Source organism: Mesorhizobium sp. XAP4 (assembly GCF_029269325.1).
Classification (GTDB): domain Bacteria; phylum Pseudomonadota; class Alphaproteobacteria; order Rhizobiales; family Rhizobiaceae; genus Mesorhizobium; species Mesorhizobium ciceri.
Window position 1 is genome coordinate 224681 of the sequence record NZ_JARIXW010000007.1, and the last position, 221217, is coordinate 445897.

A 221217-nucleotide genomic window follows, 5' to 3' on the forward strand; every position below is an offset into this window, starting at 1 on the left:
TGACCATGGCCGACAAGATCGTTGTCATGCGCGACGGCCGCATCGAGCAGGTCGGCGCGCCGCTGGAACTGTTCGACCGCCCGGCCAACCTGTTTGTCGCCGGCTTCATCGGTTCGCCTTCGATGAACCTGCTCAAGGGCACCATGCGCAAGGGCGACAAGCCCGGTGTCGACATCGCAGGCACGCTGTTCCCGATCGGATCGGGCAATGCCGCGCAGGACAGTCAAGCGGTCGTCTATGGCGTGCGACCGGAGCACCTCGAGATCCATCCCGACGGCGTGCCGGCGAAGATTTCGGTGGTCGAGCCGACCGGCTCGGAAACGCTGGTGTTCCTGCGCTTCGGCGAAGGCGAGATGGTGGCGCTGTTTCGCGAGCGCCACGACTTCAAGCCGGGCGATACGCTGAAGCTGAAGCCAAGGCTCGACCAGATCCATCTTTTCGACGCAGAGACCGGCAAGCGTCTCTGATCTCAACTCACGAGGAATACCATGCTCAAAGGCATCAACCCGCTGCTCAATGCCGACGTGCTGCAGGCATTGCGGGCAATGGGGCATGGCGATGATCTGATCATCGCCGACACCAATTTTCCGTCCGATTCGGTGGCGCGCCAGACGGCGCTCGGCCGCGTGCTGCGCATCGATGCCTCGGCCGCGCAAGTGGTCAAGGCGGTGCTGTCGCTCTACCCGCTCGACACCTTCGTCGACGATTCGGCCGCGCGCATGGAAATCGTCGGCAAGCCGGACGAGATTCCTGCAGTGCAGAAGGAAGTGCAGAAGGAAGTCGATAAGGCCGAGGGCAAGTCGTGGCCGATGATCGCGGTCGAGCGCTACGCCTTCTACGAGCGCGCCAAACAAGCCTATTGTGTCATCCAGACCGGCGAACGCCGCTTCTATGGCTGCTTCGCCTTCCGCAAGGGCGTCGTGCCGCCGGATGCGGAGTAGCGGCATGGCTTCGGGCAAGCCGGTCGTCATATTGGGTGTGTTCGTCGCCGACACCGCCTACAGGGCGCAGCGGCAGCCGCGCATGGGCGAAACGATCCTCGGCACATCCTTCGCGCTGGGTCCCGGCGGCAAGGGCTCGAACCAGGCGGTGGCCGCCGGCAAGCTCGGCGCCGACGTCACCTTCCTCACCCGCCTCGGCGTCGATCCCTTCGCCGACATGGCCAGGCAGACCTGGGCGCAGGCGGGCGTCAAGGATGCCGTCATCGATACGCCGGAAAGCTACACCGGCGCGGCCTACATCTTCGTCGAGGAGACGACCGGCAACAACGCCATCATCGTCAGCCCCGGTGCTGCCATGCTGATCTCTCCAGCCGATATCGAAGCCAATGCCGCATTGATCAGCAATGCCGGTGTCTTTGTCACGCAGCTCGAACAGCCGATCGAAGCAGCCATGCGGGCGCTGGAGATCGCGCGTAGGGCAGGGGTGACGACGATCCTCAATCCGGCCCCTGCGGCAAAGCTTCCCGACCGCATCTACACGCTCTGCGACTACTTCACACCCAACGAGACCGAGACGGAGGAACTGACCGGGATGAAGGTGTCCTCGGTCGACGAGGCGCGAGCCGCCGCCGACAGTCTGCTCAAAAAGGGGGTCGGCACAGTCATCGTCACGCTCGGCGACAAGGGCGCGCTTTTGCACTCGAAAGATCGCTCCGACCACGTTCCAGCCGTCAGCGCCGGCCCGGTGGTCGAAACCGCGGGGGCAGGCGATGCCTTCAATGGCGGGCTTGCGGCAGCACTTTCGAGGGGCGTGGAACCGCTGCAGGCGGTGCGCTTCGCTTGCGCCGTCGCCGGAATCTCGGTGACCCGGCCAGGGACTGCGCCATCCATGCCGACGCTGCAGGAGGTCGAGGCGCTGCTGGCGAGAGGATGATCTTGCGGGGCCAGACCTAGGCGCGGGCCAAAAGAACCTGAGTTACCTCAGGTCTCTTGCAAGACAACATTTTTGACAATCAATGTCGACATTTCTCCAAAGCCAAGGGCTTGATACCCTTGAGAGAAATGGCGCGAGTGACGGGGCTCGAACCCGCGACCTCCGGCGTGACAGGCCGGCACTCTAACCAACTGAGCTACACCCGCGCATGGCGAACACGTGTCAGCCGCGTTCGTCGTTGGGGCGCTGGATAAGGGGTTCGCCACCGGGTGTCAAGCGCACCAAACCATCATAACAGCAAACAGGAGAAGGTTTTTTGACAGCCGGCGTTTTGTTGGCAAAACCGGCATCCAACCAGGGCGTCCTGCGCTCATTTGGCCTTGCGAAGCGGACCCTGACCGCTTAAAGGTCCGGCCCGGAGCGGGCGATTAGCTCAGTTGGTAGAGCGCTTCGTTTACACCGAAGATGTCGGCGGTTCGAGCCCGTCATCGCCCACCATTCACACGATCTCCGGTGCGCACGATCTCCGGTGCGGTTGTCAGCCGTTTGGCGACATAGATGCTGTGGTCCGGCAATCCCGGCTCCCGCAACACTGCGAATCCGATGGCCCTGTAGAAGCGCAGCGCGTTGTGATTGTCCGGCATCACTTCGAGGCAAAGCCCGCGTGATCCGAGCGCGGCGAGCCTTTGCTCGAGAAAAGCCATCGCCCGCCGGCCGATGCCTTTTCCACGCGCTTGCGGCAACAGGTCGATATGACCGTGCGAAGGGTAGGCAGCCAGGGCCGGCGGAATGGTGAAGTCGCGATGATGGATCTGGTGGCGAGCCCAGTCGCTGCCGCTCCAGCGCGTGCGGTCGGGTCCGGGATCGGTCACCTGCGCGCGAAGGCGCGGATACCACCTTGCTGCCAGGCCTGCATTGAAAGCCTTTGTGTCTTTTGCACCCAGCAGATAGCCCGCGGCGCCCGTTGGCCCATCGACGATGAAAGCGAGGTCGGGCTCCAGCACCTGGTAGGGGATGGTGTAGATTTGGCCCAACAGATCCGGAGCGTCTTCGCGACCGGTTGCATCCTGGCCGGCATCACCGGTCTTGAGGCAGATCATGGCAAGTGCTGGATGGTCGGCCTCGGTCGCCTGGCGCAGGAAGAAGCCATCGCCGAAATCGATGATCATGGCGGAACGAGCCGGAAATCGCTGCCTTCGGGCAGCAACTGCCCACCATCGACGACGATGGTCGTGCCGGTGATGTAACTGGCATCGTCCGAGGCGAGGAACAGGAAGGCATTGGCGACGTCGCGCGGGCTGCCGAGGCGGCCAAGCGGGATGGAATCCTCCATGTTCTTGATGAACGCCTCGCCGCGATGCAGCTCGATCGCTTCGGTCAGGATGTTGCCGGGCTCGACGCCGTTGACGGTGATGCCGTAGCCGGAGAATTCCAGTGCCGCGGCGCGGATGAAGCCGTTGATGCCGGCCTTGCTGGCCGAATAGTGGCCATGGCCCGGGCTGGTGACATGCGGACCGGTGATGGAGGAGGTGTAGAGCATGCGGCCGAAGCGTTGCGCCTTCATCGGCACCAGGGCCGCGCGGCTGGCATTGAAGGTGCCGCGCAGATTGACCGCCATGACTCGGTCCCAGTCGTCGGCGCTGGTGTTCTCGATCAGCTGCCAGGGATAGATGCCCGCATTCTGCACGATGATGTCGAGACGGCCATGCTGCTTCAGCGCCAGCGCCACGGCGGCCTTGGCGTCGCTCATTTGCGAGATGTCGGTGCGGATGAAGGGGACGCCCAACTCGCCAGCGGTCGCTTGCCCGGCTTCGACTTCGGTGTCGGCGAGCACCAGCTGCGCTCCCTCTTCGGCAAAGCGGAGCGCAATGCCCTTGCCGATGCCGCGGGCGGCGCCGACGATGAGCGCCACCTTGTCTTTTAGCCGTCCTGTCATGCGAGCCGTCCTGTCATGCGAGTCTTTGGCGAATGGTTTGCTTGAAGGCGTCGAGCAGCACCGCGGCCAGCACCAGCAGGCCATGAATCACCTGGGTGAAATTGGCCGGCAGGCCCATCAAATTGATCGCCGTGTTGATGGCCGAGAGCAAAAGCACGCCGGCATAGACGCCGGGGAGGGTGCCGACGCCGCCTTTGAGGCTGACGCCGCCGATGACGACCGCGGCGAAGGCGTTGAACAGCAAGCCGACGCCGAGATTGGCGGTGGCGCCCGACGTGCGGATCGCCAGCAGCCAGCCAGCGAGGCCGGCGATGGCGCCGGCGAGCACGAAGGCGATGATGAGATTGCGGTTCACCCGGATGCCGGCGCGGAAGGTCGCCGTCTCGTTGCCGCCGATCATCACCAGATGCCGGCCGAACGGCGTCTTGGCCATGATCAGCGAAAAGACCACGAAACAGCCAACCGCGATCCAGGCGGTGAGCGGCAGGCCGACAAGGCGCTGGATGCCGAACCAGCGGATGGCCGGCGCCAGGTCCTGCGCCGAGCGGCCGCCCGACACGACCAACACGAGGCCGCGCACCCAGATGTAGGACGCCAGCGTGATGATGAAGGCGCTCATCTTCACCTTGACCACCAGATAGCCGTTGAAGGCGCCGATGAGACCCCCGACTGCCAGCGCCAGCAGCAGCGAAACCGGAACCATCAGCCACTCGGGATGCAGCTGCACGCCCATGCCGATGCCCGACGAGCAAAACAGGATGCCGACCGCCATGGCGCTGAGCGCTGCGACGGATTCGACCGACAGATCCATGTGACCGGCGATGATCACCAGCGCCAGGCCGATCGACATGACGCCGAGCACGCTCGAAGCCTCGATGATGTTGGCGAAGATACCGAGCTGAAAGTAGTTCGGGACGAAGATGGAGAAGACCACCAGCACGAACAGCAGCATGAACCAGACGAGGTTGTCGAGTACGAACTCCAGGGCTTTGCGTGTGCGCGGGTTCATGGGCTGATCCGGTTGGCGCCCCCGCGAAATCAACTCGATTCCGTCGGGTTCAGGCGCGGATTCAAATTCGCCACGGCATCCTTTCGGACGCGGCGTTGTGAAAAGGCAGGCTCCGGGCCGCTACGGCCCGGAGCGCTTCAGATGACTATTCCACCGACTTGACGGTGTCCGTCGGCGGCTTCTGGTTGCCCCAGAAGGCCGGATTATCGACGTTTTCCTTGGTGATCGCGGCACCGGGGATCTTGATGTTCGGACCCCAGGATTCCTTGGTCACGGTCGATTTCAGGCCGAGCACGTCGTATTCGCCGGGCTTGATTTCCTGCTTCTTGACGATCTTGTCCATGAACATGGCGACAGCCGCGGCCTGCGCGTAAAGCGGCTGCTCGATTTCGGCGTTGAGCCAGCCCTTGCGGATCAGGTCGAGGCCGACCGGAGCGCCGTTCGAGCTCATCAGCATGACGTCGCCCGGCTTCTTGCCGGCCGCCTCGAGCGAGGCGACGGCGGCGACCGATAGGTGCGCGGCATGGCTGAAGATCAGGTCGATGTCGGGATTGGCCAGCATCTGGTCGGCAACGATTGTGCCGGCATTGCTGGCTTCCCATTGCATGGCCGGAAGCGAGATGATCTTGACGTCCGGAAAAGCCTTCATCTTCTCCTCAAAACCCTTCTGGATGTCGAGCGTGTAGGGATCGCCGGGGTCGCCGAGCACCTGCAGAACCTTGCCCTTCACCGAGCCGTTCTTGGCTTTCAGCAGCTTCTCGGCCTGATCCGCGGCGACGTAGCCGATCTCGACCGTTCCGGCGACAGAGGTGAAGTCGGACGGGGTCGAGGTGATCTGGCGGTCGAACTCGACCACCGGGATGCCGGCAGCGCGTGCGGCTTCGATGGACGGTTTCAGCGCATTGAAGTCGACTGCAGCCAGGATGATGGCCGCCGGCTTCAGCGCGATGACGTCGTTCATCTGCGATTGCTGGGCGTCGGTCTTGTTGTCGGCGTTCAGCGTCTTCATCTCGTAGCCGGTCTGCTTCAGGAACAGTTCCAGCGCGCTCACCGAGCCGGTCTGGAACTCGTCCAGCAGGGTCGGCACCATATAGTAGACGATACCCTTGGACTGGGCGAATGCCGGCGTGAGCGTGGCAAAGGCCAGTGCAAGGATACCGAAGACAGCAAGAAGTATTCGCTTCATGTCGTTCGCTCCTCTTAAGCCGGACCCCTCTTTTGTCCCTCAGCCTGTCGGTCCGGCACCGGCAAGCGTCTCACCGGTGATCATGTTGATCACCGCGTCGGGACTTGTTTTATTGCGTGCGACATCGCCGGCCACGACGCCCTGGCGGATCACCACGATCCGGTCGGCGACCTGAAAAGCCTGCTGCATGATATGGGTGATGATGACGACGCCGATGCCCTGGTTGGCCACCTGGCGGATCATGTCGAGACCGCGCCGCGTCTGTTCGACACCGAGGGCGGCGAATGGTTCGTCGAGCAGCACCAGCTTGCCGCCCCAGTGCACGAAGCGGTTGAGTTCGATGGCTTGCCGCTGGCCGCCCGAAAGGTGCTCGACATTGGCGCGCAGCGAGGGAATGCGGGTGCCGGCATTGGCCAGCGCCTTTCCGACGACGGCTTCCATGGCGCGCTCGTCAAGCACGGGAATGCCGAGAAACTTGCGGGTGATCTCGCGGCCCATGAAGAAATTGGCGACCACGTCGACATTGGTGCACAGCGAGAGATCCTGGTAGACGGTCTCGATGCCGGCCGCCTTGGCCTCGGCCGGTGATTTGGCGAGGAATTCCTTGCCCTCGAACAGCATGCGGCCCGATGTCGGCTCCAGTCCGCCTGATATGATCTTCACCAGTGTCGATTTGCCGGCGCCGTTGTCGCCCAGCAGCGCCACGACCTCGCCCTTGCCGATCGAGAAGCTGATCCCCTTGAGCGCTTCGATCGCGCCATAGTTCTTGGTGACGTTGTCGAGCACCAGCAGGGGTTCACTCATGCCGCAATCTCCCTGCCTTTGAGAAGGTCGCGCTCGCGTTCGCGTTCGGCCGCGAACATCTGCCCGAAGCGAGGTGACAGAACCCCGGAAACCGCCAGGGCGGCGGCGCCCCGCAGCACGGAATGCTGTCCGCCGCGCGCGACCACGACCCTGGGCGTCGTGCGGTCCTTGCGGGCCGAGACGGAGTTGTGCAGGCCTGCGGCCGAACCAGCCAGCATTTCGAGCAGGTCGGTGGATGCCAGCCCGCCGAGGATGACCGTCTCCGGGTCGAACAGGTTCTCGATGACGGCGACGGCGTTGTGAAAGATCGGTGCGACTTCGGCCACCCATTCGGCCTCGCTGCCGTTCCAGCGCCGGAGCGCCTCGAGCGACAAATATCTTTCGAGGCAGCCGCTGTTGCCGCAAGGGCAGGCTTCGCCGCCGGGAATGACGGGAATGTGTCCGATCTCGCCGGCATTTCCCCAGGCGCCGCGCAAGGCGCTGCCGTCATGAACCATGACGCCGCCAAGGCCGACGCCGAAATAGAGATAGTAGTATTCGGAAAACTGGGCGCCGAGGCCATAGAGGCGCTCGCCCATGGCGGCCGCGGCCATATCGGTTTCAAAGAAGGCCGGCAATCCGGTGGAGGCCGCCAGCCGTTCGCGCAGCGCCACATCCTTCCAGCCGGTCATGGTGGTCGGCCCCACGAAACTCATGGACTCCACGTCGAAGGGGCCGGGCAGGGCCATGCCGACGCCCAGCACCCGTCCGCCAGCCCGCAGTCTGGTCAATTCCACCACCATCGCCCCGATCAACTCGAAGGCGCGGTCCGGCGTCGCGTTCGGCGCTTCGCGGTAGATGCTCTCGATCACGTCGCCGCTCAGATTGATTAAGGCGGCGCTGATACCAAGCGGAGTGATGTGGATACCCACGGCATAGCCGCCCTCGGGGTTGATCCGGAGCGTCGCCGGCGGCAGGCCGCGCCCCCTCGGCTCTTCGCGCAGCGACAGGATGTAGTCCTGATCTTCCAGTTCGCGAACGATGGTCGATACCGTCTGGACGGTGAGGCCGACGCGCCGGGCGATCTCGCCGCGCGCGATCGGCCCGTGCAGGCGGATGGACTCAAGCACGATGCGCCGGTTGTATGGCCGCCCGAACTCCTGATTGGTCCCCCGCAGTGCCATGCCTTGCGCCCCTTAGGAGAGGATAGCTTGGCACCGCTTATTTATTCAGTCAAATGGAATTCAAAAATAAATGATAGTGAAACACAAATCTTGGGAAGGCCGGGTATGGACGTACCCGGTTCAGGACCTGCCCACACGCCGCCCTGGCCGATTGCCGCCATGGTGAAACCTCTTCAATGGTGAGCGAACCCCGCGACCGTTGATCTGACAAAGCATGGAGCAAAGATGATCGAATTGCCGTTTGCCCGCGACGAGTACCAACAACGGCTTCGCAAGATCCGCACCGAGATGGCCAAGCGCGGTCTCGAGCTCCTTGTCGTCAACGACGTTGCCAACCAGCATTACATCACCGGCTATGACGGCTGGTCGTTCTACACGCCGCAAATGGTGCTGGTTCCAATCGAGGAGGTCGAGCCGGTCTGGATCGGGCGCGCCATGGATGCGGCCGGCGGTCTTCTGACAGCCTGGATGAAACCGGAAAACGTGGTCGGCTTTCCGGAAGACCATGTCCAGCGAGGCGATCGCCATCCCATGGACTGGATTGCGAACTGGATTGTCGCCAAGAGCTGGGGGAGTCGCCGTATCGGCATCGAACTCGAAGCCTATTATTTCTCCCCCAAGGCGCACGCCCGGCTTGTCGCCGGACTTCCCAATGCAAAATGGCACGATGCCGACCTGCTGGTGAACTGGATCCGGGCGGTCAAATCGGCGCCGGAGATCGCCTATTTGCGCAAGGCATCGACGCTCGCCGAAGCTGCCGTCACGCGAGCCTTCGAGGTGATCGCGCCGGGCGTTCGCGAATGCGACGCCATCGCCGCCATCCAGGCGGCGCAGATCGCGGGCAGCCCGGACTTTGCCGGCGACATCACAGCACTTCCGCCGACAATCCTCGGTGGCGAGAATGCCTCGGCGCCGCACATCATGTGGAGCGACAGGCGGTTCGGAGAAAACGAGACGATTGCGCTGGAACTTGCCGGCGTTTGCCGCCGCTATGCCGCCGGCCTCGCCAGGACCATGCAGCTTGGCAAGACGCCGACAAATGTCTCGGATACCGCCAAAGCGGTGATCGAGGGCATGGACGCGGTGCTCAACGCGGTCAGGCCGGGAACGACTGCCGAAGCGGTCGAAGCTGCCTGGCGCAAGGTCATCCAGCGTTATGGACTGAAGAAGGAATCGCGCATCGGCTACTCCATCGGCGTCGCCTATCCGCCGGATTGGGGCGAACACACGATCAGCCTCAGGCCGGGCGACAAGACGGTGCTTGAACCGGGCAACGTCGTTCATTCCATCCTTGGCATGTGGATGGACGGCTGGGGCATCGAGGTCAGCGAGACCATCCTGGTCACCGAAACCGGCCACGAGACCCTGACGAAGTTCCCGCGAGAGATCCATGTCAAATCCTGAGGGTTCGGCCACGGCGGGTGGTGTTGTGAAAACCGTGACGACCGATATCGACGCCGGAATTCTCGACCGGATGATGGAGGTCCGTCGCCATCTGCACCGCAATCCCGAGCTTTCGAACCAGGAGGCCGGCACGCAGCGTTACCTCAGGCAGATGCTGGTGGATCAGGGAATCGTCGACATTCGCGACGTCGCCGGCTTTGGCCTTGCCGTCGATATTGTCGGCGCCGGCAGGCCGTCAAATCGAAAGATCGCCATTCGCGCCGACATCGATGCCTTGCCGATCGAGGAGGAGTCCGGTGTCGATTATGCATCGACGAATCCTGGTGTGATGCATGCCTGCGGTCACGACGCCCATGCATCGATGGCTTTCGCGGTGGCCGCGCATCTTCACCAGTCGCGGGACAGTTTTGGCGGTACCGTTCGCCTGATCTTCCAGCCGGCGGAGGAGGACGAACCGTCGGGCGGCAAGCGGGTGGTGGAAGAGGGGCTTCTCGACGACATCGACGCCGCCATCTGCGTCCACGTCGATCCGTACACACCGAGCGGCAAGATCGCCGTCGGCTCCGGTCCCTACACTCTGGCCTGTGACACGTTCGATGTGGTCGTCATCGGCTCGGCAGCGCACGCGGCAAAACCGCATGAAGGTGTCGATGCGTTGGCCGTGGCTTGCTCCCTGGTGAGCGAATTGCAGAAGATCGTTTCGCGCGAGACCGATCCGTACGATCCGCTGGTGATTTCCGTCACGGCCATCAATGGCGGCAACGCATATAATGTCACCGCCGGCAGGGTCACGTTGAAAGGCACCATCCGCAGCGGCAGCGATGCAACCCGCGAGCGGGCCTGGCACCGCGTTCGTACGATAGCCGAGGGTATGGCGACGAGCCACGGCGCGCGTGTCGAGGTCGACATCCACAAGGGCGAACCCGGCGTCGTCAACGATGTCGAGATGACAGAGCTGATTGCCGCCAGCGCCAAGGCCTGCATCGGTGCCGACAGCGTCCTCAACACGCCCGGATGGACGATCGCGGACGACTTTGGCTACTACAGCGAGAAACGTCCTTCGGTCTATTTTCGGCTGGGAATCCGGAACGAGGAGATCGGATCGGTCTTTCCGCTCCATCACGCCCGGTTTCGTGTCGACGAGGCCGCGTTGAAGGTCGGCGCGACCACCTTGGTTGCGGCAGCGACGGCGTTTCTGTCGACGGGAGCGCCTTAGTCAGCCATCATGATGGTCATCGGCGCATGGGGCAGGAGCCTGGGATCGCTTACAGATACTGGGCGACCTTCTTGCCGACCGTGAGGAAGCGCAAGGGATCGATCGCTTCGCCATTGTGGCGGACTTCGTAGTGCAGATGCGGGCCGGTCGAGCGGCCGCTGCTACCGGTCTTGCCGATGACGGCGCCGGCGTCCAGTTTCTCGCCGACGGTCACGTCGATCTCGCTGAGATGCCCGTAACGTGTCGCAAAACCATTGCCGTGGTCGACTTCAACCATGCGGCCATAGCCGCCGTTCCAGCCGGCCTTGGTGACGGTGCCAGGCGCCGTGACTTTTGCGGCCATGCCGATCGGCGCCCTGAAATCCATGCCGGAATGCAGGGCGGCGGTGCCAAGGAGAGGGTCGGTGCGCACGCCGAACGGGCTGGTGACGGAGTGGCCCGGCGCGGGGTTGGTCAGCGGCAGCTGGCGCGCTTCTTTCTTGAGATGGTCGAGCGCGTCCAGCGCTTCGTCCAATTCCTTGACCTTGCTGTCGAACATCATCGAACTGTCGAGCGGGATCAGCGGTCCGCCGACGTCGCTGTCGCCCTTGCCGAAGTCGCTGTCGACGGGCAGTCCGGCCGCCTCCAGCGCCTGGGTGATGGCATCGGCGCTCTTATAGGCATTGTCGGCAAGCGTGCTGATGCGGGTCAGTTGATCGCTCTCGATGGATTTCAACGACTGGTTGATGGAGACGAAGAGCTTGTCGGCGCGATCGGCGGCTGAATCATTGGGCAGCGGATCGGAGCGGGTTGACCACAGCGAGAACGGCCTTGTGTCGCCGGCGCCGAGATCGGCGCTCAGGCTGGCGACCGCATAATTCCGCGCGGGCTCCTTGATGCTGCCGGTCACTTCGGCGCGTTTGTCCGGCTTCGCAGCCGCTGCCGGATCTTCGGCCGGCGCTGCGCCGACTTCGCTCTCGGCGCGTTCGAGCAGCGGACCAAGGCGGCCATGACGCTGGCTCAGCTGGCTCTGGCGTTCAAGCAGTTCGCTGACCTTGGTTTCCATCAGCTGCTGGTCGAGCAACTGCCGGCTGGTGATGCGGTCGACCTGGGCGCGAAGCGCCGAAATGCGATCTTCATAGGCTTGCTGCATGCGCGCCTGACGCGCCGTTGTGGCGCCGATCAAATCGTCGCGCAGCACGAGATAGGAGGTGGCCATGAGGTAGCCGACGGCAATGGCGGCCAGCGCCGAGCCGATAAAGGCCGCCAGCCACGGTCGGATCGTAAAATGCCTGATCTCGTTGCCCCGGGCGATGATGACCGTATGGGGCTCCTTACGCTTGCCGAAGACTGCGGACTGACCGGTTGCGTTCACGGGACCAAGCTTTCGTTTACGACACCACGACAGCTTGATTACACATTATTAGGGTTAACAAAGGCTTGCAGCGATAGCTTGCTCACAGCGATTGCCCGCCAGGCGTGCGTAAGGTGGCAAGGGAACCTGGGCCAGCCTCGCCGGCAAACCTCAAAGCGCTCGAACGGCCTCGAGCACCTCTTCGGCATGACCCTTGACGCGGACCTTGCGCCAGATCCTGGCGATCCGCCGGTCGCGGCCGATCAGGAACGTCGCGCGCTCGACGCCCATATACTTGCGGCCATACATCGATTTCTCGACCCACAGATGGTAGGCCTCGATTACCTTGCGCTCCTCGTCGGCGGCGAGGTCGATGGTGAGATTGTATTTCGACTTGAACTTGTCGTGCTTCTTGACGGGGTCGGGCGACAGGCCGATCACCACGGCGCCGGCCTTCTCGAACTCCGGCTTCAACTGCGAGAAGCTGATCGCCTCCTGCGTGCAGCTTGTTGTGTCGTCCTGCGGATAGAAATAGAGCACGATGGGCTTGCCGGACGATGCGGCAAGGCTGACCGATCCGCCGCCGTCCCGCGGCAGGTCAAATTGCGGCGCGAGATCGCCTACGTCGAGGTCAGCCATACCGATGCCCTTGTTTGAGGTTACGCGCGAAGCCACACCGATATAGTGTCGGACGGGGATTCGTCCACGATCGAGTTCGTACAACGGAAAATTGCGTGGATCAGGAGCGACCGCAGCACGAGAAGATCCGGTTCAGGCGTGATGAGATCACCGACCTGGGGACCTTTCCGTCCGCCTGCCGTGTGCCGCCGCTTGGTCAAGCGTCGATCGGACGCGGTTTTCGCATCCTGTCGCGACTGTTCGCCGGTCTGGTCGCTTTCGTGCTGCTGGCCGCCGTGCTCGTTTATCTGGTTGGCGCCTCCGGCATCGGAGCCGACCGGCTTCGCGCCGAGGCGGAAACGGCGCTTGAGAAACTGGCGGGCGTCGATGTCAATGTCGCGGTCGGGCCTGCCCGCATCACGCTCGACGGTTCGAGTTTCATCGCGCTTCAGGTCAGCGACGTCAGCTTGAAGACATCAGACGGCAAGCCGATGGCCGATGCCGGCCGCGTGCGCTTCGGCGTGCGTCTGTTCCCGCTGCTGTGGGGAGATGTGCGGCTGACCAGCGCCAGGATCTCGGATGCCCGCATCGTCGTGGCGGCGATGCCGTCAGGCGGCGACTGGACCGCCGGCCTGCGCAATGCGGACGGCCTCATCGATCCGGAGAAGCTGTCCGCCGCGGTGTTCGGAAACATCAACCACGCACTCGATGCCGTGCGGGAGGATTCGCTGCGTCGCATCGATCTTCGCAATGTCGAATTCGTGCTGCCCGAAACCGGAGCGATCAAGCTCGTCAAGATCACCGACGCCACCGTCGTGCAGTCGGGACCGGGAGGCATGCAGTTTTCCTCGAAGGCAGACATCGACGGCAGGACGCTTACGGTTGCCGCTACCGCCACCCGTGATATCGCGGCGCACCGGGTCACGGCGCTGGATGCGAGCGTCGATCTGGCCGACACCGGCGCGGCCGCTGCCGGCAAGTTGGGACCCGTCGCGTTGAAGCTGACGGGATCGGAAGGATTCGGCGTGAACGCATCGCGGCTGACGGCCGCTTTGTCATCGACGGGCTCTGTCCTCGATCTCGGCACGCGAGGATTGCTGGCGGCGGACGTCGATATCAATGCGACGCTGGTTGCTGGCAGCAACAAGGTCCAGGTCGACAGATTGCTGCTGAAGACCGGCCGCTCGACATTCGATTTCGCCGGTTCGATCGGGCCGAAGCCGGCAAGCGGAGCGGTGGGTGAAGAGCCCTCCTATCGCTACGACCTGACCAGCGACGGGTCGTCGCTTGCGCCTTCGGAGTCGCCCGAGCCGGCGCTCACCTTCCTCGCCCGGATCGCCGGTGTCTACAACACGGTGAGCCACAAACTGGTGGCCGAGCAGATCGCGCTTCGGTCCGCCGGCTCCGGCGAGGTGCTTGGCACCGCCGCCGTGGCGTTCGTCGACGGCAAAGTGCCGGGGATCAATCTGGCGTTCAACATCCACGACATGCAGGTCTCTCACGTCAAGCAGCTATGGCCGTGGTTTTCGGCGCGCAATGCCCGGCTGTGGGTGCTGGCCAATCTGTTCGGCGGCCGTGTCGTCGACGCCAACCTTCAGTTCCAGGTGGTGCCGGGCCGGCTCGGCAACGGCGTGCCGCTTTCGGCCGATGAGGTGTTCGGCCGCTTCCAGATCGAGGGATCGCGCTTCGACACCGCCGGCCGCATCCCGCCGATACGCGACGCGGTCGGCGTCGTCGGTTTTCACGGCAACGATGTCGATATCTCGCTCTCCTCGGGCACCGTCTACATGCCCAGCGGCCGCACCGTGGCGGCCAGCAACGGCACGCTGACGGTCAAGGCGGCCAACCGCCCGCCGGTCGTCGGCGCGCTCGACATCGATGTCGACGGCGACGCATCCGCCGTTGCCGAACTCGCATCCTACGAGCCGATCAACGCCATGCGCCATGTCGGCATTCTGCCGGAGGACCTGTCGGGCAGCGTCACCGGTCACGTCAAGGCGGATATTCCGCTGCAGTCCGGCGTCGACTCCTCGAAGCTCGATTGGCTGGTGTCGCTCGACTACACCGGCATGTCGCTGGCCAAGCCCTTCGAAGGACAGGTCGTGACAGATGCCGACGGTTCGATCACGGTCGACCCCGAGAAGGCGGTGATCTCCGCCAAGGCGTTGCTGAACGGCATTCCGGCCGAACTCGATCTGATCGAGCCGCTCAGGGATGAGGGGCCGGCGCGCAGCCGCAAGGTGGCCCTGGTGCTCGACGACAAGATCCGCGCCGCCGCCATGCCCGGCCTGAAGCCGCTGCTTGCCGGAACTGTGAAGGTGGCGATCGACAAGAACGGCAGCGGCGACCAGAACGTCTCGGCCGATCTGACCAACGCCAGGCTGGACATTCCCTGGGCGGGCTGGAGCAAGGGGGCGGGGGTGCCCGCCAACGTCACCTTCGTCATGACCAAGTCCGGCGACACCACGACGCTGTCCGATTTCAATCTCAACGGAAAGACGTTCTCCGTCGACGGCAGCATCGTGCTGGTCAATGGCGCCTTGTCGTCGGCGCGGTTCAGCAAGGTCACCTTGAACAGAGGCGACGACGTTGCCGTGTCGGTGAAGCGGTCCGGCAAGGGCTATGCGGTCGACATATCGGGCAATGCGCTCGATGCCCGCTCGCTCATCAAGCAGTTCACCTCCGACGTCGACACGGCTACCAAGACCACCGGTTCCGACGCCATTTCCGTCAGCGCCGATGTCGACCGGCTGACCGGTTTCCACGACGAGCAATTGTCCAATCTGAAGCTCGACTACAGCGCGGCCGGCTCGCGGGTGAACGGGCTGAAGGTCAGCGCCACGGCCAGTTCAGGTGCGGCCATATCGATCAGCAACACGACCGGCGCCGGCCGGCGCACGCTCAACATGCAGTCCGCGGACGCCGGCGCCATCCTGAGGTTCCTCAACATCTACGAACATATGGAAGGCGGCGTGATCACGCTCGCACTGGCCGGGCCGAGCGACGGATCGCTCAAGGGCAAGGTCGACACCAGCAATTTTTTCGTCGTCAACGAACCGAAACTCGCCTCCATCGTCTCGACCACGCCAGCCGGCGACAACCGCAGCCTCAACCAGGCGGTCAAGGGCAAGCTGGATACGTCGCGGGTGAAGTTCGAACGCGGCTACGCCGAGATCGACAAGGGCAGCGGCTATCTGAAACTGGCCAATGGCGTGCTGCGCGGACCGCGCATCGGCACCACGTTCCAGGGGACGCTCTACGACCAGAACAACAACATGGACATGACCGGCACGTTCATGCCGGTCTATGGCCTCAATCGCATCTTCGGCGAATTGCCCATCGTTGGCGCGCTGCTCGGCAATGGCCGCGACCGTGGCCTGATCGGCGTCACCTACCGGCTCAAAGGCAACGCCAACAAGCCGTTGCTGGACATCAATCCGCTGTCGGTGATCGCGCCCGGAATATTCAGGTCGATTTTTGAGTATCGGTGACCAAGTTCAAATCGGCCGTATCAGAATGTGTTTTTTCTTTCCCAAGGAAAGCTTTACGACGTTTTCCGGACTCAAATCCTGAGGGGTCACCAGCCGGCGCTCGTCGCTCACCGGCTCGTCGTTCAGGCGCACGGCGCCGCCCTGCACATGCCGCCGCGCTTCGCCGTTCGACGCCGCCAGTCCGGCGGTAACCAGCAGCGACAGGATGCCGACGCCGGTTTCGAGCGCTGTCCTGTCGACCTCGACGGTCGGCAGCGACTCCGCGAGCGCGCCTTCCTCGAACGTCTTGCGCGCCGTATCGCTGGCTTGCTCGGCGGCCGCGCGGCCGTGCAGCAGGGCGGTGATCTCGGTGGCGAGGATCTTCTTGGCCTCATTGATCTCGGATCCGCCGAGCCGCTCGAGCCGCGCCACCTCGTCCAGCGGCAGCGTCGTGTAGAGCTTCAGGAAGCGGGCGACGTCGGCATCCTCGGTGTTGCGCCAGTACTGCCAGAATTCGTAGGGGCTCAGCATCTCCGCGTCGAGCCAGACCGCGCCCGACGCGGACTTGCCCATCTTGGCGCCCGACGAGGTGGTGAGCAGCGGCGTGGTCAGTGCATAGAGCTGCGCGTCCTCCATGCGGCGGCCGAGGTCGATGCCGTTGATGATGTTGCCCCACTGGTCGGAGCCGCCCATCTGCAGGCGGCAGCCGAGACGCTTGTAGAGCTCGACGAAATCATAGGCCTGCAGGATCATGTAGTTGAATTCGAGGAACGACAGCGACTGCTCGCGATCGAGCCGCAGCTTGACGGAATCGAACGCCAGCATGCGGTTGACGGAAAAGTGACGACCGACATCGCGCAGGAAATTGACGTAGTTGATCTCCATCAGCCAATCGGCGTTGTTGACCATGATGGCGTCGTTGGGACCGCTGCCGAATTTGAGGTAGGGCATGAAGTTGCGGCGGATACCTGCAAGATTGTCTTCGATGTCCTGCGGGGTCAAAAGCTTGCGCGCCTCGTCCTTGAACGACGGGTCGCCGATCATCGAGGTGCCGCCGCCCATCAGCGCGATCGGCCGATGACCGGTCTGCTGCAGCCAGTGCAGCATCATGATCTGGATCAGCGAGCCGGCGTGCAGGCTCTTGGCGGTCGCGTCGAAGCCGATATAGGCTGTCACCGTCTCCTTGGCGAAGATATTGTCGAGACCGGCATCATCCGAAGTCTGGTGGATGAAACCGCGCTCGCTCATCGTGCGCAGGAAATCCGATTTGAAGACAGGCATTTTTTCTATTCCCGAAAGCGTCCGGCCGCTGTGGCTCAGGCGTGCATGAACGCGGGCGTTTAGCATCCAAGCGCGATCAGCAAAAGTGGTTTCCGGTTTTGCGATGATCGCGCGCCAGACAAAGGTCCAGCGATCAGCAAAAGTGGTTTCCGGTTTTGCGACTGATCGCGCCAGACAAAGGTCTAGCGATCAGCAAAAGTGGTTTCCGGTTTGCAGCCCGCGCGGATGGCGTTGCGAATCCTTGCTTCGTCGTTTGGGCTGGCGTATTGAGGCGCCGCGCAGGGCAGGGCCTGAGGCGCCGCGACGGGGCCATCCCGCAGATCAGATCCGGAAAGCTCCGCGATGAACAGGAACTATCTTTTTCTCTTTCTGTTCAGCGTGCTGATGACGTTCAGCGGACTGGCGAGCCTTCCACCCATCGACCGCGACGAATCCCGTTTTGTCCAGGCTACCAAGCAGATGGTCGAAACCTCCGACTATGTCGACATCCGTTTTCAGGATGCCTCGCGCTACAAGAAGCCGATCGGCATCTACTGGCTGCAATCGGCGGCCGTGGCGCTGAGCGGCGAGGGGGCGGCGGCGCCGATCTGGGTCTACCGCCTCGTCTCCATGCTTGGCATTGCCTTGGCCGTCGTCGGCATCGCCTGGACGGGCACCAAGCTGTTCGGGGCCAATGCCGGTCTCGCCGCCGGCCTGATGATGGCGGCGATCTTCGCCACCGCCTTCGAGGGCCGTGACGCCAAGACCGACGCCATGCTGCTGGCCTGCTGCGTGGCGGCGCAAGGCGCGCTCGCCCAGATCTATCTGGCATCGCGCCGCAACAAACCGGTAGCCGCCCATCTTCCGTGGATATTCTGGGCCGCTCAAGGACTTGGAATCCTTATCAAGGGGCCGGTGGCTCCGCTCCTGTCGGTGCTCACGGTCGCCGCCCTGTTTGCCTTCGAGCGCGACTGGCGCTGGCTCCTGAAGCTGAAGCTGGTGCGCGGTGTCGCTCTGGTGGTGCTCATCGTGTTGCCCTGGGTCGCCCTCATCACCTGGAAGAGCGGCGGCGCCTTTCTCAACGATGCCGTCGGCAAGGACATGATGGCCAAGGTGGCCTCGGGCGAGGAATCGCACGGCCTGCCGCCCGGTTTCTACATGCTGACCTATTCCTTGTTCATGTGGCCGTTCGGCCTGATCGCGGTCGGCGCCGGGCTGCAGGCCCTCAACCGTCTGCGCGACGATCCCCGGCTGCGTTTCTGCCTCGCCTGGTACATTCCGTTCTGGCTGGTGTTCGAGCTGATCCCGACCAAGCTGCCGCACTATGTCCTGCCGGCCTATCCCGGCATGGCGCTGCTGATCGGCTGGCTGCTGACATTGTCGCCGCAGGAGGCCAATGCGCCGCTCAGGCGCTGGCAGGACTGGTTGTGGTGGTCGACCGCATTCGGTCTTGCCGTGGTCAGCCTTGGCCTGGCGGCGGTCTGCGTCGGAGCGCCGATCTATCTCACCGGCTCCTTTTCCTGGTGGAGCATCCCCGCCGCCGCGGCGGCGCTGGCGGCAGGGTATTTCGCTTTTTCGCGACAGCTGCAAGTGCCGCTCTCCCGCATCGGCGCCATCGCGGTCTGCGCCGGCATCACCTATGGGCTGTTGTTCGGCGTCATCGCGCCTTCGCTGAAGCCGATCTGGCTGAGCCCGGCGATCGAGGCGGCAGTCCAGGCCAACAGGCCTTGCGACACCACGGTGCTCGCCTCAGCGGAATATCACGAGCCGAGCCTGGTGTTCCTGGTCGGCACCAAGACGGTCCTGACCGATGTCGATGGCGTCGCCAAGCATCTGCTCGGCGATCCGGCCTGCGCGCTGGCGCTGGCACAAATCGGCGACGAGCAGAAGCTGAATGGCCTGTTGGAGGCGCAAGGCAAGTCGGCGAGCCGCGTTGCCGAGGTCGACGGCCTCAACTATTCGTCGGGAGACAAACTGTCGCTCGGCCTCTATCGTGTAACCCAGTGACGGCTCGCCGATGCCCATGACGGCAACAATGGGGTCGAATTTCCTATGCTGGTGAAATCACGCCCGCCCGTTTCGAGCCTGCTCCTTGGCATAGGGCGCCGGTCGCTCGACAACTTTCGCGATACGATGCAGATCGCCAAAAGCCGCCTTGCCACCCGGCCGGCCAGATACCCGAATATTTTGTGGTCGGTCTGGGTGCTGGTCTGGGTCTTGCTGACCGCGGCGGCATTTGTTCGTCTCGACACTCCGGCCGGAATGCTTCACGGCAAGTGGTCGGCGGGATTTGCCCGGACTGCCGACTTTTTCACCCAGTTCGGCCTGGGAGGCTGGTATATCATTCCCTCAGTGCTTCTGCTTGTCGCCGCGAACCTGACGGATTGGCGAAGCCTGTCGCGGCGCTCGCTGATGCTGCTCTACAACTGGACCTGCCTGGCTTTTCTGGTGCTGTGCGCCACCGGCCTGTCGGGGATCGCCGTCAATGTGCTGAAATATGCCATTGGCCGGGCTCGCCCGCTGTATTACGAGGACTTTGGCGTGCTGACCCTGCACCCCTTCGCTTTCGATGCGCGCTTCGCCGGCTTTCCGTCCGGCCATGGTACGACAATGGGCGCGGTTTTCGGGGTCGCTTTGCTGTTGTTTCCGCGGCGATGGTACATCGCCCTGGCGATCACCGCCTGCATCGCCTCGACCCGTATCTTCGTTGGCGCGCACTATCCCAGCGACACCGTCGCCGGCTTCGGCCTTGGCTGCGGTTTCGCGCTTGCCTGCGGGCTGGTCTTTGCCCGGCTCGGCTTCATCTTCCGGCCGACGCCGTCGGGACTGCCGGTCCGCAAGAGAACGTTTCGGCTGATCGGACCGACAAGGAAGGCTGCCTGAGCATTCGAAGTTCAGTTGCCGTCCAGTCCGCCATAGGATCTGACCAGGTCGGCCATGCCGGGCGATTGGTGGTCTTCGCTTTCGAGCCCCTGTGCAACGCCGACGCGATCGGCGACCGGCCGGTTCTGGCTGACCTTCCACTTGCCGTGGATTTCGCTGATCTCGATTTCCAGCCCGATAATGCCCTTGATCTGCGACTGGATGAAGGGCTCCGGCGCATCGGTCACCGCCCAGGGCGCGGCGCGGGCGCCTTCCTGGGAGACGGTCAGATCGGCGATCTGCTGCGCCAGCCAGTCCTGATCATCCATCACCTTGACGGTGCCGCGAACCTGCACGATGGCATAATTCCAGGTCGGCACCACCTTGCCGGTCTCGCGCTTGGTCTCGTACCAGGACGGCGTCACATAGGCATCGCTGCCCTGGAAGACGATCAGTACGGTTGACGCCGGATTGTCGGCCAACAGGCGCCATTGCGGGTTGGCCCGCGCCAGATGGGCGCGCAGCCTGCCGTTCGGCCCGATTTCCGCGTCGAGCAGGAACGGGATGGCGTTGGCGACCGGCCCATCGGGCCCGTTGGAAATCAACAGGCCCAGCGGATGCGTCCGGATCAGCCCGTGCAGGATTTCCGGCCGCGTTTCCCTGAAATGAGGAGGTTCGTACATCGCCGTCCCTGCTTTCTTTGCTTATCTCAGCCGCTTCGGCCGCGGATCCGACAATTCGCCGGCCAGCCGGCGGTCGAGATAGTCGGCGCATTCCTCGAGCAGCAGGTCGGCATCGTTGGAGAAGAAATGGTTGGCGCCGGGCAACGTCTTTTGGGTGATGGTGATGCCCTTCTGCGTGTGCAGCTTGTCGACCAGGCCCTGCACATCCTTCGGCGGCGCCACCTTGTCGGCATCGCCATGGATGATCAGGCCCGATGACGGGCAGGGCGCCAGGAACGAGAAATCATAGGTGTTGGGCTGCGGCGCGATCGAGATGAAGCCTTCGATCTCGGGCCGGCGCATCAGAAGCTGCATGCCGATCCAGGATCCGAACGAGTAGCCGGCGACCCAGCAGCTCTTGGAATCGGGATGCAGCGACTGCACCCAATCCAGCGCCGCAGCGGCATCCGACAACTCGCCGGTGCCGTGGTCGAATTCGCCCTGACTGCGGCCGATGCCGCGGAAATTGAAGCGAAGCGTGGTGAAATCCCGCTTCTGGAACATGTAGAAGAGGTCGTAGACGATCTTGTTGTTCATCGTGCCGCCGAATTGCGGGTGCGGGTGCAGGACGATGGCAATCGGCGCGCTCTTTTCCTTGGAAGGCTGGTAGCGACCTTCCAGGCGGCCGGCAGGACCGGTGAAAATGACCTCAGGCATAAAATACTCCACTAGGTAATACGAATGCGCGGTGCCTGGAACGTTTCCTCTGGCCTTGACGCAGGGCGAGCGTCTTCTTAGAAGCTAGTTTAGAATTGTTCAAAACTGAGTGGCAAGACATCGAGCCCGGCCACCCGCGCCGCAAGCCGCGTAAATAGGACGGCTCGCCTTGGAATTTCAAGGAAATAACGCCATACGACGGCGGAATGGCTTCTGACGGGACTTGACGGACGAAAATGGCCGCAAAACGCGCCTATCTCGACTACAATGCCAGTGCGCCGCTGCTTGCCGCGGCCCGCGAAGCTATGGTCGCGGCGCTCGATGTCGCCGCCAATCCGTCATCGGTTCACGCCGAGGGGCGGGCGGCCCGCCGTCTGATCGAGACCGCAAGGCGTGACGTGGCGGCGCTCGTCAACGCCAAGCCCGAGCACGTCGTGTTCACCTCCGGTGCCACGGAAGCAGCCTCGACGCTGCTGTCACCCGACTGGCAGATGGGGCGCGGCACGGTGCGCATGAGCCGGCTTTACGTGTCGGAGGCCGATCATCCCTGCCTGTTGAACGGCGGACATTTCCCGTCAGCGCAGGTAAACCGGATCGGCGTCGACGCCAACGGTATCGCCGATCTCGACGCTTTGGCGGCAGCGCTCAGTGGTCATGACAAGAGCGAAGGCCTGCCGCTGGTTGCCATCCACGCCGCCAACAACGAGACCGGCGTCATCCAGCCGATCGATCGCATCGCCCGGATCGTCAAGGCGGCGGGCGGCATCCTCATGGTCGACGCCGTGCAGGCCGCCGGGCGTGTTTCGATCGATATGTCAGCGGGTTACGCCGATTACCTGATTCTGTCCTCGCATAAGATCGGCGGCCCCAAGGGCGTTGGCGCCATCGTCGCCGCTTCCGACCTGATGATGCCGAAGCCTCTGATCAATGGCGGTGGCCAGGAAAAGGGCCATCGCGGCGGCACCGAAAACCTCGCGGCCATTGCCGGCTTTGGCGCCGCCGCACGCGAAGCCCTGGCCGGGTTGCCGGCCATAGATGCGGTGCGCCGGCGCCGCGACGAGATCGAGGCCATCGTGAAAACGCTGGTGCCGGACGCGGAAATCTTCGGAACCGGTGCGCCAAGGCTTGCCAATACGGCATTCTTCGCTATTGCGGGCGTCAAAGCCGAAACCGCGCAGATCGCCTTCGACCTGGCCGGTGTAGCGCTGTCGGCCGGCTCTGCCTGTTCGTCGGGCAAGGTCGGACCGAGCCATGTGCTGAAAGCCATGGGATACGGTGACAGCCTTGGCGCCTTGCGCGTGTCGATCGGTCCGGCGACGGGCGCGGAAGACATCGAGTTGTTTCGCGTTGCGCTGACGGGAATCGCCGCGCGTCGGGCGGATAGAGAAAAAGCCGCGTGAGCGGTTGGGGCATCGGACCGAAAAGCACGTAGCGATTTTCGGGAAAATCCGATGCTTGACGAAAATGATTTGGGCCATTCGGCCTGGTAGAGCCGTGCGTTTCATGCTGGCCGGGTGAATTTCCGGTCGAAGCGCACTATATGAAACTTACGCTGCCGCAAGCGCCTTTTTGGGGTTCGTTTTGGCGGTGCCATAGTTTGAAAACTGTCGGGCCTTGACCCCGGCGTGGATGGAGAACGCATATGCCTGCTGTGCAGGACACGATCGATCGGGTCCGAAAGATCGACGTCGACCAATACAAATATGGATTCCAGACCGAAATCGCGATGGATAAGGCCCCCAAAGGCCTCAGCGAAGACATTATCCGTTTCATTTCGGCCAAGAAGGACGAACCGTCCTGGATGCTGGAATGGCGTCTGGAAGCCTATCGCCGTTGGCTGACGCTTGACGAGCCGACCTGGGCGCGCGTCCACTATCCCAAGATCGATTTCCAGGACATCTACTTCTACGCGGCGCCCAAGAGCACGCCCGGCCCGACCTCGCTCAGCGATGTCGATCCCGAACTCTTGAAGGTCTACGAGAAGCTGGGTATTCCGCTGCGCGAGCAGGAAATCCTCGCCGGCGTGCAGAAGACCGACGCCTCGGAACTCGAGGAAGTCAGCGACAATGTCTACAAATCGGGCCGCGTCGCCGTCGACGCCGTGTTCGATTCCGTTTCCGTCGTCACCACCTTCAAGAAGGAGCTGGCGCAGGCCGGCGTCATCTTCTGCTCGATCTCGGAAGCCATCCGCGAGCATCCCGAACTGGTGAAGAAGTATCTCGGCTCGGTTGTGCCGACCTCCGATAATTATTACGCCACGCTGAATTCGGCCGTGTTCACCGACGGCTCGTTCGTCTTCGTGCCCAAGGGCGTGCGCTGCCCGATGGAGCTGTCGACCTATTTCCGCATGAACGAGAAGAACACCGGCCAGTTCGAGCGCACGCTGATCATCGCCGAGGAGGGGGCTTACGTCTCCTATCTCGAAGGCTGCACGGCGCCGCAGCGCGATGAGAACCAGCTGCATGCTGCCGTCGTCGAACTGGTGGCGCTCGACGATGCCGAGATCAAATATTCGACGGTGCAGAACTGGTATCCCGGCGACGCCGAGGGCAAGGGCGGTATCTACAATTTCGTCACCAAGCGCGGCGACTGCCGTGGCGATCGCTCGAAGATCTCGTGGACGCAGGTCGAGACCGGCTCGGCGATCACCTGGAAATATCCGAGCTGCATCCTGCGCGGCGACGATTCCTCGGGCGAGTTCTATTCGATCGCTGTCTCGAACGGTTATCAGCAGGTCGACAGCGGCACCAAGATGATCCACCTCGGCAAGAACACGTCGAGCCGCATCATCTCCAAGGGCATCGCCGCCGGCTTCTCGCAGAACACCTATCGCGGCCAGGTCTCGGCGCACCGCAAGGCGACCAACGCCCGCAACTTCACCAACTGCGATTCCCTGCTGATCGGCGACCAGTGCGGCGCGCACACCGTGCCCTACATGGAAGCCAAGAATTCGACGGCGCAGTTCGAGCACGAAGCGACCACGTCGAAGATTTCCGAGGACCAGAAGTTCTACGTCATGCAGCGCGGTATCCCTGAAGAGGAAGCGATCGCGCTGATCGTCAACGGCTTCGTCAAGGACGTCATCCAGCAACTGCCGATGGAATTCGCCGTCGAGGCGCAGAAGCTGATCGGTATCTCGCTTGAGGGCTCGGTCGGCTGACCGGACAGATATTCAGGAAACGAAAAAATGCTTGAAATCAGAAACCTGCACGCCCGCATCGTCGATGACGGCACCGAAATCATCCGCGGTCTGAACCTGACGGTGAAAGCCGGCGAGGTCGCCGCGATCATGGGGCCGAACGGCTCGGGCAAATCGACGCTGTCCTACATCCTCGCCGGCCGCGAGGACTATGAGGTGACCGAAGGCGACATCCTCTACAACGGCCAGTCGATCCTCGAAATGGATCCGGCCGAGCGCGCCACGTCAGGCATTTTCCTCGCCTTCCAGTATCCGATGGAGATACCGGGCGTCGCCACCATGGAATTCCTGAAGGTGGCGATGAACGAGCAACGCAAGGCGCGTGGCGAGGAGCCGCTGAAGATCCCGGAATTTTTGAAGCGCGTGAAGGAAGCCGCCGCCTCGCTCAGCATGGACATGGCGATGCTCAAGCGGCCGCTCAATGTCGGCTTCTCCGGTGGCGAGAAGAAGCGGGCAGAGATCCTGCAGATGAAGCTGCTGGAGCCGAAATTGTGCGTGCTCGACGAAACCGATTCCGGGCTCGACATCGATGCGCTGAAGATCGTTTCCGATGGCGTCAACGCGCTGCGCGCGCCGGACCGGGCGTTCCTGGTCATCACCCATTACCAGCGCCTGCTTGAGCACATCGTGCCCGACACCGTGCATGTGCTCTACAAGGGGCAGGTCATCAAGTCGGGCGACAAGTCGCTGGCGCTCGACCTGGAAGCCAACGGCTACGCCGGCGTGATCGGCGAAGCAGCGTGAGATGCCAGAGGGCAGTTTGATGAACATGCACGCACAACCGCAGCGGACACCGGCCGAGACAGCGTTGATCGACGCGTTCGGCGACCGGCTGTCGCTGCTGCCGGGTGACGGCGCGGTGATGCTGAAGCGCGACGACGCCATCGAGACGATCAAGCACGGCCTGCCGACGCGGCGCGTCGAATCCTGGCACTATACCGACCTGCGCCGGTTGCTGAATACCGTGCCGGACTTCGACCCGGCCGCCTTGGCCAAAGTCATTGCGCCGATCGTCGACGGTTCCACCGTGGTGTCGATCCTGAACGGCAAGTCCGACGCCAAAGCGCCGGTTCTTGAAGGCGTCTCTTTCCAGCGCCTGTCGGAAAAGCTGGTCGACGGCAGCGCAGCACCTGGGCTCGACCCCTATGGCAGCGACGACGCCATCGGCGCGCTGAACACGGCTTTCGTCGCCGACGGATATTTTGTCGACATCGCCGATGGCGTGGAACTCGAAAAGCCGGTCGAGCTGCAGAACCTGCAGGCCGGCGGCCAGACCCATGTGCGCCTGCCAGTGCGTGTCGGCGCCGGCGCCAAGGCCGTCATCGTCGAACGGCAGACGGGTGACGGCGCTGCCCTGGGCAGCTCGGTCAGCCAGCTCGTGCTCGGCGAAGGCGCCGAGGTGACGTGGCTGATCGTCCAGGAACAGCCGGAAACGGCGACGCATCTGGCGCAGTTCAAGGCCCATATCGGCAAAAATGCCAAGCTGACGCTGTTCGTCATGAACGCCGGCGGCAGACTGGTGCGCCAGGAGATCATGGTCAGGACGACTGGCGAAGGCGCCGATTTCAAGCTGCGCGGCATCAACCTCCTGGCCGGCGACACCCACACCGACGTGACCATGGTTCTCGACCACGCCGTGCCGCACACGACCTCGACGGAGATCATCCGCAACGTGGTGACGGGCAAGGCGCGCGGCGTCTTCCAGGGTCGCATCAACGTCCATCAATATGCGCAGAAGACCAACGCCAAGATGGCATGCAACACGCTGTTGCTGTCGGACGACGGCGAGTTCTCGATCAAGCCGGAGCTTGAAATCTTCGCCGACGACGTGATTTGCGGCCATGGCGCGACGGTCACCGAGATCGACCACGATCATCTGTTCTACCTGATGGCGCGCGGCGTCGACGAGAAAAGCGCGCGGGGGCTGCTCGTGAAGGCCTTCGTCGCCGAGGTGATCGAGGAACTGGACGACGAGGCGATCGTCGAAGCGCTGGAAGCGCGGCTCGACGGCTGGTTCGTGGCACACGGCTAATTGGATGGGGTCCGGCAAAGCCACCCCTCATCCGTCTTGGCGCTACGCGCCAATCCACCTTCTCCCACAAGGGGAGAAGGTAAAGCGCTAGACCTTCTCCCCTTGTGGGAGAAGGTGGCCGAGCGAAGCTCGGTCGGATGAGGGGTGTTGGAAGGATCTCGGCCTTGGCCGGCAAGGACTTTGAAATGGACCAGAAACTCGAAAACATTCCCTACGACGTCGAAGCGATCCGCCGCGATTTCCCGATCCTGTCGCGGGAAGTCTATGGCAAGAAGCTGGTCTATCTCGACAATGGCGCCTCGGCACAGAAGCCGCAGGTGGTGCTCGACGCCGTCCAGCACGCCTACAGCCAGGAATATGCCAACGTCCATCGTGGCCTGCATTTCCTGTCCAATGCCGCGACCGACGCCTACGAAAAGGCGCGCGAAACGGTACGCCGTTTCCTCAACGCGCCAAGCACCGACAACATCATCTTCACCTCGAACACGACCTCGGCCATCAACACCGTGGCCTATGGCTATGGCATGCCCAACATCGGCGAGGGCGACGAGATCGTGCTGTCGATCATGGAGCACCACTCCAACATCGTTCCTTGGCATTTTATCCGCGAGCGGCAGGGCGCCAAGCTGGTCTGGGTGCCGGTCGACGATCTCGGCGTCTTCCACATCGAGGAATTCGAAAAACGGCTGACCGACCGCACCAAACTGGTCGCCGTCACGCAGATGTCGAATGCGCTGGGCACGGTGACGCCGATCAAGGAAATCGTGCGCATCGCGCATGCGCGTGGAATTCCCGTCCTCGTCGACGGCAGCCAGAGCGCCGTGCATATGCCGATCGATGTGCAGGATCTCGACTGCGACTTCTTCGTCTTCACCGGGCACAAGGTTTATGGCCCTTCGGGCATCGGCGTGCTCTACGGCAAGAAGGACATTCTCCAGGGCATGCGCCCCTTCATGGGCGGTGGCGAGATGATCGAGGAGGTGACGGAAGACATCGTCACCTACAACGAGCCGCCGCATCGTTTCGAAGCCGGCACGCCGCCGATCGTGCAGGCGATCGGACTGGGTGCCGCGCTCGACTATATGGAAACGATCGGCCGCGAGCGCATCGCCGCGCATGAGGAAGACCTTAAGAACTATGCGCATGAGCGGCTGCGCGCCATCAATTCGCTGCGCATCTTCGGCGATGCGCCCGGCAAGGGAGCCATCATCTCGTTCGAACTGCAAGGCATTCATGCGCACGACGTGTCGATGGTGATAGACAGGCAGGGCGTTGCAGTCCGCGCGGGCACCCATTGCGCCCAGCCGCTGTTGAAACGTTTCGGCGTAACCTCCACATGCAGGGCATCGTTCGGCATGTATAATACCAGGGCCGAAGTCGACGCTTTGGCCGAGGCGCTTGAAAAAGCGCGCAAATTCTTCGGATGACGATTTTTTTGGGTGACGACCATGGATGATGCAAGCATCGCTGCCGAGACCACTCCGGAAACCGCGCCCAATGCGCTGGTTTCGGGATCGGCCATCCCAGCCGACGAACTGGCGCGGTTGACCGACGACATCGTATCGGCGCTGAAGACGGTCTACGATCCGGAAATCCCGGCCGATATCTACGAGCTCGGCCTCATCTACAAGATCGACATCGAGGACAATCGCTCGGTCAAGATCGACATGACGCTGACCGCTCCCGGCTGCCCTGTTGCCGGCGAAATGCCCGGCTGGGTCGAAAATGCCGTCGGCGCCGTCGAAGGCGTGTCCGGCGTCGAGGTCAACATGACCTTCGACCCGCCCTGGTCGGCCGACCGCATGTCGGAAGAGGCGCAGGTGGCGGTGGGTTGGTACTAGCCCGACAGAGGCTGGTGCACTTGCGCCATGGATAAAACTTCACCATTTTAGGTGAGGAATCATTCGGCAGGCCTTGAACCTGCATGGAATGGAAGGAAAAAGAATGGGACGCTTCGCCGTCATCACCATGACCGAAAAGGCCGCCGACCGGGTGCGCGAGATCGTCGCCACCCGCGACAACGCGCATGGCATCCGCCTCGGCATCAAGAAGGGCGGCTGCGCCGGCATGGAATATACGGTCGATCTGGTGACCGAGCCCAACACCAAGGACGACCATATCGAGCGCGACGGCGCGCATGTCTATGTCGCGCCCGAGGCTGCGCTATTCCTGTTCGGCACCGAGATGGATTTCGAGCAGACGACGCTGCGCACCGGCTTCACCTTCCACAACCCGAACCAGAGCTCGGCCTGCGGCTGCGGCGAATCCGTCGAACTGAAGCCGGCCGACCTGAAGGCACTGGCAGAGGCACGCGCTTCGGCCTGATTTTTTCCTTCGCCCCGTTTACGCGGAGAAAGTGTCACGAAGTGACGGATGAGGGGCAGCGCCAGCCTCTCCAGAGTTAGCTCCGCCCAGCCTGCCGGCGTACGTCGTTAGAAAATCCAAGCAATTGGCTTTTCGTTCGGTGCGCGGATCACTCCTCACCTCCCCGTAAACGGGGCGAAGAAACTCACTCCACCCACATGCCCGTCCGCTTGTGCCAATCGGCGATCGATTCCTCGGGATAGACGTCGAAGACCTTGTCGTGCTTGCCAACCACCGGTTCCACCCAGTTCGCTTTGTATTTCAGCATCAGGTGCACTCGGCTCGGCGGAATGGGTAAATCGCTGTCGATCGCTGAGGCGAAGGGGTGCACCAGTTCCGGCCATGTCGGATCGTAGAGCCAAAGGGCTGAGCCGCATTTCTTGCAGAAATTGCGCTCGCCGGTTGAGATTTCGCAATGCGGATGCTCGTCGTCCTCGATCTCCGCCCGAAAGACGCCGAGGCTGCGCTTGCCCCTGATGTTCAGTGTCTCGTTGTCGGCACCGAGATTGATGGCGAAGCCGCCGCCGCCTTGCTGCTTGCGGCAGATGGAGCAGTAGCACAGCATGAACGGCGCCGGCGTGTGGCTTTCCACCTCGAAACGCACGGCATTGCAGCGACAGGACCCTTTCAGCAGAAGCGGCATGGCGGGAAAACTCCGATACCTCTCTCAACCTGTCAGCATGATTTTGGTTGCGGCGATGACAAGGCCAGATGCCGGTGACATGATCGCGGCATGGACAATGAACGCATCGCCGAACTGTTCGAGGGTCTCGGCCCTGTCAGCATCCGCAAACTGTTCGGCGGCAAGGGCATCTATTTCGACGGCGTCATCGTCGCCATCGTGCTGCGTGGCGAATTGCTGTTGAAAGCCGACGAGCAAAGCGCGCCCGAGTTCGAGGCCGCCGGCTGCACGCAATGGACCTATACCGGCTCGCGCCACGGCAAGCTGGTCGCCATGCCCTACTGGAGCGTTCCCGACAGCGCTTTCGATGATCCCGACGAGATGACGGTCTGGGCACGGCGGGCCTATGAGGCGGGGCGGCGGGCGGGGAAGTGATGCCAGCCTTGGGGCGCTGGCGCGAGTTAACCCCCCATCTGTCCTGCCGGACATCTCCCCCTCAAGGGGGAGATCGGACGTCATCGCGACCTTCGCCAATCTTTCGATGGTGAAGGAATGAACGGAGCGCCGAAGCTTCCAATCTCCCCCAGATGTCCGGCAGGACAGAGGGGGGCGCGAGAAGGAACGCGGCGGTTGCGTTTAGCCGTGCATTGCCGAACGCCTATCCCACCCTACAGAGCCCTGGCTATCCTCGCCGCCAGCCGTGCATTGTTTTCCACCAGCGCGATGTTGGTCTTCAGGCTCCTGCCGCCGGTCAGTTCGAGGATCTTTCCCAGCAGGAATGGCGTCACCGCCTTGCCGGTGACATGTTGTGCCTCGGCGGCCTTCTGCGCGGCGTCGATATAGCCCGCCATCTCCGCAGCCGGGATTTCCTGGTTTTCCGGCACAGGATTGGCAATCAGCATGCCGCCGGCGAGTCCTAGTGCCGCCCTCGTCTGGTAGAAATGCGCGATCTCTTCCGGCTCGTGCAAGGTCAGTGGCGCGCGGAACGGCGATTGCCTGGACCAGAAGGCCGGCATCGTCTCGCAGCCATGGCCGATCACCGGCACGCCGCGCGTCTCCAGCACTTCCAGCGTCTTTTCGATGTCGAGGATGGCCTTGGCGCCGGCCGAGACGACAATCACCGGGGTGCGCGCCAGCTCGTCGAGATCGGCGGAAATGTCAAAGCTCTTTTCGGCGCCCTTGTGCACACCGCCGATACCGCCGGTGGCGAACACTTTTATGCCGACCATATGCGCCGCGATCATGGTGGCGGCGACCGTGGTGCCACCGGTGCGCCCTTGCGCCACGGCAAAACCGAGATCGGCGCGCGACAGCTTCATCGCGTCGCCCGTCATCGCCAGCGATTCGCGCTCGCCGTCCGAAAGCCCGATCTTGATGCGGCCGCCAACCACGGCGATCGTCGCCGGCACGGCGCCGCCATCGCTGATGATCTTTTCGACATCGGCCGCCATGGCGCCATTGTCGGGGTAGGGCATGCCATGGGTGATGATGGTGCTTTCCAGCGCCACCACCGGCCGGCCGTCGGCCAGGGCCTGCGCCACCGGCGCGTGGATGTCGATGAAGGGGCGGGCGGTCTCAGGGGTCATCAAGGTCTCCTATCCGGAATGCGGCGCGTCCGTCGGACGCTCGGCAACATCGCGGCACTATGAATTCGCCGGTCTCATGCCATTTCCCTGGCATCCGGCACAAGAGCCAACGCTTCCGCGAAGCTCGCCGCGGTGAACTCCGGAACGGCGGCGGCGCTTTCGATGGCAAGCGTCGCCCCGGCAATGCCTTCGCGCAGAGCTGCCCGCAACGGCAGTCCTCGCAGCAAGGCAGCGACCGTTGCGCCCGCCAGCGCATCGCCGGCGCCGGTGACGTCGGCGACTTTTCTTGGTGGCGGCGGCTGGATCGAGAAGGCGCCGGCTTCATCGAAGCCCAGCATGGGCCCGCCGCCTGCCGTCACCACGCCGCTGACGAGGCCGCTGCATCGCAACCCGTCGACGACCTCGCGCTCCGTGGCATTCGCGGCGACGCCGGCCAGCGCCATGGTCTCGCGCCGGTTCATGAAGACCAGCGAAAGCTCCTTCAGCACCGGTAGCAACCGCACCACCTTGGCCGGCGAAATGGCAATCGCGAAAACCGGCTTGCCCGCGGCGAGCGCGACCAGCCGTTCCAGCGCCGAAGAGGGCAGGTTGGCGTCGCACAGGATCGCGTCGGCGGCAGCGATCACCTCCCGCACCTTGGAGCGCCTAATCTGCTTGGGAAACGCCAAATCATAGAGCGCCATGTCGGCAAAGCCGACGATCAGTTCGCCCTCGCTGTCGATCAGCGCCGTGTAGCTCGGCGTCGTGCGGTCGAGGAAGACCGCCGACAGGTCGGCAATGCCTGCCCCGGCAATGGCCCGCGAAACCGTGTCGGCTGCGGCATCGCCGCCGCGCACCGACATCAGCGACGCGGAGACGCCGCGCCGTACGGCACTGCGCAAAGCGTTGAAGACGCCGCCGCCGACATCCTCGCGCATTGTGCCCGGATTGGAGGCGGCGGGCACGTAAGCGCCGGACACCTGGCCCCGCCGGTCGATATGGGCGCCGCCTACGGCCAGTATTTTCGCGGATTTCAGCATGCCGGCGATATGACCTTTGTTATTCCAGCCGCACAAGCGCTAGGCTGTGCGACGGAGCTTCGCATGCAAGGCGGCGATTCGGCAGATCGAAACAACCGGCCGTCTGGCCCAACGTGCGGTGCATCCCTGATCGAATCCTTGGACAAAAAAACAGATATTTGATCCCTCTTGCCAAATGAGAACAAAAAAGGTACAAATAGGCAGGGATTACGGATTGTCCGGCCTTCATTGACGACCAAGGGGTGATGTATCATGGCTCAGAATTCTTTGCGGCTGGTAGAGGACAAGGCAGTGGACAAATCAAAGGCTCTGGATGCGGCGCTGTCGCAGATCGAGCGGGCTTTCGGCAAGGGCTCGATCATGCGGCTCGGCGCCAACGAGCAGGTCGTCGAGATCGAAACGGTGCCGACCGGCTCGCTTGGCCTCGACATCGCGCTTGGCGTCGGTGGCCTGCCGCGCGGCCGCATCATCGAGATCTACGGGCCGGAAAGCTCGGGCAAGACGACGCTGGCCCTGCACACCGTGGCCGAAGCCCAGAAGAAGGGCGGCATCTGCGCTTTCGTCGATGCCGAGCACGCGCTTGATCCGGTCTATGCCCGCAAGCTTGGCGTCGATCTCGAAAACCTGCTGATTTCGCAGCCCGACACCGGTGAGCAGGCGCTGGAAATCTGCGACACGCTGGTGCGCTCCGGCGCCATCGACGTGCTGGTGGTCGATTCGGTCGCGGCGCTGACGCCACGTGCCGAAATCGAAGGCGAGATGGGTGATTCGCTGCCCGGCCTGCAGGCCCGCCTGATGAGCCAGGCGCTGCGCAAGCTGACCGCCTCGATCTCGCGCTCCAACACCATGGTCATCTTCATCAACCAGATCCGCATGAAGATCGGCGTCATGTTCGGTTCGCCCGAGACGACGACCGGCGGCAACGCGCTGAAATTCTACGCATCGGTGCGCCTCGACATCCGCCGCATCGGCTCGGTCAAGGACCGCGACGAAGTCGTCGGCAACCAGACCCGCGTCAAGGTGGTCAAGAACAAGCTGGCGCCGCCCTTCAAGGTGGTCGAGTTCGACATCATGTATGGTGAAGGCGTGTCCAAGACCGGCGAACTGGTCGATCTCGGCGTCAAGGCCGGCGTGGTCGAGAAGTCGGGCGCCTGGTTCTCCTACAATTCGCAGCGTCTCGGCCAAGGCCGCGAGAATGCCAAACTGTTCCTGCGCGACAATCCCGACACCGCACGCGAGATCGAGCTGGCGCTCCGACAGAATGCCGGGCTGATCGCCGAAAAGTTCCTTGAGAATGGCGGCTCCGAAGGTGGCGACGACGGGTTCGAGGAGGAATCCGGCGCGATGTGACAACTCGCGAGGTCGGCCGGAGTTCGGCCATAATCGCATTCTATTATCTCGGGCTTAAGTAATCGAGTTCCGCGTTAATGCGTTTTGAAACCGCCGGCCCAGTGCCGGCGGTTTTGCGTTTCGGCGGCGAAAACAGGCCGGTTCGAACGGCCGGCAAAGGCCGTGGATTGGACCAATTCCGTGTTTCTGGACAGGGTGAAGCGCGGCGGCTAAAAGGCCAAGTCCTAATCTTCTAAAACGCAGAGCCCATTTCCGCCGGTTTGCCGGCGGCCCTTCCGAAAAGGCAGCATTCATGAGTGGCGTGAACGAAATCCGGTCGACATTTCTCGACTACTTCCGCAAGGAGGGTCACGAGATCGTCGCGTCGAGTCCGCTGGTGCCGCGCAACGACCCGACGCTGATGTTCACCAACGCCGGCATGGTACAGTTCAAGAACGTCTTCACCGGCCTGGAGAAGCGGCCCTATTCGCGCGCCTCGACCGCCCAGAAGAGCGTTCGCGCCGGCGGCAAGCACAACGATCTCGACAATGTCGGCTACACCGCGCGTCATCTGACCTTCTTCGAGATGCTCGGCAACTTCTCCTTCGGCGACTATTTCAAGGAGCGCGCCATCGAGCTTGCCTGGAACCTGATCACCAGGGAATTCGGGCTGAGCAAGGACAAGCTGCTGGTCACCGTCTATCACACGGATGACGAGGCGGCCGGCTTCTGGAAGAAGATCGCCGGTTTTTCCGACGACCGCATCATTCGCATCGCGACCTCGGACAATTTCTGGGCGATGGGCGACACCGGACCCTGCGGGCCGTGCTCGGAGATCTTCATCGACCGCGGCGAGCACATCTGGGGCGGCCCTCCCGGCAGCCCGGAGGAGGATGGCGACCGTTTCCTGGAATTCTGGAACCTGGTGTTCATGCAGTATGAACAGGTGACGAAGGAGGAGCGCATCGACCTGCCGCGCCCCTCGATCGACACCGGCATGGGCCTGGAGCGCATGGCGTCCATCCTGCAAGGGGTGGAAAGCGTCTTCGAGACCGATCTGTTCCGTCACCTGATCGACGCGGCCTCGTCCGCGATCGGGCATGGTCCCGACAAGGAGACGGTCGCCTCCTACCGGGTCATTGCCGATCATCTGCGCTCGTCCTCCTTCCTGGTCGCCGATGGCGTGCTGCCCTCGAACGAAGGCAGGGGCTACGTCCTGCGCCGCATCATGCGCCGCGCCATGCGCCATGCACAGCTGCTCGGTGCCAACGAACCGCTGATGTGGAAGCTGGTGCCGGCGCTGGTGCGCGAAATGGGCCAGGCCTATCCGGAACTGCTGCGCGGCGAACAATTGATCACCGAGACGCTGAAGCTCGAGGAGACCAGGTTTCGCAAGACGCTGGTGCGCGGCCTCGGCCTGCTTTCCGAGGCGACCGAAACGCTGCATGCCGGCGACATGCTGGATGGCGAGACGGCCTTCAAGCTCTACGACACCTATGGCTTCCCGCTCGACCTGACGCAGGACGCACTGCGCCAGCGCAGCATCTCGGTCGATATTGCCGGCTTCACCAACGCGATGGAGCAGCAGAAGGCCGAGGCGCGCAAGCATTGGGCCGGGTCCGGCGACGCCGCCACCGAGACCATCTGGTTCTCGGTGCGCGAGAAGGCCGGCGCCACCGAGTTCCTCGGCTATGAGACTGAAGCTGCGGAAGGCATCATCCAGGCGCTTGTCCGGGACGGCAAGGCTGTCGACGGCGCCGGCAAGGGCGACGCGGTGGCGATCGTCGTCAACCAGACGCCGTTCTATGCCGAGTCCGGCGGCCAGATGGGCGACACCGGCGTCATCTCCGGCGAGGGGTTCTCGATCGAGGTTTCGGATACGCAGAAGAAGGCCGACGGGCTGTTCGTGCATATCGGCAAGGTGGCCAGCGGCACCGTCAAGACGGGCGCGGCTGTCGAGCTGAAGGTCGATCATGCAAGGCGCTCGAGGCTGCGCGCCAACCATTCCGCGACGCATCTGATCCATGAGGCGCTGCGCGAAGTGCTGGGCAGCCATGTCGCACAGAAGGGCTCGCTGGTCGCGCCCGAGCGCCTGCGCTTTGACATCTCGCACAACAAGCCGATTTCGGCCGAAGACCTCGAAGAGGTCGAGCGCATGGCCAACGAGATCGTCGTCCAGAACGGCCCGGTGACCACGCGCCTGATGTCGGTCGACGATGCCATCGCCGAGGGCGCCATGGCGCTGTTTGGCGAAAAGTACGGCGACGAAGTGCGCGTCGTGTCGATGGGCACCGGCCTGCACGGCGCCAAGGCGAACCGGCCCTATTCGGTCGAGCTCTGCGGTGGCACCCATGTCCGGGCGACCGGCGATATCGGCCTCGTGCGTGTCGTATCGGACAGCGCGGTCGCCGCCGGCGTGCGCCGCATCGAGGCATTGACGGGCGAAGCCGCGCGCAAACATCTCGACGAGCAGGACAGGCGTTTGAAGGCGACGGCAGCCGTGTTGAAGATTTCGCCGGCCGATGTACCGGCGCGCGTCGAGACGCTGCTCGAAGAGCGCAAGAAGCTCGAAAAGGAACTGACCGAAGCGCGCAAGAAGCTGGCATTGGGCGGCGGATCGTCTGCCGATGCTCCAGCCGCCAATGAGACGGTCGCCGGTGTCGGCTTCCTCGGCAAGACGGTCTCAGGTGTCTCACCGAAGGACCTGAAGCCGCTGGCCGATGCCGGCAAGACGTCGCTCGGCTCCGGCGTCGTCGTCTTCGTCGGCGCCGGCGAAGACAACAAGGCAAGCGTCGTGGTGGCCGTCACCGACGATCTCGTCGGCCGCTTCAGCGCCGTCGACCTTGTCCGAGTGGCCTCGGCGGCACTCGGCGGGCAGGGCGGCGGCGGACGGCCCGACATGGCCCAGGCCGGCGGCCCCGACGCTTCCAAGGCCGATGATGCGATTGCTGCGGTAAGGGCGGCACTCGAAGCGGCGTAGGCGAGTGGACTGAATTTAAAGCAACGGTTGGAGGGACAGCGGACGTCACTTATCAGCCGATTTTTTCAGTCCGCACGAAGCTAGGCCGAGCCGCAATGCGCGCATACCAGTCCCGGATATCAGGGAACTCGGCCAGCAGATTTCGCCCCTCGGCGACCTTGACGAAATAACCGATGATCGGTGCGGCATGCAGGTCGGCCAGCGTCAGCTGGCCGCCCAGCAGCCACGGTCCCGGCGCTTTCAGCGCGGACAGCGTCCGAAGCGCTTTGCTCGCCTGAGCAAGGCCGCCGGCGATCAACGCCTCATCCGGCTGAGCCTTCTCCAGCCGCTCGACGGCGACATCCCAGACCATCGACCTGTAGGCATAGGCATCGAGCAAGCCGATGATCAGGTTCATGGTTGCGCGGATGCGCGCATCGGCAGGCTGCAGCGCCGGCCCGTCGAAGGCTTCGTCGATATAGCGGGCGATCGCATTGGTCTCGAACAGCCGAAACCCGTCATGCGCGAAGGCCGGGATGCGGCCGAACGGATGATGCTCGAAATACCAGGCGGGAACGCCCTCGGCGGCAAAGACATCGACCGGCACAAGCTCGTAGTCGATGCCTTTTTCCTCAAGCACGAGGCGGACGATGCGCACATAGACGCTATAGTCCGCCCCGTAGACGATGGGCTTGCTCGACGATGTGGTGTTGACGCTATGATCGATGCGGGCGACGCTCTATTCTTTTATCTTCACAACGGGCTTGCCATCTTCGATGACGAGCGTGATCTTGCCTCCAAGCTCCGCCGGAGCGGGAGCGACATTGGCAGCTTGCACCTCAAACTTCGGCATGGAGTCCAAGAGCTCTTTGCCCTTGGTACTCTTTAGCCGTTCTTGCTGATCGAACCACATAGCCATTTACATCTACCTATTTTCGCAAATCCAGCTCATCCACGGAAGACAGATTTGCACTTCGACACGCCTCAAGTCTTTGTCGTTAACTTAGTGCTGTCGCGCACGAGATCAATATCGAGCGAAGCCTTTGGACGACATGCCTACGCCATCGCTTTCTGCAAATTCTCGTCGATCTTGTCGAGGAAACCGGTGGTCGACAGCCAGGGCTGGTCGGGGCCGATCAGCAGCGACAGGTCCTTGGTCATGAAGCCGGACTCGACCGTCTGGATGCAGACCTTTTCCAGCGTGTCGGCAAAGCGCTTCAGCTCGGCATTGTCGTCGAGCTTGGCGCGGTGGGCGAGCCCCCGCGTCCAGGCGAAGATCGAGGCGATCGAATTGGTCGAGGTTTCCTCGCCCTTCTGGTGCTGGCGATAGTGGCGGGTAACGGTGCCGTGCGCGGCTTCGGCTTCCACCGTCTTGCCGTCCGGCGTCATCAGCACCGAGGTCATCAGGCCGAGCGAGCCAAAACCCTGGGCCACCGTGTCGGACTGGACGTCGCCGTCATAGTTCTTGCAGGCCCAGACATAGCCGCCCGACCATTTCAGGGCGGAGGCAACCATGTCGTCGATCAGGCGGTGTTCGTACCACAGCTTCTTCGCCTTGAACTCGGCCTCGAATTCAGCCTCGTAGACTTCCTGGAAGATGTCCTTGAAGCGGCCGTCATAGGCCTTCAGGATGGTGTTCTTGGTCGACAGATAGACCGGATAATTGCGCAGCAGGCCATAGTTCAGCGAGGCGCGGGCAAACTCGCGGATGGACTCGTCCAGATTGTACATGGCCATGGCGACACCGGCGCCGGGCGCATCATACACGTCGTGCTCGATCACCTTGCCGTCCTCGCCGACGAACTTGATCGTCAGCTTGCCCTTGCCGGGAAAGCGGAAATCGGTGGCGCGGTACTGGTCACCGAAAGCGTGACGGCCGACGATGATCGGCTTGGTCCAGCCGGGCACCAGGCGCGGCACGTTCTTCATGATGATCGGCTCGCGGAAGATCGTGCCGCCAAGGATGTTGCGGATGGTGCCGTTCGGCGACTTCCACATCTTCTTCAGCTTGAACTCCTCGACGCGCTGCTCGTCAGGCGTGATCGTCGCGCATTTCACGCCGACTCCCCATTTCTTGATGGCGTTGGCCGAATCGATGGTCACCTGGTCGTTGGTGGCGTCGCGGTGTTCCACGCCGAGGTCGTAATATTCGAGTTTCAGGTCGAGATAAGGGTGGATCAGCTTGTCCTTGATGAACTGCCAGATGATGCGGGTCATCTCGTCGCCGTCGAGCTCGACGACCGGGTTCGCCACCTTGATCTTCGCCATGGAAAGAATGCCTCGTTGCTGGGATGTGGGACGGCCTTGCCCGCGTGGCGTTGGGCCGGGAGATGTCGCCCGTATATCAAAGCGCTTTTGGCCACGCAAACGGCGATCGGTCACGAATTGGAGGCCAGAGCCGTCGTCATTTGCGAATGCTTCATTTTCCCGGCCGAATATGGCAGGGGACGCTGAAATGCCGCAAACAGCAGTTCATTGACAATCATGCCCGTCACCAAAGATCCTGATAGCATTGCGACCGCCGGCCCGGCGATCATCCTCGTCGAGCCTCAGCTTGGCGAGAACATCGGCATGGTCGCGCGCGCCATGGCCAATTTCGGTCTGTCGGAGCTGCGCCTCGTCAATCCGCGTGACGGTTGGCCGAGCGAGAAGGCACGTGCGGCGGCGAGCCGCGCCGATCATGTCATCGACGCCGTCACCGTCTTTGACGATCTGGCCTCGGCGCTCGCCGACCTGAACTTCGTCTTCGCCACCACGGCCAGGCAGCGCGACGGCTTCAAATCCGTGCGCGGGCCGGTGGAGGCGGGCAGGATGCTTCGGACCCGTCACGCAATGGGCCAGCGCACCGGCATCCTGTTCGGCCGCGAGCGCTTCGGCCTCTACAATGACGAGGTCGGCCTTGCCGACGAGATCGTCACGTTCCCGGTCGATCCCGATTTCTCGTCGCTCAACATCGCCCAGGCCGCGCTTCTGATGTCCTACGAATGGATGAAGTCCGGCCTGGAAGACGAGACCAAGACCAATTTTTCCGGCCCGGACATGAAGCCGGCAAGCAAGGAGGAATTGCACGGCCTGTTCGCCTATCTCGAAGGCGCACTGGAAGCGCGCGGCTATTTCCGGCCGGCACCGAAGAAGCCGAAAATGATCGACAATCTGCGTGCGGTGCTGACGCGCGCCGGTTTTGCCGAACCGGAGCTGAAGGTGCTGCGCGGCATCATCTCGTCGCTCGACAGGTTTTCGCCGGCGATGCCGCGCGGCGACGGGTCCCCTGGCGATGATCCACGACGCTTGCCCGCGGCCGCCGCGCGGGCCCGCAAGGCGGAAGCGGCGCGCCTTGCCGGCGCCGGCAAGGACGATGACATACCGCCGCTTGGCGGAAAAGGAACCGACAATGACTGAGCGGCCGATCCTGATGTTCGATTCGGGCATCGGCGGGCTCACCGTACTGCGCGAGGCGCGCGTGCTGATGCCCGACCGCCGCTTCATCTATGTCGCCGACGACGCTGCGTTTCCCTATGGCGCCTGGGAAGAGCCGGCGCTGAGGGTGCATATCCTTGAATTGTTCGGCAAACTGCTTGAGCGGTTTGCGCCGGCCATTTCGGTCATCGCCTGTAACACCGCCTCGACGTTGGTGATCGACGCGCTGCGCGACAGATTTCCCGAGCATCCTTTTGTCGGCATGGTGCCTGCGATCAAGCCGGCGGCGGAACGCACGCGCTCAGGGCTGGTTTCGGTGCTGGCGACGCCTGGCACCGTCAAGCGCCAGTACACGCGCGACCTGATCAGCAAATGGGCGCAGAAATGCCATGTCCGCCTGGTCGGCAGCGACAGGCTGGCGGGACTGGCTGAGATCTACATGCGTGAGGGCTTCGTCGATGAGGAGGCCGTGCGCGCCGAGATCACGCCATGCTTCGTCGAACGTGATGCGCTGCGTACGGATATCGTCGTGCTCGCCTGCACACACTACCCCTTTCTGGCCAATCGTATGCGCAAGACGGCGCCTTGGCCGGTCGACTGGCTCGACCCCGCCGAAGCGATCGCGCGCCGGGCGCTGTCGCTTCTCGCCGACATCGATCCGAGCGGTCGTGGCGAGATGTTGCCTGAAGGGCCCGACCTTGCCGTCTTCACATCGAAAAGAGCCGATTTCCCCACCCGCCGCCTGATGCAGGGGTTCGGGTTGGCGATGTCGTGATTGCGAAGCGGAACATCACGGCAGTCGTTGCGTTTTTTTCCTGATGCCAACGGGAGAAAGAGCCATGCCAGCCACCTCGAAAGCCCAGCAGAAAGCCGCCGGCGCGGCTCTGTCGGCCAAGCGCGGCGAGACCAAGAAGAGCGAACTCCAGGGCGCTTCCAAGGGAATGTACGAATCGATGAGCGAAAAGCAGCTCGAGGAATTCGCCGAGACGAAGCGCAAGGGCCTGCCGGAGAAGAAGTCGAAAGACTAGAGTGCGGTCCGCCGTTCAAGGGAAACGCCGAAGAACACGAGCCGGAATCGAAAGCCCGCGGCCAAACCGCGGGCTTTGAAGTGATGTCGGCCGCCTGAGACCGGATTGCAGCCTACCAGCGCCCTCTGCACTGCTTGATCTTGTAGCGGATGACCTTCTTGTGGCCGTGCCGCCAGATAATTTTCTTCTTGATCACGATGCGGCAAGCCTGGTGATGCCGGTGCCCTTGCCAATGCCTGGCCTCAGCCGGCTCCGGTGTCATGACCGCCATGGATCCCGCCAACACAGCGGCTCCTGTCAGGGTAAGGAAGAATTTCTTCATGCGAATGTAGCTCCTCTGCTCCGGTCCCTTCCTGATGCCGCTGGCGCAACCTCCCGCCACATCCGGCACTGTACTCAACCCAGAGACGCTATATCGTCGCCATGGCCTACGCCAGCCACAAGCTTGACACCGGTTAAATCTCCGTTTAATCAGCGCGCCAACACCGGGCCGCAATGCCCGGTGGTTTTCTTTATGTGCGCAAGATGCGTGGAAATCCAATTCTACTATCTTGTTTGAACTGACGTGTCCCGTGGGTTTTCCGCCGCGTTGCGTGGGAAAACCCTGTCAGGTCTCGAAAACGGAGGCCAGAGGAGGGCGCGTTTCCTTCACCCGGACCATGAGGTTCCGGGTGTGTTGTTTTGAAAAGGGAATGCGATGAGCAAGCGCGAATCCGCGAAGTACAAGATCGACCGCCGTCTCGGCGAAAACATCTGGGGCCGCCCGAAGTCCCCGGTCAACAAGCGTGAATACGGCCCCGGCCAGCATGGCCAGCGCCGCAAGGGCAAGCTTTCCGATTTCGGCCTGCAGCTGCGCGCCAAGCAGAAGCTGAAGGGGCACTATGGCGACGTTTCGGAAAAGCAGTTCCGCAAGGTTTATGAAGAGGCTGACCGCCGCAAGGGCGACACCTCGGAGAACCTGATCGGCCTGCTCGAGTCGCGTCTCGACGCGGTCGTCTACCGCGCCAAGTTCGTGCCGACCATTTTCGCCGCCCGTCAGTTCGTCAACCACGGTCACGTCAACGTCAACGGCAAGCGCGTCAACATCGGCTCGTACCGCTGCAAGCCGGGCGATGTCGTCGAAATCCGCGAAAAGTCCAAGCAGCTGGTCATCGTTCTGGAAGCGGTCGGTCTCGCCGAGCGCGACGTGCCGGACTACATCGAAGCCGATCACAACAAGATGGTCGCGACCTTCTCGCGCATCCCCGGCCTGGCGGATGTTCCGTTCGCCGTGCAGATGGAACCGAACCTGGTCGTCGAATTCTATTCGCGCTAAACGAGCGCGTTCTGCGACATCCTGCGAAGGCCGCCCGTCGAGGCGGCCTTTTCTTTGTCGGTCATGTCCGCTAATCCGGCGCTCTGGGCCATTGAAAGCGACATGCCATGAACATGCTTCCAGACATTGAAACGCTCGAACCGGTCGCCGACAGCGAAGGCGGTTTCCATCCGCTGTTCGCCGACGTGCCGTCCTCGGTCGAGTTCAACAAACTGCGCAAGCGGCTGCTGCGGCTGACCCGGCAGGCGATCGAGGATTTCTCGATGGTCAAGCCCGGCCAGCGCTGGCTCGTAGCGCTATCGGGCGGCAAGGATTCCTACGGCCTGCTCGCGGTGCTGCTCGACCTAAAATGGCGCGGGCTCTTGCCGGTCGATCTTCTGGCCTGCAATCTCGACCAGGGCCAGCCGAATTTCCCCAAACATATCCTGCCGGACTATCTCGACAGCAACGGCATTGCGCACCGGATCGAATATCAGGACACCTATTCCGTCGTCACCGACAAGCTGCCGGCGGGCAGCACCTATTGCTCGCTCTGCTCGCGTCTCAGGCGCGGCCATCTCTACCGCATTGCACGCGAGGAGGGGTGCTCGGCGCTGGTGCTCGGCCACCATCGCGAGGACATTCTCGAAACCTTCTTCATGAACCTCTTCCATGGCGGGCGTCTCGCCGCCATGCCGCCAAAACTGCTCAATGACGAAGGCGACGTCATGGTGCTGCGGCCCTTGAGCTATTGCGCCGAGGTCGATCTGGAAAAATTCGCTGCCGCCATGCGATTCCCGATCATTCCCTGCGATCTCTGCGGCAGCCAGGAAGGTCTTCAGCGCAACGCCATGAAGGCGATGCTCGAGGACCTGGAAAAGCGCATGCCGGGCCGCAAGGATACGATGCTGCGCGCGCTGTCGAATAGCAGGCCATCGCATCTGCTCGACAGAAAGCTGTTCGATTTCGCTGCCCTCAACGAGACCCTCACCACAAGGCAAGCCGATGACATTTGACGACACCGCGATCGACTGGCTGGCCGGCATTCTGGCCGAGGCGGCACTGGCCGAGATCATGCCGCGCTTTCGCCGGTTGGGCGATGGCGATGTCAGGCAGAAGACGTCGGCCGCCGACCTGGTGACCGAAGCCGACGTCAATGCCGAGCGGCTGATCACCGCGCGGCTGCGCGAGCGGTATCCCTCAGCGATGGTCGTCGGCGAGGAGGCCTGTTCCGACAATCCAGCGCTTTTAAACGGGTTGGGCGATGCCGATCTGGCCTTCGTCATCGACCCGGTCGACGGTACTTTCAATTTCGCCTCCGGCGTGCCGCTGTTCGGCGTCATGCTGGCGGTCGTGGTCAAGGGCGAGACCGTCGCCGGCATCATCCACGATCCCGTCGGCAAGGACTGGCTGATTGGCGCCAGGGGTGCCGGCAGCCATATCCGGCATGCGCACGGCAGCATCGAGAAGGTGCATGTAGCGGTACCCGCGCCGATCTCGGAGATGACCGGCTCTGTCTCCTGGCAATATATGGCCGAGCCGGAACGGACACGGCTGGCGCGCAACCAGACCAAGATCCTGTCGCAGTTCGCCTATCGCTGCGCCGCGCACGAATACCGCCTGCTGGCGAGCGGCCATGCCCACTTCGTCGTCTACAACAAGCTGATGCCGTGGGACCACCTGGCCGGCGTGCTGATCCATGCCGAGGCCGGCGGCCATGCGGCGCGCTTCGACGGCAGCGCCTATCTGCCCTCGCATCTCGGCGGCGGCCTGGTTGTCGCGCCAGACAAGGAAAGCTGGCACGAATTGCGCCGCGAGCTCTGGGCGCAGTAGGATCGATTGCTGCGTTAGCCGAAAGCAGTACAATCTCGCGCAAATCCGGAGGCTCTCGAATGAAACCTCGGTTTGCATTTGTCGCGGTGGCTCTTGCCGCCGGTCTGTTCGCCAGTTCCCTGGAAGCAAGGTCGCAAGAGCGCAGCTGTCGCAGTACCGATCCCGTCGACACGATAAAGGAGATGTCGGACGCGATCTATGCCTGCTGGAAGCCGCCACCCGGAACCGCGGGCATGTCCCTCACGCTGCGGTTCTCGCTTCGCCGCAACGGCACGCTGATCGGCAAACCTCGCGCCACATATTCCGATCTGGGAACCGATGCCCAGCGCAGCCGGGCCTTCGTGGCATCCATCCTCAGGGCACTCGATGACGCTCTGCCATTGCACTTTTCGGACAGCATGGGCGAAGCAATTGCGGGGCGCATGCTTGCCCCTCGGTTCACGGCAGCCCTTGAAGGTGCGTCCTAATGCAAGTCGGTGATGTGCCCTGAAACGGGCGGGTTCTGTGGCTGGAACATCTTGCCGCGCTCGGCGATGAAGATCATCAGCAGCGCGGCGACCGAGACGCTGCAGAAGCCGGCGGCCAGCGGCGTCACCGTGCCGTTGAAGGCCTGGCCGATCAGCGTGCCGAGAATGCCGCCGAGAAACGTCTGCATGAAACCGAGGATCGACGAAGCCGTGCCGGCCAGTTGGCCGAGCGGCTCCATGGCCAGCGCGTTGAAGTTCGCGCCGAGCGCACCGAATGGAAGCATGGCGCAGGCAAAGAAGGTGATGAACAGCCAGAGCGGCATCTTCATCTCCAGCGAAATCACCAGCCAGGCAAGGCTGATGACCAGGAACAGCAGCAACGCACTCTGCGACAGGCGGCGCATGCCGATGCGGCCGACAAGGCGCGAGTTCAGAAAGTTGGAGAAGGCGAGCACGCCCGCAACCCCAGCAAAGATGACCGGGAACATCTCGCCGACTTTGAAAATGTCGACATAGATCTGCTGCGCCGAAGCGATGAAGCCAAACATGGCGCCGAAAATGAAGGTGCTGGCGAAGGCATAGCAGATCGCAATGCGGTTGGTGAGAACGATACGAAACCCGCCGACAATGGAGTTGAGCGTCAGCGGCCGGCGATGTTCGGGATGCAGCGTTTCAGGAAGGCGCAGCAGCGACCAGGCCGAGACGAGCAGCGCACCGACGGCCATGGTGACGAAGATCCAATGCCAGGTCGCAAACAGCATGATAAATTGGCCGATGCCGGGAGCAATGACCGGTATCGCCATGAACACCATGAAGATCAGCGACATCACCTCGGCCATGCGCCGGCCGTCGAACGTATCGCGCACGATCGAGACCGCGATGACACGAGTGGCGGCTGCACCGATGCCTTGCACGGCCCGGCACAGCAGAAGTGTTTCAAAGCTTGGTGCAACGGCGGCGGCCGCAGCCGCGGCGACATAAATCACCAGCCCTGCGACCAGTGGTGCGCGACGTCCGAAGCGATCCGAGATCGGCCCGAAGAACAGCTGCCCGCCACCGAAGCCCAGAATGTAGGCCGTTATGACGTACTGCCGGTGGTTTTCATTTTCGACGCCGAGCGAGGCGCCGATCTGCTGCAGAGCCGGCAGCATGATATCGATGGCCAGCGAGTTCAGCGCCATCAGTGCCGCGCACAGAGCGATGAACTCCCAGCGCGGAATGGGCAGTTTGCTTGCCGATTGCGGCGCTGGTCTTGGCTGGTCCACGGCAAGTCCGATCTTTCAAACGAAAATGCGCCGGCGGGCCGGCGCATTGGCTCGTCCTGGTCCTGGGGTCAGGACATGAAAATTGCCGAGGTGAGGTTGCCCCGGTGCCTGGTGCTCGATGCCCGAAAATCAACGTCGATTTCGGGCATGCACAAAACAGAAATCAGGCGGCGCCTTTGACGCTGACGCCCTTCTCGACGAGGAACGTCTGCAGCTCGCCCGCCTGGAACATCTCGCGCACGATGTCGCAACCGCCGACGAATTCTCCCTTGACGTAGAGCTGAGGGATCGTCGGCCAGTTGGAGTATTCCTTGATGCCCTGGCGCAGTTCAGCCGAGTCCAGGACGTTCACGCCTTTGTAGTCGGCGCCGATATAGTCGAGGATCTGGACGACCTGGCCGGAAAATCCGCATTGCGGGAAACCAGGTGTGCCCTTCATGAAAAGGACGACGTCGTTGCCCTTCACTTCATTGTCAATGTAGTCGTTGATGCCGCTCATGGAATATCCTTTCCCGCCTGTGGGAGTCAGGCTCGAAACATACCCTTCAAATAAACCCAACGATTGCTCGAAACAAGACGTTAGCCGCGCCGTGGCTGAAATGGCGCAAAGGATGAGCCGTGTTGGGCCAAGCGCTAAGGGTCAGTCGGGAACGCTGGTCTGCAGCGCCAATGCGTGCAACACGCCGCCCATATTGCCCTTCAGCGCGTCATAGACCATCTGGTGCTGCTGGACGCGGCTCTTGCCGCGAAAGCTCTCGGCCACCACCTCGGCCGCATAGTGGTCGCCGTCGCCGGCGAGATCGCGAATCGTCACCTTGGCGTCCGGAATGCCGTCCTTGATCAGTTTTTCGATGTCGTGGGCATCCATTGCCATGGCAAAATCCTGTTTCGAGCGGCCGGTAGCCGGCTATAAGATGAGAGTCGGGTGAGCCTAAAGCCTTTCCGGTCCGGATTGAAGCCGTTCTGTCCCGCCAACGGCCACACGGCTTCAGAGAAAGACTAGGCCGGTGGGCTTGCTTCATCCTCGGCAACATCCTCGCGTGTCGAGAAAGCGCGGCCAAGGCTGAAGGCAAGCACATAGAGCGGCGCGTTGAGCAGCAGGCTGACAATGGGGAGATAGCTCGTCATTTGCCAAGCCTGCGAGAAGAACCCCTGACCATAGCCGTCGCAGATGAGCGACGAGCCGTACTCCCAAAACGCGCCCACGACCACCGTGCCGGCGAAAAGCTTGACGCAGGTGACAATGTGCCTTGCCCGTGCCGGATCCGGGAAAAGGCGGCCCCAGAGCACCAGGCAGATGATCGGGACCGCGTAGAGGAGGTTCTGCAGCGCCAGCATCGGGATGGCGCCGTTCGCCGCGGCAAGGAACTCCGCACGTGTTTCCAGCCGCATACAAACCTCGCTCGAGGTCGTCGACAGCAGGAAAAAGACGAACGGTCCCAGGAACCAGAAGAAGAACAGCGACGGCCAGAAAACGACTGCAAGCAGCGCCCGGGCGGCCAGTGTGGTCAACTAGCCTGATCCATGAAGCGCGGGAACCAGCCTTCGTGAGCCGAGGAGAGTTCGCTGACCGGGATTGCCCTGGCGTCGCCAAGCTTCAGCGCGCTGCCGCCTGTGGAGCCGATCCACGGCGCGAAGATGCCAAGCTCGCCCTGCTGCTTGCGAATGGCGTCCCATTCGTCACCATGCGGATCGATCGACAGCGTCAGCAGATAACGGCCCTGATCCTCGCCGAACCAGACCGGGATCGGGTCGGTGCCGACAAGGCCGGGGACCGTAGCGCCGATGCCGGACGCCATCACCATTTCGGCTAAAGCCACCGCGATACCGCCATCGGAAACGTCATGCGCCGCCGTGACGATGCCGGAGGCGATGAGCGCGCGCACATGGTCGCCGACGCGTTTTTCGTGATCGAGGTCGACCGGCGGCGGCGGGCCATCCGTGCGGCCGTGTATGTCCCTGAAATAAACCGATTGCCCAAGATGCGTTCCCCAGGACGCCGGCGCGCCGACCAGCAGGATCATTTGGCCCTCGGCCGCAAAGCCGGCCCGCACCATCTTCGACCAATCGGCGATCAGGCCGACGCCGCCGATGGTCGGGGTTGGCAGGATGCCCTGGCCGTTGGTCTCATTGTAGAGCGAGACATTGCCGGAGACGATCGGGAATTCGAGCGCACGACAGGCGTCGCCTATGCCTTTCACAGCACCGACCAGCTGGCCCATGATCTCGGGCCGTTCCGGGTTGCCGAAATTGAGGTTGTCGGTTGCGGCCAGCGGCAGAGCGCCGGTGGCGGTCAAGTTGCGCCAGCATTCGGCCACCGCCTGCTTGCCGCCCTCGTAAGGGTCGGCCTCGCAATAGCGCGGCGTCACGTCGGACGAGAAGGCGAGCGCCTTGGTCGCATGGCCTTCGACCCGCACCACGCCGGCATCGCCGCCTGGAAGCTGCAGCGAATTGCCCTGGATCAGCGTGTCATACTGCTCCCAGACCCAGCGGCGCGAAGACAGGTCGGGACCGCCGAGCAGCTTCAGCAGCGCGTCTGCAACATCGGCTTGCGGAACATCATTGGCGGCCAGCGGCGCCGGCTTCTTCGGTTCGATCCACGGCCGGTCATATTCCGGAGCCTTGTCGCCAAGATCCTTGATCGGCAGGTTGGCAACCTCGTCGCCCTGGTGCAGCACGCGGAAGCGCAGATCGTCGGTGGTCTTGCCGACGATGGCGAAGTCGAGCCCCCATTTGTGGAAGATCGCCTCGGCTTCCTTTTCCTTTTCCGGACGCAGCACCATCAGCATGCGCTCCTGGCTTTCCGAAAGCATCATTTCGTAGGCGCTCATGCGCTCTTCGCGCACCGGCACCTTGTCGAGATCGAGCTCGATGCCGAGGTCGCCCTTGGCGCCCATTTCGACCGCCGAGCAGGTGAGGCCGGCCGCACCCATGTCCTGGATGGCGATGACGGCGCCCGAGGCCATCAGTTCGAGGCTGGCTTCCAGCAGGCACTTTTCGGTGAAGGGATCGCCGACCTGCACTGTCGGACGCTTCTCATCGATCTTATCGTCGAATTCGGCCGAAGCCATGGTGGCGCCGCCGACGCCGTCGCGGCCGGTCTTGGCGCCGAGATAGACGACCGGCAGGCCGACTCCCTTGGCTTCGGACAGGAAGATCGCATCGGTCTTGGCAAGGCCCGCTGCAAAGGCGTTGACCAGGATGTTGCCATTGTAGCGGGCATCGAAATTGACCTCGCCGCCGACCGTCGGCACGCCGAACGCGTTGCCATAGCCGCCGACGCCGGAAACCACGCCTGAAACGAGGTGCCTGGTCTTGGGATGGTCGGGCGCACCAAAACGCAGCGCATTCATCGCCGCGATCGGCCGCGCGCCCATGGTGAAGACGTCGCGCAATATGCCGCCGACGCCGGTCGCCGCACCCTGGTAGGGCTCGATGTAGGATGGGTGGTTGTGACTCTCCATCTTGAAGACGACGCAGTCGCCATCGCCGATGTCGACCACGCCAGCATTCTCGCCCGGCCCTTGGATGACCTGAGGTCCGGTGGTCGGCAGCGTGCGCAGCCATTTCTTCGAGGATTTGTAGGAGCAGTGCTCATTCCACATCGCCGAGAAGATGCCGAGTTCGGTGAAGCTCGGCTCGCGCCCGACGAGGTCGAGAATGCGCTGGTACTCGTCGGGCTTGAGCCCGTGTGAGGCAATGAGCTCGGGGGTGATCGGCACGGAATTGGAAATGGTCATGGGCGGCGATTTTTATCCGGGACGTTGGGATTTTGAGTCCCGTCTTATCGCAAGCCTTGCGGCCGATACACCCATGGATTGACGAAAAACGACGGAAAACCGGACAAAGCCACGCAGTGTCAGGAGAAGCTGTCGTAGCCGGCGCGGCCTTCATCGAGAAGTCGCCGGATCACCGCAACGCCTTCAGCGATATCCCCGCGCTGTCTCGGCTGCGAAACGCCGAAGCGGACGCCATGGAAAACCTGCTCGGAACGGCCGGCCTTGAATTCGTCCTCGTCGTCGATCAGCACGCCGTGCTCCAGGCAAGCGTTCTTGAAGGTGCCGGAAAGCCAGGGGTCGGGCAGGGTCAGCCAGACAAAGGGCACCCTGTCATGCGACTTGAAGGCGAAGCCGGCCAAAGTCTCGCGTACGATGGCGATGCGGGCGCTGATTTCGGCGATGCTGCGCTTTCGTATCTCATCCGCCTGACCGGACAGCACCAGCCTTGTATTCACCTCCGCCAGCAGGAAGGGCATGCCGCCGGTCATCATCTTGTGGGCGACGCGGATGCGGTGGCGGTAGGCGGGCGGGCAGGAAAGCCAGCCGCCGCGCACACCGGCTGCGACCGACTTCGACAGGCCGCCCGCGACAATGGTCCTCTCAGGAGCATATTCGGCCAGCAACGGCGTCGGATCATCGGTCAGATTGCCATAGAGGTCGTCCTCGATGAGGACGACATTGTATTCGCGTGCGACATGGGCGATCGCTTCGCGGCGCGCAGCCGACAAGGTGGCCAGCGTCGGATTCTGCGCCGTCGGCATCAGGAAGATCATTTTGGGATGCTTTTGCGCGCAGACGCGCTCGAAATCCTGCGGATCAATGCCTTCATCGTCCGATGCCACCAACGCGGTGCGCCTGCCGATCAAGCCGGCACTGCGGGAAACCTGCGAGTAGGTGAGGTGCTCGAAGGCAACATAGTCGCCAGGCATGGTGAGCGCCGCGATCGCCGCCATCACCGCCGCATGGGTGCCGAGCGTGGGAACGATGGTGTCGGCATCCGGGCGAAAGGAATTGCGCGCCAACCAGCGGGCGCCGGCTTCGTACCATCGTTCGGGGAAATCCCTGGTGTAGCTCGAAATCTCATGCGGATGGTCCTGCGCCGTGCGCGACAGGACACCGGCGACAATGTCGCCCTGGCCGATATCAGGTGCTGCGGTGCTGTCGAAACGCAGCTTGCCTTTAGGCGCATCGATATAGCGCGTGCCTTCGCCGCCGACGTCCGGAGCCGGAAAATCCGGCTTCGCGCGCTGGCCGAGCACATAGGTTCCACGCCCGACCTCGCCGCTCACCAGCCCACGCTCGCGCAGCAATTGATAGGCCCGGCCGACAGTGCCGACGGTGGTGCCGATGTCGTAGGCGAGGTCGCGCTGCGGCGGCAACTTTGCGCCGGCATCGATCACGCCCCGATCGATGTCCGTCTCGATGGAATCCGCCAGCCGCTGATACAGCGGGCCGGAGCCGGCAGTGAGATCTGGAAGCCAATTTGTCATGGTGACAATTTTCTATATTGCACCGATAGATGAGTCAATACATATCAATCGCGTGCCAAAAGGGTACAATTTAGGACTTTGGCAGAAAGAAAATGAATACAATCGCGACAATACGTCATTCGAGCGCTGCATTATCGGCCCAATCGACACGCCCGTCGGCTCAGCGCGGCTTTGTCAGCCGCCTTGTGCGCGTGCTGAGGTCGCTGGCAAGATGGATCGACAACCTGCTGGATCGCCGCCGCAGCCGGTTGGCTCTGCTGGAGATGACCGACGACCAGCTCAAGGATATCGGCGTCACGCGCTGCGACGCCCACCGCGAGGGCATCAGGCCGTTCTGGGACTGACCGTGATCCCAAAAGTGGGAACCGGTTTGGGAAAGATGATGGTCCCGGGAAATCCGGACAGAAGGTCCGCACAGTTCTAACGGACCCTCGACGCCCTTGTGCGTGCAACGGCATGGTCCGTAAGGACGGCGACCACGCACAGCACGAGGAAAAGTCCGGTGATGGCTGCAGTTGAGATGACGACGCTGGTCGCGCCGTTCTTGGCGATGTTCAGGAAAGGGTAGGGCACCTCGCCGGCAAGCGGCGCCCGCACCAGCGCATAGACCAGATAAGCGATGGGATAGATCACCCACCACGAAATGTCGCTCCAGCGTGTCCGGCCGTCGGCGCCCGATATCAGCCACCACAGCACGAACAGCACCGGCGTGACGTAGTGCAGGAGAACATCGCAGAGCAGGAACAGTCCCTGCGGCTGCCAGAGTCGTGCCAGAACCGTTGCGTAGATGATGAAGACCAGTGCGATCGAAACCGCAACGCCGGTGCGCATCCGCGCCCCTGCAAAGGCCGGCAGCCAGGCATAGAAGGTGGGTGACAGCAGCGACGTGTACACCAGCACCGCGCCGATGTTGGTCAGGATGGTGAAGAAGCTGAAGACGAAAATGACGGAGCCAAGCAGGCTGCGGCCTGCTTCCATCGATGCAGGAATGCTGATGCAGAACTGCAGGATGAGCCCGGCCAGACCGATGACCAGCCCCACAATCTGCAGGAACCGGCCCATGGGCTAGGCCGTCGCGGCGCAGGCCGGATTGCCGGCCTGCCAGCGCGCAATGTCGGAGCCGATGCGGGCGCCGAGCGGATCGTTCATCAGCGGTCCGAAGACGTCGACACGGCTAGAATTGCCTTGCGCCTGCACGACCAGCAAAGGTTTGCCGCCATAGTGCTTGGCCGGAACCAGCAGGAAACGCGGCGTGCCGCTGAACGAATTCAGCTCATTGGCCATCTGGTACGGTTTGAAGGCCGGGTCCTTGCTGGCGATCCAGCATTTGTGGGCGGCGATCGCCACTTGTTCCATGGCCAGCAGCGCAGCACTTTTGCCCGAGGGAACAGGCGTGCTCTTTGGCGTCGACTGGCAGGATGCCAGCACAAAGCCCGCCGCGGCGACCAGCGCGATCGTCCTCGACTTGATCAAGCGGCACCCATCTCAAGCTCGGACAGGAAGATTTTCAAGCCGTCGGTCATCTCGCCCCACACACGCGACAATGCCGGGTGTTGCGAGGCGATCTGCTGGTAGGCGTCGAATTTGGGATAGGCGTCGAGCAGGTCGTGGCGTCCTGTCATGGCGCGGAAATTGTTGAAGATGAACCGCGTCGGCGTCAGCCAGGCATCGGCGAAGCTGATGTCGTCGCCGAGTGCGAAGGGCCCTTGCGCCATACGGGCCTCGATTGCCGCCAGTCCATGATGCAGGCGGGCGAACTGAGCGTCGATCTCGGCATTGTTGCGCTTCGGCACGGAATGAAGCTCGAAAAGCTTCATCAACGGGGTCAGCACATCGAGATCGGTGATGCGGGCGAACATGCGCACCAGCGCACGGTCCTTGGAATCGGGCGGCAGCAGCGCCGGTTCCGGAAACCGTTCCTCGAGATATTCGGCGATGACCACCGATTCGACGATCGTCTCGCCCGAGCCGGTGATCAGCACCGGAATCCGGTTCATCGGCGAGATGGCGCGAAACTCTTCCGGGATGGGAAAACCGGGCGGCGGCGCGATGATCTTGAGTGGCACGTCCTTGATGTAGGCCAATGCCCGCACGATCGACGAGTAGGGCGACAACGGCCGCGAATAGAGTTTCATGACCGTCTCTCTCCCCAATGAACCAGACTTGCTCCAAAGAGACAGGAATGTCCGGCTGTTTTCAAGCTGTTCGCTTCGATATCGTCAGGCAGCGATGCCGAGGGCGCTCTCGAACAGTCCGCGGCCGTCGGTACCGCCATGAGCTGCTTCGATCAGGTTTTCCGGATGCGGCATCAGCCCGAGCACATTGCCTTGGCTGTTGACGATGCCGGCAATGTCGTTGATCGAGCCGTTGGGGTTGGTGCCCTCTGCATAGCGGAACACCACCTGGCCTTCGCCTTCGAGACGGGCAAGCGTGTCGGCGTCGGCGAAATAATTGCCGTCATGATGCGCGACCGGCGAGCGGATGATCTGGCCCGGCTGATAGCGGCGGGTGAACATGGTGTTGGCATTGGTGATCTCGAGCTTCACCTGCCGGCAGACGAATTTCAGCGAGGTGTTGCGCATCAAGGCACCCGGCAACAAGCCGGCCTCGACCAGGATCTGGAAACCGTTGCAGACGCCGATGACCGTCACGCCCGCGGCCGCTTTTTCGGCCACTGCCCGCATGACCGGCATGCGCGCGGCGATCGCGCCGCAGCGCAGATAGTCGCCGAAGGAAAAACCGCCCGGAATGGCGATCAGATCGACATCGGGGATTTCGGTGTCGGTTTGCCAGACGGTGACCGGCGGTGTTCCCGAAATCTTGGTCAGCGCCGCGATCATCTCGCGGTCGCGATTGAGGCCAGGCAGGAGGACGACGGCTGATTTCATTTCGTTCGTAAGGCCTTTGTGCTTCGGCGAGTTCGCGCAACTCGAAGCGCTGCTCAATCCGTTCAAGATGTTGATCGATACGGCCTGCTATCGCGTAGATATTGTTGACGTCCGTTTGCGTGCTCAACGCCTGCAAGCCTGATCGCTACAATCTCGTGCTTGACTTCGCCCAGGCCACTCTCAAGTCGATCCGTTCGTGAATGGATTTTCTTGAGAAGCTCGTACATCGGTTCATTCGTGACTTCAGGCATCCGTGCCTCCGGCACAGCCTTAGGTAAGCGTCACACTATAATTCTCGATCACCGTATTCGCCAGCAGCTTGTCGCACATGGCCTTGAGGTCGGCTTCGGCCTTGGCCTTGTCGCTTTCCGCCAGCTCGACGTCGAACACCTTGCCCTGCCGCACCGTGCCGACGCCGCCGAAGCCCAGGCCGGACAATGCGTGTTCGATCGCCTTGCCCTGCGGGTCGAGCACGCCGTTCTTGAGGGTGACGGTAATGCGGGCCTTGATCACGCTGGACATGCTCCTGTTCTGATTATCGGGTCGCAAACCGCGATCAGTGCGGCTTGCCTTTGAGGCCGTCGGTCGAGGCGACGAGCACCGGGCCGGTCGGGCGCGGCGGCTCGTTCTCGTTCATGATGCCGAGGCGGCGGGCAACTTCCTGGTAGGCCTCGACGAGGCCGCCCATGTCGCGGCGGAAACGGTCCTTGTCGAGCTTGTCCTGCGTCGCCACGTCCCACAGGCGGCAGGAGTCCGGCGAGATCTCGTCGGCGACGACGATGCGCATCATGTCGCCTTCGAACAGGCGGCCGCATTCGATCTTGAAGTCGACGAGCTGGATGCCGACGCCCATGAACAGGCCGGAGAGGAAGTCGTTGACGCGGATCGCCAGCGCCATGACGTCGTCGATCTCCTGCGGGCTCGCCCAGCCGAACGCGGTGATGTGCTCTTCCGACACCATCGGATCGTCGAGCGCGTCGGCCTTGTAATAGAATTCGATGATCGAGCGCGGCAGAACGGTGCCTTCCTCGATGCCGAGCCGCTTGGACAGCGAACCGGCGGCGACATTGCGCACCACCACTTCGAGCGGAATGATCTCGACCTCCTTGATCAGCTGCTCGCGCATGTTCAGACGGCGGATGAAATGGGTCGGAATGCCCATGCGGTTCAAATGGTTGAAAATATACTCGGAAATGCGGTTGTTGAGGACGCCCTTGCCGTCGATGACCTCGTGCTTCTTCTTGTTGAACGCGGTTGCATCATCCTTGAAGAACTGGATAAGCGTGCCCGGTTCGGGTCCCTCATAGAGTATCTTGGCCTTGCCTTCATAAATGCGGCGGCGATTTTTCATCTGATTTTTCTCTGGGGTTCCGGACAGGCGGTATCAGACCATTTCCTGTCCGTCTGCCTGAAATAGTGCGGCTACGGTAGGGTTCAATGCCGGGTCTATCCCAATCACATCGTTTGCTCAATCGGCAAATCCTTCCAATCAACCGCTTTCGGGACTGAAATGCCGCAGCGCAGCATGCGATGAAGCATATTGACCGGCCCGCGACCTTTTGGTTTGTGCTTTGACAACGCACATATTCACCGCCAACGAATCGAATTTGACCCGGAGGGACGCCATGAGCAGCATGAAAGACCGTGAAGAGGGCTTTGAGCGTAAATTCGCATTCGACGAGGAGCTTCGGTTCAAGGCCTCGGCGCGCCGCAACAAGGCGCTCGGCCTGTGGGCCGCCGAAAAGCTCGGAAAGTCCGGCGCCGATGCCGACGCCTATGCCAAGGAAGTGGTTATCTCCGACATCGAGGAGGCCGGCGACCACGACGTGTTCCGCAAGATCCGCGGGGATTTCGACGCGGCCGGCGTCGAGCAGTCGGACCACCAGATCCGCCGCACCATGGACGAACTGATGGCGCAGGCGATCGAGCAGATCAAGAACACCTGATCCGGGCCATGCGCTGATCCCGCGGCCATACGCTGGACCAATCGACCGCCCGGCCTATCCGGGCGGTTTTTCTTTGCCTTTGCCGCCGTTTCCGGCTGAAACTGCGGTCGCTAACAAGGAAAGAGTTCATGTCCCTGAAGTCCCGCCTCGCGGCCGATGAAACGTTGTTCACCGCATGGTCCGGTGTGCCGGATGCCTTGACGGTCGAGATCGTCGCCAAGCAGGGTTTCGATGCCGTCACGCTCGACATGCAGCATGGCGGCCATCACGAAGACAGCGTGCTGCGTGGCCTGGTGCCGGTGCTCGCTACCGGCAAGCCGGCGCTGGTGCGAATTCCCGTTGGCCGTTTCGACATGGCAAGCCGCGCGCTCGATTTCGGCGCCGAGGCGGTCATCGCGCCGATGGTGAACTCGGTTGCCGACGCAAAACTGTTCGCCGCCGCCATGAAATACCCCCCGGTCGGCGAGCGCTCCTGGGGCCCGACCTACGCTTTTCCCCGCCACGGCCAAGGCGACCAGGCCGACTGGCTGCGCGACACCAACCAGCGCACCATGGCCTTCGCCATGGTCGAGACGCGTGCAGCCCTCGATGCGCTCGATGGCATCCTCGATACGCCCGGCATCGACGGCATCTTCCTGGGCCCGTCGGATTTCTCGATCGCCTGGAGCAATGGCGCCACGGTCAATTCGACGCTGGAAAGCATGATGGAGACGGTGGCGTCGGTGGCCGAGCGCACCCGCAAGGCCGGCAAACATGCGGCGATCTACGTCGTCGAGCCGGCAATTGCCGGCCGGGTCGTGTCGATGGGCTATCGCCTGCTGGCCATGGGCTCGGAGCATGCGCTGATTTCACTGGGCGCAAAGACCCTGCTCAAGGGCATCAAGGATTCGATCGGATCCTGAACCCGAACCGGACGCACTGCCGTCACAGCGCCGGGCGGTTAGGCGCTCGACGCCGCAGGCGCCGCGGCGATAGGTCCGCCGCGCCTGAACCTGTTGAACAGGGCGCCGACCATCTGGACCCACCAGTTGTTGAAGGTCATGAGCGGCAACGCCGCGAGGATCGAACCCAGTATGGCGGCGGCGGCGCCGAGTGCGGTGGAACCGCTTGTCAACAAAACCCATGACCCCAATGAGCAGATAACGGGTACATGTACGAGGTAGAGTGGGAAGGACAGGTCGCCCAGAAAACGTGCCACCTTACCCGAGAGCCATGATAGAGGCTCATCCACACTCAGCACCGCGTAGACCAACATGACGCTTGCCGGGATGGCCACGCAGGCTTGCCGCAGGCCCACATCGGAAGCCACGTCAAGCACGGCTAACGGGCGATATATGCCCACGGCACTCCCCGCATAACCCAGCAGCGCCAGGGAAACCATCACCATGGCGCCTCTCACCCACCGATTCGGGCGAAAATCCATGGCGAGAAGCGGATAGAGCAAGAGGCTGGCCGGAAAGGCACAAAGAAAGTAACTGACTTGCAGCGCCAGGAACACGACTGCTGCTATGCAGACCCAGAAGGATAACGTCCAGCGGCCTTGAAGGAAAAAGACGATCGGGGCGAGGGCGAAGGTCAGCATGCTCCCCCAGAACTCGACCGTCATGGTCCACAGGCTGCTGTCATAATATTCGTCGCCGTAGATGAACGTCCGCCACGCCCCTTGCAGAAACGCGTCGGCGAAACTCGCAGTCTCCGACGATAGCACCTTTGAAGCATTGCCGAAACTTCTCAGCCAGTCGGATTGGGTGACGGCGGCCGCATCCTTGAAGAAATACAGGTCGAGCTTGAAGATGATGCAGGATGCCAGCGTCGTAACGAGTACCGGGCCGGCCAGTCGTGGCAGGCGCTTGATCGCACCCAACCGCAGATCTTGTGCCTTGCTGGTCTGAAAATAACGCTTCACGAGCACGTAGGAAGACAGGACGAAAAACAGGTAGACGGCGGAGCCGCCATTGAACGCGACGAAAGCCAGGCTTGTTTTGAGCGATTGCCCGGCCAAGTCTCCCTCGCCTTCCATCAATGGCGCAAAAGCACGCAAACAATGCCCATTCAGAACTACGAGCGCGGCGACACCTCTTAACAATTCGAGTGAAGCATCCTTGGCCAAGTAGGGGCTTTCTTTGAATAATTGCTATTTAGTACGCGCGAATATAATCGTTCGGCGAACAGAGTTCGCCGTTGCTGGAGAGATTATCGCGATCTGCATTAAATTATTGTTCACGCAAGCCGGATGGCCTGCCGAGCAGCTTCGTGTTCAGGCTTTGACCGTATATATTACAGGTCCGTCAGGAACTTGGCGAAGGTCATCGAGCCTTCGGGCCACGGTCCGAAGCCCGAATCCGCGTTGAGATGACCGGTTTCGCCGGCATCGATGAACAGCGAGCCCCAGGCACCGGCAATGTCTTCGGCGACATCGAAGGCGCAGAACGGATCGTTGCGGCTGGCAATCACGATCGAGGGAAAGGGCAGCGGCTCACGCGGGTAGGGGCCGAAGGTCATCAGGTGCCTGGGCCTGATCTCGGGGTTAGCGACATCGGGCGGCGCCACGAAGAAGGCCCCGGCGACCGGCTTGCGGAATTGCGGAATGGCTTGCACTGCCGCGGCGACGCCAAGTGAGTGCGCGACCAGGACGACCGGCCGCTCGGCCTCGTTGACCGCCTTGGCGACGCTCGCCGTCCAGTCCTCGCGCACCGGCTTCGACCACTCCGCCTGTTCGACGCGGCGCGCCGTCGACAGCTTCGACTGCCAGCGGCTCTGCCAATGGTCGGGGCCGGAATTGGTGTAGCCCGGCACGATGAGAATATCTGCGTCTCTGACCTTCATGGCGCTGAGATAGCGAGCGGCATCGCTTCGTGCAACCGGCAGAAACGCCACGTTTGATCACAATAGTGAACACCATGTTCGCTTCTTCGCGTCTTGTGTGAACGATGCGGATGGACAATCTGTGGTCAGGAAAAGAAACAGCCGTGCGCGGGAACCCTGACTTTGGAACTGACACGACGTACAATGATCGGCGGAGTGGGGTTTCTCGCTTTGGGAGCTTCATCGCAGGCCGGTCGAACGGAGCATTTGATGAGCGAGTTGCCTTTTGCCGCCACCACCCCGGTCAGCGTTGCCCGCGTCGGGCTGAAGGCGCGCGACGCGGAAAGCCTTGCCGCATATTATCGCAGCATCGTCGGTCTGCAGGAACTGAGCCGCGCCGATGGGGCGATCACGCTGGGCGCCGCCAACCGTCCGTTGCTGGTCATCGAGGCCGATCCTTCGGCCAAGCCGGATGATCCTCGCAGCGCAGGCCTGTTCCATACTGCCTTCCTGCTGCCCAGCCGTGCCGATCTCGGCCGCTGGATCAACCACGCCATATCAAACAAGATCGCCATCGAGGGCGCTTCCGACCATCTGGTCAGCGAAGCACTGTACCTGACCGATCCCGAAGGCAACGGCATCGAGATCTATGCCGACCGCCGTCCGCAGGACTGGAAGTGGAATGGCGACAAGGTGGCGATGGCGACCGAGCGGATGAACATTCCGTCCGTCGTTGCCGAAGTGCCTGCGGGTGACGCCGGCTGGCAGGGCGCGCCGGAAAACAGCGTCGTCGGCCATGTCCACCTGCGCGTCGGCAGGCCGGAAGACGCCGAAGCCTGGTGGAACCAGGAATTCGGCTTCGACACGGTGGCCAAATATGGCGGCCAGGCGGTGTTCCTGTCGTCAGGCGGCTATCACCACCACATCGGCGCCAACGCCTGGCAGAGTTCGGGCGCCGGCCGCCGCGATCCCAGCCGGTCGGGTCTGGCCTGGGTGGAGATGCGTTCGGACAATGTGACCAGCCCGGTGACCCGCGAAGATCCATGGGGCACGGTGATCAGGACTGTTCCCGGCAAGGCTTGATTTGAGGGCTGCGCCAAGCTGGAGCACCCCTCAACCGTCGCGGCGTTGCGCGCCGATCCACCTTCTCCCACAGGGGAGAAGGTGAAGCCTGCCGCTCGCGGCCAGCGACGGTATAGCGCTTTGCCTCAGGCTTTGCCAAACACCCGCTTGAAGATCGTGTCGACATGCTTGGTGTGATAGCCCAGGTCGAATTTCTCGCGGATTTCGGCCTCGGGCAGGGCAGCGGTCACGTCCTTGTCGGCCAGTAATTCTTCAAGAAAATCAGCGCCTTGCTCCCACACCCTCATGGCGTTGCGCTGGACCAGACGGTAGGAGTCTTCGCGAGACAACCCAGCCTGCGTCAGCGCCAGCATGACACGCTGCGAATGCACGAGGCCGCGGAACTTGTTCATGTTCTTCAGCATGTTGTCGGGATAGACGAGCAGCTTGTCGATGACGCCGGTCAGCCGTGACAGTGCGAAATCGAGCGTCACGGTGGCGTCAGGGCCGATCATGCGCTCGACCGAGGAGTGGGAAATGTCGCGCTCATGCCAGAGCGCCACATTCTCCATCGCCGGCATCGCCATGGAGCGAACCATGCGGGCAAGGCCGGTGAGGTTTTCGGTCAGCACCGGGTTGCGCTTGTGCGGCATGGCCGAGGAGCCCTTTTGGCCCGGCGAAAAATACTCTTCCGCTTCGAGCACTTCGGTGCGCTGCAAATGCCTTATCTCGATCGACAGCCGCTCGACCGACGAGGCGATGACGCCGAGCGTGGCAAAGAACATCGCGTGGCGGTCGCGCGGGATCACCTGCGTCGACACCGGCTCGGGCTTCAGGCCGAGCTTCGCCGCCACATGTTCCTCGACATAGGGGTCGATGTTGGCGAAGGTGCCGACCGCCCCGGAGATCGCACAGGTGGCGATATCCTCTCGCGCGTGCACCAACCGCTCGCGGCAGCGCGAGAACTCGGCATAGGCTTGCGCCAGCTTGACGCCGAAGGTCGTCGGCTCGGCATGGATGCCGTGGCTGCGGCCAATGGTGACGGTGTTCTTGTGCTCGAAGGCGCGGCGCTTGAGCGCTGCAAGCAGACCGTCGATGTCGGCGAGCAGGATGTCGCTGGCGCGGGTCAGCTGTACGGCGAAGCAGGTGTCGAGAACGTCGGACGAGGTCATGCCCTGGTGGATGAAGCGGGCGTCCGGTCCGACGAATTCGGCAAGATGGGTCAGGAAGGCGATGACGTCATGCTTGGTGACGCGTTCGATCTCGTCGATCGCCTCGACGTCGAATTTTGCGGCACTGCCCTTTTCCCAGACGGTTTTTGCCGCTTCCCTGGGGATGACGCCGAGTTCGGCCAGTGCGTCGCAGGCATAGGCTTCGATCTCGAACCAGATGCGGAACCGGGTTTCTGGCGACCAGATGGCTACCATTTCCGGCCGGGAATAGCGAGGGATCATCGGTCAGTCCTGACATATCGAGAAGTTTGCCCGCGTCCTAACAGAGGCGAGCAAAATGCTCAACGCCGCTGGCGCGCAAACCAGACGCCCGCGGTAAACAGAGCGATGAAACCAACTGGAAAATAGAGCCGGATGCCCAGCACCACGAATTGATAGAGCGCAATCAACGTCGTGAAGACGAACTGGAGGACCCAGGTGCGGGTGAAAGCAGGCGCATGCCACTCGGCGTAGTAGGAGCGGTACTGCAGGGCAAACAGCCCGCCGGTCAGGCCGATCGTCGCCGCTGCTAGGCACACGAAGGCCGCGGCGAAAGCGACTTCCCAGCGTCTTCCCTGCGAGACCAGCCGCGCCGCAAACAGGCCGATGGGGAAGGCCAGCGCAGCTCCCGCCGCAAACAGCATGGTGACAATGAGGATTTTCGCCGGCGTCTCCCAGTCGCCCAAAAACAAGGTGAGGAGCGCGCTGGCGCCCATTGTCACAGCCCACAACAAGGCGCCGACAAGTGCTGTGCGCGGCGTCGGTATCGCGCGGCGAAGGCGGTTCAGCGCACGATCGCGCGCGGCGGGTTGAGCAGGGGGTGTCACAGGCGGCCGGTCACCGCGATCCAGCGAAAGTCCGGGCCTTCAAAGCCGTATTGGCGCACCGCGATCAGCACGGCATAGGCGCTGAGGCTGTCCATGGAAAAGGTCTGCACGGCGCCGATGCGATAGCCGTTCGGGCAACCCCGGCTTTTCGGTATCGCCTTGTCCTCGTGCAGCAGCTTGGTCGTGCCGCCATCCTGCGCCTCGATGCGCAGCAGCCGGAAGCCGTTGATTTCGCCCTGGCTCTCGCAGCCATCGGCGTTGTTCATGCCGAACTCGTCGAGCCGGAACTCGAGCGGTGGGTCGACCAGAGTGAAGATCGGGCGCGGATTGACCGCCATCCGGTGCGGATCCGCCGAAAGCTCGGTCACCGGGTTGAAACCCGCGGTGATGCCGCGGTTGGCGTCCAACTCGGCCTGGCTGACAATGGATTCGCCTTTTTGCCGGGCCTGAAGGCGCACCGCATCCAGTTTGGCATTCTCGTCCTCAAGCCGGACCCGGATCGGCGTGCCCTTCAGAAAGCTGTCGGTGCTGGTGTCGATGTAGTAGCGGTTGGCATAGGGAAAGCCCGATCCATCCTGCACGCCATATTCCTCGAAAGCGAAGACGCTGCCGTCCTTGGTGAAGCCGAGGATCTCAAGTTCAGCGACATCGCCGGCATGAGCCGCGATCGAGGTCGCAAGCTGTGCAAGCAGGCCAACGGCAAACAGAAAGAGCATTCGCATCGGTCTTCACCCCCGTGATCGTTTCAATCCCCTAGCACGACGGAATCAAAACGTCGTGCGGTGCGAAAGCCGATGCATCCAATCGGCCCGTCATTTGTTATTGTCGGCAGTCCCAATGGAGAACCACCATGACCGACACCAGCAAAATTCGTGAGCATATGGAAGTCGTCGGCGCCGATGGCGTGCATGTCGGCACTGTCGACAAGGTCGATGGCCAGCGCATCAAGCTGACCAAGGCCGATAGCGGCGAGGGCGCCCACAAGGGCCATCACCACTACATTCCCCTGAGCCTGATTGCCGAAGTCGACGGCAAGAAGGTCTGGCTGTCGGCGAATTCTGATGTCGCGGTGACCTTCGAGGAAGAAAAGTCCGATCCGGTCTGATTGATCGCTTCACTTCACTTCATGCGTGACGACCAGACCGGAAACAGATCGTTTTCGGCAGGTGTCGCGGCATAGACGCCTCGGCTGATGGCGCGCGCCATGGTGGCGCCGGCGGCGGCGCAGAGATCGATTGCTGAATCGGCGGAGAGTTCGATACCGCTCGTGCCGGTCGCCAGCGCGAACACAAGGTCGCCATCGGCCGGCGTGTGCGTCGGCCAGATGGCGCGCACGAATCCATCATGCGCCGACATCGCCAGGCGCTTGGCGGCAGCCTTTGTGAGCACTGCATCGGTGGCAATGACGGCGATGGTGGTGTTGCCGCCGGTCTCCGTCTGCCGGCCAAAATGTTTGTCGCGGTACTTCAAAAGAATCCGTTTCGCCTCGTCAGGCATCGGCGAGGGATAGCCAAGCCCACCGAATTCGTCGCCGATTTCGAACGGTGCCGCCCAGAAATGGCGGGTTCGGCCTGTGGTCACCGAACCGGTCGGATTGACGGCGGCCAGCGCGCCGATGGTGACGCCATTGTCGAGCAGCGTCGAGGCGGAGCCGAGGCCGCCTTTCAGCCCCGAAGTGAGCGCGCCGGTGCCGGCGCCGATGCTGCCGAGTTGGAAATCGGCGGTGGCGGTTTGCGCGGCTTCATAGCCAAGCTCGCGGTAGGGCGGATAACGGCCCCAATCCTTGTCGCCGCCATTGCGCAGGTCGAACAGGATCGCCGACGGCACGATCGGAACGCGAAAACCGCCGACCTCGAGGCCGATGCCGCGTTCACGCAACGCCGCCTGCACGCCGGAAGCTGCGTCGAGGCCGAAAGCCGAGCCGCCCGAAAGCACCACGGCGTGCACCACATCGACGGAATTGTGCGGTTCGAGCAGGTCGGTCTCGCGGGTGCCCGGCGCGCCGCCCAGGATCTGAACGCCGGCCACTGTGGACGCATCGCAAAGCACGGTCGTTACCCCGGATTTCAGCCTGGCGTCGGACGCATTGCCGACGCGCAGGCCGGCAACGTCGGTGATCAGGTTGCGTGGGCCGGTGCGAAACATCAGTTGCTTTCCAAGGGCGCAAAGCGCATGCCATCGAAGCGGAAGAGGCGGTAGGGGCTCCGGCTGAGATCGCCTTTCGCATCAAACCGGATCGGCCCGATCGCCGTGGTGAAATCCTGTCCGGTCAGAGCTTCGGTCAGTGGTTTGCCCGAGCTTTCGGACAAGCCCGACGCTGCCTTGGCGATTTCGACCGCCGCAAAGGCCGGCAGCGTATAGCCGTCGGGCACGACTTTCTGCGCGGCAAAAGCCGCCAGCACTTTTGGATCGGCGACATCGGCCCATTCCGGCGGTGCGATCATCAGTGTGCCCAAGGAATAGGGCACGTCGCCGGGCGGCGTGCGCAGATTCTCGCCGCCGGCAAAGACGATGCCCGCCTGAAGCTGTGCGGCATCGCGGCCCATGATGGCGATGTCGTCGCCATCGCCGCCGGCAAAGACATGCGTCGCGCCGGCCTTCTTCAGCCGACCGATCATGCCGATCTGATTGTCGAGCTGGGGCCGGAACGTGTCGACGAACACAGGTTTCAGCGCTGCCTGTTCGGCCGCTGCCCGCAACGTCTCGGCGATTTCACGGCCGTAGATGGTGCCGTCGTCGATAATGGCGAACAATTCGTTTTGCCACAGGCGGGTGAGGGCTGACGCGACCGCATTGCGCTCATCGTCGCCGCGTGGTCCGAGGCGATAGACCGGCCAGCCGGTCTTGGCGCGGCGGTCGGTCAGGCTTTCGGTTCGCACGCCAATGGTGATGACCGGAATGTTGGCGTCCTTCAGGATCGGCATCGCCGCCTCGATCGCCTCGGTGCAGAGAAAGCCGACCACGATATTGACCTTGACGGCTGCGAATTCCCTGGCCGCGGCAGCGCCGCCATCGGCGGTGCAGGCGTCATCCACGGTCTTGAGTTCGATGCCGTTCGCTTCGGCGGCCATACCGGTACCGGCCTCGATCTGCTTGCCGAGAATGGCCGATGGTCCCGACAGGGGCGCCGAGACGCCGACCAGCAGCGTCCGGGCATCCGCACCACTGGCCAGGAACAGCCAGAACAGCGCCGCTATTGTTCTTGTCCTGGGTCGCATTCGAGCGATGGGATCCTCCGGGCCGGTCCTATGCTCCCGGCACTGTTGCCGCCAAGACCTAAAGGCTGCCCGGCCTTGGTGCAACACGCGAATTTCGGGATATGGCTCAGGCACTTCGCTTGTGGCGGGCTATGTCTGGCCATATATGTCGATAGGATCCTGACAATGGAAAAAATACGGTGCTGAAGAAGAACGACATTGGGCCGCAGGCCTATCGCGACGCGATGAGCCACTTTGCCGGCCACGTCCATGTGGTCACCACCGACGGGCCGGCCGGCAAGCGCGGCGCGACGGTGATCGCGGCCTGCTCGGTTTCGGACACCCCGCCGATCATTCTGGTCTGTCTCAATCGCGAAAATCCCAAGAACGAACCGTTCGTGAAAAACGGCAGGTTTGCCTTGAACACCCTGGCTTCCCACCAGGAGCCGCTGTCAGTCGGCTTTTCCGGAATCACCGGCTTGCCGGTCGAGGAGCGCTTCGCGCTCGGCGAATGGGACGTGATCTCCACCGGCGCGCCGACGCTGAAGGGTGCGCTCGCCGTGTTCGACTGCGAATTGATCGATACCAAGGACCTGGCCACCCATCGTGTGCTTTTTGGCAAGGTGACAGGCCTGCGGATGGGCGATAATTTGCGGCCGCTGATCTATCACGCCCGCGGCTACCACGTACTGGAAAGCGGAGCGGCGGCGTTCACGGAGAAAGAATGACCGAGCTGAAACCGCGCGCCGCGCCACGGACGATCGACGAGACGCTCGATCTCCTGACCGGTGCGGACTATGTGGCGGACCGGTCGCTGGCGACCGTACTGTTCCTGTCGTTGCGTATGAAGCGGCCGCTTTTCCTTGAGGGCGAGGCCGGCGTCGGCAAGACCGAGATCGCCAAGGTGTTGGCACAGGCGCTCGGCCGCCGGCTGATCCGCCTGCAATGCTATGAAGGCCTTGACGTCTCGTCCGCCGTCTACGAGTGGAACTACGCCGCGCAGATGATCGAGATCCGCATGGAGGAGGCGGCCGGCAAGGTCGAGCGCTCCGCCATGGAGCGCAACGTCTTCTCCGAAAAATACCTGATCCGCCGCCCGGTGCTCGATGCGCTGACCGGCAAGGCGGGGGCTGCCCCGGTTTTCCTGATCGATGAACTCGACCGCACCGACGAGGCGTTCGAGGCCTTCCTGCTCGAAATCCTGTCCGACTTCCAGGTGACGGTGCCCGAGCTCGGCACCATCAAGGCGGAAGAGCCGCCGATCGTCATCATCACCACCAACCGCACCCGTGAGATCCACGACGCGCTGAAGCGGCGCTGCCTCTATCACTGGGTCGACTATCCCAATGCCGAGCGCGAGTTGGAGATCGTGCGCCGCAAGGTGCCGCAGGCCAACCAGCGCCTTTCGGCCGAAGTGGTCTCCTTCATCCAGAAGCTGCGCCAGATCGAGCTGTTCAAGGTGCCGGGTGTCGCCGAAACCATCGACTGGGCCGGCGCGCTGACCGAGCTCGACAAGGTGGCGCTCGATCCGGAAACCGTCTCCGATACGATCGGCGTGCTGTTGAAATACCAGGACGACATTGCCCGCATCGAGCAGGGCGAAGGCCGGCGCATCCTCAACGAGGTGAAGGCCGAGCTTTCGGCGGCGGAGTAGGCGATGCCGCGCCCCGAGCCAAAAGAGGCCATGCCGCACGGGCGGATCGCCGACAACATCGTCTATTTTGCCCGCACCTTGCGCAAGGCGGGCATGCGGGTCGGGCCGGCCTCGGTCAAGGACGCCATCGAGGCGGTGCTCGCCGCGGGCATCGGTTCGCGCGACGATTTCTACTGGACGCTGCACGCCGTGCTGGTGTCGCGGCATGAGGATCACGCCATTTTCGACGAGGCCTTCCGGCTGTTCTGGAAGTCGCGCGAACTGATCGAAAAGATGCTGGCGATGTTTTCGCCGGTGGCGCCCGACACCAGGGAAAAGCAGAAGCCACGCGCCGCTGAAAACCGGGTCAGCCAGGCGATGTTCGAGGGACACCAGAAGAACCAGCCGCCACAGGAAATTCCCGAGATCGAGGTCGACGCCCGCTTCACCTTTTCCGGCAACGAGGTGCTGCGGGCCAAGGATTTTGCCCAGATGAACGCCGCCGAGATGGCCGACGCCAAGAAGGCGATCGCGCAGTTGCGGTTGCCTTTCGACATGGTGCGGACGCGGCGCTTCAAGGCCGATGCGCATGGCCGCCGCATCGATCCGCGCGCCATGATGCGTTCGGCCGCGCGCACCGGCGGCGAACTGATCCTGCCGAAATTCCGCTCAGCCCGCGAGGTTCATCCGCCGCTGGTGGTGTTGGCCGACATTTCCGGCTCGATGAGCCAGTACACGCGGATTTTCCTGCATTTCCTGCATGCGCTGACGGAAAAAAGGCGTCGCGTGCACACCTTCGTCTTCGGTACCCGGCTGACCAATCTGACGCGGCAGATGCGCCATCGCGACCCGGATGCAGCCCTTGCCGACTGTTCGGCGGCGGTCATGGACTGGTCGGGCGGCACGCGCATCGGCGACACGTTGGCCGAGTTCAACCTGATATGGTCGCGTCGCGTGCTGGGGCAGGGGGCGGTCGTGCTTCTGATCACAGATGGGCTGGAGCGCGACGATGTCGCCGGCCTGTCGGAGGAGATGGAGCGCCTGCACAAATCCTGCCGGCGGCTGATCTGGCTGAACCCGTTGCTGCGCTTCGACGGCTTCCAGGCGCGCGCCCGTGGCGTCAAGGCGATGCTGCCGCATGTCGACGAGTTCCGCTCGGTGCACAATCTCGATGCGCTCGCCGATCTCTGCGCGTCATTGGACAAGAAGTCGGCACAATCCGTCGATCCGCGCCGATGGCTGGAAGCTGGCGCGAGGCGCGCCGCATAACCATATCCTTCCCATCCGGAAAACAGATCCCGAGAAAAACAGACTTCTGGAGAAACGGTCATGGAAAACAGCATTTATCTGGATGAGGCCCGCGACCCGCTGATCATTGCGGAGGGCTGGATGAAGGACGGCAAGGACGTGGCCATCGCGACAGTGGTCGAGACCTGGGGTTCGGCGCCCCGACCTGTAGGCAGCCATCTGGTCATCGACGCAGACGGCAATTTCCACGGCTCCGTCTCGGGCGGCTGCGTCGAAGGCGCGGTGGTCAGCGAGGCCATCGACGTCATCGACAGCGGCGAGGCCAGGATGCTGGAGTTCGGTGTCGCCGACGAAACCGCCTGGCAGGTCGGCTTGTCCTGTGGCGGCCGCATCAAGGTGTACGTGGAAAGACTGGGCTAGAGCATGATCCCAAAAAGTGGGACCCGGTTTTTGCACAAGATCACGCTCGGACAAGAGATTTCCTGATGGATCCCTACGCCTTAAAAACCTTGAACGCCGAACGACGCGCTCGTCGTGCGGCGATTCTTGTCACCGATCTCGGTGACGGCCGTGACCGGATCGTGCGCGAGGGCGATCAGGTCGCCGGCGATCTTGGCGCCGCGATCGCCAGGGCGTTCCGCACCGGCAACTCCGGTTCGGTCGAAGCAGAGGGGCGGACTTTCTTTCTCAACGCGCATCTGCCGCAGCCGCGTCTGGTCGTGATTGGCGCCGTCCATATCAGCCAGGCGCTGGCGCCGATGGCGAAGATCGCCGGCTATCCCGTGGAGATCATCGACCCCCGCACCGCTTTCGCCACGCCGGACCGCTTTCCCGATGTGGCGCTTCATGCCGAATGGCCGGAGGATGTGCTGAAGCGTCAGCCGCTCGACAGCTACACCGCACTTGCCGCCGTCACCCACGATCCGAAGGTCGACGATTTCGCCCTGAAAGCCGCGCTCGACGCCAACTGCTTCTATGTCGGCGCGCTCGGCAGCAGGAAGACGCATGCCAAGCGTGTCGAACGTTTGCTGGCGCTGGGCGCGAGCGCCGACCAGATCGCCCGTATCCATGCGCCGATCGGGCTCGATATTGGTGCTGCCAGCCCGGGAGAGATTGCTGTTGCGGTGTTGGCCCAGGCGATCCATGCCTTCCGCTCGCGCGGGCTGGACGCAAAAGGTGCGGCGGCGTGAAATTCGGACCGATCCCGATCGAGACGGCGGAAGGCGCGGTGCTGGCACACTCCACCACCGCTGGTGAACGCCGCTTCCGCAAGGCGCATAGGCTGAGCGCCGAAGATGTGGCGCTGCTACGGACTGCCGGTGTTTCCGAGGTCGTTGCGGCTGTTCTGGCTGAGGACGACCTCGGCGAGGATGCGGCCGCGCAAACGATTGCCGGGAGCATGGCCTTTCGCGGCATCGAAGCCAAGCCTGCCGCGACCGGGCGGGTCAACCTCCACGCCAAGGCGCCGGGCATCTTCACGGTCGATGCCGCTGCCATCGACGCCATCAATGCCATCGATCCCGCCATCACCATCGCCACGCTGGCGCAGCATGCGCCGGTCGAGAAAGGCCAGATGGTCGCGACGGTGAAGATCATTCCCTTCGCGGTCGGTTCAGCGCTGGTCGACGCTGCGACAGAAATCTGCGCCGCAGGCGAGATCTTTGCCGTCAATGCCTACCGGCCCGTGCGTGTCGGCGTCATCCAGACGGTTCTGCCGGGCATCAAGCCTTCCGTGCTCGACAAGACGCTGCGGGTCACCGAAGCACGGCTGGCGCGCACCGGCGGCAGGCTGACGGCCGAGCGCCGCACGGCGCATGAGATCGCGCCGGTGGCGGAGGCCACGGCTTCCCTGGTGCGCGACAATGACATGGTGGTGATCTTCGGCGCCTCGGCGATGAGCGATTTCGCCGATGTCATTCCCGCGGCGATCGAGAAAGCGGGCGGTATCGTCGTCCGCGCGGGTATGCCGGTCGATCCCGGCAATCTGCTGGTGCTCGGTACGCTCGGCGGCAAGCACGTCATCGGCGCGCCCGGCTGCGCCCGCAGTCCCAAGGAGAACGGGTTCGATTGGGTGCTGGACCGATTGATCGCCGGTCTCGACGTGACCGCCAGGGATATTGCCGGCATGGGGGTCGGCGGGCTGTTGATGGAAATCCCCACACGGCCGCAGCCCCGCGAACCGCTGCCGGCCAAATCTCAACTGAAGGTCGGCATCGTGCTGCTGGCGGCCGGCCGGTCGAGCCGCATGGGTGGACCCAACAAGCTGTTGGCGCTGTTCGACGGCAAGCCGCTGGTGCGCCGCACCGCCGAGCGGGCGCTTGGCTCGAAGGCGTCCAGAACTATCGTCGTCACCGGCCACCAGCGCGAGCGGGTGCGCGCTGCGCTGGCGGGCCTCGACGTGACCTTCGCCGACAATCCTGATTTTACCGACGGCTTGTCCACGTCGCTGAAGGCCGGCATTGCCTATCTGCCGGAGGACTCCGCCGGTGTGATGATCGCGCTCGGCGACATGCCCGATATCACGTCCGACGATCTCGACAGCTTGATCGATGCGTTCCGCAAGGGCGGCGGCAATGCGGTGGTCCGCGCTTCGCATGACGGCAAGCGCGGCAATCCGGTGCTGTTGCCGCGTTCGCTGTTTCCGGCGATCGCCCATCTGGAGGGCGACACCGGTGCACGCTATCTGGTCGAGACCGAAGGGCTCGATGTCATCGATGTCGAGATCGGCGCGGCGGCGTCTGTCGATGTCGACACGCGCGAGGCGCTGGAAGGCGCCGGCGGCGTGCTGCAGGATTGACAAACCCAAGCCGAATTACGCATGCCTTGGGTATGTCTTTTCGCCGCCAAATTTTCTGTGCCTTTGCAGTCACGACCGCGTTGCTGTCGTCGGCCGCGCAAAGTCAGACGCTGTCCCTAAAACCCTTCAAGGACGATCTCTTCGCCTATCCGCCCACGCTGTCGTCCGACAGCAACGGCGCCTACACGGTCATCGACTACCGCGAGATGCGCGACATCAACCAGCGTGACCAGGTGCCCGAGCGGCGGGTGAACGCCCAATATACCGACGCCAGCGTGCGCAAGGTGCAGCAGGATCTGTTGCTGAAAACCGACGCCGGCGATATCAGGCATGTCGCCGTCGGCAAGACCGAGGGCGCCGGCATCATCGTGCTTTACCTGCACGGGCAGGGCGGCAGCCGCAAGCAAGGCGTCGACGACTTCACCTTCGGCGGCAATTTCAACCGGCTCAAGAACCTGATGGCCGGCAATGGCGGCCTCTACCTCAGCCCGGATTTCACCGATTTCGGCGACAAGGGAGCAGCGCAGGTGGCAGCGCTGATCGGTCACTATGCCGACCGGTCGCCAGGCGCGAAGATCTTCGTTGCCTGCGGCTCGATGGGCGGCGCGCTGTGCTGGAAGCTTGCCGCGCGCAAGGACATGGGCGGCCGCATCAACGGCCTGCTGCTGCTCGGCTCGCTATGGGATGAGAGCTTTTTCACCAGCCCAGCATTCAAGCGCCGTGTGCCGGTCTTTTTCGGCCAGGGCAGTCACGACGTGGTCTTCCCAGTGGCAAATCAGGAGGCATTCTTTCGCTCGATCCTGGCCAAATCGAAGACTTACCCGACCCGTTTCGTTCGTTTCGAGACCGGTACCCATGGCACCCCGATCCGCATGACCGACTGGCGCGGCACGCTCAACTGGATGCTGTCGAAGGCGCCCTGATCGACACAGCCTACAAGCTCGTGTGATGCTCAAGGCGCAGTGTTGTAGTCGACGACAGTCTCGGGATTTTGCTCGCCGTCATAGGATGCATCGACGTCGTACTGGACCAGCGAGAAATTGCCGTTGCGGAACAGATACGTGCCGGCGTCGGAAGCATCGCCGACCCCACGCCACTTGTTGAACGTGGTGATCGTCTGGGTGGCCTCGTCGTAGTCGGAATTGACCGCCCAGCCGGACGTCTGGAAACCGACGATGCTCATGCCCAGCAATTTGCCGTTGCTGTCATTGTTCTCGTAGCGGATGTCCATCTTGGGTTCGGCGAATTGCAATTGCTGCACGGCCGATATCTCGTCGGTCATATAATAGACCGAGCTTTCATTGTAGGCGGCGGCCGAGCAGGAAAAATGGAACAGCCGCGTCTCCTTGTCGGGGTCGCCGGGCTGCGCATCCTTGTCCTTGTATTTGATTGAAAAGACCTTCGGCTCGTCGGCCAGGAACTGTTTGTCGCACTGGCCGTCATAGGTTGCCAGAAACGCCTTCTTTGCCTGCTCCAGCGCAGTGTCCTTCTTCGGTGGCGGCGGCCCGTCGCCGCAGCTTGGCGGCAGCGCCTCCTCGAAATCGGCGGTGGAGGGTTTCAGTGCCCCCTTCTCGATGTGGATCGGATCGAAGGGTGGCTCCGCCTGGATCTGGGCATTCACCTGGCGCAGCGTGTAGCAGCCGGCAAAAACCTTTTCGCCGCCGCTCTTGTCGGTGGCGCGGATGGCGACGGGCACGTTGTAGAAAATGCTGCCGGCCGCACCTTCGTCGGAAACCGCCCCGGTCAAGACCTCGACCTTGTCGGTGCCGTCATAGCCCTTGACGAAACTGTCGAAATCCTTTGCCGGTTTTGTATCGCCGAAATACCCCCAGGCGCGAGCGAATTCGTGCCGGCTGATGGCGCTGTAGAGCGAACGCACAACAGCATCGGCGCTCGACCGGTCGTCGACATAGGGCGTTTCGCGGGCATCTTCGGCTGCCAAGGTCGTTTGACCGATCGGGGCAAGGGAGAGAAAGGCAGTCGCTGCGAAAAGGGCGCATCTCATCGGGAACCTCCGCTCGATAAGAGGATTCTACGACGGCGATTGCGGCAACGTGGTGACGCGGCGTCGGCGGCCTTGAAAAATCCTGCACGAAGGCGCTACGTCGCGTCCGCCGGCGCTGGGCCGGGCAGGAGATTTGACGTGACGATATCGATGTATGAGGCATCCGTGCCGGTGTTTTCGGCCAGGCTGAAAGCGCTTTCCAATGTGCTTGCGACCGCCGAACAGAATGCGCTGGACCGCAAGATAGACCCGCAGGTTTTTTTGACGGCGCGGCTGGCGCCGGACATGTTCGCCTTGACCAGGCAGGTGCAGATCGCCACCGATCATGCCAAGGGCGCGCCGTCACGGCTCGCCGGCCGCGAAGTGCCGAAATACGAGGACAATGAGGCGAGTTTTGCCGATGTCCAGGCTCGCATCACGAAGACGCTCGACCTTCTCGCGACATTTTCGGCTGCCGAATTCGACGGCTCCGATGACAAGATCATCGAGCTGAAGCTTGGTGGACGCGAAAGCTCGATGCCCGGCCTGCAGTATCTGCTGCATGTGGCCATGCCCAACTTCTATTTCCATCTCACCACGGCTTACGACATCCTTCGCCACAATGGCGTACCGTTGGGCAAGGCGACATTCCTGGGATCGCGCTAAGGAATTGAGTTTTTTGGAGGTGTCCCGGACCGATCCGGGACATCCTGAACACCGGATGCTGCTAGCGAACGGACATTTCGCGGGCGATGCGGGGGAAGTCGGCCGGCTTGATCCCGATGTCGGCGCGGTCGGCATTGCTCATCGAATGAAGCAGCGCGAGCGCCGAGCGGTATCTCAGATGTTCCTGCGGCCGAGGCCGGGCGAACATTTCAGTGAAGAAACCCATGATTCAAGCCCCAAATTGGTCCTCCACGGCTGCCAATATAGGTGAATCGTGACAATTGTGCAGTGCAGCATTTGCATACCTGCCATGTCTTGGCGAATTTTTTCGCCATTTTCCGCAACCGGGTGAAACTTTTGCTGACGCGCATCGTAGCCGAATGCTGGCTGCATGGCTGCCACGAGGCGACGGCTAAATTCATTGAGATCGGTGCCATGCATTTTTAACGAGCCGGTTCTATGCTTCGATACCCGAATGGTCGGGCGAGGGGGAGGCTGACATCGCTACTGGCGCCAAGCGGGATTTCGCTTCGTTGCTCGACGACCTCTTCATCGCCCCCGACAAGAATGGCGAGGGCGAAGCGGCCGGCGCTCGTCCATCGATCCCGTTCGACTATCTTTCGGTGGCCGATGAACTCCATTCCGGCCGCATCAAGGTTTCCGCTGCCGAATATCGCGAGGCGGGCGCGGATCTGGCGACCGAATTCGCCGCTTTGCTCGATCATGCCAAGCTCGTTCTCGCCGGCGAAGAGCCAAAGCCCGAGGAAAAACTGCCGCCGATCGATCCCGAAGCCATCGCCGTCGAACTCGGCCTCAATCAGCCCAAGCAGGTCGCCGATTTCGGCCGTATGCGCCGCAGCTTTGCCTTTGCCAACCATCCCGACCGCGTCGCCCCACATTTGCGCCAGCGCGCCATGATCCGCATGCAAGTGGCCAACATGCTGATCGACGAGGCCAAGCGTCGTGCACTGGCCGGTGCTCGCCGCTAACCCGGCTGGTTCACGCAAAAGTCGGCCTGGCGAGGCTTGGAGAGCGGCTCTGCTTTGCCTATAGATGCGGCTCCTCCGCGCAGTCGCGCCAGCCTTCCTCCGGAGCCGAATTCCATGCACAAACGCCGTCTCGGTCGGACCGATCTTCTTGTTACCCAGATCTGCCTGGGCTCCATGACCTGGGGCCAGCAGAACACCGAGGCCGAAGGCCACGCCCAGATGGACCTGGCTTTCTCGCGCGGCGTCAATTTCATCGACACCGCCGAGCTCTATCCGATCCCGCCCAAGGCGGAGACGCAGGGGCGGACCGAAAAGATCATCGGCAGCTGGATGAAGGCCAAGGGCAACCGCGACAAGGTGATCTTGGCCTCGAAGGTCGTCGGCCGCACGGCCAACAGCTGGTTTCGCGGCGACAGGCCGTCGCAACTGGTGCGCGCCGATATCTTTGACGCCATCGACAAGTCGCTGACCAAGCTCGGCACCGACTACATCGACCTCTATCAGATCCACTGGCCGGAGCGGGATATCCCCTGGGGCGCCAACCCGACGCGCGTCGGCGCCGTGTCGCCGCGCGCCGATTCCGTCGGCGCACCGGCCGGCGAAACGCCGATCGCCGAGACGCTTGCCGTGTTTGACGAATTGGTGAAGGCAGGAAAGATCCGGCATTTCGGCCTGTCGAACGAGAGTTCCTGGGGCGTGATGCGGTTCCTTGCCGAAGCCGACAAGGGTATCGGCCCGCGCGTCGCGTCGATCCAGAACGCCTACAATCTCGTCAACCGCACCTTCGAGGTGAATCTCGCCGAGGTCTGCGAGCGCGAGCAGGTGTCGCTGCTGCCCTATTCGCCGCTGGCGCAGGGCTATCTCACCGGCAAGTACGACCACGGCGCGCGGCCTCAGGGCTCGCGCACTCAGCTGTTCAATCGCGGCCAGCGCTACGAGACGCCAGGTGCCGCCGAGGCACAACTCGAATACAATGAGCTGGCGCGCTCCTTTGGCCTGGAGCCGGCACTGTTTGCCAACGCCTTTGTCTCGAGCCGGCCGTTCGTGACCTCGAACATCGTCGGCGCGACGACCGTTGCGCAGCTCGATATGGCGCTGTCTTCCGTCGACGTCGTCTGGACCGACGAAATGCAGAAGGCGGTGGATGCGATCCACCAGCGGGTCGGCAATCCCTGTCCTTGAACGGGGATTACTGGCCGAATATCCAATGATTACAATGGGAGAAGGGCGGCAATGAATTTTCCGATCGAGGCTATCCGGGGGAGATTTCCCGCTCTCTCTCTGACCGACAAGGGCCGCCGCCGCATCTATCTCGACAACCCTGCCGGCACGCAGGTGCCACAGGCAGTGGCGGATGCGGTATCGCGCTGTCTCTTGACCACCAATGCGAACCTTGGCGGCTACTTCGAAACGACGATTGCCGCGCAGGCCGTCGTCGATGAGGCACATGAGGCCATGGCCGATTTCCTCGGCGCCGCAAGCCCTGAGGAAATCGTCATCGGCGCCAACATGACGACGCTGACCTACCACATCTCGCGCACGCTCGGCCGCACGATGCAGCCCGGTGACGAGATCATCCTCACCCGCATGGACCATGAGGGCAACGTCTCGCCCTGGCTGCAACTGGCCGAGGATCACGGCCTCGTCGTGCGCTGGCTGCCGTTCGACGAAACCAGCTGGCAGGTCGAGGAGGCGACGCTGGCTGGCTTGCTTTCGGAGAAGACACGGCTGGTCGCGTTGAACTACGCCAGCAATTTGACCGGTTCGATCAACCGGGTGAAGGCGCTGACTGCGATAGCCAGGAATGCCGGTGCGCTGGTCTATGTCGATGCCGTCCAATTCGCGCCGCACGGCCTGATCGACGTGCAGGAGCTCGGCTGCGATTTTTTGATCTGCTCGGCCTACAAATTCTTCGGACCGCATATGGGCATATTGTGGGGCCGGCGTGATGTCATCGAGAGGCTGGAGCCCTACAAATGCCGCTGCTCTTCCAACGGTCTGCCGGAGCGGTTCGAACTCGGCACGCCGCAGATCGAGCTGATGGCCGGCCTCACCGCCGCGGTCGACTACTTTGCCGACCTTGCCGCGGCGGCGGGCGAGGGCGGTTCAAGAAGGCAGAAGATCGCCAAGGCGTTCGCGGCTTCGATCGCGTACGAAAACCCGTTGGCGCAACAACTGATCGACGGCCTGTCCGATATCGAGGGCTTGACCGTCCACGGCATCACTGACCCGAAGCGGCTCGGCGATCGCGTGCCGACGGTTTCCTTCACGGTCGAGCGCATCGTGCCGGAGACAATCGTGCGGCAGATGAACGCCGAAAATATCTTCCTGTGGTCCGGTCACAACTACGCCTGGGAGATCGTCCACCAGCTCGGCATTCCAGCCGAGCATGGCGTCGTGCGCATCGGCATTGCTCACTACAACACGGCAGCCGAAATCGACGAAACGCTGGAAAGTGTGCATCGGGTCATCGCCATGCTCAGGCAGCAGCGCTCCTGACGCTGGCTTGAGCACTCACCGCATCTTGCCGCCGAAGCCGGTGAGGAACGCGGTGAGATTGTCGCCGAGTTCGTCGCAGAGGTAGCCGCCCTCCTGGACGATGACCGTCGGCAGGTCGAGCTTTGCGATAGCCTCGCCGATGCGCGAGAAGCCAGGCGTCGTCACCGAAAGTCCGCCGAACGGATCGCCCTCGAACGCGTCGAGGCCGAGCGCCACGACCAGCGCGTCCGGCGAAAAGGCACGGATGCGCTGGAAGGCCGTCTCGAGCGCTTCGAGAAACGCCGCGTCCGCGGATTTGCGCGGCAGCGGCAGGTTGAAATTATAGCCGAGGCCGGGCCCTTCGCCGCGCTCGTCGGCATGACCCCAGAAGAACGGATAGAAGCGCACCGGATCGGCGTGCAGCGAGACGGTCAGCACATCCGGCCGTGCATAGAAGATGCCTTGCGTGCCGTTGCCGTGATGCAGGTCGACATCGAGGATCGCCACCCGTGCGGCTTGTTTGCGCAGAACCTGCGCCGCGACGGCCGAATTGTTGATGAAACAGAAGCCGCCGGCGACATCGGCAAAGGCATGGTGGCCGGGAGGGCGGCACAGCGCGTAGGCGGCCGGTGCGCCTGATATCACCGCCTCGGCGGCTTCGACCGCGCTCCAGGCGCTCCACAGCGCGCTCTGCCATGTTTCGCCCGAGATCGGGCAAGCCGTGTCGGCCATGTGATAGCCGGCCTGGCCGACCGCCGAGGCCGGATAGGAGCCATTGCGCGCGATCGGATGGATGTTCGGGATCACTTCGGCCGAAGCGCCCTCGATGCGCTGCCAGCGCGCGTAGATATGCTCGAGGAAATCCAGATATTCCGGCGTGTGCACCGCCGCGGCCGGGCCGAGCCCATGATCCCGAGGTCGCTCGATCGTGCAACCCGCAGATAGTGCGCCGACTAACAATCTCTCGATGCGCTCCGGCTTTTCCGGATTGGGCTGTGCCGCGCCGCTCGAAAGAAAGGCCCTGGGGTCGTGGCGCTTCTGTTCCTCGGCATAGAAGGCTTTCATTCCTGATCCCCGTTTTCCGGCGCGTCGGCGAAAGCAAAGAAGGCCTCGCCGATGATTTTTTGGGTCTGTTCGTAGCTCGACCAGGCGATGCCCAGCCTCTCGTAGAAGGCCTTGGCCCCTTCATTGTCGGTGTCGACGGACAGCCGGAGATAGACGCCGCCTTCCTTCCGGCACTGCGCCGCAACACGCCGCAGCAGCCGCTCGCCGATCTTGCGGCCGCGAAAACGATCCTCGACATAGAGGTCCTGCACATAGACGCCAGGCCGCCCCATCCATGTCGAAAAGATCGGGAAATGCAGGCAAAGGCCGGCAAACTCGCCGCCCACTTCGGCGATCAGGGTGGAGAAAGCGGGCTTTTCACCAAAGCCGTAGGTGCGCAAATCATCTGCTGTCGAAATGATCTCCTCCGGCGCACCGATATGCGTGCCGAGTTTCAGGATCGCGGCGTGGATGGTTTCGACGTCTTCCACTCGGCCGGGGCGGAGGCGGATTTTGGGCGAGGCAATCATTTCAGGTTCATCTCAGATCAGCATCTCAAAACGCCACCCGGTCGCCGCCCTTGAGCGCCAGCATGTCGCGCGCTTCGGTGGGCGTTGCAACCTCCAGCGACAGCCCGTCGAGAATGCCACGGATACGGCGCACCTGATCGGCATTGGATTTCGCCAGCTGGCGGCCGTCATAGAGACTGTCCTCCAGCCCGACACGGACATTGCCGCCCATGGCTGCTGCAATTGAGATCAGCGGCATCTGCTGGCGGCCGGCGGCGAGCACCGAGAACTGGTAGCTGTCGCCGAACAATTTGTCGGCGATCCGCTTCATGTGGACGAGATTGTCCGGGTCGGCGCCGATGCCGCCGAGAATGCCCAGCACGAACTGGATGAACAGCGGGCCAGACACCAGCCCGCGATCGCGGAAATGCGCCAGCGAATAGAGATGGCCGACATCATAGCATTCGAATTCGAAGCGCGTGCCGCAGCCCTTTCCCAGTCTTTCCAGCACCCCTTCCATATCGGCGAAGGTGTTCTTGAAGATCGTGTCCCGCGTCGCTTCCAGCAGCTTGGGTTCCCATTCGTGCTGCCATTCCCTCGGCTTGTCGAGCATCGGGAACAGCGCGAAATTCATCGAACCCATGTTGAGCGAGCACATTTCGGGTTCGGCCCGCAAAGGGGCTGCCAGCCGCTGGTCCAGCGTCATCAGCGACGAGCCGCCGGTGGTGATGTTGATCACTGCATCGGTCGCCTGCTTGATGCGCGGCAGGAACTGCATGTAGACGTCCGGATCGGCGGTCGGGCGGCCATCTCTGGGGTCGCGGGCGTGCAGATGCAGGATCGAGGCGCCGGCTTCCGCCGCCGCGATCGCGTCTGCGGCGATCTGGTCCGGCGTCACCGGCAGATAGGGCGACATGGACGGCGTGTGCACCGAGCCGGTGACGGCGCAGGTGATGATGACTTTTCGCGGTGCCATTTCTTACCCCTGGCCTCCGACCGGCAGGTCGAGCTCGGCGGCCAGAACCTCCAGCGAGTCACCGATGATGGAGATGATCTCGCCGACCTGCTCGGCCGTGACGATCATCGGTGGCGCGACCATGAAATTGTCGCCGTCGACGCCGCCCTTGACCCTGCGGCCATAGATGATCAGCCCGCGTTCATAGGCGAGGTCGAGCAGCCGCTGCGTGGCTTTCTTGTTCTGGTCGATCGGTTTTAGGGTCTCGGGATCGGCGACCATCTGGGCGCCGGTGAGCAGGCCCTTGCCACGCACGTCGGCAAGGAACGGAAACCGCTTCGCCAGGCCTTTAAGCCCGTCCATCAGCACGTCGCCCATGGCTGCCGCATTGGCGATCAGGTCGAGCCGGTCCATTTCGCCGAGCACAGCCAGGCCGGCGGCACAGGCCAGCGGATTGCCGGCATAGGTGTGGCCGTGCTGGAAGCCGCCGGAGGCGAGCAACGGCTGCACCAGCCGCATCGGTGCGGCGAGTGCGCCAAGCGGCGCATATCCGGAGCCCAGCCCCTTCGACAAGGCGACGATGTCTGGCTTGCAGTTCCAGTGATCGCCGCCGAGGAATTTGCCGGTGCGGCCGGCACCGCTCATGACTTCGTCATGGATGAGCAGGATGCCGTAGCGGTCGCAGATCTCGCGGATGCGCGGATAGTAGCTGTCGGGCGCAACCAGGGCTGAGGTCGCAGCGCCGCCGATCGGCTCCATGATGAAGGCAACCACGCTGTCCGGGCCTTCCGCAAGAATCTTCTCCTCCAGCATGTCGGCATAGCGGATGCCGCGCTGCTCAATCGAGAGATTGTCGCGGTCGCGCCAGGCATTCGGCGCCGGCACGGTTGGCATCACCCGCATCATCGGCTCGAACGTTTCGGCCAGCGCATCGTCGCCGGTGATCGAGAGCGAACCCAACGTGCCGCCATGATAGGAGGGGAAACGCGTGATCACCTTCCAGCGGCTGGCCTGGCCGGTGGCGACCGCCCATTGCCGCGCCAGCTTGATGCAGGATTCCGTCGCCTCCGAGCCACCGGAGACGAAGAAGATGCGGTCCATGCCCTCCGGCAGCTTGCCGGCCAACTCCCGCGCCAACTCCTCCGCCGGCTCGTTCTCGAAATGCAGCCGATAGGCGAAGGTGGCGCGGTCCATCTGCCGCTTCATGGCGTCGAGCACATTGCGATTGGAATGGCCGATATTGGCCACCATCGGGCCGCTCGAGCCATCGATGAAGCGGCGGCCGTCCTGCGTCCACATGTAGATGCCTTCGGCGCGGTCGATCAGCGGCCGGCGCAGGCTGGACAGATAGAACAGATGCGAGTCTCGCCGGGCTTCGGTTTCTTGAACGGCGGATTGGACTTTCGACATGTCAGGGCTTTCCGAGGTAACGATCGAGGACATTTTTCGTGACGCGTTCGACCATCGGGTCCTGTCTTAGCAGGCCGGCGACCCATTCGCAGCTTCCGGCATGGAATACCTCGCCCTTGCCGCGCGGGAAATTGACGATCATGCCGTTGCCGCGTTTGACCTTTTCCAGATTGGCGTCGCTCGCCTCGCCAAACAGCGTTTCGGCGGTGAAGCGGCCGTCTTCGTCGGTGAGGAACTGGTCCTCGATCGGGATATCGGCGCTTTCCTCGACCTGGGAGGCCATGCCGACGGCGAGAACCTGCAGGCCATCTGGCGCGCCGCTGGTCGCAGTCGGGTAGGGCAGGCCGCCGCGTATCTCGAAGTCGAGCCCGTCGACCTCATAGCCATAGACATGGCTGTCCGCGCCCAGCAGGTCGCCATAGTAGATGCCGGTGCCGGCGAAGGCCCAATGCTCGGGCCGGTAGACCGGGAAACCACGCACGCCGCGCGGTGCACAGCCGCCCCAGCCGGCATAGACACCGCGCGTCGCGTTGAGCCCGAAGGTCGCCGAACCCGGCCGGCCGATTTCCGGCGCCTCCCAGGAATTGGTGGCACGGGTGACGTCGCCGTCTGGGAGATAGGCCGGATCTTCGGCACGCGAGCGATATTTGTAGCAGACCTGCCGGCGGCCCTCGTCTTCGAACCGCGTCTGCCACATGAAATTGCCGGCAAAGCGCGCCGCATGGCCGCCGCGGGTCACATAGGCGTCGACGGCATCGCGCATTTCCCAGGTCCAGTATTCGTCATGGCCGACGAACACGGCGCAGTCATAGCCGTCGAGAATTTCCGGCGAAAAATGCAGATCATGCTGGCTGGCGAGATCGACTTGATAGCCGGCCCGCTCGGCGAAGCGGAAAAAATGGCTGTCGTAGCTGGCCCAGCCGGACGAAGCGTATTTCTTCGAATGGCCGGTGGCGAGCGCCCACTCCATGTGCGGATAGCGCGGCACGGTCTTCGGCGGCACAGCGACCTCCAGCGGCACACGCGGCGCATCCTTGGGCAGCACGACGAAGCCACGGCACCAGGGGCGCTGCGTCGAGACGATGGGCGAATACTGGTTGCGATCCGGCCCGGTGATGCCCTGATAGTGGTTGGAGCCGCCCCAGGTGTTGTAGGCCAGCCATGTGCCTGTCGCCGCCACCTGGAGCACGCGGCCAGGTTTGCGGCCCGGCTGCGGGCAGACGATGAAAATATGGTGGCATTGGATCGGCTTGCCGTCGAGCCCGTCGGCGGTCAGCGTGACCCGATAGGCGCCGGACGGCCAGCCCGCTCCGACGCGAAATTCGAAGGATGGGTCCCAACCGCAGCCTTCAGCCGAACACTGGTCGGGTGTGTCCTGCCAGCGTGCCGCGATGCCCGATTTCTCGAATACTTTGTTTTCGCTGCCGCCATCTCGGGTGATTGTGATGCCGAACGTCGCAGCTGTCGAACTGACATGCAAAGCCACCGTTTCGCCGGCGCGATAGGAAAACCGGTCGCTGTAGCACCAGATCTCGCCGCGCTCGCCATCCATGCCTGGCCACTCGTAATAGTGGCCGCGCACCGCGTGGCGGCGCTGCTCCGGCGTCAGTCCGAAATCGGGGAATTCCGTGTTTGGGCTGGTCATGGTCATCCTCAGGCGGAAAGATATTTCTTGAGGAAGCTGCGCGTGCGGTCCTTCTGCGGCGCGCGGAACATGTCGCCGGGCGGGCCTTCCTCGACGATCACGCCGCCATCCATGAACAGCACCCTGTCGGCCACTTCGCCGGCAAAGCGCATCTCATGCGTTACGATGAGCATGGTCATGTGTTCGGCGGCAAGCTGTTTCATCACCGCATTGACCTCGTCGACCAGTTCCGGATCGAGCGCCGAGGTGGCTTCGTCGAACAGCATCACCTTGGGCTGCATCGCCAGCGCACGGGCAATGGCCACACGCTGCTTCTGGCCGCCCGAAAGCCGCGAGGGGTAGGCGTCGATCTTGTCGGCGAGCCCGACCTTGGACAAAAGGCTATGCGCCAGCGCATGCGCGTCACTTTTGGTCATGCCTTTTAGGATGATCGGTCCCATGGAAATGTTCTCGATCACAGTCAGATGCGGGAACAGATTGAAGTGCTGAAACACCATGCCCATCTGCTGGCGCACCTTGTTGATGTGCCGCTCGAAGGCATGGCCGTGCAGCTTCTGGTTGACCTGCACGCCGTCGAGCCAGACTTCACCGGAGTCCAGGGATTCCAAATGGTTGATGGAGCGCAGCAGCGTGCTCTTGCCGGAGCCACTCGGGCCGATGATGGCGACGATCTGCCCGCGATCGACCGACAGGCCTATGCCTTTGAGAACCTCGACGGCGCCAAACGATTTGCGCGCGCCGCGAACCTCGACCATTGGCCGCTGCGTGCTCATCGGGAAACCTCCACATGTCTTTCAAACCGACGCAAAGCCGCCTCGAGCACAAGATTGAGAATGTAATAAAGCGCCGCTGCGGTGATGTAGAACTCGAACGGGCGGAACGTTTCGCTGATCGCCAGCTGGGCCGAATGGACCAACTCGGCGATGCCGATGACCGAGACGATCGAGGATTCCTTCAACAGCGCGATCAGATTGCCGCCGATCGGTGGTGCCGTGTTGCGGATGGCTTGCGGTATCACGACATGGCGCAGCGTCTGCCACTTGCCGAAGCCGATGCTGCGCGCACCCTCCGTCTGGCCAACATCGACGGCCACGATGCCGGCGCGGATGATGTCGGCATTGTAGACGGCAAAGTGCAGGCCGAGCCCAACAATGCCGGCGGCAAGGGCAGGAATGTCGATGCCGATCTGCACCAGGCCAAAATAGATCAGGAACAGTTGCAACAGCAGCGGCGTACCCATGAACACCCACATGAGGGCGCGCACGGGATAGGCGACGATCTTCGGAGCGTAGAGCACGATGACCGCGAACAGGATGCCGCCGACGAAGCTGAGTGCGCCCGCCGAGACCGTCAGCACCGCCGTCCACCAGGCACCAATCAACAGAAGGTCCCAGTAGGGCGCGACGACGGTGAAATCCAAACCTTGCATCGTGCTCTCCGGTCAGACGATGGCGAAGCGTTTGTCGAGCAGGTCGACGACCCGCGCAACCGCGTAGACCATGATCATGTAGAGCAGGGCTGCAACGCCGAATATCTCGAACGGCTTGTAGGTGGAGCCGATGAAGCGCTGGGCGGTGTAGGTCAGTTCGACGACTGAAATGGTCGACACAAGTGCTGATCCCTTCAACAAAGCAACCGTATTGACCCCGAGCGGCCGGATCATCAGCCGTGCGGCCTGCGGCAGCACGACCTTGCGCAAGGTCTGGAAACGGCTGAAGCCTATTGTGCGGGCGGCCTCCGTCTGGCCCCTGTCGACCGCGACCAGCGCACCACGGATCGATTCCGCCATATAGGCGCCGATGTTTAGACCGAGGCCGATAACGCCAGCGGCGAACGGCTCCAGATTGATGCCGATCTGCGGGCCGCCGAAGTAGAGCACGAAGAGCTGGATCAGGCACGGCGTGCCGCGAAACAGGCTGACATAGAGCGTGCCGATGGTCCGCAGGATTGCCGATTTCGACATCTTGGCGGCCGCGGCCAATGAAGCAGCCGCGAGGCCCAGGATCAGGGCCAACACCGTGATCTCGATCGTCACCAAGGCGGCCTCCACGAAGAACGGGAAGACGCGCTGCATCAAGGAGAAATCCATGAAAGGGTCCAGCAGGAGTAACGCTCGGCTTCAGGCGGCTTTGGTCGCCTGAAGCCAGGAGAGATCAGCGGATGTCGCTGCCGACCCACTTCATCGAGATCTTTTCGTAGCTGCCGTCCGCCAGCATGTCGTCCAGCGCCTTCTGCATCGCAGCCTTGAGCTCCGGATTGTCCTTGCGGATAGCGATGCCGATGGCAACAGCGCCGCCTTCGATATCGGGCGTGTTGAGCTTGCGAACCTTCTCGCCCGTCTCCTTGACGGCAACCATGACCGGAATGTTGTCGACGACTATCGCGTCGACGCGGCCGGCCCTCAGTTCCAGCAGCAGTTCCGGCAGGCCCTTGTAGGTACGGATATCCCAGCCGCCCTTTTCGCGCGCCCATTTCTCATGCGTCTCGCCCAGCGTCACGCCAATGGTCTTGCCCTTGAGGTCGTCGAGGCTCTGCACTTTCGACTGCTCGCTGACGAAAACGGCGCGGCCGGCGTGGTAGTAAGGCCCGACGAAATCGACCACCTTTTCACGCTCAGGCGTGATCGTCATCGAGCCAACGACGGTGTCGTATTTGTTGGCGAGCAGGCCGGCAATGATGCCGTCCCAGGCCGTGGTGATGATGGTGCCCTTGACACCGATGCGCTCGGCGATGGCCTTGCCGATATCGGCGTCGAAACCGACGACTTCATTCTGGTCGTTGACGAAGTTGAAGGGCGGATACTGACCGCTCATGGAAATCTTCAGCTCGCCCGCCGCCTTGATCTTTTCGAGGTCGTCGGCCCTGGCCGAAACGGCACTGAAGGTCGACGCAAGCAGCAGGGCCGCAACGGCGATGCCGGAAAATACTCTGTTCATCTGATTTCCTCTCCTCTGGATGGCGCGCAAGGTTTGTTCTTGGGAGGCGTGCAGACGCTTTCCTGTCATCAATGATTGCCTTTGCGGCATCATTGCGCAAATAGATAATGGGAATAGAGAGCATAGATATCAGGAATGGCACTTCCACGCCCCGAACGACTGGTCTGGGATCTCGACTGGAACCTTCTGCGGACATTCGTCGTCATCGCGGAGGTGAAGGGCATCACGCGAGCTGCGGAGCGACTGAACCTCAAGCAACCCAGCGTCAGCAATGCTCTGCGGCGGCTGGAGGACCGGGTGGGCCGGCGTCTGGTCGAGCGCGACGCGACGCGCTTCGAACTGACCGAGGTCGGGCGGCTTCTCTACGAGCAGAGCGTCGAGGTGTTCGGCACCATATCGCAGTTGCCGCTGCTGATGCGCGGCATCAGCGACGATGTTACCGGCCATGTGATGATCGCGACGGCAAGCCATGTCGTCTCGCCGCTCTTTGATCAGGCGCTGTCCGAGTTCCACAGCAACTACCCGCACGCCAGCATCACCATTTCAGTCGCAGCAAGCACCGAAGTCGCCAAGCAGGTGAGGGAGCGGCGTGCTTCCTTCGGCATCTGCCTGGTCAGCCAGCGCGATCCGGCGCTGGAATATGCGATGGTCTACCGCGAGTTCTTCGGCTTCTTCTGTGGGCCGCAGCACAGGCTTTACGGGCAAACCGGGCTGACGCTGACCGATCTCCGGGGCGAGCCCTCGGTATCGTTCCAGACCGACCATATCTCGGATGCGTTGCGGCCGGTCGCGCTGTTGCGCAGCGAGGCCCGGCTCAACGCCGATGTCGTCGGCGTGTCCTCGAGCCTGGAAGAGGTGCGGCGCATGATCGTCGCCGGGTTGGGCATTGGGCCGCTGCCGCTGCACGTCGCGCGGCGGGACGTGGCGGATGGAATGCTGTGGCGGCTGCCGCCCTATGACGCGCCGCCGGCCATCGACATCTTCCTGCTGGTCAATCCGGACAAGGTGATGAACCGCGCCGAGAAGGCGCTGCTGTCAGGGCTGCAGATGCTGATTGCCGACACGCCCCTCGAGGACCGCATCTACATAGGCTGACGGGCGGAGACAGGCTTATTCGATCAGGAAGGCCGAAGAGCGGTCGCGCATCGGCTCGTCCAGAGCGACCGAGGCGCGCGCGGCAAGGTCGAAGCGCACGCTTGTCGTCCGGCTCGATGCGCGGACAATGCCGTCGAGCGAGCCCAACATCACCTGTTCGAAGGTGATGGAGGTGCGGCCGATCTTCACGACATGCGAGTGGATGGTGATGAGCGCACCGGCTTTCGTTTCATGCCGATAGTCGATTTCGGTGCGCACGTCGGCCCATCCGATCTGCGACGCCTGGTTGTCGTCCTGTCCGGCGATATGGCCGAGAAGCTGGAAGCTGGCATCATCGAACATCGCCGCGTAGTGACGCACATTCACGTGCCCCATCACGTCGCACATCCAGGGATGAGCGACGCCGACAAAGGTGACGAGAGATTTGCTCATGGGGATTTGCTCCGTGGCCCTCGACGATCGCGCAGACGCAATATCGAAACGCGCGACGACAGGCAAACGATCTGCTGTCCCTGGCATCTTCGAACCGAGAATGGCCTTCGGACTTCGTATTCGTTAGCCGCACCCTTGGCCGCCTCCATCAACGGACTATCTCAGGGTTGGCGGCGTTTCCGCCACGGGGGTCGGCATGCTCAGAGTGCAAAAGGTCAAGGTCGACGAGATCTACGTGCCGACGGCGCGCAAGAAGACGCTGCATCCCGAGACCGTCCGCCATCTCGCCGAGGACATTCTGGAAAACGGCATGAAGACGCCGATCCAGGTCCGCCATGACGGCAAGCGCCACATCCTCGTCGAAGGCCTGCACCGGCTGGAAGCGGCAAAGTGGCTCGGCGAGACCGAGATCGAGGCCTATCTGGTGCAAGCCAAGCGCCACTGAGGCTTTGGCCCATCGATCAGTTTGTCATCCTCGGGTCTCCGCGACGGAGCTGCGTTCCTGCTCCGCCCGTGGATGACGAAGGTGAGTGACGCCTCGGGTCAATCGAAACGGTGTCGCAAAATTTTCGCTGGCCGATGTCGGCTTGCGGTTCATCGGCTCGTCCTTGGGACGGAAGCCAGATCAAACGCAGGACGCCATCATGACCACCAAGCTCGACATCGCCCCCACCAACGACCGCGAACTGGTTCTCGCCCGCATCATCGATGCGCCGCGCGAGAACGTCTATCGCTGCTGGACCGATCCGAAACTGATCACGCGCTGGTTCTCTCCAAAACCGTGGACGACGCCGCGCGCGGAGATGGATGTGCGCGCCGGTGGCTCGAGCCTTGTCGTCATGGCCAGCCCGGACGGCAACGAGTTCCCCAACCCAGGTGTCTTCCTCGAAGTCGTTGCCGGCAGGAAGATCGTCCTCACCGACGCCTACACTGAGGCTTGGCAGCCTTCGGAAAAGCCGTTCATGACCGTCGCGCTGACCTTCGAGGACGAGGGCAACGGCAAGACCCGCTACATCGCTCGGGTCAGGCACTGGAGCGTCGCCGACCGCGAACAGCATGAGAAGATGGGGTTCCACGAGGGCTGGGGACAGTGCGCCGACCAGCTCGAAGAACTCGCCAAAACGCTTTGATCCGCATAACGCCTTGATATCGACAGGAGAGGAGATCGATATGTTCAAAACCCTGTTTTTCGCCATTTTTGCTTCGGCCGCAGCACTGCTTGCCTGCCCGGGCATCACCAATGCAGAGGAGACAAAACCTGCCATGACGACTGAAACGAATGCACTGCCGAAGCCGGAAAAGTCCGGCCTTCTGACGATCAACGGCCTGAACTACTACTATGCGATCTATGGCAAGGGCGAGCCGCTGCTTCTGCTGCATGGTGGTCTTGGCACCACGGACATGTTCGCGCCGATCCTGCCGAAACTTGCCGAAAACCGCACCGTCATCGGCGTCGACCTGCAGGGTCACGGCCGCACCGCGCTGGGTGACCGACCATTCACCGTGGAGGCGATGGGCGACGACATGGCCGCCATCGTCAAGGCGCTCGGTTACAGCCAGGTCGATGTCATGGGCTATTCGCTGGGCGGCGGCGTCGCCTTCCGCATGGCCGTCCAGCATCCCGAAGCGGTGCGCCGCCTCGTCTTGGTATCGACCGGCTACGCCACGGACGGCTTCTATGACGAGATGCGTCCGCAGCAGGCACAGGTGAGCGCAGCCGCGGCTGAGTTCATGAAGGACACGCCGATGTACAAATCCTACGTCGCGGTGGCGCCGCATCCGGAGGAGTTCCCGAAGCTCCTCGATGCGCTGGGCGGCTTCATGCGTCAGCACCGCGATTACTCGGCCGATGTCGCCAAGCTGAAAATGCCGGTCATGCTGGCCTATGGCGACAGCGATATGTACAAGCCCGAGCACGAGATCAAGTTCTACCAGATGCTCGGCGGCGGTCTGAAAGATGCGGGCTGGATGCGCGAGAACCTGTCGCAGAACCGACTGGCGATCCTGCCCAACCGCACCCATTACGACGTCTTCTTCGCCCCGGAGCTGACGGCCGCCGCGCTGCCGTTCCTAAACGGCCAGACCAAGGTCAAGACCTGGGACGAGGTCGTCGGCGAAATGGAGTGAACGCCAAAACCGCCGGCTGTTGGCGGGCAGCCGGCATTCCGTGGCTCCATGACGGCTTTCGGCGTCATGGCTTCATCCCAACTCGCATCAGCACAAGCGATGACATTGCATCAAAGCTTTTCAATTGACCCAATCGGCCCCGCCGATACGTTGCGCGCCTATTCTCTCCCACCAGTGGATCCAGACAATGGCAAGATATGAGGGCGGATGCCTGTGCAAGGCGGTGCGCTACCGCGCGGACGCGGCTCCCATCAACGAACGCGTCTGCCACTGCCGGCTTTGCCAGAAGGCGATCGGCGCCGCCTTCAACGCACGCGTGCTGTTTCGCATCGAGGACGTGACGATCGATGGGCCGCTGGCGACTATAGGCTCTTCACCGGATCTCAAGCGCGGCTTTTGCCCGAGCTGCGGCACAACGCTGTTCTCCCGACGTGATTCCGCAGGCATTATCGGCATCACCACCGGTTCGCTCGACGATCCCACGGTTTTCAAGCCGCAAATGCATATTTTCACGGCCTCGAAGCAGCCTTGGCTGGTGCTTGATGACGGCCTGCCGAAATACGAAGGCGCCCCTCCGCCAGGCTAATTTTTCCCTTCTCCCCTTGTTGTGGAAGAAGGTGGATCGACGCGCAGCGCCAGGGGAAGGGAAGAGCGCAAGCATGGCCAAAATTTAATCCAAATCGACACGAGATAGCCGGCAAAGCGTCATTGGCGAGCCATCTTTGTCGTCCTATTTAAGGGTCGCGGGTACGGCATTCGAGGAGACGACGGATGAACGACAGCATCAGCACCCTGGACGAGCTTTTGAGCGATCCGATGGTCCTGCTTGTGATGGAGCGCGATCGTGTGCGTCCCGAACAGGTGCGCATGCTGCTCGAACGGGCTCGCCGGCCTTCGACCGATGAGCCCGAAGTGCCGCCGGCGCATGTGATCGCCAGGACATGCCAGAAACTCTGGCTCTGCCCGTAGTCGCTTTGCGATTTTCCCTGTGTACCTCAAGCCGGCCCCAAGGTGGGCCGGTTTCGAACGGCGTGCACCTCGGCGTGCCAGCTTACAAATCCGTAAATTGATTATCCGGCCCATGACGATAAGGCTTGCCCGGGATTGACCTTGGGTCGGTCCACCCAACTCCGATCTCTCATGCATGGAATTCGATTTTGGCCGATATCTGCACCCAAGGCCTCGACACGGGCTTCGTCGGCCTGGGGTTCGCCAAGGTGGCGTTCCTCGGCGTGGTGCAAGGCATCACGGAACTGCTGCCAATTTCCTCGACTGCCCATATGCGCATCGTGCCGGCCGTGCTCGGCTGGCAGGATCCTGGCTCCGCCTTCTCCGCCGCCATGCAGCTTGCGGCCCTTGCCGCGGTGGTCAGCTATTTCTGGAGCGACGTCAGGGATATCCTGTTTGGATCGCTCGACGCTCTGGCGCGACGCGATTTCGCCGACCGGCATTTCAAGCTGGCGCTCTGGATCGTGCTGGCGACGATCCCCATCGTCATCGCCGGCGTTGCGCTGTCGGGCCTGCTCAACGCCTGCAATTCGCCGCTGCGTAGCCTGACGGTGATCGGCTGGGCCTGCATCGCCATGGCGATCCTGCTGGCGCTGGCCGAGATCTTTGCCCGTCACCGGCGCAGCATGGGCGATGCGTCGCTGACCGATGCGCTGCTCGTCGGTATCGCCCAGATCGGCGCGCTTGTCCCCGGCGTCTCGCGCTCGGGCTCGACCCTGACAGCGGCACTGGGGCTCGGCTTCAAGCGGGCCGAAGCGGCGCGCTTCTCGTTCCTGCTCGGGCTGCCTGCCATCGCGCTCGCCGGCCTCAAGGAACTCTGGGAACTGCACAAGGTCCATCTCGACGCCCATGGCTGGTCGGTGCTTGCTGTCGGGCTGGTCGTCGCGTCGATCTCCGCCTTCTTCGCCATATGGGGGCTGATGCGCGTGCTGGAGCGTTTCTCGGCTTGGCCGTTCGTCATCTATCGCGGCCTGCTCGGCATCGTCTTGTTGTCGAGCGTCGCCATGGGATGGCTCGTCTGAGGCAGTTCCACAGTATCGCTTGAAACGGGCTATATCCGTACCGGACCTCGAACTTCGATTCCGGTACGCACATGGATTTTTTGACCCTCCTGCAATCGGTGCCACTGTTGCTGGCGATGGCCAAGGGGGCGCTGCCGTCGGTGGCGGCGCTTGGCGCGTCGTTCGGCCAGTGGGTTGTCTCGCTGCCGCCATGCCGGGACTTCACCTTCGAGGCGACCAGCTATCTCGTTTGCGAGGTCGATCCGAAACGATATCAGCTCGAGCTGTTCTGGAAGGATGCGGCGGGCAAGCCGTTTCAGTCGCTGCACAATCTGCATGCCGCGCAACAGGCGATCGGGCGCACGATGCTGTTCGGCATCAATGCCGGCATGTATCACCCGAACCTCGCGCCGGTCGGTCTCTATGTCGAGCGCGGCCAGGAGATGGCGTCGGTGAAAACGGGTTCGGGAAGCGGCAACTTTTCCCTGCAGCCAAACGGCATTTTCTACATACGCGACGGCAGGGCCGCGGTCCGCGCCACCAGGGACTTCGTGAAGAGGCGCCCGACCGTCGACTATGCGACGCAATCGGGGCCGATGCTGGTGATCGACGGCAAGCTGCATCCGAAATTCCAGGCCGACGGCACTTCGCGGAAAACCCGCGACGGTGTCGGGGTGCGAAAGGATGGCGTCGCGGTCTTTGCGATTTCGAATGGCACGGTGACCTTCCATGCCTTCGCCCGGCTTTTCCGCGACGCGCTCGGTTGCGATAACGCGCTGTTCCTCGACGGCACGATATCCAGCCTGTTTGCGCCTGCCATCGGCCGCAAAGACGACTACTGGAATCTCGGGCCGATGATCGGCGTCTTCAGGAAATCCTGAGCCAGTTTCCACCGCGCTTACCCGCATGCGGTATGGCGAAAAAAACTTGATTCAAACTTTATTGGTAATTTCTCATTCATAACTGATCCGGTTTGTCCGTCGGCTGTCGTTTCGCCCTCGGTCTGTTGTGTTTTGAGTACAGGTCCAGATGCGGATTCCGGGCGTCGTCAGTTTTTTGATCGTATCGCTATGCCTTGCCGGCTGCTCGTCAACGGCCGGCGTCGATGCGCTGGATTTGCAGAAACCCTCCAACGAGACCACCAGTTCCGTGATCCGGCCGCCGGCACCGATCGCCGCTGCTCCGGCGGCAAGGGGCAACAGGGCGGCAAGGGCCGGATTGGCTCCCATGTCTGACAACGGTCCGGGGGAAAAAACGCGCCCGTTCGGCTTGGCGGAGGAGGAAGAGACGGGGGTGTTTGCCGCACCTGATGCGCCTGATCCCCAAGTGCCTGATGTCGGCGGGCTGCCGGTCGAGCCGGCAGCCTTGGTGTCGCCGCCCAAGCTGTTGACGCGCGCGGCACCGGCCATGCTTGCCGGGCCGCTCACCCGTTACGGTTTTCGCGACGCCAAGCCGATCAATTTCGGCAAGGGTTCGCCTCGCCGCCTTGCAGTGCACGGCGTCGACGTCTCGCGTTGGCAAGGCAACGTCAACTGGGACAAGCTGCGGGCGCAGGGCGCCAACTTCGCCTACATCAAGGCGACCGACGGTGGCGACCACCTCGATCCGATGTTCATGAAAAACTGGCGCAACGCCGACGCCGCCGGCTTGAAGCGCGGCGCCTACCATTTCTTCTACTGGTGCCGCACTGCGGGCGAGCAGGCGGACTGGTTCATCCGCAACGTGCCCAGGGTCGAAGGCGCGCTGCCGCCGGTGATCGACGTCGAGTGGAACGGCGAGTCCAGCTGCAAGCGGCGGCCGTCGCGCGAAAAGGTGCTGGAAAAGATGCAGGTGTTCATGGACAAGCTGGAGCGCTATTACGGCCAGCGGCCCATCATCTACACCGCGCCCGATTTCTACCGCGACAATCTCAGGGGCGAATTCCTCGACTATCCGTTTTGGCTGCGTGCGGTCGCCCAGCATCCGTCAAAGGTCTATCCCGGCCGCAAATGGCTGTTCTGGCAGTATTCCGGCTCCGGCCTGTCGCACGGCGTCACTGGCCGTATAGACCTCAATGTCTTCCATGGCGACGAACGGCAATGGCGCGCCTGGGCCGGCGGCCGGCAGACGGTAGCCGACGCCAACTGAGACAAGCTATCAGGCTTGGCGTCGTTCGCTTTCTCGGGTGTCCGCCGATCCTCGACCTCTTCGCCGCTCCCTTCACGACCCGCTCACGCGGCCTGCTTGACCAGCGTGCGCTGTCGGACCATTTCAAGCGCGATATCGGACTGCTCGATGGACACGCTTCCGCCGGCAGCATTCGCTGAGGAAAGTGTCTGGCTCTTTGACCAACAAGGACGCATGGGAGGAAAAGATGGGTGTGTCATCGGAGGCTCTGGCACAGAGCCGTCAAACGATCAGCGCTTACGAGGATTATGCGGAACAATATGATGCCATCGTGCGCCATGTTCCCAACGAGAGGGAGCAGGCATCGCTCAAGCGCCTGGTGGCAATCGCCGGCACAGGCGGTCGGATTTTGGAAGTCGGGTCCGGAGCCGGATACGATGCGGATTTTCTGGAAAATTTGGGCGTCAAGGTTCGGCGCACCGACGCGACCAAGCGGTTTCTCGAGCTGCAGGCCGCGCGTGGTAAGCATGGCGAGTTGCTCGATCTCATCACCGATGATCTCGGCGGCCCCTACGACGCGGTCCTTGCCCTATGCGTCCTGATCCACGTGCCTCGCGACCAGACCGACCAGGTGCTTGCCAAGATAGCCGGGTCGCTGCGCCCGGGCGGCGCCTTCCTCGTCTCGATGCGCAATGGCGATGGCGAGACATCAGGCGAATATCACATGGTCTACTGGCGCAGGGACGACTTCGCCGCCCGTCTCGAAGGCGCCGGGCTGGTCCTCATCAGGGACGATTTCAACGTCGGCCGCAATAGCGAAGAATGGAACACGTTCCTGGCCGTGAAGCCTGCATAACGCGGCGTGGGCTGTTGCCGTTTGTGCTGCTCAGCCTTTTCAGATTTGCGAAAATACAAGACATTGCCGCCGCCATGCTGTCTATGTGCGGGTTCCTGCACTCCTGGGGGGAGACGAGTTGGAACTCAAGATCATGCTTGTCGGCTTTGCCTGCGTGGTCGCGGGCGCGCTGTCGTTCATCACCTTCATGAAATGGCGAGAGGTGAAGGCACTCAGCCGCTGGCTGCCGACGCCGGGAAAGATCATCTCGTCGCGCGTCGAGGCACGCGAGGTCAGAAGCTCGGGCGTTGGTTCGGACAGCACTGATACGACCGAAATGCGCAATTTTCCGGCGATCACCTTCGAATACAAGGTTGGCGGCAAGAAATTTCAAAGCTCGCGCTACAGCGTGAAGGAGAATTTGGGGAATTTCGAAGTCACCGAAACCCTTGCCCAGTTTCCCCGCGGCGCGGAGGTGACTGTCTTCTACAATCCGGCCGATCCGAGCAAAGCCGTGATCGAGCGCACCATGCCCGAAGGCGCCTTCAAGTTCATGATCCAGCTCTCGGCCGGGCTGGTGGTCGGCGCGCTGGTGCTGGTGTTTTCCGTCGGCGGCGTCCTGGAGGCGATCAGGCCGCATTTGCCCAAGCCGCAAAACCTCGGCGCGGCGGCGCTGCTGCTGTTCATGGGCCTGTTTGCCTTGCGCATGGGCTTCGTCCAGAAATCGATGGCCGAGCAGGCGGCAAAATGGCCGGTCACTGCCGGCCGCATCGATGCCTCGGGCCTGCAGGCGCTCCGAAACCATTCTGGCTATGGTCGCTGGCGCACCGTCTTCAAATCCCGCATCGTCTACTCCTATGACGTCGCCGGCCAGCGCTACAGCGCCGATCGTGTGACCTTCGGCGGAACCGTGACGGCTTCGTTGCCCGGCCTCGTCGGCGGCCAGGCACGGCAGTATGTCGAAGGCAGCAAGGTCGACGTCCACTATGACCCCCGCCAACCCCGGCTCGGCGGTGCTGGAATGCCGGGTACGGGGGCTCTGGCTGTTATGGATCTGCTCGGCAGGCTTTCTCGGTGGCGCCGCCTTTCTGGTCGGCCTGGTCTGAGGCGCCGGACGCCTTCAACAGCGGACGAGCGGTCCGCTGTTGAAGCCAGGCCAGGTGAACCGCAGCGTGGCCCCATGCCTGACGATATGGATGACACGCGCGAACGGCTCCTCGATCGACGGGTCGGAACCGTAGCATTGGCTGGCATGCACCACCCAGCCGGTCGAGCTTTTGCGAAATGTCGCCTGCTCGCAGCCGAGATCGGGGAACGACAGCGACGCCTGGTCCACTGTGAACACAGTCTCGCGTTGGATGTCGGGAGCCGCGTGGCAGTTCAGCCTGTCGGTAGACCATGTCCCAACATAAGGCGGCGCCGCCAGCGCGGAGCCACCGGCGAATGCGGATATTGCCGTCGTCATCACCAAACGCCGCATCACCACTCCTTCGATCAGTGCGCTCGACCATACAGGCTGGTGGGATTTTGCGTGGACAAGTTTTGTCCAGGAGCGGACAAACGCCGCCGTTCCGGATTTTGCTATGCTTTTGCGTGAATGATGCGACTGTGCGGGCCGACTCAACGCTTTCCCAGAGACATCGGATGATCACCCGCATACTGGCCTTTTTCCTCCTGGGCCTGCTCGGCCCGATGCAGGCGGCCTTGGCAAAAGAATGCCTCCTGAGTCACGCCACCTATCAGGAGCCGCGCTCGGGTGCCGTCGTGCAATTCCGGCCGCTCGCCAACGAGCCGGCGGCGCTGACGGCCGAAGTGTTTTCGCTGGCCGTGCCCAAAACCGGCACGAGCCTGCCCGCCGACATCACCTGGACCAACGGCAAGAATTCTTTCCCGCTCGGCACCATTCGCCACGCCTGCACCGACGACGACCGGGAAGGCGGCCTGCAGGACGGTAGCGGATTGTGCAGGCTATGGGAGGGCCAGGTCTATGCCTTGACCGGCGGCGGCGCCGAGCAGTTGAATTCGCGCGAAGCGACACCGGCGCCGAGAGGGCTGCTCTTGCCCGGTTTCGGCGTGGCTTTCACCGAAGGAGCCGATTTCGCCAATGCCAATCCAGGCGGTTCGGCCTGGGACGCCTTCATTTTAACAGGATGCAGCGATGAATAGCGTGCGATCGACCATCTGGGCCAGTGCCCTGCTTGCATCCGCGACGATACCAGCCATGGCGGACGAGCCGGCCCCGTCGCGCCCGCCCATCGACAAATGCGCCTGGGAAAAATTGTCTGACAAAACTGTCGGGCTGGCCGCCTGGACGCAGCGCTGCGATTTCGGCTTCCGCCAGATCCATTTCGAATTCGCCGGCAAAGCGCTCGCCATCAAATACAGCGACGGCGGCGCGGCTGACCCTCTTGTCGAGGTCTTTGACATCAAGCCTGGCGAAACCGCCGAGGCTGCGTTGCAGCGCCTGTTCCTGGAAAAGACCGACAAGGCCGTCAGCGCCCGCTGTGTGCTGGCGCCTTACACCGAGGGCACGGTACCCGCCGGCGTCAAACGCTACACATTCAGCCCCGACGCCGCCTATGCGAAAGAGCTGAAAGCACTTGCCAGCTCCGACGAGATTCCCGAACCGCCCTGCGGCGACTGGGGTGAAATGCCTGACGGCATGCAGTATTTCGAGGTGCCCGCGGGTGAGGGGCACAGCCTGCTTTTTGTGCGCATCGGCCAGGACGAGCCATTGTTTGACGAGCAGACGCTACGCATCTTGCCGAGGGGGTGAGAAGCGCTTTCTCGCCAGGTCAGGCGGATTCGGTCACCGCACCGATCCGCCGGTAGACGAATGCATCTTCTCTCGAAGGAACTGTGGCAATGCGCCTGGCTTCGTCGATCAGCATTGCCATGCGAGCATGGATCGGCGATTTCGCGCAAGCCGGGTCCGTTGCAGCGGCATCGCCGGCGATCGCCATCGCCTGGCAGCGGCAGCCGCCCCAGTCGATCTCGCGCCGCTCACAGCCGCGGCATGGCTCCTGCATCCAGTCCGTACCGCGAAAGGCATTGAACGCCGGCGAATCGGCCCAGATCGAGGACAGCCTGCGTGGTTCGAAACGCTCGAAGCTGAGCGACGGGATCGTCTGTGCGGCATGGCAGGGCAGTACGGTGCCGTCAGGCGTCACCATGAAGGCGTCCCGCGCCCAGCCGCCCATGCACGGCTTGGGATAGATCGCGAAATAGTCCGGCGTCACAAAATCGATGTTGATGATGCCGGCCAACCGCTCCTGTGCCTCCGCCACGATCTCCGCCTGCCTATCGACCGCTTCACGCTCCGGCATCAGTTGATCGCGATTGGTCAACGCCCAGCCGGCATATTGCACATTGGCGATCTCGAGCCTCTCCGCGCCCAACGAAAGGGCGAGATCGATGAATTCCGGCACCTCCTCGATGTTATGGCGATGGATCGGCGCGTTGATGGTAAGAGGCAGACCGGCCGCGCGCGCGCGGCGTGCCGTCTCCAGCTTCTTTTCGTGGGCACCCTTGTGGTTGCCGATACGATCCGTGGTCGCCGGCCGCGCGCCCTGAAAGCTCAGTTGCAGATGGTCTAGACCGGCTTCGGCAAATGCCTCGACACGGCCCTCGACGATGCCAACGCCCGCGGTAATCAGATTGGTGTAGACGCCGCGCCCCGCAAGCCCGGCGATCAATTGCTCGAGGTCGCGGCGCAGTGTCGGCTCGCCACCGGACAGATGCACCTGGAGCACTCCGAGATCGGCGGCCTCCGAGAACAGGGCGAGCCAGGTCTCTGTGTCGAGTTCGCGATTGGCCTTGAGCAGTTCGAGCGGATTGGAGCAATAAGGGCATTGCAGCGGGCAGCGATGCGTCAGTTCCGCCAGCATGCCGATTGGAGGGAGGAGGGGCGTGCTCATAGCCTCACCAGCAGCTTGTCCGACCATTCCTGCAGGAAGGCGATGACGTCGGTCGCCACGGCCTCCTGTTCGGCCTCATAATCGGCGGCAAGGCCGGCAATGATGTCGCCGACCGTGGACCGTCCATCGCAGCGTCGCAATATGTCGAGACTGACATCGTTCGGCCAGAATATCTTTTCCGGTGAAAGCACGGCGAATGCCTGCCGCAAGGGATCGTATTGTATGCGCACGTGCTTCGGCAGCGAAGGTACCGATCGCAACGACACCACAGCTCTTTCGCGCAGCGCCATCATAGGGCTGCCTCGGGCTGGAAGGCGCCGGGCGGTATGTTTCCCCGCTCGCCATAGGCGTGTTGAAGCGCGTCAAGCATGGCCCAGAGTATATCGCATTTGAACACCAGTGCATCGATTGCCTGCTGCTGGCGCTCCGCCGTATCGGCGTGGCTGAGCACGTAGGCAAGGGCGAAGTCGGCGTCACGCGAGGCCTGTTCGGGCCGTTGCTTGAAATAGGCCAGCGTATCCTCGGTGATGTAGTCGTATTTGGCCAGCATTGCCGGCACCCGCTCGCCGATGATGAGTGGCGAGAACATCTCGGTCAGCGAGGACGCGACCGCCTCGAACAGCGTCCGGTTTGTGCAAAAGGAAAGGTAAGCGCCCACCGCGAAGCGTGTCGCCGGCAGTGCCAGCCTTTCGCTCTTCACGGCCTCGGCGTCCAGGCCGAGCGAAGTTGCCAGATGCAGCCAGCGCGCGATGCCGCCGCTCCAGCCGTCCTCGCCGTCATGATCCTCGATCCGCTTGCGCCACGCGGCACGAAACGCTGGATCCTCGGCATGTACGAGTATCATGGCATCCTTGCGTGGGATGACCGCCTGATAGCAATAGCGGTTCAGCGCCCAGGCCTTCATCTCGGCCTTCGACAACGCGCCGCTGGTCATCCTGTGGTGAAAGGGATGGCGATTGTGATAACGTTCGGCGCCAACCTGCCTCAGCACGGCTTCGAGAGCGCTCTTGGAGAGTCCGCCTTTGGCTGCATCGCGGAAGTCGCTCAAAATTCCATCTCCATACCGTCGTTTGCGATTTCCCAGCCTGCCGCCTTGACCGCCGCGTGCTCGGCGGAACTCTTGTCAAGGATGGGGTTGGTGTTGTTGATGTGGACGAAGACGCGACGGCCGACCTTCACATCGGCCAAGCCCGCAATCGAACCCAATTCTCCCGAGATCGCCAGATGCCCCATGCGCGAGCCGGTTTTCTGACCGACGCCGGCGACGATCATCTCGTCGTCGGTGTAGACCGTGCCGTCGAACAAAAGACAGGCGGCATCGGTGAGACGCGCGCGTAGCCGCGCATCGATGCGCGCGCAGCCTGGGATATAGAAGACGGAGCCGCGGCTGCCGATGCCGGCAATTCGGACTCCGATCGTGTCACCTGCGTCGGAGCTGAAATTGGCATCCGGATGGTCTCTATCCTCCAGATAGAGTGCTATCTTCCCGGGCACGGCAAAGGGCTCGATCATTACGCCGGTATCGCGGCCTTCTGCGTCGCAGATGGCCAACTCTTTCGCCGGCGGCAGGATGCGCCGCGGCACAAGCGCTGGATCGAGAACGTTGAAAATCGAATTCGCCTCCAGCGTCGCCAGAACCTGCGCCGTTGCATAGATGGCGAAAGGCTGCCGCTCGCGCAGGCTGAGCAGTCCGGCGATATGATCGACGTCGGCATTGGTCAGCACCACAGCGCGAATAGGTGTCGAGCGCAGCGGCGCATCGCCCGCAGGCTGTAATTCACGTGTTGCAGCGATTTGCTGGCGAATGTCGGGCGAGGCATTGAAAAGAACCCAACCCAACCCGTCCGCCGAGGCGGCGACACTTGACTGGGTTCGTGGATGCACGCTTGCCATGCCGTTGCGAGCCGCACGACTGAGACGGTAGTTGCAGTTCCATTGCGGAAAGCCGCCGCCCGCCGCCGATCCGATTATCCTCAAATGCATGAAAATGCCCGCGCGCCGGCTTCTCTGACCTGCAGGCAATTTGTAGTCACAAACAACACTCCGCGCGCTTTGCGTGCGTCAAAATCTTTCACGAAAATCCCATGCGGGGAGGGGATGCGCGCCCCTGTCGCCAGGGACGCGCACCTCTGCGGCCTACTTCTTGGGAGTAATTTCAGCAGGCAGATACCGTGAAATTTCGAAGCCAGCGGCAACCTGACACATGGTCGGTTTTTTCCAGTTCTTCTTCATGACATTTCTCCTGTTATACCAGCCCGAAGGGACCGATCCTGTCGTTAGCCAACCATTGCAGGGCACCGACGCAATGGCTCGTCCATCAAGTTTCAAAATGGACAAATGAAACAATAGGTTTTGAAAAATTGAAAACAAACTATCGAGAATAATTGCAGTCCTTCCTTCAATTGTTCGTTGCGTAGGGTTTTTTCTCCTCCAGTGGAAGGTTTGCATCTTCCCATCCATCGGCGCCGAGCGGATACCAGATCACTGAACTGTAGCCCCACTGGACGGCCCGTTTCGCCGCATTCCACGACATCCAGCAATTCGTCATGCAGTAGAACAGAATCGCGCGCGACTTGTCCGTCCCGGCCTTGGCCGCGAGGCCTTGGCGAAAATAGCTGGCGGTCTCCTGCGAAATAGCGCCGTATCCCACATTGGCCAGCCATATGCTGCCTGGAATGTCCTTTCTGACCTTGTCTCTCCATATCGTCCCTGCCGGCAAATTGGCCGGTTTGGGCGTGTCCGGCATCACGTCGAAGAAGATCGCCTTTTTCGCTCGCCACAGCGCTTCCGCTTCCACCGTCGTCACCACCCTCGCGCCTTGCAGCGTCCGCGGCACCGGCGCCCGATAGTCGTCCATCCGGAAACCGCTGGGTTCGGCGATGTCGCCAGCCCATGTCGGCTCGGCCAGACCCAGAAGGCTCGCGGCGACCAGCACGAAAATAGTCTCCCTTCCATTCATTGGGTAATCAGGTTGTCGTGTTCGTCGATCAGCGGCACGTTGTAGCTCAGCAGGATCCTGGTGATCTCCGCCTGGTTTTCCCTGATCACCCGGTTGAGCGTCCGCTTCCATTCCTGGTCCGACGGACGTACGCCCATGGTGATGCGGTAAGACATGCGCGAGCCGGTTTTTTCCTTCACCAGTGGAACGATCGTCACATCAGCTCCGAGTTCCTTGGCGTAGTAACCTGCCATCGGTCCCCACAGCACCGCCGCATCGATCTTGTGTGCCAGCATGTCCTTGATCATGACCTCCCCCATTGATGGGGTGACGCGCGTATCCACCGCAAGCGGATAGATCTTGGCGGTCCGCAGAAGCTTGTTGGCGGCCATGTTGGCGGTTGGCGGCGTGCTTTCAACGACGCCGATCGTTTTGCCTGTGAGTCTGGGATCCTCGATCGTTTCCACGCCTTCCATATCGTGGCTTTTCGGATGCACCAGCACATAGGCGGAGCGATAGTAGGCGTTGGTGTTCTGCACCAGCTCATCGCCTTGGGCATAGCCCATGATGATGTCGCATCGGTTGGCCCCCAACGTATTGCGCACGAAGCCGGTGATCGTGGGAAACCAGGTGTAGGAGACGGACTTGCGCCCGGTTTTCGCGGCAACCAGTTCGGCCAGCTTGTTTTCGAAGCCTTCGCCGCTCTTGTCGGTGAAGGGCATATTCGAGGGATCGGCGCAGACGCGCAGAATGTCAGGGTCGACCAGTTCTCCCGCCGCGCCAAGGCCGGCGCTTTGCGCATGCGCGTTCGACGGCAGCAAGGCGAGTGTGCCGAGGATCGGCAGAACGACGCGCAGCTTCAATGCATCGCGGCCGATCATGTCATCCACCCATGCAGGATGCTTCGGCATCCTTCGCCGCCTGGGCCTTGTCTTCGTGCTTGGGCGGCCTTCCGCGGGGCGCCGCGCCATCCGCGCGCGCGCGCAGATAGACGTAGAGATCGTCCAGGTAGCAATAGACGTTCTTGTTGTCGCCAAAGGCAGGCATGACGTTTTCCTTGCCGCCGCCGACATTCTTGCGGCCTTCGGCGACGATCGAGAGGAATGTGGCGTAATCCATGGTTTTCAGGCTGTTGACCAAAGCCGGCGCATAGCTCGAACCTGTCGCGTCCTGTCCGTGGCAGACATGGCAATCGGAATGATACCGGCGGTAGCCGCTGAACGTGTACCAATCGACGGTTCCGTTTTCGATCTTGTAGGTCGGATTTCCATCCGCATCCAAATACTTGCCGCCTTCTTCCTTTACCGCCTTGGCTTTTTCCATGCTGTCGTCGGCCCGGGCGAGGCTCGAGCTTGCCAGAGGCAGCAGAGCCAGGACGAAAGCCGAAATTACAATGCGAACGGACATTCAAACGCTTCCTTCATTTGCCAATGGACACGGTTTTGCTGTCGCGACCGGCATTGATCGGTGTTTTTGGGTGCGTAACCGAATCGAGAGCCCGGCCATGGCTTCCGGATGTCCGGGCTCTCGTTCTTCAAGCCTTTGGTCTCACAAGACCTGAGGCATGCTCAAGGTTCCCAGCGCATCAATCCGGGAGACCGAAGACGGTGAGCTGACCGCCCAGCGTCGTGTAGTCGGCAAGTGCCGCGTAGCCGCCGACGGCACCCAGGCCAGCTGTACCAACGACAGCGGCTTGGTCGCCTTGCGCGCGGCCCTGATCGACGGCGCCATGCCAGGCAGCGGCGTTGTCAGGCGAAAGCAGGCCGCCTGCCAGGCCGATACCAGCCCATCCACCGACGCCCGACAGAACGGCGATATACTGCTTGCCGCCCTGCTCGTAGGTCGTGATGTTGCCGATGATGCCGGACGGGGTCTTGAACTTGTAGAGTTCCTTGCCGTCCTTATCGACCGCCTTGATGTAGCCTTCGAGTGTACCGTAGAAGACGACGTCGCCATCTGTCGCCAACGCGCCCGACCACACCGAGAACTGCTCGGGCTTCGACCAGACGATCTCGCCCTTGGCCGCATCCCAGGCAATGAAGTTGCCCATGTTGCCGTCGCCGCCAGGTGCGGGATACATCGACACGGTGGCGCCAACATAAGGCTGACCGGCGGTGTAGCTCACCTTGTAAGGCTCATAGTCCATGCAGACATGGTTGGTCGGGACATAGAACAGCCCGGTCTTCGGCGAATAGGCCGCCGGCTGCTGGTCCTTCGTTCCAAGCGCCGCCGGGCAGATGCCCGTCGAGTTGGTGTCTTCGCCGTTCTGCTGGGTCGAATATTTCGCCACGACCTGCGGGCGACCATACTGTTCGCTCTTGGGGTCCATGACGACTTCGGTCGCCCAGTTCACGGCCGGATCGTATTTCTTGGCGACGAGAAGGTCGCCGGTGGCGCGATCCATGGTGTAGGCAAAACCATTGCGATCGAAATGCACCAGCACGTCGTGCTTGGCGCCGTTGACCTCCATGCCATCGACGAGGATCATCTCGTTGATGCCGTCATAGTCCCATTCGTCATGCGGGGTCATCTGGTAGAGCCATTTGGCAACACCAGTATCCGCATCGCGGGCCATGATCGTCATCGACCAGCGATTGTCGCCGGGGCGTTGGACCGGGTTCCACGTCGAGGGATTGCCGGTGCCATAGTAGACCAGGTTCAGCTTGGGATCATAGGAATACCATCCCCATGTCGTGCCGCCGCCGGTCTTCCACTGCTCGCCTTCCCAGGTGTTCGTGCCGGAATCCTTGCCAACCGGCTTGCCGAGTTGCGTGGTCTTCTCGGGATCGATCAGGGTGTCTGCGTCCGGACCTTCCGAATAGGCTTTCCAGGCGAGTTTGCCATCTTTCAGATTGTAGGCGGCCAGCCAGCCGCGAACGCCGAATTCGGCGCCGGAGACGCCGATGAGCACCTTGTCCTTGACGACGACGGGGGCAGCCGTACCAGATTCGCCTTTGCCGCCATCGGTCTGGTCGCCGTTCTTGACCGACCAGACGACCTTGCCAGTCTTCGCGTCCAGGGCGACGACTGTGGTGTCGGCCTGATTGAGAATGATCTTGCCGTCACCATAGGCAACGCCACGGTTGACCGTATCGCAACACATGATCGGAATGACGTTGGGATCCTGCTTGGGTTCGTACTTCCAAAGAATCTTCCCGTCATTCTTGAGATCGAGCGCAAAGACATTGTTCGGGAAAGGCGTGTGGACATACATCACATCGCCGATGATAAGCGGTCCACCCTCGTGGCCTCGTAGCACGCCGGTGGAAAAGGTCCACTTGACCTGCAGGTTCTTCACATTGTCCGCAGTAATCTGGTTGAGTTTGGAATAGCGGGTGTTGGCGTAGTCACCCGTCTGCATTGCCCAGTTCTTCGAATCCGAAGCCAGCTTTGCAAGGTCCTCGTTAGCCGACGCCGTATAGGCCGCGCCGAGCGACAGAAACGCCGCAGTGGTTAGAATATAGGTAGCTTTCGTAAGTACACGCATCCGAATTCCTCCCGAGGTTCATAGTGATGAATCATTTGCTGAGCCCACAAGGGCTTGCCCAAGCGATTCACGGGGGGGAAATATTTCCGGCAGCGTGTCACGACCTAAGCCAGATGTGCAGAGGGCACCGTTACTGCCCACCTCACCTTGGCCTACGAAAGACTGTCGCCGCTCCCTAATGACGGTGACGCCCTTGAAGCCGGAAACAGGGTGAGGCTATGTCATCGTAAAAGGCTAGGCAAGCAAAAAAGCCTGCTGGTGTTTTTGCACCGCAATATCGTAAATGATGCGGTGCAATATAAGAAAATAAGCAGGACGGTATTTGTTAGATAAAGTATTTATGACCGCGAAATAACGATGGGGCACATAAAATTTAGTTATTTTTTGATTTTTACATTTCGCCTAAGCGTTGATTTTATTTGGAGGTATTCGCTTCGATGTCTCGGCATGGTCATGCGCGTGCTCCATTGGGAATCGATAGTGGGCCAAGCATGAGATGATCGTTGGAGTCGGGGCGTGGAGCAGGCCACGGAGCCGCCATGCGGAACCACGGTCGACAAGCCCCGCATTCCTCCTTTGGTCGCATACGGAAGCCATGGGCGCTTGACTGACTCTGCTGCACGTTGCCAACTGCCACGGTGATCCCGACTGGGCGCATCGCGCCTAGGCTAACCGGAGGTTTTCCCGTGATCAGATATGTTGGATTTTCGACTTTGCCGCTGCTCCTTGCCGCGCCGCTGGCCTTCGCAAACCCCGCGGGCGCCGCGGGTGATTACCCGACAGCAACGATCGCCGACTACGTGCTCGGCTGCATGCAGACGAACGGCCAGACACGTCAGGCGCTGGAAAGCTGTTCCTGCTCGATCGACGTCATCGCCTCGATCCTTCCCTACGACCACTATGAGAGAGCCGAGACTTTCAAGAGCATGTCTTTGACCACAGGCGAAAGCGCGGGGCTGTTTCGCGAAAGCGCACCGGCGAAGGCAGCCCGTACCGAATTGAAGCGCGCGCAGTCGGAAGCCGACGTGCGCTGCTTTTAGAGCCTGCTCCATCCGGAAGCCGGATGGAGCTCCGTCCTCTGCCTGGGCGTGATCTTCCCGAACGAGCTCCATTTTCGGGATCAAGTGGCAAGCACCCGGCAGTCCAGTGCAAGATATCGAGACTTCAGAGTCCCGCTGTCTCGAGCGGCCACTGATTGCGAAATGTTTTGCCGTCCGTATCGATCGCTTCAACCTGGATTTCGCCATTGCCGTGCACGGTGAAATCGAATCGGAAGTTGGGGTCTTCCGAAATCGATATTCCACCTTCCATGGAGAGGATCGGCCGGCCGGCTTGGGAGATCGACAGTTTCTGGACAAAATGCGCCGGTATGAAATATTGGGTCAGCGGATCCCGCTGCAGCCCCGAATTGTTAGGGTGCCGGATCATCAACTGCAGTTCCTCGGTCTTGGTCATCGTCTCTTTGGGCGGGAACTGGCGCAGCTTCATCTGACCCATTGTCGCGTTGGCCTCGTCCTGGTTCTTGACCGCAGGGGCGGAGCAGCCACCTGACGCCTTGACGAAGGTCTGTACCATATGGAGTTGATCACCCTGCGTCTCAGCGATGGCACGCAGATAGGAATAGTCGTTGACGCGCACGCGCGTCGACAGATGCGTCACGCCGGCATCCTTGCCGAGCTGGAACGTTGCCGCCACCGGTGCAGGGTTCGCGTCGATGATCAAGGTAACGGATTTGATGCCGTCTGGCGCCTTGGCTGGATCGAGATAGATGTCGACGGGCACGATGGCGGCATCCTGCGCCCGCTTTGGTGCTTCGATCCTGACGACGCCGGTATCGACCAGAATTGCCCGATCGCCGAACACGTCGCCCTTCAAGTCATGCCAGATTCTATCCGAGGACGCGGTTGTTTGCTGTGCGTTGGCGGCTCCCGAGGAGCCGAGCAACGTGCCGATGGTCAAGATGATCGCGGCGAAAACGGATGCGAGCGGCAAGGCGAGCTGCCGGCTCGAGTAAGCTTGATTTTGCATTTCGATGCCTCCACCAATGCAAGACAGGTGGTGCCCAGGCTGGCGTTGAGGATAAGCCTTTGGCGACGCCTTGGCAAATCGCCGTGCTTTACGGCCGCCTGGCGCATGTCGGCGTCGTCTATTCCCATTCGAGTTCGGCAAATGCGGCCGTTGCGTTGCGCTCGTTGTAATCGTCGAACAGGTGCCAATTATCCCGTTCGCTTCCGCCTGCGGTTTTGACTGCTTCGCGCAGCGGCGTTCCGTCGGCGATCGCCTTGCGGATATCGCGCGCCAGAACCTCGAAATAGCGTCGCTCCCCCGCCAGTGCCTGTGGCCAGTCGGCCGTTACAGGACCATGACCTGGAACGACGCGCGCGGCGTCGATCGCGGTGAGTGCATCCATCTGGCGGAGCCATCCAAGCAGTGATCCGTCGAGCGTCGGCAAGGAGCCCATGAACACGAGATCGCCGGCAAAGAGCGTTCTGGTCGCAGTATCGAATACGGTCAGGTCGTTGTCGGTGTGCGCCGCCTTCCATGCCCGCAGTTCGATCGTGCGCCCGCCGAGGTCGAGTTGCAGGTGATCGTCGACCAGCCTGGTCGGCGACACGATCTCGACCCCCTCCATCAGCGCCTCGCCAAGCTGTTCGCGATAGTTGTGCAGATAGAACACGCCACGCGCGTCGAGGGCGCGCGGCAGATTGCGGTGACCGACGATGGTCGCGCCGATCTCCCGGAATGCCGCATTGCCGAAGATGTGGTCGGGGTGCATGTGGGTGTTGACCAGGAAGCGAACCGGCTTTGCGGTTACCTTTCCGATCGCGGCGAGAAAGGCGTGCGCCTCGATCAGGCTGCCACCGCTGTCGATGACGGCAACCGCATCGGTACCGACGACGGCGCCCAGATTGCAGATCGCACCGTCGTTGGCGGCGGTCATTAATTCATCCGTGCCCTGGAAGGCGAAGACGCCGTCGGCGATCTGCCTGAGCGAGAATCCCAGGTTGCCAGCCACGGCTCGTCCGAGGCAGCACGGCAGCAAGGCGGCGCTGGCGGCAGTACAGGCGAAGCCACTCACAAGCCTGCGTCTTAGCCGATCGATCGACATGAAGGCCTCCGATATGCATTTCGCCTGCAGGCGATCAGGTGACGTCCGGAAATCTATGATGGAACGACCGCAGAAGGTCGCTCATCACCTGCGAATTGCGATGTTGCCGTGGCAACCGTACGTCGAACACGCCGAGCACATGGGTTGGCCGCGGCGCGAGCACGATGATGCGGTCCGAGAGCATCAGTGCCTCGCGTAGATTGTGCGTCACCATCAAGGCGGTCGTGGGCCGTTCCGACCACACGGTCAAAAGCAGATGCCGAAGCCGCTCGGCGGTCTGTTCGTCGAGCGAGACAAAGGGTTCGTCCAGGAAAAGCACCGCCGGCTCCGTGGCGAAAGCCCTGGCAAGTGCTGCCCTGCGCGCAAGGCCGAGCGACAGTTCGGCAGGATAGAGCGAGCGCATGGCCGCAAGGCCGAGCGTGTCGAACAGCCCGTCGAGATTTTTCGCCCTCAAGCTTTTTGGCAACGCCAGCCTGACATTCTGCTCCACCGTTCGCCACGGCAGCAGGGTCGGTTCCTGGAATACGGCGGCGATGCGGTTCGAACCTCCTTGCGGCAACTGGAAGGAGCCGGAAAAGTCTTTGTCCAAGCCAAGCAGGATACGCAGCGTCGTGGTCTTGCCGCAGCCCGACGGTCCAAGCAAGCAGGCGAATTCGCCTTGCCGGACCTCGAAGGAAAGGTCCTGAAGCGCCGTGATCGAGACGCCTCGCGCGGACCTGAAGGTCTTTTCGGCGATGTCGACCTTAAGCGGGACGACGGCGCCAACGGGTTGCATGTCGTTCAACGGGCTGCACCAGGAGAAGTTCAATGACAAGCATCACCGCCACGAAAGCCAGCGTGTAGGCAAGAATGGCGGCGACATCGAAAAGCTGGAAATAGAGATGGATCTGGAAGCCGACACCGTTCGAGCGGCCGAGCAGTTCGACGACCAGGACGATCTTCCAGATGAGGGCGATGCCGGATCGCGACGCAGCGGCAAGATAGGGCTGCAATTGCGGCAGCAGGATATGGCGGATGCGATCAAGGCGGCCGAAGCGATAGACGGTGGCCATCTCGGCATAACTTGGATCAAGTGTCCTGGCGCCTTCACGCATCGTCACCACGACATTCGGGATCTTGTTCACCGCCACCGCGCCGATCGCCGCCGCCTCGTTGAGGCCGAACCAGATGTAGCCGAGGACGATGACCACCAGCGCCGGGATGTTGAGGAACAGGATCACCCACGGGTTGAAAAGACGGTCGACGCGACGATAGCTGCCGAGCAAAACGCCGATGACGGATCCGATGATCATTGCGACGATATATGCTGCGGCGACCCGGCCGAGGGTCACGCCGAGATGGTAAAAGAGGTCGCCGCTCGCAGCCTCCCTGAGAAGCACCTGCCAGACCTGCCCAGGTCCTGGAAAGGCACGGCTTGGCCAGACGCCTGCCGCAAGGTTCCACAGCAGGCAAAGCCCGAGCAGGGAAACCGCTACCGTCAGCGCGGGCGCCAGTGCCGTCGCCAGGCTGCGTCGGCCGGACATGCTCGGCGGGGCATCACGCGTGCCGTCGGTTTCCGATGCGGTCATTTCCAGGGTTCCTGCCAGAATGTGCCGGGCGCCATCTCCGGCGCGCTGCCGACCAGCTTCGCGCCGCCGATCGCCGCCAGCACATGGTATAGCCTGCCGGCGTCAGCCGCTTCCTCGGCGACCGACCGTCTGGGAATGCCCTGACGATAGCGATCGCGCAGTTTTTCCAGTTCCTTGCCTTCCGCGCGAATGATCGGCGCCAGGCGCAGCCATTCGTCATCGGATCTGGCCAGCAAGTCCTTGGCTTGCGCGGACGCCCTCACGAACCCCCTGACGGCATCGGGGTTCTCGTTCGCCCATTGGTCATGGAAGACGTAACCGAGCGCCGACACGGGTCCCAGAGCCCCAAGCGTCTTTGCCGCGTCATTCACGCCGATCAATCGACGGAAGCCATTGGCCTCGAGACGGGCGCAAAAATGCCAGAAATTCAGCACTGCATCGAGTTCGCCCTGTATCGCCTTTTCCGAAATCAGCGGCGGCGCGCCAAAGACGATGTCGCTGGTTGCCGACAGGTCGACGCCGAGATCGCGTCTGGTCAGCGCTTGTATCAGCAGCCAACTCTTGTCGAGCGGGCCGCCGGCGACGCCGATCTTCTTGTCCTTGAGATCGGCGACCGTCCGGATCGGTGAACCCTCCTTCACCATGATCGCGCCCACGGCGGTGGAATAGGGGAACAATGTGAGGTCGCCGCCTTCGGAGCGCTGGCGCGAGACCCACAGCCAGTCGGAGACGATCATGTCGATCGCGCCAGCCTGCATCGCGACGTTGGTTGCATCCTCGCCGGCGAAGTCGATGATCTCCAGATCGATCCCGTTCGCGGCATCGAACTTGTGCTGCCGTAGCGTATCGAGTTCCCAACTCACGGTTCCAAACTTCAGCACACCGAGGCGAATCCTGGCTGCCGCAACGGCTGGCCTGGTAGCAAGAACAGCGGCTGTCCCGAGAACCGCCAGACGCAACGTCATGCGCCGTGAAACCATCATGACACCTCCTCCCCAGGGTTCCGCGCTGCCAAATCAGATGGCTCGTTCCTTGCTCGGAAATGCGCATTTCCAGCGCATGACCTTGAGGGTCGGGTGTTCTTGAGACCATTTCGCGATTTCGCTGGGGGCAAGGAACATGCATTGGAACAGGGTGCCGCGGCTCTCGAAATAGAGATGTTCGTCTCGGCAATTGCTCGGATTGGCGCTGAGGCAAACCGTCAATATGAGATCGACCATGTCCATTCAGCACCTCTTGCGCGTTCCCAAACGCCCATCTCGGCGAGTCCAGCCCAACCAGGAGCCAGGACAAAACCGCCACTTGCCGGATTTCTCAAGGTGCCAATGGAGAAACCGGAATGAGGTCAAGCTACGCGCTCGCCCAATAGCCGTCAACAAAGACGAATGGACAGGATCCTTGAGAACCCAGGCCTCTAAACCTTTGTACGATTGACTTTCACAACATGCCGATTAGCTTCCAGGTGACGCGGCGCGGCTCCACGGGAGAAGCGGAATTTCCACGCCACCGCGTAAGGCGCATGCCGACGGATCAAAGGATCGGCATGCGCAAATCGTCCAGGGCACCCAGACGATCAATGAGGAAATACCATGCGCGCAATCGCATTTTTCGCAGTCATGTCCGTTGTGCCCTTCATCGCGAGCCAATCCCAGGCACAGGACGCGGCGGCGGGTGAGAAGGTCTTCGCCAAATGCAAGGTCTGCCATGTCGCCGACCAGGACAAGAACAAGGTCGGTCCGTCGTTGAACGGCGTCATCGGCCGAACAGCCGGCACGCACCCGGGGTTCAGCTATTCTCAGGCGATGGTCGCGGCAGGCAAGTCCGGCGTCAAATGGGATGAACCCACTTTGAAGACTTACCTTCACGATCCCAAGGCCATGGTCAAAGGAACAAAGATGGCGTTTGTCGGCCTCAAACAGGACGAAGACATCGCCAATGTCATCGCCTATCTGAAGCAATTCTCGAAATAGCGCGCCGCCGGCCGTTCGAACTTGCGTTCGGCCGGCGTTCGCCTCGATCACGCATCGGCTTGCAGCCCCTGCATTGCCGAAGGCAGATCGAAAAGGCTGTCGCAAACAAGATCGGCGCCAAGCTCTTCCACCGGAATGTGGCTGTAGCCGCCACGCAGCAGAATGACAGGCATGCCGGCGGCGCGTGCGGCGCCCAGGTCAGCGCCACTGTCTCCGACCAGCAGCGCGTCACCCGGGTCGACGCCTAGCTGTGCCAACGCCAGCAGCAGGGCATCGGGCGCCGGTTTCAGGTATGTCACCGCGTCTCCGCCGACGATCGCACCGAAATATTCCGTCAATCCGAAATGAAGCAGGATTTCGCGGGTCGCCAACTGCGGTTTGTTGGTTGCCACCCCCATGCTTACTCCGCCCAAATGAAAGTGGGTGAGGGCCTCCCTGACGCCAGGCATCAGCCATGTAAGGCCGGTCAGATGCCGGCGGTAGATAGGCGCCATGACGCGGTTTGCCTCATCGAGAGCGTTGCCGAGCAGTGGCGCTCCCGATGCCGCGAAGGCTCGCTCGATCAGTTTCCTGACACCGCCGCCGATCATGGCCTTGACCCGGTCCAGGCGCAGCGGCGGCAGATCGCGGCTGGCCAGCAATTCGTTGACGGCGGCCGCTATGTCCGGTGCCGAGTCGACCAGCGTGCCGTCGAGGTCGAACAGGATCGCCTTCGGCGATCGAAGCGGCCTACCTGCGCCGACGTTCATGCGTCATCCTTCCACTTGATCGAGCAGCCGATCGAGGCGACCTGGTTCAGCGGCCCGTCGCCGGTTCGGGCAACCTGCTTCATCGCCTCGAACAGATCGCGTCTCAGCCCGGGCGCTCCGGCTTCTCGTCGCGAGGCGTCCAGCCGACCGCGATATTGCAATCCCAACTCGCTGTTGAACCCGAAGAAATCGGGAGTGCACACGGCCACGTAATCGCGCGCTACAGTTTGGCGCTGGTCGTGCAGGTAAGGGAAGCTGAAGCCGTTCGTCGTGGCGAAGAGCTTCATTTGGTCGAAGGAATCCTCGGGGTAGGTGTCGGCATCGTTCGAGTTGATCGCAACGAAGCCGATACCTTCGGCCTTGAGGTCGTTGGCATCGCGCACGATACGTGAAATCACCGCCTTCACATAAGGGCAGTGATTGCAGATGAAGGCCACGACCAGGCCGTTCGGGCCGGCCTGGCTGAGGATCGAATGCGACCTGCCGTCGACGTCGGGCAAAACGGCATCGATCGCGCGCCAGCCGAAATCGCAGACAGGGGGAACGGCCGCCATGCTTGCCTCCGATGAAATGGTTTACGCGGCTTTCCGGATCGCACCGTCGGCCGCCTGTCGGATGGTTCCAATGTTGGCGCGGTAGGCCGCCTCGGTGCCCCCCTTGAACACGGCCGACCCGGCGACCAGCACATTGGCGCCGGCCGCGGCGACCAGCGGGGCGGTTTCGGCCGTGACGCCGCCATCGATTTCGATGTCAATCGGGCGGTGGCCAACCAATGCCTTGATTCGCCGGATCTTCTCGATGACCGCGGAAATGAAGGCCTGGCCGCCGAAGCCTGGATTGACCGTCATCAGAAGCACCAGATCGAGCCTGTCGAGCACATATTCGATGACGCTCTCCGGCGTCGAAGGATTCAGCGATACGCCGGCCTTCTTGCCGAGATTTTTGATCGCCTGCAGGGAACGATCGAGATGCGGCCCGGCCTCTGCATGCACCGTGATGATGTCGCAACCGGCGTCGGCGAAGGCGGCCAGATAGGGGTCAGCCGGCGCGATCATCAGATGGCAGTCGAAGATTTTGTCCGTTCGGTCGCGGATCGCCTTGATCACCGGCGGACCGAAGGTGATGTTGGGCACGAAATGGCCGTCCATCACGTCGAGATGGATCCAGTCGGCACCCGCCCGCACGACAGCTTCGACCTCGTCGCCGAGCCGCGAGAAGTCCGCGGAAAGCACGGAGGGTGCGATGATTGTCCCGGTGACCATGGTCGTCGTCTCCAATTCTGTCTGCGGTGTTGGTCGCTGCGCCGGCCGCTTCGTCCTGTCAGCGCATCTTCGTCTCCGGTTCGCCTTCCAGTTTCCCTTCCGCGAACACGCGGCTGCCGCGAATGTCGGATTCCTCGATGGTGATAAGATCGGCCTTGGTCAACACCCGGCTGCGCGATGCGAAAAGCCGGTTGGCCTGCCGCAGCCGCGCCCGGTCGAGCCCATTGCGAACCGAACGCGCGTTGGAGAAATGCGGCAGCCTCATGCGGATCGGAAGATACTCTTCGAGCGCCTGGGACGCCGCCTCGCTGAGGCGATAATTCTGCTCCGCGAGCATAATCTCGGCGATCGATTTCAGTTCGCTGACGCCATAGTCGGGGAAGTCGAGGTGGTGGGCGATGCGCGAACGCATGCCGGGATTGCTGTCGAAGAAGCGGTCCATCTTGTTCTTGTAGCCGGCAAGGATCACAACCAGATCGTCACGGTTGTTCTCCATGCACTGCAGCAGGATTTCGATCGATTCCTGGCCGTAGTCGCGTTCGTTCTCTGGCTTGTAGAGATAGTAGGCCTCGTCGATGAAAAGCACGCCGCCCATGGCACGCTTGATCACCTCGCGGGTCTTGGGCGCGGTGTGGCCCACATACTGGCCGACGAGATCGTCGCGAGTCACGGCGACCATGTGGCCTTCGCGGACATAACCCAGACGATGCAGGATTTCGGCCATCCTCAGCGCCACCGTGGTCTTTCCGGTGCCAGGATTTCCCGTGAAATTCATGTGCAGCGTCGGCGCGCCCGATGTCAGTCCGAACCTGCGGCGAAGCCGGTCGACCAGGAGGAGGGCGGCGATCTCGCGGATGCGGGTCTTGACCGGCTTCAGGCCAACGAGTTCTCGGTCGAGCTTGTCCATCACCTCGTCGATGTTGGACGCCTCGAACTCGGCCTGCAGATCAACCGTCGCGTCCTGTGCGGCAGCGTCCTTTGTCATCGCGTTCAGCATGGTTCGGCTAGCTCCGCTCGCCCTCGGGCCTGTCGGTCGCATAAGGCACGATCGAATAACCCTGGCTGCGGCCGTCACGCTCCTGGCGCAGCAGCCGGAACCCGGGTTCGCTGGGCGGCCGGTTGACAATGAACGACATGCGCGGCGCTTCCCAGCCTTTGGTCGAATCGAAGGCGGTTACCCGCACATACATGTTCGGACAGGCTTTCCGGCAAGCATTGACCTCGAGCAGTATGCCCGCCGGATCTTTCAAGTCGAACATGGGGTTGCCGTACATTTCCCAATAGGTGTTTCGCGGATGCGGATCGTCCGTGTACTCGACGCTGACCGCCCAATGGTTCTTCAGCGCGTATTTGATCTGCGCCGAAATCTGCTCGTCGGTCAGGTCGGGCAGGAACGAGAACTGCCCCTGTGTGACCTTGTTTCCCGGATTGGTCATCATGACGACGGTTCCTTTCGTCTAGAAGCTGGGCGTTGCGGTTGGCACGAAGTCGGCCGTGTCGGTCGATTCGTAGTTGAAGGTGACGTCCTTCCAGGTCTCCAGGGCAGCCTTCAGCGGCGTGCACCATCTGGCCGCCTGTTCGAGGATCTTGGTCCCTTCGCGCAAATAATCGCGCCCCTCGTTGCGGGCCAGGATCATCGCTTCCAAGGCGACGCGATTGGCCGTCGCGCCTGCCTGGATACCGTCCGGATGGCCGATCGTGCCGCCGCCGAACTGCAGGATGACGTCCTCGCCGAGATAGTGGATCAACTGGTGCATCTGGCCGGCATGGATGCCGCCCGAGGCAACGGGCATCACCTTGTTGAGCGAGGCCCATTCCTGATCGAAGAACAGCCCGGTTTCGAGGTTCTGCGGCGTGCGCTCCTCGCGCAGCGTGTCATAAAATCCCTTGATCATGAGCGGGTCGCCTTCCAGCTTGCCGACCACCGTGCCGGCATGGATGTGGTCGACGCCGGCCATGCGCATCCATTTGCAGATGACGCGGAAATTCATGCCGTGGTTCTTCTGGCGCGAATAGGTCGAGTTGCCGGCACGGTGCAGGTGCAGGATCATGTCGTTGCGGCGTGCCCACTTGGCCATCGACTGGATCGCCGTGTAGCCGATGACCAGATCGATCATCACAATGCAGGAGCCAAGTTGCTTGGCGAATTCGGCGCGCTCGTACATCTCCTCCATCGTGCCGGCGGTGACGTTGAGATAATGGCCCTTGACCTCGCCGGTGGCGGCCGACGCCTTGTTCACGGCCTCCATGCAGTAGAGGAAGCGGTCGCGCCAATGCATGAAGGGCTGCGAGTTGATATTCTCGTCGTCCTTGACGAAGTCGAGGCCGCCCTTCAGCGCTTCATAAACGACGCGCCCGTAATTGCGTCCCGACAGGCCGAGCTTCGGCTTCGTCGTTGCGCCGAGCAGCGGCCGGCCGAACTTGTCGAGCCGCTCACGCTCCACCACGATGCCGGTCGCCGGCCCCTGGAAGGTTTTGAGATACGCCACCGGGATACGCATGTCTTCCAGCCGCAACGCCTTGACTGCCTTGAAGCCGAACACATTGCCGATGATCGATGCGGTCAGGTTGGCGATCGAGCCCGGCTCGAACAGGTCGAGGTCGTAGGCGATGTAGGCGAAGTACTGTTGCTCGGTCTTGGTTCCGGGACCGGTGTTCGGCACCGGCTCGGATCTGAACGCCTTGGCGCGATAGAGCTCGCAAGCTGTCAGCCGGTCGGTCCACACCACGGTCCACGTCGCGGTGGAGGATTCACCGGCGATGGCGGCTGCCGCCTCCTCGTGGTCGACACCGGGTTGCGGCGTGATCCGGAACATGGCGATCAGATCGGTTTCCTTGGGCCTGTAGTCAGGCTCCCAGTAGCCCATCTTCTTGTAGGGGATGACCCCTGACTTGTAGCGCTCCTTGCCTTCCTTGAGCGTCCCCGCTGGCAGTATGTCGATCTTGTTCATGACAGGTCTCCTGTTTGTTGCTCAGGCGGCTTTCGCGGTTGCGATTTGGGGGTCGAGTTTTCCCGCGGCGTAACGTTTCGCCATCTCGTCCATGGCGATGACCTTGATCTTCGAGGCGTTGGACGCCGTACCGAAACGCTCGAAGCGGTCCCGGCAAAGGTCGCGCAAGGCATCCATGGCGGGCTTCAGGAATTTGCGGGGATCGAACTCGCGCGGGTCTTCCGTCGCGACGCGGCGGAACTGCCCGGCCATGGCCATGCGGCAATCGGTGTCGATATTGACCTTGCGCACGCCGTAGCGGATGCCGCGCTCGATCTCCTCGACCGGGACGCCAAAAGTCTGGGGCATCTCGCCGCCGTATCTGTTGATGATGTCCTGCAACTCCTGCGGCACAGAGGAAGAGCCGTGCATGACCAGATGCGTGTTGGGCAGCTTCTCGTGGATCGCCTCGATCACCTGCATGGCCAGGATGTCGCCGTCCGGCTTGCGGGTGAATTTGTAGGCACCGTGCGAGGTGCCGCAGGCAATCGCCAGCGCGTCGACTTGGGTTGCGGTCACGAAGTCGACCGCCTGATCGGGATCGGTCAGGAGCTGGTCGTGGGAGAGCGCGCCCTCGGCGCCGTGGCCATCCTCGGCCTCGCCTTGGCCGGTTTCCAGCGAGCCGAGCACGCCCAGTTCGCCTTCGACGGAAGCGCCGACCCAATGCGCCATACGTGCGACGCGTTCGGTTATGGCGACGTTGTAGTCGTAGCTTGCCGGCGTCTTGGCGTCCGCCATCAAGGATCCGTCCATCATCACCGAGGTGAAGCCGTGGCGGATCGCGGAAAGGCAGGTGGCCTCGCTGTTGCCGTGGTCTTGATGGATGCATAGCGGGATGGTTGGGTGGATTTCGGTCAGCGCCTCCATCATCTTGGCCAGCATGATGTCGTTGGCATAGGACCGGGCGCCACGCGAAGCCTGGATGATGACAGGCGCGTCGCAGGCCTTGGCCGCTTCCATGATGGCGAGGCCCTGTTCCATGTTGTTGATGTTGAATGCCGGTACGCCGTAGCCGTGCTCGGCGGCATGGTCGAGAAGCTGGCGAAGGGTGATGCGAGCCATTGTGAATCCTCCTAGATGATGAGCTTCAGCGCCGCTGCAGCAACCGCTTCGGACGTTATGTTGAAATGCCGGTAGAGGTCGGGGGCAGGGGCGCTGGCGCCGAAGCCGGTCATGCCGACGAAAGCGCCGGTCTCGCCGATCCAGCGGTCCCAGCCCAGCCGGGCTGCCGCTTCGACCGCGACGCGCGGCGCCGAGCCGAGGACGGCCTTGCGGGTGGCGCTTTCCTGCTCCTCGAAAAGCTCCCAGCACGGCATCGACACGACGGCGGCGGCGACACCATGCTCGGTCTCCAGCCTTTCGGCGGCAGCAACCGCGATCTCGACCTCCGAGCCGGTGGCGATCAGGGTGACGGCACGGTGCTCGGCTGGTTCGCGCAGGACGTAGGCACCCTGGCGGGAGCGGTTCTCGTCACTGTGCGACCGACGCAGCATCGGCAGGTTCTGGCGCGACAGCACCAGGACGCTCGGCCGATCCTTGCTCTTCAGCGCGAGTTCCCAGCACTCCGCCGTTTCGATGACATCCGCCGGACGGAAGACGTTGAGATTAGGCGTGGCACGCAGCATCGCAAGGTGCTCGACCGGCTGGTGCGTCGGGCCGTCCTCGCCGAGGCCGATGGAATCGTGTGTCATCACATAGATGACGCGCTGGCCCATGAGCGCCGAGAGCCGCATCGCGCCGCGCGCATAATCGGCGAAGCACAGGAACGTACCGCCATAGGGCACGAAACCTCCATGCAGCGCGATGCCGTTCATGGCGGCCGCCATGCCGTGCTCACGAATGCCGTAGTGAATGTAGCGGCCGGCATAGTCACTCGGCGCAATGCGGTTCATGCCCTTGGTGATCGTCAGATTCGAGTGCGTCAGATCGGCCGAGCCGCCGACGGTCAATTCCGTTGCGCCGTTGATGGCCTCCAGCGCCATTTCGGAGGCTTTTCGCGTCGCCACCTTGGTTGCCTTCTCGACATGTTCGCGACGAAAGGCTTCGAGCGCGTCGAAGACCGTGTCGGCCAGTTCGGCGGCGACGGCGTTTTCAAAAGCCTCGCGCCGCGGCGAGGCGGCAAGCCGCTGCTCCCAGGCGCGCCGCATCGCTTCGCCGCGACCGGCAATCTCGCGCCAGGCGAAAAGGATATCATCCGGCACCTCGAACGGCGCGTGGGCCCAGCCGATGTTTTCGCGTGTCGCGGCGATCTCTGCTTCACCCAGCGGTGCGCCGTGCGTCTTTTCCGAACCGCCGAGATTGGGGGCACCCATGCCGATCACTGTGCGGCAGGCAATCAGCGATGGCCGATCCGACCGCCGCGCCGCCTCGATTGCCGCGGCGACTGCTGCCATGTCGTGCCCGGCGACACTTTGGACATCCCAGCCGGCGGCCTTGAAGCGCGCCGGCTGGTCCATCGACGTGGAGAGGGAGGTCGGCCCGTCAATGGAAATCGCATTGTCGTCCCAGAAGACAATCAGGCGGGAAAGCTTCAGGTGACCAGCGAGATCTATCGCCTCGTGACTGATTCCCTCCTGAAGGCAGCCGTCGCCCGCAATCACATAGGTATGATGATCGACCAGATCGGCACCGTAGCGGGCGGCAAGCATGCGTTCCGCCAGCGCCATGCCGACCGCCGTGGAAATGCCCTGTCCAAGCGGTCCGGTGGTGGTCTCCACGCCAAGCGCATGGCCGTATTCCGGATGTCCGGCGGTGCGGCTGCCCAGCTGCCGAAATCGCTGCAATTCCTCGACCTGCATGTCTTCGTAGCCGAGCAGATGATGCAGCGCGTACTGCAGCATCGAGCCGTGGCCGGCTGAAAGCACGAAACGGTCACGGTCGGGCCAGTCCGGTCTCGACGGATCGATATTGATGAAGCGGTTGAACAGCACCGTTGCGACATCGGCCATGCCCATCGGCATGCCGGGATGACCCGAATTCGCCTTTTGAACGCTGTCCATCGCCAGCGCGCGAATGGCGTTCGCCATGTCGCGCTCCGAGACGGGAGCGGTTGTGGTGACGGGCTTCAGTGCTGTTTGGCTGGTCATTGCATCCTCCTCACGACACACGGCTCTTGCGTTCAACCAATTGCAGGATGAGCGGCGTCAGGATCAGCTGCATGGCAAGATCGAGCTTGTTGCCTGGCACCACGATGGAATTTGGCCGCGACATGAACGAGTCGTGGATCATCGACAGCAGATACGGAAAATCGATGCCGCGCGGATTGGCGAAGCGGATAACCAGCATCGATTCGTCGGGTGTCGGAATCCAGCGCGCGATGAACGGGTTGGACGTATCGACGATCGGCACGCGCTGGAAGTTGATGGCGGTCTGCGAGAATTGCGGGACAATGTAGCGGACATAGTCGGGCATCCGGCGCAGGATCACGTCCATCACCGCCTCGGTGGAATAGCCGCGTGTCGAACGGTCGCGATGGATCTTCTGGATCCATTCGAGATTGATGACCGGCACGACGCCGATCTTGAGATCCGCATGCTTGGCCAGATTGATCGTGTCGGTGACGACACAGCCGTGCAGCCCCTCGTAGAAGAGCAGGTCGCTGGGAGCGAATTCGCGCCATTCGGTAAAGGTTCCCGGTGGCGTGCCGTGCTGCTTTTCCTCTTCCTCATCATGAATGTAGGTGCGGGTCTTGCCGGTTCCGCGGCGGCCATATTCCGCGAACACCTCTTCGAGAATTCCGAGTTCGTTGGCCGCGGCATTGAAATGGGTGAAGTTCGGGTTGCCGGCCTTTTCCTCCTCGGCCACCTTTGCCTTCATCGCCGCGCGGTCGTAGCGGTGAAATGCGTCGCCTTCGATGAAAGCGGCCTCGATGTTCTCGCGCCGGAAAATCAGCTCGAAGATGCGCTTGACCGAGGTCGTGCCGGCGCCCGACGACCCGGTGATGGTGATGATGGGGTGCTTGGCTGACATGGTGCTGCTCAGGCTCTGAACAGGCCGCGGCGGCTGAACAGCGGCGCACGCTCACCGATGTTGCTCGGCTCTGTGTGGTAGCGCGTGATGCGCGCGACTTCCCGCGCCGACCCGAAGATCATCGGCACGCGCTGATGCAGGCTCTCGGGCTCGATTTCCAGGATGCGGGTGATCGCGTCGGTGGCGGCACCACCAGCCTGCTCTATGAGATAGGCGATCGGGTTGGCCTCGTAGACGAGGCGCAGCCGTCCCTGACCATAGCCTTTGCGCCGATCGCCGGGGTAGAGAAAAACGCCGCCGCGCATCAATATGCGGTAACAGTCGGCGACCAGAGAGGCGATCCAGCGCATGTTGAAATCCTTCTCGCGCGGTCCTTCGGTGCCCTCCAGGCAGTCGTCGACATAGAGCCGCACAGCCTCGTCCCAGTGCCGGTAGTTGGCAGCGTTGATGGCGAACTCCTGAGTGCGTTGCGGAATGATCCGGCTTTCATAGGCCTGGACGAAGGTGCCGAGCCTTGTCGAGAAGACGAAGACATGCGTGCCGCTGCCGAGCGACAGGACGAGTGCCAACTGCGGCCCATAGATGAAGAAACCGGCGCCTAGCTGGTTCACGCCCGCCTGCAAGAAAGAGGCGGCCGGATCAGCGTCCGGCGCGCCAGTTGCGGTCAGGAGCGAGAAGATCGTTCCGATCGACACGTTGGTGTCGATGTTGGAAGAGCCGTCGAGCGGGTCGATCGCAATGGCGAGTGGCGCTTGCCTGTCGAGCAGGACTGGCTGCTCCAGCTCCTCGGAGGCGTAAAGCGCCACCGGCGCACGGCGCATGGCGTCGAGGAAGATGTCGTCGGAGAAGACGTCGAGATCCTTCTGGACGTCGCCGTCGGCATTGGCGCCACGGGTCTCGGCAAAGGCGGCGCCGAGCACCCCTTGGTTGATGGTGTTGCGGACCTTGATGGCGGCCTGTGTCAACTGACGAACGGTCGTCACAACGGCCGAGCGGAATTCGTCTGGGTGGCCGAGATAGGAGTTCAGAAAAGCGTCGAGCGTTGCCGCTGGCATCGTAACCTCCCCTCCCGCCGCATCTCCTCGGAGCGGCTGGACTGGAGGAATGGAAACAAACGTCGCACGATAAGTAAAATTCAATAACTTTACCTGATCAGTAAAAATAATTTAGTATGCGACATGAGAAATCTCACGCTCAAGCATTTCAAGACCGTCCAGGCAATCATCAAGTGCGGCAAAATTGTCAGCGCAGCCAAGATGTTAGGCCTGTCTCCTCCAGCGCTGACAATCCAACTGCGACAAGTGGAGGAAGAATTCCAGCTGGCTCTGTTCGACCGAACGTCGGACGGCATGCGTCCCACTGCCGCAGGTCTGGCTTTCGTCGAGACAGCGCAGGCTATCGAGGAGCATCTCGGTTTGCTCGAAGACAAGATGGATGCCATCAAGGGCGTACGCACCGGCAGCTTGAGGCTCGGCGTCGTTTCCACAGCCAAATATTTCGCGCCGCGGCTGATGGCTGCGTTCATGAAGGACCATCCCGACATCGACATGCGGCTTGCCATCGGCAATCGTGCCCAGACGATCGACAACCTCAGGAACCACGACATCGATATCGCGCTGATGGGGCGTCCGGCGAAAGAGGTTCCGGTGCGTGCTTCGGTCTTCGGTGATCATCCGCTGGTCATCATCGCGCCGCCCGACCATCCCTTGGTGGCGGCGCGCGATATCTCCAAGGAGCGGATTGCCGAGGAGCATTTCCTTATTCGCGAGCCCGGCTCCGGAACCCGTATCTCGTTGGAAATATTCCTGAGCGACGTGCCTGGGCGCATCGACGACCTCGGTGTCGAGATGGCCTCGAACGAAACGATCAAGCAGGCGGTGATGGCTGGTCTGGGCATCGCCTTCATCTCTGCTCACACCATCGCTGCGGAAACCGAGGCAGGCCGGCTTGTCATCCTCGACGTTGTCGGCATGCCGATCCGCCGACAATGGTTCTCGGTGATGCGAACCGATCACGCAATCTCGCCGGCGATGGCCACATTCAACGATTTCCTGATGCGCAAGGGCGCAATGTACCTGCCCCTTTTCGGAAAGCTGTATCCAGACAAGGCTGGATGACACTGCACGAGCGCAACGGATGAAAGTCCGGTGGAGAACGCCCGCGATCGTTGGTATTATATAAGCGATATGTTATGTTGCAGTGCGAAAGAGCGGGGGCCACGTCCTTTCACACCGTAAGCGATCTGTATGTGTAACCCCTGCAGACTGTTCGGAACTCTCCCGGGTATGGGTTCGGGAATTCGATGGGGAAAAGGGGTAATGCTTTACACACTCGTTATGATGGTCTGCCTGACGGATGGACCGCGGACCTGCGAACAACGCGAGGAAATGGTAGACGGTCTGGCGATGAATCCCGGGACTGCCTTCATGCAGGCGCAGCCGCTGGTGGCAAGGTGGATCGAGACGCATCCCGGTTATTTCGTGCAGCGCTGGCGTGTGCTGCCTGGCAGAGAGTCGTGAGACAGGCGGCCAAGGTCTATTTCTTCACGGCGAGCGTTTCCGAGACAGTCTTCGACAACTGGTAAAGCCGCTGCTCGATTATCGTCGGCACATCGCAGACATAAGTCAGCGACTGGACGCGTTCGTTGAAAATTCGCGTCGCGAAATTCAGTTGATCGGTTCGCCGTTCTACTTCGTCCGGATCCGCATCGGCCTTGGCGCGCAGCGCGTCCACTTCGGATGCTTCCTTGCGCAACTGTGCCGCCATTTCCAGCTGTTTGTGGGCATAGCGGGAGATGCCGGAGATCACGTGCGAACGCTCGGCGTCCATGTGATCGAACATTCCCTGCACCAGCATCGTCATTTTGGTTGCGACCTGCTCGGGCGGTAGGGAAGTCGCGAAATCCTTGATCTCTTTCTGGGCTTGTGCAATCGGCGTCCGCCGGGCCGCCACAGCATCGACAAGCGCTGACACGCCTGGATCCTTCGCCCAATCCTTCGCGGTCGCCGGAAGCTCCGGCCCATTCCAGATCTGGCCAAGCGAGAGCTGTGGCACCTTACGCTGCATGCAGGGCCAGTCGGGATCGGTGTTTGCCGCGCCGGCGCCCCCCATCGACGCAAGCGTGGTGACCAGAACCAGAGTGTGAACAAGTCTCATTCGCGCCATCAGGCGTTTCCTCCCATGTCCTGTTTGCGGATCACCAAACCGCGCGAAGGGTCGTATGCGATGATGGCGCCGCCCAGGAAAAGCAGCGTGCAGCCGGCGACGACGCCCAGCGACAGCCATTCGATCTGCCCGTAGAAGGCAAAACGGATCAGTTCGACGGCATAGGTGAACGGGTTGCAGAGGCAGATCTTGTAGAGCAGGGGGCTCGCCTCCTGGATGCGCCACAAGGGATACAGCGCCGGAGACGCGAAATAGCCGGGAAAGATGACGAAGTTCATGATGCCGGCGAAGTTTTCAAGCTGCTTGATCAGCGAAGACAAGAGCATGCCGAGCGCGCAAAGCATCATGCCCGACAGGAACAGTGCCGGCAGAACATAGAGATAGCCGAGTGGCGGCGCTTTGACGCCCCACAACCAGGCAACGATCAGGAACGCGTAGACCTGCACGATCGATACGGCCACACCGGCCAGCATCTTCGACACCAGCAGGAACCAGCGCGGAAACGGGCTGACCAGCAGGATGCGCATGTTGCCCATCTCGCGGTCGTAGACCATCGACAGTGAAGACTGCATGCCGGAAAACAGCAGGATCATGCCGCAAAGGCCCGGCGTGATATAGACCTCGTAGAGCACATAGGTCTTGTAGGGCGGGATTATCGACACGCCAAGCACCTGGCGAAAGCCGGCCGCGAAGATGAACAGCCAGACCAGCGGCCGGACCAGCGAGGAAATGAAGCGTTCGCGCTGGTGCAGGAAGCGCAGGCACTCGCGCAGGACGACGCCTTTCAGGCAAATGAGATAGTGGCGCAGGCCGAATGGCTCGGACCGCACCGGCATGATGCCGGCGACCTTTCCGGGCATCGAAGGGGCGCTCATGGCGACGTCTCCGTCATGCCCGCCGCATCGACGCGGCTGAGCTTCGAAAAGGTTTCGCGAATCGAACTTCCGCCGTTCGCACGGATCACATCCGACACCTTGCCGCTGGCGACCAGGTCACCCCGCCGCAGTATGACGACATGGTCGGCGTCTTCGACTTCGTCGATCAGATGCGTGGCCCAGAGCACGCCGATGCCCTCTGCTTGGACGAGCTTGCGGATGGTGGCGAGGATGCCCGCACGAGATTCGATATCCAGGCCGACGGTCGCCTCGTCAAGCAGGAGCAGGGAAGGTCGGTGCAGCAGCGCCCTGGCGATTTCGATGCGCCGCATCTGACCGCCGGAGAGGCTGCGTGTCTTGTCATGCTGGCGGCCCTGCATGTCGACCGTTTCCAGCAGCGCGGCAATGCGCTGGCGAGCTTCGCGTCCGCCAATGCCATGCAACGAGGCATGGTAGGAGAGATTCTGGTAGACGCTGAGGTCGAGATCGAGCGTGCGTGCCTGGAACACGATGCCGACCCGCCTGAGTGCTTCGCCGGACGCGCGGCGAATGTCATGGCTGAAGATGCGGATCGATCCGTGACGCGTGTCGTAGAGGTGGCTTATCAGTGAGAACAGCGTCGTCTTGCCGGCCCCGTTGAGGCCGAGCAGAACGGTGAAAGTCGCCGGCGCGATCGAGAAGGAGACGTCGTTGAGCGCCCGCTTCTGGCCATAGGAATGGCTGACGGCTCGGACATCGAGCGCCACCACCTCGTCTCCCGGTCCGCTTGTCCTCATATGCTGCATACCGGATCGCTCCTTCAGGACGCGTTGGCCTATTGGCGCCCCTGATCGCCTTTTGTCTTACTTGATCGTAATCTTGCCCTTCAGTCCCTTGTCGGCAAGGTCGGGAACCGACCAGGTATATTCGCCCGGGCGAACGGTATGGAACTGCACCTGGATCGTTCCCGCGTCGTCGAATTCCAGCCAGGCCGGTCCGCCGTCCATATGCACTTCCAAATCGTTGATGACGATCTGGTCCATCCAGACATTGCGGAATAGATCGGTCACGAACTTGTACTCGAAACCGCCCTTGGACGTGATCTTCCAGCGATAGCCCTGGCCGGCGATCAGCTCGAAGTCCTTCTGATTGACCGCATAGGTGGAATCGGCCGAACCGATAATCAATTCCGGCAGGTTCTTGCTGGCACGCGACGGTTTTGACGTCGCATCGTCGGCGTTTGCTACGATCGGAGCAAGGACAAATCCGGCGAGCGCGGCGAAGAAAAACCTACGGCAAAGTTTCATGTCTTGAGCCTCCCGATGATCAATGTCTGCTATTTGGGCGAAATGACCACACCCCAGGGCTGCTGGCCCACAGTGAGCGATTGGACCGGCTCGTCGGTGGCCGTGTCGATGAAGGTGATATCGTTGGAATTGCCATTCGTGGTGATCAGCGTTTTCTGGTCGGGCGTGAAGGCCAGATGCCAGACGCGCTGGCCGACGAGGATGTATTTTTCCACCTCATAAGTGTCGGTATTGATCACCGCGACATGGTTCGCCGGGCCGAGCGCGACATAGGCTTTCTTGCCATCGGCGCTGATGGCGATGCCTACCGGCTGGATGGTTTCGGCCCGCAGTCCCTGAATCGCGAACTGGATCTTCTTCACCACTTCGCGTTTGGCGTTGTCGATGACGCTGACGGTGCCGCCGACCTCGGCGCTGACCCAGACCTGCGAGCCGTCGGGCTTGAATTCGGCGAAGCGAGGACGCGTGTCGACCAGCACATTGTCCGTCACCTCATGCGTGCCGGTGTCGATGAAATGCGCCATGCTGGTGGTTTCCGAGGTGTTGACCATGGTCTTGCCGTCGGGGCTGACACCCATGCCTTCCGGCTCCACGCCGACTGGTATCTCGGCCAGGACCTGCTTGCTTTCGACGTCGATGGCGGTGACGAGATTGTCGTCCTCATTGGCGACATAAAGCGTCTTGCCGTCGGGCGAGAGGACGAACAATTCGGGATCGGGGCCGGATGGCAGCGTACCGACAATTTCAAGTGTCGCGGTGTCGATGATTTGGATCGTGTCGTCATCGCTGGCGCATAGATAGACGAATTTGCCGTCATGCGAGATGGTGATGCCGCGAGGTCTCTGGCCGACTTCGACGGTCTTCACCACCTGCATCGTCGCCGTGTCGACGACGGTCATCGTGTTGTCCTTCTCGTTGGACACGTAAGCCGTATAGGCCGATGCCGGGCTGGCCGTGAAGCCGGCCGCGAGAATGGCGAATGCGCAAGCTCGTTTCTGCACGCAAATTCCTCCCGATTGACTCTACTTGAGAGCGCATTTCGTTTCCGGCTGATCGACACCGAGAGTGTCGAGTTCGGAGACCTGGTGAAGATAGCCCTCCTGTGGCGATGTCGAGACGACCGACTTGGTATCGCCAAGCAAGATCGGCTGGCGAAGCTGGAGGTTCCATTTGCGGAAGGTCAGCTTCTGCCCCTTGAAAGCAGCAACCGAAAAATCGTCAGAGCGTATATAGTCGCTGATCTTTTTCGCATCGTCGCCCTTGGTGCGCGTGGTGGCCTCGCCGACCGCACGCACCGCGGTCCAGGCCGACATGTCTTTGGAGAGCATCCGCCGGCTCGTCGTCTTCAGGAAGCGGCTCTGCATCTGGATGCCGCCCCATTGTTCGCTGGCGGGATGCCATGACGATGCAACCAGACCGGCCGTGCCGGCGACCAGCCGCGGCGTCCAGGTGCGGTAGGGCACGTAGGTGCCGAAAACCTCGCTTTCGTCGGCGACAAGCACCACGTCGTGCTCCGGGAGGTCTTGCGTGAACACGGAAATCTGCTGCTGTATCTGCGTGGCGCCGGTGTCGGTGCGCCTGGCTGTCCCGGTATCCTTGAATTCCTTCTCGGCGACGATCTGGCCGCCGAAGCGGGTTGCCGCGCGGCGCAGCGCATCGGCGTAGAGATGGTCCTGCTCATGCGATCCATAGAGCAGCACCCAATTCGGCCACTTCTTCACCATGAGATACTGCGCCAGCGCGTCGGCCAGCATGCTGCGCGTCGGCGCGATATGGAAAACGTTGATGCGGCAGTCCTCCTCGCGAAGGCTGTCGTCGGTGGCGCCGACGTTGAAGATCAGCACGCCTTTGTCGCGGGCGATGTCGGCGATCGACAGCAATTGTTTGGCTGAAAGATCGGCGACCACATAGCGGTCGCCCTTGGCGATCATGCCTTCGAATGCCTGAACCGCGTCGCCGTCGGGCTTGACCTCGGTCACGTCGAGGCTGAATTTCTGGTTGGTGAACTTTCCCGTCGTGTTGTTGTCGCCGATCGCCACCTCGGCACCGGCGACACCTTCGTCACGTGGCGGCAGGTCGAGCATGGAAAGCGTCAATTGCGGTGCGTAGGCCCGCAAATAGCCTATCTTGATTTCAGTTATCTTTTTTTCCGGCTTCGCCACCGTTTCCTGGCCTGTCGCGTCGGAAACGTTGACGGTCAGGGAAAAAAAGCACAAAAAGGCAGCGAGAGTGCCTGGCACCGCGCTCGTCATCGATAGTAATTACCCATTCTTGCGCAGAGGTTCGACGGTTGCCGGACCCGCGCCAAGTCAAGGTGCCCATGATCAACTTAGCCGACCCGCAAAATTTATCAAACCCTATAGGACGACTTTTCGCGCCTGCCAGAACGGTGCGGAAGGTCGCCAGCGTCGATTCGCATGGCAACACCGGCAAGACGTGGCGCAGGGGGATCGACCGCCTCTATAAAAGCGTCTTGTCCTCCAAACTGGAGAAACTGTTCAAATGACCAGAATGCTGGCAAGCGTCACCGGCATCGAAGAGGCGGAGATCGCTCTTTCTGGAGGTGTCGATATCGTCGACCTGAAGGACCCGAAGGCGGGAGCCCTGGGCGCGGTGTCCATGGAAACCATGCTCCGAACGATCTCTTTCATCGCGGGTCGGGCTCCGGTCAGCGCTGTCTGCGGCGACCTGCCGATGGAACCCGAAACGATCCGCATCAAGGCCGAAGAGATCGCGGCGACCGGCGTCGACTATGTGAAGATCGGATTTTTTCCTTCGGCAAATATCTCTGCCTGCGCACAGGCGCTTGAACCGCTCGCCGCACGAACGAAGCTGATTGCCGTGCTGTTTGCCGATCTGGCGCCGGACTTCGAGCTTCTGCCGATGTTCGCCAGGCATCGCTTCCACGGCGTGATGGTTGATACCGCGCAAAAGGGGAAGGGCCGGCTGCTCGATCATCTGCCGCCGGAGCGTATTCCGGGATTCGTCGATCGAACGAAATCGCTCGGTCTGATGGTCGGCCTGAGTGGATCGCTGGAAGCTCCGGACATTCCGCGCCTATTGCCTTTCGCTCCCGATTTTCTCGGCTTTCGGGGGGCGCTGTGTGGCCATTCCGGTCGCACGAGTTCGATCAGCGCCGAGGCGGTCTCGCAGATTCGCGAGTTGATTCCAGCGGAATCCGGGACCGGCGATCAATCGAGTATCGACTATCGCCTGTTGGCAGCGAGAGGCTATTCGCCGGACACCGACCCGACACTGGGCACGGACAGGATTTTTGTGCGGGATTTTGTTCTGCCGGTCCAGATCGGTGCCTACAGCTTCGAGCATGGCCATACTCAAAAAGTGCGCTTTGATGTGATCGCCGACGTGCTGCAAATCACCGACCATCCCGAGGACATGCGCCATGTGTTCTCCTACGACATCATCATGGACGGCATTCGCACCATCATCGCGCGGGGCCATATCCAGCTCAGCGAGGCTTTGGCCGAGCAGGTGGCAGCGCACGTGCTGGAGAACCAGCGTGTCGTGCGCGTCACGGTTAGGGTGGAAAAGCTCGAGCTCGGCCCTGGCGGCGTCGGCGTTGAGATCGAACGCAAGCGCCAATCGGCGGGACGCGGTGCTGCCTCCGGCATTGCTGGCCGAAAAGACCGAAGCGTTGTTTTCCGGCCGCGCCAGGAGCGCCCCGAAATGCTTCGACGGGCCATCGTCAAGCTTGGCGGCAGCACGGCCCATGCGGCGGAGATGAAGAGCTGGATCGCAGCGCTGGCGGGTTCCAGGCTGCCGATCGTCATCGTGCCCGGCGGCGGGCTCTTTGCCGATCATGTGCGCGAGACGCAGACCAGCATGGATTTTTCCGATACCGCCGCTCATGCCATGGCGATCCTGGCCATGGAGCAGTTCGGCCATGTCATCCTCGACCGGGACGAAAGGCTGGCGCCGGCACGGTCGCTGGACGAGATCGGGCGAGTGTTGGAGGCGGGGAAGGTTCCGGTGTGGCTGCCGTCATCACTGGCACTGGCGGCGCTGGATGTTCCGGCCTCCTGGGACATTACCTCCGATTCTCTGGCCGCCTGGCTTGCCGGCAAGCTTGGCGCAAACGCGCTGTTGCTTGTCAAGCAGACCGGTGCATTCTTCGACAGCGATACCGCTGACAGCCTGAGGGCCCGAGGCATTGTCGACCCAGGCTTTGCCGCCATGCTGCCCGACGGCATCGATTTCCATCTCGCCGGTCCGAAGGATGCTGCCGGGGCCGGCGCGATGCTCGCGTCGGGCAAGCTGCCCGGCATCCGGATAGTGGCTTCAACAGGGTCGTCGGCAAAGAAGGCGGGATAGCCGATGGTGAAGCTGCATGTGCCGCGCTGGGCGTGGGTTTTGACGGGTTCCGGGCATTTTTTTACGGAGAGCTTCGCACTTGTTCGCCAGCTCGAACATTGCGATGTCTTCGTGTCTAAGGCCGCCAACGAAGTGCTGCGCATGTACAAGCTTAAACTTGATTTCCCGGAGACGACGCGCGTGCTGCACGACAAGACCGCGAGCGCGATCCCGGTCGGCGAATTCTACCACGGTGTCTATCACACGGTCGTGGTGGCGCCGGCTACGTCCAACACGGTCGCCAAATGCGTGCATGGCATTTCCGACACGCTCGCCACCAATGTCTTTGCCCAAGCGGGAAAGTGCCGTGTGCCAGCCATCGTCTTTGCTTGCGACACCGCGCCGGAACTCGAAACCCAGGCACCGCACGGGCTGGTCAAGGTCTATCCGCGCAGGATCGACCTGGAAAATACCAAACAGTTGAAGAGTTTCGAGCGGACCCTGGTGGTCGAGTCGCTCGCTGATCTCGAAGCCTCGCTCACACGGCGCCAGGCCGAACTCGCAAGCGATGGCTGAGCGGCTGGTTTTTCTTACCGGCCATCTGGCCAAGGCGCGGCTGGAACGGCTGCTGACCGGGCTGGGCAGAACCGAATTCGCGTGGGAAATCGTCGACGTCGGCGTCAAGGTCGCCGCGCTGATGAGCGAGGACATCGTGAAGCGTCGGCTCACTCTGACAGGAGACGTCGACCGCGTCATCCTGCCCGGACGCTATCGGGGAAACATCGAACACCTGTCGGAGCATTTCGGCGTGCCCTTTGTGCGCGGCCCCGACGAGATCGCCGACCTTCCGGCCTTCCTTGGCCGGGCGGGCAAACCGCCGGATCTGACGCGTCACGATATGCGCATCTTCGCCGAGATCGTCGATGCGCCGATGCTGTCGGTCGAGGCCCTGATGGCGAGGGCCTCGATGCTGGCTGCGGCCGGCGCGGATGTCATCGATCTGGGCTGCCTGCCGGAGACGCCGTTTCCGTTGCTGGCTGAGGCAGTGCGGGCACTCAAGGCACAGGGGTTTGTGGTCAGCGTCGATTCGGCCAGCGCAGACGAACTGTCGATCGGTGCGCACGCCGGCGCGGACTATCTTCTCAGCCTCGATGAGAGCACGCTGCCGTTGATCTTCGACCATCGGGCTACGGCAGTGTTGATACCCTCCATCCCCGGCGATCTGGATTCGCTCGGCCGGGCGATTACCGCGGCACAAAAGGCCGGCGTCGCCTTCATTGCCGATCCCGTGCTCGACCCGATCCATTTCGGCTTCGCCGTTTCACTCGGGCGCTTCATCGAGGCGCGGCGCCGTTGGCCGGACATCGAATTGCTGATGGGCACCGGCAATCTCACCGAATTGACCGACGCCGACAGTTCCGGCGTTACAGCCGTTCTAGCGGGGCTCTGCTCGGAACTCCGGATCCGGAACGTGCTGGCGGTGCATGTCAGCCCACACACGGTGCGCACGATCGAGGAGCACGATATCGCCCGCCGCGTCATGTTGGCTGCTTGCACGGACGGCGCGTTGCCGCGCGGCTATCACCCAGGGTTGTTGCAGATCCACGATCGCAAGCCTTTCACAGCCTCCCCCGACGATATCGAGGCATTGGCGGCCCAGGTGCGCGACGCCAACTTCCGGATCGCGGTAGCCGAGGACGGCATCCATGTTTTCAATAGCAAAGGGCATGCGGTTGCCACGGATGCGTTCGAACTTTTTGCCGGGCTGGACGTCAACGCCGATGGCGCACACGCTTTTTACCTCGGCGCGGAACTGATGAAGGCGGAGATCGCGTGGCGCCTCGGCAAGCGTTATGTGCAGGACGAGCCGCTCGCATGGGGCGTTGCCGCGCCGGCACCCGAAACCGACCGTACCCGTCTTGCCGAGCCGGGCAAGACGCTCCGCGCAAGGAAAGAGCGCTAGGACCATGCCCTATATTCGCGAATCCATCATCACGACGGTCAACAAGGCAGGCAACGTCCACATCGCGCCGATCGGCATCATTGCCGAGAATGACGGTTGGGTTATCGCGCCGTTCCGGCCGTCGGTCACGCTCGACAATCTCGCCGAAGTGCCGTTCGCCATCGCCAATTATACTGACGACGTGCGTGTCTTTGCCGGCTGCCTGACAGGCCGCAAGCATTGGCCAACCGTTCCGGTTGACGGGTTCCCGGTGCCGAGGCTCGAGGCGGCGCTGGCGTATTCGGGCCTCGAAGTCCAGGCGGTCGATGACAATGGTGTGCGTCCCCGCCATTTCTGCCGCGTGGTGCGGGAGGAAACGCTCGCGCCGTTCACCGGCCTCAACCGAGCCAAGGCGGCGGTGCTTGAGCTGGCCATCCTGGTCAGCCGGCTCGGCATGCTGCCGCGCAACAAGATCGAGGCGGAAATCGCCTACCTTTCGATCGCCATCGAAAAGACGGCAGGCGACGGTGAAAAGGAAGCCTGGGGCTGGCTGATGCAGCGTGTCAGCGATCACTTGACCGCCAAAGGTTCGGATAGCGAGGACTCGCGAGCATAGGCGCGAGCGCCGCAACCTGCTTACGAAGGATATCCCGCCAAAAGCGCCACTGCGGACGCGGGTGCCGCGCTGCTCGCTTGCCCGCGAACAGTGTCATCGGCGGGGATGATGTCGGCGAAATCGACGTAACTGCGTTCCATGCGTTCGGCCAGCCGCCTGATCTGCCAGCGACCGCTTCCGGCGCCGACGATCGGGACATCCCGAGACAGGGTTCCGGCAACCAGCGCCGCTGCATCGTGCACTTTGCGCAGTTGCTGCTCGCTGAACCAGCGCGCGACTTCACCCCATTCCGGCGGGGTGAGGTCGGTGGCGTCGCGCCCCACCATGCGCGCCAGCCGCGCGATCGAGCCGTCCACAGTCTTTTCCTTGCCGTCGGCGGGAGGGTGCCTGTCGTCGTCCTCGTCGAGCACGCCCAGGATGCGGTGAGCGTCGGCGATCGAGGCGAAATATTCGTTCATCAGCGGCGTTAGCCTGCCATGGACGGGAGCCGACGAGGCTACGCCGAACAGGAATGTCCTGGTAAAGCCGGTATAGACCAATTCGCCGGTTAGAAGCCGTCCGGCATCGGTGTAGCCGTCATTGGCCACGGCGCCGTTCTTGATGGCGATAATATCGGTGGTGGTGGAGCCCATGTCGACGAACAGGGCATCGCCGGCGAGTTTTGCCACCAACAAGGCTGTCGCGTGCCAATTGGCGGAAGCCACATCGGCGGTCAGCTGCGCTGCCCGCTCGACTCCGACGAAACCGGATGGTCCGGCATAGACCAGCTTTTTGTCTGCGGGGAAATGGGTGGAAATCTGACCCAGCAGAGCCGCCACGCCGGCATCGCGGGACGGAAAGATGTCCGACAGTTCGCCCGTCATGGTGAATGCGTTGAGATCCGCACCCGCGTAGATCGGAGCCGTTTCGTCGAGGGCTGAAGCCAGCTTGTCCAACCCTTGCCAGAGCGGCGTTGCGATCGTTACCGCCTCGACGACGCGACCGTCTTGTGCGCGGGTCACCTTCAGATGCGCGCCGCCAATGTCGAAACCGGCAATGATGCCCTTTCTTTTTTCCACGCTTCAAGCTTTCATGACGGTGGCAATTGGTCGGTGAAAAAAGCGTTGCGTATCATTCCGGTTCTCGACCTGAAAGACGGCGTGGTGGTTCGCGCCCAGCAGGGAAAACGCGATCGCTACAGGCCGATCGTTACGCCGCTCAGCCGAAGCCCTGATGTGGTCGCGGTCGCTGAAGGACTGCGTGGGCTTTATCCTTTTTCCACCTTCTACATCGCAGATCTGGACGCTATCGAAGGCGGAGCGCCAAACAGCGACGCACTCGCCCGGCTGAGGACGATGGCGGAGCCGCCGGAACTTTGGGTCGATGCCGGCGTGGCCGACGAAAAGACACTTTTGGCGGCGCTTGCCGAACGCTCGCTGTCTCCTGTTCTGGGCTCTGAATCGCAGCGAGACGACATGTTGCTGCGGCGTTTTCGCGATCATCCCGATCTCATCCTGTCCCTTGATTTCGTCGGCGATAGTTTTTGCGGGCCGCGTTCTCTTCTCGATGAGCCCGAGCTTTGGCCGCAAAAGGTGATTGTCATGACGCTGGCCAAGGTCGGTGCGGCCGCCGGTCCCGACTTCGGGCGGTTGCAGGAGGTCAAGGCCAAGGCCGGAAATCGCGCTGTCATTGCGGCCGGCGGTGTCCGCGACGAGAACGACATCAGGGCCTTGTCCGCCATGGGCGTCGCCGCGGCACTGGTCGCAACCTCATTGCACAACGCTACGCTCACGCCCGGCCGCCTCGCGTCACTCGGCGCCTGATCATCGTTGCTCGTCAGCTCCCGAAGGGCGTGCGCCCTTCGGGAGCTGACGTTTCAAAAGCCCAGAACCTTTTTCAGCCGGCGCAACAGACCATCCGTCTCAGAAGAGGGTTTTTCCTGTGCGGGGCTGTCTCTTGTCTAGGCTGCGAACGGATGCTTGACCTTGTCGCGCTGGGCCGTTGCTTCGGCGGCGGTCGGGGTTCCTGCAACGGCGCGCTGGATGGCTTCCTTTGTCGCCTCGTAATTGTATTTCTGGATCTTGGCGTCGTCCGCCGCGTCCCAATGGATGAATACCCCGACGCAGATGAACACGTCGTCTGCTTCGTTGGCCGGAATGGTCCCGTCCGCAACGCTGTCCTGCACGGCCTTTGCCACGGCGTGCTGCGCCGGGCCGAACATCTGGACCGCCTGTTTGGCACCCTTGATCGTGACCTTGTTGAACATCACGGTGTTGGGTTTGCATTGAAGATTGGGCGCGATCACCGCCAAAAGCGAAGTAAAGCCGTCCTTGTTGTTGGTAAGCGCGTTGCAAAATGCCGTTTCGACCGCGCTCCCCCGCGGGCCGATGAGCAGGTCGACATGCGCGACTTCGTTGCCGTCTCCCACCAGCGATTCACCGACCATAACCTTTGAGATTTTTGCCATGCCAATTTCCTCCAAGACACAATTATGATGTCCACGGACGCTGCAACCGAGCAGGCGCTCGATGGACAGCTATCCTTGTTGGCAGCGTCCGGATTTGCCCGGACCGGTTGGCTAGATAGCCGCGGAAGCACAGCTTCCGCTTTTGGAAGTCAAGCACCAACGCCGCGATTATGCAAGGTGAGGGCGAGGGTGTGGACTAAAAGAGTAGCCACGGTGAGGTCGGCCGAGGTGCCGGGGTTGATGTTGTCGGCCTTCAGCCGGCGGTCGAACTCCATGAGCAGACGAATGCGCGACGGTTCGTCGCCCTCGGCATGGAGCGCCGCCTGAACGGCAACGGCTTCCTGCCGCGCCTGATTTGCGACGTGAACGCCGTGCTTGCGCATCACATGGCTGTCGGGGAAGCCGGCGAGAAACGCCATGTAGACGAACACCGTCGGCCACATGCCGTCTTCTTCACGTGCCAACGCTCCATCCAGCGCGGCGAGCCCGACCCCGAACACGTCGCCGAAACAGTTGCTGTACTGGCGAGCGATCATGTCGCGGTCGGCAGCCTCCCTCATCGCGTCCAGCAAATGGACCTTCGGCTCCTGCCGCACATCGTTGGCGGCTTCTCCGAGGCCGCCTGGCGCGGCCGTGACGATCGCCTCGAATACCGCCTTGGTATCCTGCACGCTCAAAGCCCGAAGCAGCGAATCGAGATTGTCCTGCAGTCTGTCACCGCCCATTTCGGCGGCGCATATCAGAGGCCCTGCCAGAAGGATGATTCCGAGATTGGTATTGGTTGCGACCGCCAGTCGTGTCGCGCGCACCGCCTCCAGCATCCGCTGCCCGACCGGCAGACGAGGATCGGTCAGCGGCCCGGAGGAAACCTCCGCACTTGTCATGAACTGGGCGGCGGACATGCCGTGTCCGTCGGCGAACAGATGGACGTTGCCCGGCTTTAGGGCTTCGATCTCCATCCTGCAGGCATTCTTATAGCTGGCCCGGAGGCGTTCACGCGAAAGCGCCAACTTGCCCGCCCTCACGAATTCGCAGGCGCGGCAAAACGGTGGGGCCGCGGTGCGGCGGCCGCCTCGGCGCGATCGGCCAGAAGTTTCAGCAAGGCATCGGCGATTGCTTCGGCGATGTTCACGGCGACCACCGACTGCAATCCCGACCATGCGGGCATGCTGTTCACTTCGAGTATGAACAGATTGCCGTCGTCAGCCCGCACGATGTCCACGCCGGCAAAATCCGCGCCGACCGCGGCTGACGCAGCGACGGCCAGCGATGCCAGTTCCGCCTTGCCATGTTCGGAAACCTGTTCCGGCACGCCACCCCGGTTGACGTTCGTGATCCAGTCGTCGCTGATGCGGCTCATCATCGCCACGGTCTCTCCGGCGCAGACAAACACGCGGAAATCCCGGAAAGGCGGACCGGCACGCGACACATATTGCTGAAGGTAGTAGACGCTGTTCACCTCTTCTGCGGCCGGCAGGTCCGAGAGCGTGCGGATCAGCTTTATGCCGCGGCCTTGCGCCCCGAACAATGGTTTCAGCACCAGCGGGCCCCGCGGAAGCTCTTGCGCCGCGACCTCCTCGGCGACGGCAAGTCCTTCTACGGCAAAGGTGCGTGGCGTAGGCAGGCCGGCATTTTTCAGGAGGAATGTCGTCATCGACTTGTCGACGCAGCGCTCGATCGCCTGCGCGGAATTCCATACGGGAACCGACAGTCTGCTTAACGCGTGCAGCACCCCGAGGCGCCGGGTAACCGCTTCGAACGATCCGGCGGCGATCGAACGGACGAGCACGGCGTCGGGCAGCGTGCCGCCGAAGCCGGGGATCGCAAGTCCGCTCGGGCTGCTGGTATCGAATGCGATCGCCGCCAGCGGCACGGCTGTAACGGCGGCGCCCCCCCGACCAAGTCCTGCCGCCAGGCCGTTGGAGCCGGTGTCCACTTTGTCGCTGACGATCAGGATGCGAGGGATCATGTGGCCTCTCGGGTGCGGGAATGTCGGCGGCGCGAGCGATTCCAGGCCCTCATGGCAGCGTCCGCGGCAGGGCTGCACGGAAGGCAGTCGCCGGGCGGGCGAATGACAGACGAATCCCTTTGCACCGCCATGCCCTAGCCGAGACTCCGTTCGAGCATCTTCAGATCACGCCGACCGGCGCGAAAAGTATCGCCGGTTTCGATCGCTGTCACGATCACTTCAGCCGGGCTGAACAGCAACGGGTCGATGGCATAGAAATCGCCCTTGAACCGCGTGAAGATCTCGGCGAAGGGTTGGCCGTAGTCCCGTGAGGCGCTGCTGGGAAGTTTTTCCGCGAGTTTGCCAGCCTCCTTCGCCGATCCTTTGACGAAGAGCTGGACGCTGCCGCCATAGATGATGGCATCGTTGGTTCGGCCCATAGCGGTCAGGAAATCCGGATGGGGGGCGGGGATCGGCGCCGTTCCGATGCCGTCGACAACGTTTTCCAGCGGGAATTTGAGATCGTTGATCTTGTGCAGGGCAACCTCGAGCGCGCGCGCCACGATCTGCACGCCGCCGGCAAGGCTTTGTGTCGGCGCGTAGAGGAAGGTGAGCTTTTCCGTCGCCAGTCCAGTTGCCTTGCTCACTTTCTCAACGGTCGCGCGGGGAGGCGGTTCGGCCGTCTCAAGGATAAGCACCGCGGACGATGCGATGTCATGATAGGAAAGTGTTTCGAACAGCGGTTCGACCCGGGCGAGGGCCCGCGCAGGCCCAGATCCCATCGCGAAATAGTCCTGGCCAGACAGGTTCCAGCCCGCATACTGGCTGCCCAGGCAGGCCAGCACCGGCTGCGAAGATCGCGCTTCGACGGTGAACGGCCATTGCTGTGACGCGCGATCCATGAATACCGAAACGCTGCCGAGACCGCCCATCGCAGCCTCAGCCATGCGCATCCCGGCCTCGACGCTGCCGACGGTCTTGGCGCCGGCATCGATCAGGCGCTCGCCCAATGGTCCCTTGGAAACGACGATACGCAGGCGTTCGGCGTCGCCGATCATGCCGTCAACGATGCGCTGTGCATTGTCGTTCAGGAATGCCGAACCGTCTTTCATGTCCGGTCTCCTTCCCATTGGAGTTGCAATTGGCTGGCTTGTCCCTTGATGAGCCGCTTGGTCGATTGGGCGCTCGGACCGCGCGCGAAGACCGTGCAGACAGGGTCGCCGGCAATCAGACGGGTGCCAGCCGACTGTTGGTCCGCTGTCCATTCAGGCCAGGCAATCGACGGAAAGTGAGTGATTGGCGTCGCGGCGTAGGTCACCATCGACGCCATCGAATCGACGAAGCGCGGCAAGCGGAAGACCTGACCCGTCGCGGCGCGCAGATGCGCTTCGATCAATGGCGCGTCAACATCGTCGAAAATGTCGAGGGTGGCGCCCGGCCTCGGATTGATCTCGATGAACGTGTAGCCATCCGGTCCGCGGATCAGATCGGCGCTGCACAATCCAAGCAGGCCGGCGCGCCGCGTCAGACTTGAGAGCCAGCCGCCGATGACCGCCGCCTGTCTGCGATCGAAGCGTCTCAACCGTACGGCGCCGCCGTAGCGATAGGGCGCTGTGGGGGCGGGAGACGTCCATTGGTGGCTGAAACCCACGAGGTGCGCGGTTTGACCATTGCCGACGAACAGGGCCGAGATGCTGCGACCGGCAACGAAGCGCTGGAAGTAGCGGCCGGCGGTCGGGCTTTCTCCGGCTGCTCGTCTGACGTGTCCGCCGCCGGCGCCGCCCGCGGTCTTGACCACCCAGTTCTCCGGGTCAGGCGGCTGGTCCCATCGCAGTTGCGGATGCGGGATGCCGAGTTCGGCGCAATCATCGGCCAGCAACTGCGGATCCTTGATCCTGCGGATCGCGGCGCCGCCATTGCCGGCGAGCCGAAAGTGTCGCGCGATTTTGTCCACGGTCTCAGGCATCCGCTCAAACCCTGAGCCCAGGACAATGGCGGCCGGCAGGTCGTCGCCAGCCAATCGCCGAAGCGTGTCGATGATGCGCTCGCCGTCGATGCCTCCTTGCAGGTCGCCTGGCAGCATTGTCGCGCGTTCTGCGAGCGCGACGGTGTCCGTATCGCAAAAGAAATCGGCGACCAGCGGACGATAGCCGGCGCGACGCGCGGCGGCGGCCAGCGCCCGGCCTGAAATTGCCGCGATCAAAAGAGATCCGGCGTTACTTGGCAATCTCGCGTGCAAGGGAAAACGCTTCCTGAAAACCGAGCGTGATCGTCTTTTCGGATTCGATCATTCTTTTGAAGAGACCGAATTCGACCTTATATTTGACATTGCCGATGGCAAGCGGACCAATGCCGACAGCTTTTGCCGCATCGAGTGGATCACCATTGGCATTGACGGCCAATCCTTCGATGCCGGCCGGGGGAACGGCATTGACGTCGGCCGCAATAAGCAGGTCATTGCCTTTCAATTGGGCTTTGGAGACCACCTGGACGCCAGCTTTGGCGCAAGCCAGGATAATTTCGTTGGCTTCGACCAGCTTTGTCTTGCGGGCGTCGCTCGATCCGTCAGCCGCATCGACGGTGAGGTGGAACCTGCTTTCGATCTCGGCCGCGATCTGCTTGACCCGTTCGATGCCGTCATGGCCGACAAGTGTGACCCGGGCACCTTCCCCTGCCGCGATGACGGCGGTGCAGAAGCCGACGACTCCGGTGGCGCCGAAAACAGCCACCCTCGTATCCCTGAGCGCACGCTGGAATTTCTTCTCCAGCGCCTTTTCGACCTTGGCCACCATCGCCGCGGCTGTGGTGAATGAGCCGGCTGGATCGGCAAATACCGAAACCTGGAAAGGCGGCACCATCGCCTTCTTCGCGGCGTCGAACATGTCGAGCGCCAACGAGGTATCCTTCCCGGCGATGAAGATGCCGGTGTCGACACCCGCATCCGGCGGGCGTGAAAAGATCGCGTCCTGGACCAGTCCTGTCACTTCGGCCATGCCCACATCGACATAGGGGACGACGGCGTCGAAACCTGCGTCGAGCGCCATGTTCACGTCGAAGGGGCTCATCTGCTTCAACGGTGTCAGCATGTGCAGGATGTGTTTGCGGGCCATTTCTTGCCTTTCTGCCTGAAACTGAAGCGTCAGCTGCCGACGAGATCCAGCCTGGTTGAACTGATCTTCGCGCCGGAGTTCCTGCCCTTGACGATCTTGACCTCAAGGCCGCCCTCAACTGTCGTCTTCCGAACCGCGTCGACGAACTTGAGTGCGGCGTCCTGCGATGGCGCGAAGGCAAAGCCTGTCGGCCCCCAGGAACTCTGGCCGATGCCGACGGCGCCTGCTTCATTGAGACAGTGGGCCACCCTCTCGACCCGCTTCGAGGTGAACACGCCGCCCTGGGCCGGGGCGAAATGGCTGCCGATCAGCATCTGTATCGCGGTGACGGCGGCGCCGAATGCCGGAAGGTCCCGCTCGACCAAAGCCGGCATTATGCCCATCAGCACCCTCCGGCAGATCTCCCCACTGCCTGCCGTTGGGAATGGCGGCAGCGAGCGAAACGCCGCAACCTCGGCTGCTCCATGCAGTCCATGCCCGGAATGGTCGAGGATGAGGAGGACGCGCCACTCTTCCGGAAACGGCAGCCGCGCGACGACCGGAGGCGTTCCGCCGCGGTCGTTCTTGCCGGCGTCGACTATGACGCCGCCGTCTTCGAAACTTGCGATGCCGATGCCGGATCGGCCGCCCCGCTCGAGCAGGTTAGCGTCGCCGGCGATGTCCAGAGGCAGATTGTGGAGCGTGCGCAACGCCGAGGCGACGGCAAGGGCGATCTGCGTGCCGGAGCCCAGACCCGCATGACTGGGGATCGACTGCTCTACCACCAGATGGTGCTGGCCGCGAATGCCGAGATGCTTGCAGAGCGTCGACAGATGCTCGCTGGCGCGGGTGCTCTCGGAGCCTTCGACGATGGTCTCGCTGGACCGCGACAGGGTGACGACGGTTTCGGGTTCGCTCAATGGAAGCCCGACGCTACCGAACCGCCGTCCGGCATCGCCATTGAGATCAAGGAAGCCAAGGTGCAGGCGAGCGGGCACTCGTATGGTAACAGAATTCGACATCTGCCCCCCGATGGGTGCATCATGGATGCATCATGGAAGTTTAGGTGCCCGGTACCATGATAACTGTTTTCGTCGATGGGGCAAGCCAAAGAGAACGCATACGTGTTTGCCGGCTCCGGCGTGTGACAGACCGAGCAATTCGCGGAGGTCGAGATGAACGAGACAGTCAAGGAAAAGGTCTATTCGGAAGCCGAGATCGCCGACCGGCTTGAGAAGGAGCTGCCGAAATGGCGTTATGAAAACGGCTGGATCCGGCGCAAATACAAGACCCACAGCTGGAAATCGACGCTCATGGTCATCAACACGGTTGGTCATCTCGCCGAGGCGGCGTGGCACCATCCTGATATCACCGCCTCCTATGCCTGGGTCGAGGTGCGCCTGACGAATCACGCGGCGAAAGGCATTACCGACAAGGATTTCGAGTTGGCGAAAAAGATCGAGGATGTTGTCCAGTGGCAGCCGGCCAAGGAAGGCGGGGCACTGGAGGGCACTCCACTGACCGATCAACGCTTCGCTTACGTCAAATATGACTAAGCAGGGTCGGAATTTGTTGACGCGTATGAAAACATTCGCTGATCCGCTGCAGGGTGGGGTTCACGGCCAATCCAGTTTCGTCTAGGATCGAGCCGGCACCAGAAAGTAGTTTAGCGAATGGCGGTTGCTTGGATCGGCAACCGGGAAGCGCTGATTGAGCACGCGGCTGCGCATGCCGCGTCGCTATTGTCGTCAAGTCGGTGCCCGGTTTTCAGCTTTGATACGGATATAGATGGCACGAGGGCGGCGATCGCGCTGGCTGAGCGGGCTGGCGCGGCATACGACCATGCCGATGGTGCGGCACTTGCCCGAGAGACCGCGCTTTTTACCGACAAGGGGGCAATGACCGTCGCCCCCGGAGAGACGCGCCGGCGTGCCGATGTCGTGGTGATCGTGGGCGAGCTCCCGCGGATCCATCATGGTCTTGTTGGCGAACTTGCCGGGACGGTTCCCGACCTCTCGACCGGCAACCAGCGCGCGTTCTTCGTGGTAGGCCCAAACGGGATGTCTGTGCCGCCGCTGAACGGCGGACGCAAGGCAACACAACTTTCCTGTGGCCAAGCTAGCCTCGCCGCCACGCTGGCGGCACTGAGGGCACAGTACAAAGGGCGGCGTACATCGCAACCGGTGTCGAATTTCAATGATTTTGCCAAAGCTCTGGCGGCCGCGCATTTTCCCGTGTTCCTGTTTTCAGGCCACGCCGCCGAAGGCTTGGCATTGGAGATGCTGCAAGGACTGATCGCCGATCTCAATCGCAAATCGCGCGCATCCAGCCTTTATCTGCCGGCGAGCGAAAACGGGTGGGGAAGCGCGCTCGCCTCGGCCTGGATGACAGGTTTTCCGCTGCGCACCGGCTTTGCGCGGGGCCTCCCTGAATTCGATCCCTGGCGCTGCGATGTGGAGCGCATGATCGCTGCCGGCGAAGCTGACCTGCACCTGCGGATCTCCGCCGCAACGGCCCAACTACAGAAAAAAAGGGGACGCATGGCGCTGATTGTGCTGACGAAAACGGAAAAGCCGGTTGCCGGCGCCGCAGTCACCATGGCCATCGGCGAGGCTGGGGTCGATCACGATGCGGTTGTCTACTCCAGCCGCACGGGCTCGCTCAGGTCGATCGATGCGCAAGCGGACTCGCAATTGCCCTCCGCCGCGACGATCATCCGCCTGATCGCTACCCACGCTTTCGCCGAGGCACTGCCATGCTGACGAAAATCGCCGGCGGCGACATCATCGATCCCGTCAACGGCCGTCTCGGCAAAGGCGACCTCTGGATCAAGGACGACAAGATCGTTCCGGCGCCGGCGGGAGGGGCGGCCGACCGGACCATCGAAGCCAGCGGCTGCATCGTGATGGCTGGCGCCATCGACATCCACTCCCACATCGGTGGCGGCAATGTGAACACCGCGCGGCTGCTCTTGCCCGAACAGCATGCCGCCCATCAGCTGCGGCCAGCAATGACGCCGCTCGCCAATGCCGGCTGGTCGACGTTCCAGACCGGCTGCCTCTACGCAAAGATGGGCTTTACGACGGTCGTCGAGCCGGCGATGTCGCCGGGAGCGGCGCTGCACACGCATCTCGAACTGGCTGACATCCCGATTATCGACAAAGCGACCCTTGCCATTCTCGGCAACGACGATTTCCTGTTGTCGATGATCCGCGACGACGCCCCCCGGACGATGATCGAGGACTATGTCGCCTGGACGGTCGCTTCGACGCGAGCGCTTGGGGTCAAGGTGATCAACGCCGGTGCGGCGGCCGCCTTCAAGGAGAACGTCCGCACCTTCTCGCTGGATGATGTCGTGCCTTCCTATGGCGTCAGTTCGCGCAAGATCGTCAAGACGCTGCAGGCCGCCGTCGACAGTCTTGGCTTGCCGCATCCCTTGCATGTCCATTGCAACAATCTGGGCAGCCCCGGATCGGCGGATACGGCGGCTGCGACGATTGCAGCGGCGGATGGACTGCCGCTGCATCTCGCCCACCTCCAGTTCTATGGCTATGGCACGGAAGGAAAACGCGGGTTTTCCTCTGCCGCCGCACGGCTTGCCGAACTGGTCAACGCGACGCCGGAAGTCACCATCGATATCGGCCAGGTGATGTTCGGCCAGACGGTCACGGTCTCCTCCGACGTCATGCGGCAGTTTTCGGCGCGTGGCAGCGCACACCCGAAAAAGACCGTCATTCATGACGGTGACGGCAATGGCGGCGGCATCGTGCCCTACAGCTATGGCAAGGACTTCTACGGCACGATGCAGTGGGCGATCGGGCTCGAGCTTTTTCTCCTGATCGACGATCCCTGGCGTGTGTTCTTCACCACCGATCATCCCAACGGTGCACCTTTTACCGCCTATCCGGCGCTGTTCGAACTGCTGATGAGCCGGGAAGCGCGCACCGAAATGGCCGCCGGACTTTCCCTATCCGCCCTGGCGCTCTCTACCCTGGCCGCAATCGACCGCGAATACACGTTCGAGGAAATCGCCATCATGACGCGCGCGGCGCCGGCCAAGCTGCTCGGCTTGACGGATCGAGGCCATCTCGGCGCCGGCGCAACAGCCGACGTCGCTGTCTATCGCAGGGACCGCAGTATCGCCAAAATGCTCGGAGAGGCGGCGTATGTTTTCAAGGATGGCGATCTCGTCGTGCAAGACGGGGAAATCATCCATTACCGCTGGGGCAAGGCATTGAGGCTCAAGCCGCCTGTCGACAAGGCAATGGTGCGACGGCTCGAGGACTATCACCAGCAGCGCTACGGCCTCTCGCTGGACTGGTTTAATTTCCCGGATTCCGCGATTGCGCGCGAACAGCCATTCGGCGAGGTGCCATGCCGAACATGAGCATCAATGGCGTAACGATCGACGATACCTTCGCGGAAGCCTTCGGCATGCGCGCAACCGCCATCGTCATCACCGCGCCGAGCCGGAAATGGGCTCGCCAGGCGGCGATCACGATGACCGGCTTCGCCACCTCGGTGATCGGTTGCGGCTGCGAAGCGGCAATCGATCTCGACCTGCCGCCATCGGCTACACCGGATGGCCGGCCGGGCTGCCGCGTCATGATTTTCGCGATGGGAACGGACGAATTGCAGAAACAACTGCTCAATCGTGTCGGCCAGTGCGTTTTGACCTCGCCGGGTTCCGCCTGCTTTGCCGGGCTGCAGGGTAGCGCCGAGCTCAAGCTCGGTTCGGCACTGCGTTATTTCGGCGACGGCTGGCAAATCTCCAAGAAGATCGGCGACAGGCATTTCTGGCGTATTCCCGTCATGGATGGCGAGTTCCTGTGCGAAGCAACGACCGGACTGACGAAGGAAGCTGTCGGTGGCGGCAATTTCTTTGTCATGGCGCAAAGCAGCGCCAACGCTTTGGCCGCTGCCGAGGCCGCGGTCGCTGCGATCGGCATGGTGCCTGGCGCCATCGTGCCGTTTCCGGGCGGCATTGCCCGTTCGGGTTCCAAGATAGGTGGCAAATACAAAGGCATGATCGCCTCGGCCAACGAAGCCTACGCGCCGACACTGCGCGGCGTCGTCGCGAGTGAACTCGGTCCCGACATCAACGCCGTCCTGGAAATCGTCATCGATGGTGAGACCAATGATGCAGTTGCCGCCGCGATGAAGGCCGGCATTAAGGCTGTCATAGAGCTCGGCCCGAAAAGAGGCGCGGTTCGGATCAGCGCCGGCAATTACGGCGGCAAGCTCGGAAAATTCATCTACTCGCTGAAGGATATGCTGCCATGAAGGCGCTGACCTTCACCCTGGTTGCCGAGCCGCCGGAGCGCCTTGACCTGTCGCCGCTGACGCCGGAGCGGCTGGCCGGGATCGACAGGCGCGACGTTGAAAGAATCCAGATCGGCATGACGAAGCACGGCTCGAAGGTGGGCGACATTTTTCGCGTCGCCGGCAGCGATCCGACAAACATGGTGTTCGAGGGCGGAAGCACGCGCCTCGACCTTGTGGCGCAAGGCATGCGGGGTGGGTCGGTTCGCCTCGTTGGCAATGCCGGCGCCCAGGCCGGGCGCGCTATGCGCGGTGGCAAGCTCACGATCGAAGGCAATGCGGGTCCACACGCCGGCTCCGGCATGCGCGGCGGCAGGCTTGAGATAACGGGCAATGCCGGCGACCACCTCGGTGCGCCGCTCGTCGGGGAACTGGCCGGCATGAACGGCGGTGTTTTGATCGTCAGGGGCAAAGCGGGCGCCTTCGCCGCGGACCGCATGCGGCGCGGCCTGATCGCGGTGCTGAAAGGCTCCGGCGACCATGCAGGCAGCCGTATGATCGCCGGCACCCTGGTGGTGGCCGGTGGCACCGGTGAGATGCCCGGCTATCTGATGCGTCGCGGTTCGATCCTTCTCGATCGCGCGCCGGCACGCATGTCGCCGAGCTTCGTCGAATGCGGCGCACCCGAAAGCGTCTTCGCCGCCATCATCGATCGTTATCTGATTGCCGAGGGCATTTTGAAACGGCCGCTTCTGGGGAGCGCACCGCGCAAATATGGCGGGGATAACGCAGTGCTCGGAATGGGCGAGGTTCTTTTTCCGCGCTGAGATCCGTCGACACAGGAACCATAGGATGGCAGGACGCAAGTGCTTGCCGCTGGGGTAGTGGTGGGGCCGACCGTCATTCGACCTGCAACGTGGAGAACACATGAAAATCATCTCTCAAGCGAAAGCCCATGGCGGCGTGCAGGGCGTCTATTCCCATTTGTCGACGAGTTGCCGTTGCGACATGACTTTTGCCGTTTTCATACCTCCGCAGGCGCGGGAGGCGCCTTGTCCCGTTGTGTGGTATCTCTCAGGCCTGACGTGTACCCACGCCAATGTAATGGACAAGGGCGAGTACAGGCGCATGGCCGCCGAGCTCGGCCTGATCGTCGTTTGTCCCGACACCAGCCCGCGCGGGGCCGACATTCCGGATGAAAAAGACAACTGGCAGTTCGGCTCCGGCGCCGGCTTCTATCTCGATGCGACGCAAGAGCCTTATGCGAAGAACTATCGTATGTATTCCTATGTCGCCGAGGAGTTGCCGGCCCTCATCGCGGCTGAATTTCCAGCCGATATGGCGCGCCAGGCAATCTTTGGCCATTCGATGGGCGGGCATGGCGCGCTGACGATTGCCTTGAAGAATCCGCAACGTTTCAAGAGCTGCTCGGCGTTCGCCCCGATCGCCCAGCCAAGCACCGCCGGCTGGTCGAAACCGGCCTTTGAGAAGTATCTCGGCAAGGATGAGGCCTCGTGGCGAAGCTGCGACGCGACGTCGCTCATCGACGACGGATACCGTTTCCCCGAATTTTTGGTGGATCAGGGAACGTCGGATGGATTTCTTGACGACGGGCTTAGGCCTTGGCTGCTTGAGGCGGCCTGCGCCAAAGCAGGTATTCCGCTAAAGCTGCGGATGCAGGATGGATACGATCACTCGTATCTTTTCATCTCCAGCTTCATGGACGATCATCTGAGATGGCATGGCGAGAGACTTTGAGCTGGGCAAGCCGAAGGCATGGCCAGATGCCTTACATCGAGGGCGCCGCGCCCCGGATTGCGAAAGTACTGAACGCACTGGCCAGCCCCGATGAGGTTCCCGACCCACCCTGCGGCGGCTGGGGCGAAATGCCTGACGGCATCCAGTATTTCGAAGTACCCTTGGGCGAGGGTCGGAAGCTGCTGTTCGTCCGCATCGGCCAGGACGAGCTGTTGTTTGACAAGCAGACGCCAAGGGTGTTGCCGGCGAGTTAGACGCCCGGACCAGAGCCTGATCGGGATCGAGTGGAGGCCTGCCTCTATGCCTCTACGTATTCCGCGAGGCTGACACCCTTGGGCACATCCAGCCCATCGGCTCGCAAACCTTCGATGTGAAAGCGTATTGCATCGCGAATCTCGGTTTCCACTTCAGGCACAGTGGCACCTGTCGCGATGCAGCCGGGTAGGTCCGGCACATAGGCAGAAAAATTATTTCCTGCTTTTTCAATCACCACCGCGTAACGCATGTCATCACTCCTTCAAACCTGACTGCTTGAGGATGCTGTTCAGTGTTCCTGGCGCAGCCTCTTCAGACGGCTTGCCAGCCACGGTGACGCGGCCGGCTTTGACTTCATGCTTATATTGGCGATGGCTGCCCTTGGTTGCAACCAGATACCAGCCATCGGCCTCCAGCAGGCGAATGATCTCGCGAACTGTAAGCCGAGGTGGCACTAGATCTCAGCTGCACCCGCTCGTCGAGCCGCACGTGTCGCACTTCTCGCAGGTCCCATTCCGCACCATCGTGAAATTCTGGCACTCGGAGCAGGAATTGCCGGTGTAGCCCTGGAGCAGCGATTTGGCGCGGCGGTCGTTGGCGAGTTTTTTTGCTTCGGCCGCCTCGACGGCCGCCGCGTCGGTGAACAATCCCGCCGTGGCATCGGAGGCAGCACCCGCCGCTTCCTCGAAGGCGATGTCCTCGGCCAGTTCCTTCGCCCGCTCCTCATAGTCGCGCTTGTAGGCGACCGCTTCGTCGCTGGCGGGTTTCAGCGCCAGCACGTTGGAGCCGGAGAAGGCGGTCGGTGCCGAGCGGGCAGGGGCGCCCGATGGGGCCGCAAAGCCTTTCGGATCGTTGCCGCTGACGCGCGACACCAGCTTCACCGGCGAGGCGCCACGGGTCAGGCCCTTGGAGACCGCATCGGTCTTGCCTTCGCTGATGCCACGGCCAAGTGCGGTGTTGGAAAAGTCCGACTGGTCGACATGAGCGAGATCGTTGCGGCCGAGGTAGGAGATCGCCAGCTCGCGGAACACGTAGTCGAGGATCGACGTCGCGCTCTTGATGGCGTCATTGCCCTGCACCATGCCGGCCGGCTCGAACTTGGTGAAGGTGAAGGCGTGCACATATTCGTCGAGCGGCACGCCATATTGCAGGCCCAACGAAATGGCGATGGCGAAGTTGTTGAGAAGGCCACGCAAAGTCGCGCCTTCCTTGTTCATGTCGATGAAGATCTCGCCGAGACGGCCATCGTCATATTCGCCGGTGCGCAGGAAGATGGTGTTGCCACCGATCTTGGCTTTCTGCGTGTAACCCTTGCGGCGGCCGGGCAGCTTTTCCTGCTCGCGCGACACGCGCTCGATGATGCGCTCGACGATCCGCTCGGTGATCTGTGCGGCACGCGCTGCCGCAGGTGCGGCGAGCAGTTGCTCGACGGCTTCATCCTCGTCGTCCTCGCCATCGGCGAGCAGCGAGGAGTTGAGCGGCTGCGACAGTTTCGAGCCGTCGCGGTAGAGCGCGTTGGCCTTCAGCGCCAGCTTCCACGACAGCATGTAGGCGCCCTTGGCATCTTCCACCGTCGCATCGTTGGGCATGTTGATGGTCTTCGAGATCGCGCCGGAAATGAAGGGCTGTGCAGCCGCCATCATCTGAATGTGGCTGTTGATCGAAAGCGAGCGCTTGCCGATCTTGCCGCACGGGCTGGCGCAGTCGAACACGGCGAGGTGTTCGGCCTTGAGGAACGGCGCGCCTTCCAGCGTCATCGCACCGCAGACATGGATGTTGGCGGCCTCGATGTCCTTGCGGGAGAAGCCGAGCGCCGGCAGCATCTCGAACGAGAAATCGTTGAGCTGCTCGTCGGTGAAGCCGAACGTCTCCTTCACCCAGTCGGCGCCGAGCGTCCACTGGTTGAAGACGAACTTGATGTCGAAGGCCGACTTCAAGGCTGCGTTGAGTGCCGCGATCTTCTCGTCGGTGAAGCCCTTGGCCTTGAGCGCGCCGGGGTTGATGGCCGGCGCCTGGTTGAGGTTGCCGTGGCCGACCGCATAGGCCTCCATCTCGGCGATCTGGGCTTCGGAATAGCCGAGCGTGCGCAGCGCTTCCGGCACGGCGCGGTTGATGATCTTGAAATAGCCGCCGCCGGCCAGCTTCTTGAACTTCACCAGCGCGAAGTCGGGCTCGATGCCGGTGGTATCGCAATCCATGACCAGGCCGATCGTGCCGGTCGGCGCGATGACGGTCGCCTGCGCGTTGCGGTAGCCATGCTCCTCGCCGAGTTCGATGGCGCGGTCCCAGGCGGCCTTGGCGTGGGTTGCAAGGTCCTGCTGCTTCAGGTCGGAAGCGACGAGCGGCACCGGGTTGACGGCGAGCTTCTCGTAGCCCTGCTTCTCGCCATAGGCGGCACGGCGATGGTTGCGCATGACGCGCAGCATGTTCTGGGCATTGCGGTCGTAGTCGGCGAAGGCGCCGAGTTCGCCGGCCATCTCGGCCGAGGTGGCATAGGCCATGCCGGTCATGATCGCGGTGAGTGCGGCGCAGATCGCGCGGCCTTCATCGGAGTCGTAGGGAATGCCCGACGTCATCAGCAGGCCGCCGATATTGGCATAGCCGAGGCCGAGCGTGCGGTATTCGTAGGACTGCTTGGCGATCTCCTTCGACGGGAACTGCGCCATCATGACGGAGATTTCGAGCACGATGGTCCACAGCCGCACCGTGTGCTCGTAGGCTGCGATGTCGATCGTGCCGTCGGCGTTGCGGTAGGGCAGCAGATTGATCGAGGCGAGATTGCAGGCCGTGTCGTCGAGGAACATGTATTCGGAGCACGGGTTGGACGCCCGGATCGCACCGGCCGATGCGCAGGTGTGCCAGTCGTTCATCGTCGTGTTGAAATGCAGGCCCGGATCGGCCGACGCCCAGGCGGCGTAACCGATCTTTTCCCAGAGATCCCTGGCCTTCAGCGTCTTCAGCACCTTGCCGTCCTTGCGGGCGGTCAGGTGCCAGTCGGCATCGTCCTCGACGGCGCGCAGGAAATTGTCCTTCAGCGACACCGAATTGTTGGAATTCTGGCCCGAAACCGTGAGGTAGGCGTCCGAATCCCAGTCTGTGTCGTAGGTCTTGAACGACATCGAGCTATAGCCCTGCTTGGCGAACTGGATGACGCGGTAGATGTAGTTCTCCGGCACGGCGGACTTCTTGGCCGCCTTGATCTCGCGCTTCAGCGCGGAGTTGATCGACGGATCGAAGCAGTCGTCGCCATTGCCTTCGCAGTTGACGCAGGCCTTCATGATCGCTTCGAGATGCTTCTTCACGATCTTGGAGCCGGTCACCAGCGAGGCGACCTTCTGCTCTTCATTGACCTTCCAGTCGATGAATTCCTCGATATCGGGGTGGTCGGCGTCGACAATGACCATTTTCGCGGCACGGCGCGTCGTGCCGCCCGACTTGATGGCGCCCGCCGCGCGGTCGCCGATCTTGAGGAAGCTCATCAGGCCCGACGAGCGGCCGCCACCGGACAGTTTTTCGCCTTCGCCGCGCAGCAGCGAGAAGTTGGAGCCGGTGCCGGAGCCGTATTTGAACAGGCGCGCTTCACGCACCCACAAATCCATGATGCCACCCTCGTTGACGAGGTCGTCCTGTACGCCCTGGATGAAGCAGGCATGCGGCTGCGGATGCTCGTAGGAGGATTTCGACTTGGTCAGCTTGCCGGTGAACGGGTCGACATAGAAGTGGCCCTGGCTCGGGCCGTCGATGCCATAGGCCCAGTGCAGGCCGGTGTTGAACCATTGCGGCGAGTTCGGCGCGACGCGCTGGGTGGCCAGCATGTAGGCAAGCTCGTCACGGAAGGCGCGTGCGTCTTCTTCCGACGCCTTGAAGTAGCCGCCCTTCCAGCCCCAATAGGTCCAGGTGCCGGCAAGGCGGTCGAAGACCTGGCGGGCGTCGATCTCGGAACCGTAGCGCTCGGCTTCCGGCAGCTTGGCGAGTTCCGCCTCATCGGCGACGGAGCGCCACAGGAAGGAGGGGACGTCGTTCTCTTCGATCTTCTTCAGGCGTGCCGGAACACCGGCCTTGCGGAAATATTTCTGTGCCAGGATATCGGCTGCGACCTGGGAGAACTGCGCCGGCACGTCGATATTGTCCAAGCGGAACACCACCGAGCCATCCGGATTCTTGATCTCCGAAAGCGCCTTGCGGAATTCGATCTCCGCATAGGCGGACTGTCCTGGCTTGGTGAAACGACGCTCGATGCGCATTGGTCCGGTCCCTTTTGTCTATATGTAGCGCTTTTCCCCAGGGATTTCTGCCCCCGATGCGAAACGCGCATGTCCGCCGTCTGCCGGCGTTCGAAAACGGCCGGCTCTCCATTTCGCAGCCTCCGCCGGCCCTGCTGGTCAAACTCCTTGCGAAGTGCCTGTCCAACGTGCCGACGAACCCACGGGTCCCTCAAAACTGATTTTTTCCGATTCCCTCGGTCGAGGGAAATTCACACTATCTAGCGTCGAACCTACCTGCAAACACTAAATATAGTATTAACAGACAATTTATTCAAGCCCGACAATTGTCCCTATCGACCCCAACCGCCCCACAATTCCAACGCTTCCGCCGGCCTCGTAACCAGGCGGAAATGCGAGCAAAACGCACATAATCCGGGAAAAAGACCGGGCTCAGAACTTTCCGGTCGCACTCTCAACAGGAGCGCATGGCCTATAAAAGGCGACTCGTTTTGCGCCGTCAAGGATTCGTTTGCGTAGCTTTTGTGACCCCAACATCTTGTGTGTCACATATGTGGATAACGGGGATAGAATGCGGTGCGGCGATCGCAATTTTGTCGCCACCAGGCAATCCGGACGCGGCAACGATCCAAAGCATCGTGCCTGAATGGATCAGCCGTAGTGCAGCCGGGGTTTTGGCTCGGTGCCGGTGAACTGCACCCCGATACGGTCATTGCGACGCCAGCGGACCTCACACCGATAGGCAATGCCGTCGAGCGGCACATAGAGAAGGAAGCGATCGGGAACCCGGGCTTCCAGCGGTATCTTCAGTTCGGCTCCGCCTTCGTGTTGATTGCGCAGCGTGCAGCCGACTTCCGAATTCGAAATTCCGGTGATGATCGACCCGCCCTTGAGCACGCGCGGACGATGCTCGCGCTCAGGCTCGTCGGACTCGTTTGGAATTGGATTTGCGGGATTCGCCATCGATCAAAAAATACCAGAGCTGCCGAATCCTACCTTTGATTCCTTAGCAAAGCATTCATGTCGATGCGCGGCAACGCGTGTCCAGCCTTTGCAAGCCAGTCCCGTTTGCAAAGAGCGCGGTGTGGCCGCCCGTCAGGAGAAGCTGTGCGGGTCGGCGCAGAAATAGGCGATGATCTGGCAAAGGTCGGGTTCGTTGACCATGCGCACCGCTTCGCTTGCACGGACCCATTTGCGGGTGCGTGAGCGTTTTTCCTTCCAGCGGTCCGCGACTTTGTCGACATGCAGCGGAAACACCAGGACCTCGCACGGCACTTCTTCGCCGGAAGCCAGCGCCTTGGCGTAGAAGTAACGGCCGGCTTCAAGATGAGAGACACGGCCGCGCAGCCCGGCCTCCTCGCCGGCTTCGCGCGCCGCGGCCTCGCAGAGCGGCTCCCTGGCCTCCGGCCAACCCTTGGGCAAAACCCAACGGCCGGTATCGCGGCTGGTGATCAGCATGATTTCGACGCCGTCTCCCGTGTCGCGCCAGGGCAGGGCGGCAACCTGCAGGCGGCACGGCGCGGTGCCGAAGAGCCGTCGGACCCTTTCGGCCAGATGATTGTGTGTCGTTGGCCTCGTCAACATCGAAGAAGCTAGCCCCAGCCTCCGGAATCGTTTGCCGTCTCACGAATCTTACGGCTAATTGTCGGCAATAAAAGTAAAAAATTTCATTCGCTTGGCCAATTTCCGCCAATAGACGTCGATTTCGCGAAATATCCGGCTCTGCCGGACCTGTTTGCGAAAGCAAATCCATCCCCGGTGCAAGCTGCTGGTCTGTAACAGGGTAGTTGCGAATCAGCCGGCGTGGTCGTCGGCGATCGGCTTCTGGTAGGTGAAGCCCATATCCCACGGGAAATAGATCCAGGTGTCCTGGCTGACTTCGGTGACGAAAGTATCGACCAGCGGCCTGCCTTTCGGCTTGGCATAGACGGTGGCGAAATGCGCCCTGGGCATCATCGCGCGCACGATGCCCGCCGTCTTGCCGGTGTCGGTCAGGTCGTCGATGATCAGCACGCCGGCGCCGTCTTCGGCGAGGAGGGCAGGGGTGATCTCCTTGAGGACCTGCAGCTGCCCCTGGCTGGTATAATCGTGATAGGAGGCGACGCAGACGGTTTCGATGACGCGGATGCCAAGTTCACGCGAGATGATCGCCGCCGGCACCAACCCGCCTCGCGTGATGCAGACGATCGCTTTCCATTGCCCTTTGTTGGCGCCGGCAAGCCGCCAGGCGAGTGCGCGAGCGTCGCGATGGAACTGGTCCCAGGAGACCGGAAAGGCTTTTTCGGGAAGGGACATGTCGCGCACTCCACAGCACGCGGGGATCGCGCGCAAGAAAACAGGGGAATGCGCGCGGAATTAGCTGGAAAGCCCCCATCTTGGCAAGGGCAGGGGCCTTGGCAAGGCAAGGGCCAGCGATCGCTGTGGGCTTACCGCGACAGGAAGGCTGCCACCGGCGCGGTGCGCAGCACGCTGCGCGTCACGCCGCCGAACAGAAGCTGGCGCAGCCATGAATGGCTGTAGGCGCCGAGCACCAGCAGATCGGCGCCGGTCTCCGCGATCCTGGTCTGGATGATGTCATCGACCGAACTGCCGCCCGACTGCTGCACCGAGACGCTGACGGTGGCGCCGTGGCGCGACAGCGCCGCCGCGATTTCGGCGCCGGCGGCCTCCGGGCTGTCGTCGAGCGTTTCAGGAGGGTCGATAACCAATATGTCGGTCTTCTCGGCTTCGATGATGAAGGGCAGCGCGTCGAAGGCGGCGCGCGCCGCTTCCTTGCTGCCGTTCCAGGCGAGCAAGACGCGTTTGAAGGTGGTGATCAGCGGACCCTCGTGCGGCACCACCAATACCGGCCGGCCGGCATCGTAGACCAGCGTGTCTACGTCCGCGCTGGAATCGCCGCCCGTTTCGCGCTGCGCTGCTATGATCAGGTCGGCGGCCCGCTCGCTCGAAATCCCGGTCAGCGCGCTGTCACCCGAAAAGCTCTCCAGGCTTCGCCACTCGAAGGAAAGACCGGAATCCTCGATATGCCTGAGAAACAGCGTCCTCAATTTCTCGGCCCGTTCCCGGTTCATGTCTGCCGAAACCTGCAGGAATTCGGTGTCGGGAAAGCCTGTGGCAGAGGTGTAGGGCACGGGAAGCGTTTCGGCGTGGATGCCGATCAGATGGCTCTGGAACCGGGTGGCGAGCGGAATGGCGCAGTCGAGCACGCGCTCGGCGTCCTGCTCGTTCTGCAGAATGGCGACGATGGTTTTGAAGCGCATGACAATCCCTCAGTTCACGAGCTGGCGAACTCGTGCCGGGGAAACGTTGCAGCGTCGTGCTTTGTTCCGGTCTGGACCAGATCAGCCGGGATTGCTGGCGAAGCCGGCGACCATCGCCTCGACATCGGCGCGGGCAGCGTCCAGCGCCTCCTGGTTGCGGGCACGCACGACCAGTTCGGTCCAGAACTTGCCATCGCCATATTTCGGATAGGAGCCGATGATCGTATCGGGATGCGCTTTCTGGATATCACCCAGCGGCCCCCCGATGAGGCCTTCGCCGAACGGGCAGGGCACGGTCGCCGACAGCATCTTCGTGCCGGCCTTCAGCGTCGGCACGACATTGTCGAGCATGGCCTGGAAAATCGACGGCACGCCAGCCATGACGTGGACGTTGCCGATGCGGAAGCCAGGCGCGACCGACACCGGATTGTCGATGAGATCGGCGCCGCGCGGCATCCGTGCCATGCGCTTGCGGGCCTCGGTATATTCGATGCCGCGCGCGGCATAGCTTGCTTCCAGCATGGCATAGGCCCGGGCATCGTATTCGCAAGGCACGCCAAAGGCCTTGGAGATGGAATCGGCCGTGATGTCGTCATGCGTCGGCCCGATGCCGCCGGTGGTGAACACATAAGTGTAGCGCGCGCGCACGGCGTTCACCGCCGCGATGATCTCGTCTTCCTCGTCCGGGACGATGCGCACTTCCTTCAGGTCGATGCCGATCGCCGTCATGATGTCGGCGAGATGGCCGATGTTCTTGTCCTTGGTGCGGCCGGACAGAATCTCATCGCCGATGACGAGCATGGCGGCGGTCACGATTTCAGGCATGGGAAGCTCCGGCAAGCGAGTGGCCCAGGAAGGCGAGTGGTCTGAGATAGCGCGGCGCGGCGGTGGCCGCAATGTCATCTCCGCGGCGCCGGCTTTCCTGCCCGACTACATGGCCGCCGGAGGTGGATGGCTCGGTCGAAGCCAACTCGTTTCCACACCATGTTCTGCGATAACGTGGCGGTCGAGCAAGATCTCGGTCACATCGACGGGTGCTATGGCAAGGGGCACTTGCCGGAATTCATGGCCCCGGAGCAAACCGCCGCATCCATCGAGCGCATCGCCGGCCGGGCTGATCGGGGCCTCACCTCAGCTTCACGACAATTTCAAGGAACCATTCGGCTGACTACCGGGTTTTATGAGTGTCGCACCAAGGCGGCTAAGATACGGAGTGATTCAATGGTTACAAAACTTCTCGCAGCATCCGTCCTGACGATTGGTCTCGCCACATCGGCGATGGCGCAGTCACTGGACGACAGGTACTCAAACAATCATGACTGGTGGCTGTTCGGTAACAACGACCAGACAACTGTCGACCCCTACACCACGGGAAGCATCAGTGACGGCTCCGGGTTGAACACCCAAGGCAACACCGGCGCTATTGGCCCATGTGCCCACAACACACCAGGCCCGGACGCTAACGCAGGGCAAAACGTCAACGATCAGTATTGCGGCAAATAGCCAGAACGTGATTTCCGAAAAGCGCACGCCGATTTTCTGGAAATCCATGTTCGAGGGCTAGTCCGCAAGGACAGCCGCTGGCCGCTGGCGCGTCCTCTCTCCGGACGGCGCTGCGGTCCGCGCTCTGTCGGACCGCTCCACATCAACCGCGATACCGAATCAATCCGAGACTTCTGTCTGCGGCCGGTCGCGGCCGTCGGCCAGTTCCTCATGCCATTTTCCCTCGGCGTCCTCATACTGGATGCCGTCCGTCGCTCCGGCGACCTGCTGCTCGGCCGAGGCGATTTCGGCGGCGCGCAACGCGTCCTGATGCGTCGGAAACGTCTCGGAAAAGGTCGCTCCGACCTTGTAGGCCCAGCCGCCGTCATGTTCGACGATCTTGTAAGTCAGCTTCGCCATGAAAAACCTCCGGTTGAAAGGTCCGTCTGCTCAATGCAGTCGGTCGTCGGGCAGTCTGTCGTCGGGCACCAGCACTTCCGATTCCTTGGCGGCTTCAATCAGCGCCCGGCGCGCATCTGCTGTCGAACGATAACCTTCCAGCACTTTGAGGCAAGTGTCGAGGGCATCACGATGGCGCGGGCCGCGATTGAGCGGCCACACCGTCATCAGGCACTCCGCGGCTTCCTGGGCGCTGCGGATGTGGCGATATTTGCCGACGTGGCCAAGTTCGACGACGACCGGCACTTCAAAAGGTTTGTTGTCCATCATGGCCGCAACGCAAAGCAGCCAATTTGGTTGCAACCATGGCCGTCAGCCTGCGCCCAAACGTCTCAGAGGCTGTTTGAAGGCTCTACAGTGCCGTGTCGGGAGCGCGAACCGTTCAGCCCGCCGCCTTCATCCAATGCTGCATCGTGGTCACCGAACGGGCAAGTTGTGGCGCCGGGTGGATTGTCTCGCTGAATGTCGCCGCCGCACGCCACCCCCAGCGCGGATCAGCCAGGAAGGCCCGCGCCAGCGCCACCATGTCGGCGCGGCCCTCGGTGACGATCGCTTCGGCCTGCTTGGGGTCGTCGATCAGGCCGACGGCGCGGGTCGGAATATCAGCGCCCTTGCGCACCGCCTCCGCCAGATGCACCTGATAGCCGGGGCCGGTGGGCAATTTCTGCAACGGCGAATTGCCGCCGCTCGAACAGCAGAGATAGGCAACGCCCTCGTCCTTCAGCGCTTTGGCCACTTCGATCGCGTCCGCCACGTCGAAGCCGCCGTCGACCCAATCCTTCACCGACAGCCTTGCGCCGAGCATCAGCTTTGGCACCGCCTTGCGCACCGCCTTGGTGATTTCGACGGCAAAACGCATGCGGTTTTCCAGCGCGCCACCCCAGCGGTCCGTGCGCTGGTTGGACAAGGGCGACAGGAACTGGAAGATCAAATAGCCATGCGCGGCGTGCAGTTCGAGGAAATCGAAGCCGGCGCGTTCGGCTCGCCTTGCCGCCTCGGCGAAGCGCTCGATCAGCTGTAGGATCTCCTCGTCCTCCAGAGCGTGCGGCACGTTCCAGCCGGTGTCGTAGGGGATGGCCGAGGCGGAGACGGTCTGCCAGGGATCCTCGTTTGGCTTCAGTGGCCCGCCGCCCTCCCACGGCTTGCGGTTCGAAGCCTTGCGGCCGGCATGGGCGAGTTGGGAGCCGAATTTCGTGCCTGGTGCGGCGACGCGTCGTGCAGCGTCCAGCGCGCGGCGGGCGGCCGCTTCATTGTCTTCAGAGTAAAGGCCGAGGCAGCCATGGGTGATACGCCCGCGCCGCTCGACATCGGTCATCTCGACCGTGACCATGCCGGCGCCGGACATTGCGAGGTTCATCCAGTGATGGAGATGCCAGTCGCTGGCAGAGCCGTCCTCGGCGGAATACTGGCACATCGGCGCGACGGCGATGCGGTTGGGGAAGGTGAGGCAGTCGAGAGTGATCGACTGGAAAAGCGACGCTGTCATGAGAAACTCCGGGAGGGTTCGCAGCTATTTAGGCGACCGATGGCGCCTGCGCCAGACACGAGGCCGTGAAAGGGCTTCTGGACCAATCACGGGCGGGATTGCCGAAATGCCGGTTCGCGGCTACGCCTCGGCCAGGCATGTCTCCCAAAAGTGGCTCCGGTTTTGGGAGAACGACAGGCATAAACAGGAGCATGAAGTGCGACGCGCTTAAGCATGGAGACCGGGATGGAAGATCGTATTCGCGTCCGTTCGGAGGAAATCCTCTCCGACGACTGGGCCATCCTGAAGAAGACCGTCCTCGACTACCGCCGGCGCGACGGTCAGTGGGAGACGCAAATCCGCCAGACCTATGATCGCGGCGATGGTGCGGTGATCCTGCCTTACGACCCCTTGCGTTCGACCGTGCTTCTGGTGCGCCAGTTCCGCTATCCCGCTTACGTCACCGGCCACCGCGAGCCGCTGATCGAGGCCTGTGCCGGCCTGTTGGACGAAAACGATCCGGAGACCGCCATCCGCAAGGAAGCCGAGGAAGAGCTGGGTTATCGCTTGAAGGATATCGAGCGGCTGTTTTCGCCCTATATGAGCCCCGGCAGCGTCACCGAACGGCTCTGGTTTTTCATCGCCCGCTATTCACCCGCCGACCGCATCTCGGCCGGCGGCGGCGCGCAAGAAGAGGGCGAGGACATCGAGGTTCTGGAAATGCCGCTCGACGAGGCGCTGGCCGGCATCGCCGATGGCCGTATCGTCGACGCCAAGACCATCATCCTGATCCAGCATCTGAAGCTCAATCCGATGCCTGCCTGAACGGCGCCGGTCCTCCTTCGCCAGGGCTTTCGGGTGGCCCGCCACCCGAAGCTCGAAGGGTGGTGCGGATGAAGGGACTCGAACCCCCACGCCTTTCGGCACTGGAACCTAAATCCAGGGCGTCTACCAGTTCCGCCACATCCGCATGGACCGGCAATCCCATGTGGCCATCATTCTGTCAATGTCAGAGACAAGATGTGGCCCAGCGACAAGATGTGGGGCAGGCCCCGAATGCTGGTTATTGGCTGGGATGCGAAGACTGTTGAAAATTGGCCTCGCCTGTGACAAAAGGCGTGTCAAATGTGACGGGACGCGACGATCCGCTTCTGCAGAATGTGATAAGAAGTAGGAAAAACAAGAACTTATTCACATTTTGGAACGCAGTTTGGGAGAGTTTGAGCCGGGTTTTCGGTCAAATCGCCAGGTTCCGTACCAAAAGCCATTCCCGGCAAGAATATACCGGCAGGCTGTGAACGGCAGAGGCCGTGGCAGTCTCATTGGTGAAAACAAAGGTTTTACGATGCAGGTCACCGAAACGCTCAACTCCGGTCTCAAGCGAGAGATCAAGATCACCGTGCCGGCCGGTGACATGGAAGCCAAGCTGATGGCGCGGCTTTCGGATGCCCGCAACAAGGTCCGCATCAACGGCTTCCGTCCAGGCAAGGTGCCGGTGCAGCACCTGCGCAAGGTCTATGGCAAGTCGTTCATGGCCGAAGTGGTCAACGAAATCCTCAACGATTCGACCCGTTCGATCATTACCGGGCGTGGTGAAAAGGCAGCCATGCAGCCCGAAGTCATCATGACCGAGGACGAGAAGGAAGCCGAGAAGATCCTGGCCGGCGGCGCCGACTTCGAATTCCGCCTCAACTACGAGATCATCCCGGCGATCGAGATCAAGGACTTTTCCGACATCAAGGTGACGCGCCAGGTGTTCGACGTGCCTGATGCCGAGATCGACGAGCAGGTCCAGCGCGTTGCCGAATCGGCGCGCAGCTACGAGCCGAAGACCGGCAAGGCCGCCAATGGCGACCGTGTCACCATCGACTATGTCGGCAAGATCGACGGCGAGGCCTTCAATGGCGGCGCCGGCACCGATCAGCCGCTGGTGCTAGGCTCGAAGGAATTCATCCCCGGCTTCGAGGATCAGCTTGTCGGCGCCAAGGCCGGTGACGAAAAGCAGGTCACCGTGACTTTCCCGGAAAACTACCAGGCGGCGCATCTGGCCGGCAAGGAAGCGACCTTCGATGTCACCGTCAAGGAAGTGTCCCAGCCCGGCGCGCTGGAAATCAACGACGAGACCGCCAAGAACCTCGGCCTGGAGTCGCTGGAGCGCCTGCGCGACGTCGTGCGCGGCCAGATCGAGAACCAGTTCGGCGCCATGACGCGCCAGAAGGTCAAGCGCCAGCTGCTCGACCAGCTCGATGCGGCTTATTCGTTCGAGGCGCCGTCGAAGCTCGTCGACGCCGAGTTCAACAACATCTGGGCGCAGGTCAATCGTGATCTGGAAGCAGCCGGACGCACCTTCGCCGACGAAGAGACGACGGAAGAAGAGGCGCGCGCCGAGTATCTGCGGCTTGCCGAGCGCCGCGTGCGCCTCGGGCTGGTGCTGGCTGAAATCGGCGAGAAGGCCGGCGTGACCGTATCGGACGAAGAGCTGCAGCGCGGCCTGTTCGAACAGGTGCGGCGCTATCCGGGCAACCAGCAGCAGGAAGTCTTCGAATTCTACCGCAACAACCCGGAAGCGTTGAACACGCTGCGGGCGCCGATGTTCGAGGAAAAGGTGGTCGACCATCTGCTCGGTCAGATTTCGGTCACCGACGTCAAGGTCAGCAAGGAAGAGCTGATGGCCGACGACGAAGAGGACGAGACCGCCGTCAAGGCGAAGCCGGCGAAGAAAGCCGCCGCCAAGAAGGCCGACGCCAAGACGGCCGACGACGCGGAAGAGCCCAAGAAGAAGGCCGCGCCGAAGAAGAAGGCCGCCGAATAACACCAGCGCTCCGCTGAAACAGGAAGGCCGCCCTCGAGGCGGCCTTTTTCGTTGCCAAACTGCAACAGCCGCCATGCTTCGCGAGCGACGGCCTGTGGCGACCAAGCTTTGATCATTATCTGCGCTTCTATTGCAAGCCGCTTGGTTGTTGGAGGGCGTGTTGAGACTGTTCGTCGAATTGGGACACGCTTCGGCAATCGCGCTGATCCTTATCTCGGTCTGCGGCATTGCCCAGGCCGGCACGGTGCCTGACAACTGGCGCTTCGGCACGAGTGAAGACGGCCTCGTGACGGCCTCGCTCTACGCCACCAACAAGCTGATCACCGGCGGCGGTGCCTTGAGCTACAGCCCGATCCTGACGATTGCCTGCCGGGCAAACGGCGAGCCGCATTGGACTGAATGGCTGCAACTGAACGACGCTGTTTCGGCCAGCCGCAAGATCACCATGTCGATTACGGTCGATCAGGAGAGCAAGTTCGACGAAAGCTGGTCGGTCGGGCCGCGCGGCCGGATGCTGGTGCGCGATGGCGCCGATGGCATCAGGCGCCTTGTCGCCGCGAACCGGCTCCAGCTTTCGTGGCGGTTCGGGCTGCTGGCGGGGCGCGGCGAGGCCGATTTCGACCTCGCCGGGTTCGGCGAAGCGGTCAGCCAGGTTGCCGGAAACTGCAACACCGATCCGCCGTGAACGACCATGAGGCGAAGGCGGCAACGGCCGAGCTCGCCGTTCCCGGTGATGCTGATCGGCTTCAAACCTTTGTTCTCATACATGTCGTCGCCTCAAAAACGCACTTTGGGGCGACATCATCAAACGGCGTTGCTGACCCAGCGGAGCACGTTGGTCCAAAGCCGCGCATAGCCGGGCCATTCGACAAAACTGTTCGGCAGCCAGTGCGGTCCGATGTCCGACGTCCAGACCAGCGTGCGCCCTTCGCCGTGACGCCCGGTGACCAGCAGCGGATGGCCGCCCTGGTCCTGCGGCAGCCGCGCCAGAACCTCGACATCGTCGCGATCGCGGGCGACGACCTCGTTGGCGCCGAGCAGCAGCGGCCATTCGCCCTCAATGCCGGCAAAAAGCGGATGGTCTCTTGAACCAGTGATCTCGGGACGAAAGCCCTCCGGAATTTCGAGCCGGTCATCATTGGGAAGGCAGGTCACCGGCAGCGCCTCCTCGACCGCCGTGCGATGCCAGCGCGCCTTGCCGTCAATGCCTTGGAAGCTGAAGTAACCGCCGATCATGATCAGGCCGCCGCCGGCCAGCGTCCAGTCGCGCAGGAGCTTGAGCCGGTTCGGCACTGTCTTGCCGTGCAGCCAGACATCGGGATGAAGCAGCAGCGAGTTTGCGCCAATGTCGGACAGGATGATCGTCCTGTATTGCGACAGCCCTTCCATGGTGAAAGGCAGCTTCTCGACGGCCTCATGAGCGGGCATGTAGTCGAGATCGAATTCGCTGTCCTTCAAGGCGTCGACCAGGGGCGTTGCCCCGAGATGGAAGGTGACGCTGGTCGAACCCCTTGTAGTGGGTCGCCGAACTCACCCAGCTTTCGCCGACAAGAAGGACTTTTGTCTTCGCCATGATCATGCTCTCCTGATTCCGCCAGTCGCTTGTTCTGGCCGGTTTCGCCCGCCCCGCTCTCTGGGATCGTGTGGTCGGGGTCGATCGGCGTTGGCGCCGGCCCTGCCACCTCAGATCAGCAGCAGGCCCTTCATGCTGGCATATCCCTTCCGCCCGATGATGATGTGGTCGTGCACCGCGATGCCCAGCCGCTTGCCCGCGTCGATGATCTCCTTCGTCATCTCGATGTCGGCGCGCGATGGCGTCGGGTCGCCTGACGGGTGATTGTGGACCAGGATAATGGCAGTCGCCGAGAGTTCGAGCGCCCGCTTGATCACTTCTCGCGGGTAGACAGGCGTGTGGTCGACAGTACCCGTCTGCTGCACCTCGTCGGCGATCAGCGCGTTCTTCTTGTCGAGGAACAGGATGCGGAACTGCTCGCGCGCCTCGAAGGCCATTGCTGAGCGGCAATAGTCGAGGAGCTGCTGCCAGGACGAGAGGATCTCGCGGCCGTGGACCTCGCCGCGTGCCATGCGCTGCGCCGTTGCGGCGAGGATTTTCAGGTCGAGTGCCACCGCAGGGCCGATGCCCTTGACCTCCTGCAGCAGGCCCACCGGGGCGCCAAGCACTTCGGCCAGCGTGCCGAAGCGTGCCAGCAGCGCCTTGGCCGCCGGTTTGGTGTCGGCACGAGGGATCAGGCGAAAGAGCAGAAGTTCCAGAAGTTCGTAATCGGGCAGGGCATCTGGACCCGCCAGGGCAAAGCGCTCGCGCAAGCGGTCGCGATGGCCGAGGTAATGCGGCTTTTCGTCGAGCGTCGCCTTGGCTTTCGCAGCAGGCCGCATCGGCGCTTCGGAGAAGAAACTCCGCTCGTCATCGTCGCTTGTGTTCCCCATACCCCGCCCACATTGCTCCGGCACAGACATTTAGAGCTGTTCTGGCCTGGATTGAAACAGTTCCGTTCTCCGATCGCGAGACGATCCACGGCAGATCGTGGCAGCCCACTGTCAGCCTAGGGCCTCCCTATACGGCAAGATGAAACCACGATTGCGCAACAAAACTTAACATCACTTAACGCATGCGGCCACTTTCACCTGACATGGTGACGCCATCGGAGGCTCTTTGCCTCGCTATACTGGAGCACGCATGTTCGCCAAAATTGACTCTGGACTATTTGCCGGCCGGGCATCTCTTGCGGTCATGGCAATCCTGCTTTCAGCCCATTCGGACGGCGCGCTGGCGGCAGACGCCATTGCGGTGAATTCCGACGATTTTACCCTGCCGCCCGAGCCTTCCCGTTTCGGGCGCTTCGAACAGAAACTGTCCGACTGGCACGTCGTGCTCGGCGGCGGCGCCATCATCGTCCCCAAATACGAGGGCAGCAATGAGTTCAAGATCATGCCGGTGCCTTTCGTCACGGCGACATTCCTCGACACGGTGACGATCGATCCGACTGGTGCCAACATCGCCGTTTATGAACAAGGACCGTTCGCCTTCAGCGCGCGGCTTGGCTATGAGATGGGCCGCAAGGAAGACGACTCCGACCATCTGCGCGGCTTGGGGGATGTCGACATGGGCGCGACGGTCGGCGTGAAGGCAGCGGCGAAGTTCGGTCCGGCCGAAATATTCGCGCAGCTGGATAAGACCATCGGCGGCAGCGATGGCCTGGAGGGCAGGGTGGGGATCGAGGTGACCCGGCCTCTGTCTCAATCGTTGATGATCGGCGCCAGCGCGTCCGCCGTGTTCGCCGACGAAAATTACATGCAGGCCTATTTTGGTGTCACGCCCGAGCAATCGGCTCGCTCGGGGCTGGCGCGCTATGATGCCGGCGCCGGTTTGAAGCGCGCCGATTTTTCGATTTCCGCCACATATATGCTCGACGAGAACTGGATGGTGCGCGGCGAAGCGGGGGTCGGCGTTCTCTTGGGTGACGCTGCCGACAGCCCCGTCGTCGTCGAAAAGATCCAGCCTTCAGGGATGCTTCTCGTCGGATATCGGTTCTGACGCCTACCCAAGGCACCAAATGCAAGCTGGACAAGCTCCGGAATGGCACAGCAACGGCACCAAAGCGATTTGAGCGCCGAATCCACGTCGGCAAGGCAAGGTTCGCGCATCCTCATTGTCGAAGACGATCTGGAGATCGCACGCATGCTGGGCGACACGCTCACCGACAACGGCATGACTGTGGAAATTGCCGAGAGCGGCGTCCAGATGAATGCCGCGCTTCGCACCCAGAAATTCGATCTCATCGTGCTCGATGTCATGTTGCCGGGCGAAAACGGTCTCAACATCTGCCGCCGCCTTCGTGCCGCAACCAACATTCCGATCCTGATGCTGACCGCGCTCGGCGAGGAAATCGACCGCATCTTCGGGCTGAAAATCGGCGCGGACGACTATGTGACGAAACCGTTCAGCGCGCGTGAACTGACGGCCAGGATACGGGCGCTGCTGCGCCGTACAGCCTATGATCCCGACGAGCGGGACTGGTCGAAGGTACTTCGTTTCAACGGCTGGCGCCTTGATCCCATACGCCGGCAATTGCATGACCCCAACAATGCGCGGGTGACGACCACGACGCATGAATTCGACCTGTTGCTTGCGTTTTGTCGCAACGCAGGCCGGGTTCTCTCTCGTGAGGAACTTCTGGGCGTAACCCATGCCGGGCTCGCGGGGCCGATCGAGCGTAGCGTCGATGTCCATATCAGTCGAATCCGCAGGAAGATCGAAAAGGATGCGCGCGATCCGGTGCTTTTGAGGACCGTTCGGTTGGGTGGCTACATCTTCACCGCGACGGTGGAGGAAGCATGAGGGATTTCATCCGCCGTTTCTTGCCACAGTCCGTGCGTGGGCAGTTTGTGGCAATCATTTTCATCGCGGTGATCGTGATCATGTTCGTCGGTTCGGTCGTCGAGAGTTTCATAGAGAACGCCGATCTTCCCGCCGCGGAAGATAACGCCGGGCGTGCGGCCGTTGTTGCTGCCTTGTTGCAAGAAACGCCGGCGCAGGCGCGTGGCGCAATTCTGGCGACAGCAAAGCGGGCCGGCTTTGATTTCGAGATATTGCCCAAGGACCGGATAACCGGCATTCCCCAGTCCTATCTGCAATGGCGAAGTGTCGAATGGCTTTTGCGTATCGACAGGGGGACGGTTGAGGGACGCTGGATAAGGATCGGCGGCCGATACGCGTTTGTCATCGACCTCGACCAGCAGGACGTCCTGGCCCATTTCGGCATGCCCGATTCCTGGCTGACATCGGGCCTCGTCCGTGCCTCGTTCTACAGGTTCATGGCTTTCATTGCCTTGCCCGTGCTGATCTGGCTGTTTGCGGTTTGGGCCGTGACGGATCCGTTGAAGCGCATCTCGGCGGCAGTCGGTTCGGCCGAGATCGAGAATGGCGACCAGCTCTTCGTCGAACACGGCTCCATTGAAATGGTGGGGTTGGCGCGCGCCCTGAACAGGATGAGGACGCGTATCCGCACGATGATCGAAAACCGCACGCGCATGTTGCGCAGCGTCAGTCATGATCTGCGCACGCCTTTGACGCGGCTGCGGCTTCGCGCCGAGCGCATGGATGATGGCCCAATCCGAACCGCAATCCTGTCCGATGTCCAGCACATCGAAATCTTGATCGATGAGACCCTTACCTACCTGCGCAACGATGTTTCGACGGAGAAGCTGCAGCGCTCCGATATTGCCAGCGTTCTGCAAACCGTCTGCGCCGAATTCTCCGATGTCGGATTTCCTGTCTCATATTCCGGGCCGGACCGGCTTCTGGGCTGGTGCAAGCCCAATGCATTGGCGCGTGCGATCGCCAATCTTTGCGACAACGGGGTCAAATTCGCTGGCAATGTCACGGTCGCCTTGACGGCGACCGGCACGGCGGCGCGCATCACGGTAGGGGACGACGGGCCGGGTATTCCGATGACGGCACGTGCCCGTGTTTTCGAACCATTCTTCAAGGAAGATGCGTCGCGCGGCATTGCGTCGAAGCATGGCTTCGGTCTGGGCCTCTCGATCGTTGCCGACATCGTCCAGGGGCACGGCGGCAGGATCGAATTGGAGGACAACCAGCCCAGCGGACTGGTCGTTACCATCGACCTGCCGAATGCCGCGGATGTGCAGTCGGCATAGACGGCCTCCCGCCGGCTAAGATGCGCTCTAAGCCGGCAGGCCGGGGCGATCGAGCTTTTTGGGCGACAGCGTGAAAATCTCGCACCCTGTGTCGGTCACGCCGATCGTGTGCTCGTACTGCGCCGACAGCGAGCGGTCGCGCGTTACCGCGGTCCAGCCATCCGACAGAACCTTCACGTGCGGCCTGCCCAGATTGATCATCGGCTCGATGGTGAAGATCATGCCTGGCCGCATCTCGACGCCTTCATTGGCGCTGCCGTAATGCAGGATGTTCGGCGCGTCATGGAACAACTGGCCGACGCCGTGGCCGCAGAAGTCGCGCACCACCGAGCAGCGCTCGCCTTCGGCAAAGGTCTGGATGGCGGCGCCGATGGCGCCGGTGCGGGCGCCCGGCCTGACCGCCGCAATGCCGCGCATCAGGCATTCATGCGTGACTTCGAGCAGCCGCTCGGCGGCGCGCTTGATCGTGCCGACCGGGTACATGCGCGAAGAATCGCCGTGCCAGCCGTCGAGGATGTAGGTGACGTCGATGTTGACGATGTCGCCATCCTTGAGCGGCTTGTTGTCGGGAATGCCATGGCAGACGACATGGTTGATCGAGGTGCAGGATGATTTCGTGTAGCCGCGATAGTTGAGCGTCGCCGGCAGCGCGCCGTGGTCCATGCCGAATTCGAAGACGAAGCGGTCTATTGCTTCGGTGGTGACGCCGGGCTGGACCATCGGCACCAGCTCATCGAGGCAGCGCGCGGTGAGATCGCATGCCTTGCGCATGCCGGCAAAGCCGTCCTCGCCATAGAGGCGGATCTGGCCGGTATTTCTGAGCGGGGCCGTGGCAGCGTCGAGATAGGTGACCATTTTGTCCGTGTAGCGGGTAGGGCCCTGCAGGAGAGCCGACGTGAAGATCTCCCCAGATTTGGCACTTGAGGGCAAAAGGTTCAAGGAAGAACTGCCCGATGCACCCGCACAGTTCGAGATATTCGCCTTGCATGGGCGGTTCAGCGACCCAAGTGACGACACATTTCTGGGCCAAAAGCCGGTCAAAGCAACTTTTGACGACGAACGGCGTTGCTGCGGTGGCGCCAGTTCGGGAGACAGGAAATGGACAGACTGCAATTCGAGGTGCCGGTGCGCATAGCGCCCGCGCCCGGCCTGCCGGTCGAGGAGATCTACGGCGTCGAACAGGCGCTCGATTTTCTCCAGGACTGGCCTGCGCGCCGTCAGGGCCCGATCTACCAGAAAGCCTTCAACGCCTGCTTTGGGGCCACGGTAGACGTGGTCAAGACCGAGGATGCTTGCCGGGCGTTCATGGCGTTTTGCCGGGCCAGCGGACTGATGGCCAGGGATATGATGACGCCGCGCAAGCGCGGGGGTGAGGCGAGGGCGCTCCAGGCCTAAGGGCCGCCGCCGTTTCGCCTGCCCCCCACTGCAACCAATGAAGCGCGTTTGACGCACAGGCGATGTCGCGAGCGTATCGTTGCGTCCCCGCACCCACGTCAGCGCCGTTAAGCTTCCGTTTCCACCTTCCCGGCTACGCCATTGCTTGTTGGCAATGGTTGATTCGTTGCGTCAGTCTCATGGTTCCGAAGATGTCCCCAGAAAAAATCCGTGCATTCCCGATCGACCGTCAGGTATTCTTGGTCAGAGAGGTTGCTGCCAAGCTCGGCAACCTGCATGGCGAGACCGCCACCTCGTTCTGGAGGGCCAAGGCGTCGGAGTTGCTCGATCTTGTGGTCGGCTCCGGCAGGGACAGAACAGCAGCCAGCGATGAAGTGCGCAGGTTTTTCCAAGCCGTGCAAAGAGAGATGTCGGCCGGGGTGGTTGCGGAGCCGATGCCGATTCTTTCCGCTTGAAGAAAATCCTGCACAGCTTTGGCTTCCCACTGCATTCTCCAATAGTGCGAGCAGCAATACATCGGTGTTTGCTGCCTTCGACGGCAAGTTCGCTGATCGGGTGCGAACCCATGGCTGCCTATCGCAGGCGGATGCTCTAGGACATCGATGCTCTCTCGCCGCCTCCCGCTGGCCCTAGCCCTTCTCGCTTGCCAGGAAGTGCGCTCGCGCGTTGATCAGCCAGCGAAGCACTTCTTTTTTGAAGCCAATGGACCACTGCTCAAAAATGCACCGAACTTTTTAGCCATTCGTTCATTTATGCGTGCTTTCTAATTTAAACCATGGCCTTGAATAGCTTCACCCGTGTTCGGCTTGTAATGGACGCCATGCGCCGGAGCACGGGCGCAAATGTCGCCACCATTTTTGCCCTCACCTTGCCGGTCGTTGTCGGCGCTGCGGGCTTCGGCGTCGAGACCTCCTATTGGTACTACAACAGCCTGAGATTGCAGGCGACGGCCGATGCAGCCGCCTATGCCGGAGCGCTCGAACAGATTTCGGGTTCCGACAAGCCGACGATCGTCGCGGCCGCGACCCAGTCCGCGGCGTCGAACGGGCTGGGCTCGGGCACGATCGTCGTCAATACGCCGCCCGCGTCCGGACCGAATACGGCGAAGAAAGCGGTCGAGGTGATCGTCGGCCAGAAGCTCGACCGGATGTTCACCCTGATCTTCACACAGGACAAGGTTCCCGAACAGGCGAGGGCGGTGGCCGTCATTACCGATGCCTCGAGTGCTTGCATGCTCGCGCTCGATCCGTCCGCGTCGCAGGCGGTGCTGTTTTCCGGCAGCACCAGCGTTAAGCTCACCGGCTGCTCGGTCATGTCCAATTCCATCGCCTCCGACGCCATCAAGCTTCAGGGCGCGGCCGGTCTGCAGGCCGATTGCCTGATATCGGCGGGCGGTGTCTCTCTCAGCAATCCCGTCACGACCGTCTGCGCGGCCCCGATCACCCAGGCACTGCCTGCCGGCGATCCCTTTGTCGACCTGCCGGCCCCGGTGGCCGCGACCCCTTGCCTGAACGACAACAAGGCGACGCTCGGTCCAGGCACCTATTGCAGCGGCATGAACCTGAAGGGCAATGTCACGCTTTCGCCCGGCGTTTATGTCGTCCAGGGCAATCTCAAGATAAACGCCAACGCGGCCATCACCGGCGCCGGGGTGACCATCTTCATGTCGGGCAGCTCGACCGTCAGCATGAATGGCAATGCGTCCGTGAAGCTCAGCGCGGCGACTTCGGGCACCTACTCAGGCGTTCTGTTCTACGGCGACAGGACCGGCATGAGTGCATCCAGCACATTCAACGGCACAGCGGACTCGCTTTTGACCGGGGCCATCTATTTCCCCAAGCAGCAAGTGAGCTATCTTGGCAACTTCTCGGGCAATGGCGGCTGCACCAGGGTCGTCGCAGATACGATTCAATGGTCCGGTAACTCAACCATCAATCAGGATTGCTCGAGCCTCGGAGTGCCCAACATTCCAGCCGCGCGGTCCGTGGCACTGTCCGAGTAGCTCCGTGGGGCGCCGGTCGATGCCGATCCTTGGCGATGATTCGGGCGTTGCGGCGGTCGAGTTCGCGATGGTGCTGCCCATTCTGTGCCTGGTGCTGCTTGGTATTCTGGACGGCTGGTCCTACATAACGAGTTCACTGTCGATGCGCGCCGGTGTGAAGACGGCCGCGAACCTGGTCATGAGCGGATCGACCGATGATGCGGCGACCCAGGCCCTTGCCATTGCGAGCTGGGAAAATCGGCCGGAAGACGGCCAGGTCACGCTAAGCCACATCCGTATGTGCGGGACGACCGTGGTCGACGCTTCCACCATGTGCAGTGGGCCGAAGGTGCCGTCGATCTATGTCCAGATACAGGCATCGGGCACCTGGGTGCCGCCAATTGCCTTCGGCGCCTTTGCCGCTCCCACCGTCATAGGTCACCAGGAGATGATCCGTGTCCGCTAGGGTAAGCGCGTTGCGGCGGGATCGATCGGGCGGGGCCGGGCTGGAGTTCGCGCTGATCGCCCCCTTCCTTGTCATGCTGCTGTTCGGAATATTCGCCTTTGGCTGGTCGATGCACTCGGTCTCCAGTGTTCGCTATACGCTGGAGACGTCAGCGCGCTCGCTGCAGCTTAAGAACACGCTGACCCAAGCCGACATTCAATCGATCGCCACGCAGAAATTGCAGGCCTTGGGGTTCAAGGACGTGAACGTCACGATCGCCATCGACCCGGTGAGCGGCGGCTTCCGCATGGCGCATCTGACCGCCGCCTATGCCTTCGTCATCGACTTCCCCTACTTCAGTTCCTTCCCGATCAACTACGCGACAACCGTTACCGTGCCGCTGCTTGGCAGCGGCTAGGCTGTGGCCTGATAACCTCGCGCGCTGGGGCTCTGCCAATGCACCGGTTTGGCGGTCGTGGCGCAAGCTTGGCACTCGGCCTGCTTTTTATGGCGCGGGGCTAGCTAATATATTCGTTAGTGCTAATATTAAGATTACGTTACGTCATGTCCGACCATCTGTCGGGTGCAATGTGGGGGTTCCAATGAGAGTGGCTGTATTGTGCGCGGCTGTTGTTTTCGCTGCGACCGGTGTCGCTGTTGCCAAGGAAAAGAAGGCGGCGGTCAGTGACGCTGCCGCCTTGTGTTCCACGAAACCGTCGGCCAAGAAGCCCGTTGCAAATCTGGACTGCGGTTTCACCGGAACCGCCAAATCGGAAGACAGCGGCGCAAAGGCAGAGCCGCGTCTCGGATACGACTCCAATCCGTGGATCATAACAGGCTTTTGACTTTGCACTGTCGGATGCCGGTTGAAGCGCTGAAGAGGGTCGTCTTGAGCGGCGCGCGACCCGTTCTCAGGTAGGCTCCCGCACGCAAACCAGGCAAATAAATACGGACTTGCCACTCCGGGCTTCGCCCCGTTGTCGCAATGCCGTGAAAGCCCAACTCGACCGTGCAATAAAAAGCCCGCCACGGGGGCGACCTGCGGCGGGCTCTTGGAGCGGCTACATCCCTTAGGAATCGACCACTTTGTAGCAGGATTATGACCCGTGTGGCCGCGTTGGCCTATGGTGTGATCGCGGAAGACTGCGCGTCAGTTGAAGAGAGCAGCAGAGAGCCAAGCGAAATTGCCGACATTGGGAGGGAGGTTTGCGCCAAACACAAATTTTTCTGGTACGCCCAAGGGGAATCGAACCCCTGTTACCGCCGTGAAAGGGCGGTGTCCTAACCGCTAGACGATGGGCGCGCTCAGACGAAGCGGCTTATACTGGCGTTGTGCGCAACCGGCAACCCGTCAGGTGCCACCTTGGACAACTTTTTTCCAGGCCTGCCAAATCAACGGTTTGCCGAGGGTTGGCAGGCTTTGATGATTAGCGGCGACACCCATCGTTTCGTCATCCACGGATCTTCGCGACGGAGCTGTGCACCTGCTCCGCCCGAGGATGACGAAGTTGGGGACGCTTCGGCCTATCTCGAATGTTCAGGAGGCTGGAACGATATTGCCGGAACGGCCTTGGCGGCTGACAGGCGTAGGCCGTCAAATAGCGCTGCTAGCCGTCACCGCCGCTGCGCCGGCGGCAGCGCCAGTTCCAGTCGCGCTCGGGGCCGACGTCGACGTGAACCGATTCTGTGTGGCAGTATGTGCCGACACCGCCGCGACCGGGCATGCTTCTGATGTAGCTCGCCAGTTCCCATTTCGAAACGCCGGGAACCTGGATGTCTGCGGCGGCGCAATACATGTGCAGCGAATTCTTGGCGCCGTTGGCGCGCCGGTTGCGGGCCGGGTCGCGATAGCCTGACGTCACCGTCATCTTGCGGCCGTAGTGGCCTTCGATCGTCTTCAGCACGCGCACCAGCGACGGTTTCAGGCAGGCCACATCGACGCTCTCGTTCTGCTTGAGCAGCCCGTTGGGCGCCAGCCGGGCCATGCCGGCGGCGGACGCAACCTGATAGGAGCCGCCCACTGGCCCCTCATCCTCGTTGAGGTCGACGTCGCTTTCGTCATCGAGGCCGGACTTGCGCTTGATCTCGAACAGGGCCGTCTGGCGCACGCCGGGCAGGGCATCGCTGCCGGTGATGTGACCGCTATCGCCACCGAGCGAAGCCAGTTGTACCGGCTTGGCCGTGGAATTGGCCGAGGCAAGCGTGATGATCGGTTTTGCCGCTGCTGGCGCCGCTTTTGCCTGCGCCGGGGGCTGCTCGCCCGTCCGGGCGTTGCTGATGAGGGGGGCTGGTGTCGCCGAGGCTGGCGTTGCGCCAAACATCGAGGCGAGGAAGCCTTTCTTCTTTGGTGCTTCGGCCTGCGGCATCTCGCCAGCCGTCACATAGACCGGGTTGTTCATGGCCGGAGCGGCAGCGGGCTTCGGCGCCGCCACGTCGCCGTCGGCCGCGGCAATCTGCTGGGCGACCGCATCGGTCTGCTGCGCGGTCTGTGCCTGCTGCGTCAGCGACTGCGGCGTGTTTCCAACGATGGTTTCGGCGCCCGCCGGCATGGTCAGCGGAAAGGCAGCTCCCGGTTTGGACACAGGCACATAGGCGACCTTTTCAGGCAGCGCCGTGTCGCTTGCCGTCATCACGGTCGTCTGCTCCGTCGTGACATCAGACGAATCGGAGGCGGCGATCGCCTTGCCGCTGGAGGCCGCGTTTACGTCCGATGCGGTGGCATTGTAGCCGGGCATTCCGACCGACATTGCCGGGTCGCCAGCCGAAGTGCAGGAGGCCAGAAGCAAGGAGCAGAGCGCTGCCACAATGGCGCGGCGTTCTCCCTTTGCGAGGCTCCATCCTGCTGATTTCAAAGTCAAATTCCCCCTCGATGTCCGGTCGGCATATCTTGGCGCGGCATGCATGCGTCGCTGCCAAGGTGACCTTTGTCTCCGATCCGGAAACGAGACCTGTGTCAAATCCGCAAGCCTGGAAGTATTTTTGCAGTGATTGCCGAATTACGGCCGCTTGATGGTTGACGACACCATTTCGCCCGCTTTTGGCGGCCCGTCAACTCACCACACATTACAGTCCGTTACACACGGACCTTCACATAGGTGCCCGGAGCATCACCCAAAGTTTTCATATGCTTGCCCGGTTTGCGGGCAGGCACGCGGGTGTTGTCCTTGGCCTCTATCCAGCCTTGCCAGTGCGGCCACCAGGATCCTGGATGGTCGGTGGCATTGGCTATCCACTGGCTGAAGTCGCCCGTCGGCGTAGCCCCGGTCCAATACTGGTATTTGTTGGATGCCGGCGGATTGACGACACCGGCGATATGGCCCGACCCGGCCATCACATACTCGACCGTGCCGCCGAAATATTTCGAGCCGAGGAACACCGAAAGCGCCGGCGCGATGTGATCTTCCTTGGAGGCGAGGTTGTAGACCGGGATGGTGATGTCGCCGAGCGAGACCGTGCGGCCCGCCAGTTCCATCGTGCCTTGCGAAAGGTTGTTCTCGAGATAGCAGTTGCGCAGGTAGAAAGAGTGGTTGGCTGCGGCCATGCGGGTGGAATCGGCATTCCAGTAGAGCAGGTCGAAGGGCAGGGGATCCTTGCCGCGCATGTAGTTGTTGACGACATAGGGCCAGATCAGGTCGCCTGAGCGCAGCATGTTGAAGGCGGTCGCCATCTTGGTGCCGTCGAGATAACCCTTTTCGCTCATCGACTTTTCCACTGCCGCGACCTGTTCTTCGTCGACGAACACCTTCAGGTCGCCGGCATAGGTGAAGTCGACCTGCGTGGTGAAGAAGGTCGCCGACTTGATGCGGTCGTCGCCCTCTTGCGCCATCAGCGCCAGTGCCGCCGCCAGGAGCGTGCCGCCGACGCAATAGCCGATCGCGTTGACGTCGCGTTCGCCGGTGGCCTTCTCGACCGTGTCGAGGCCGTATTGCAGACCCTCGCGGATATAGGCTTCCCAGCTCTTGGTGCCGTGGCGCTCGTCCGGATTGACCCAGGAGATGACGAACACGGTGTGGCCCTGTTCAACCGCCCAGCGAATGAAGGATTTCTGCGGGTTCAGATCGAGGATGTAGAATTTATTGATCCATGGCGGGCAGATCAGCAGGGGCCGCTTGAGCACCGTCTCGGTCGCCGGTTCGTACTGGATGATTTCGGCGACGTCGCTGCGGCCGACCACCTTGCCGGGAGTGGTGGCGATGTTCCTGCCGATCTCGAAGGGCGAGTAGTCGGCCTGCCGCAGCTTCAGGTCGCCCTTGCCGGCGGCGATGTCCTCGGCCAGCATCTTCATGCCGCGCACCAGGTTTTCGCCGTTCGAGGCGACGGTTTCGCGGAACAGTTCCGGATTGGTCAGGATGAAATTCGACGGCGAGATGGCGTTGGACACCTGCTTGACGTAAAAGCCGGCCTTGTGGCGGGTGTGCTCGTCAAGACCTTCGGCGTGCTCGACCAGATCGGCCGCCCAGCGCGAGGTGACGAGATAGGCCTGCTTGAGGAAATCGAAGAAGGCGTTGCGGCCCCATTCCGGGTCGAGGAAGCGTTTGTCGCCGCGCTCCGGCTTGACCGCGTCTTCGGTGTCTTGCGCGGCGTTGCTGGTGCGCTGAATGGCGTTGGCCCAGACTGTCATATAGCCGGAGAACAGCCGCGTCTGCGCTTCCAGCGCGCGCTGCGGATCGGCAAGCCAGTATTCGCTGAGCTTGGAAAAGGTCTTCACCATATCGACGACGGGCTCGGCCACATGGTCGCGCACGTCGCCTTTTTCGCGCGGCTCGGCCCAGGCGGAAGCGGCCTTGCCGGCCTGCTCGATCATGCGCGCCATGTTCAGGGCGAAGCGTTCCGGGTCCTTCACCAGATATTGCTCGACGGTCGAAGGCTGGTCATCTTCCGCTTTGCCCGAATCGGGTGTTTTGGACATGGTTGGCGGGGTTCCTCCCGAGGCCTTTTCTTGACATATTAACATGGGACATCCGACCGGGCCAATCTCGCTCTACCTCGGCTGCCAAGGAAACAATATGACGATTAATATTGGCGAGACTGTTTTTTTCGGTGCCGGACGTTTTTGCCGCATCGGCGCGGCGATCGTCCTCATCGGCATTGCCGGGTGCTCGAGCACCAACACGAATGGCCCGACGCCTGTCGCTGTGGGTGCGGGACCGAAGGACACCGGCACCTTCCCGAACCTGAACATCAAGCCGCAAGTGGCGGCGCCGCAGTTCACCGAAGCCGAGAAGAACGCCAAGCTCGCGCAATTGAAGGCGGATGAGAATGCGCAGGCGGCAAAGGGCGGCGGCCCCAAGGTCGCCAACCAGGCGGCGCTGACGGATCTGGCCAAGAAGCATGGCGACGAAACGCTGAAGCAGATCGAAGCCAAATGCGACCCCGCCCTCGACCCTACCTGCAAATAAGTATATAGCGCGCGCCCAACACCCCTTCGCTGTCTGGAACTGCCATGGAAGAATTTCACAAGGTTCGCCGGCTTCCGCCTTACGTGTTCGAGCAGGTCAACCGGCTCAAGGCCAGCGCCCGATCGCGCGGCGCCGACATCATCGACCTCGGCATGGGCAATCCGGACCTGCCGACGCCCAAGGCTATCGTCGACAAATTGTGCGAGGTCGTGCGCGACCCGCGCACGCATCGCTATTCCTCGTCGCGCGGCATTCCGGGCCTGCGCCGCGCCCAGGCCGCCTACTATGGCAGGCGCTTCGGCGTGAAACTCAATCCCGACACGCAAGTGGTGGCCACGCTTGGCTCGAAGGAAGGCTTTGCCAACATGGCGCAGGCGATCACCGCGCCCGGCGACGTCATCCTGTGCCCGAACCCGACCTATCCGATCCATGCCTTCGGCTTTATCATGTCGGGCGGCGTCATCCGCTCGCTGCAGGTGGAGCCGGACGACGGTTTCATCCCGGCGCTCGAGCGCGGTGTCAAGCATTCGATCCCGAAGCCGCTGGCGCTGATCCTCAACTATCCGTCGAACCCGACAGCGCTGGTCGCCTCGCTCGATTTCTACAAGGATGTGGTCGCCTTCGCCAAGAAGAACGACATCATCATCCTGTCCGACCTTGCCTATTCGGAGATCTATTTCGACGGCAATCCGCCGCCTTCGGTGCTGCAGGTGCCTGGCGCGATCGACGTTTGCGTCGAATTCACCTCCATGTCGAAGACCTTCTCCATGCCCGGTTGGCGCATGGGCTTTGCCGTCGGCAACGAGCGGCTGATCTCGGCGCTGACGCGGGTGAAGTCCTACCTCGATTACGGCGCCTTCACGCCGATCCAGGTGGCGGCGGCACACGCGCTCAACGGCGACGGCGCCGACATCGCCGAGGTGCGCGACATCTACCACAAGCGCCGCGACGTGATGGTCGACGCCTTCGGCCGCGCCGGCTGGACCATTCCGGCACCGGCGGCATCGATGTTCGCCTGGGCGCCGATCCCGGAGCCGTTCAAGCATCTCGGCTCGCTCGAATTCTCCAAGCTGCTCATCGAACATGCCGACGTGGCCGTGGCGCCCGGTGTCGGCTTCGGCGAGCATGGCGACGAATTCGTGCGCGTTGCTCTGGTCGAGAACGAGCACAGGATCCGGCAGGCGGCGCGCAACATCAAGCGCTTCCTGTCAACCAGCGCCAAGCAGCCCAACAATGTCGTGCCGCTCTCCGCTCACCGGTAAGCTTGCCGCACGCAAATTCGATCTGACTTTGAGGGACGTCGCCGGACATGGCTGAAGCATTGCGTGTTGGAATTGCCGGCCTCGGCACGGTCGGTGCATCGGTGGCGCGCGTGCTGCGCGACAAAGCGGTGGAACTGACCCGCCAGTGCGGCCGTGACGTGATCGTCACCGCCGTCTCGGCGCGCGACCAGAAGCGCGATCGGGGCGTCGATCTGAGCTCTGCAAAGTGGTTCGACGATCCGGTCAAGATGGCCCAGACCGCAGAAATCGACGTGTTCGTCGAACTGATCGGCGGCGACGAGGGCCCGGCGCGCTCATCGGTGAAGACGGCACTCGAAGCCGGCCGTCACGTCGTCACCGCCAACAAGGCGCTGCTGGCCAAGCATGGCGTGGCGCTGGCCGAGATCGCCGAGAAGAAGGGCGTGCTTCTGAACTACGAGGCGGCGGTGGCGGGCGGCATTCCCGTCATCAAGACGATGCGTGAGGCGATGGCCGGCAATTCGGTCACCCGCGTGTTCGGCATCCTCAACGGCACCTGTAACTACATCCTGACCCGCATGGAGGCCGAGGGCATCTCGTTCGATGCTTGCCTGAAGGACGCGCAGCGGCTGGGCTATGCCGAGGCCGATCCGACCTTCGATATCGAGGGCCACGACACGGCGCACAAACTGTCGATTCTGACCAGCCTTGCCTTTGGCACCAGGATCGCCGCCAACGACATCTACATGGAAGGCATTTCCAACATCACCCAGGCCGACATCCGCGCGGCCGCCGATCTTGGCTACCGGATCAAGCTGCTGGGTGTCGCCCAGCGCACCGAGAGCGGCATCGAGCAGCGCGTGCATCCTACCATGGTGCCGACCGCATCGGTCATCGCGCAGGTGCATGGCGTCACCAATGCGGTGGCGATCGAGACCGACATTCTGGGCGAGCTGCTGCTGTCCGGCCCCGGTGCGGGCGGCAACGCCACCGCATCGGCCGTCATCGGCGACATCGCCGACATCGCCAAGAGCCGGCCAGGCTTCCAGCATGGTCCGGTCTTCGGCCGGCCGGCCAAGGAGCTGAAACCCTACAAGAAGGCGCAGATGCGCAGCCATGCCGGCGGTTATTTCATCCGGCTGACCGTGCACGACCGCATCGGCGTGTTCGCGGCAATCGCCAAGCGCATGGCCGACAATGACATCTCGCTGGAATCGATCGTCCAGCACGCAGTCAACGGCGAGGCGGCGGCACAGAAGACGGTGATCCTTGTCACCCACGAGACGACGGAGGCCGCCGTGCGCAAGGCGGTAGACGGCATCACCAAGGACGGACATCTGACCGACAAACCGCAGGTCATCCGCATCGAACGGGCAGGGTAGCTTTGTCCGACAGTCGCGCGGGACAAGAATTCCGCAGGCATTGAGGTCCGGTCTGGAGGCAGGCAGCCGCCACAGACCGGAACGAATTCGCGTCGACGCCGTTCTCTTGGTCACCAACCAGAGGAACCGCTTCATGGCTGACACCAACAAATCCGACACCCCCGATATCGACGACGTCCAGAAGACGCTGGAAAAGCAGATTGCCGAACTGCGCAAAGAGATCACCAAGATCAACAAGAGCATTTCGGCGCGGGGCGCGGAGATGTTCGACGACGCCAGCGAACAGGCGTCCGAGTTGTACGACACCGCGGCGAACCGCGCTTCGCGTACGGCGCAACAACTGCGCAGCCAGGCCCAGGCTGTTTCGGAAGTCGCGCGCGAGAATCCTGGTACGACGACAGCTTTGGTCGGCGTGATCGGCCTGCTCGGCTTTCTGGCCGGCTTCGCCATTGCTCAGTCGACGAACGATACCTCCCGCCGCTGGTATTGACCGCAGCGCAATAGGGCCGGGCTTCCGGCCTTTTCTATTGTTTTCAGCAAATCACTTTTAAGGAGGACACCATGGCTTCGTCAGCGTTGATCGGCATCCTGATCACATTCCTCGTCATCATCCTCGTTCTCTATCTGGTTCAACGCCTGCCGCTCGATGGCCGGATGAGACAAATAGTTCAGGTCATCGTCATCATCATCGGCATCATTTCGCTGCTCAAATACCTCGCGGTTTTTTAGGCCGCGAAGGCCGCCATTCTCACCGTTTTAAGACTGGCCCGGCGCGTGGCGATCGGGCCGGTCGTGTTTCAAGACGTAGTTTAATCGATTGATATTGTTGGATATTCGATAATATTCGTGGCAGGTCTTGCCGTTGTCATGCTCGTTTGACAAAACAGGCCCGCCTCCGGCGGGAGGCCGCATTGCCAACGAGGAAATCACCAGATGAATGTGGCCCAGAACATCGTCGCCGGCCTTGACCGGATACTCACCATGGAACTGGTGCGCGTCACCGAACGGGCCGCCGTCGCGGCCGCCAGGCTGCGTGGGCGCGGCGACGAAAAGGCGGCCGACCAGGTCGCCGTGGATGCCATGCGCCAGGAACTCAACCGGCTTTCCATCAGGGGCACGGTGGTGATCGGCGAGGGCGAGCGCGATGAAGCGCCGATGCTCTATATCGGCGAAGAAGTCGGCTCCGGCAAAGGTCCGGCGGTCGATATCGCGCTCGATCCGCTCGAAGGCACGACGATCTGCGCCAAGAACCTGCCCAATGCGCTCGCCGTCATCGCCATCGCCGAAAAGGGCAGCCTGCTGTTTGCGCCCGATGTCTACATGGACAAGATCGCCATCGGTCCGGGCTATGCGGACGGCGTCATCGATATCGATGCCTCACCGGCCGAAAACATCGCCAGCCTCGCCCGCGCCAAGGGCGTGGCTATTTCGGACATCACCACCTGTATCCTCGACCGGCCACGTCATGCCAAGCTGATCGATGCCGTGCGCGCCACGGGTGCCGCGATCCGGCTGATCGGCGACGGCGATGTCGCCGGCGTCATCCACACCACGGATCCGGAAGAAACCGGCATCGATATCTATCTCGGCACTGGCGGAGCACCCGAGGGCGTGCTGGCCGCCGCCGCGCTGCGCTGCACCGGCGGCCAGATGCAGGGCAGGCTGATCCTCGACACACCGGAAAAGGTTGCTCGCGCGGCAAAGATGGGTATTTCCAATCCGAAACGGGTCTATCGGACGGAGGACATGGCGCGCGGCGATGTGCTGTTTGCGGCCACCGGTGTCACCGACGGCAACATGCTGGCTGGCGTCAAGTTCGGCCACAATTACATCACCACCCACACGATCGTGCTGCGCTCGTCGTCGCGGACGGTGCGCGAGATCAAGGCACGCCATCAGGACCTGGATAAGTTCTGACGCTTGCTTGCGAAGCCACCTTGCAATTGTTAGCCATTCGGGCGCACCCGATATTGGCTGCAAGGATTTGACGATGAAACCGTTCGACTGGCACGCGGATCCGATCTCGCGCGCCACCGCCATCACGCAGTCTTATCGCAACACCCAGAATGTGCGTCGCTTTCTCATCCGGGAATGCAGCGACGCATTCAGCTTCGACCGGCCTTTCATGGCCTGGCTCAAGGACGGTGTGGAAACGACGATGGGCGATGCGGCCGACGAATGGCTTCGGCGCCAGGCTGAAAAGCGGAAAGCGCAGTTTTCTTGACACTTCCCGGACGGCGCACACCGTGAATCGCTTGGCTTTGCCTGCCTTTGGCCTATAGAGCGTCGCATGAACGTGACACGCTTTAAATCGTTGCCAATGCAGGTCGTCGCCCCAAAACCGCTGCGCACTTTTGGGCGACATGCACTATCGTGCGGCCAACGATGAGTTGGCAAAGCGTATGACCGGCGAAAAGCGCCTCTTCCTCGATGTCAGGCAGTCGGTATCAGGGGTTTCCTGGGAGCACCGGCTGACCGAGCGGCAGGACATGATCGCGCTCGCCATCGCGCAAGGCTACGGGGTACCCGATATCGTAGCACGGGTGCTTGCCGGCCGCGGCGTCACCGCCGAGCAGACCGAGCGGTTTCTCGATCCGACGATCCGCGATCTTCTGCCGGATCCGGCATCGCTGACCGACATGCACAGGGCGGCGGCCCGGATCGCCGCCGCGGTGATGGCCAGGGAAAAGGTGGCGATCTTCGGCGACTATGATGTCGACGGCGCCGCCTCGTCGGCCTTGCTGAAGCGGTTCCTCACGCATTTCTCGGTGCCGTCGGAAATCTACATCCCGGATCGTATTTTCGAGGGCTATGGCCCCAACCCCGACGCCATGCGCGAACTTGTTTCGCGTGGCGCGACACTGATCGTCACCGTCGATTGCGGCACCAACAGCGCCGCTTCCATCGATGCCGCCAATGAGGCCGGGGCCGATGTCGTGGTGCTCGACCACCACCAGGTCGGCGGTGCCTTGCCGGCGGCAATCGCTGTCGTCAATCCCAATCGCGACGACGACCTTTCCGGGCAGGGCCATCTCTGTGCCGCCGGCGTGGTCTTCCTCGCCCTTGTGCAGACGGCCAGGATCCTGCGTAGCCGCATGGCCGATGCTACGCCGCCGGACCTGCTTTCGCTGCTCGATATCGTGGCATTGGCCACCGTTTGTGACGTGGTGCCGCTGACCGGCGTCAACCGTGCCTTCGTGGTCAAGGGGCTGCAGATGGCGCGCCAGCAGAAGAACGAAGGGCTCGCGGCACTGGCACGGGTGTCGCGCATCGGCGAGCCGATCAGCACCTTCCATCTGGCCTATCTGATCGGCCCGCGCATCAATGCCGGCGGACGCATCGGCGATGCCGCACTTGGCAGCCGGTTGCTTGCGACCGACGACCCGGTCGAGGCGCGCACCATTGCCGAGACGCTCGACCGGCTCAACCAGGAACGGCAGCTGATGGAGCAGGAGATGCTCGCGGCGGCGCGCGCCGAGGCCGATGCGGAGCTCGCCGGCGGCAATGGCCCGGCTATCGTCGTCACCGCCAGCAACAGCTGGCATCCGGGCATCGTCGGTTTGCTCGCCTCACGGCTGAAGGATCATGCCCGCCGGCCCGCCTTCGCCATCGCCTTCAACGCCAACGGCATCGGCACCGGCTCGGGCCGCTCGGTCTCGGGTTTCGACCTCGGCCGGCTGGTGCGCGAGGCGGCCATTGCCGGTCTGATCGTCAAGGGTGGCGGGCATGGCATGGCGGCGGGCATCACCGTCGAGCGGGCGAGGCTTGGTGAGCTCAGGGCGTTTTTCGAAGAGCGGGCGGCAGCCGACGTGTTTCGCCTGCAGGGCGAGGAAAGCCTGGCCATAGACGGTGCGCTTGCCGCTGAAGGCGCGACACTCAGCCTGCTCGACGCGCTGGAACAAGCCGGACCTTTCGGTGCCGGGCACGTGGCCCCTGTTTTCGCGTTGCCGCGCCACCGGTTGGCCGATGCGCGGCCGGTCGGCACCAATCACATCCGCGTCGAGCTGCAATCGGAAAGCGGCGGCCGGATCCAGGCGATCGCCTTTCGCGCCGTCGATACCGCGCTTGGCGAATTCCTGTTCAAGAACCGGGGCAAGACAATCCACGTCGCCGGTTCGCTCTCAGGGAATTACTGGAACGGCAACCGCACCGTTCAGTTTCGTATCACCGATGCGGCTCGTGCGTAGGTTTTGATCAGGCGAGAACTGTCTGCAGCCGGGTCAGTTCGCCGATCTGCGCCATCGTCGCCTGATAGCCGAGATTGATCGCCTCGTCGGCGCGGTGGAACTCGGTCAGGCCGATATGGCTGAGCTTCGGCTGTAGCGACATGTCTGGCGGATCGCCGGCAAGTCTTGCGCGCGAAATGCGGTCCTGGATGATGTTGAAGGCCTCGACCATGACGCCGGTGATGCCGAGCCGGGTCTGATGCGACTGGTGTTCGGGATCGCCATGTCCGGCCCTCGGCGCGTCCTTTTCGACGACCAGTTCGCCAGCGCTGTGCTTGATGACGGCGGCACGGCCGAACAGGTCATAGTGAAGGTTGACCGCCACGACGAGCGGCTGCTCGTAGGCGCGGCAGACCGAAACCGGTACGGGGTTGACCAGAGCGCCGTCGACCAGCACGCGGCCGTTGCAATTCACCGGCTCGAACACGCCGGGAAGCGCATAAGAGGCGCGCATGGCGGTGATCAATGAGCCGCTCGACAGCCAGATTTCGTGGCCCGTGCGGATTTCGGAAGTGACCGCGACGAACGGCTTGGCAAGGTCCTCGAAACGAATGCCGGCCATGTGCTCGCGCAGCCTTGCATCGAGTTTCATGCCGCCGAACAGGCCGCTGCCGCGTAAATTGAGATCGAGCAGGCCGAAAATGCGGCGCTTGGTCAGGCTGCGGGCGAATTCTTCGAGCTCGTCCAGTTTGCCGGCGAGATAGCAGCCGCCGACCAGCGCGCCGATCGAGGTGCCGGCGATCATCGATACTTCGATGCCGGCTTCATCCAGCGCGCGCAGCACGCCGATATGCGCCCAGCCGCGGGCGCACCCGCCACCCAAGGCGAGCGAAATGCCTGTTTTCTTTTGGGAGTTCGTTTCGGACGCGCCGCCTGACGAGGACAGGCCGTTGGCCTCCCTGACATCTGGTCTGTTACGCAATGACGCCCACTCGAGCATCATAATCTCCCTTGTCCCACGGCTACTATACGAGCGGGGCGTATCGAAATGATGAATCTGTGTCGTTGGTGTCAGGCAGAAGGTTCAAGCTGTTGGTTTCCGATACGTGTTTTCCGCATCGAACAGCGGCTTGCTGCCGTCGATGGCAAGCGTCCCTTTGCCGTCGACCAGCCCCACCGTCCGATAAAAGCATGAACGCCGGCCAGTGTGACAGGTTGCGTCGTGGCCCAACACTTTGACGCGCAACCATATGGCATCCTGGTCACAATCCGTGAGCATCTCGACGACATGCTGAAAATTGCCTGATGTTTCGCCCTTTTTCCAAAGCGCGCTGCGCGAGCGCGACCAGTAGTGGGCGATGCCGGTCTCAAGCGTCAGCGCCAGTGCTTGCGCGTTCATATGCGCAACCATCAACAGCATGCCGTCCGCGGCGTCTGTCACGACGACCGTGACCAGCCCGGCTGCATCGAAGCGCGGCGAAAACACCGCGCCTTCCTCGAGAGCCTTCTTGTCCGACGGAGCTTTTGGAAATTCCAGTGCCGACATCGCCGGTCCTTATTTTGATGGCCGGCGAGGGCCGATCAGACCCCGCCGCCGCGCACCATGGTGACGAAACGGACCTGCTCTTCGGGCGTGTCCTTGAAAACGCCGGTGAAGGTCGAGGTCAGCGTGGTTGATCCCTGCTTGCGGATGCCGCGCATGGCCATGCACATGTGCTCGGCCTCGATCATGACGGCGACGCCGCGCGGATTGAGCACGTCCTGGATGACGCCGGCGATCTGCGCCGTCAGCGCCTCCTGGGTTTGCAGGCGGTGGGCGAAGATATCGACGACACGCGCGATCTTGGACAGGCCGACGACCTTGCCGTCCGGAAGATACCCGACATGCGCCTTGCCGATGATCGGCACCATGTGGTGCTCGCAATGCGAATGGAATGTTATGTCCTTGACGATGACCAGGTCATCGTAGCCGGCGACCTCCTCGAAGGTGCGGCCGAGCTCGTCGGCCGGGCACATGTCGTAACCACCGAACATTTCGCGAAAGGCCTTTGCCACCCGCTTCGGCGTGTCGACCAACCCTTCGCGGTCCGGATTGTCGCCGGTCCAGCGCAAAAGCGTGCGCACGGCGGCTTCGACTTCGGCTTCGCTTGGCCGGTCGGTGACCGGCTTTTCCATATAGGCTGACTGTGGCATGAGCTTCTTGATGACGGCATCCATAAAGGCGTCTCCCGTAGTCCCTCTCGGCGGAGGAACGAGTTGAACGGACCACGACCTTTCGGTGTCGGAAACTCGCCCCGTTTCCAGCCCCGTAAGCGGCGTGAACTTCCCGGCAAGGACATTGGCTTTCGTCGTTCTTGTCGATACCGGACTGCCAGCATTATATAAGGTCATAGCGAGCGAAAGGAAGACACGACAGCGGCAATCGCTGTTCGCTTGGCGGCGACGGATTGGAAAATTATGATAAACGACGTCTACAACGCGAAAATTCTCGGTTTTGCCGGAAACATCGCCCGCATCGGCCGTCTCGATCATCCTGACGCGACCGCCAAGGCGCACTCCAAGCTATGCGGTTCGACCGTCACCGTCGACCTCAAGATGCAGGACGGCGTCGTCACGGACTTTGCCCATGACGTGAAGGCCTGCGCGCTCGGCCAGGCGTCGTCATCGATCATGGCGCAGCATGTCGTCGGCGCGAGTGCCGAGGAATTGCGCGCGGTGCGCGACTCCATGCTGAAGATGCTCAAGGAAAATGGCGCCCCGCCGGACGGCCGCTTTGCGGATCTCAGATATTTGGAGCCGGTGCGCGACTACAAGGCGCGGCACGCTTCGACCATGCTGACTTTCGATGCCGTGGTCGACGCGATCGGCCAGATCGAGAAGAAGCGCGCCGAAGAAGCGGCCTGACCTTGGGATTTGGCCGTCCACGGTGCGCAGGCTTCGCGCAGGCGCCCAAATCTTTGCTGCCACTGCTTGGCATTTGGCGGGACAGGAACCGGGCCAGAAGGGTTTAAACCTGCGCTTCCAGCGCCCGCCTGCTTTCGGCAAATTCGCTTCTGAGCCAGTCGGCGAACGCGGCGACCGGCTCCGAGAGGTCGTGCAGGTTTCTGGCCACCAGCCAATAGGCGCCGGATGCGACGTCGATGTCGAACGGCTTGACCAGCGCGCCGGATGCGATTTCCCCGCCGATCTGCAACAGATCGCCCAATGCCACGCCATGTCCGAGCAAGGCGGCCTGCTTTGAAAGCGACGCATCCGCCAGCATCGGCCCGCGCGCGGGCACGGCGTCGGCGGGCACGCCGGCCGCTTCGAACCAGCGCACCCAGCCCTGGCGGTTCTCCTCGTGCAAAAGCGTGTAGCGGCCAAGATCGATTGGCTTCCTGAGGGCAGGGCCAGAAGCAAGCAGCGCCGGCGACAGGACCGGCGAATCGACCGTCGAGGCAAGCCGCTCGGCCTGGCTGCGCGGCCACGAGTCGGCATGCGCGCTGAAGCGCAAGGCAAGCTCCGGCTGATCGCTGCGGAACTCGATCAGCCTTGGATCGACTTCGAGGGAGACGTCGATGTCGGGCCGCAATTGGCGAAACCGGTTGAGCCGGGGAACCAGCCACACGGAGGCAAGCGACGGCTCGACACTGACGCGGACCACGGACTGTGCCGGTGTCGCCACCAGATCGCCAAGCAAGGTATCGATGGCGTCGAAACTTCTGACAAGCTGATCCAGCAGACGCCGGCCGGTGTCGGTCAGTTCGACTCGTCGATGGTGACGTTCGAACAAGGGTCGATGCAGGAAGATTTCGAGCTCGCGGATCTGCCGGCTGATCGCCGCCTGCGAGACGAAAAGCTCCTCGGCGGCCCGGCTGAAGCTCAGATGCCGGCCCGCCGCCTCGAAGCTCCTCAATGCCGTCAGCGGCAGGCGCCCACGCTTCATTTCGCATAGCCCAGGATTATCCGAAGTGGAAATTATACTCGTTTGAAGGCGAAGGCCAGCGGCGGTCTAATCCATGTCGAAGGAGGCCGACCATGATCCAGTTGCTGAACATTTTTGGCGATGTCATGCGGATCGCGACGTTTCAATGGCGTGACGAAAAGCAGCATTCAAAGCGCCGCGAGGAGCCGGCCAGTCGTGACCGCTGGGCGCCGTCGGCTGACAGGCAGCCGTTTCGCCGTTCCCGTCCGTGATGGCGGGGGCGCGCAAGGAGCGGGGATTGCGTTCTCCGGCAGAAGTCCACATCTATCGCCTGGGAAACGCGATACGGAGACTGTGGTGCGCGACCAGCATGGGCATGCGCATATAGACGGGTCGCAAAAACGCGGCCGCAACTGGCCCGGCCCCTGGCGCAAGACGCCAGGCCGTCTCCTCGGCACGTCGCTCGTGCGCCTCTACCAGCTGACGCTGTCGGGCTTTGTCGGCAATTCCTGCCGGCATCTGCCGACCTGTTCGGAATATGCGCATGAGGCGATCGCCCGCCATGGCCTGTGGGCCGGCGGCTGGATGGGATTCTTCCGCGTGCTGCGCTGCGGGCCATTCGGCACGCATGGCATAGACCTGGTGCCGGAGGCGCTTGCGGATCGCTATCTCTGGTTCATGCCCTGGCGGTACTGGCGGATCGGCAGCAAGCGCGGCAAAGCGCAGGAATGATGGCCGGGGGAGAGCAGGTTTACGATCCGGTAGGGTTAACAACAGCCTGCACAAAGACTGCGCATTTGAGACAAAATCGAGACAAGAGACCCCGCTAAGCCGCTCGCGAACCCCCTTCTGGAGCGAGCAGAAAATGCGCAATTTCGACCGTCTTCCCTTCATCTTTGCCGGGATCCTGTTCCTGCTCGCCTGGCTGCTGGGATTTCCGTTGCGCGCGCAATCGGCGCCGCTGGGGGATTTGCAGTGCACGGTGATCGCCGATGCGGCGAGCGGCAAGACGCTTTACCAGGACGGAGTGTGCGACCAGCGGTTCAGCCCGGCCTCGACGTTCAAGGTGCCGCTGTCGCTGATCGGCTATGACAGCGGGATCCTGAGCGACGAGCATACGCCGGCGTGGGACTACAAGCCGGAGTTCAAGGCGGTGAAGCGGGACCAGAAGACCGTCGATCCGGTGATCTGGGAACGGGATTCGATCGTCTGGTTCTCCCGTGAAATCACCAGTCGGCTCGGGCCGGAAAAATTGGCTGGCTATGTCTCCAAATTCGGCTACGGCAATGCCGATGTTTCCGGCAATCCCGGCAAGAATGATGGTTTGACCCAATCCTGGATAAACTCCTCGCTCAAGATCACGCCGGTCGAGCAGGTCGATTTCCTGCGCAAGCTGCTGGCCCGCAAGCTGCCTGTCTCGGCCAGGGCCTACGACATGACATCAGCCATCATCCCGACCTTCCAGGCCGGAGGCTGGACGGTGCAAGGCAAGACCGGAAGCACCAGGCTGCGCAACGATGCCGATAAGGTTCAGGACAAGCGCTCGCTTGGGTGGTTCGTCGGCTGGGCGAACAAGGATGGCCGCCAGATCGTCTTTGCGCGCCTTGTCGTCGACACCAATCGGACCGATATGCCCAAAGGCCTCAAGACCCGAGCCGCGTTCCTGAAGGACCTGCCGCTGCTCATCAAATGAAGTCTGACATTTGAGCCGGGCTTTACGGCGGCGGAATCTGTCCATAAAAGACAGCCGCTGCCGGACGCATCCGGCCTACTCTTTGCATGTCGTACCCCCAAAACCGCCCACACATTTTTGGGCGACATGCATTTCAACCACCCGCGCTCGTTTGCGGGACTGGATAGGAGATATACATGCTGAATTCCGTTTCCCTGACATTTCCCGATGGCTCCGTCCGCGAATACGACGCGGCGATGACCGGTGCGGGCCTCGCCGAATCGATCTCGAAGTCGCTGGCCAAGAAGGCGGTCGCCTATGCGATCGACGGCACCGTCCGCGATCTCAGCGATCCGCTTGGCAAATCCGGCAAGGTCGAGATCGTCACCCGCGACGACCCGCGCGCACTCGAACTGATCCGTCACGACGCCGCACATGTGTTGGCGGAAGCCGTGCAGGAATTGTGGCCGGGAACGCAGGTGACCATCGGGCCGGTGATCGAGAACGGGTTTTACTACGACTTCGCCCGCAACGAGCCGTTCACGCCTGACGATTTTCCCGTGATCGAGAAGAAGATGCGCGAGATCATTTCGCGCAACAAGCCGTTCACCAAGGAAGTCTGGTCGCGCGACAAGGCGAAGAAAGTGTTTGCCGACAAGGGCGAACGCTACAAGCTGGAGCTGATCGACGCCATTCCCGAGGATCAGGATCTCAAGATCTACGCGCAGGGCGACTGGTTCGATCTTTGCCGTGGCCCGCACATGGCCTCGACGGGGCAGATCGGCAACGCCTTCAAACTGATGAAGGTGGCCGGCGCCTATTGGCGCGGCGATTCGAACAATCCGATGCTGACCCGCATCTACGGCACGGCCTGGGCTGATCAGGCGCAGCTCGAAGCCTATCAGACGATGCTGGAGGAGGCCGAGAAGCGCGACCACAGGAAGATCGGCCGCGAGATGGACCTGTTCCATTTCCAGGAAGAGGGGCCTGGCGTCGTCTTCTGGCACGCCAAGGGCTGGAAGATGTTCCAGAACCTGGTCAACTACATGCGCCGCCGCCTCGACGAGCAGGGCTATCAGGAGGTCAACGCGCCGCAGGTTCTCGACAAGAGCCTGTGGGAGACGTCAGGCCATTGGGGATGGTATCGCGACGCCATGTTCAAGGTGACGGTGGCCGGCGACGATACCGATGACGACCGGGTTTTCGCTCTGAAGCCGATGAACTGCCCGGGCCATGTGCAGATTTTCAAGCATGGGTTGAAGTCTTATCGCGATCTGCCTGTCAAACTTGCGGAATTCGGCAACGTCCACCGTTACGAACCATCCGGCGCGCTGCACGGGCTGATGCGCGTGCGCGGTTTTACGCAAGACGATGCGCACATCTTCTGCACCGAGGAGCAATTGGCGGCGGAATGCCTGCGCATCAACGATCTGATCCTGTCGACCTATGCTGATTTCGGTTTCGACGAAATCAGCGTCAAGCTGTCGACGCGGCCGGACAAACGCGTCGGTACCGACGAGGCGTGGGATCACGCCGAGGCGATCATGGGCGGCGTGCTGGAGACGATCAGGACACGGTCCGGCAATCGCATCAAGACCTCGATCAATCCGGGTGAGGGCGCCTTCTACGGGCCGAAATTCGAATATGTGCTGAAGGATGCCATCGGCCGCGAATGGCAGTGCGGCACGACGCAGGTCGATTTCAACCTGCCGGAGCGGTTTGGCGCCTTCTATATCGGCTCGGATTCCGAGAAGAAGCAGCCTGTCATGGTTCACCGCGCCATCTGCGGCTCGATGGAGCGCTTCCTTGGCATCCTGATCGAGAACTATTCCGGCCATTTCCCGCTGTGGTTCGCGCCGCTGCAGGTGGTGGTGGCGACGATCACGTCGGATGCCGACGACTATGCGACCGAGGTGGTGGCAAAGCTGAAGGCCGCTGGGCTGTTGGCGGAAGCGGATCTGCGCAACGAGAAGATCAACTACAAGGTCCGCGAGCACAGCCTGGCCAAGGTTCCGGTCATCCTCGTCTGCGGCAAGCGCGAAGCGGAAGAGCAGACGGTCAACATGCGCCGACTGGGCTCGCGCGACCAGGAATCGCTTGGCCTTGACCAGGCGATCGCGCAACTGACCGAGGAAGCCGTCACGCCCGATCGCCGGCGCAAACGCGCGGCCTGATTGGCATAGTTTCGACCAAATGGCGGTGGAGCGATCCACCGCCATTTTCATATCCCTGTCACGCCGACCTTGTAACGAGCCCCTATGCTCAAGTTGAAATTGCGCGAACGACCCTTTCCCGAGCTTTCCTATGCCAATCCGCGCCAGCCGGCGCTGACGCGCTGGTTCATACATTCGGTCGAAGGCTTGTCGGGCCGCGACCGCTACACAGCCCTCTATGATTTCTGGCGCCGCCAGATCGTGCCGACCGGCGAACGCGTGTTCAGCCGCATGCTCGACCTGATCGACGTGCGGGTGCGGACCGCTGATCAGTGGCCGCCCGCGCAATTGCCAGAGACGCCGCTGGTGATCGTCGCCAATCATCCGTTCGGCATCGGTGACGGTATCGCCGTGCTGTCGCTGGCCGAGCAGCTCGGCCGTCCGTTCCGGGTGATGATCCACAAGGATCTGCTCAAGATCCGCGAGATGGAGCCTTATTCGCTGCCGATCGACTTTTCGGAGACCAAGGATGCGCTGAAGAACAACATGGCCGTGCGCCATGAAGCGGTGCGCCTGCTGAAAGAGGGCGTCACCATCGTGGTATTTCCGGCCGGCGGTGTCGCCACCGCGCCAAAGGGTTTTGGCCGGGCGCGCGATCTGCCGTGGAAGATGTTTCCGGCCCGCCTCGTCCAGGACGCCAGGGCGTCGGTCATCCCGATGCATTTTTCCGGGCAGAACGGCAGGCTGTTCCATCTTGTCAGCGGGCCGATGAACATGGCCGAGCGCGACGGCCGGGTGGCCAAGTTCGTCGGCAAGGCCTCGCTGACGCTGCGCACGTCGCTGCTCATCTACGAATTCGCGCGGCTGTCGGGCAAGGCGATCGACGTGCGCGTCGGCGATGTGCTGAGCTGGAGCGAACTGGAGCCGTTGCGCGACCGCAAGGCCTTGCTCGACCGCCTCTATCGCGGCGTGTTCGACCTGGCGCCAGCTTTGCCACGCCGCCGGATCCCGTTCCTGCCGGCGCGGACCGAGCTGGCGGCTTGAACAATAAACGTCCGGCTCACAGGGCCGAGTCTTGGCTGGCCGTTGAGAAAAATAGTATGACACTGTAATGTCATGCGCTATATTGGGCAAGGAAAGAGCTTGCCATGAGAACCAGCAAACCGATCACCGTGACCCTCGGCCGCCAGCAGGCCAGCGTTGACGTACGCCTGGCGTCGGGTGCCTACGACTCCGCCAGCGAGGTGATGCGCGCCGCGCTGCGCGCCCTCGACCGCGAAGAGCAGACCATCACCGCGATTATGCGCGCCAAGGTCCAGGAAGCCCTTGACGACCCGCGTCCGGACATCCCGGCAGAAGACGTCTTCAAAGCGCTGCGCGCCCATCATGCGGACCGCATGAAGGCCTCCAAGCGTGACACATAAGGTCGTCTTCAGACCGGCGGCTCAAGCCGACCTCTTCGCCATCTACGACTACATCGAAAACGACAGCGGGAGCAGACGTGCCGACGACTATGTCGACCGCATAGAGGCCGCGTGCATGGCGCTGTCCAACTTCCCGGAGCGCGGGACCGTGCGCGACACTGTTGGCCCCGGCGTCCGCATCGTCGGCTTTGAACGCCGCGTGTCGATCGTTTTCCGGGTCGACGGTGACACCGTGGTCATCCTGCGCGTGCTCTACGGCGGACAGGATTATCCTGCTGGTTCAGAGGATGACGCAGACACCTGATTCTTCTGGTGGATTGCGAACTAATCCGCGCCTTCTTCAGGATCCATCGCCGCGGCCTCGGTGGCCAGAACCTCGATTTCCTGGTTCTGCCCGGCCACGACCGTAAAATCCTTCTGGTAGATGCGGTCGCGGTTCTTGGCGATGATGGTGTAGTCGCCCTCGGCCAGCACCATCGAGGCGAAAGCGCCGACGGTTTCCTTGATCGGATCGCCGGACTCGTTGAGCAACGACCAGGACGTGTCGGCGATCGCCTCGCCACCGGTTTCGCGCACCAACTTCATCGTGATCTCGGCGGCGTGATGCTCGACGGTGGCTTCGGTCAGCTTGCCGGCCTCGACGCGGATGTCGGAGCGAATGACTGCATTGACCGCGCCATAGGTCGAGACGACATGGTAGATGCCGGCGTTGAGCCGCACGACGCTGTTGGGCTCGACATCGGGAATGATCAGCGCGCGGTCGCCATTGGCCTCGGCAGTGCCCTCGTAGATCGAAAAGCGCAGCTTCTTCGGTGGAATGCGCACGCCGCCGGACAGCACGGCGTCGAGCTTGAGGCCGCCGGCATCGAGCACGAGGCTTTCGCGCTTGGCGTCCTTGCCGACAGTGATGCGTTTGGTGGCGCCGGCCCGGCCGTAGGAGGCGTGAACCAGATAGCTGCCGGGTTCGAGTTGAAAGACGGCGGTGCCGCCATGCGAGGAGGCGACCATCGGCAATTTGCCGTTGACGGCTTCCGGCTTGAAGACCCGCCAGACGATGCCGCGCGTGATGTCGGAACCCTTGTCGGTCAACTGGGCAGAGAGTGTGATGGCACCGCCGCCGCTCAGCGCCAGTGACGTCTCGCCTTTCGGCGTCGCGTAGCTCGAAATTCCCGGAAGCTTCAGGTCGCTGACTCCGTCGACATTCTGCGCCATGGCGAACGAAACCGGCGCCATGAACAGCAGGGCGCCGAGCCAGACCAGGAAAAGACGGACAGTCCCCTCAAACATGCCTTGCGTTGAAGCCCATGGCGGTGGCAATTTCAAGGCTTAAGAGTCCGACCGATACGACTCTTCCGTCCGGCGTATCCCGCGCCAATGCCCGAGCCGCCCGAATCCCCGATGGTGCGCTTCAGCTCAAAACAGAATGTCCAGGAGACTTGCGCCCATGGCGTCGCCGATCATCGACTTCCTGCTGACCCGAAACTCCGCACCGATTCCAGATCTGAAGGAGCCGGCGCCGAGCGATGCGGAGATCGCGACAATGATCACTGCTGCCTCCCGGGTGCCCGATCATGGCCGGTTGGAGCCCTGGCGCTTCATCCTCTACCGTGGCGACGCCCGCGTCGAGATCGGCAGGCAACTGGCAGCACTTGCCGAGCAGCGGGAGGGCCCATTGACGGAGGGCCGCCGCAATCAGGAACTGGCGCGGTTCTCGCGCGCACCGCTGGTGATCGGCGTCGTATCTGTCCCCAGGGAGAATCCAAAAATCCCGCAATGGGAAATGTTCCTGTCGGGCGGCATGGCGGCGATGAACCTGATGATATCAGCCAACGCGCTGGGCTTTGGCACCAACATGATCAGCAACTGGTATTCGGATGTGCCGGAGGGCAGGGCACTGCTGGGGCTGGCGCCGCAGGAGCGGGTCATCGGCTTCATCCATATCGGCTCCTATGCCGGCCCGGCGCCGGAGCGGCCCCGGCCCGATCCGGCAAAGCTGTACAGTGACTATTCGGGGCCGTGGGTCGGCTGAATGTTCTACGAGCCTTCAAAGGGCCACGGCCTGCCGCACGACCCTTCGAAGGCGATCGTGGCGCCGCGTCCGATCGGCTGGATTTCGACACTGAACAGGGCTGGTGAGATCAACCTCGCGCCATATTCCTTCTTCAATGCCGTTTCGACGCGGCCTTTCATCGTCTGGTTCTCCTCCGAAGGCGAGAAGGACAGCGCCTCCTTCGCCCAGGAAACCGGCGAGTTCGTCGCCAATCTGGTCAGCCGCGATCTCGCGGAGAAGATGAACCGCACGTCGGTCAATGCTCCGCGCGGCGTCAATGAGTTCGTCTATGCCGATCTTGCCATGGCGCCGTCGCGCCTGGTCGCCCCGCCGCGCGTGGCGGCAGCGCCGGCCGCGCTCGAATGCCGGGTGACTGAAGTTTTTCGGCCAAAGGCCCTGGACGGGTCGCCGACAAGTGCCGTCATCGTCGCCGGTGAAGTGGTCGGCGTGCATATCGACGACGCCTTCCTGACGGACGGCCTGTTCGACATCACCAAGGCCGGCAATGTCGCTCGTCTCGGCTATATGGACTATGCCAGCGTCGACGAGGTGTTTTCGATGCGCCGGCCGCGCTGGGACAAGGACTAGATATCAGGCTCGGCCAGCTACCGCGCCTTGCCGGCACTCGTTCGCCGCCTGGCGGTCATGACGGTGCGCACATAGCCGGGCTCGCCGATCCGAATGCTTCCATCGGGCAGGCCCAGTATGCGGTCGAGGGCGATCTCGTAGAGCCTGACGCGTTTCTCCAGGACTTCGATCGCGGCCTCCATGTCGGCGTCGCTGCCGCCGGCAATGGCCTTGGCCACGACATCACGCGTGGCCATGCCGAATTGCATGACGATGTCGGCGACACCTTCCGGATCGAAGGTCCTGAAAGTGCCGTCTTCGATTCCTTGCCTGATGACCTTGACCAGCAGCGGTGAAAACGACGCGCTGGCGGCCAGATTGATACGGTGGAAAAGCACCAGATTCTCAGGCCGGAACATCGTCTCGAAAAGAGCCCAAGCTTCCGGCGCGGTTTCGATCTTGGCCCGCCGCGACTGGCTGAGCAGGCCATTCAGGCGGCCAAGCGGGTCGAGGCCGGGATCGTGGAGTATGTCCTGGACCCCAGCCAGTGCCTGTCTTGCAAAGCGATCGGCCAATGCCTCCAGGAGAGCCTCCTTGGAGGGGAAGTAATGATAGAAAGCACCCTTCGAGATGCCGGCGGACGCAATCACGTCATTGAGGCTCGCTTTGTCATAGCCCTGGGTCAGGAACAGGGCCTGGGCATGGTCCAGAAGTTCTTCTCGCCTGAGTTCTGGATGCTTGATGACACGGGGCATGACGAACTTTCTGCACGTGATGGCTGCTCCCGTCCAGTCCCGACGTCGGCAGCCAGGGCAACGAATTTCGGGTTAACGGGTCCCTTCGGAGCCTCCGCCTGCGCGTTGGCTGACGGAGCATCAAACGAAAAACCCGCCTGTGCGGCGGGCCACTGGCGCAAATCAGCACCATGGGCAAAAATGTACCATAGCTGAGATCACCGAGTCAAGAAAAAATTCCTAACACGGAGGCTGCCCGGCAAAAGCGGCCAACACAACCGACTGCTGCAAGCCTTTTGTTAAGCTGGAGTTCGGAGCCTCGGGTCGAAGGTTCGCTTGAACTATAGACCAGTGGTCTGTATGGTAGACCAATGGTCTAAAATACCAATCATCAGCGGATATCAAGGCAGGTCGATCATGATCGCGAAATTGGTTCTTCAGACATTCGTCTGGTTCGTCGTCATGGGCGCCTTGCTCTTCCTGTCGGCCGGCACGCTGCATTGGCCGGGGGCCTGGGTCTATCTGGTGGGGATGGTGGGCCTCAGTCTCACCTTGGGCGTGGCGCTGGCGAGGCGCGATCCCGGTCTGATGAATGAGCGGCTGAGCTCTCCCATCCAGAAGAATCAGGACGCGGCCGACAAGGTGCTGCTGTCCATACTTCTGCTCGCCATCTTTGGTTCTCAGATATTCATGGGATTCGACGTTCGTTTCGGCTGGTCGGCGGTTCCCGTCTGGGTGCAGGTGGTCGGCGCACTGGTCCTGCTGCTCGGAATCTGGATCTGCTATCTGACGATGCTGGAGAACAGTTTTGCGGCGCCCGTGGTCAAGATCCAGGACGAACGCGGACAACGTGTGATCTCCACCGGGCCTTACAGCTACGTCCGCCATCCTATGTATGCCGGCGCCATCCTCTTCTTCGCCGGCACGGCACTTCTGCTTGGTTCCTGGTGGGGGCTGGCGTCGGTGCTCGTGCTCGTCGTTCTCTTGGCCATCCGCACCTTCATCGAAGAGAAAACGCTTCGCGCCGGTCTGCGCGGCTATGACGACTATGTGGCCCGGGTCCGTTACCGCCTGATTCCATTGGTTTGGTAGCAGGCGCTCAGGCGGAAACACCTGCCGCCTTTGCCCGCGCCAGAAGCCGCTCGGCCAGCCGCAGGTGCGGGCGGTCGAACATCTTGCCGTCGATAGCGACGACGCCGGGGCTTCCCGCTGCCGCGAACGCAGCAACGATTGCCGCCGATTGTCTCACCGCCTCGGCCGACGGCGTGAAGGCTGCGTTGATGACCGGCACCTGATCGGGGTGGATCGCCATCTTGCCGGTGAAGCCATCGCGTTCGGCCTCGGCGCACTCCGCGGCGAAGGCCGCCATGTCGCGAAAATTCGGGAAGACGGTGTCGATCGCCGCGACCTCCGCCGCACCGGCGGCGAGTATGGTCATGGTGCGAGCGTGACGGAACACGTCCGTGTAGCGGCCATGCTCGTCGCGGGCGCTGCGCGCGCCGAGCGCCGCCGACAGGTCTTCCGCGCCCCAGGTGAGCCCGGCAAGCCGCGCGCTGGTCCCGGCATAGGTTGCCGCCGCCAGCACGCCTGCCGGCGTTTCGGTGATGATCGGCAGGATCTTGATCGCGCCGTCGGCCAGGCCGTTTTCGGCCTCGCGCACCCTGAGTTTTGCCGACAGGTGCTGCACATCCCGGCCGCCGTTCGACTTGGGCAGCATGATGCCGTCGGGTTTCGCCGGAACCAGCGCCGCCAGATCGTCATCCGTCAGCCCGGTCGCGAGGTCATTGACCCTGACATAGATGGCGGAAGTCGTTTGTGCCCGGCGTTCCAGGATGAAGCGCGCCGCTACGACGCGCGCCAGCGCCTTGTTGTGCGGCGCCACGGAATCCTCGAGGTCGACGATGACCACGTCGGCGCCGGCACCAAAACCCCTTTCCAGCTTCCTCTCGGAGTCACCGGGGACGAACAGCAGCGAGCGCATGATCAGGCCGCCTTCTTCAGCATCATCGCTTGCCTGGTGCATTTGGCGACGAGATCGCCATGCTGATTGTAGGCGCGATGCTCGAATTCGACGATGCCGCGATCGGGCTTCGACCTGGACTCGCGCACCGAGATGACTGTCGTTTCGACGCGAACGGTATCGCCATGGAAGACCGGATGCGGAAACACGGTTTCCTTCATGCCGAGATTGGCCACCGTGGTGCCGACGGTGATGTCATTGACCGAAATGCCGATCATCAGCCCGAGCGTGAACAGCGAATTGACCAGCGGCTTGCCCCATTCGCTCTTGGCGGCGAAATCGAAGTCGATGTGCAGCGGCTGCGGGTTCAGCGTCATCACCGAAAACAGCATGTTGTCGCTTTCGGTAACGGTCTTGCGCAGCGTGTGCTGGAAGACATGGCCGACGACGAACTCTTCGAGATAAAGTCCGGCCATTTCTTTCTCCTCAGGTGCTTGACGGTTGATAGGCGCTGCAAATCAGCCTCGCAAGCCAGTTAATGAACATGGTGAACGGTTCGTAAACCAATTCTGCCTACGGTCGTCAGTGGGGTCGGAACCTTCCGGCAAGGGGCGTAAGCAGGCGGGCATGGTTGTTGTTTCGCATTTCCTGAAGTGGATCTACACGGCCAAGGTGTCGGAGCGCGCCGCGGCGGCGAGCGCTCTGGCCCGAGCCTACATCAATTCCGAATTGCCCTTCGAGGACCGCTGCGCCGCAGAGGCGGCGCTGACACTGTTGCTCGACGATGCCTCGTCAAAGGTGCGGCTGGCGATGGCCGAGGCGCTGTCGATGAGCCAACACGCGCCAATGCAGATCATCAGCGTGCTGGCCTCCGACCAGCCGGAAGTCGCCGGCGTGGTGCTGGCGCGCTCGCCGCTGCTCACCGACGCCGACCTGATCAACCGCGTGGCTTCGAGTCCGAAGGCGACGCAAAAACTGATCGCAGACCGGCCGCTCGTCTCGATGGCGCTGTCAGCGGCCATCGCCGAGATCGGCGAGGCGGACGCCTGCGCCGTGCTGCTCGCCAACAGCGGCGCCGACATCGCCTCGCTCAGCTTCCGCCGCATGGCCGAACGGCATGGGCACCTGCCGCTGGTGCGCGAGGCGCTGATATCGGATGTCAGGCTGCCGGCCGACTGCCGGCATATGCTGCTCGTCAAGCTTGGCGAAATGCTGAAAACGTCGCCACTGGTGATGGCGATGATGGGCGCGGCGCGAGCCGACCGCGTCATGCGCGACGCCTGCGTCAAGGCTTCGGTGACGCTGATCGAAGGCACGCGCACGGAAGAACATGCGGCCCTGATTGAGCATCTCAGGCTGCGTGGCGACCTCACCGCGAGCTTCCTCATCCGCACCATCGCGCATGGCAAGGTCGATTTCTTCGGCTCGGCACTGGTTGCGCTCAGCCAGCAGTCCGAACAAAGGGTTAGGGCGCTGCTGGCCGGCGGGCACGACGTGGCCTTGCAGGCATTGTTCCGCAGCGCCGGGCTCGCCGGCGCCACGCACGCCATCATCCTGCGTGCGCTGAAGATCTGGCGCGAGGTCGCCAACGGCAAGCGCGTCGCCGGTGTGCAGGAGGTAAGCTGGCTCATGCTCAAGGAAGTGGGCGGTCAATCCGCCGAGGGTGATCTCGCCGCCTTGGTCAAGTCGATCCATCTCGACGCGCTGCGCGAGAACGCGCGCGGCCACGCGCTGGCGATAGCGGCCGCCTAGCCTTTATCCCTGGCGAAAAAATCCGGAAAATCCTCCATCGCGGCGGCGATGATGCGCAGCGATGCCGCGATCTGCAGCAATTCCCCGGTACCGTTTCGCTGCGCAATGCTCGCCGCATATTGCCGGGCGACGGTGACGGTTGATGTCTGCGGATCGCCGGGGGCGCGGAAGAGCAGTTCGCGCGCCAGCCCTCTCAGGAAGTTGGCGATCGAAAGCGCGGTCTCGGATGGGATGGCATGGCTTTGGCTCGCATCGCGCAGCCGAAGGACCTCCAGGCCGACGGTGACGGCGGCGACGCCGCCGCCCAGAACCGCATCGCCTTTCTGACCGGCATTCTGCACCAGCGGCATCAATTGGTTGATGCGGTCGTAGGCGAGGCTCTCGAAGGCCGACCGCCTCGGCACCCGCTCATGCAGGCAAAGCCGCGCCAGATCCTCACGCATGGCGCGCACGATGCGGTTGGCCGCGAGCCAAGGATCGGCCGGCAGCACGACGATGAAGACACCGATCGCCAGCAGGATGCCGACCAGGATCGACGCCGAACCGGCGAAGAAGGGTCCGGGATCGTAGGTCATCGCCTGGTGTGGACTGAGGAAGGCGAGAAAGTTGATGGCGAAAGCCGTCGCCACGCCGACATAACGTGGATTGGCCATGGCCAGCGCCGTCGGCACCAGGATCGGCACGACAAACAGCATGAACCAGCCGAAGCCGGGCAGGGCAGGCAATGCGATCTGGCCGACGAGAAAGGCAAAGGGCAGCGCCAGAAGCGTTCCCTTGAAGAAACCCCAGGCGACCTGCACAGGGTCGGGGCGAGCAGCAAACAGGCTCGACACGACGGCGACGAGAATGACCGTGCCGGCGGCTTCCGACCATTTCGTCGTCAACCAGAAGGCCGCGACCAGCAGCGTCGCAAGGGCAGCGCGCACCGCGTTGCGCGATGCGCCGGCGTAATCGCGATGCACCACCAGCGCAGGCTGCCTGCTGCCCCTGGCCGGGCGCGTGGCAGGCGCACGCAGGGCATCAAGGCCGCGCAGCACCTGCTTGAGCGCATCGGCGAAATCGGCGGCAATGGTCAGGCGGGTGATCGTGCCGACCCTGTCGTCGCCCTGGTCGGTCGAGGCATCGGGCATTTGCCGGGCCTTGGCCGAGATGGTGTCGAGCCGCGCCACCCAAGGCGTGGTGTCGTCCAGCGCGCCGGGCTTCGCGGCCATTTCACCGACAAGGGCCTGCAACTCCGAACGCACCGGAATGAGCGCCGCATTCTTCGGAGCGGCATGCGAATGCAACGCACGTGCCGCCGACAACGCCGAGAGCAGTTGTCCGATGGTGCGCCGGACCGGATGGGCGCGCGGCGCGAAGCTCGGCGCCTCGAGCCTGGCATAGGCGCGCATCTCGCCGAGCGTCTGGGTATCCGTGACCAGCTTTCGGTGCAGCGCGGACAGCGTTGCCGGGTCGCCGCCGGAGAACGCACCGCCGGCATAGGTGGCAAGATCGAGGATGCAGCGTTTCAGGCGCGAGACGATGGCGTCGCTGGCCAGTTTTGGCAGGATCAGCCGGCTGGTCAGGCCGGCGCAGACGATGCCGAGCACGATCTCGGCACAGCGCGCGACAGCGAGGTCGACGACGAGATGCGGCTGTCCGAAAGCGGGCAGGCCGATGATCATTGCGGTGTAGCCGGCCAGGGCGGCGCCATAGGCTTCCGGATTGCGCAGCAGCGACGAGACGAAGGTGCAGATGCCGATCCAGATGGCAAGCACAGTCACCAGCACCCAGGGGTTGGTGCCGAAAACGGTGGTGATGCCGATCGCGGCGATGCCGCCGACCAGCGTGCCAAGCAGCCGGTAGAAGCCCTTCGCCAGCACCATGCCGGCAACCGGCTGGGCGACGATGAACACCGTCATCATGGCCCATTGCGGATGGTCGAGCTTCAGCGCATAGGCTGCCAGCAGCGCGATCAAGCCGGCTGAAACGGTGCGCAAGGCAAAGATCCAGTCGGAGCGCGTCGGCTGCGTCAACCCGGCTAAACTCGTCTCGAAATAGCCTTTCAGCCGCGTCCTGGTCACATGCTCGTCTCCGCAACTGGAGCCTTGTTATGGACCGGCTGGCGGCTAGATATCCAGCACTTCCGTCTCGGCGAATTCGGCGCGTTCCTGGATGAAGCGGAAGCGGGCCTCCGGCTTCGTGCCCATCAACGCATCGACGGCGTCCTTGGTCGCCGTCTCGGCGTCGATTACATCGATCCTGAGCAGCGTTCGCTTCCTCGGATCCATGGTGGTTTCCTTGAGCTGGGCGGCCATCATCTCGCCCAGACCCTTGAAGCGGCCCAGTTCCACCTTGCCGCGCCCGGTGAATTCGGTGCGCAGGAGCTCGTCCTTGTGGGCGTCGTCTCGGGCATAGGCGACCTTGCCGCCTTGCCTGATCGAGTAAAGCGGCGGCACGGCGAGATAGAGATGGCCGCCACGCACCAGCGCCGGCATCTCCTGGTAGAAGAAGGTGATCAGCAGCGAGGCGATATGGGCGCCGTCGACATCGGCGTCGGTCATGATGATCACGCGGTCGTAGCGCAAATCCTCATCGCGGTACTTCGAACGCGTACCGCAGCCGAGCGCCTGGATCAGGTCCGAAATCTGTTGGTTGGCCGCCAGCTTATCGTTGCCGGCGCTGGCGACGTTGAGGATTTTGCCGCGCAATGGCAGCACGGCCTGGCTGGCGCGGTCGCGCGCCTGCTTGGCCGAGCCGCCGGCCGAGTCGCCTTCGACGATGAACAGTTCTGCACCGGCCGCGGCATTCTGCGTGCAGTCGGCGAGCTTGCCCGGCAGCCGCAGCTTGCGCACCGCGCTCTTGCGCGACACTTCCTTTTCCTGGCGCCGGCGCACCCGCTCGTCGGCGCGTGCGATCACCCATTCGAGCAGCTTCGAGGCTTCCTGCGGATTGTCGGCCAGCCAATGGTCGAACGGATCGCGGATCGCGGTCTCGACAATTCGAATTGCCTCGATCGTCGCCAGCCTGTCCTTGGTCTGTCCGACGAATTCCGGCTCGCGGATGAACACCGACAGCATGCCCGCTGCCGAGATCATGACGTCTTCCGAGGTGACGATCGAGGCGCGCTTGTTGCCGACGAGGTCGGCATAGGCGCGCAGGCCTCGCGTCAGAACGTTGCGGAAGCCGGCCTCGTGGGTGCCGCCTTCGCCGGTCGGGATGGTGTTGCAGTAGGAATTGATGAAGCCGTCGCCGCCGAACCAGGTCACCGCCCATTCGAGCGAGCCGTGGCCGCCCTGTTTCTCGCTCTTGCCGGCGAAAATCTCGCGCGTTACCTGGAAGTCGTCGCCGAGCGATGCCTTGAGATAGTCCTTCAGGCCGCCGGGAAAATGGAATTCCGCCTTGGCCGGCGTCTGGTCTTTTTCCTTGATCAGCGACGGATCGCAGGTCCAGCGGATTTCGACGCCGCCGAACAGATAGGCTTTCGAGCGCGTCATACGGTAGAGCCGCGCCGGTTCGAACGCCGCGCCCTTGCCGAAAATCTGCTCGTCGGGGTGGAAGCGGATCTTTGTGCCGCGCCGGTTGTGGACCTCGCCCAACTGTTCCAGGCCGGTCACGGGAACGCCGCGCGAGAATTTTTGCCGATAGAGTTGCCGTCCCCGCGCGACCTCGACCTCGAGATGGTCCGACAGCGCGTTGACCACGGACACGCCGACGCCATGCAGGCCGCCTGATGTCTCGTAAACCTTGGAGTCGAACTTGCCGCCCGAATGCAGCGTCGTCATGATCACTTCAAGCGCCGGCTTCTTGAACTTCGGGTGCGGATCGATCGGGATGCCGCGGCCATTGTCCGTCACGGCAAGATAGCCGTCGGCCGAAAGCTCGACATCGATGAAGGTGGCGTGGCCGGCCACCGCTTCGTCCATCGAATTGTCGATGACCTCGGCGAACAGATGGTGCATCGCCTTGTCGTCGGTGCCGCCGATATACATGCCTGGCCGGCGGCGCACCGGTTCCAGCCCTTCCAGCACCTCGATGTCGGCGGCGCTATAGCCCTCGCTGCCGTCCTTGGTCGAGGCAGGACGCTTGGTGGCCTGCACCACCAGTGGATCCGCCGGGCGCGCAGTGGTACGCACCGGCTGCGGCTGCTTGTCCATATTGCCGAAGAGATCGTTGCTGTCGTCCATGCCTGCCATAGGTTCCGGTGCTGCGAATCACCTCGCGATACTGCCACGCTTTTCAGCGCCAAGCGACCGAGGTTCCTGTTCCGTTCGGGGATCTGGGCCCTCTTACCCCAAAACCATTCGATAACCAAGCCGGCGGAAATAGATCCGATACCAACGCCCGGGATTCCTGATTCTTTAACAATGCCGCCTAACGTGAGCCCAACTAAATAAGAAACTGCTGATATCAGGGGTTTAGGCGTGAGGGGCAAGGCCATATCGATGATCGGCATCGCCGCCGTTTTCGGCGCGATCTCGATCTTTGCCGCGGATTTCTGGGTCAAAAGCCAGGCCAAGGCCGATTCCGAAGAGAAGACGTCGTCGATTCCGGCACCTGTCGTGCCGAAGGTCGAATTCAAGACCATTGTGGTGGCGAATGCCCCGTTGCGCTACGGCATGGAGCTCGACCGCGCGCAGCTCAGCGAAATCCCGTGGTCGCAAGAGTCCGTGCCGCAGGGCGCCTTCACCACCATCAATGCGTTGCTCGCCGACGGCAGCCGCGTGGTGCTGTCGCCGATCGAGGTCAACGAACCGGTGCTGCTGACCAAGCTGTCCGGGCCAAATGGCCGCGCGACGCTCTCCAACATGATGACGCCCGGAATGCGGGCGGTGACCATCCGTACCGACGAGATCGCCGGAGTCGGCGGCTTCGTCACGCCCGGTGACCGCGTTGACGTGGTGCTGACGCGCGATGCCGGCGAAATTCAGGAAGTGGCCAAGAATGCGCAAGGCGCTGCCGGTTCCACCATCACCTCCGAGATCGTTGTCGCCGATGCCAAGGTGCTGAGCGTCGGGCAGGGCGCCGACGAGCGCCAGACGACGCCGCAGATTTCCAATTCGGTGACAATCGAGGTGACGACAGACGGCGCGCAGAAAGTAGCGCTGGCCCGCACCGTCGGCACGCTCTCGCTGTCGCTTCGGTCCGCCAGCGAAGGCGCTGACGGCAAGAGCGGCGTCACCACCATCTCCTCTTTCGGCGGATCGGTCGCCTCGAATGTGCAGGCCGCCGCCGGCTCGGTGTTCGACGCCGTCACCAAGGAGCCGGAGAAACCGAAGTTCAAGACGGTCATCGTAACGCGCGGCACGAAGGCCGAGGAATACCAGGTTCCTTCGCGGGACCAGAAATAAACCAGTGGGGACTGGGTGAGGGACGGGACAATGTTCGGGCTGTTCATATATCGGGTCATGACGCGGTTGCGCGTTTTGCGCGCCGTGGCTGTCGCGTCTTCGCTGGCCGCTGCGGCGATGCTGGCCTTGGGCGCCTCGGCGGCGAGAGCTGACAACGACGTCGTCTACGTGTCGTCGACCAAGAATGCGTCAATCAAGGTTGCCAAGGGCAAGCCGAAGACGATCATCACCAGTGCTGCCTTCTACCAGATCGTCATCGGCGATCCGGAGATCGCCAACGTCAATCCGCTGACCGACAAATCCTTCTATGTGCTCGGCAACAATCTCGGCACCACCGGGATTGCGCTGTTCGATGAGAAAAAGCAGCTTGTCGGCACCGTCGACATCGAGGTGACGCTCGACACCGACCAACTGGCCAGCACCATTCGCGCCAGCGTGCCGGATGCCAGGATCAAGGTCGGATCGGCCAATGGCCGTGTCGTGCTGTCGGGCGAGGCCGACGATGCCGTCGCCGCCGAAAAGGCAAACAAGATCGCGACGCGCTTTTCCGGTGCCGAGGAGGTGATCAACTCGGTCAACATCTCATCTTCGCAGCAGGTCCAGCTCAACGTCCGCTTTGTCGAGATCAACCGCCAGGCGGGCCAGGATCTGGGTGCCAAATACGCCGCCAATTTCGCCTATGGCCTTGGCGGCCGCGACGTCTCGATCGATCCGGGCACAGTGCCGACGGCCGGTACTGGCGAGATCATCGGTCGTCTCCTATCGAACGGCGTATCGATCGATATTGCCATCAAGGCGCTGGAGGAGCGCGGCTTGGCGCGGCGACTGGCCGAGCCGAACCTGATCGCCCGGTCCGGTCAGACGGCGAGCTTCCTCGCCGGCGGCGAGTTCCCCATCCCGGTCTCGGAGGACAACGGCAAGATCTCGGTCAGCTACAAAAAATACGGCGTCAGCCTGGATTTCACGCCTACGGTTCTGAAAGACGGGCTGGTCAGCCTTGACATCGCGCCGGAAGTCTCCTCGATCGATGCGTCGGCCTCCTACAATATCGGGACGATCTCGGTTCCTGGCTTCATCGTGCGGCGTGCCAGGACGTCAGTCGACCTGAAGAACGGCCAGAGCTTCATGATCGCTGGACTGCTGCAGTCGCAAAACGACATCACCACGTCGCGCATTCCGGGCCTCGGCAAGATGCCGGTGCTTGGGGCGCTGTTCTCGTCGAAATCCTATCAGCGGCGCGAGACCGACCTCGTCATCATCGTAACGCCCTATCTGGTCAAGCCGGTCGATCCGTCGAAGAAGCTCGTCGAGCCGACAGATGGCACGCAGCCGGCCAGCAATGCCGACTATTTTCTCAACAACACCGAGGAAGTGAAGGATTCCGATGCCGGTCGCACCGTGGCGCTGGCAGACGGCCGCGTCACTCAACCTGCAGCGGCCGCTTCGGCTGGGCATTTCCTCGACCTGCCGAAGGATTGAAGCCATGCGTCTGGTCTTTGGATCGAGCGTCGCCTTGCTGCTGGCCGGCTTTGCCGCTGGCTGCACCAGCGACGACTATGTGCGCAGCGAAGGGCCAACGGCCGGCGCCGGCAACGCGCAGGCCGCCAACACCGTCATGCAGATGGTCGATCCCTGGAAATACGGGGTCCAGAACACCAGGCTCCTGGTGCCGGCCCAACGAGGCAGTGCCGCGGCTGTCACACCCGATCAGGCGGCCGGTGCCAAGGCGTCGCAGTCGACCACAGGCAACTGATTCAACGGGCAACTGGTCAACGGGCGACCTGACAGGCTGACAGAATGGCAAACGGCATCAAGACCAGGAAGATCCTGCTCGTATCGACCGACAGGACGTTTGCGCAGGACACGCGCACCGCATTTTCCGCCTCCGAGATCATACAGCTCTCGACAGTGGAAAAGAACGTTACCGAGTTGCGCGGCGAGATCCAGGAAGCCGACTTCGGCGCCATCATCGTCGACATGGATGCGGCAAGGCTGGAGGAGGTCGAGTCGCTGCAGCGCATCATGCGTCGGCTGGAGGACAAGGTTCCGGTCGTCGTCGTCACCCAGGAGTTCAACGCGGCCGCGGTGCGTATTCTCGTGCAGCTCAAGGTCGCGGATTTCCTGGTCAAGCCGATCACCACGGCCGATCTGGTGCGCTCCGTGGTACGGGCGCTGCAAGGGCCCGGGCGCGAGGAAAACACCGAGTCGCAAATCTATACCTTCATGCCTGCGGCGGGCGGCGTCGGCACCACGACGCTGGCGCTGCAGACCGCCTTCCAGTTGCATCACTCGGTGACGCGCGGAGCCTCGACCTGCGTCGTCGATCTCAACTTCCAGCAGGGCGCCTGTGCCGAATATCTCGACCTCGAACCGCGTTTCGACATCACCGAGATCGAGAACCAGCCCGAGCGTCTCGACCGCCAACTGCTCGACGTGATGCTGTCCAAGCATGCCAGCGGGCTTTGCGTGCTGGCGGCGCCGGCGCATCCAGCCGAGATGCGCTCGTTCAAGACCGATGTCGTGGTGCGCATGCTGGATCTCGTTTCGGCCTATTTCGACAATGTCGTCATCGACATGCCCCGCACCTGGTTTCCATGGACGGAGACCGTGTTGCTCGGTTCCAACAAGCTCTACATCGTCGCGGAAATGACGGTGCCGTGCCTGCGCCACACCCAGCGGCTGATCCAGGCGGTCTACGAGACGGCCGGCAAGGAAGTGAAGCCGAACGTCATCGTCAACCGTTTCGAACAGAAGATGTTCGATAACGGCATCAAGCAGGCGGACGTCCAGGAAATCCTTGGCGAGCATTTCGTCGGCGGCATCGCCAACAACTACCGGCTGGTGCGCGAGGCAGTCGATCGCGGCGTACCGCTGCACGAGATCGATCCCAACGCCAATGTCGTCAACGATCTGAAGAAGATCATCCTGCCGGAAGAAGCGGTCCCGACCCGGGCGAAATCGCGCTCGCTGTTTGGCATGGGCCGTGGATTGCTGAAGAGGAAAGCCGGATGACCAGCCGCTTCTCCACCCTGCAGAACCGCGATGCGCGTCCGCAGCGCGCGCCTGAGACGACGCCGGTCGCCCATCATGCCGTCGTCATACCAACCAGCCGAAAGGCTTTGCCGGCAAAGCCGGAAGCAGCGCTGGCAAAGAATGCCAACAAGGTGCTCGATGCGCGCGTGCGTATCCACCGGCTGCTGCTCGAAGAGATCAATCTTGTCGCGCTGGAGCGTTTGCCGAAGGATGAGATGCGCCGGCAAGTGCATGACTTCGTTTCGGAAAAGACCAAGCAGGAGCGGATGGCGATCAACACCGTCGAGCTTGACGCTCTGGTCGACGACATCGTCGACGAGATGGTCGGCCTCGGTCCGCTCGAGCCGCTGCTCAAGGACCCCGACATCAACGATATCCTGATCAACGGCCACATGAACTGCTTTGTCGAAAAGAAGGGAAAGCTGCAGCCGGTCCACATTCCGTTCAAGGACGAGGCGCATCTCCTGCGCATCGTCAACAAGATCGTCGCCGCGGTCGGTCGCCGCGTCGACGAATCGCAGCCGATGGTCGATGCCCGCATGCTGGACGGCTCGCGTTTCAACGCGGCCATCCGTCCGGTTGCGGTCGACGGCCCGCTGGTGTCGATCCGCAAATTCTCCAAGAACAAGCTCGGCCTGCATAAACTGGTCGAATTCGGCGCCATCACCCAGAACATGGCCGAAGTGCTGGCGGCGGCCGTGCATGCCCGCAAGACGACGATCATTTCGGGCGGCACCGGCACCGGCAAGACGACCATGCTCAATGCACTGTCGGCCTTCATTCCGGAAGACGAGCGGCTGATCACCATCGAGGACGCGGCCGAGCTCCAGCTGCAGCAGCCGCATGTCGCGCGCATGGAAACGCGGCCGGCCAACATCGAAGGCCATGGCGAGCTGAAGCAGCGCGACCTGGTCAAGAACGCACTGCGCATGCGCCCCGACCGCGTCATCCTCGGCGAGTGCCGCGGCGAGGAGGCTTTCGACATGCTGCAGGCAATGAACACCGGCCACGAAGGGTCGATGGCGACCATCCATGCCAACACGCCGCGCGACGCCATTTCGCGGCTCGAGCAGATGCTTGGCATGACCGGCATGCCGATGACGGTGCAGTCGATCCGCAGCCAGATCGCCAGCGCGCTCGACCTGATCGTCCAACTGACGCGCCTGTCCGACGGCAAGCGCAAGGTGACCAGTGTCGCCGAGGTGACCGGCATGGAAGGCGATGTCATCCAGATGCAGGAGATCTTCCGCTTCGTGCGCACCGGCATGGAGGCCGACGGCAAGATTCTGGGCCACTACGAGGCGACCGGCATCCGGCCGCGCTTCCTCGAGGACCTGCGCGCCATGGGCATCGAGTTTCCCGGACGATATTTCGAACCCGGCCGGCCGCAGGAGTAGCCAAGTGTTCGATGGAATGAGCGCGATCTATGTCGTCTATGCCGCGGCCGCGCTGACCGGCATCCTGATCGCCGAGGCCTGTTACCTGCTTTATGCCGGCCGCAGCGACAAGCGCACCGCCATCAACCGGCGCATGAAGCTGCAGGAAAACAAGATCAGCCAGGAGCAGGTGCTCGTCCAACTGCGCAAGGAGCGCGGCCTTGACGCGGGCACGCCGCTGTTTTCGGCGGACCGGTTTCGCGCGCTGCGAACCCAGTCGGGCATGATCATGCCGCTGTCGAAATTCCTCATGATCACCTGCGGCGTGGCGATGGCGATGGCCTTGGTCGCCATCTGGTACGGCTTGCCGCCGCTGATGGGGTTCGTCCTGTTCGTGGTGCTCATGCCGCTGTTGCCGGTGCTGACGCTGCGTTTCAAGCGCAAGCGCCGGCTGAAGCGGTTCGGCATGCAGTTGCCGGAGGCGCTGGAACTGATCACGCGTGGCCTGAAGGCCGGCCATCCGGTGCCGGTGGCGATCGCCATGGTGGCGCGCGAGATGCCCGACCCGATCGGCAGCGAGTTCGGCGTCATCGCCGACGAAGTGACCTACGGATCCGATCTGGTTTCGGCGTTGAACTCGCTGTTCGACCGGGTCGGCCAGGAGGATCTGCCGTTGTTCGTCACCGCCGTCTCGATCCAGACCAGTTCGGGCGGCAATCTGCGCGAGATCCTCGACGGCCTGGCGACGACGATTCGCGAGCGTGGCAAGCTGCGCCGCAAGGTGCGCGCCATTGCGACAGAAGGCCGGATGTCGGCCTACATTCTGACGGCCGTGCCGGCGTTGCTGTTTGCCGCCATCATGGCACTGATGCCGGGCTTCTACAGCGACGTCTGGGGCGAGCCGAAGACCTGGTATCTGCTTGGCGCGTCGATCACCTGGCTGATGCTGGGCAATCTGATGATGTTCAAGATGTCGAATTTCAAGTTCTGACATGCAGGGTTTCATTGAATTCCTCGCCTCGCTTGCGCCGACCTCATTGATGCCGGTGGCCATACTGCTGCTGGCGGTGGGTGCTGCCGCTGTTGCCTGGCCTGTTGTCATGGCGAAGGGCGATCGCAACGAGGTCATGCGCCGGCTCAGGGTCGACAACGGTCCCGTGGCCGCCAAACCGGAGCCGGTGCAAAAGAAGAATACCGGCATCGTGCGCGAGAAGGCGGTGAAGCGGGCGCAGGAATTCTACGCCAGGAGCGATCCGGAAAATGTCGCCCGGCTGCGCATGAAGCTTATCCAGGCGGGCTACATGGAGCCGCGCGCTGTCGGTACGTTCTTCCTGATCCGGTTCACCGCGATGATCGGCACGGCAATCGGTGTGTTTGTGCTCAACCGCTGGATGGCCAGTCCGGACGCAACGATGGCCAGCCGCTGGACATTCGTCATCCTGTCGGGCGCGGCCGGTTATTTCCTGCCCGGCCTGGTGCTGAGCCAGAAAGTGCGGGAACGCAGGCGTGAGTACCGCAACGGGTTTCCCGATTTCATGGACCTGATGATTGTCTGCTCGGATGCCGGCATGAGCATGGAGGCAGGCATAGAGCGCGTCTCCAAGGAACTCGCCAAGACTTATCCCGCGCTCAGCCAGAACCTGCAGCTGGTGTCGCTGGAGCTGAGGGCCGGGCGCAGCCTCGACGATGCGCTGAAGGCGCTCGCCGATCGCCTCAGCCTGGACGAGGTGCGTTCCTTCGCCACGCTGCTGCAGCAGTCCAAGGAACTCGGCACCAGCCTGTCGGGGGCGCTGCGCGTCTTCTCCGACGACATGCGCCATAAGCGTATGTCGTTGGCCGAGGAAAAGGCGCACGCTCTGCCTGCCAAGATGTCGGTGCCCGTGGTTGTGTGCATCCTGCCGGTGGTGCTGATGATCGCGGCCATTCCAGTCATCGTCAAAATGACGGCGCACTAGCGAGCGCTCCACAAAAGCCCTAGCAAGGGGCTGACAAACCATTGTCCTGACCGAACCCGGCTTTGCAGGTGAGAAAGTCCATGCTGCTGCGCACCCTCTTCCTTGGCCTTGCCGCGGCCAGCCTGTCGCCCGCCTGGGCCGTGGCCGGCGATTGCGGCGATGCCGCCGCCTTGGTGCAGCAGGCCTATCCCAAAGCTCGAAAGAGCGCCGACGGCACCTCGTTCACGCTCGAACCCCACACCAGCATTGCCCTGACATTCGCGTATGGCGATCCGCCAGGGCTGGTTTGCAAGATCTGGCCCGCCCATGACGACCTGCTGTTGGTCGCAGTGCCGCTGATGGACGGGTCCCAACCCAGCGACTACGCGCATGCCGGCGATATCGAGCTTTTGATTGTCGACAGGAAGAGCCGGCAGGTGCGCCAGCGCCTGCTCCAGCCCGGGCTGATGAATGATGATGCCATCGCCATCCGCCAGGTGGAACTTGATACCGGCCGCTATGCGCTGGCGCCCGATGTTACTGCCTTTGGCCTGCGCATCGAAATGGCAAACAATTCGCTGCCTAATCCGTTCAGTGAAACCGACCTGCGGCTCTATGCCGTCGATGGCGATTCCCTGAGGATGGTGCTCGATGGCCTGGTCGTGGCCGGCAATGGCGGCGAGGGTGATACCAATTGCGCCGGATCCTTCCATACCAGTCGGGTTAGCCTGGCGATGAGCCCGGCCAAACATCATGGCTACCACGACATAACGGTGGTCGAGCGAATGGATACCGACAATCCGTTGCCCGACAAGGATGGCGAGTGCCAGTCCCATCCCGGCAAGTCCGTGAGCCAAACCTACCGGCTGCGCTATGACGGCAGCCGGTATACGGCTCCTGCGGGGCTCAAAGCCCTGGAGCCGTGAGGACGCCGCTGGCTGCGACTGAAGCACCGCGGCCTGGTGGTTAATGGCTGGTGTGCCCGAAGCCGAATTTTGGCGGCGTTTCGGCACCGAAGTTTAATCGCCGCTGATATATTGTGTTTCCTGAAGAACGACCCGGCAAATCGGGCGATGAGGCAGGGGCATGCGTCACAATAATTTCCCGGCAATGGCCACGATGGCGGCCGTCTTGATGATGTCTGGCTGTTCGACGAGTGGCGTCGACACCACCAAGACCACCGCCATCCAACCGGCGGCTAAAGACACCGAAACCTCCGATCTGGCGCAAGGCAAGGCGCAGTTTCGCGACGCCAATTACGGCCTCGCCGAAAAGCACTTCCGCAAGGCCGTCGAGTTGAAGGCCGACAATGCGGAGGCCTGGATGGGGCTCGCGGCTTCCTATGATGAACTCGGCCGCTTCGACTTCGCCGACCGTGCCTACGGCCAGCTTCTGAAAGTCGCCGGTCGCAGGCCGCAGATCGTCAACAATATGGGTTATTCGCAACTGCTGCGCGGCAATCGCAAGAAGGCCAAGGCGCTGCTGCTCGAAGCGAAGGCCGGCATGGCCGATCCCACCGTCGTCAACGCCAACCTCGCTCTCCTGAACAAGGGTTGATCTCGCGTCCAATGGTCCGGTTTCGGGACACGTGCCATCGACGCTTTGTAAACCCTATCTGCAGGTTGCATCGATGGATCGCCTGAAAACCCGTATCTGGGGGCAGCCGCTGACCTAGAATGCAGCGCAACCGCCGACGCTCGAGAGGCCCTTGCCCGATATGCTGGACTTCAGTTCGCTCCTGCTCGCAGCCGCGCTGTCGGGCATATGCCTCAGCGTCACCATGTTTGCGATCTGGTTCACCGCACCCAAGGCAGGTTTCGTGCTGACGGTGGCGTGCGGAATTCTGGTGCTCGTCGCGCATGTGATCCTGTTCTGGCGGTACACCAAGGATCCCGATCCGCTGCTTTGCCAGATCGTGCTTGCGCTGCTCAGCCTGGGGTTCCTGATCCTCTGCTTGTCGGCCATGCAATATCTCGGCGTGCCCGGCTACAGGCGCGCCGTTGCACCGGCGCTTGCTGCCATGGCCATTTGTGCCATCGTGACCTTTATGGGCTTTGACGGCGTTGGTTTCATCATCACCTACACCACGGTGACGGCGCTGCTGTCGGCGATCGGCGCCATGTTCTGGATCAACGGCAGTCAGGATCGCCGCATCCTTCTGGTGGTTTCGTTTCTGAGCGGCACCTGCGCGATGTCGTTTGCGTTTTGCGGCGTGGTTCTGCTGACCAAGGGGCAATGGACGCTCGCGGTTGCGCCCGACAATTGGGCCGAACGATTGAATTCCGTCGTGGCGGTGGCCTGCATGACCGGGCTCGGAGCATTGACGCTCTCCCTCCATCATCTGCAGGCGCAGATCGAGCTCAAGGCCGAGACCATGACCGACCCGCTGACAGGGTTGCTGAACCGCCGGGCATTGACGTCGCTTTACGGCGAGCGGAGTTTCGGTCCATTCATGTCCATCGTCATGTTCGACCTAGACCACTTCAAGCGGACGAACGATGTCTACGGTCACCCGGTTGGGGATCAGGTCTTGTGCCGTTTTGCCGCCGTCATCAAGAAATATGCCCGGCCCGGCGTCGACGCTTTTCGCCTTGGCGGCGAGGAGTTCGCAGTCGTCATGTCGCGGATGACGGACGAAAAGACCTACGATCTCGCCAGCAAGATCGGCGTGGCTTTCGGCGCCGAAATCGTCCCCACCCAGCTCGGCAAATTGCGCAGCACGGTCAGCGGCGGCATCGGCTTTGGCGAGGCAAGCGGCAGCAGCCTCGACAACGTGCTCACCGAGGCAGACGCGGCGCTCTATGCCGCCAAACGCGCCGGACGAAATTGCGTCATCAGCCGCAAGAGGATGGGCAAGGCCGAGCCGATCAAGCCGGCCTTGCGCTCAGCGTAAATTACTCCGCGGCCCCCAGATAGTCGGACAGCGGCGGGCACGAGCAGACCAGGTTGCGGTCGCCGGCGACATTGTCGATGCGTGACACCGGAGGCCAGTACTTGGCTGCCGTGTCGGCGTCGCCGGCCGGATAGGCCGCTTCCAGGCGCGAGTAGGGATGGTTCCACTGGCCGGCCAGCGCCTCGGCGGCGGTGTGCGGCGCGTTGACCAGCGGATTGTCGGCCAAAGGCCATTCGCCCCTGGCGACTTTTGCTGCCTCTGCCGATATCGCGATCATGGCCTCGCAGAAGCGGTCGATTTCCCGCTTGGGCTCGGACTCGGTCGGCTCCACCATCAGCGTGCCGGCGACCGGGAACGACATGGTCGGCGCGTGAAAACCATAATCGATCAGCCGCTTGGCGACATCGTCGACACTGATGCCCGCACTCTCCTTGAGCACACGGGTGTCGAGGATGCATTCATGCGCGACGCGTCCCTGCCTGCCCTTGTAGAGCACCGGGAAATGCGCACCGAGCCGCGTTGCTATGTAGTTGGCGGACAGGATCGCCGTTTCGGTCGCCTGCTTCAGGCCCGAGGCGCCCATCATGCGGGTATACATCCAGGTGATCGGCAGGATCGAGGCGCTGCCGAAGGGGGCGGCGGAGACGGCGTGCGCCGAGCCTTCGGTGACATGGCCGGGCAAATACGGCTTCAAATGCGCCTTGACGCCGATCGGCCCGATGCCGGGTCCGCCGCCGCCATGCGGAATGCAGAAGGTCTTGTGCAGGTTCATGTGGCAGACATCGGCGCCGATGTCGCCGGGACGGGCAAGCCCGACCAGCGCGTTGAGGTTGGCACCGTCGAAATAGACCTGGCCGCCATGCTCATGGATCAGCGCGCAGAGATCGCGTGCGCCTTCCTCGAACACGCCATGCGTCGAGGGATAGGTGAACATCAGCGCTGCGAGATTTTGCGCATGCTCAGTCGCCTTGGCCTTCATGTCGTCCATGTCGATGTTGCCGTCTTCGGTGCAGCGCACGACGACGACGCTCATGCCGGCCATCGCCGCGCTCGCGGGATTGGTGCCATGCGCCGAGGAGGGGATCAGGCAGACGGTGCGGTGGTTGTCGCCGCGAGAGCGGTGATAGCCGCGGATGGCGAGCAGTCCGGCATATTCGCCTTGGCTGCCGGCATTGGGCTGCAAGGTGACGGCGTCGAAGCCGGTGATCTCCGACAGCCAGCCCGCCAGCTCGCCGATCATGGCACGGTAGCCTGCCGAGTGCGCGGCCGGGGCGAAAGGGTGCAGATTGGCAATGCTCGGCCAGCTCACCGGCATCATCTCGGCGGCGGCGTTGAGCTTCATGGTGCAGGATCCCAGCGGGATCATGGCGCGGTCGAGCGCCAGGTCCTTGTCGGCCAGCCGGCGCAGGAAGCGCATCATCTCGGTTTCCGACTTGTTTTCGTGGAAAACAGGCTGGGTCAGGAACTCCTTGCCGCGCGGCTTGCCGGGCACCGTGCTGTCGGCGGAGGCGCCAGCCTTGGCGCCGAACAGGGCCGCGATTGCGTCGAGATCGGCCTCGGTGGAGGTTTCGTCGAAGGCGATGCCGATGTGGTCGGCATCCACGGCACGCAGCAATCTGCCGCCCTTTTCAGCGGCGGCGGCGATCGAAGCTGCCTTGCCCTTCACCTCGGCCGTCACCGTGTCGAAGCGGCTTGAACCGAGCACGGAGATGTTTGCTGCTTTGAGCCCGGCGGCAAGACGATTGGCCAGCGTGTGGATGCGCCCGGCAATCGCCTGCAGCCCGGCGGGGCCGTGCCAGATGGCATAGGCGGTCGCCATATTGGCGAGCAGCGCCTGCGCGGTGCAGATGTTGGAGGTCGCCTTGTCGCGGCGGATATGCTGCTCACGCGTCTGCAAGGCAAGCCGGTATCCGGGCCGGCCCTTGCTGTCGGTGGACTGGCCGACCAGGCGGCCAGGCATCAGCCGCGTCAGCCTGTCGGAGACGGCGCAATAGGCCGCGTGCGGGCCGCCAAAGCCCATCGGCACGCCAAAGCGCTGCATCGGGCCGACGGCGATGTCGGCGCCAAGCTTGGCCGGCGCGTCGGTCAGCGTCAGGCCGAGCGGGTCGGCGATGAAGACGACGAGAGCGCCGGTCGCGTGTGCCTTGTCGATCGCTGCCTTGTGGTCGCCATAGACGCCAAATGTATCCGGCCAGGAGACAAGCAGGGCGGCGGTGTTGTCGTCGATCGTCTCGCCATCGATCTCGATGCCGAGCGGCTCGGCGCGGGTGCGCACCACGTCCAGCGTCTGCGGGTGCGGCGTGCCGGCAAGTGCTACCTTGGTGCGCTTGTCGCGGTGATGGCGCAGCGCAATGCCGACCGCCTCGGCCACGGCGGTTGCTTCATCCAGCAGCGACGCCGATGCCACCGGCAGGCCGGTCAGTTCGGTGACCAGGGTCTGGAAGTTGAACAGCATTTCCAGCCGGCCCTGGCTGATCTCGGCCTGATAGGGCGTGTAGGCCGTATACCAGGCCGGGTTCTCGAACAGATTGCGCTGGATAACCGGCGGCACATGGACGCCGTGATAACCGGCGCCGATGAAGCTCTTCAGCACCGTATTCCCGGCCATGACAGCCGAAAGCTCAGCCAGCGCTTCCGCCTCGCTCGCTGGTGCCGGCAGGGCAAGCGGCCGATCGAGCCGGATCGACTTCGGGACGGACTGGCTGATCAGCGTCTCGATCGAGGGCACGCCGATGGCGGCCAGCATGGCTCTGGTATCGTTGAGGCCGGGACCGATATGGCGGGCCGAGAAGGGGTAGGGTGCTGCGGTCATCTCAATAAGTCCTGATATCAACCGATATGGGCTTTGTAGGCGGCCTCATCCATGAGACCGGCGAGCTGGCTTTCGTCGGCAAGCTTCATCTTCCACAGCCAGCCGGCCCCTGTTGCAGCCGAATTGACCAGTGACGGATCCGACGACAGCGTGCCGTTGGCCTCGGTGATCTCGCCGTCGACTGGTGCATAGACATCGGACGCCGCCTTGACGGATTCGACCACGACGGCGGTGTCGCCCTTGGTCAATTTCTTTCCCGTCTCCGGCAGTTCGACGAAGACGAGGTCGCCGAGCTGCTCCTGCGCGTAATCAGTGATGCCGACCGTAGCGATGCCGCCCTCGACGCGGAGCCACTCGTGATCTGATGTGAAATAGGTCGTTGCCATTGAGATCATCCTTTTCGGTAGCGATGCGGTGTGAAGGGCAGGGAGCTGATATCGACTGGGATTTTCGTGCCGCGCACATCGGCGAAAACCCGAATTCCGGGCTTTGCCAGAGGTGTCGAGACATAGCCCATGGCGACCGGATGGCTGGCCGAGGGGCCGAAGCCGCCCGACGTGACATGGCCGGCCGGGTTGCCGTCGGCGTCGAAGAGCGCGGCACCGCCACGCACCGGCTGGCGGCCTTCCGGCTTCAAACCGACGCGCTTTTGCGCGGGTCCTCGTTCCACCGCGGCGCGGAGCGCATCGGCGCCGATGAAAGTGCCGGAAGCGCGGATGTCCTTTGGAATTGCCCACATCAAGGCGGCGCTGGCCGGGTCGGTTTCCGGTGTGATGTCCTGGCCATGCAGGCAGAGACCGGCCTCCAGGCGCAGGCTGTCGCGCGCAGCCAGGCCGATCCACAGCACGCGCTCGTCTCCGAGCAGCTTCGCGACGAGGTCGCGTGCATCGGCCTCCGGCAAGCCGATCTCGAACCCGTCCTCGCCGGTATAGCCCGACCGGCTCATGAACCAGTTCTTGCGCGGTTCGACCCCATGCATGAATAGCAGCGAGCCGGTCTCGATGCCGGCGCGGGAAAGGGCGGCCCAGGCTTCAGGACCCTGGATGGCCAGGAAGACGCGGTCGAGCGGCTCGATCCTGGCGTCGAAATCCGCGGCAAGTGCACGCAAATGTTTTTCGTCGGCTACGGCGTTGCCGGCATTGGCGACCACCATGAACCTGGCATCGCCAAGCCTGGTGACGATCAGGTCGTCGAGGATGCCGCCTGCTTCGTTGAGGAAAAAGGACAGTTTGGATTGCGAGATTTCGAGCGCGCCGGCATCCAGTGGGCAAGCACGGTTGAGCAGTGCCGCCGCTTCCGGTCCGCTGACCTCGAACAGCTTCATGTGCGAGATGTCGAACAGGCCGGCCTGCTCGCGGGTGTGAAGGTGTTCCTTCATGACGCCGGCCGGATAGGTCAGCGGCATCGACCAGCCGGCAAAGGCGCCGAAGCGCGCACCGGCGGCCATATGGATATCTTCAAGGGGAAGGTGTTTTGTGTCGTCGCCCGTCATGTCGTCTCCAGAGTCGCACGCAATCGGTCGCGAATGGCGACCAGTCCGTGCCCCTCTGTCTGAAGCCTGAGAGACTCGCGCAGCCGGAACTCTGTCAGCGGCGCTTACACCTTCGGCGCGGGGGCAAGCCCCGACTTTCCAGAGTGTCTTTCCCGTCTACGGTTCTTTTGCCTGAGAGATTTCGGGCGATTTCCCCTTCGGCGACAGCTCTCGCTGTTCTCTCCCGCAAACAGGTAGGACTCAAGACCCTGAGTCCTCGACGCGCCATCCATAGCTTGCGCGCGACGGCTTGTCACCTGTCAGCAACATCTAAAGCGCGTGCATGTCGTTCTTCAAACCGCGGCACGCTGTCAGGCGACATGCGTTGGCGACAAGTCTTCACTAACCACGCCGTTTGCCGGTTTTTCAAGACACTGCTGATATGTTGGCTTGTATGACGCTATCGGGCCGGCGCTTGGCGACGGCGGACGGGGACGACAAATGGGCGAATTGATCATGAGCGCGCCGGTGGCCGGGCTGACCTCGAAAAGCCGCATCGCCGCGGAGGACGTGGCGATGTTGCGCCATGAAGTGTTCGGCGACGGCGTCGTGACGCGTGGCGAGGCCGAGGCGCTGTTCGCGCTCGATGCCACGGCGAAGGACAAATGCCAGGAATGGCCGCCCTTCTTCATTGAGGCGGTCACCGACTATATCGTCCACCAGGAAAAGCCGTCGGGCTATATCTCGCAGGACAATGCCGACTGGCTGATCCGCACGATCTCGCGCGACGGCATGGTCGACAGCCGGACCGAACTCGAATTGCTGGTGCATGTGCTGGAACAGGCGAAATCGTCGCCGGCCCAGCTTTGTGTGTATGCGCTGGAGCAGGTGGCGCATGCCGTCATTGACGGCAAGGGGCCGCTGATGCTCGGCGGCGCGCTGGCTTCGGGCCTCGTCGCGCAGGCGGAGGTCGAGCTTTTGCGCCGGATACTCCATGCCCATGGCGGCGACGGCAACATCGCCATCACGCGCGCCGAGGCCGAGGTGCTGCTCAAGATCAACGAGCGGACTGCTCAAGGACAAAACGATCCGTCCTGGAACGAGCTGTTCGTCAAGGCGATCGCCAATTTCGTCATGTGCTCGGCCGGCTACGAAGCACCGACGCGCGACGTGGCGCTGCGCCATGACGCCTTCCTCGAACATGCCGATCCGGAAATCGGCGGCTTCTTCAGCCGCATGATCTCCGGCGGGCTTGCCGGCATCATGGAGGCCTACCGATCTCATGGCGACATCGAAGCCGAATGGGAAGCCAAGAACAGGGCGGCCGAGGCCCTGGCCCGCCGTGCCGAGACGATCGATGCCGGCGAAGCCGGCTGGCTGATCGAACATATCGGCGTCGACAGGCCTCTTTACGAGAACGAACGCGCGCTGCTGACCCTGATCAAGCACGCCTCGCCGGAAATTCACCCGGCGCTCAGGCCGCTGCTCGACAAGGTTGCCTGACCGGCCAGAGATTGCTTAATCGGATCCGGGATGCTGGTCAGATCTGATCGACGTCGACGTATATCCGGGCCAGGCCTTCCCGGACGGTCGACATGGCATCGGCGACACTGATGTCGATGTGGTCATGCATGAGCCTTGCGGCCGTGTCGGCATCGCGGGCTACCATGGCTCGGGCGATTTCGCTGTGTTCGGTGTAGGTCGTCGACAGTCGCCGGTGCTTCTCCACTTCGATCTTGCGAACGAAATGGATGCGCGTGTTGATGCCTTCGAGCATGCGCGCCAGTTCGGGATTGCCTGACAGCCTGGCGATGCGGATGTGAAACTCCTCGTCCCTGGCGGTCAGCTCGGCGCTGGAAAACGAGTCGGCGCGCGCCATGGTGAGCGTCCACCAGTCGACGAGCGCGGCGAGCTCTTCATTGGTCGCGCGCTGGATCGCCAGCCTGACGGAGCGCTCCTCGAGAACCGCCCGCACGTCGGAAAGATTGACGACCTCGTCGACATCGAAGCCGCGGCAAAAGAAGCCGCGATTGGTCTGAAAGGTGATGAGTTCCTCCGTGACCAGCCGCTGGAGGGCCTCCCGGATCGGGCTGCGGCTGACATTCAGCCTCGCGGCAAGCGCCACTTCGTTGATGCGCTCGTTCGGCTTGAAGCGATAGTCCATCGCCATGCGACGGATCTCTTCATAGACGCGCGGGCCGGTCTTGATCGGCTTGGATGCCAACGCCGCATTGTCGTCCTGGTTGCTGTGCCTGGCGGGTCGGAGCATGGCGTCGGTCAAGCCTTTGCGGCGCTTGGTTCGGCGAACCGCGCCTGTGTGGGAAGGATACCGTCGAGGGCGATCGGCGCAGCCCGGCCGGCGATCAGGTCGGCGACGATGCGGGCCGATGCGGCGCTTGGTTCGGCGAACCGCGCCTGTGTGGGAAGGATACCGTCGAGGGCGATCGGCGCAGCCCGGCCGGCGATCAGGTCGGCGACGATGCGGGCCGATCCATGCGCCATCGTCCATCCAATATGGCCGTGGCCGGTGTTCAGCCAGAGGTTCTTGATGTTGCGCAGGCCGAGGATCGGCAGATTGTCGGGCGTCATGGGTCTCAGGCAGGCCCGCATTTCGGCGCGATCATAGGCGATACCGCGCGGGAACAGGTCCTGCGTGACGCGCTTCATGAAGGCGAAATCCGAAGGCTTGTGGCTGCGATCATAGCCCGCGAATTCCGCGGTGGCGGTGACGCGGATGCGATCGCCCATCGGCGTGATGGCAACGAGATTGTGCTCATCGATGACGGGGAGTTTTGGAGCCAGCGCCGGGTCGACGATGGGAATGGTCAGGGAATATCCTTTGACCGGATAGATCGGCAAACCAAGGCCGATCTTGCGGGCGAGGATCGGGCTTTCGGCGCCGAGACACAGAACGTAGGCGTCGGCCAGAAATTCTCCCTTGTCGGTGACGACCCGGATGATCGCGTCATTCCTGCGTTCGATCCCGACGATCCTCGTGCTTGTCAGGATCTTGCCGCCCCTCGTTTCGACGATGGCCGCCAGCGCGCGCGTGAACTTGGCGGCGTCGCCGGTTTCATCGGTTGGACACATTATGCCGCCGGCAATGCTGCCGCGCGACGAAGCCAGCGCCGGCTCGCGGTCAACGATTTCCTGTGCGTCGACAATGCGGATCTCCTGGCCGTCGGCCTCCAGCAGGCGCATGTTGGCGACGCCCTTGTCGAGCGCCTGACGGCTGCGGTGGAAGTAAAGGATGCCGGCCGAGGTCCTGTCGTACTGGATCGCTTCCTCCCTGACGACCGCCTGCAGGACCGATTGGGAATGGACCGCAAGCCGATGTTTGAGGAGGGTATTGCGACGCGCTTTGGCGGCCGTGCATTCCCTGAGGAAGCGCAGCGACCAGCTGTAGAGATGCGGGTCGGCGGAAAGTTTGAAGCGAAGCGCCTGGTCTTTCAGGAACAGCGACTTCAGCAGGATTTTTGGCGCGGCTGGCGATGACCAGACGAAGGAGTGACCGGGCGCGATCATGCCTGCATTTGCCCAGCTCGCGCCCTCGGCCACCTGCGGTGCCTGCTCGAGAACAGTGACCGCGTGGCCGTCCTTTTGCAACTGATAAGCGGTGGTGATCCCGACCACGCCGCCGCCCAAGATCAATACGCGCATTGCTGTCCCGAAGGGCTGTGTTCCTATTGTCGACAATTCAATAGGAAGACGCCGATCCCTGTCAACGGTGGATGGGTCGGCGACGGACAAGCGATCCGCGCAAGCGCAAAATTGAGGCGTTTACCGGTTCCCAGGATCTGCACAGAGCCCTTGACAGTT

Annotated in this window: 231 protein-coding genes, 4 tRNA genes, 1 pseudogene and 1 riboswitch (1 of these 237 running past the window's edge); of the genes and pseudogenes, 114 read left to right on the plus strand and 122 right to left on the minus strand. The window is 62.4% G+C overall.

Annotated elements, in window-relative coordinates; translation table 11 throughout:
• The 3 genes in view from ugpC to rbsK are tightly spaced (at most 21 nt apart) and all read left to right on the plus strand, a layout consistent with a single transcriptional unit that may run on beyond the window.
• Window positions 1-467: the 3' portion of a sn-glycerol-3-phosphate ABC transporter ATP-binding protein UgpC gene (gene ugpC / locus P3C39_RS27320; RefSeq protein WP_275954671.1), read on the plus strand. It extends 592 nt beyond the left edge of the window; only the last 467 of its 1059 coding nucleotides appear in the window; its start codon lies off the left edge, out of view; the stop codon is at window positions 465-467.
• Between the two features lie 21 nt (window positions 468-488).
• Complete coding sequence (locus tag P3C39_RS27325) at window positions 489-941, plus strand: RbsD/FucU family protein (RefSeq protein ID WP_027162392.1); 453 nt, start codon at window positions 489-491, stop codon at window positions 939-941.
• A 4-nt stretch (window positions 942-945) separates the two neighbouring features.
• On the plus strand, window positions 946-1875 hold the full coding sequence (rbsK, locus tag P3C39_RS27330) for a ribokinase (RefSeq protein ID WP_275954670.1): 930 nt from the start codon (window positions 946-948) through the stop codon (window positions 1873-1875).
• 129 nt (window positions 1876-2004) lie between these two features.
• Here rbsK and P3C39_RS27335 read toward each other — a convergent pair.
• Window positions 2005-2081, minus strand: a tRNA-Asp gene (locus P3C39_RS27335).
• 216 nt (window positions 2082-2297) lie between these two features.
• Between P3C39_RS27335 and P3C39_RS27340 the strand changes: the two genes are divergently transcribed.
• Window positions 2298-2373, plus strand: a tRNA-Val gene (locus P3C39_RS27340).
• Here the strand turns inward: P3C39_RS27340 and P3C39_RS27345 are convergent.
• From P3C39_RS27345 to P3C39_RS27370, 6 genes are all read right to left on the minus strand, one after another.
• On the minus strand, window positions 2361-3044 hold the full coding sequence (locus P3C39_RS27345) for a GNAT family N-acetyltransferase (protein WP_063171950.1): 684 nt from the start codon (window positions 3042-3044) through the stop codon (window positions 2361-2363). The genes P3C39_RS27340 and P3C39_RS27345 overlap by 13 nt on opposite strands.
• Window positions 3041-3811 carry an SDR family NAD(P)-dependent oxidoreductase gene (locus P3C39_RS27350; protein WP_063171951.1) on the minus strand — a complete coding sequence of 257 codons (771 nt, stop codon included), beginning with the start codon at window positions 3809-3811 and terminating at the stop codon, window positions 3041-3043. Before P3C39_RS27350 ends, P3C39_RS27345 begins: the two co-directional genes overlap by 4 nt.
• Before the next feature lie 13 nt (window positions 3812-3824).
• A complete protein-coding gene (locus P3C39_RS27355; RefSeq protein WP_013532177.1) occupies window positions 3825-4820 on the minus strand; it encodes an ABC transporter permease in 996 nt (331 codons plus the stop codon).
• A gap of 145 nt (window positions 4821-4965) precedes the next feature.
• Window positions 4966-6006 carry a sugar ABC transporter substrate-binding protein gene (locus tag P3C39_RS27360; RefSeq protein WP_027162389.1) on the minus strand — a complete coding sequence of 347 codons (1041 nt, stop codon included), beginning with the start codon at window positions 6004-6006 and terminating at the stop codon, window positions 4966-4968.
• A 39-nt stretch (window positions 6007-6045) separates the two neighbouring features.
• The gene (locus P3C39_RS27365; RefSeq protein ID WP_013532175.1) at window positions 6046-6810 is read right to left on the minus strand and encodes an ATP-binding cassette domain-containing protein; all 765 of its coding nucleotides are present in this window, start codon (window positions 6808-6810) and stop codon (window positions 6046-6048) included.
• A complete protein-coding gene (locus P3C39_RS27370) occupies window positions 6807-7973 on the minus strand; it encodes an ROK family transcriptional regulator (protein ID WP_275954669.1) in 1167 nt (388 codons plus the stop codon). The genes P3C39_RS27365 and P3C39_RS27370 overlap by 4 nt, the downstream gene beginning before the upstream one ends.
• Window positions 7974-8198: 225 nt before the next feature.
• On the opposite strand from P3C39_RS27370, the gene P3C39_RS27375 reads away from it, so the two are divergent.
• The gene (locus tag P3C39_RS27375) at window positions 8199-9377 is read left to right on the plus strand and encodes a M24 family metallopeptidase (RefSeq protein ID WP_275954668.1); all 1179 of its coding nucleotides are present in this window, start codon (window positions 8199-8201) and stop codon (window positions 9375-9377) included.
• Window positions 9364-10593, plus strand: coding sequence for an amidohydrolase (locus P3C39_RS27380; RefSeq protein WP_275954667.1), 1230 nt, complete (start codon window positions 9364-9366; stop codon window positions 10591-10593). The genes P3C39_RS27375 and P3C39_RS27380 overlap by 14 nt, the downstream gene beginning before the upstream one ends.
• A 49-nt stretch (window positions 10594-10642) precedes the next feature.
• On the opposite strand, the gene P3C39_RS27385 is transcribed toward P3C39_RS27380, so the two are convergent.
• Window positions 10643-11947, minus strand: coding sequence for a M23 family metallopeptidase (locus P3C39_RS27385; protein ID WP_024504580.1), 1305 nt, complete (start codon window positions 11945-11947; stop codon window positions 10643-10645).
• Window positions 11948-12097: 150 nt separating this feature from the next.
• Window positions 12098-12565, minus strand: a complete 468-nt coding sequence (locus P3C39_RS27390; protein ID WP_013532169.1) for a peroxiredoxin — start codon at window positions 12563-12565, stop codon at window positions 12098-12100.
• Window positions 12566-12660: 95 nt separating this feature from the next.
• Between P3C39_RS27390 and P3C39_RS27395 the strand changes: the two genes are divergently transcribed.
• Entirely contained in the window at window positions 12661-16035 is a 3375-nt protein-coding gene (locus P3C39_RS27395; RefSeq protein ID WP_275954666.1) for a DUF3971 domain-containing protein, read from the plus strand.
• A gap of 6 nt (window positions 16036-16041) precedes the next feature.
• On the opposite strand, the gene tyrS is transcribed toward P3C39_RS27395, so the two are convergent.
• The gene (tyrS, locus tag P3C39_RS27400) at window positions 16042-17295 is read right to left on the minus strand and encodes a tyrosine--tRNA ligase (protein ID WP_275954665.1); all 1254 of its coding nucleotides are present in this window, start codon (window positions 17293-17295) and stop codon (window positions 16042-16044) included.
• Window positions 17296-17637: 342 nt separating this feature from the next.
• Here tyrS and P3C39_RS27405 point away from each other — a divergent pair, with 342 nt between their 5' ends.
• Together P3C39_RS27405 and P3C39_RS27410 are read left to right on the plus strand one after the other, a co-directional pair.
• Window positions 17638-19281, plus strand: coding sequence for a glycosyltransferase family 39 protein (locus P3C39_RS27405; RefSeq protein WP_275954664.1), 1644 nt, complete (start codon window positions 17638-17640; stop codon window positions 19279-19281).
• Between the two features lie 45 nt (window positions 19282-19326).
• The gene (locus P3C39_RS27410) at window positions 19327-20157 is read left to right on the plus strand and encodes a phosphatase PAP2 family protein (protein ID WP_063171956.1); all 831 of its coding nucleotides are present in this window, start codon (window positions 19327-19329) and stop codon (window positions 20155-20157) included.
• An 11-nt stretch (window positions 20158-20168) separates the two neighbouring features.
• Here the strand turns inward: P3C39_RS27410 and P3C39_RS27415 are convergent, their stop codons facing one another.
• A complete protein-coding gene (locus tag P3C39_RS27415; protein ID WP_013532164.1) occupies window positions 20169-20819 on the minus strand; it encodes an FMN-binding negative transcriptional regulator in 651 nt (216 codons plus the stop codon).
• A gap of 21 nt (window positions 20820-20840) precedes the next feature.
• A complete protein-coding gene (locus P3C39_RS27420; RefSeq protein ID WP_013532163.1) occupies window positions 20841-21515 on the minus strand; it encodes an alpha/beta hydrolase in 675 nt (224 codons plus the stop codon).
• Window positions 21516-21751: 236 nt separating this feature from the next.
• Between P3C39_RS27420 and P3C39_RS27425 the strand changes: the two genes are divergently transcribed.
• The 7 genes from P3C39_RS27425 (at window position 21752) to sufA (ending at window position 29071) form a co-directional block, all read left to right on the plus strand.
• Window positions 21752-22915, plus strand: a complete 1164-nt coding sequence (locus P3C39_RS27425) for a cysteine desulfurase family protein (protein ID WP_275954663.1) — start codon at window positions 21752-21754, stop codon at window positions 22913-22915.
• Window positions 22916-23157: 242 nt separating this feature from the next.
• Window positions 23158-24675: a Fe-S cluster assembly protein SufB gene (gene sufB / locus P3C39_RS27430; RefSeq protein ID WP_013532161.1), complete on the plus strand. Its 1518-nt coding sequence runs from the start codon at window positions 23158-23160 to the stop codon at window positions 24673-24675.
• 27 nt (window positions 24676-24702) lie between these two features.
• On the plus strand, window positions 24703-25458 hold the full coding sequence (gene sufC / locus P3C39_RS27435; protein WP_023810312.1) for a Fe-S cluster assembly ATPase SufC: 756 nt from the start codon (window positions 24703-24705) through the stop codon (window positions 25456-25458).
• A 19-nt stretch (window positions 25459-25477) separates the two neighbouring features.
• Window positions 25478-26746: a Fe-S cluster assembly protein SufD gene (gene sufD, locus P3C39_RS27440; protein ID WP_275954662.1), complete on the plus strand. Its 1269-nt coding sequence runs from the start codon at window positions 25478-25480 to the stop codon at window positions 26744-26746.
• Between the two features lie 185 nt (window positions 26747-26931).
• Complete coding sequence (locus P3C39_RS27445; RefSeq protein ID WP_064995408.1) at window positions 26932-28173, plus strand: cysteine desulfurase; 1242 nt, start codon at window positions 26932-26934, stop codon at window positions 28171-28173.
• A gap of 21 nt (window positions 28174-28194) precedes the next feature.
• Complete coding sequence (locus P3C39_RS27450; protein WP_013532157.1) at window positions 28195-28587, plus strand: SUF system Fe-S cluster assembly protein; 393 nt, start codon at window positions 28195-28197, stop codon at window positions 28585-28587.
• Between the two features lie 103 nt (window positions 28588-28690).
• On the plus strand, window positions 28691-29071 hold the full coding sequence (sufA, locus tag P3C39_RS27455) for a Fe-S cluster assembly scaffold SufA (RefSeq protein ID WP_013532156.1): 381 nt from the start codon (window positions 28691-28693) through the stop codon (window positions 29069-29071).
• Window positions 29072-29255: 184 nt separating this feature from the next.
• Here the strand turns inward: sufA and P3C39_RS27460 are convergent, their stop codons facing one another.
• Window positions 29256-29753: a GFA family protein gene (locus P3C39_RS27460; RefSeq protein ID WP_024504571.1), complete on the minus strand. Its 498-nt coding sequence runs from the start codon at window positions 29751-29753 to the stop codon at window positions 29256-29258.
• Window positions 29754-29843: 90 nt separating this feature from the next.
• Here P3C39_RS27460 and P3C39_RS27465 point away from each other — a divergent pair, with 90 nt between their 5' ends.
• Window positions 29844-30167 (plus strand): TfoX/Sxy family protein, encoded by a 324-nt coding sequence (locus tag P3C39_RS27465; RefSeq protein WP_024504570.1) that lies wholly within the window; start codon window positions 29844-29846, stop codon window positions 30165-30167.
• A gap of 233 nt (window positions 30168-30400) precedes the next feature.
• Here the strand turns inward: P3C39_RS27465 and P3C39_RS27470 are convergent, their stop codons facing one another.
• Entirely contained in the window at window positions 30401-31318 is a 918-nt protein-coding gene (locus P3C39_RS27470; RefSeq protein WP_064995407.1) for a pseudouridine-5'-phosphate glycosidase, read from the minus strand.
• Window positions 31319-31392: 74 nt separating this feature from the next.
• Entirely contained in the window at window positions 31393-32337 is a 945-nt protein-coding gene (locus tag P3C39_RS27475; RefSeq protein ID WP_275954661.1) for a carbohydrate kinase family protein, read from the minus strand.
• Window positions 32338-32589: 252 nt separating this feature from the next.
• On the opposite strand from P3C39_RS27475, the gene recA reads away from it, so the two are divergent.
• Both recA and alaS read left to right on the plus strand, forming a co-directional pair.
• Window positions 32590-33687, plus strand: coding sequence for a recombinase RecA (gene recA / locus P3C39_RS27480; protein ID WP_013532151.1), 1098 nt, complete (start codon window positions 32590-32592; stop codon window positions 33685-33687).
• A gap of 292 nt (window positions 33688-33979) precedes the next feature.
• The gene (alaS, locus tag P3C39_RS27485) at window positions 33980-36646 is read left to right on the plus strand and encodes an alanine--tRNA ligase (protein ID WP_027162375.1); all 2667 of its coding nucleotides are present in this window, start codon (window positions 33980-33982) and stop codon (window positions 36644-36646) included.
• A 52-nt stretch (window positions 36647-36698) separates the two neighbouring features.
• Here alaS and P3C39_RS27490 read toward each other — a convergent pair whose 3' ends face one another.
• The 3 genes from P3C39_RS27490 to P3C39_RS27500 all read right to left on the minus strand — a co-directional run bounded on the left by P3C39_RS27490 (window position 36699) and on the right by P3C39_RS27500 (window position 38893).
• On the minus strand, window positions 36699-37352 hold the full coding sequence (locus P3C39_RS27490) for a glutathione S-transferase family protein (RefSeq protein WP_027162374.1): 654 nt from the start codon (window positions 37350-37352) through the stop codon (window positions 36699-36701).
• Window positions 37353-37364: 12 nt separating this feature from the next.
• On the minus strand, window positions 37365-37544 hold the full coding sequence (locus P3C39_RS27495) for a hypothetical protein (RefSeq protein WP_027162373.1): 180 nt from the start codon (window positions 37542-37544) through the stop codon (window positions 37365-37367).
• Window positions 37545-37681: 137 nt separating this feature from the next.
• Window positions 37682-38893, minus strand: coding sequence for an NADP-dependent isocitrate dehydrogenase (locus P3C39_RS27500; protein WP_275954660.1), 1212 nt, complete (start codon window positions 38891-38893; stop codon window positions 37682-37684).
• Between the two features lie 216 nt (window positions 38894-39109).
• Between P3C39_RS27500 and P3C39_RS27505 the strand changes: the two genes are divergently transcribed.
• From P3C39_RS27505 to P3C39_RS27515, 3 genes are all read left to right on the plus strand, one after another.
• A complete protein-coding gene (locus tag P3C39_RS27505) occupies window positions 39110-40024 on the plus strand; it encodes an RNA methyltransferase (RefSeq protein WP_275954659.1) in 915 nt (304 codons plus the stop codon).
• Window positions 40017-40817 (plus strand): glutamate racemase, encoded by an 801-nt coding sequence (gene murI / locus P3C39_RS27510; RefSeq protein WP_013532145.1) that lies wholly within the window; start codon window positions 40017-40019, stop codon window positions 40815-40817. Before P3C39_RS27505 ends, murI begins: the two co-directional genes overlap by 8 nt.
• Window positions 40818-40881: 64 nt before the next feature.
• The gene (locus tag P3C39_RS27515) at window positions 40882-41070 is read left to right on the plus strand and encodes a DUF3008 family protein (protein ID WP_023810328.1); all 189 of its coding nucleotides are present in this window, start codon (window positions 40882-40884) and stop codon (window positions 41068-41070) included.
• Between the two features lie 112 nt (window positions 41071-41182).
• Here P3C39_RS27515 and P3C39_RS27520 read toward each other — a convergent pair whose 3' ends face one another.
• Window positions 41183-41392 (minus strand): hypothetical protein, encoded by a 210-nt coding sequence (locus P3C39_RS27520; RefSeq protein ID WP_013532143.1) that lies wholly within the window; start codon window positions 41390-41392, stop codon window positions 41183-41185.
• A 375-nt stretch (window positions 41393-41767) separates the two neighbouring features.
• Between P3C39_RS27520 and rpsD the strand changes: the two genes are divergently transcribed.
• The 4 genes from rpsD (at window position 41768) to P3C39_RS27540 (ending at window position 44664) form a co-directional block, all read left to right on the plus strand.
• Complete coding sequence (rpsD, locus tag P3C39_RS27525) at window positions 41768-42385, plus strand: 30S ribosomal protein S4 (RefSeq protein WP_013532142.1); 618 nt, start codon at window positions 41768-41770, stop codon at window positions 42383-42385.
• 107 nt (window positions 42386-42492) lie between these two features.
• The gene (ttcA, locus tag P3C39_RS27530) at window positions 42493-43380 is read left to right on the plus strand and encodes a tRNA 2-thiocytidine(32) synthetase TtcA (RefSeq protein WP_027162370.1); all 888 of its coding nucleotides are present in this window, start codon (window positions 42493-42495) and stop codon (window positions 43378-43380) included.
• Window positions 43370-44197 (plus strand): inositol monophosphatase family protein, encoded by an 828-nt coding sequence (locus P3C39_RS27535; protein ID WP_275954658.1) that lies wholly within the window; start codon window positions 43370-43372, stop codon window positions 44195-44197. Before ttcA ends, P3C39_RS27535 begins: the two co-directional genes overlap by 11 nt.
• Window positions 44198-44256: 59 nt before the next feature.
• On the plus strand, window positions 44257-44664 hold the full coding sequence (locus P3C39_RS27540) for a hypothetical protein (protein WP_013532139.1): 408 nt from the start codon (window positions 44257-44259) through the stop codon (window positions 44662-44664).
• Here P3C39_RS27540 and P3C39_RS27545 read toward each other — a convergent pair.
• The 6 genes from P3C39_RS27545 to P3C39_RS27570 all read right to left on the minus strand — a co-directional run bounded on the left by P3C39_RS27545 (window position 44661) and on the right by P3C39_RS27570 (window position 51198).
• The gene (locus P3C39_RS27545; protein ID WP_013532138.1) at window positions 44661-45929 is read right to left on the minus strand and encodes a multidrug effflux MFS transporter; all 1269 of its coding nucleotides are present in this window, start codon (window positions 45927-45929) and stop codon (window positions 44661-44663) included. The genes P3C39_RS27540 and P3C39_RS27545 overlap by 4 nt on opposite strands.
• Window positions 45930-46092: 163 nt before the next feature.
• Window positions 46093-46428 (minus strand): Grx4 family monothiol glutaredoxin, encoded by a 336-nt coding sequence (grxD, locus tag P3C39_RS27550; RefSeq protein WP_013532137.1) that lies wholly within the window; start codon window positions 46426-46428, stop codon window positions 46093-46095.
• Window positions 46429-46569: 141 nt separating this feature from the next.
• Window positions 46570-46803 carry a BolA family transcriptional regulator gene (locus tag P3C39_RS27555; RefSeq protein ID WP_010909092.1) on the minus strand — a complete coding sequence of 78 codons (234 nt, stop codon included), beginning with the start codon at window positions 46801-46803 and terminating at the stop codon, window positions 46570-46572.
• A gap of 125 nt (window positions 46804-46928) precedes the next feature.
• Entirely contained in the window at window positions 46929-47441 is a 513-nt protein-coding gene (locus tag P3C39_RS27560; protein WP_275954657.1) for a hypothetical protein, read from the minus strand.
• Window positions 47438-49669: a phosphoribosylformylglycinamidine synthase subunit PurL gene (gene purL / locus P3C39_RS27565; protein WP_275954656.1), complete on the minus strand. Its 2232-nt coding sequence runs from the start codon at window positions 49667-49669 to the stop codon at window positions 47438-47440. Before purL ends, P3C39_RS27560 begins: the two co-directional genes overlap by 4 nt.
• Before the next feature lie 119 nt (window positions 49670-49788).
• Window positions 49789-51198 carry a PLP-dependent aminotransferase family protein gene (locus P3C39_RS27570; RefSeq protein WP_013532134.1) on the minus strand — a complete coding sequence of 470 codons (1410 nt, stop codon included), beginning with the start codon at window positions 51196-51198 and terminating at the stop codon, window positions 49789-49791.
• Between the two features lie 92 nt (window positions 51199-51290).
• On the opposite strand from P3C39_RS27570, the gene P3C39_RS27575 reads away from it, so the two are divergent.
• Window positions 51291-51542, plus strand: a complete 252-nt coding sequence (locus P3C39_RS27575; protein ID WP_013532133.1) for a DUF1127 domain-containing protein — start codon at window positions 51291-51293, stop codon at window positions 51540-51542.
• Between the two features lie 76 nt (window positions 51543-51618).
• On the opposite strand, the gene P3C39_RS27580 is transcribed toward P3C39_RS27575, so the two are convergent.
• The 6 genes from P3C39_RS27580 to purC all read right to left on the minus strand — a co-directional run bounded on the left by P3C39_RS27580 (window position 51619) and on the right by purC (window position 55437).
• The gene (locus P3C39_RS27580; protein ID WP_275954655.1) at window positions 51619-52260 is read right to left on the minus strand and encodes a Pr6Pr family membrane protein; all 642 of its coding nucleotides are present in this window, start codon (window positions 52258-52260) and stop codon (window positions 51619-51621) included.
• Between the two features lie 3 nt (window positions 52261-52263).
• Window positions 52264-52671 (minus strand): hypothetical protein, encoded by a 408-nt coding sequence (locus P3C39_RS27585; protein ID WP_064995398.1) that lies wholly within the window; start codon window positions 52669-52671, stop codon window positions 52264-52266.
• Window positions 52668-53333: a glutathione S-transferase family protein gene (locus tag P3C39_RS27590; RefSeq protein ID WP_013532130.1), complete on the minus strand. Its 666-nt coding sequence runs from the start codon at window positions 53331-53333 to the stop codon at window positions 52668-52670. The genes P3C39_RS27585 and P3C39_RS27590 overlap by 4 nt, the downstream gene beginning before the upstream one ends.
• A gap of 84 nt (window positions 53334-53417) precedes the next feature.
• Window positions 53418-54086, minus strand: coding sequence for a phosphoribosylformylglycinamidine synthase subunit PurQ (gene purQ / locus P3C39_RS27595; protein ID WP_275954654.1), 669 nt, complete (start codon window positions 54084-54086; stop codon window positions 53418-53420).
• A 270-nt stretch (window positions 54087-54356) separates the two neighbouring features.
• Window positions 54357-54599, minus strand: coding sequence for a phosphoribosylformylglycinamidine synthase subunit PurS (purS, locus tag P3C39_RS27600; RefSeq protein ID WP_013532128.1), 243 nt, complete (start codon window positions 54597-54599; stop codon window positions 54357-54359).
• A gap of 43 nt (window positions 54600-54642) precedes the next feature.
• Window positions 54643-55437 carry a phosphoribosylaminoimidazolesuccinocarboxamide synthase gene (gene purC / locus P3C39_RS27605; protein ID WP_013532127.1) on the minus strand — a complete coding sequence of 265 codons (795 nt, stop codon included), beginning with the start codon at window positions 55435-55437 and terminating at the stop codon, window positions 54643-54645.
• A 274-nt stretch (window positions 55438-55711) separates the two neighbouring features.
• Between purC and P3C39_RS27610 the strand changes: the two genes are divergently transcribed.
• Together P3C39_RS27610 and P3C39_RS27615 are read left to right on the plus strand one after the other, a co-directional pair.
• Window positions 55712-56032, plus strand: a complete 321-nt coding sequence (locus tag P3C39_RS27610; protein WP_013532126.1) for a DUF1476 domain-containing protein — start codon at window positions 55712-55714, stop codon at window positions 56030-56032.
• Window positions 56033-56160: 128 nt separating this feature from the next.
• Window positions 56161-56934, plus strand: a complete 774-nt coding sequence (locus tag P3C39_RS27615) for an HpcH/HpaI aldolase/citrate lyase family protein (protein WP_013532125.1) — start codon at window positions 56161-56163, stop codon at window positions 56932-56934.
• A 38-nt stretch (window positions 56935-56972) separates the two neighbouring features.
• On the opposite strand, the gene P3C39_RS27620 is transcribed toward P3C39_RS27615, so the two are convergent.
• Both P3C39_RS27620 and P3C39_RS27625 read right to left on the minus strand, forming a co-directional pair.
• A complete protein-coding gene (locus P3C39_RS27620) occupies window positions 56973-58142 on the minus strand; it encodes an acyltransferase (RefSeq protein ID WP_275954653.1) in 1170 nt (389 codons plus the stop codon).
• 167 nt (window positions 58143-58309) lie between these two features.
• The gene (locus tag P3C39_RS27625; protein ID WP_064995489.1) at window positions 58310-58858 is read right to left on the minus strand and encodes an alpha/beta hydrolase; all 549 of its coding nucleotides are present in this window, start codon (window positions 58856-58858) and stop codon (window positions 58310-58312) included.
• A 249-nt stretch (window positions 58859-59107) separates the two neighbouring features.
• Between P3C39_RS27625 and P3C39_RS27630 the strand changes: the two genes are divergently transcribed.
• Window positions 59108-59920, plus strand: coding sequence for a VOC family protein (locus P3C39_RS27630; protein ID WP_013532122.1), 813 nt, complete (start codon window positions 59108-59110; stop codon window positions 59918-59920).
• A 125-nt stretch (window positions 59921-60045) separates the two neighbouring features.
• On the opposite strand, the gene purB is transcribed toward P3C39_RS27630, so the two are convergent.
• The 3 genes from purB to P3C39_RS27645 form a co-directional block, all read right to left on the minus strand.
• Window positions 60046-61353 (minus strand): adenylosuccinate lyase, encoded by a 1308-nt coding sequence (gene purB, locus P3C39_RS27635; RefSeq protein ID WP_275954652.1) that lies wholly within the window; start codon window positions 61351-61353, stop codon window positions 60046-60048.
• 59 nt (window positions 61354-61412) lie between these two features.
• Entirely contained in the window at window positions 61413-61826 is a 414-nt protein-coding gene (locus P3C39_RS27640; protein ID WP_275954651.1) for a hypothetical protein, read from the minus strand.
• Window positions 61827-61933: 107 nt separating this feature from the next.
• A complete protein-coding gene (locus P3C39_RS27645; RefSeq protein WP_275954650.1) occupies window positions 61934-62659 on the minus strand; it encodes a DUF2259 domain-containing protein in 726 nt (241 codons plus the stop codon).
• A gap of 128 nt (window positions 62660-62787) precedes the next feature.
• On the opposite strand from P3C39_RS27645, the gene P3C39_RS27650 reads away from it, so the two are divergent.
• On the plus strand, window positions 62788-63042 hold the full coding sequence (locus P3C39_RS27650; RefSeq protein ID WP_013532118.1) for a DUF2171 domain-containing protein: 255 nt from the start codon (window positions 62788-62790) through the stop codon (window positions 63040-63042).
• A 14-nt stretch (window positions 63043-63056) separates the two neighbouring features.
• On the opposite strand, the gene P3C39_RS27655 is transcribed toward P3C39_RS27650, so the two are convergent.
• Window positions 63057-64082 (minus strand): P1 family peptidase, encoded by a 1026-nt coding sequence (locus P3C39_RS27655; RefSeq protein ID WP_275954649.1) that lies wholly within the window; start codon window positions 64080-64082, stop codon window positions 63057-63059.
• On the minus strand, window positions 64082-65155 hold the full coding sequence (locus P3C39_RS27660) for an ABC transporter substrate-binding protein (RefSeq protein ID WP_275954648.1): 1074 nt from the start codon (window positions 65153-65155) through the stop codon (window positions 64082-64084). Before P3C39_RS27660 ends, P3C39_RS27655 begins: the two co-directional genes overlap by 1 nt.
• Window positions 65156-65334: 179 nt before the next feature.
• Between P3C39_RS27660 and P3C39_RS27665 the strand changes: the two genes are divergently transcribed.
• The 7 genes from P3C39_RS27665 (at window position 65335) to P3C39_RS27695 (ending at window position 71735) form a co-directional block, all read left to right on the plus strand.
• On the plus strand, window positions 65335-65862 hold the full coding sequence (locus P3C39_RS27665; RefSeq protein WP_275954647.1) for a flavin reductase: 528 nt from the start codon (window positions 65335-65337) through the stop codon (window positions 65860-65862).
• Entirely contained in the window at window positions 65859-66788 is a 930-nt protein-coding gene (locus P3C39_RS27670) for a MoxR family ATPase (protein ID WP_013532114.1), read from the plus strand. The genes P3C39_RS27665 and P3C39_RS27670 overlap by 4 nt, the downstream gene beginning before the upstream one ends.
• A gap of 3 nt (window positions 66789-66791) precedes the next feature.
• Window positions 66792-68036, plus strand: a complete 1245-nt coding sequence (locus tag P3C39_RS27675) for a VWA domain-containing protein (protein WP_024504342.1) — start codon at window positions 66792-66794, stop codon at window positions 68034-68036.
• A 60-nt stretch (window positions 68037-68096) separates the two neighbouring features.
• Window positions 68097-68435 (plus strand): XdhC family protein, encoded by a 339-nt coding sequence (locus P3C39_RS27680; protein WP_275954646.1) that lies wholly within the window; start codon window positions 68097-68099, stop codon window positions 68433-68435.
• 65 nt (window positions 68436-68500) lie between these two features.
• Complete coding sequence (locus P3C39_RS27685) at window positions 68501-69205, plus strand: XdhC family protein (RefSeq protein WP_275954644.1); 705 nt, start codon at window positions 68501-68503, stop codon at window positions 69203-69205.
• Window positions 69202-70812 carry a molybdopterin-binding/glycosyltransferase family 2 protein gene (locus tag P3C39_RS27690; protein WP_275954643.1) on the plus strand — a complete coding sequence of 537 codons (1611 nt, stop codon included), beginning with the start codon at window positions 69202-69204 and terminating at the stop codon, window positions 70810-70812. Before P3C39_RS27685 ends, P3C39_RS27690 begins: the two co-directional genes overlap by 4 nt.
• A 32-nt stretch (window positions 70813-70844) precedes the next feature.
• On the plus strand, window positions 70845-71735 hold the full coding sequence (locus P3C39_RS27695) for an alpha/beta hydrolase (protein ID WP_275954642.1): 891 nt from the start codon (window positions 70845-70847) through the stop codon (window positions 71733-71735).
• 29 nt (window positions 71736-71764) lie between these two features.
• On the opposite strand, the gene P3C39_RS27700 is transcribed toward P3C39_RS27695, so the two are convergent.
• A complete protein-coding gene (locus P3C39_RS27700) occupies window positions 71765-72817 on the minus strand; it encodes a DUF1176 domain-containing protein (RefSeq protein WP_275954641.1) in 1053 nt (350 codons plus the stop codon).
• A 138-nt stretch (window positions 72818-72955) separates the two neighbouring features.
• Between P3C39_RS27700 and P3C39_RS27705 the strand changes: the two genes are divergently transcribed.
• Window positions 72956-73462, plus strand: a complete 507-nt coding sequence (locus tag P3C39_RS27705) for a DUF1993 family protein (RefSeq protein ID WP_063167831.1) — start codon at window positions 72956-72958, stop codon at window positions 73460-73462.
• 61 nt (window positions 73463-73523) lie between these two features.
• Here the strand turns inward: P3C39_RS27705 and P3C39_RS27710 are convergent, their stop codons facing one another.
• A complete protein-coding gene (locus P3C39_RS27710) occupies window positions 73524-73688 on the minus strand; it encodes a hypothetical protein (protein WP_023706483.1) in 165 nt (54 codons plus the stop codon).
• A 307-nt stretch (window positions 73689-73995) separates the two neighbouring features.
• Between P3C39_RS27710 and P3C39_RS27715 the strand changes: the two genes are divergently transcribed.
• The 3 genes from P3C39_RS27715 to P3C39_RS27725 all read left to right on the plus strand — a co-directional run bounded on the left by P3C39_RS27715 (window position 73996) and on the right by P3C39_RS27725 (window position 76950).
• The gene (locus P3C39_RS27715; RefSeq protein ID WP_013532105.1) at window positions 73996-74451 is read left to right on the plus strand and encodes a hypothetical protein; all 456 of its coding nucleotides are present in this window, start codon (window positions 73996-73998) and stop codon (window positions 74449-74451) included.
• Window positions 74452-74565: 114 nt separating this feature from the next.
• Complete coding sequence (locus P3C39_RS27720) at window positions 74566-75633, plus strand: aldo/keto reductase (protein WP_027162642.1); 1068 nt, start codon at window positions 74566-74568, stop codon at window positions 75631-75633.
• Between the two features lie 51 nt (window positions 75634-75684).
• Window positions 75685-76950 carry a cysteine desulfurase-like protein gene (locus P3C39_RS27725; protein WP_275954639.1) on the plus strand — a complete coding sequence of 422 codons (1266 nt, stop codon included), beginning with the start codon at window positions 75685-75687 and terminating at the stop codon, window positions 76948-76950.
• A 15-nt stretch (window positions 76951-76965) separates the two neighbouring features.
• Here P3C39_RS27725 and P3C39_RS27730 read toward each other — a convergent pair whose 3' ends face one another.
• The 9 genes from P3C39_RS27730 to P3C39_RS27770 all read right to left on the minus strand — a co-directional run bounded on the left by P3C39_RS27730 (window position 76966) and on the right by P3C39_RS27770 (window position 85428).
• Window positions 76966-77994, minus strand: a complete 1029-nt coding sequence (locus P3C39_RS27730; RefSeq protein ID WP_275954638.1) for a histone deacetylase family protein — start codon at window positions 77992-77994, stop codon at window positions 76966-76968.
• Entirely contained in the window at window positions 77991-78503 is a 513-nt protein-coding gene (locus P3C39_RS27735; RefSeq protein WP_013532101.1) for a GNAT family N-acetyltransferase, read from the minus strand. Before P3C39_RS27735 ends, P3C39_RS27730 begins: the two co-directional genes overlap by 4 nt.
• Window positions 78504-78528: 25 nt before the next feature.
• Complete coding sequence (locus tag P3C39_RS27740; RefSeq protein WP_126069292.1) at window positions 78529-79458, minus strand: 3-keto-5-aminohexanoate cleavage protein; 930 nt, start codon at window positions 79456-79458, stop codon at window positions 78529-78531.
• Window positions 79459-79461: 3 nt separating this feature from the next.
• Complete coding sequence (locus P3C39_RS27745) at window positions 79462-80847, minus strand: aspartate aminotransferase family protein (protein WP_224672931.1); 1386 nt, start codon at window positions 80845-80847, stop codon at window positions 79462-79464.
• Between the two features lies 1 nt (window position 80848).
• Window positions 80849-82492, minus strand: coding sequence for a N,N-dimethylformamidase beta subunit family domain-containing protein (locus P3C39_RS27750; protein ID WP_063170215.1), 1644 nt, complete (start codon window positions 82490-82492; stop codon window positions 80849-80851).
• Window positions 82493-82500: 8 nt separating this feature from the next.
• Window positions 82501-83265: an amino acid ABC transporter ATP-binding protein gene (locus tag P3C39_RS27755; RefSeq protein WP_013532097.1), complete on the minus strand. Its 765-nt coding sequence runs from the start codon at window positions 83263-83265 to the stop codon at window positions 82501-82503.
• The gene (locus tag P3C39_RS27760) at window positions 83262-83921 is read right to left on the minus strand and encodes an amino acid ABC transporter permease (RefSeq protein WP_013532096.1); all 660 of its coding nucleotides are present in this window, start codon (window positions 83919-83921) and stop codon (window positions 83262-83264) included. Before P3C39_RS27760 ends, P3C39_RS27755 begins: the two co-directional genes overlap by 4 nt.
• Before the next feature lie 12 nt (window positions 83922-83933).
• Window positions 83934-84581 (minus strand): amino acid ABC transporter permease, encoded by a 648-nt coding sequence (locus P3C39_RS27765; RefSeq protein WP_063171988.1) that lies wholly within the window; start codon window positions 84579-84581, stop codon window positions 83934-83936.
• A 64-nt stretch (window positions 84582-84645) separates the two neighbouring features.
• A complete protein-coding gene (locus tag P3C39_RS27770; protein ID WP_224619583.1) occupies window positions 84646-85428 on the minus strand; it encodes an ABC transporter substrate-binding protein in 783 nt (260 codons plus the stop codon).
• Between the two features lie 135 nt (window positions 85429-85563).
• Between P3C39_RS27770 and P3C39_RS27775 the strand changes: the two genes are divergently transcribed.
• Complete coding sequence (locus tag P3C39_RS27775; RefSeq protein ID WP_275954637.1) at window positions 85564-86523, plus strand: LysR family transcriptional regulator; 960 nt, start codon at window positions 85564-85566, stop codon at window positions 86521-86523.
• 15 nt (window positions 86524-86538) lie between these two features.
• On the opposite strand, the gene P3C39_RS27780 is transcribed toward P3C39_RS27775, so the two are convergent.
• Window positions 86539-86955, minus strand: coding sequence for an acyl-CoA thioesterase (locus tag P3C39_RS27780; RefSeq protein WP_027162634.1), 417 nt, complete (start codon window positions 86953-86955; stop codon window positions 86539-86541).
• A 196-nt stretch (window positions 86956-87151) separates the two neighbouring features.
• On the opposite strand from P3C39_RS27780, the gene P3C39_RS27785 reads away from it, so the two are divergent.
• From P3C39_RS27785 to P3C39_RS27815, 7 genes are all read left to right on the plus strand, one after another.
• On the plus strand, window positions 87152-87400 hold the full coding sequence (locus tag P3C39_RS27785; RefSeq protein ID WP_013532091.1) for a ParB N-terminal domain-containing protein: 249 nt from the start codon (window positions 87152-87154) through the stop codon (window positions 87398-87400).
• Window positions 87401-87599: 199 nt separating this feature from the next.
• Window positions 87600-88085, plus strand: coding sequence for an SRPBCC family protein (locus P3C39_RS27790; RefSeq protein ID WP_024504356.1), 486 nt, complete (start codon window positions 87600-87602; stop codon window positions 88083-88085).
• A 40-nt stretch (window positions 88086-88125) separates the two neighbouring features.
• The gene (locus P3C39_RS27795; protein WP_275954636.1) at window positions 88126-89082 is read left to right on the plus strand and encodes an alpha/beta hydrolase; all 957 of its coding nucleotides are present in this window, start codon (window positions 88126-88128) and stop codon (window positions 89080-89082) included.
• A 187-nt stretch (window positions 89083-89269) separates the two neighbouring features.
• Window positions 89270-89668: a GFA family protein gene (locus P3C39_RS27800; protein WP_013532088.1), complete on the plus strand. Its 399-nt coding sequence runs from the start codon at window positions 89270-89272 to the stop codon at window positions 89666-89668.
• 185 nt (window positions 89669-89853) lie between these two features.
• Window positions 89854-90051 carry a hypothetical protein gene (locus tag P3C39_RS27805; RefSeq protein ID WP_013532087.1) on the plus strand — a complete coding sequence of 66 codons (198 nt, stop codon included), beginning with the start codon at window positions 89854-89856 and terminating at the stop codon, window positions 90049-90051.
• Window positions 90052-90239: 188 nt separating this feature from the next.
• Complete coding sequence (locus tag P3C39_RS27810) at window positions 90240-91112, plus strand: undecaprenyl-diphosphate phosphatase (RefSeq protein ID WP_013532086.1); 873 nt, start codon at window positions 90240-90242, stop codon at window positions 91110-91112.
• A 71-nt stretch (window positions 91113-91183) separates the two neighbouring features.
• Window positions 91184-91972, plus strand: coding sequence for a phosphodiester glycosidase family protein (locus P3C39_RS27815; protein WP_013532085.1), 789 nt, complete (start codon window positions 91184-91186; stop codon window positions 91970-91972).
• Window positions 91973-92044: 72 nt separating this feature from the next.
• On the opposite strand, the gene P3C39_RS27820 is transcribed toward P3C39_RS27815, so the two are convergent.
• Complete coding sequence (locus tag P3C39_RS27820; protein ID WP_275954635.1) at window positions 92045-92320, minus strand: hypothetical protein; 276 nt, start codon at window positions 92318-92320, stop codon at window positions 92045-92047.
• Between P3C39_RS27820 and P3C39_RS27825 the strand changes: the two genes are divergently transcribed.
• From P3C39_RS27825 to P3C39_RS27845, 5 genes are all read left to right on the plus strand, one after another.
• Complete coding sequence (locus P3C39_RS27825; protein ID WP_224672924.1) at window positions 92319-93218, plus strand: GH25 family lysozyme; 900 nt, start codon at window positions 92319-92321, stop codon at window positions 93216-93218. The genes P3C39_RS27820 and P3C39_RS27825 overlap by 2 nt on opposite strands.
• Before the next feature lie 226 nt (window positions 93219-93444).
• Entirely contained in the window at window positions 93445-94053 is a 609-nt protein-coding gene (locus P3C39_RS27830; protein WP_013532083.1) for a class I SAM-dependent methyltransferase, read from the plus strand.
• Between the two features lie 118 nt (window positions 94054-94171).
• Window positions 94172-95629, plus strand: coding sequence for a DUF3592 domain-containing protein (locus P3C39_RS27835; protein WP_275954634.1), 1458 nt, complete (start codon window positions 94172-94174; stop codon window positions 95627-95629).
• A 47-nt stretch (window positions 95630-95676) separates the two neighbouring features.
• A complete protein-coding gene (locus P3C39_RS27840; protein WP_027162628.1) occupies window positions 95677-96198 on the plus strand; it encodes a hypothetical protein in 522 nt (173 codons plus the stop codon).
• Between the two features lie 112 nt (window positions 96199-96310).
• Complete coding sequence (locus P3C39_RS27845) at window positions 96311-96808, plus strand: hypothetical protein (RefSeq protein WP_275954633.1); 498 nt, start codon at window positions 96311-96313, stop codon at window positions 96806-96808.
• Between the two features lie 19 nt (window positions 96809-96827).
• Here the strand turns inward: P3C39_RS27845 and pqqE are convergent, their stop codons facing one another.
• The 8 genes from pqqE to P3C39_RS27885 form a co-directional block, all read right to left on the minus strand.
• Window positions 96828-97949, minus strand: a complete 1122-nt coding sequence (gene pqqE, locus P3C39_RS27850) for a pyrroloquinoline quinone biosynthesis protein PqqE (protein ID WP_064995369.1) — start codon at window positions 97947-97949, stop codon at window positions 96828-96830.
• Window positions 97946-98242, minus strand: a complete 297-nt coding sequence (pqqD, locus tag P3C39_RS27855) for a pyrroloquinoline quinone biosynthesis peptide chaperone PqqD (protein ID WP_013532077.1) — start codon at window positions 98240-98242, stop codon at window positions 97946-97948. The genes pqqE and pqqD overlap by 4 nt, the downstream gene beginning before the upstream one ends.
• Complete coding sequence (gene pqqC / locus P3C39_RS27860) at window positions 98239-98997, minus strand: pyrroloquinoline-quinone synthase PqqC (RefSeq protein ID WP_275954632.1); 759 nt, start codon at window positions 98995-98997, stop codon at window positions 98239-98241. Before pqqC ends, pqqD begins: the two co-directional genes overlap by 4 nt.
• Window positions 98994-99932: a pyrroloquinoline quinone biosynthesis protein PqqB gene (gene pqqB, locus P3C39_RS27865; RefSeq protein WP_275954631.1), complete on the minus strand. Its 939-nt coding sequence runs from the start codon at window positions 99930-99932 to the stop codon at window positions 98994-98996. The genes pqqC and pqqB overlap by 4 nt, the downstream gene beginning before the upstream one ends.
• 415 nt (window positions 99933-100347) lie before the next feature.
• Entirely contained in the window at window positions 100348-100884 is a 537-nt protein-coding gene (locus P3C39_RS27870; protein WP_338048481.1) for a PQQ-dependent catabolism-associated CXXCW motif protein, read from the minus strand.
• Window positions 100885-100904: 20 nt separating this feature from the next.
• Window positions 100905-101798 carry a quinoprotein dehydrogenase-associated putative ABC transporter substrate-binding protein gene (locus P3C39_RS27875; protein WP_013532072.1) on the minus strand — a complete coding sequence of 298 codons (894 nt, stop codon included), beginning with the start codon at window positions 101796-101798 and terminating at the stop codon, window positions 100905-100907.
• Entirely contained in the window at window positions 101770-102294 is a 525-nt protein-coding gene (locus P3C39_RS27880) for a c-type cytochrome, methanol metabolism-related (RefSeq protein WP_013532071.1), read from the minus strand. Before P3C39_RS27880 ends, P3C39_RS27875 begins: the two co-directional genes overlap by 29 nt.
• A gap of 178 nt (window positions 102295-102472) precedes the next feature.
• The gene (locus P3C39_RS27885) at window positions 102473-104374 is read right to left on the minus strand and encodes a methanol/ethanol family PQQ-dependent dehydrogenase (RefSeq protein ID WP_013532070.1); all 1902 of its coding nucleotides are present in this window, start codon (window positions 104372-104374) and stop codon (window positions 102473-102475) included.
• 686 nt (window positions 104375-105060) lie between these two features.
• Here P3C39_RS27885 and P3C39_RS27890 point away from each other — a divergent pair.
• Complete coding sequence (locus tag P3C39_RS27890; protein WP_024504369.1) at window positions 105061-105414, plus strand: hypothetical protein; 354 nt, start codon at window positions 105061-105063, stop codon at window positions 105412-105414.
• A gap of 124 nt (window positions 105415-105538) precedes the next feature.
• On the opposite strand, the gene P3C39_RS27895 is transcribed toward P3C39_RS27890, so the two are convergent.
• From P3C39_RS27895 to P3C39_RS27920, 6 genes are all read right to left on the minus strand, one after another.
• Entirely contained in the window at window positions 105539-106402 is an 864-nt protein-coding gene (locus P3C39_RS27895; RefSeq protein WP_275954630.1) for a quinoprotein dehydrogenase-associated SoxYZ-like carrier, read from the minus strand.
• Between the two features lie 118 nt (window positions 106403-106520).
• On the minus strand, window positions 106521-107390 hold the full coding sequence (locus tag P3C39_RS27900) for a quinoprotein relay system zinc metallohydrolase 2 (protein ID WP_275954629.1): 870 nt from the start codon (window positions 107388-107390) through the stop codon (window positions 106521-106523).
• Between the two features lie 127 nt (window positions 107391-107517).
• Window positions 107518-108258: an ATP-binding cassette domain-containing protein gene (locus P3C39_RS27905; RefSeq protein ID WP_064995363.1), complete on the minus strand. Its 741-nt coding sequence runs from the start codon at window positions 108256-108258 to the stop codon at window positions 107518-107520.
• On the minus strand, window positions 108227-109051 hold the full coding sequence (locus tag P3C39_RS27910) for an ABC transporter permease (RefSeq protein ID WP_224619570.1): 825 nt from the start codon (window positions 109049-109051) through the stop codon (window positions 108227-108229). Before P3C39_RS27910 ends, P3C39_RS27905 begins: the two co-directional genes overlap by 32 nt.
• Window positions 109048-110034, minus strand: coding sequence for an ABC transporter substrate-binding protein (locus P3C39_RS27915; protein ID WP_024504373.1), 987 nt, complete (start codon window positions 110032-110034; stop codon window positions 109048-109050). Before P3C39_RS27915 ends, P3C39_RS27910 begins: the two co-directional genes overlap by 4 nt.
• A 33-nt stretch (window positions 110035-110067) precedes the next feature.
• On the minus strand, window positions 110068-110277 hold the full coding sequence (locus P3C39_RS27920; protein WP_013532063.1) for a hypothetical protein: 210 nt from the start codon (window positions 110275-110277) through the stop codon (window positions 110068-110070).
• 363 nt (window positions 110278-110640) lie between these two features.
• Between P3C39_RS27920 and P3C39_RS27925 the strand changes: the two genes are divergently transcribed.
• Window positions 110641-111021 (plus strand): cytochrome c family protein, encoded by a 381-nt coding sequence (locus tag P3C39_RS27925; RefSeq protein ID WP_024504374.1) that lies wholly within the window; start codon window positions 110641-110643, stop codon window positions 111019-111021.
• Window positions 111022-111068: 47 nt separating this feature from the next.
• Here P3C39_RS27925 and gph read toward each other — a convergent pair whose 3' ends face one another.
• From gph to P3C39_RS27975, 10 genes are read right to left on the minus strand one after another with little or no spacing between them, the layout of a single operon-like run.
• Window positions 111069-111770 (minus strand): phosphoglycolate phosphatase, encoded by a 702-nt coding sequence (gph, locus tag P3C39_RS27930; protein ID WP_275954628.1) that lies wholly within the window; start codon window positions 111768-111770, stop codon window positions 111069-111071.
• The gene (locus P3C39_RS27935; RefSeq protein WP_275954627.1) at window positions 111767-112324 is read right to left on the minus strand and encodes a thioredoxin family protein; all 558 of its coding nucleotides are present in this window, start codon (window positions 112322-112324) and stop codon (window positions 111767-111769) included. Before P3C39_RS27935 ends, gph begins: the two co-directional genes overlap by 4 nt.
• Before the next feature lie 21 nt (window positions 112325-112345).
• Window positions 112346-113032, minus strand: a complete 687-nt coding sequence (gene rpe / locus P3C39_RS27940) for a ribulose-phosphate 3-epimerase (protein ID WP_063167847.1) — start codon at window positions 113030-113032, stop codon at window positions 112346-112348.
• A 58-nt stretch (window positions 113033-113090) separates the two neighbouring features.
• Entirely contained in the window at window positions 113091-114029 is a 939-nt protein-coding gene (cbbX, locus tag P3C39_RS27945) for a CbbX protein (protein ID WP_013532058.1), read from the minus strand.
• A gap of 7 nt (window positions 114030-114036) precedes the next feature.
• Window positions 114037-114471 carry a ribulose bisphosphate carboxylase small subunit gene (locus P3C39_RS27950; RefSeq protein ID WP_013532057.1) on the minus strand — a complete coding sequence of 145 codons (435 nt, stop codon included), beginning with the start codon at window positions 114469-114471 and terminating at the stop codon, window positions 114037-114039.
• A gap of 18 nt (window positions 114472-114489) precedes the next feature.
• Window positions 114490-115983: a ribulose-bisphosphate carboxylase large subunit gene (locus P3C39_RS27955; RefSeq protein WP_013532056.1), complete on the minus strand. Its 1494-nt coding sequence runs from the start codon at window positions 115981-115983 to the stop codon at window positions 114490-114492.
• A 21-nt stretch (window positions 115984-116004) separates the two neighbouring features.
• A complete protein-coding gene (gene fba / locus P3C39_RS27960) occupies window positions 116005-117084 on the minus strand; it encodes a class II fructose-bisphosphate aldolase (RefSeq protein WP_013532055.1) in 1080 nt (359 codons plus the stop codon).
• 11 nt (window positions 117085-117095) lie between these two features.
• Window positions 117096-119108: a transketolase gene (tkt, locus tag P3C39_RS27965; protein ID WP_063172002.1), complete on the minus strand. Its 2013-nt coding sequence runs from the start codon at window positions 119106-119108 to the stop codon at window positions 117096-117098.
• A gap of 10 nt (window positions 119109-119118) precedes the next feature.
• Window positions 119119-119991 (minus strand): phosphoribulokinase, encoded by an 873-nt coding sequence (locus P3C39_RS27970; RefSeq protein ID WP_013532053.1) that lies wholly within the window; start codon window positions 119989-119991, stop codon window positions 119119-119121.
• An 8-nt stretch (window positions 119992-119999) separates the two neighbouring features.
• Complete coding sequence (locus tag P3C39_RS27975; protein WP_275954626.1) at window positions 120000-121046, minus strand: class 1 fructose-bisphosphatase; 1047 nt, start codon at window positions 121044-121046, stop codon at window positions 120000-120002.
• Between the two features lie 123 nt (window positions 121047-121169).
• On the opposite strand from P3C39_RS27975, the gene P3C39_RS27980 reads away from it, so the two are divergent.
• Window positions 121170-122108 (plus strand): LysR family transcriptional regulator, encoded by a 939-nt coding sequence (locus tag P3C39_RS27980; protein ID WP_063172003.1) that lies wholly within the window; start codon window positions 121170-121172, stop codon window positions 122106-122108.
• Window positions 122109-122309: 201 nt separating this feature from the next.
• Entirely contained in the window at window positions 122310-122510 is a 201-nt protein-coding gene (locus P3C39_RS27985; RefSeq protein WP_013532050.1) for a hypothetical protein, read from the plus strand.
• A gap of 16 nt (window positions 122511-122526) precedes the next feature.
• Here P3C39_RS27985 and P3C39_RS27990 read toward each other — a convergent pair whose 3' ends face one another.
• The 6 genes from P3C39_RS27990 to P3C39_RS28015 form a co-directional block, all read right to left on the minus strand.
• A complete protein-coding gene (locus P3C39_RS27990) occupies window positions 122527-123057 on the minus strand; it encodes a hypothetical protein (protein WP_275954625.1) in 531 nt (176 codons plus the stop codon).
• A gap of 98 nt (window positions 123058-123155) precedes the next feature.
• Window positions 123156-123992, minus strand: a complete 837-nt coding sequence (locus P3C39_RS27995) for an ABC transporter permease (protein WP_050580490.1) — start codon at window positions 123990-123992, stop codon at window positions 123156-123158.
• A gap of 35 nt (window positions 123993-124027) precedes the next feature.
• Complete coding sequence (locus P3C39_RS28000) at window positions 124028-124816, minus strand: ATP-binding cassette domain-containing protein (RefSeq protein WP_275954624.1); 789 nt, start codon at window positions 124814-124816, stop codon at window positions 124028-124030.
• Window positions 124817-124873: 57 nt separating this feature from the next.
• Complete coding sequence (locus P3C39_RS28005) at window positions 124874-125317, minus strand: hypothetical protein (RefSeq protein WP_013532046.1); 444 nt, start codon at window positions 125315-125317, stop codon at window positions 124874-124876.
• Between the two features lie 29 nt (window positions 125318-125346).
• On the minus strand, window positions 125347-126318 hold the full coding sequence (locus P3C39_RS28010; RefSeq protein WP_013532045.1) for a YVTN family beta-propeller repeat protein: 972 nt from the start codon (window positions 126316-126318) through the stop codon (window positions 125347-125349).
• Window positions 126319-126339: 21 nt separating this feature from the next.
• Window positions 126340-127569 carry an ABC transporter substrate-binding protein gene (locus P3C39_RS28015; protein ID WP_027162614.1) on the minus strand — a complete coding sequence of 410 codons (1230 nt, stop codon included), beginning with the start codon at window positions 127567-127569 and terminating at the stop codon, window positions 126340-126342.
• A 250-nt stretch (window positions 127570-127819) separates the two neighbouring features.
• Here P3C39_RS28015 and P3C39_RS28020 point away from each other — a divergent pair, with 250 nt between their 5' ends.
• From P3C39_RS28020 to P3C39_RS28035, 4 genes are read left to right on the plus strand one after another with little or no spacing between them, the layout of a single operon-like run.
• Window positions 127820-129649 carry a (5-formylfuran-3-yl)methyl phosphate synthase gene (locus P3C39_RS28020; RefSeq protein ID WP_224619560.1) on the plus strand — a complete coding sequence of 610 codons (1830 nt, stop codon included), beginning with the start codon at window positions 127820-127822 and terminating at the stop codon, window positions 129647-129649.
• A gap of 3 nt (window positions 129650-129652) precedes the next feature.
• Window positions 129653-130204 carry a flavoprotein gene (locus P3C39_RS28025; protein ID WP_013532041.1) on the plus strand — a complete coding sequence of 184 codons (552 nt, stop codon included), beginning with the start codon at window positions 129653-129655 and terminating at the stop codon, window positions 130202-130204.
• Window positions 130197-131591, plus strand: coding sequence for a DUF6513 domain-containing protein (locus P3C39_RS28030; RefSeq protein ID WP_275954623.1), 1395 nt, complete (start codon window positions 130197-130199; stop codon window positions 131589-131591). Before P3C39_RS28025 ends, P3C39_RS28030 begins: the two co-directional genes overlap by 8 nt.
• Before the next feature lie 4 nt (window positions 131592-131595).
• Entirely contained in the window at window positions 131596-132186 is a 591-nt protein-coding gene (locus P3C39_RS28035; protein ID WP_275954622.1) for a DUF447 domain-containing protein, read from the plus strand.
• A gap of 20 nt (window positions 132187-132206) precedes the next feature.
• Here the strand turns inward: P3C39_RS28035 and P3C39_RS28040 are convergent, their stop codons facing one another.
• Complete coding sequence (locus P3C39_RS28040; protein ID WP_275954621.1) at window positions 132207-133244, minus strand: hydantoinase/oxoprolinase family protein; 1038 nt, start codon at window positions 133242-133244, stop codon at window positions 132207-132209.
• On the opposite strand from P3C39_RS28040, the gene P3C39_RS28045 reads away from it, so the two are divergent.
• A complete protein-coding gene (locus P3C39_RS28045) occupies window positions 133194-133988 on the plus strand; it encodes a HisA/HisF-related TIM barrel protein (protein WP_224672910.1) in 795 nt (264 codons plus the stop codon). The genes P3C39_RS28040 and P3C39_RS28045 overlap by 51 nt on opposite strands.
• A gap of 137 nt (window positions 133989-134125) precedes the next feature.
• Here the strand turns inward: P3C39_RS28045 and fae are convergent, their stop codons facing one another.
• The 7 genes from fae to P3C39_RS28080 all read right to left on the minus strand — a co-directional run bounded on the left by fae (window position 134126) and on the right by P3C39_RS28080 (window position 140691).
• Entirely contained in the window at window positions 134126-134632 is a 507-nt protein-coding gene (fae, locus tag P3C39_RS28050) for a formaldehyde-activating enzyme (RefSeq protein ID WP_013532036.1), read from the minus strand.
• A 149-nt stretch (window positions 134633-134781) separates the two neighbouring features.
• Complete coding sequence (locus P3C39_RS28055) at window positions 134782-135657, minus strand: triphosphoribosyl-dephospho-CoA synthase (RefSeq protein WP_346016455.1); 876 nt, start codon at window positions 135655-135657, stop codon at window positions 134782-134784.
• Entirely contained in the window at window positions 135654-136568 is a 915-nt protein-coding gene (locus P3C39_RS28060; protein WP_275954619.1) for a RimK family alpha-L-glutamate ligase, read from the minus strand. The genes P3C39_RS28055 and P3C39_RS28060 overlap by 4 nt, the downstream gene beginning before the upstream one ends.
• Before the next feature lie 167 nt (window positions 136569-136735).
• Window positions 136736-137692: a methenyltetrahydromethanopterin cyclohydrolase gene (gene mch / locus P3C39_RS28065; RefSeq protein WP_127385777.1), complete on the minus strand. Its 957-nt coding sequence runs from the start codon at window positions 137690-137692 to the stop codon at window positions 136736-136738.
• Entirely contained in the window at window positions 137689-138783 is a 1095-nt protein-coding gene (locus P3C39_RS28070) for an ATP-grasp domain-containing protein (protein WP_127388255.1), read from the minus strand. The genes mch and P3C39_RS28070 overlap by 4 nt, the downstream gene beginning before the upstream one ends.
• 13 nt (window positions 138784-138796) lie before the next feature.
• The gene (locus tag P3C39_RS28075; RefSeq protein WP_275954618.1) at window positions 138797-139690 is read right to left on the minus strand and encodes an NAD(P)-dependent methylenetetrahydromethanopterin dehydrogenase; all 894 of its coding nucleotides are present in this window, start codon (window positions 139688-139690) and stop codon (window positions 138797-138799) included.
• Between the two features lie 29 nt (window positions 139691-139719).
• On the minus strand, window positions 139720-140691 hold the full coding sequence (locus tag P3C39_RS28080; RefSeq protein WP_275954617.1) for a beta-ribofuranosylaminobenzene 5'-phosphate synthase family protein: 972 nt from the start codon (window positions 140689-140691) through the stop codon (window positions 139720-139722).
• 153 nt (window positions 140692-140844) lie between these two features.
• On the opposite strand from P3C39_RS28080, the gene P3C39_RS28085 reads away from it, so the two are divergent.
• The 7 genes from P3C39_RS28085 to P3C39_RS28115 all read left to right on the plus strand — a co-directional run bounded on the left by P3C39_RS28085 (window position 140845) and on the right by P3C39_RS28115 (window position 146943).
• Window positions 140845-141225: a 4a-hydroxytetrahydrobiopterin dehydratase gene (locus tag P3C39_RS28085; RefSeq protein WP_013532029.1), complete on the plus strand. Its 381-nt coding sequence runs from the start codon at window positions 140845-140847 to the stop codon at window positions 141223-141225.
• A 117-nt stretch (window positions 141226-141342) separates the two neighbouring features.
• Window positions 141343-142431 carry a tungsten formylmethanofuran dehydrogenase gene (locus P3C39_RS28090; RefSeq protein WP_275954616.1) on the plus strand — a complete coding sequence of 363 codons (1089 nt, stop codon included), beginning with the start codon at window positions 141343-141345 and terminating at the stop codon, window positions 142429-142431.
• A complete protein-coding gene (locus tag P3C39_RS28095) occupies window positions 142425-144056 on the plus strand; it encodes a formylmethanofuran dehydrogenase subunit A (RefSeq protein WP_275954615.1) in 1632 nt (543 codons plus the stop codon). Before P3C39_RS28090 ends, P3C39_RS28095 begins: the two co-directional genes overlap by 7 nt.
• Window positions 144044-144952 (plus strand): formylmethanofuran--tetrahydromethanopterin N-formyltransferase, encoded by a 909-nt coding sequence (fhcD, locus tag P3C39_RS28100; RefSeq protein WP_275954614.1) that lies wholly within the window; start codon window positions 144044-144046, stop codon window positions 144950-144952. Before P3C39_RS28095 ends, fhcD begins: the two co-directional genes overlap by 13 nt.
• Window positions 144949-145758: a formylmethanofuran dehydrogenase subunit C gene (locus P3C39_RS28105; RefSeq protein WP_275954613.1), complete on the plus strand. Its 810-nt coding sequence runs from the start codon at window positions 144949-144951 to the stop codon at window positions 145756-145758. The genes fhcD and P3C39_RS28105 overlap by 4 nt, the downstream gene beginning before the upstream one ends.
• 100 nt (window positions 145759-145858) lie before the next feature.
• Complete coding sequence (gene fghA / locus P3C39_RS28110; protein ID WP_275954612.1) at window positions 145859-146689, plus strand: S-formylglutathione hydrolase; 831 nt, start codon at window positions 145859-145861, stop codon at window positions 146687-146689.
• A 26-nt stretch (window positions 146690-146715) separates the two neighbouring features.
• The gene (locus P3C39_RS28115) at window positions 146716-146943 is read left to right on the plus strand and encodes a hypothetical protein (protein WP_275954611.1); all 228 of its coding nucleotides are present in this window, start codon (window positions 146716-146718) and stop codon (window positions 146941-146943) included.
• Between the two features lie 44 nt (window positions 146944-146987).
• Here P3C39_RS28115 and P3C39_RS28120 read toward each other — a convergent pair whose 3' ends face one another.
• The 8 genes from P3C39_RS28120 to P3C39_RS28155 form a co-directional block, all read right to left on the minus strand.
• Window positions 146988-147194 (minus strand): type II toxin-antitoxin system HicB family antitoxin, encoded by a 207-nt coding sequence (locus P3C39_RS28120; RefSeq protein WP_024504399.1) that lies wholly within the window; start codon window positions 147192-147194, stop codon window positions 146988-146990.
• A 4-nt stretch (window positions 147195-147198) separates the two neighbouring features.
• On the minus strand, window positions 147199-147399 hold the full coding sequence (locus tag P3C39_RS28125; RefSeq protein WP_275954610.1) for a type II toxin-antitoxin system HicA family toxin: 201 nt from the start codon (window positions 147397-147399) through the stop codon (window positions 147199-147201).
• A gap of 6 nt (window positions 147400-147405) precedes the next feature.
• Complete coding sequence (locus P3C39_RS28130) at window positions 147406-151188, minus strand: vitamin B12-dependent ribonucleotide reductase (protein ID WP_063172016.1); 3783 nt, start codon at window positions 151186-151188, stop codon at window positions 147406-147408.
• A 630-nt stretch (window positions 151189-151818) separates the two neighbouring features.
• On the minus strand, window positions 151819-152130 hold the full coding sequence (locus P3C39_RS28135) for a PilZ domain-containing protein (protein ID WP_013532019.1): 312 nt from the start codon (window positions 152128-152130) through the stop codon (window positions 151819-151821).
• A gap of 132 nt (window positions 152131-152262) precedes the next feature.
• Complete coding sequence (locus P3C39_RS28140; protein ID WP_013532018.1) at window positions 152263-152751, minus strand: NUDIX hydrolase; 489 nt, start codon at window positions 152749-152751, stop codon at window positions 152263-152265.
• Between the two features lie 210 nt (window positions 152752-152961).
• Complete coding sequence (gene gpt / locus P3C39_RS28145) at window positions 152962-153462, minus strand: xanthine phosphoribosyltransferase (RefSeq protein ID WP_013532017.1); 501 nt, start codon at window positions 153460-153462, stop codon at window positions 152962-152964.
• A gap of 131 nt (window positions 153463-153593) precedes the next feature.
• Window positions 153594-154427: a universal stress protein gene (locus tag P3C39_RS28150; RefSeq protein ID WP_275954609.1), complete on the minus strand. Its 834-nt coding sequence runs from the start codon at window positions 154425-154427 to the stop codon at window positions 153594-153596.
• A gap of 81 nt (window positions 154428-154508) precedes the next feature.
• Window positions 154509-155252 carry a competence/damage-inducible protein A gene (locus tag P3C39_RS28155; RefSeq protein ID WP_064995344.1) on the minus strand — a complete coding sequence of 248 codons (744 nt, stop codon included), beginning with the start codon at window positions 155250-155252 and terminating at the stop codon, window positions 154509-154511.
• Between the two features lie 126 nt (window positions 155253-155378).
• On the opposite strand from P3C39_RS28155, the gene P3C39_RS28160 reads away from it, so the two are divergent.
• A complete protein-coding gene (locus P3C39_RS28160) occupies window positions 155379-155930 on the plus strand; it encodes a hypothetical protein (RefSeq protein WP_275954608.1) in 552 nt (183 codons plus the stop codon).
• Between the two features lie 159 nt (window positions 155931-156089).
• Here the strand turns inward: P3C39_RS28160 and P3C39_RS28165 are convergent, their stop codons facing one another.
• The 3 genes from P3C39_RS28165 to P3C39_RS28175 all read right to left on the minus strand — a co-directional run bounded on the left by P3C39_RS28165 (window position 156090) and on the right by P3C39_RS28175 (window position 157854).
• Entirely contained in the window at window positions 156090-156329 is a 240-nt protein-coding gene (locus P3C39_RS28165; RefSeq protein WP_013532013.1) for a DUF2188 domain-containing protein, read from the minus strand.
• 30 nt (window positions 156330-156359) lie between these two features.
• Window positions 156360-156638, minus strand: a complete 279-nt coding sequence (locus P3C39_RS28170; RefSeq protein ID WP_013532012.1) for a DUF982 domain-containing protein — start codon at window positions 156636-156638, stop codon at window positions 156360-156362.
• A 112-nt stretch (window positions 156639-156750) separates the two neighbouring features.
• On the minus strand, window positions 156751-157854 hold the full coding sequence (locus P3C39_RS28175) for an NADH:flavin oxidoreductase/NADH oxidase (RefSeq protein ID WP_275954607.1): 1104 nt from the start codon (window positions 157852-157854) through the stop codon (window positions 156751-156753).
• A gap of 225 nt (window positions 157855-158079) precedes the next feature.
• Between P3C39_RS28175 and P3C39_RS28180 the strand changes: the two genes are divergently transcribed.
• Window positions 158080-158658, plus strand: a complete 579-nt coding sequence (locus P3C39_RS28180; protein WP_013532010.1) for an NUDIX domain-containing protein — start codon at window positions 158080-158082, stop codon at window positions 158656-158658.
• 60 nt (window positions 158659-158718) lie between these two features.
• Here P3C39_RS28180 and P3C39_RS28185 read toward each other — a convergent pair.
• Window positions 158719-158803: transfer RNA gene (locus P3C39_RS28185), tRNA-Leu, on the minus strand.
• A gap of 375 nt (window positions 158804-159178) precedes the next feature.
• Between P3C39_RS28185 and tig the strand changes: the two genes are divergently transcribed.
• Both tig and P3C39_RS28195 read left to right on the plus strand, forming a co-directional pair.
• The gene (tig, locus tag P3C39_RS28190; RefSeq protein ID WP_013532009.1) at window positions 159179-160645 is read left to right on the plus strand and encodes a trigger factor; all 1467 of its coding nucleotides are present in this window, start codon (window positions 159179-159181) and stop codon (window positions 160643-160645) included.
• 157 nt (window positions 160646-160802) lie between these two features.
• Complete coding sequence (locus P3C39_RS28195) at window positions 160803-161330, plus strand: hypothetical protein (protein WP_244506953.1); 528 nt, start codon at window positions 160803-160805, stop codon at window positions 161328-161330.
• 119 nt (window positions 161331-161449) lie between these two features.
• Here the strand turns inward: P3C39_RS28195 and P3C39_RS28200 are convergent.
• Together P3C39_RS28200 and radC are read right to left on the minus strand one after the other, a co-directional pair.
• Window positions 161450-162218: pseudogene (locus tag P3C39_RS28200) on the minus strand (glutamine amidotransferase).
• A gap of 110 nt (window positions 162219-162328) precedes the next feature.
• Window positions 162329-163090 carry a DNA repair protein RadC gene (gene radC, locus P3C39_RS28205; RefSeq protein WP_013532006.1) on the minus strand — a complete coding sequence of 254 codons (762 nt, stop codon included), beginning with the start codon at window positions 163088-163090 and terminating at the stop codon, window positions 162329-162331.
• Between the two features lie 250 nt (window positions 163091-163340).
• On the opposite strand from radC, the gene P3C39_RS28210 reads away from it, so the two are divergent.
• Genes P3C39_RS28210 through P3C39_RS28220 form a run of 3 tightly spaced genes read left to right on the plus strand, consistent with a single transcriptional unit; the run spans window position 163341 to window position 166324 of the window.
• A complete protein-coding gene (locus tag P3C39_RS28210) occupies window positions 163341-164198 on the plus strand; it encodes a MipA/OmpV family protein (protein WP_013532005.1) in 858 nt (285 codons plus the stop codon).
• Window positions 164199-164240: 42 nt separating this feature from the next.
• The gene (locus P3C39_RS28215; RefSeq protein WP_275954606.1) at window positions 164241-165002 is read left to right on the plus strand and encodes a response regulator transcription factor; all 762 of its coding nucleotides are present in this window, start codon (window positions 164241-164243) and stop codon (window positions 165000-165002) included.
• Complete coding sequence (locus P3C39_RS28220) at window positions 164999-166324, plus strand: HAMP domain-containing sensor histidine kinase (RefSeq protein WP_275954605.1); 1326 nt, start codon at window positions 164999-165001, stop codon at window positions 166322-166324. Before P3C39_RS28215 ends, P3C39_RS28220 begins: the two co-directional genes overlap by 4 nt.
• Before the next feature lie 27 nt (window positions 166325-166351).
• On the opposite strand, the gene map is transcribed toward P3C39_RS28220, so the two are convergent.
• Window positions 166352-167179: a type I methionyl aminopeptidase gene (gene map / locus P3C39_RS28225; RefSeq protein ID WP_013532002.1), complete on the minus strand. Its 828-nt coding sequence runs from the start codon at window positions 167177-167179 to the stop codon at window positions 166352-166354.
• Window positions 167180-167422: 243 nt separating this feature from the next.
• Here map and P3C39_RS28230 point away from each other — a divergent pair, with 243 nt between their 5' ends.
• From P3C39_RS28230 to P3C39_RS28250, 5 genes are all read left to right on the plus strand, one after another.
• Window positions 167423-167719, plus strand: coding sequence for a DUF982 domain-containing protein (locus P3C39_RS28230; protein WP_013532001.1), 297 nt, complete (start codon window positions 167423-167425; stop codon window positions 167717-167719).
• Window positions 167720-167910: 191 nt separating this feature from the next.
• The gene (locus P3C39_RS28235; RefSeq protein ID WP_013532000.1) at window positions 167911-168174 is read left to right on the plus strand and encodes a DUF6074 family protein; all 264 of its coding nucleotides are present in this window, start codon (window positions 167911-167913) and stop codon (window positions 168172-168174) included.
• Window positions 168175-168494: 320 nt separating this feature from the next.
• Window positions 168495-169721 carry a pilus assembly protein TadG-related protein gene (locus P3C39_RS28240; protein ID WP_064995341.1) on the plus strand — a complete coding sequence of 409 codons (1227 nt, stop codon included), beginning with the start codon at window positions 168495-168497 and terminating at the stop codon, window positions 169719-169721.
• 19 nt (window positions 169722-169740) lie between these two features.
• Entirely contained in the window at window positions 169741-170166 is a 426-nt protein-coding gene (locus P3C39_RS28245; protein WP_064995340.1) for a TadE/TadG family type IV pilus assembly protein, read from the plus strand.
• Window positions 170156-170563, plus strand: coding sequence for a TadE/TadG family type IV pilus assembly protein (locus P3C39_RS28250; protein WP_013531997.1), 408 nt, complete (start codon window positions 170156-170158; stop codon window positions 170561-170563). The genes P3C39_RS28245 and P3C39_RS28250 overlap by 11 nt, the downstream gene beginning before the upstream one ends.
• An 810-nt stretch (window positions 170564-171373) precedes the next feature.
• On the opposite strand, the gene P3C39_RS28255 is transcribed toward P3C39_RS28250, so the two are convergent.
• The 3 genes from P3C39_RS28255 to phaC all read right to left on the minus strand — a co-directional run bounded on the left by P3C39_RS28255 (window position 171374) and on the right by phaC (window position 175054).
• Window positions 171374-171448: transfer RNA gene (locus P3C39_RS28255), tRNA-Glu, on the minus strand.
• A 304-nt stretch (window positions 171449-171752) separates the two neighbouring features.
• Entirely contained in the window at window positions 171753-173003 is a 1251-nt protein-coding gene (locus P3C39_RS28260; protein WP_275954604.1) for a YcbK family protein, read from the minus strand.
• Window positions 173004-173218: 215 nt separating this feature from the next.
• A complete protein-coding gene (gene phaC / locus P3C39_RS28265) occupies window positions 173219-175054 on the minus strand; it encodes a class I poly(R)-hydroxyalkanoic acid synthase (protein WP_063167870.1) in 1836 nt (611 codons plus the stop codon).
• Between the two features lie 97 nt (window positions 175055-175151).
• On the opposite strand from phaC, the gene P3C39_RS28270 reads away from it, so the two are divergent.
• The 8 genes from P3C39_RS28270 (at window position 175152) to recJ (ending at window position 182354) form a co-directional block, all read left to right on the plus strand.
• Window positions 175152-175544, plus strand: a complete 393-nt coding sequence (locus P3C39_RS28270; protein WP_027162587.1) for a hypothetical protein — start codon at window positions 175152-175154, stop codon at window positions 175542-175544.
• 44 nt (window positions 175545-175588) lie between these two features.
• The gene (locus P3C39_RS28275) at window positions 175589-176806 is read left to right on the plus strand and encodes an LL-diaminopimelate aminotransferase (protein ID WP_013531991.1); all 1218 of its coding nucleotides are present in this window, start codon (window positions 175589-175591) and stop codon (window positions 176804-176806) included.
• Window positions 176807-176853: 47 nt separating this feature from the next.
• Window positions 176854-178167 carry a homoserine dehydrogenase gene (locus P3C39_RS28280; RefSeq protein WP_224619397.1) on the plus strand — a complete coding sequence of 438 codons (1314 nt, stop codon included), beginning with the start codon at window positions 176854-176856 and terminating at the stop codon, window positions 178165-178167.
• 133 nt (window positions 178168-178300) lie between these two features.
• Window positions 178301-178657, plus strand: coding sequence for a hypothetical protein (locus P3C39_RS28285; protein WP_013531989.1), 357 nt, complete (start codon window positions 178301-178303; stop codon window positions 178655-178657).
• Between the two features lie 71 nt (window positions 178658-178728).
• Window positions 178729-178896, plus strand: coding sequence for a Thivi_2564 family membrane protein (locus P3C39_RS28290; protein ID WP_013531988.1), 168 nt, complete (start codon window positions 178729-178731; stop codon window positions 178894-178896).
• 204 nt (window positions 178897-179100) lie between these two features.
• Window positions 179101-180084, plus strand: a complete 984-nt coding sequence (gene glpX / locus P3C39_RS28295; RefSeq protein WP_013531987.1) for a class II fructose-bisphosphatase — start codon at window positions 179101-179103, stop codon at window positions 180082-180084.
• Window positions 180085-180157: 73 nt separating this feature from the next.
• Window positions 180158-180391: a DUF6434 domain-containing protein gene (locus P3C39_RS28300; RefSeq protein ID WP_275954603.1), complete on the plus strand. Its 234-nt coding sequence runs from the start codon at window positions 180158-180160 to the stop codon at window positions 180389-180391.
• A 178-nt stretch (window positions 180392-180569) separates the two neighbouring features.
• On the plus strand, window positions 180570-182354 hold the full coding sequence (gene recJ, locus P3C39_RS28305; RefSeq protein WP_063167873.1) for a single-stranded-DNA-specific exonuclease RecJ: 1785 nt from the start codon (window positions 180570-180572) through the stop codon (window positions 182352-182354).
• A gap of 7 nt (window positions 182355-182361) precedes the next feature.
• On the opposite strand, the gene P3C39_RS28310 is transcribed toward recJ, so the two are convergent.
• From P3C39_RS28310 to folE, 3 genes are all read right to left on the minus strand, one after another.
• Window positions 182362-183336 (minus strand): patatin family protein, encoded by a 975-nt coding sequence (locus P3C39_RS28310; protein ID WP_174299064.1) that lies wholly within the window; start codon window positions 183334-183336, stop codon window positions 182362-182364.
• Between the two features lie 81 nt (window positions 183337-183417).
• Complete coding sequence (gene hisI / locus P3C39_RS28315) at window positions 183418-183879, minus strand: phosphoribosyl-AMP cyclohydrolase (protein ID WP_013531983.1); 462 nt, start codon at window positions 183877-183879, stop codon at window positions 183418-183420.
• Window positions 183880-183914: 35 nt separating this feature from the next.
• A complete protein-coding gene (gene folE / locus P3C39_RS28320; RefSeq protein WP_013531982.1) occupies window positions 183915-184550 on the minus strand; it encodes a GTP cyclohydrolase I FolE in 636 nt (211 codons plus the stop codon).
• 240 nt (window positions 184551-184790) lie between these two features.
• On the opposite strand from folE, the gene P3C39_RS28325 reads away from it, so the two are divergent.
• Window positions 184791-185237 carry an iron-sulfur cluster assembly scaffold protein gene (locus P3C39_RS28325; RefSeq protein WP_063167874.1) on the plus strand — a complete coding sequence of 149 codons (447 nt, stop codon included), beginning with the start codon at window positions 184791-184793 and terminating at the stop codon, window positions 185235-185237.
• Window positions 185238-185340: 103 nt separating this feature from the next.
• On the opposite strand, the gene P3C39_RS28330 is transcribed toward P3C39_RS28325, so the two are convergent.
• Window positions 185341-186258: a LysR substrate-binding domain-containing protein gene (locus P3C39_RS28330; protein ID WP_275954602.1), complete on the minus strand. Its 918-nt coding sequence runs from the start codon at window positions 186256-186258 to the stop codon at window positions 185341-185343.
• 92 nt (window positions 186259-186350) lie between these two features.
• On the opposite strand from P3C39_RS28330, the gene P3C39_RS28335 reads away from it, so the two are divergent.
• From P3C39_RS28335 to P3C39_RS28365, 7 genes are all read left to right on the plus strand, one after another.
• A complete protein-coding gene (locus tag P3C39_RS28335; protein WP_275954601.1) occupies window positions 186351-186509 on the plus strand; it encodes a hypothetical protein in 159 nt (52 codons plus the stop codon).
• Between the two features lie 85 nt (window positions 186510-186594).
• On the plus strand, window positions 186595-186969 hold the full coding sequence (gene yidD / locus P3C39_RS28340; RefSeq protein ID WP_027162584.1) for a membrane protein insertion efficiency factor YidD: 375 nt from the start codon (window positions 186595-186597) through the stop codon (window positions 186967-186969).
• Window positions 186970-187102: 133 nt separating this feature from the next.
• Complete coding sequence (gene blaOXA, locus P3C39_RS28345) at window positions 187103-187930, plus strand: class D beta-lactamase (protein ID WP_275954600.1); 828 nt, start codon at window positions 187103-187105, stop codon at window positions 187928-187930.
• A gap of 176 nt (window positions 187931-188106) precedes the next feature.
• The gene (gene thrS / locus P3C39_RS28350) at window positions 188107-190083 is read left to right on the plus strand and encodes a threonine--tRNA ligase (RefSeq protein ID WP_063172025.1); all 1977 of its coding nucleotides are present in this window, start codon (window positions 188107-188109) and stop codon (window positions 190081-190083) included.
• 84 nt (window positions 190084-190167) lie between these two features.
• Complete coding sequence (locus P3C39_RS28355) at window positions 190168-191106, plus strand: GNAT family N-acetyltransferase (protein ID WP_275954599.1); 939 nt, start codon at window positions 190168-190170, stop codon at window positions 191104-191106.
• Window positions 191107-191210: 104 nt separating this feature from the next.
• Window positions 191211-191486 carry a type II toxin-antitoxin system ParD family antitoxin gene (locus tag P3C39_RS28360; protein WP_127366467.1) on the plus strand — a complete coding sequence of 92 codons (276 nt, stop codon included), beginning with the start codon at window positions 191211-191213 and terminating at the stop codon, window positions 191484-191486.
• Complete coding sequence (locus P3C39_RS28365) at window positions 191476-191790, plus strand: type II toxin-antitoxin system RelE/ParE family toxin (RefSeq protein ID WP_063167878.1); 315 nt, start codon at window positions 191476-191478, stop codon at window positions 191788-191790. The genes P3C39_RS28360 and P3C39_RS28365 overlap by 11 nt, the downstream gene beginning before the upstream one ends.
• A gap of 20 nt (window positions 191791-191810) precedes the next feature.
• Here the strand turns inward: P3C39_RS28365 and P3C39_RS28370 are convergent, their stop codons facing one another.
• Window positions 191811-192773, minus strand: coding sequence for a hypothetical protein (locus P3C39_RS28370; protein WP_013531974.1), 963 nt, complete (start codon window positions 192771-192773; stop codon window positions 191811-191813).
• A gap of 157 nt (window positions 192774-192930) precedes the next feature.
• Here P3C39_RS28370 and P3C39_RS28375 point away from each other — a divergent pair, with 157 nt between their 5' ends.
• Both P3C39_RS28375 and P3C39_RS28380 read left to right on the plus strand, forming a co-directional pair.
• Window positions 192931-193515: a nitroreductase gene (locus tag P3C39_RS28375; RefSeq protein ID WP_024505355.1), complete on the plus strand. Its 585-nt coding sequence runs from the start codon at window positions 192931-192933 to the stop codon at window positions 193513-193515.
• On the plus strand, window positions 193516-194124 hold the full coding sequence (locus tag P3C39_RS28380) for a flavin reductase family protein (protein ID WP_024505354.1): 609 nt from the start codon (window positions 193516-193518) through the stop codon (window positions 194122-194124).
• A gap of 17 nt (window positions 194125-194141) precedes the next feature.
• Here P3C39_RS28380 and P3C39_RS28385 read toward each other — a convergent pair whose 3' ends face one another.
• Window positions 194142-194858 (minus strand): TetR/AcrR family transcriptional regulator, encoded by a 717-nt coding sequence (locus tag P3C39_RS28385; RefSeq protein ID WP_024505353.1) that lies wholly within the window; start codon window positions 194856-194858, stop codon window positions 194142-194144.
• A 396-nt stretch (window positions 194859-195254) separates the two neighbouring features.
• Between P3C39_RS28385 and P3C39_RS28390 the strand changes: the two genes are divergently transcribed.
• The gene (locus P3C39_RS28390; protein WP_224672892.1) at window positions 195255-195929 is read left to right on the plus strand and encodes an isoprenylcysteine carboxylmethyltransferase family protein; all 675 of its coding nucleotides are present in this window, start codon (window positions 195255-195257) and stop codon (window positions 195927-195929) included.
• A gap of 7 nt (window positions 195930-195936) precedes the next feature.
• On the opposite strand, the gene P3C39_RS28395 is transcribed toward P3C39_RS28390, so the two are convergent.
• Window positions 195937-196818 (minus strand): CoA ester lyase, encoded by an 882-nt coding sequence (locus P3C39_RS28395; RefSeq protein WP_275954759.1) that lies wholly within the window; start codon window positions 196816-196818, stop codon window positions 195937-195939.
• Between the two features lie 2 nt (window positions 196819-196820).
• A complete protein-coding gene (locus P3C39_RS28400) occupies window positions 196821-197273 on the minus strand; it encodes a MaoC family dehydratase (protein ID WP_027162575.1) in 453 nt (150 codons plus the stop codon).
• 151 nt (window positions 197274-197424) lie between these two features.
• Here P3C39_RS28400 and P3C39_RS28405 point away from each other — a divergent pair, with 151 nt between their 5' ends.
• Complete coding sequence (locus tag P3C39_RS28405; protein ID WP_063167881.1) at window positions 197425-198549, plus strand: DUF2336 domain-containing protein; 1125 nt, start codon at window positions 197425-197427, stop codon at window positions 198547-198549.
• Here the strand turns inward: P3C39_RS28405 and P3C39_RS28410 are convergent.
• On the minus strand, window positions 198546-200612 hold the full coding sequence (locus tag P3C39_RS28410) for an FUSC family protein (protein ID WP_275954598.1): 2067 nt from the start codon (window positions 200610-200612) through the stop codon (window positions 198546-198548). The two genes, P3C39_RS28405 and P3C39_RS28410, sit on opposite strands and share 4 nt — an antisense overlap.
• A gap of 45 nt (window positions 200613-200657) precedes the next feature.
• Window positions 200658-202715, minus strand: coding sequence for a DNA topoisomerase IV subunit B (parE, locus tag P3C39_RS28415; RefSeq protein WP_275954597.1), 2058 nt, complete (start codon window positions 202713-202715; stop codon window positions 200658-200660).
• 237 nt (window positions 202716-202952) lie between these two features.
• On the opposite strand from parE, the gene cpaB reads away from it, so the two are divergent.
• From cpaB to P3C39_RS28465, 10 genes are all read left to right on the plus strand, one after another.
• Window positions 202953-203879 (plus strand): Flp pilus assembly protein CpaB, encoded by a 927-nt coding sequence (gene cpaB / locus P3C39_RS28420; RefSeq protein WP_245268555.1) that lies wholly within the window; start codon window positions 202953-202955, stop codon window positions 203877-203879.
• 30 nt (window positions 203880-203909) lie between these two features.
• Window positions 203910-205358, plus strand: coding sequence for a type II and III secretion system protein family protein (locus tag P3C39_RS28425; protein ID WP_013531963.1), 1449 nt, complete (start codon window positions 203910-203912; stop codon window positions 205356-205358).
• A 4-nt stretch (window positions 205359-205362) separates the two neighbouring features.
• Complete coding sequence (locus P3C39_RS28430; RefSeq protein WP_013531962.1) at window positions 205363-205632, plus strand: hypothetical protein; 270 nt, start codon at window positions 205363-205365, stop codon at window positions 205630-205632.
• Between the two features lie 44 nt (window positions 205633-205676).
• Window positions 205677-206891, plus strand: coding sequence for a CpaE family protein (locus P3C39_RS28435; protein ID WP_013531961.1), 1215 nt, complete (start codon window positions 205677-205679; stop codon window positions 206889-206891).
• On the plus strand, window positions 206888-208309 hold the full coding sequence (locus tag P3C39_RS28440) for a CpaF family protein (protein ID WP_013531960.1): 1422 nt from the start codon (window positions 206888-206890) through the stop codon (window positions 208307-208309). The genes P3C39_RS28435 and P3C39_RS28440 overlap by 4 nt, the downstream gene beginning before the upstream one ends.
• Before the next feature lie 4 nt (window positions 208310-208313).
• Window positions 208314-209279, plus strand: coding sequence for a type II secretion system F family protein (locus tag P3C39_RS28445; RefSeq protein ID WP_013531959.1), 966 nt, complete (start codon window positions 208314-208316; stop codon window positions 209277-209279).
• 1 nt (window position 209280) lies between these two features.
• Complete coding sequence (locus P3C39_RS28450; protein WP_013531958.1) at window positions 209281-210243, plus strand: type II secretion system F family protein; 963 nt, start codon at window positions 209281-209283, stop codon at window positions 210241-210243.
• 80 nt (window positions 210244-210323) lie between these two features.
• Entirely contained in the window at window positions 210324-211148 is an 825-nt protein-coding gene (locus P3C39_RS28455) for a hypothetical protein (RefSeq protein ID WP_275954596.1), read from the plus strand.
• A 160-nt stretch (window positions 211149-211308) separates the two neighbouring features.
• Window positions 211309-211779 carry a hypothetical protein gene (locus tag P3C39_RS28460; RefSeq protein WP_013531956.1) on the plus strand — a complete coding sequence of 157 codons (471 nt, stop codon included), beginning with the start codon at window positions 211309-211311 and terminating at the stop codon, window positions 211777-211779.
• A 160-nt stretch (window positions 211780-211939) separates the two neighbouring features.
• Window positions 211940-213115 carry a GGDEF domain-containing protein gene (locus tag P3C39_RS28465; RefSeq protein ID WP_275954758.1) on the plus strand — a complete coding sequence of 392 codons (1176 nt, stop codon included), beginning with the start codon at window positions 211940-211942 and terminating at the stop codon, window positions 213113-213115.
• 1 nt (window position 213116) lies between these two features.
• Here the strand turns inward: P3C39_RS28465 and gcvP are convergent, their stop codons facing one another.
• From gcvP to gcvT, 3 genes are read right to left on the minus strand one after another with little or no spacing between them, the layout of a single operon-like run.
• Window positions 213117-215927 (minus strand): aminomethyl-transferring glycine dehydrogenase, encoded by a 2811-nt coding sequence (gene gcvP / locus P3C39_RS28470; RefSeq protein ID WP_275954595.1) that lies wholly within the window; start codon window positions 215925-215927, stop codon window positions 213117-213119.
• Between the two features lie 17 nt (window positions 215928-215944).
• Complete coding sequence (gene gcvH, locus P3C39_RS28475) at window positions 215945-216313, minus strand: glycine cleavage system protein GcvH (protein ID WP_013531953.1); 369 nt, start codon at window positions 216311-216313, stop codon at window positions 215945-215947.
• A gap of 5 nt (window positions 216314-216318) precedes the next feature.
• On the minus strand, window positions 216319-217419 hold the full coding sequence (gene gcvT / locus P3C39_RS28480) for a glycine cleavage system aminomethyltransferase GcvT (protein WP_275954594.1): 1101 nt from the start codon (window positions 217417-217419) through the stop codon (window positions 216319-216321).
• A 149-nt stretch (window positions 217420-217568) separates the two neighbouring features.
• Window positions 217569-217655: riboswitch (glycine riboswitch) on the minus strand.
• Window positions 217656-217899: 244 nt separating this feature from the next.
• On the opposite strand from gcvT, the gene P3C39_RS28485 reads away from it, so the two are divergent.
• Entirely contained in the window at window positions 217900-218901 is a 1002-nt protein-coding gene (locus tag P3C39_RS28485) for a hypothetical protein (RefSeq protein WP_275954593.1), read from the plus strand.
• A gap of 37 nt (window positions 218902-218938) precedes the next feature.
• Here P3C39_RS28485 and P3C39_RS28490 read toward each other — a convergent pair whose 3' ends face one another.
• Both P3C39_RS28490 and P3C39_RS28495 read right to left on the minus strand, forming a co-directional pair.
• The gene (locus P3C39_RS28490) at window positions 218939-219667 is read right to left on the minus strand and encodes a GntR family transcriptional regulator (RefSeq protein ID WP_027162561.1); all 729 of its coding nucleotides are present in this window, start codon (window positions 219665-219667) and stop codon (window positions 218939-218941) included.
• Window positions 219668-219675: 8 nt separating this feature from the next.
• Window positions 219676-221058, minus strand: coding sequence for a D-amino acid dehydrogenase (locus tag P3C39_RS28495; protein ID WP_275954592.1), 1383 nt, complete (start codon window positions 221056-221058; stop codon window positions 219676-219678).
• Window positions 221059-221217: the final 159 nt, after the last annotated feature.

Excerpts from the sequence above, each read along its gene's own strand:
- P3C39_RS27325 (WP_027162392.1), top strand. The coding sequence starts at position 489 with ATGCTCAAAGGCATCAACCCGCTGCTCAATGCCGACGTGCTGCAGGCA.
- rbsK (WP_275954670.1), top strand. The coding sequence starts at position 946 with ATGGCTTCGGGCAAGCCGGTCGTCATATTGGGTGTGTTCGTCGCCGAC.
- P3C39_RS27345 (WP_063171950.1), bottom strand. The coding sequence starts at position 3,044 with ATGATCATCGATTTCGGCGATGGCTTCTTCCTGCGCCAGGCGACCGAG.
- P3C39_RS27350 (WP_063171951.1), bottom strand. The coding sequence starts at position 3,811 with ATGACAGGACGGCTAAAAGACAAGGTGGCGCTCATCGTCGGCGCCGCC.
- P3C39_RS27355 (WP_013532177.1), bottom strand. The coding sequence starts at position 4,820 with ATGAACCCGCGCACACGCAAAGCCCTGGAGTTCGTACTCGACAACCTC.
- P3C39_RS27360 (WP_027162389.1), bottom strand. The coding sequence starts at position 6,006 with ATGAAGCGAATACTTCTTGCTGTCTTCGGTATCCTTGCACTGGCCTTT.
- P3C39_RS27365 (WP_013532175.1), bottom strand. The coding sequence starts at position 6,810 with ATGAGTGAACCCCTGCTGGTGCTCGACAACGTCACCAAGAACTATGGC.
- P3C39_RS27370 (WP_275954669.1), bottom strand. The coding sequence starts at position 7,973 with ATGGCACTGCGGGGGACCAATCAGGAGTTCGGGCGGCCATACAACCGG.
- P3C39_RS27375 (WP_275954668.1), top strand. The coding sequence starts at position 8,199 with ATGATCGAATTGCCGTTTGCCCGCGACGAGTACCAACAACGGCTTCGC.
- P3C39_RS27380 (WP_275954667.1), top strand. The coding sequence starts at position 9,364 with ATGTCAAATCCTGAGGGTTCGGCCACGGCGGGTGGTGTTGTGAAAACC.
- P3C39_RS27390 (WP_013532169.1), bottom strand. The coding sequence starts at position 12,565 with ATGGCTGACCTCGACGTAGGCGATCTCGCGCCGCAATTTGACCTGCCG.
- tyrS (WP_275954665.1), bottom strand. The coding sequence starts at position 17,295 with ATGCCTGTCTTCAAATCGGATTTCCTGCGCACGATGAGCGAGCGCGGT.
- P3C39_RS27405 (WP_275954664.1), top strand. The coding sequence starts at position 17,638 with ATGAACAGGAACTATCTTTTTCTCTTTCTGTTCAGCGTGCTGATGACG.
- P3C39_RS27410 (WP_063171956.1), top strand. The coding sequence starts at position 19,327 with ATGCTGGTGAAATCACGCCCGCCCGTTTCGAGCCTGCTCCTTGGCATA.
- P3C39_RS27415 (WP_013532164.1), bottom strand. The coding sequence starts at position 20,819 with ATGTACGAACCTCCTCATTTCAGGGAAACGCGGCCGGAAATCCTGCAC.
- P3C39_RS27420 (WP_013532163.1), bottom strand. The coding sequence starts at position 21,515 with ATGCCTGAGGTCATTTTCACCGGTCCTGCCGGCCGCCTGGAAGGTCGC.
- P3C39_RS27425 (WP_275954663.1), top strand. The coding sequence starts at position 21,752 with ATGGCCGCAAAACGCGCCTATCTCGACTACAATGCCAGTGCGCCGCTG.
- sufB (WP_013532161.1), top strand. The coding sequence starts at position 23,158 with ATGCCTGCTGTGCAGGACACGATCGATCGGGTCCGAAAGATCGACGTC.
- sufC (WP_023810312.1), top strand. The coding sequence starts at position 24,703 with ATGCTTGAAATCAGAAACCTGCACGCCCGCATCGTCGATGACGGCACC.
- sufD (WP_275954662.1), top strand. The coding sequence starts at position 25,478 with ATGAACATGCACGCACAACCGCAGCGGACACCGGCCGAGACAGCGTTG.
- P3C39_RS27445 (WP_064995408.1), top strand. The coding sequence starts at position 26,932 with ATGGACCAGAAACTCGAAAACATTCCCTACGACGTCGAAGCGATCCGC.
- P3C39_RS27450 (WP_013532157.1), top strand. The coding sequence starts at position 28,195 with ATGGATGATGCAAGCATCGCTGCCGAGACCACTCCGGAAACCGCGCCC.
- sufA (WP_013532156.1), top strand. The coding sequence starts at position 28,691 with ATGGGACGCTTCGCCGTCATCACCATGACCGAAAAGGCCGCCGACCGG.
- P3C39_RS27460 (WP_024504571.1), bottom strand. The coding sequence starts at position 29,753 with ATGCCGCTTCTGCTGAAAGGGTCCTGTCGCTGCAATGCCGTGCGTTTC.
- P3C39_RS27465 (WP_024504570.1), top strand. The coding sequence starts at position 29,844 with ATGGACAATGAACGCATCGCCGAACTGTTCGAGGGTCTCGGCCCTGTC.
- P3C39_RS27470 (WP_064995407.1), bottom strand. The coding sequence starts at position 31,318 with ATGACCCCTGAGACCGCCCGCCCCTTCATCGACATCCACGCGCCGGTG.
- P3C39_RS27475 (WP_275954661.1), bottom strand. The coding sequence starts at position 32,337 with ATGCTGAAATCCGCGAAAATACTGGCCGTAGGCGGCGCCCATATCGAC.
- recA (WP_013532151.1), top strand. The coding sequence starts at position 32,590 with ATGGCTCAGAATTCTTTGCGGCTGGTAGAGGACAAGGCAGTGGACAAA.
- alaS (WP_027162375.1), top strand. The coding sequence starts at position 33,980 with ATGAGTGGCGTGAACGAAATCCGGTCGACATTTCTCGACTACTTCCGC.
- P3C39_RS27495 (WP_027162373.1), bottom strand. The coding sequence starts at position 37,544 with ATGGCTATGTGGTTCGATCAGCAAGAACGGCTAAAGAGTACCAAGGGC.
- P3C39_RS27500 (WP_275954660.1), bottom strand. The coding sequence starts at position 38,893 with ATGGCGAAGATCAAGGTGGCGAACCCGGTCGTCGAGCTCGACGGCGAC.
- P3C39_RS27505 (WP_275954659.1), top strand. The coding sequence starts at position 39,110 with ATGCCCGTCACCAAAGATCCTGATAGCATTGCGACCGCCGGCCCGGCG.
- murI (WP_013532145.1), top strand. The coding sequence starts at position 40,017 with ATGACTGAGCGGCCGATCCTGATGTTCGATTCGGGCATCGGCGGGCTC.
- P3C39_RS27515 (WP_023810328.1), top strand. The coding sequence starts at position 40,882 with ATGCCAGCCACCTCGAAAGCCCAGCAGAAAGCCGCCGGCGCGGCTCTG.
- P3C39_RS27520 (WP_013532143.1), bottom strand. The coding sequence starts at position 41,392 with ATGAAGAAATTCTTCCTTACCCTGACAGGAGCCGCTGTGTTGGCGGGA.
- rpsD (WP_013532142.1), top strand. The coding sequence starts at position 41,768 with ATGAGCAAGCGCGAATCCGCGAAGTACAAGATCGACCGCCGTCTCGGC.
- ttcA (WP_027162370.1), top strand. The coding sequence starts at position 42,493 with ATGAACATGCTTCCAGACATTGAAACGCTCGAACCGGTCGCCGACAGC.
- P3C39_RS27535 (WP_275954658.1), top strand. The coding sequence starts at position 43,370 with ATGACATTTGACGACACCGCGATCGACTGGCTGGCCGGCATTCTGGCC.
- P3C39_RS27540 (WP_013532139.1), top strand. The coding sequence starts at position 44,257 with ATGAAACCTCGGTTTGCATTTGTCGCGGTGGCTCTTGCCGCCGGTCTG.
- grxD (WP_013532137.1), bottom strand. The coding sequence starts at position 46,428 with ATGAGCGGCATCAACGACTACATTGACAATGAAGTGAAGGGCAACGAC.
- P3C39_RS27555 (WP_010909092.1), bottom strand. The coding sequence starts at position 46,803 with ATGGCAATGGATGCCCACGACATCGAAAAACTGATCAAGGACGGCATT.
- purL (WP_275954656.1), bottom strand. The coding sequence starts at position 49,669 with ATGACCATTTCCAATTCCGTGCCGATCACCCCCGAGCTCATTGCCTCA.
- P3C39_RS27570 (WP_013532134.1), bottom strand. The coding sequence starts at position 51,198 with ATGACAAATTGGCTTCCAGATCTCACTGCCGGCTCCGGCCCGCTGTAT.
- P3C39_RS27575 (WP_013532133.1), top strand. The coding sequence starts at position 51,291 with ATGAATACAATCGCGACAATACGTCATTCGAGCGCTGCATTATCGGCC.
- P3C39_RS27580 (WP_275954655.1), bottom strand. The coding sequence starts at position 52,260 with ATGGGCCGGTTCCTGCAGATTGTGGGGCTGGTCATCGGTCTGGCCGGG.
- P3C39_RS27590 (WP_013532130.1), bottom strand. The coding sequence starts at position 53,333 with ATGAAACTCTATTCGCGGCCGTTGTCGCCCTACTCGTCGATCGTGCGG.
- purQ (WP_275954654.1), bottom strand. The coding sequence starts at position 54,086 with ATGAAATCAGCCGTCGTCCTCCTGCCTGGCCTCAATCGCGACCGCGAG.
- purC (WP_013532127.1), bottom strand. The coding sequence starts at position 55,437 with ATGAAAAATCGCCGCCGCATTTATGAAGGCAAGGCCAAGATACTCTAT.
- P3C39_RS27610 (WP_013532126.1), top strand. The coding sequence starts at position 55,712 with ATGAGCAGCATGAAAGACCGTGAAGAGGGCTTTGAGCGTAAATTCGCA.
- P3C39_RS27615 (WP_013532125.1), top strand. The coding sequence starts at position 56,161 with ATGTCCCTGAAGTCCCGCCTCGCGGCCGATGAAACGTTGTTCACCGCA.
- P3C39_RS27625 (WP_064995489.1), bottom strand. The coding sequence starts at position 58,858 with ATGAAGGTCAGAGACGCAGATATTCTCATCGTGCCGGGCTACACCAAT.
- P3C39_RS27630 (WP_013532122.1), top strand. The coding sequence starts at position 59,108 with ATGAGCGAGTTGCCTTTTGCCGCCACCACCCCGGTCAGCGTTGCCCGC.
- purB (WP_275954652.1), bottom strand. The coding sequence starts at position 61,353 with ATGATCCCTCGCTATTCCCGGCCGGAAATGGTAGCCATCTGGTCGCCA.
- P3C39_RS27640 (WP_275954651.1), bottom strand. The coding sequence starts at position 61,826 with ATGGGCGCCAGCGCGCTCCTCACCTTGTTTTTGGGCGACTGGGAGACG.
- P3C39_RS27645 (WP_275954650.1), bottom strand. The coding sequence starts at position 62,659 with ATGCGAATGCTCTTTCTGTTTGCCGTTGGCCTGCTTGCACAGCTTGCG.
- P3C39_RS27650 (WP_013532118.1), top strand. The coding sequence starts at position 62,788 with ATGACCGACACCAGCAAAATTCGTGAGCATATGGAAGTCGTCGGCGCC.
- P3C39_RS27655 (WP_275954649.1), bottom strand. The coding sequence starts at position 64,082 with ATGTTTCGCACCGGCCCACGCAACCTGATCACCGACGTTGCCGGCCTG.
- P3C39_RS27660 (WP_275954648.1), bottom strand. The coding sequence starts at position 65,155 with ATGCGACCCAGGACAAGAACAATAGCGGCGCTGTTCTGGCTGTTCCTG.
- P3C39_RS27670 (WP_013532114.1), top strand. The coding sequence starts at position 65,859 with ATGACCGAGCTGAAACCGCGCGCCGCGCCACGGACGATCGACGAGACG.
- P3C39_RS27675 (WP_024504342.1), top strand. The coding sequence starts at position 66,792 with ATGCCGCGCCCCGAGCCAAAAGAGGCCATGCCGCACGGGCGGATCGCC.
- P3C39_RS27680 (WP_275954646.1), top strand. The coding sequence starts at position 68,097 with ATGGAAAACAGCATTTATCTGGATGAGGCCCGCGACCCGCTGATCATT.
- P3C39_RS27685 (WP_275954644.1), top strand. The coding sequence starts at position 68,501 with ATGGATCCCTACGCCTTAAAAACCTTGAACGCCGAACGACGCGCTCGT.
- P3C39_RS27695 (WP_275954642.1), top strand. The coding sequence starts at position 70,845 with ATGTCTTTTCGCCGCCAAATTTTCTGTGCCTTTGCAGTCACGACCGCG.
- P3C39_RS27700 (WP_275954641.1), bottom strand. The coding sequence starts at position 72,817 with ATGAGATGCGCCCTTTTCGCAGCGACTGCCTTTCTCTCCCTTGCCCCG.
- P3C39_RS27710 (WP_023706483.1), bottom strand. The coding sequence starts at position 73,688 with ATGGGTTTCTTCACTGAAATGTTCGCCCGGCCTCGGCCGCAGGAACAT.
- P3C39_RS27720 (WP_027162642.1), top strand. The coding sequence starts at position 74,566 with ATGCACAAACGCCGTCTCGGTCGGACCGATCTTCTTGTTACCCAGATC.
- P3C39_RS27725 (WP_275954639.1), top strand. The coding sequence starts at position 75,685 with ATGAATTTTCCGATCGAGGCTATCCGGGGGAGATTTCCCGCTCTCTCT.
- P3C39_RS27730 (WP_275954638.1), bottom strand. The coding sequence starts at position 77,994 with ATGAAAGCCTTCTATGCCGAGGAACAGAAGCGCCACGACCCCAGGGCC.
- P3C39_RS27735 (WP_013532101.1), bottom strand. The coding sequence starts at position 78,503 with ATGATTGCCTCGCCCAAAATCCGCCTCCGCCCCGGCCGAGTGGAAGAC.
- P3C39_RS27740 (WP_126069292.1), bottom strand. The coding sequence starts at position 79,458 with ATGGCACCGCGAAAAGTCATCATCACCTGCGCCGTCACCGGCTCGGTG.
- P3C39_RS27745 (WP_224672931.1), bottom strand. The coding sequence starts at position 80,847 with ATGTCGAAAGTCCAATCCGCCGTTCAAGAAACCGAAGCCCGGCGAGAC.
- P3C39_RS27750 (WP_063170215.1), bottom strand. The coding sequence starts at position 82,492 with ATGACCAGCCCAAACACGGAATTCCCCGATTTCGGACTGACGCCGGAG.
- P3C39_RS27755 (WP_013532097.1), bottom strand. The coding sequence starts at position 83,265 with ATGAGCACGCAGCGGCCAATGGTCGAGGTTCGCGGCGCGCGCAAATCG.
- P3C39_RS27760 (WP_013532096.1), bottom strand. The coding sequence starts at position 83,921 with ATGCAAGGTTTGGATTTCACCGTCGTCGCGCCCTACTGGGACCTTCTG.
- P3C39_RS27765 (WP_063171988.1), bottom strand. The coding sequence starts at position 84,581 with ATGGATTTCTCCTTGATGCAGCGCGTCTTCCCGTTCTTCGTGGAGGCC.
- P3C39_RS27770 (WP_224619583.1), bottom strand. The coding sequence starts at position 85,428 with ATGAACAGAGTATTTTCCGGCATCGCCGTTGCGGCCCTGCTGCTTGCG.
- P3C39_RS27775 (WP_275954637.1), top strand. The coding sequence starts at position 85,564 with ATGGCACTTCCACGCCCCGAACGACTGGTCTGGGATCTCGACTGGAAC.
- P3C39_RS27780 (WP_027162634.1), bottom strand. The coding sequence starts at position 86,955 with ATGAGCAAATCTCTCGTCACCTTTGTCGGCGTCGCTCATCCCTGGATG.
- P3C39_RS27785 (WP_013532091.1), top strand. The coding sequence starts at position 87,152 with ATGCTCAGAGTGCAAAAGGTCAAGGTCGACGAGATCTACGTGCCGACG.
- P3C39_RS27790 (WP_024504356.1), top strand. The coding sequence starts at position 87,600 with ATGACCACCAAGCTCGACATCGCCCCCACCAACGACCGCGAACTGGTT.
- P3C39_RS27795 (WP_275954636.1), top strand. The coding sequence starts at position 88,126 with ATGTTCAAAACCCTGTTTTTCGCCATTTTTGCTTCGGCCGCAGCACTG.
- P3C39_RS27800 (WP_013532088.1), top strand. The coding sequence starts at position 89,270 with ATGGCAAGATATGAGGGCGGATGCCTGTGCAAGGCGGTGCGCTACCGC.
- P3C39_RS27805 (WP_013532087.1), top strand. The coding sequence starts at position 89,854 with ATGAACGACAGCATCAGCACCCTGGACGAGCTTTTGAGCGATCCGATG.
- P3C39_RS27815 (WP_013532085.1), top strand. The coding sequence starts at position 91,184 with ATGGATTTTTTGACCCTCCTGCAATCGGTGCCACTGTTGCTGGCGATG.
- P3C39_RS27825 (WP_224672924.1), top strand. The coding sequence starts at position 92,319 with ATGTCTGACAACGGTCCGGGGGAAAAAACGCGCCCGTTCGGCTTGGCG.
- P3C39_RS27820 (WP_275954635.1), bottom strand. The coding sequence starts at position 92,320 with ATGGGAGCCAATCCGGCCCTTGCCGCCCTGTTGCCCCTTGCCGCCGGA.
- P3C39_RS27830 (WP_013532083.1), top strand. The coding sequence starts at position 93,445 with ATGGGTGTGTCATCGGAGGCTCTGGCACAGAGCCGTCAAACGATCAGC.
- P3C39_RS27840 (WP_027162628.1), top strand. The coding sequence starts at position 95,677 with ATGATCACCCGCATACTGGCCTTTTTCCTCCTGGGCCTGCTCGGCCCG.
- pqqE (WP_064995369.1), bottom strand. The coding sequence starts at position 97,949 with ATGAGCACGCCCCTCCTCCCTCCAATCGGCATGCTGGCGGAACTGACG.
- pqqD (WP_013532077.1), bottom strand. The coding sequence starts at position 98,242 with ATGATGGCGCTGCGCGAAAGAGCTGTGGTGTCGTTGCGATCGGTACCT.
- pqqB (WP_275954631.1), bottom strand. The coding sequence starts at position 99,932 with ATGCATTTGAGGATAATCGGATCGGCGGCGGGCGGCGGCTTTCCGCAA.
- P3C39_RS27875 (WP_013532072.1), bottom strand. The coding sequence starts at position 101,798 with ATGCCGAAGCATCCTGCATGGGTGGATGACATGATCGGCCGCGATGCA.
- P3C39_RS27880 (WP_013532071.1), bottom strand. The coding sequence starts at position 102,294 with ATGTCCGTTCGCATTGTAATTTCGGCTTTCGTCCTGGCTCTGCTGCCT.
- P3C39_RS27885 (WP_013532070.1), bottom strand. The coding sequence starts at position 104,374 with ATGCGTGTACTTACGAAAGCTACCTATATTCTAACCACTGCGGCGTTT.
- P3C39_RS27895 (WP_275954630.1), bottom strand. The coding sequence starts at position 106,402 with ATGCAAAATCAAGCTTACTCGAGCCGGCAGCTCGCCTTGCCGCTCGCA.
- P3C39_RS27905 (WP_064995363.1), bottom strand. The coding sequence starts at position 108,258 with ATGCAACCCGTTGGCGCCGTCGTCCCGCTTAAGGTCGACATCGCCGAA.
- P3C39_RS27910 (WP_224619570.1), bottom strand. The coding sequence starts at position 109,051 with ATGACCGCATCGGAAACCGACGGCACGCGTGATGCCCCGCCGAGCATG.
- P3C39_RS27915 (WP_024504373.1), bottom strand. The coding sequence starts at position 110,034 with ATGATGGTTTCACGGCGCATGACGTTGCGTCTGGCGGTTCTCGGGACA.
- P3C39_RS27920 (WP_013532063.1), bottom strand. The coding sequence starts at position 110,277 with ATGGACATGGTCGATCTCATATTGACGGTTTGCCTCAGCGCCAATCCG.
- P3C39_RS27925 (WP_024504374.1), top strand. The coding sequence starts at position 110,641 with ATGCGCGCAATCGCATTTTTCGCAGTCATGTCCGTTGTGCCCTTCATC.
- gph (WP_275954628.1), bottom strand. The coding sequence starts at position 111,770 with ATGAACGTCGGCGCAGGTAGGCCGCTTCGATCGCCGAAGGCGATCCTG.
- P3C39_RS27935 (WP_275954627.1), bottom strand. The coding sequence starts at position 112,324 with ATGGCGGCCGTTCCCCCTGTCTGCGATTTCGGCTGGCGCGCGATCGAT.
- rpe (WP_063167847.1), bottom strand. The coding sequence starts at position 113,032 with ATGGTCACCGGGACAATCATCGCACCCTCCGTGCTTTCCGCGGACTTC.
- cbbX (WP_013532058.1), bottom strand. The coding sequence starts at position 114,029 with ATGCTGAACGCGATGACAAAGGACGCTGCCGCACAGGACGCGACGGTT.
- P3C39_RS27950 (WP_013532057.1), bottom strand. The coding sequence starts at position 114,471 with ATGATGACCAATCCGGGAAACAAGGTCACACAGGGGCAGTTCTCGTTC.
- P3C39_RS27955 (WP_013532056.1), bottom strand. The coding sequence starts at position 115,983 with ATGAACAAGATCGACATACTGCCAGCGGGGACGCTCAAGGAAGGCAAG.
- fba (WP_013532055.1), bottom strand. The coding sequence starts at position 117,084 with ATGGCTCGCATCACCCTTCGCCAGCTTCTCGACCATGCCGCCGAGCAC.
- tkt (WP_063172002.1), bottom strand. The coding sequence starts at position 119,108 with ATGACCAGCCAAACAGCACTGAAGCCCGTCACCACAACCGCTCCCGTC.
- P3C39_RS27970 (WP_013532053.1), bottom strand. The coding sequence starts at position 119,991 with ATGTCAGCCAAGCACCCCATCATCACCATCACCGGGTCGTCGGGCGCC.
- P3C39_RS27975 (WP_275954626.1), bottom strand. The coding sequence starts at position 121,046 with ATGCCAGCGGCAACGCTCGACGCTTTTCTGAACTCCTATCTCGGCCAC.
- P3C39_RS27980 (WP_063172003.1), top strand. The coding sequence starts at position 121,170 with ATGAGAAATCTCACGCTCAAGCATTTCAAGACCGTCCAGGCAATCATC.
- P3C39_RS27985 (WP_013532050.1), top strand. The coding sequence starts at position 122,310 with ATGCTTTACACACTCGTTATGATGGTCTGCCTGACGGATGGACCGCGG.
- P3C39_RS27990 (WP_275954625.1), bottom strand. The coding sequence starts at position 123,057 with ATGCAGCGTAAGGTGCCACAGCTCTCGCTTGGCCAGATCTGGAATGGG.
- P3C39_RS27995 (WP_050580490.1), bottom strand. The coding sequence starts at position 123,992 with ATGCCGGTGCGGTCCGAGCCATTCGGCCTGCGCCACTATCTCATTTGC.
- P3C39_RS28000 (WP_275954624.1), bottom strand. The coding sequence starts at position 124,816 with ATGCAGCATATGAGGACAAGCGGACCGGGAGACGAGGTGGTGGCGCTC.
- P3C39_RS28005 (WP_013532046.1), bottom strand. The coding sequence starts at position 125,317 with ATGAAACTTTGCCGTAGGTTTTTCTTCGCCGCGCTCGCCGGATTTGTC.
- P3C39_RS28015 (WP_027162614.1), bottom strand. The coding sequence starts at position 127,569 with ATGACGAGCGCGGTGCCAGGCACTCTCGCTGCCTTTTTGTGCTTTTTT.
- P3C39_RS28020 (WP_224619560.1), top strand. The coding sequence starts at position 127,820 with ATGACCAGAATGCTGGCAAGCGTCACCGGCATCGAAGAGGCGGAGATC.
- P3C39_RS28025 (WP_013532041.1), top strand. The coding sequence starts at position 129,653 with ATGGTGAAGCTGCATGTGCCGCGCTGGGCGTGGGTTTTGACGGGTTCC.
- P3C39_RS28030 (WP_275954623.1), top strand. The coding sequence starts at position 130,197 with ATGGCTGAGCGGCTGGTTTTTCTTACCGGCCATCTGGCCAAGGCGCGG.
- P3C39_RS28035 (WP_275954622.1), top strand. The coding sequence starts at position 131,596 with ATGCCCTATATTCGCGAATCCATCATCACGACGGTCAACAAGGCAGGC.
- P3C39_RS28045 (WP_224672910.1), top strand. The coding sequence starts at position 133,194 with ATGCGCGCCGCCAATGTCGAAACCGGCAATGATGCCCTTTCTTTTTTC.
- fae (WP_013532036.1), bottom strand. The coding sequence starts at position 134,632 with ATGGCAAAAATCTCAAAGGTTATGGTCGGTGAATCGCTGGTGGGAGAC.
- mch (WP_127385777.1), bottom strand. The coding sequence starts at position 137,692 with ATGAAAGACGGTTCGGCATTCCTGAACGACAATGCACAGCGCATCGTT.
- P3C39_RS28075 (WP_275954618.1), bottom strand. The coding sequence starts at position 139,690 with ATGGCCCGCAAACACATCCTGCACATGCTGACACCGTTGAAGCAGATG.
- P3C39_RS28080 (WP_275954617.1), bottom strand. The coding sequence starts at position 140,691 with ATGTCGAATTCTGTTACCATACGAGTGCCCGCTCGCCTGCACCTTGGC.
- P3C39_RS28085 (WP_013532029.1), top strand. The coding sequence starts at position 140,845 with ATGAACGAGACAGTCAAGGAAAAGGTCTATTCGGAAGCCGAGATCGCC.
- P3C39_RS28090 (WP_275954616.1), top strand. The coding sequence starts at position 141,343 with ATGGCGGTTGCTTGGATCGGCAACCGGGAAGCGCTGATTGAGCACGCG.
- P3C39_RS28095 (WP_275954615.1), top strand. The coding sequence starts at position 142,425 with ATGCTGACGAAAATCGCCGGCGGCGACATCATCGATCCCGTCAACGGC.
- fhcD (WP_275954614.1), top strand. The coding sequence starts at position 144,044 with ATGCCGAACATGAGCATCAATGGCGTAACGATCGACGATACCTTCGCG.
- P3C39_RS28105 (WP_275954613.1), top strand. The coding sequence starts at position 144,949 with ATGAAGGCGCTGACCTTCACCCTGGTTGCCGAGCCGCCGGAGCGCCTT.
- fghA (WP_275954612.1), top strand. The coding sequence starts at position 145,859 with ATGAAAATCATCTCTCAAGCGAAAGCCCATGGCGGCGTGCAGGGCGTC.
- P3C39_RS28115 (WP_275954611.1), top strand. The coding sequence starts at position 146,716 with ATGCCTTACATCGAGGGCGCCGCGCCCCGGATTGCGAAAGTACTGAAC.
- P3C39_RS28120 (WP_024504399.1), bottom strand. The coding sequence starts at position 147,194 with ATGCGTTACGCGGTGGTGATTGAAAAAGCAGGAAATAATTTTTCTGCC.
- P3C39_RS28130 (WP_063172016.1), bottom strand. The coding sequence starts at position 151,188 with ATGCGCATCGAGCGTCGTTTCACCAAGCCAGGACAGTCCGCCTATGCG.
- P3C39_RS28135 (WP_013532019.1), bottom strand. The coding sequence starts at position 152,130 with ATGGCGAATCCCGCAAATCCAATTCCAAACGAGTCCGACGAGCCTGAG.
- P3C39_RS28140 (WP_013532018.1), bottom strand. The coding sequence starts at position 152,751 with ATGTTGACGAGGCCAACGACACACAATCATCTGGCCGAAAGGGTCCGA.
- gpt (WP_013532017.1), bottom strand. The coding sequence starts at position 153,462 with ATGTCCCTTCCCGAAAAAGCCTTTCCGGTCTCCTGGGACCAGTTCCAT.
- P3C39_RS28150 (WP_275954609.1), bottom strand. The coding sequence starts at position 154,427 with ATGCGCTTCAAAACCATCGTCGCCATTCTGCAGAACGAGCAGGACGCC.
- P3C39_RS28155 (WP_064995344.1), bottom strand. The coding sequence starts at position 155,252 with ATGCCTGAAATCGTGACCGCCGCCATGCTCGTCATCGGCGATGAGATT.
- P3C39_RS28160 (WP_275954608.1), top strand. The coding sequence starts at position 155,379 with ATGGCTCGGTCGAAGCCAACTCGTTTCCACACCATGTTCTGCGATAAC.
- P3C39_RS28165 (WP_013532013.1), bottom strand. The coding sequence starts at position 156,329 with ATGGCGAAGCTGACTTACAAGATCGTCGAACATGACGGCGGCTGGGCC.
- P3C39_RS28170 (WP_013532012.1), bottom strand. The coding sequence starts at position 156,638 with ATGATGGACAACAAACCTTTTGAAGTGCCGGTCGTCGTCGAACTTGGC.
- P3C39_RS28175 (WP_275954607.1), bottom strand. The coding sequence starts at position 157,854 with ATGACAGCGTCGCTTTTCCAGTCGATCACTCTCGACTGCCTCACCTTC.
- P3C39_RS28180 (WP_013532010.1), top strand. The coding sequence starts at position 158,080 with ATGGAAGATCGTATTCGCGTCCGTTCGGAGGAAATCCTCTCCGACGAC.
- tig (WP_013532009.1), top strand. The coding sequence starts at position 159,179 with ATGCAGGTCACCGAAACGCTCAACTCCGGTCTCAAGCGAGAGATCAAG.
- radC (WP_013532006.1), bottom strand. The coding sequence starts at position 163,090 with ATGGGGAACACAAGCGACGATGACGAGCGGAGTTTCTTCTCCGAAGCG.
- P3C39_RS28210 (WP_013532005.1), top strand. The coding sequence starts at position 163,341 with ATGTTCGCCAAAATTGACTCTGGACTATTTGCCGGCCGGGCATCTCTT.
- P3C39_RS28215 (WP_275954606.1), top strand. The coding sequence starts at position 164,241 with ATGGCACAGCAACGGCACCAAAGCGATTTGAGCGCCGAATCCACGTCG.
- P3C39_RS28220 (WP_275954605.1), top strand. The coding sequence starts at position 164,999 with ATGAGGGATTTCATCCGCCGTTTCTTGCCACAGTCCGTGCGTGGGCAG.
- map (WP_013532002.1), bottom strand. The coding sequence starts at position 167,179 with ATGGTCACCTATCTCGACGCTGCCACGGCCCCGCTCAGAAATACCGGC.
- P3C39_RS28230 (WP_013532001.1), top strand. The coding sequence starts at position 167,423 with ATGGACAGACTGCAATTCGAGGTGCCGGTGCGCATAGCGCCCGCGCCC.
- P3C39_RS28235 (WP_013532000.1), top strand. The coding sequence starts at position 167,911 with ATGTCCCCAGAAAAAATCCGTGCATTCCCGATCGACCGTCAGGTATTC.
- P3C39_RS28240 (WP_064995341.1), top strand. The coding sequence starts at position 168,495 with ATGGCCTTGAATAGCTTCACCCGTGTTCGGCTTGTAATGGACGCCATG.
- P3C39_RS28245 (WP_064995340.1), top strand. The coding sequence starts at position 169,741 with ATGCCGATCCTTGGCGATGATTCGGGCGTTGCGGCGGTCGAGTTCGCG.
- phaC (WP_063167870.1), bottom strand. The coding sequence starts at position 175,054 with ATGTCCAAAACACCCGATTCGGGCAAAGCGGAAGATGACCAGCCTTCG.
- P3C39_RS28270 (WP_027162587.1), top strand. The coding sequence starts at position 175,152 with ATGACGATTAATATTGGCGAGACTGTTTTTTTCGGTGCCGGACGTTTT.
- P3C39_RS28275 (WP_013531991.1), top strand. The coding sequence starts at position 175,589 with ATGGAAGAATTTCACAAGGTTCGCCGGCTTCCGCCTTACGTGTTCGAG.
- P3C39_RS28280 (WP_224619397.1), top strand. The coding sequence starts at position 176,854 with ATGGCTGAAGCATTGCGTGTTGGAATTGCCGGCCTCGGCACGGTCGGT.
- P3C39_RS28285 (WP_013531989.1), top strand. The coding sequence starts at position 178,301 with ATGGCTGACACCAACAAATCCGACACCCCCGATATCGACGACGTCCAG.
- P3C39_RS28290 (WP_013531988.1), top strand. The coding sequence starts at position 178,729 with ATGGCTTCGTCAGCGTTGATCGGCATCCTGATCACATTCCTCGTCATC.
- glpX (WP_013531987.1), top strand. The coding sequence starts at position 179,101 with ATGAATGTGGCCCAGAACATCGTCGCCGGCCTTGACCGGATACTCACC.
- P3C39_RS28300 (WP_275954603.1), top strand. The coding sequence starts at position 180,158 with ATGAAACCGTTCGACTGGCACGCGGATCCGATCTCGCGCGCCACCGCC.
- recJ (WP_063167873.1), top strand. The coding sequence starts at position 180,570 with ATGACCGGCGAAAAGCGCCTCTTCCTCGATGTCAGGCAGTCGGTATCA.
- P3C39_RS28310 (WP_174299064.1), bottom strand. The coding sequence starts at position 183,336 with ATGATGCTCGAGTGGGCGTCATTGCGTAACAGACCAGATGTCAGGGAG.
- hisI (WP_013531983.1), bottom strand. The coding sequence starts at position 183,879 with ATGTCGGCACTGGAATTTCCAAAAGCTCCGTCGGACAAGAAGGCTCTC.
- folE (WP_013531982.1), bottom strand. The coding sequence starts at position 184,550 with ATGGATGCCGTCATCAAGAAGCTCATGCCACAGTCAGCCTATATGGAA.
- P3C39_RS28325 (WP_063167874.1), top strand. The coding sequence starts at position 184,791 with ATGATAAACGACGTCTACAACGCGAAAATTCTCGGTTTTGCCGGAAAC.
- P3C39_RS28330 (WP_275954602.1), bottom strand. The coding sequence starts at position 186,258 with ATGAAGCGTGGGCGCCTGCCGCTGACGGCATTGAGGAGCTTCGAGGCG.
- P3C39_RS28335 (WP_275954601.1), top strand. The coding sequence starts at position 186,351 with ATGATCCAGTTGCTGAACATTTTTGGCGATGTCATGCGGATCGCGACG.
- blaOXA (WP_275954600.1), top strand. The coding sequence starts at position 187,103 with ATGCGCAATTTCGACCGTCTTCCCTTCATCTTTGCCGGGATCCTGTTC.
- thrS (WP_063172025.1), top strand. The coding sequence starts at position 188,107 with ATGCTGAATTCCGTTTCCCTGACATTTCCCGATGGCTCCGTCCGCGAA.
- P3C39_RS28355 (WP_275954599.1), top strand. The coding sequence starts at position 190,168 with ATGCTCAAGTTGAAATTGCGCGAACGACCCTTTCCCGAGCTTTCCTAT.
- P3C39_RS28360 (WP_127366467.1), top strand. The coding sequence starts at position 191,211 with ATGAGAACCAGCAAACCGATCACCGTGACCCTCGGCCGCCAGCAGGCC.
- P3C39_RS28370 (WP_013531974.1), bottom strand. The coding sequence starts at position 192,773 with ATGTTTGAGGGGACTGTCCGTCTTTTCCTGGTCTGGCTCGGCGCCCTG.
- P3C39_RS28375 (WP_024505355.1), top strand. The coding sequence starts at position 192,931 with ATGGCGTCGCCGATCATCGACTTCCTGCTGACCCGAAACTCCGCACCG.
- P3C39_RS28380 (WP_024505354.1), top strand. The coding sequence starts at position 193,516 with ATGTTCTACGAGCCTTCAAAGGGCCACGGCCTGCCGCACGACCCTTCG.
- P3C39_RS28385 (WP_024505353.1), bottom strand. The coding sequence starts at position 194,858 with ATGCCCCGTGTCATCAAGCATCCAGAACTCAGGCGAGAAGAACTTCTG.
- P3C39_RS28390 (WP_224672892.1), top strand. The coding sequence starts at position 195,255 with ATGATCGCGAAATTGGTTCTTCAGACATTCGTCTGGTTCGTCGTCATG.
- P3C39_RS28395 (WP_275954759.1), bottom strand. The coding sequence starts at position 196,818 with ATGCGCTCGCTGCTGTTCGTCCCCGGTGACTCCGAGAGGAAGCTGGAA.
- P3C39_RS28400 (WP_027162575.1), bottom strand. The coding sequence starts at position 197,273 with ATGGCCGGACTTTATCTCGAAGAGTTCGTCGTCGGCCATGTCTTCCAG.
- P3C39_RS28405 (WP_063167881.1), top strand. The coding sequence starts at position 197,425 with ATGGTTGTTGTTTCGCATTTCCTGAAGTGGATCTACACGGCCAAGGTG.
- parE (WP_275954597.1), bottom strand. The coding sequence starts at position 202,715 with ATGGACGACAGCAACGATCTCTTCGGCAATATGGACAAGCAGCCGCAG.
- P3C39_RS28425 (WP_013531963.1), top strand. The coding sequence starts at position 203,910 with ATGTTCGGGCTGTTCATATATCGGGTCATGACGCGGTTGCGCGTTTTG.
- P3C39_RS28430 (WP_013531962.1), top strand. The coding sequence starts at position 205,363 with ATGCGTCTGGTCTTTGGATCGAGCGTCGCCTTGCTGCTGGCCGGCTTT.
- P3C39_RS28435 (WP_013531961.1), top strand. The coding sequence starts at position 205,677 with ATGGCAAACGGCATCAAGACCAGGAAGATCCTGCTCGTATCGACCGAC.
- P3C39_RS28440 (WP_013531960.1), top strand. The coding sequence starts at position 206,888 with ATGACCAGCCGCTTCTCCACCCTGCAGAACCGCGATGCGCGTCCGCAG.
- P3C39_RS28450 (WP_013531958.1), top strand. The coding sequence starts at position 209,281 with ATGCAGGGTTTCATTGAATTCCTCGCCTCGCTTGCGCCGACCTCATTG.
- P3C39_RS28455 (WP_275954596.1), top strand. The coding sequence starts at position 210,324 with ATGCTGCTGCGCACCCTCTTCCTTGGCCTTGCCGCGGCCAGCCTGTCG.
- P3C39_RS28460 (WP_013531956.1), top strand. The coding sequence starts at position 211,309 with ATGCGTCACAATAATTTCCCGGCAATGGCCACGATGGCGGCCGTCTTG.
- P3C39_RS28465 (WP_275954758.1), top strand. The coding sequence starts at position 211,940 with ATGCTGGACTTCAGTTCGCTCCTGCTCGCAGCCGCGCTGTCGGGCATA.
- gcvP (WP_275954595.1), bottom strand. The coding sequence starts at position 215,927 with ATGACCGCAGCACCCTACCCCTTCTCGGCCCGCCATATCGGTCCCGGC.
- gcvH (WP_013531953.1), bottom strand. The coding sequence starts at position 216,313 with ATGGCAACGACCTATTTCACATCAGATCACGAGTGGCTCCGCGTCGAG.
- gcvT (WP_275954594.1), bottom strand. The coding sequence starts at position 217,419 with ATGACGGGCGACGACACAAAACACCTTCCCCTTGAAGATATCCATATG.
- P3C39_RS28485 (WP_275954593.1), top strand. The coding sequence starts at position 217,900 with ATGGGCGAATTGATCATGAGCGCGCCGGTGGCCGGGCTGACCTCGAAA.
- P3C39_RS28490 (WP_027162561.1), bottom strand. The coding sequence starts at position 219,667 with ATGCTCCGACCCGCCAGGCACAGCAACCAGGACGACAATGCGGCGTTG.
- P3C39_RS28495 (WP_275954592.1), bottom strand. The coding sequence starts at position 221,058 with ATGCGCGTATTGATCTTGGGCGGCGGCGTGGTCGGGATCACCACCGCT.